This is a genomic window from Dyadobacter psychrotolerans, assembly GCF_004349265.1.
Taxonomy (GTDB): domain Bacteria; phylum Bacteroidota; class Bacteroidia; order Cytophagales; family Spirosomataceae; genus Dyadobacter; species Dyadobacter psychrotolerans.
On sequence record NZ_SMFL01000003.1, the window covers coordinates 115,343 to 346,028 of the forward strand.

The 230,686-nt window shown below is 41.4% G+C and carries 214 protein-coding genes and 3 tRNA genes (2 of these 217 cut by a window edge); 112 read left to right on the plus strand and 105 right to left on the minus strand.

Going from position 1 to position 230,686, the window contains the following annotated elements; translation table 11 throughout:
* The 5 genes from E0F88_RS08205 to ccsA (E0F88_RS08225) form a co-directional block, all read left to right on the plus strand.
* Positions 1-38, plus strand: partial view of a heme exporter protein CcmB gene (locus E0F88_RS08205; protein WP_181956081.1) — the final stretch only. It extends 625 nt beyond the left edge of the window; 38 of the gene's 663 nt are visible here — the last part of the coding sequence; its start codon lies off the left edge, out of view; it ends in the stop codon at positions 36-38.
* A 31-nt stretch (positions 39-69) separates the two neighbouring features.
* Entirely contained in the window at positions 70-747 is a 678-nt protein-coding gene (gene ccsA, locus E0F88_RS08210; RefSeq protein ID WP_131957759.1) for a cytochrome c biogenesis protein CcsA, read from the plus strand.
* Positions 748-832: 85 nt separating this feature from the next.
* Complete coding sequence (locus E0F88_RS08215) at positions 833-1,060, plus strand: CcmD family protein (protein ID WP_131957760.1); 228 nt, start codon at positions 833-835, stop codon at positions 1,058-1,060.
* Positions 1,061-1,065: 5 nt separating this feature from the next.
* Entirely contained in the window at positions 1,066-1,500 is a 435-nt protein-coding gene (locus tag E0F88_RS08220) for a cytochrome c maturation protein CcmE domain-containing protein (RefSeq protein WP_131957761.1), read from the plus strand.
* Entirely contained in the window at positions 1,497-4,094 is a 2,598-nt protein-coding gene (gene ccsA, locus E0F88_RS08225; RefSeq protein WP_131957762.1) for a cytochrome c biogenesis protein CcsA, read from the plus strand. Before E0F88_RS08220 ends, ccsA (E0F88_RS08225) begins: the two co-directional genes overlap by 4 nt.
* A gap of 93 nt (positions 4,095-4,187) precedes the next feature.
* On the opposite strand, the gene E0F88_RS08230 is transcribed toward ccsA (E0F88_RS08225), so the two are convergent.
* A complete protein-coding gene (locus E0F88_RS08230; protein WP_131957763.1) occupies positions 4,188-4,574 on the minus strand; it encodes a hypothetical protein in 387 nt (128 codons plus the stop codon).
* 11 nt (positions 4,575-4,585) lie between these two features.
* Positions 4,586-7,183, minus strand: coding sequence for a TonB-dependent receptor (locus tag E0F88_RS08235; protein ID WP_131957764.1), 2,598 nt, complete (start codon positions 7,181-7,183; stop codon positions 4,586-4,588).
* 120 nt (positions 7,184-7,303) lie between these two features.
* Here E0F88_RS08235 and E0F88_RS08240 point away from each other — a divergent pair, with 120 nt between their 5' ends.
* From E0F88_RS08240 to E0F88_RS08255, 4 genes are all read left to right on the plus strand, one after another.
* Positions 7,304-7,603 carry a DUF3817 domain-containing protein gene (locus E0F88_RS08240; RefSeq protein ID WP_181956082.1) on the plus strand — a complete coding sequence of 100 codons (300 nt, stop codon included), beginning with the start codon at positions 7,304-7,306 and terminating at the stop codon, positions 7,601-7,603.
* A gap of 81 nt (positions 7,604-7,684) precedes the next feature.
* Entirely contained in the window at positions 7,685-9,856 is a 2,172-nt protein-coding gene (locus E0F88_RS08245; protein ID WP_131957765.1) for a DUF5916 domain-containing protein, read from the plus strand.
* 194 nt (positions 9,857-10,050) lie between these two features.
* Entirely contained in the window at positions 10,051-10,629 is a 579-nt protein-coding gene (cysC, locus tag E0F88_RS08250; protein WP_131957766.1) for an adenylyl-sulfate kinase, read from the plus strand.
* Positions 10,622-11,449: a sulfotransferase family protein gene (locus E0F88_RS08255; RefSeq protein ID WP_131957767.1), complete on the plus strand. Its 828-nt coding sequence runs from the start codon at positions 10,622-10,624 to the stop codon at positions 11,447-11,449. Before cysC ends, E0F88_RS08255 begins: the two co-directional genes overlap by 8 nt.
* A gap of 44 nt (positions 11,450-11,493) precedes the next feature.
* Here E0F88_RS08255 and E0F88_RS08260 read toward each other — a convergent pair whose 3' ends face one another.
* Together E0F88_RS08260 and E0F88_RS08265 are read right to left on the minus strand one after the other, a co-directional pair.
* Positions 11,494-12,990: a leucine-rich repeat domain-containing protein gene (locus E0F88_RS08260; protein WP_229213701.1), complete on the minus strand. Its 1,497-nt coding sequence runs from the start codon at positions 12,988-12,990 to the stop codon at positions 11,494-11,496.
* Positions 12,991-13,147: 157 nt separating this feature from the next.
* Entirely contained in the window at positions 13,148-14,122 is a 975-nt protein-coding gene (locus tag E0F88_RS08265; RefSeq protein WP_131957769.1) for a polyprenyl synthetase family protein, read from the minus strand.
* 290 nt (positions 14,123-14,412) lie between these two features.
* On the opposite strand from E0F88_RS08265, the gene E0F88_RS08270 reads away from it, so the two are divergent.
* The gene (locus E0F88_RS08270; protein WP_131957770.1) at positions 14,413-15,324 is read left to right on the plus strand and encodes a patatin-like phospholipase family protein; all 912 of its coding nucleotides are present in this window, start codon (positions 14,413-14,415) and stop codon (positions 15,322-15,324) included.
* A gap of 88 nt (positions 15,325-15,412) precedes the next feature.
* Here the strand turns inward: E0F88_RS08270 and E0F88_RS08275 are convergent, their stop codons facing one another.
* Positions 15,413-18,784, minus strand: coding sequence for a TonB-dependent receptor (locus E0F88_RS08275; RefSeq protein WP_131957771.1), 3,372 nt, complete (start codon positions 18,782-18,784; stop codon positions 15,413-15,415).
* 391 nt (positions 18,785-19,175) lie between these two features.
* On the opposite strand from E0F88_RS08275, the gene E0F88_RS08280 reads away from it, so the two are divergent.
* Positions 19,176-19,946 (plus strand): alpha/beta fold hydrolase, encoded by a 771-nt coding sequence (locus tag E0F88_RS08280; protein WP_310589720.1) that lies wholly within the window; start codon positions 19,176-19,178, stop codon positions 19,944-19,946.
* A 12-nt stretch (positions 19,947-19,958) separates the two neighbouring features.
* Here E0F88_RS08280 and E0F88_RS08285 read toward each other — a convergent pair whose 3' ends face one another.
* Positions 19,959-20,378, minus strand: a complete 420-nt coding sequence (locus E0F88_RS08285; protein ID WP_131957772.1) for a hypothetical protein — start codon at positions 20,376-20,378, stop codon at positions 19,959-19,961.
* 82 nt (positions 20,379-20,460) lie between these two features.
* Here E0F88_RS08285 and E0F88_RS08290 point away from each other — a divergent pair, with 82 nt between their 5' ends.
* The 5 genes from E0F88_RS08290 (at position 20,461) to E0F88_RS08310 (ending at position 24,674) form a co-directional block, all read left to right on the plus strand.
* Positions 20,461-21,165 (plus strand): SAM-dependent methyltransferase, encoded by a 705-nt coding sequence (locus tag E0F88_RS08290; RefSeq protein WP_131957773.1) that lies wholly within the window; start codon positions 20,461-20,463, stop codon positions 21,163-21,165.
* Between the two features lie 132 nt (positions 21,166-21,297).
* The gene (locus E0F88_RS08295; RefSeq protein WP_131957774.1) at positions 21,298-22,008 is read left to right on the plus strand and encodes a hypothetical protein; all 711 of its coding nucleotides are present in this window, start codon (positions 21,298-21,300) and stop codon (positions 22,006-22,008) included.
* Positions 22,009-22,160: 152 nt separating this feature from the next.
* Positions 22,161-22,799, plus strand: a complete 639-nt coding sequence (locus E0F88_RS08300; protein ID WP_131957775.1) for an MBL fold metallo-hydrolase — start codon at positions 22,161-22,163, stop codon at positions 22,797-22,799.
* 34 nt (positions 22,800-22,833) lie between these two features.
* Entirely contained in the window at positions 22,834-23,538 is a 705-nt protein-coding gene (pssA, locus tag E0F88_RS08305; RefSeq protein WP_131957776.1) for a CDP-diacylglycerol--serine O-phosphatidyltransferase, read from the plus strand.
* 134 nt (positions 23,539-23,672) lie between these two features.
* On the plus strand, positions 23,673-24,674 hold the full coding sequence (locus E0F88_RS08310; protein ID WP_131957777.1) for a 3-oxoacyl-ACP synthase III family protein: 1,002 nt from the start codon (positions 23,673-23,675) through the stop codon (positions 24,672-24,674).
* 26 nt (positions 24,675-24,700) lie between these two features.
* On the opposite strand, the gene E0F88_RS08315 is transcribed toward E0F88_RS08310, so the two are convergent.
* Entirely contained in the window at positions 24,701-25,060 is a 360-nt protein-coding gene (locus E0F88_RS08315) for a CoA-binding protein (RefSeq protein ID WP_131957778.1), read from the minus strand.
* Positions 25,061-25,196: 136 nt separating this feature from the next.
* On the opposite strand from E0F88_RS08315, the gene E0F88_RS08320 reads away from it, so the two are divergent.
* Positions 25,197-25,769 (plus strand): HNH endonuclease, encoded by a 573-nt coding sequence (locus E0F88_RS08320; RefSeq protein ID WP_131957779.1) that lies wholly within the window; start codon positions 25,197-25,199, stop codon positions 25,767-25,769.
* A gap of 9 nt (positions 25,770-25,778) precedes the next feature.
* On the opposite strand, the gene E0F88_RS08325 is transcribed toward E0F88_RS08320, so the two are convergent.
* Positions 25,779-26,075, minus strand: a complete 297-nt coding sequence (locus tag E0F88_RS08325; protein ID WP_131957780.1) for a HesB/IscA family protein — start codon at positions 26,073-26,075, stop codon at positions 25,779-25,781.
* 220 nt (positions 26,076-26,295) lie between these two features.
* On the opposite strand from E0F88_RS08325, the gene E0F88_RS08330 reads away from it, so the two are divergent.
* On the plus strand, positions 26,296-26,814 hold the full coding sequence (locus E0F88_RS08330; RefSeq protein WP_131957781.1) for a DUF7935 family protein: 519 nt from the start codon (positions 26,296-26,298) through the stop codon (positions 26,812-26,814).
* A 107-nt stretch (positions 26,815-26,921) separates the two neighbouring features.
* Positions 26,922-29,330 carry an endonuclease MutS2 gene (locus E0F88_RS08335; RefSeq protein WP_131957782.1) on the plus strand — a complete coding sequence of 803 codons (2,409 nt, stop codon included), beginning with the start codon at positions 26,922-26,924 and terminating at the stop codon, positions 29,328-29,330.
* Positions 29,331-29,410: 80 nt separating this feature from the next.
* Here E0F88_RS08335 and E0F88_RS08340 read toward each other — a convergent pair whose 3' ends face one another.
* The 3 genes from E0F88_RS08340 to E0F88_RS08350 form a co-directional block, all read right to left on the minus strand.
* Positions 29,411-29,719 (minus strand): hypothetical protein, encoded by a 309-nt coding sequence (locus E0F88_RS08340; protein WP_131957783.1) that lies wholly within the window; start codon positions 29,717-29,719, stop codon positions 29,411-29,413.
* Between the two features lie 21 nt (positions 29,720-29,740).
* Complete coding sequence (locus E0F88_RS08345; RefSeq protein ID WP_131957784.1) at positions 29,741-30,403, minus strand: Uma2 family endonuclease; 663 nt, start codon at positions 30,401-30,403, stop codon at positions 29,741-29,743.
* A gap of 110 nt (positions 30,404-30,513) precedes the next feature.
* A complete protein-coding gene (locus E0F88_RS08350) occupies positions 30,514-31,764 on the minus strand; it encodes an MFS transporter (RefSeq protein ID WP_131957785.1) in 1,251 nt (416 codons plus the stop codon).
* Positions 31,765-32,006: 242 nt separating this feature from the next.
* Between E0F88_RS08350 and E0F88_RS08355 the strand changes: the two genes are divergently transcribed.
* From E0F88_RS08355 to E0F88_RS08370, 4 genes are all read left to right on the plus strand, one after another.
* Positions 32,007-33,137, plus strand: a complete 1,131-nt coding sequence (locus E0F88_RS08355) for a Gfo/Idh/MocA family protein (protein WP_131958411.1) — start codon at positions 32,007-32,009, stop codon at positions 33,135-33,137.
* A gap of 95 nt (positions 33,138-33,232) precedes the next feature.
* Positions 33,233-34,378: a Gfo/Idh/MocA family protein gene (locus E0F88_RS08360; RefSeq protein ID WP_131957786.1), complete on the plus strand. Its 1,146-nt coding sequence runs from the start codon at positions 33,233-33,235 to the stop codon at positions 34,376-34,378.
* Positions 34,379-34,473: 95 nt separating this feature from the next.
* Positions 34,474-35,526, plus strand: coding sequence for a sugar phosphate isomerase/epimerase family protein (locus tag E0F88_RS08365; protein ID WP_131957787.1), 1,053 nt, complete (start codon positions 34,474-34,476; stop codon positions 35,524-35,526).
* Between the two features lie 208 nt (positions 35,527-35,734).
* Positions 35,735-39,085: a ThuA domain-containing protein gene (locus E0F88_RS08370; RefSeq protein WP_229213738.1), complete on the plus strand. Its 3,351-nt coding sequence runs from the start codon at positions 35,735-35,737 to the stop codon at positions 39,083-39,085.
* Between the two features lie 72 nt (positions 39,086-39,157).
* Here E0F88_RS08370 and E0F88_RS08375 read toward each other — a convergent pair whose 3' ends face one another.
* Genes E0F88_RS08375 through E0F88_RS08390 form a run of 4 tightly spaced genes read right to left on the minus strand, consistent with a single transcriptional unit; the run spans position 39,158 to position 41,996 of the window.
* Positions 39,158-40,000 (minus strand): TIGR02757 family protein, encoded by an 843-nt coding sequence (locus E0F88_RS08375; protein ID WP_229213702.1) that lies wholly within the window; start codon positions 39,998-40,000, stop codon positions 39,158-39,160.
* Complete coding sequence (locus tag E0F88_RS08380) at positions 39,975-40,187, minus strand: hypothetical protein (RefSeq protein ID WP_131957790.1); 213 nt, start codon at positions 40,185-40,187, stop codon at positions 39,975-39,977. The genes E0F88_RS08375 and E0F88_RS08380 overlap by 26 nt, the downstream gene beginning before the upstream one ends.
* 33 nt (positions 40,188-40,220) lie before the next feature.
* Positions 40,221-41,204: a LysM peptidoglycan-binding domain-containing protein gene (locus tag E0F88_RS08385; RefSeq protein WP_131957791.1), complete on the minus strand. Its 984-nt coding sequence runs from the start codon at positions 41,202-41,204 to the stop codon at positions 40,221-40,223.
* Positions 41,205-41,207: 3 nt separating this feature from the next.
* A complete protein-coding gene (locus tag E0F88_RS08390; protein ID WP_165940020.1) occupies positions 41,208-41,996 on the minus strand; it encodes a DUF4905 domain-containing protein in 789 nt (262 codons plus the stop codon).
* 56 nt (positions 41,997-42,052) lie between these two features.
* On the opposite strand from E0F88_RS08390, the gene kdsB reads away from it, so the two are divergent.
* Together kdsB and porX are read left to right on the plus strand one after the other, a co-directional pair.
* The gene (gene kdsB, locus E0F88_RS08395; protein ID WP_131957793.1) at positions 42,053-42,790 is read left to right on the plus strand and encodes a 3-deoxy-manno-octulosonate cytidylyltransferase; all 738 of its coding nucleotides are present in this window, start codon (positions 42,053-42,055) and stop codon (positions 42,788-42,790) included.
* Between the two features lie 149 nt (positions 42,791-42,939).
* Positions 42,940-44,505, plus strand: coding sequence for a T9SS response regulator signal transducer PorX (porX, locus tag E0F88_RS08400; RefSeq protein WP_131957794.1), 1,566 nt, complete (start codon positions 42,940-42,942; stop codon positions 44,503-44,505).
* Between the two features lie 243 nt (positions 44,506-44,748).
* On the opposite strand, the gene E0F88_RS08405 is transcribed toward porX, so the two are convergent.
* Together E0F88_RS08405 and fsa are read right to left on the minus strand one after the other, a co-directional pair.
* Positions 44,749-45,429 carry a cell division ATP-binding protein FtsE gene (locus tag E0F88_RS08405; protein ID WP_131957795.1) on the minus strand — a complete coding sequence of 227 codons (681 nt, stop codon included), beginning with the start codon at positions 45,427-45,429 and terminating at the stop codon, positions 44,749-44,751.
* Between the two features lie 137 nt (positions 45,430-45,566).
* Complete coding sequence (gene fsa, locus E0F88_RS08410; RefSeq protein ID WP_131957796.1) at positions 45,567-46,223, minus strand: fructose-6-phosphate aldolase; 657 nt, start codon at positions 46,221-46,223, stop codon at positions 45,567-45,569.
* 277 nt (positions 46,224-46,500) lie between these two features.
* On the opposite strand from fsa, the gene E0F88_RS08415 reads away from it, so the two are divergent.
* Together E0F88_RS08415 and E0F88_RS08420 are read left to right on the plus strand one after the other, a co-directional pair.
* Positions 46,501-47,202: a tetratricopeptide repeat protein gene (locus E0F88_RS08415; protein WP_131957797.1), complete on the plus strand. Its 702-nt coding sequence runs from the start codon at positions 46,501-46,503 to the stop codon at positions 47,200-47,202.
* 69 nt (positions 47,203-47,271) lie between these two features.
* Positions 47,272-47,601 carry a transmembrane 220 family protein gene (locus tag E0F88_RS08420; protein WP_131957798.1) on the plus strand — a complete coding sequence of 110 codons (330 nt, stop codon included), beginning with the start codon at positions 47,272-47,274 and terminating at the stop codon, positions 47,599-47,601.
* On the opposite strand, the gene E0F88_RS08425 is transcribed toward E0F88_RS08420, so the two are convergent.
* Positions 47,602-48,330: a biotin--[acetyl-CoA-carboxylase] ligase gene (locus E0F88_RS08425; protein WP_229213703.1), complete on the minus strand. Its 729-nt coding sequence runs from the start codon at positions 48,328-48,330 to the stop codon at positions 47,602-47,604.
* An 89-nt stretch (positions 48,331-48,419) separates the two neighbouring features.
* Here E0F88_RS08425 and rsfS point away from each other — a divergent pair, with 89 nt between their 5' ends.
* The 3 genes from rsfS to E0F88_RS08440 all read left to right on the plus strand — a co-directional run bounded on the left by rsfS (position 48,420) and on the right by E0F88_RS08440 (position 52,006).
* A complete protein-coding gene (gene rsfS, locus E0F88_RS08430; RefSeq protein WP_131957800.1) occupies positions 48,420-48,803 on the plus strand; it encodes a ribosome silencing factor in 384 nt (127 codons plus the stop codon).
* A 72-nt stretch (positions 48,804-48,875) separates the two neighbouring features.
* Entirely contained in the window at positions 48,876-50,954 is a 2,079-nt protein-coding gene (gene ftsH, locus E0F88_RS08435; RefSeq protein ID WP_131957801.1) for an ATP-dependent zinc metalloprotease FtsH, read from the plus strand.
* 104 nt (positions 50,955-51,058) lie between these two features.
* Positions 51,059-52,006, plus strand: a complete 948-nt coding sequence (locus tag E0F88_RS08440; protein ID WP_131957802.1) for an aldose 1-epimerase — start codon at positions 51,059-51,061, stop codon at positions 52,004-52,006.
* Here E0F88_RS08440 and E0F88_RS08445 read toward each other — a convergent pair.
* The 6 genes from E0F88_RS08445 to E0F88_RS08470 are packed head-to-tail and all read right to left on the minus strand — an operon-like array spanning position 51,999 to position 57,422.
* Positions 51,999-53,099, minus strand: a complete 1,101-nt coding sequence (locus tag E0F88_RS08445; RefSeq protein WP_131957803.1) for a nucleotidyltransferase domain-containing protein — start codon at positions 53,097-53,099, stop codon at positions 51,999-52,001. The genes E0F88_RS08440 and E0F88_RS08445 overlap by 8 nt on opposite strands.
* Complete coding sequence (locus tag E0F88_RS08450) at positions 53,099-54,013, minus strand: phosphoenolpyruvate carboxykinase (ATP) (protein ID WP_131957804.1); 915 nt, start codon at positions 54,011-54,013, stop codon at positions 53,099-53,101. The genes E0F88_RS08445 and E0F88_RS08450 overlap by 1 nt, the downstream gene beginning before the upstream one ends.
* 19 nt (positions 54,014-54,032) lie before the next feature.
* Positions 54,033-54,452 carry a lasso peptide biosynthesis B2 protein gene (locus E0F88_RS08455; protein ID WP_262709872.1) on the minus strand — a complete coding sequence of 140 codons (420 nt, stop codon included), beginning with the start codon at positions 54,450-54,452 and terminating at the stop codon, positions 54,033-54,035.
* Positions 54,453-54,476: 24 nt separating this feature from the next.
* Positions 54,477-54,743: a PqqD family protein gene (locus E0F88_RS08460; protein ID WP_131957806.1), complete on the minus strand. Its 267-nt coding sequence runs from the start codon at positions 54,741-54,743 to the stop codon at positions 54,477-54,479.
* 60 nt (positions 54,744-54,803) lie between these two features.
* Positions 54,804-56,342 (minus strand): L-piperidine-6-carboxylate dehydrogenase, encoded by a 1,539-nt coding sequence (amaB, locus tag E0F88_RS08465; RefSeq protein ID WP_131957807.1) that lies wholly within the window; start codon positions 56,340-56,342, stop codon positions 54,804-54,806.
* A 24-nt stretch (positions 56,343-56,366) separates the two neighbouring features.
* Positions 56,367-57,422, minus strand: a complete 1,056-nt coding sequence (locus E0F88_RS08470; protein WP_131957808.1) for a saccharopine dehydrogenase family protein — start codon at positions 57,420-57,422, stop codon at positions 56,367-56,369.
* A gap of 114 nt (positions 57,423-57,536) precedes the next feature.
* Between E0F88_RS08470 and E0F88_RS08475 the strand changes: the two genes are divergently transcribed.
* Both E0F88_RS08475 and E0F88_RS08480 read left to right on the plus strand, forming a co-directional pair.
* Positions 57,537-58,754, plus strand: coding sequence for a BaiN/RdsA family NAD(P)/FAD-dependent oxidoreductase (locus tag E0F88_RS08475; RefSeq protein WP_131957809.1), 1,218 nt, complete (start codon positions 57,537-57,539; stop codon positions 58,752-58,754).
* 24 nt (positions 58,755-58,778) lie between these two features.
* The gene (locus E0F88_RS08480; RefSeq protein WP_131957810.1) at positions 58,779-59,330 is read left to right on the plus strand and encodes an ion channel; all 552 of its coding nucleotides are present in this window, start codon (positions 58,779-58,781) and stop codon (positions 59,328-59,330) included.
* Between the two features lie 5 nt (positions 59,331-59,335).
* Here the strand turns inward: E0F88_RS08480 and uvrC are convergent, their stop codons facing one another.
* The 4 genes from uvrC to porW all read right to left on the minus strand — a co-directional run bounded on the left by uvrC (position 59,336) and on the right by porW (position 66,917).
* A complete protein-coding gene (gene uvrC / locus E0F88_RS08485) occupies positions 59,336-61,144 on the minus strand; it encodes an excinuclease ABC subunit UvrC (protein WP_131957811.1) in 1,809 nt (602 codons plus the stop codon).
* A gap of 72 nt (positions 61,145-61,216) precedes the next feature.
* A complete protein-coding gene (locus E0F88_RS08490; RefSeq protein ID WP_131957812.1) occupies positions 61,217-62,350 on the minus strand; it encodes a glycerate kinase in 1,134 nt (377 codons plus the stop codon).
* Positions 62,351-62,360: 10 nt separating this feature from the next.
* Positions 62,361-64,661 carry a transglycosylase domain-containing protein gene (locus E0F88_RS08495; protein ID WP_131957813.1) on the minus strand — a complete coding sequence of 767 codons (2,301 nt, stop codon included), beginning with the start codon at positions 64,659-64,661 and terminating at the stop codon, positions 62,361-62,363.
* 48 nt (positions 64,662-64,709) lie between these two features.
* Positions 64,710-66,917, minus strand: coding sequence for a type IX secretion system periplasmic lipoprotein PorW/SprE (gene porW, locus E0F88_RS08500; protein WP_131957814.1), 2,208 nt, complete (start codon positions 66,915-66,917; stop codon positions 64,710-64,712).
* Positions 66,918-67,049: 132 nt separating this feature from the next.
* Between porW and E0F88_RS08505 the strand changes: the two genes are divergently transcribed.
* The 6 genes from E0F88_RS08505 (at position 67,050) to atpH (ending at position 70,382) form a co-directional block, all read left to right on the plus strand.
* Complete coding sequence (locus E0F88_RS08505; protein ID WP_131957815.1) at positions 67,050-67,304, plus strand: AtpZ/AtpI family protein; 255 nt, start codon at positions 67,050-67,052, stop codon at positions 67,302-67,304.
* 17 nt (positions 67,305-67,321) lie between these two features.
* Entirely contained in the window at positions 67,322-67,681 is a 360-nt protein-coding gene (locus E0F88_RS08510; protein WP_131957816.1) for a hypothetical protein, read from the plus strand.
* A gap of 24 nt (positions 67,682-67,705) precedes the next feature.
* Positions 67,706-68,800, plus strand: coding sequence for a F0F1 ATP synthase subunit A (atpB, locus tag E0F88_RS08515; RefSeq protein ID WP_131957817.1), 1,095 nt, complete (start codon positions 67,706-67,708; stop codon positions 68,798-68,800).
* Positions 68,801-68,848: 48 nt separating this feature from the next.
* Complete coding sequence (gene atpE / locus E0F88_RS08520) at positions 68,849-69,112, plus strand: ATP synthase F0 subunit C (RefSeq protein WP_131957818.1); 264 nt, start codon at positions 68,849-68,851, stop codon at positions 69,110-69,112.
* 181 nt (positions 69,113-69,293) lie between these two features.
* Positions 69,294-69,788, plus strand: a complete 495-nt coding sequence (gene atpF, locus E0F88_RS08525; RefSeq protein ID WP_229213705.1) for a F0F1 ATP synthase subunit B — start codon at positions 69,294-69,296, stop codon at positions 69,786-69,788.
* Positions 69,789-69,845: 57 nt separating this feature from the next.
* A complete protein-coding gene (gene atpH / locus E0F88_RS08530; protein ID WP_131957819.1) occupies positions 69,846-70,382 on the plus strand; it encodes an ATP synthase F1 subunit delta in 537 nt (178 codons plus the stop codon).
* Between the two features lie 78 nt (positions 70,383-70,460).
* On the opposite strand, the gene E0F88_RS08535 is transcribed toward atpH, so the two are convergent.
* From E0F88_RS08535 to E0F88_RS08580, 10 genes are all read right to left on the minus strand, one after another.
* A complete protein-coding gene (locus tag E0F88_RS08535; RefSeq protein WP_131957820.1) occupies positions 70,461-71,351 on the minus strand; it encodes a sugar phosphate isomerase/epimerase family protein in 891 nt (296 codons plus the stop codon).
* 222 nt (positions 71,352-71,573) lie between these two features.
* Positions 71,574-72,824 carry an OmpA family protein gene (locus E0F88_RS08540; RefSeq protein ID WP_131957821.1) on the minus strand — a complete coding sequence of 417 codons (1,251 nt, stop codon included), beginning with the start codon at positions 72,822-72,824 and terminating at the stop codon, positions 71,574-71,576.
* Between the two features lie 178 nt (positions 72,825-73,002).
* On the minus strand, positions 73,003-75,543 hold the full coding sequence (locus E0F88_RS08545) for an ATP-dependent Clp protease ATP-binding subunit (RefSeq protein WP_131957822.1): 2,541 nt from the start codon (positions 75,541-75,543) through the stop codon (positions 73,003-73,005).
* A 65-nt stretch (positions 75,544-75,608) separates the two neighbouring features.
* Complete coding sequence (locus E0F88_RS08550; RefSeq protein WP_229213706.1) at positions 75,609-76,265, minus strand: WbqC family protein; 657 nt, start codon at positions 76,263-76,265, stop codon at positions 75,609-75,611.
* Between the two features lie 102 nt (positions 76,266-76,367).
* A complete protein-coding gene (locus E0F88_RS08555; RefSeq protein ID WP_131957823.1) occupies positions 76,368-76,994 on the minus strand; it encodes an L-threonylcarbamoyladenylate synthase in 627 nt (208 codons plus the stop codon).
* A gap of 17 nt (positions 76,995-77,011) precedes the next feature.
* Positions 77,012-78,031, minus strand: coding sequence for a glycosyltransferase (locus E0F88_RS08560; protein ID WP_131957824.1), 1,020 nt, complete (start codon positions 78,029-78,031; stop codon positions 77,012-77,014).
* Positions 78,032-78,135: 104 nt separating this feature from the next.
* On the minus strand, positions 78,136-79,053 hold the full coding sequence (locus E0F88_RS08565; protein ID WP_131957825.1) for a YihY/virulence factor BrkB family protein: 918 nt from the start codon (positions 79,051-79,053) through the stop codon (positions 78,136-78,138).
* Between the two features lie 11 nt (positions 79,054-79,064).
* The gene (locus E0F88_RS08570; protein ID WP_131957826.1) at positions 79,065-79,481 is read right to left on the minus strand and encodes an acyl-CoA thioesterase; all 417 of its coding nucleotides are present in this window, start codon (positions 79,479-79,481) and stop codon (positions 79,065-79,067) included.
* 99 nt (positions 79,482-79,580) lie between these two features.
* Entirely contained in the window at positions 79,581-80,618 is a 1,038-nt protein-coding gene (gene mltG / locus E0F88_RS08575) for an endolytic transglycosylase MltG (RefSeq protein WP_131957827.1), read from the minus strand.
* Positions 80,619-80,672: 54 nt separating this feature from the next.
* Positions 80,673-81,752: an Ldh family oxidoreductase gene (locus tag E0F88_RS08580; RefSeq protein WP_131957828.1), complete on the minus strand. Its 1,080-nt coding sequence runs from the start codon at positions 81,750-81,752 to the stop codon at positions 80,673-80,675.
* A gap of 204 nt (positions 81,753-81,956) precedes the next feature.
* Here E0F88_RS08580 and E0F88_RS08585 point away from each other — a divergent pair, with 204 nt between their 5' ends.
* The 6 genes from E0F88_RS08585 (at position 81,957) to E0F88_RS08610 (ending at position 88,810) form a co-directional block, all read left to right on the plus strand.
* The gene (locus tag E0F88_RS08585; protein WP_229213707.1) at positions 81,957-82,580 is read left to right on the plus strand and encodes a DUF502 domain-containing protein; all 624 of its coding nucleotides are present in this window, start codon (positions 81,957-81,959) and stop codon (positions 82,578-82,580) included.
* A gap of 79 nt (positions 82,581-82,659) precedes the next feature.
* Positions 82,660-83,274, plus strand: coding sequence for a hypothetical protein (locus E0F88_RS08590; protein WP_131957830.1), 615 nt, complete (start codon positions 82,660-82,662; stop codon positions 83,272-83,274).
* A 237-nt stretch (positions 83,275-83,511) separates the two neighbouring features.
* Positions 83,512-84,747, plus strand: coding sequence for a 3-phosphoshikimate 1-carboxyvinyltransferase (locus E0F88_RS08595; protein WP_131957831.1), 1,236 nt, complete (start codon positions 83,512-83,514; stop codon positions 84,745-84,747).
* 85 nt (positions 84,748-84,832) lie between these two features.
* A complete protein-coding gene (locus E0F88_RS08600; RefSeq protein WP_131957832.1) occupies positions 84,833-86,425 on the plus strand; it encodes an FMN-binding glutamate synthase family protein in 1,593 nt (530 codons plus the stop codon).
* Positions 86,426-86,453: 28 nt separating this feature from the next.
* The gene (locus E0F88_RS08605; RefSeq protein WP_131957833.1) at positions 86,454-87,149 is read left to right on the plus strand and encodes a hypothetical protein; all 696 of its coding nucleotides are present in this window, start codon (positions 86,454-86,456) and stop codon (positions 87,147-87,149) included.
* Positions 87,146-88,810 (plus strand): S8 family peptidase, encoded by a 1,665-nt coding sequence (locus tag E0F88_RS08610; protein ID WP_131957834.1) that lies wholly within the window; start codon positions 87,146-87,148, stop codon positions 88,808-88,810. The genes E0F88_RS08605 and E0F88_RS08610 overlap by 4 nt, the downstream gene beginning before the upstream one ends.
* On the opposite strand, the gene E0F88_RS08615 is transcribed toward E0F88_RS08610, so the two are convergent.
* The gene (locus tag E0F88_RS08615; protein WP_131957835.1) at positions 88,797-89,336 is read right to left on the minus strand and encodes an NUDIX hydrolase; all 540 of its coding nucleotides are present in this window, start codon (positions 89,334-89,336) and stop codon (positions 88,797-88,799) included. The genes E0F88_RS08610 and E0F88_RS08615 overlap by 14 nt on opposite strands.
* 73 nt (positions 89,337-89,409) lie before the next feature.
* Here E0F88_RS08615 and E0F88_RS08620 point away from each other — a divergent pair, with 73 nt between their 5' ends.
* Positions 89,410-90,324: a DUF2911 domain-containing protein gene (locus E0F88_RS08620; protein ID WP_131957836.1), complete on the plus strand. Its 915-nt coding sequence runs from the start codon at positions 89,410-89,412 to the stop codon at positions 90,322-90,324.
* A gap of 57 nt (positions 90,325-90,381) precedes the next feature.
* On the opposite strand, the gene E0F88_RS08625 is transcribed toward E0F88_RS08620, so the two are convergent.
* From E0F88_RS08625 to E0F88_RS08635, 3 genes are all read right to left on the minus strand, one after another.
* Complete coding sequence (locus E0F88_RS08625; protein WP_131957837.1) at positions 90,382-90,990, minus strand: trimeric intracellular cation channel family protein; 609 nt, start codon at positions 90,988-90,990, stop codon at positions 90,382-90,384.
* A 131-nt stretch (positions 90,991-91,121) separates the two neighbouring features.
* A complete protein-coding gene (locus E0F88_RS08630) occupies positions 91,122-91,943 on the minus strand; it encodes a thymidylate synthase (RefSeq protein ID WP_131957838.1) in 822 nt (273 codons plus the stop codon).
* 17 nt (positions 91,944-91,960) lie between these two features.
* On the minus strand, positions 91,961-92,389 hold the full coding sequence (locus E0F88_RS08635) for an OsmC family protein (RefSeq protein ID WP_131957839.1): 429 nt from the start codon (positions 92,387-92,389) through the stop codon (positions 91,961-91,963).
* Between the two features lie 256 nt (positions 92,390-92,645).
* Here E0F88_RS08635 and E0F88_RS08640 point away from each other — a divergent pair, with 256 nt between their 5' ends.
* From E0F88_RS08640 to E0F88_RS34520, 6 genes are read left to right on the plus strand one after another with little or no spacing between them, the layout of a single operon-like run.
* Positions 92,646-92,885 (plus strand): 4a-hydroxytetrahydrobiopterin dehydratase, encoded by a 240-nt coding sequence (locus tag E0F88_RS08640; RefSeq protein ID WP_131957840.1) that lies wholly within the window; start codon positions 92,646-92,648, stop codon positions 92,883-92,885.
* The gene (rsmI, locus tag E0F88_RS08645; RefSeq protein WP_131957841.1) at positions 92,882-93,583 is read left to right on the plus strand and encodes a 16S rRNA (cytidine(1402)-2'-O)-methyltransferase; all 702 of its coding nucleotides are present in this window, start codon (positions 92,882-92,884) and stop codon (positions 93,581-93,583) included. The genes E0F88_RS08640 and rsmI overlap by 4 nt, the downstream gene beginning before the upstream one ends.
* A 20-nt stretch (positions 93,584-93,603) precedes the next feature.
* On the plus strand, positions 93,604-94,824 hold the full coding sequence (locus E0F88_RS08650) for a lipoprotein N-acyltransferase Lnb domain-containing protein (RefSeq protein ID WP_131957842.1): 1,221 nt from the start codon (positions 93,604-93,606) through the stop codon (positions 94,822-94,824).
* A gap of 7 nt (positions 94,825-94,831) precedes the next feature.
* Positions 94,832-95,623 (plus strand): inositol monophosphatase family protein, encoded by a 792-nt coding sequence (locus tag E0F88_RS08655; RefSeq protein ID WP_131957843.1) that lies wholly within the window; start codon positions 94,832-94,834, stop codon positions 95,621-95,623.
* A 30-nt stretch (positions 95,624-95,653) separates the two neighbouring features.
* The gene (locus E0F88_RS08660) at positions 95,654-96,190 is read left to right on the plus strand and encodes a YfiT family bacillithiol transferase (RefSeq protein ID WP_131957844.1); all 537 of its coding nucleotides are present in this window, start codon (positions 95,654-95,656) and stop codon (positions 96,188-96,190) included.
* A gap of 17 nt (positions 96,191-96,207) precedes the next feature.
* Positions 96,208-96,357 carry a FeoB-associated Cys-rich membrane protein gene (locus E0F88_RS34520; protein ID WP_131957845.1) on the plus strand — a complete coding sequence of 50 codons (150 nt, stop codon included), beginning with the start codon at positions 96,208-96,210 and terminating at the stop codon, positions 96,355-96,357.
* Positions 96,358-96,455: 98 nt separating this feature from the next.
* Here the strand turns inward: E0F88_RS34520 and acs are convergent, their stop codons facing one another.
* Positions 96,456-98,345: an acetate--CoA ligase gene (gene acs, locus E0F88_RS08670; protein WP_131957846.1), complete on the minus strand. Its 1,890-nt coding sequence runs from the start codon at positions 98,343-98,345 to the stop codon at positions 96,456-96,458.
* A 246-nt stretch (positions 98,346-98,591) separates the two neighbouring features.
* Between acs and E0F88_RS08675 the strand changes: the two genes are divergently transcribed.
* Positions 98,592-99,830 carry a THUMP-like domain-containing protein gene (locus tag E0F88_RS08675; RefSeq protein WP_131957847.1) on the plus strand — a complete coding sequence of 413 codons (1,239 nt, stop codon included), beginning with the start codon at positions 98,592-98,594 and terminating at the stop codon, positions 99,828-99,830.
* Positions 99,831-99,883: 53 nt separating this feature from the next.
* A complete protein-coding gene (locus tag E0F88_RS08680) occupies positions 99,884-100,531 on the plus strand; it encodes a hypothetical protein (RefSeq protein ID WP_131957848.1) in 648 nt (215 codons plus the stop codon).
* Positions 100,532-100,598: 67 nt separating this feature from the next.
* Here E0F88_RS08680 and E0F88_RS08685 read toward each other — a convergent pair whose 3' ends face one another.
* Both E0F88_RS08685 and E0F88_RS08690 read right to left on the minus strand, forming a co-directional pair.
* Positions 100,599-100,952, minus strand: a complete 354-nt coding sequence (locus E0F88_RS08685; protein ID WP_131957849.1) for an ArsC family reductase — start codon at positions 100,950-100,952, stop codon at positions 100,599-100,601.
* Positions 100,953-100,994: 42 nt separating this feature from the next.
* Entirely contained in the window at positions 100,995-102,395 is a 1,401-nt protein-coding gene (locus E0F88_RS08690) for a dicarboxylate/amino acid:cation symporter (protein WP_131957850.1), read from the minus strand.
* A gap of 386 nt (positions 102,396-102,781) precedes the next feature.
* Between E0F88_RS08690 and E0F88_RS08695 the strand changes: the two genes are divergently transcribed.
* Both E0F88_RS08695 and corA read left to right on the plus strand, forming a co-directional pair.
* Positions 102,782-103,633 carry a universal stress protein gene (locus E0F88_RS08695; protein ID WP_131957851.1) on the plus strand — a complete coding sequence of 284 codons (852 nt, stop codon included), beginning with the start codon at positions 102,782-102,784 and terminating at the stop codon, positions 103,631-103,633.
* Positions 103,634-103,641: 8 nt separating this feature from the next.
* Entirely contained in the window at positions 103,642-104,766 is a 1,125-nt protein-coding gene (gene corA / locus E0F88_RS08700; RefSeq protein ID WP_131957852.1) for a magnesium/cobalt transporter CorA, read from the plus strand.
* Between the two features lie 80 nt (positions 104,767-104,846).
* Here corA and E0F88_RS08705 read toward each other — a convergent pair whose 3' ends face one another.
* From E0F88_RS08705 to E0F88_RS08765, 14 genes are all read right to left on the minus strand, one after another.
* On the minus strand, positions 104,847-105,677 hold the full coding sequence (locus tag E0F88_RS08705; RefSeq protein ID WP_131957853.1) for an SPFH domain-containing protein: 831 nt from the start codon (positions 105,675-105,677) through the stop codon (positions 104,847-104,849).
* Positions 105,678-105,682: 5 nt separating this feature from the next.
* A complete protein-coding gene (locus tag E0F88_RS33640; RefSeq protein ID WP_165940021.1) occupies positions 105,683-105,859 on the minus strand; it encodes a hypothetical protein in 177 nt (58 codons plus the stop codon).
* Between the two features lie 118 nt (positions 105,860-105,977).
* Positions 105,978-107,333 (minus strand): sigma-54-dependent transcriptional regulator, encoded by a 1,356-nt coding sequence (locus E0F88_RS08710; RefSeq protein WP_131957854.1) that lies wholly within the window; start codon positions 107,331-107,333, stop codon positions 105,978-105,980.
* A gap of 112 nt (positions 107,334-107,445) precedes the next feature.
* Complete coding sequence (gene pgl / locus E0F88_RS08715; protein WP_131957855.1) at positions 107,446-108,171, minus strand: 6-phosphogluconolactonase; 726 nt, start codon at positions 108,169-108,171, stop codon at positions 107,446-107,448.
* A 6-nt stretch (positions 108,172-108,177) separates the two neighbouring features.
* Positions 108,178-109,686 (minus strand): glucose-6-phosphate dehydrogenase, encoded by a 1,509-nt coding sequence (gene zwf, locus E0F88_RS08720; protein WP_131957856.1) that lies wholly within the window; start codon positions 109,684-109,686, stop codon positions 108,178-108,180.
* Positions 109,687-109,697: 11 nt separating this feature from the next.
* Positions 109,698-111,113 carry an NADP-dependent phosphogluconate dehydrogenase gene (gnd, locus tag E0F88_RS08725; RefSeq protein ID WP_131957857.1) on the minus strand — a complete coding sequence of 472 codons (1,416 nt, stop codon included), beginning with the start codon at positions 111,111-111,113 and terminating at the stop codon, positions 109,698-109,700.
* 147 nt (positions 111,114-111,260) lie between these two features.
* On the minus strand, positions 111,261-112,799 hold the full coding sequence (locus E0F88_RS08730; RefSeq protein ID WP_131957858.1) for an AMP-binding protein: 1,539 nt from the start codon (positions 112,797-112,799) through the stop codon (positions 111,261-111,263).
* The gene (locus E0F88_RS08735; protein ID WP_165940022.1) at positions 112,792-113,394 is read right to left on the minus strand and encodes an SRPBCC family protein; all 603 of its coding nucleotides are present in this window, start codon (positions 113,392-113,394) and stop codon (positions 112,792-112,794) included. The genes E0F88_RS08730 and E0F88_RS08735 overlap by 8 nt, the downstream gene beginning before the upstream one ends.
* Entirely contained in the window at positions 113,375-114,385 is a 1,011-nt protein-coding gene (locus E0F88_RS08740; protein ID WP_131957860.1) for a hypothetical protein, read from the minus strand. The genes E0F88_RS08735 and E0F88_RS08740 overlap by 20 nt, the downstream gene beginning before the upstream one ends.
* Positions 114,382-115,062 carry a diacylglycerol/polyprenol kinase family protein gene (locus E0F88_RS08745; RefSeq protein WP_131957861.1) on the minus strand — a complete coding sequence of 227 codons (681 nt, stop codon included), beginning with the start codon at positions 115,060-115,062 and terminating at the stop codon, positions 114,382-114,384. Before E0F88_RS08745 ends, E0F88_RS08740 begins: the two co-directional genes overlap by 4 nt.
* A 4-nt stretch (positions 115,063-115,066) precedes the next feature.
* Positions 115,067-116,164, minus strand: a complete 1,098-nt coding sequence (locus tag E0F88_RS08750; protein WP_131957862.1) for a DUF3419 family protein — start codon at positions 116,162-116,164, stop codon at positions 115,067-115,069.
* A complete protein-coding gene (locus tag E0F88_RS08755; RefSeq protein WP_131957863.1) occupies positions 116,161-118,773 on the minus strand; it encodes a PEP/pyruvate-binding domain-containing protein in 2,613 nt (870 codons plus the stop codon). The genes E0F88_RS08750 and E0F88_RS08755 overlap by 4 nt, the downstream gene beginning before the upstream one ends.
* Positions 118,773-119,744, minus strand: coding sequence for a UbiA family prenyltransferase (locus tag E0F88_RS08760; RefSeq protein ID WP_131957864.1), 972 nt, complete (start codon positions 119,742-119,744; stop codon positions 118,773-118,775). The genes E0F88_RS08755 and E0F88_RS08760 overlap by 1 nt, the downstream gene beginning before the upstream one ends.
* Positions 119,741-121,018, minus strand: a complete 1,278-nt coding sequence (locus tag E0F88_RS08765; protein WP_131957865.1) for a hydroxymethylglutaryl-CoA reductase — start codon at positions 121,016-121,018, stop codon at positions 119,741-119,743. Before E0F88_RS08765 ends, E0F88_RS08760 begins: the two co-directional genes overlap by 4 nt.
* Before the next feature lie 535 nt (positions 121,019-121,553).
* Between E0F88_RS08765 and E0F88_RS08770 the strand changes: the two genes are divergently transcribed.
* Complete coding sequence (locus E0F88_RS08770; protein ID WP_131957866.1) at positions 121,554-124,409, plus strand: PAS domain S-box protein; 2,856 nt, start codon at positions 121,554-121,556, stop codon at positions 124,407-124,409.
* 11 nt (positions 124,410-124,420) lie between these two features.
* On the opposite strand, the gene E0F88_RS08775 is transcribed toward E0F88_RS08770, so the two are convergent.
* Positions 124,421-127,561 carry a PAS domain S-box protein gene (locus E0F88_RS08775; protein ID WP_131957867.1) on the minus strand — a complete coding sequence of 1,047 codons (3,141 nt, stop codon included), beginning with the start codon at positions 127,559-127,561 and terminating at the stop codon, positions 124,421-124,423.
* An 824-nt stretch (positions 127,562-128,385) separates the two neighbouring features.
* Between E0F88_RS08775 and E0F88_RS08780 the strand changes: the two genes are divergently transcribed.
* Both E0F88_RS08780 and E0F88_RS08785 read left to right on the plus strand, forming a co-directional pair.
* Entirely contained in the window at positions 128,386-129,624 is a 1,239-nt protein-coding gene (locus tag E0F88_RS08780) for a site-specific integrase (RefSeq protein WP_131957868.1), read from the plus strand.
* A 3-nt stretch (positions 129,625-129,627) separates the two neighbouring features.
* Positions 129,628-130,821: a hypothetical protein gene (locus E0F88_RS08785; protein WP_131957869.1), complete on the plus strand. Its 1,194-nt coding sequence runs from the start codon at positions 129,628-129,630 to the stop codon at positions 130,819-130,821.
* A 32-nt stretch (positions 130,822-130,853) separates the two neighbouring features.
* Here E0F88_RS08785 and E0F88_RS08790 read toward each other — a convergent pair whose 3' ends face one another.
* Both E0F88_RS08790 and E0F88_RS08795 read right to left on the minus strand, forming a co-directional pair.
* Entirely contained in the window at positions 130,854-131,315 is a 462-nt protein-coding gene (locus E0F88_RS08790) for a hypothetical protein (RefSeq protein ID WP_131957870.1), read from the minus strand.
* Positions 131,316-131,939: 624 nt separating this feature from the next.
* Positions 131,940-132,461 (minus strand): YcxB family protein, encoded by a 522-nt coding sequence (locus E0F88_RS08795; RefSeq protein ID WP_131957871.1) that lies wholly within the window; start codon positions 132,459-132,461, stop codon positions 131,940-131,942.
* Between the two features lie 322 nt (positions 132,462-132,783).
* On the opposite strand from E0F88_RS08795, the gene E0F88_RS08800 reads away from it, so the two are divergent.
* The 6 genes from E0F88_RS08800 to E0F88_RS08825 all read left to right on the plus strand — a co-directional run bounded on the left by E0F88_RS08800 (position 132,784) and on the right by E0F88_RS08825 (position 137,443).
* Entirely contained in the window at positions 132,784-133,080 is a 297-nt protein-coding gene (locus tag E0F88_RS08800; protein ID WP_131957872.1) for a helix-turn-helix domain-containing protein, read from the plus strand.
* The gene (locus E0F88_RS08805; protein WP_131957873.1) at positions 133,077-134,282 is read left to right on the plus strand and encodes a primase-helicase family protein; all 1,206 of its coding nucleotides are present in this window, start codon (positions 133,077-133,079) and stop codon (positions 134,280-134,282) included. Before E0F88_RS08800 ends, E0F88_RS08805 begins: the two co-directional genes overlap by 4 nt.
* Before the next feature lie 219 nt (positions 134,283-134,501).
* Positions 134,502-135,431, plus strand: coding sequence for a DUF8464 domain-containing protein (locus tag E0F88_RS08810; protein ID WP_131957874.1), 930 nt, complete (start codon positions 134,502-134,504; stop codon positions 135,429-135,431).
* 122 nt (positions 135,432-135,553) lie between these two features.
* A complete protein-coding gene (locus E0F88_RS08815; RefSeq protein WP_165940023.1) occupies positions 135,554-135,931 on the plus strand; it encodes a plasmid mobilization protein in 378 nt (125 codons plus the stop codon).
* Positions 135,921-136,862 carry a relaxase/mobilization nuclease domain-containing protein gene (locus tag E0F88_RS08820; RefSeq protein ID WP_131957876.1) on the plus strand — a complete coding sequence of 314 codons (942 nt, stop codon included), beginning with the start codon at positions 135,921-135,923 and terminating at the stop codon, positions 136,860-136,862. The genes E0F88_RS08815 and E0F88_RS08820 overlap by 11 nt, the downstream gene beginning before the upstream one ends.
* Positions 136,859-137,443 carry a hypothetical protein gene (locus E0F88_RS08825; RefSeq protein WP_131957877.1) on the plus strand — a complete coding sequence of 195 codons (585 nt, stop codon included), beginning with the start codon at positions 136,859-136,861 and terminating at the stop codon, positions 137,441-137,443. The genes E0F88_RS08820 and E0F88_RS08825 overlap by 4 nt, the downstream gene beginning before the upstream one ends.
* 126 nt (positions 137,444-137,569) lie before the next feature.
* Here the strand turns inward: E0F88_RS08825 and E0F88_RS08830 are convergent, their stop codons facing one another.
* From E0F88_RS08830 to E0F88_RS08840, 3 genes are all read right to left on the minus strand, one after another.
* Positions 137,570-138,265: a nucleotidyl transferase AbiEii/AbiGii toxin family protein gene (locus E0F88_RS08830; protein ID WP_131957878.1), complete on the minus strand. Its 696-nt coding sequence runs from the start codon at positions 138,263-138,265 to the stop codon at positions 137,570-137,572.
* A complete protein-coding gene (locus E0F88_RS08835) occupies positions 138,222-138,776 on the minus strand; it encodes a hypothetical protein (protein WP_229213708.1) in 555 nt (184 codons plus the stop codon). The genes E0F88_RS08830 and E0F88_RS08835 overlap by 44 nt, the downstream gene beginning before the upstream one ends.
* 101 nt (positions 138,777-138,877) lie before the next feature.
* Positions 138,878-139,303 (minus strand): helix-turn-helix domain-containing protein, encoded by a 426-nt coding sequence (locus E0F88_RS08840; protein WP_229213709.1) that lies wholly within the window; start codon positions 139,301-139,303, stop codon positions 138,878-138,880.
* Positions 139,304-139,456: 153 nt separating this feature from the next.
* On the opposite strand from E0F88_RS08840, the gene E0F88_RS08845 reads away from it, so the two are divergent.
* Positions 139,457-140,407 carry a hypothetical protein gene (locus tag E0F88_RS08845; protein ID WP_131957880.1) on the plus strand — a complete coding sequence of 317 codons (951 nt, stop codon included), beginning with the start codon at positions 139,457-139,459 and terminating at the stop codon, positions 140,405-140,407.
* 25 nt (positions 140,408-140,432) lie between these two features.
* Here the strand turns inward: E0F88_RS08845 and E0F88_RS08850 are convergent, their stop codons facing one another.
* Both E0F88_RS08850 and E0F88_RS08855 read right to left on the minus strand, forming a co-directional pair.
* Positions 140,433-141,005, minus strand: a complete 573-nt coding sequence (locus E0F88_RS08850) for an ImmA/IrrE family metallo-endopeptidase (protein ID WP_131957881.1) — start codon at positions 141,003-141,005, stop codon at positions 140,433-140,435.
* On the minus strand, positions 141,002-141,343 hold the full coding sequence (locus E0F88_RS08855) for a helix-turn-helix transcriptional regulator (RefSeq protein ID WP_131957882.1): 342 nt from the start codon (positions 141,341-141,343) through the stop codon (positions 141,002-141,004). The genes E0F88_RS08850 and E0F88_RS08855 overlap by 4 nt, the downstream gene beginning before the upstream one ends.
* A 217-nt stretch (positions 141,344-141,560) precedes the next feature.
* On the opposite strand from E0F88_RS08855, the gene E0F88_RS08860 reads away from it, so the two are divergent.
* From E0F88_RS08860 to E0F88_RS08885, 6 genes are all read left to right on the plus strand, one after another.
* Positions 141,561-141,785 carry a DUF2188 domain-containing protein gene (locus tag E0F88_RS08860; RefSeq protein ID WP_131957883.1) on the plus strand — a complete coding sequence of 75 codons (225 nt, stop codon included), beginning with the start codon at positions 141,561-141,563 and terminating at the stop codon, positions 141,783-141,785.
* A 70-nt stretch (positions 141,786-141,855) separates the two neighbouring features.
* Positions 141,856-142,359, plus strand: a complete 504-nt coding sequence (locus E0F88_RS08865) for a Pycsar system effector family protein (protein WP_131957884.1) — start codon at positions 141,856-141,858, stop codon at positions 142,357-142,359.
* Positions 142,360-142,388: 29 nt separating this feature from the next.
* The gene (locus E0F88_RS08870) at positions 142,389-143,399 is read left to right on the plus strand and encodes an adenylate/guanylate cyclase domain-containing protein (RefSeq protein ID WP_131957885.1); all 1,011 of its coding nucleotides are present in this window, start codon (positions 142,389-142,391) and stop codon (positions 143,397-143,399) included.
* Positions 143,380-144,096 carry an SEC-C domain-containing protein gene (locus tag E0F88_RS08875; RefSeq protein WP_131957886.1) on the plus strand — a complete coding sequence of 239 codons (717 nt, stop codon included), beginning with the start codon at positions 143,380-143,382 and terminating at the stop codon, positions 144,094-144,096. Before E0F88_RS08870 ends, E0F88_RS08875 begins: the two co-directional genes overlap by 20 nt.
* A 9-nt stretch (positions 144,097-144,105) precedes the next feature.
* Positions 144,106-144,855, plus strand: a complete 750-nt coding sequence (locus tag E0F88_RS08880) for an adenylate/guanylate cyclase domain-containing protein (RefSeq protein WP_131957887.1) — start codon at positions 144,106-144,108, stop codon at positions 144,853-144,855.
* Between the two features lie 531 nt (positions 144,856-145,386).
* A complete protein-coding gene (locus tag E0F88_RS08885; protein WP_131957888.1) occupies positions 145,387-146,466 on the plus strand; it encodes a DUF6161 domain-containing protein in 1,080 nt (359 codons plus the stop codon).
* 1,296 nt (positions 146,467-147,762) lie between these two features.
* On the opposite strand, the gene E0F88_RS08895 is transcribed toward E0F88_RS08885, so the two are convergent.
* From E0F88_RS08895 to E0F88_RS08920, 6 genes are all read right to left on the minus strand, one after another.
* Positions 147,763-147,836 (minus strand) — tRNA-Ala (locus E0F88_RS08895).
* Positions 147,837-148,024: 188 nt separating this feature from the next.
* Positions 148,025-148,204, minus strand: coding sequence for a hypothetical protein (locus E0F88_RS08900; RefSeq protein ID WP_131957889.1), 180 nt, complete (start codon positions 148,202-148,204; stop codon positions 148,025-148,027).
* A 79-nt stretch (positions 148,205-148,283) separates the two neighbouring features.
* A complete protein-coding gene (locus E0F88_RS08905) occupies positions 148,284-148,814 on the minus strand; it encodes a 3'-5' exonuclease (RefSeq protein WP_131957890.1) in 531 nt (176 codons plus the stop codon).
* Positions 148,815-148,955: 141 nt separating this feature from the next.
* Positions 148,956-149,981: an energy transducer TonB gene (locus E0F88_RS08910; protein ID WP_131957891.1), complete on the minus strand. Its 1,026-nt coding sequence runs from the start codon at positions 149,979-149,981 to the stop codon at positions 148,956-148,958.
* A 36-nt stretch (positions 149,982-150,017) separates the two neighbouring features.
* A complete protein-coding gene (locus tag E0F88_RS08915) occupies positions 150,018-150,368 on the minus strand; it encodes a PadR family transcriptional regulator (RefSeq protein ID WP_131957892.1) in 351 nt (116 codons plus the stop codon).
* Between the two features lie 111 nt (positions 150,369-150,479).
* Positions 150,480-150,950: an Lrp/AsnC ligand binding domain-containing protein gene (locus tag E0F88_RS08920; protein WP_131957893.1), complete on the minus strand. Its 471-nt coding sequence runs from the start codon at positions 150,948-150,950 to the stop codon at positions 150,480-150,482.
* A gap of 702 nt (positions 150,951-151,652) precedes the next feature.
* Here E0F88_RS08920 and lepA point away from each other — a divergent pair.
* The 4 genes from lepA (at position 151,653) to hslV (ending at position 156,327) form a co-directional block, all read left to right on the plus strand.
* Positions 151,653-153,440: a translation elongation factor 4 gene (lepA, locus tag E0F88_RS08925; protein ID WP_131957894.1), complete on the plus strand. Its 1,788-nt coding sequence runs from the start codon at positions 151,653-151,655 to the stop codon at positions 153,438-153,440.
* A 206-nt stretch (positions 153,441-153,646) separates the two neighbouring features.
* Entirely contained in the window at positions 153,647-155,332 is a 1,686-nt protein-coding gene (locus E0F88_RS08930; RefSeq protein ID WP_131957895.1) for a pyruvate dehydrogenase complex dihydrolipoamide acetyltransferase, read from the plus strand.
* A 17-nt stretch (positions 155,333-155,349) separates the two neighbouring features.
* Positions 155,350-155,586, plus strand: a complete 237-nt coding sequence (locus E0F88_RS08935; protein ID WP_131957896.1) for a hypothetical protein — start codon at positions 155,350-155,352, stop codon at positions 155,584-155,586.
* A 198-nt stretch (positions 155,587-155,784) separates the two neighbouring features.
* A complete protein-coding gene (gene hslV, locus E0F88_RS08940) occupies positions 155,785-156,327 on the plus strand; it encodes an ATP-dependent protease subunit HslV (protein WP_131957897.1) in 543 nt (180 codons plus the stop codon).
* A 42-nt stretch (positions 156,328-156,369) separates the two neighbouring features.
* Here the strand turns inward: hslV and E0F88_RS08945 are convergent, their stop codons facing one another.
* Both E0F88_RS08945 and dacB read right to left on the minus strand, forming a co-directional pair.
* On the minus strand, positions 156,370-156,780 hold the full coding sequence (locus E0F88_RS08945; RefSeq protein WP_131957898.1) for a GNAT family N-acetyltransferase: 411 nt from the start codon (positions 156,778-156,780) through the stop codon (positions 156,370-156,372).
* A gap of 5 nt (positions 156,781-156,785) precedes the next feature.
* Positions 156,786-158,258 carry a D-alanyl-D-alanine carboxypeptidase/D-alanyl-D-alanine endopeptidase gene (dacB, locus tag E0F88_RS08950; RefSeq protein WP_131957899.1) on the minus strand — a complete coding sequence of 491 codons (1,473 nt, stop codon included), beginning with the start codon at positions 158,256-158,258 and terminating at the stop codon, positions 156,786-156,788.
* 296 nt (positions 158,259-158,554) lie between these two features.
* Here dacB and E0F88_RS08955 point away from each other — a divergent pair, with 296 nt between their 5' ends.
* From E0F88_RS08955 to E0F88_RS08975, 5 genes are all read left to right on the plus strand, one after another.
* On the plus strand, positions 158,555-159,979 hold the full coding sequence (locus E0F88_RS08955) for an MBL fold metallo-hydrolase RNA specificity domain-containing protein (protein WP_131957900.1): 1,425 nt from the start codon (positions 158,555-158,557) through the stop codon (positions 159,977-159,979).
* A 33-nt stretch (positions 159,980-160,012) separates the two neighbouring features.
* The gene (locus E0F88_RS08960; RefSeq protein ID WP_131957901.1) at positions 160,013-160,966 is read left to right on the plus strand and encodes an acetyl-CoA carboxylase carboxyltransferase subunit alpha; all 954 of its coding nucleotides are present in this window, start codon (positions 160,013-160,015) and stop codon (positions 160,964-160,966) included.
* Between the two features lie 110 nt (positions 160,967-161,076).
* The gene (locus tag E0F88_RS08965; protein WP_131957902.1) at positions 161,077-161,712 is read left to right on the plus strand and encodes an HAD family hydrolase; all 636 of its coding nucleotides are present in this window, start codon (positions 161,077-161,079) and stop codon (positions 161,710-161,712) included.
* Entirely contained in the window at positions 161,702-162,898 is a 1,197-nt protein-coding gene (locus E0F88_RS08970; RefSeq protein ID WP_131957903.1) for a site-2 protease family protein, read from the plus strand. Before E0F88_RS08965 ends, E0F88_RS08970 begins: the two co-directional genes overlap by 11 nt.
* Positions 162,899-162,928: 30 nt before the next feature.
* On the plus strand, positions 162,929-163,501 hold the full coding sequence (locus tag E0F88_RS08975; protein ID WP_131957904.1) for a 1-acyl-sn-glycerol-3-phosphate acyltransferase: 573 nt from the start codon (positions 162,929-162,931) through the stop codon (positions 163,499-163,501).
* On the opposite strand, the gene E0F88_RS08980 is transcribed toward E0F88_RS08975, so the two are convergent.
* The 9 genes from E0F88_RS08980 to E0F88_RS09015 form a co-directional block, all read right to left on the minus strand.
* The gene (locus E0F88_RS08980; RefSeq protein ID WP_131957905.1) at positions 163,498-164,784 is read right to left on the minus strand and encodes a sensor histidine kinase; all 1,287 of its coding nucleotides are present in this window, start codon (positions 164,782-164,784) and stop codon (positions 163,498-163,500) included. The genes E0F88_RS08975 and E0F88_RS08980 overlap by 4 nt on opposite strands.
* On the minus strand, positions 164,781-166,154 hold the full coding sequence (locus tag E0F88_RS08985) for a sigma-54-dependent transcriptional regulator (RefSeq protein ID WP_131957906.1): 1,374 nt from the start codon (positions 166,152-166,154) through the stop codon (positions 164,781-164,783). The genes E0F88_RS08980 and E0F88_RS08985 overlap by 4 nt, the downstream gene beginning before the upstream one ends.
* Positions 166,155-166,649: 495 nt before the next feature.
* The gene (locus E0F88_RS34525) at positions 166,650-166,778 is read right to left on the minus strand and encodes a DUF8507 family protein (RefSeq protein WP_262709873.1); all 129 of its coding nucleotides are present in this window, start codon (positions 166,776-166,778) and stop codon (positions 166,650-166,652) included.
* A 99-nt stretch (positions 166,779-166,877) separates the two neighbouring features.
* Complete coding sequence (locus E0F88_RS08990; protein WP_131957907.1) at positions 166,878-168,044, minus strand: ABC transporter permease; 1,167 nt, start codon at positions 168,042-168,044, stop codon at positions 166,878-166,880.
* A gap of 104 nt (positions 168,045-168,148) precedes the next feature.
* Positions 168,149-169,393, minus strand: coding sequence for an ABC transporter permease (locus E0F88_RS08995; protein WP_131957908.1), 1,245 nt, complete (start codon positions 169,391-169,393; stop codon positions 168,149-168,151).
* A 119-nt stretch (positions 169,394-169,512) separates the two neighbouring features.
* Entirely contained in the window at positions 169,513-170,175 is a 663-nt protein-coding gene (locus E0F88_RS09000; RefSeq protein ID WP_131957909.1) for an ABC transporter ATP-binding protein, read from the minus strand.
* Positions 170,176-170,317: 142 nt separating this feature from the next.
* Entirely contained in the window at positions 170,318-171,769 is a 1,452-nt protein-coding gene (locus tag E0F88_RS09005) for a TolC family protein (protein ID WP_131957910.1), read from the minus strand.
* A 7-nt stretch (positions 171,770-171,776) separates the two neighbouring features.
* Positions 171,777-173,024: an efflux RND transporter periplasmic adaptor subunit gene (locus E0F88_RS09010; RefSeq protein WP_131958415.1), complete on the minus strand. Its 1,248-nt coding sequence runs from the start codon at positions 173,022-173,024 to the stop codon at positions 171,777-171,779.
* A gap of 187 nt (positions 173,025-173,211) precedes the next feature.
* Positions 173,212-174,474, minus strand: coding sequence for an asparagine synthetase B (locus tag E0F88_RS09015; protein ID WP_131957911.1), 1,263 nt, complete (start codon positions 174,472-174,474; stop codon positions 173,212-173,214).
* Positions 174,475-174,670: 196 nt separating this feature from the next.
* On the opposite strand from E0F88_RS09015, the gene E0F88_RS09020 reads away from it, so the two are divergent.
* The 3 genes from E0F88_RS09020 to E0F88_RS34240 all read left to right on the plus strand — a co-directional run bounded on the left by E0F88_RS09020 (position 174,671) and on the right by E0F88_RS34240 (position 176,557).
* Positions 174,671-175,915, plus strand: a complete 1,245-nt coding sequence (locus tag E0F88_RS09020; RefSeq protein WP_131957912.1) for an ABC transporter permease — start codon at positions 174,671-174,673, stop codon at positions 175,913-175,915.
* Between the two features lie 117 nt (positions 175,916-176,032).
* Positions 176,033-176,116: transfer RNA gene (locus tag E0F88_RS09025), tRNA-Leu, on the plus strand.
* Between the two features lie 279 nt (positions 176,117-176,395).
* A complete protein-coding gene (locus E0F88_RS34240) occupies positions 176,396-176,557 on the plus strand; it encodes a transposase (RefSeq protein WP_229213740.1) in 162 nt (53 codons plus the stop codon).
* Here E0F88_RS34240 and E0F88_RS09035 read toward each other — a convergent pair.
* The 6 genes from E0F88_RS09035 to tilS form a co-directional block, all read right to left on the minus strand.
* Positions 176,487-176,807 carry a nucleotidyltransferase domain-containing protein gene (locus tag E0F88_RS09035; RefSeq protein ID WP_131957913.1) on the minus strand — a complete coding sequence of 107 codons (321 nt, stop codon included), beginning with the start codon at positions 176,805-176,807 and terminating at the stop codon, positions 176,487-176,489. The genes E0F88_RS34240 and E0F88_RS09035 overlap by 71 nt on opposite strands.
* Before the next feature lie 75 nt (positions 176,808-176,882).
* The gene (locus E0F88_RS34245) at positions 176,883-177,026 is read right to left on the minus strand and encodes a nucleotidyltransferase substrate binding protein (RefSeq protein ID WP_310589721.1); all 144 of its coding nucleotides are present in this window, start codon (positions 177,024-177,026) and stop codon (positions 176,883-176,885) included.
* Positions 177,027-177,096: 70 nt separating this feature from the next.
* Positions 177,097-177,249 (minus strand): nucleotidyltransferase substrate binding protein, encoded by a 153-nt coding sequence (locus E0F88_RS34250; RefSeq protein ID WP_229213710.1) that lies wholly within the window; start codon positions 177,247-177,249, stop codon positions 177,097-177,099.
* A gap of 70 nt (positions 177,250-177,319) precedes the next feature.
* Positions 177,320-177,889: a hypothetical protein gene (locus E0F88_RS09045; RefSeq protein ID WP_131957914.1), complete on the minus strand. Its 570-nt coding sequence runs from the start codon at positions 177,887-177,889 to the stop codon at positions 177,320-177,322.
* Positions 177,890-178,231: 342 nt separating this feature from the next.
* Positions 178,232-178,316 (minus strand) — tRNA-Ser (locus tag E0F88_RS09050).
* Between the two features lie 79 nt (positions 178,317-178,395).
* Positions 178,396-179,748, minus strand: coding sequence for a tRNA lysidine(34) synthetase TilS (tilS, locus tag E0F88_RS09055; RefSeq protein WP_131957915.1), 1,353 nt, complete (start codon positions 179,746-179,748; stop codon positions 178,396-178,398).
* A gap of 133 nt (positions 179,749-179,881) precedes the next feature.
* Here tilS and E0F88_RS09060 point away from each other — a divergent pair, with 133 nt between their 5' ends.
* The 11 genes from E0F88_RS09060 (at position 179,882) to E0F88_RS09110 (ending at position 189,503) form a co-directional block, all read left to right on the plus strand.
* Positions 179,882-181,480: an OstA-like protein gene (locus E0F88_RS09060; protein ID WP_131957916.1), complete on the plus strand. Its 1,599-nt coding sequence runs from the start codon at positions 179,882-179,884 to the stop codon at positions 181,478-181,480.
* 169 nt (positions 181,481-181,649) lie between these two features.
* Positions 181,650-182,264, plus strand: coding sequence for a T9SS type A sorting domain-containing protein (locus tag E0F88_RS09065; RefSeq protein ID WP_131957917.1), 615 nt, complete (start codon positions 181,650-181,652; stop codon positions 182,262-182,264).
* Positions 182,265-182,338: 74 nt separating this feature from the next.
* Complete coding sequence (locus tag E0F88_RS09070; protein WP_131957918.1) at positions 182,339-183,262, plus strand: outer membrane protein assembly factor BamD; 924 nt, start codon at positions 182,339-182,341, stop codon at positions 183,260-183,262.
* A gap of 57 nt (positions 183,263-183,319) precedes the next feature.
* Positions 183,320-183,631 (plus strand): DNA-directed RNA polymerase subunit omega, encoded by a 312-nt coding sequence (locus tag E0F88_RS09075; protein WP_131957919.1) that lies wholly within the window; start codon positions 183,320-183,322, stop codon positions 183,629-183,631.
* Positions 183,632-183,787: 156 nt separating this feature from the next.
* A complete protein-coding gene (coaBC, locus tag E0F88_RS09080; RefSeq protein WP_131957920.1) occupies positions 183,788-184,996 on the plus strand; it encodes a bifunctional phosphopantothenoylcysteine decarboxylase/phosphopantothenate--cysteine ligase CoaBC in 1,209 nt (402 codons plus the stop codon).
* Positions 184,993-185,907 (plus strand): type IX secretion system protein PorD, encoded by a 915-nt coding sequence (gene porD / locus E0F88_RS09085; RefSeq protein ID WP_229213711.1) that lies wholly within the window; start codon positions 184,993-184,995, stop codon positions 185,905-185,907. The genes coaBC and porD overlap by 4 nt, the downstream gene beginning before the upstream one ends.
* Positions 185,908-185,920: 13 nt before the next feature.
* Positions 185,921-186,157: a hypothetical protein gene (locus E0F88_RS09090; RefSeq protein WP_131957922.1), complete on the plus strand. Its 237-nt coding sequence runs from the start codon at positions 185,921-185,923 to the stop codon at positions 186,155-186,157.
* Between the two features lie 119 nt (positions 186,158-186,276).
* Positions 186,277-187,932 (plus strand): DNA repair protein RecN, encoded by a 1,656-nt coding sequence (recN, locus tag E0F88_RS09095; RefSeq protein WP_131957923.1) that lies wholly within the window; start codon positions 186,277-186,279, stop codon positions 187,930-187,932.
* A 29-nt stretch (positions 187,933-187,961) separates the two neighbouring features.
* Positions 187,962-188,396, plus strand: coding sequence for a viral A-type inclusion protein (locus tag E0F88_RS09100; protein ID WP_131957924.1), 435 nt, complete (start codon positions 187,962-187,964; stop codon positions 188,394-188,396).
* A gap of 2 nt (positions 188,397-188,398) precedes the next feature.
* The gene (locus E0F88_RS09105; RefSeq protein ID WP_131957925.1) at positions 188,399-189,061 is read left to right on the plus strand and encodes an SCO family protein; all 663 of its coding nucleotides are present in this window, start codon (positions 188,399-188,401) and stop codon (positions 189,059-189,061) included.
* On the plus strand, positions 189,048-189,503 hold the full coding sequence (locus E0F88_RS09110; protein WP_131957926.1) for a c-type cytochrome: 456 nt from the start codon (positions 189,048-189,050) through the stop codon (positions 189,501-189,503). Before E0F88_RS09105 ends, E0F88_RS09110 begins: the two co-directional genes overlap by 14 nt.
* On the opposite strand, the gene lptC is transcribed toward E0F88_RS09110, so the two are convergent.
* From lptC to E0F88_RS09125, 3 genes are read right to left on the minus strand one after another with little or no spacing between them, the layout of a single operon-like run.
* On the minus strand, positions 189,500-190,063 hold the full coding sequence (lptC, locus tag E0F88_RS09115) for an LPS export ABC transporter periplasmic protein LptC (protein WP_131957927.1): 564 nt from the start codon (positions 190,061-190,063) through the stop codon (positions 189,500-189,502). The genes E0F88_RS09110 and lptC overlap by 4 nt on opposite strands.
* Before the next feature lie 15 nt (positions 190,064-190,078).
* A complete protein-coding gene (gene bamG, locus E0F88_RS09120; protein WP_229213712.1) occupies positions 190,079-191,377 on the minus strand; it encodes a BamG family beta-barrel-assembly machinery protein in 1,299 nt (432 codons plus the stop codon).
* The gene (locus E0F88_RS09125; protein ID WP_310589722.1) at positions 191,361-192,152 is read right to left on the minus strand and encodes a type III pantothenate kinase; all 792 of its coding nucleotides are present in this window, start codon (positions 192,150-192,152) and stop codon (positions 191,361-191,363) included. Before E0F88_RS09125 ends, bamG begins: the two co-directional genes overlap by 17 nt.
* 452 nt (positions 192,153-192,604) lie before the next feature.
* On the opposite strand from E0F88_RS09125, the gene rho reads away from it, so the two are divergent.
* The 4 genes from rho to E0F88_RS09145 all read left to right on the plus strand — a co-directional run bounded on the left by rho (position 192,605) and on the right by E0F88_RS09145 (position 196,588).
* Positions 192,605-194,416: a transcription termination factor Rho gene (gene rho / locus E0F88_RS09130; RefSeq protein ID WP_131957928.1), complete on the plus strand. Its 1,812-nt coding sequence runs from the start codon at positions 192,605-192,607 to the stop codon at positions 194,414-194,416.
* A gap of 165 nt (positions 194,417-194,581) precedes the next feature.
* Positions 194,582-195,493, plus strand: a complete 912-nt coding sequence (locus E0F88_RS09135; protein ID WP_131957929.1) for an OmpA family protein — start codon at positions 194,582-194,584, stop codon at positions 195,491-195,493.
* Between the two features lie 20 nt (positions 195,494-195,513).
* Complete coding sequence (locus E0F88_RS09140) at positions 195,514-196,023, plus strand: helix-hairpin-helix domain-containing protein (RefSeq protein WP_131957930.1); 510 nt, start codon at positions 195,514-195,516, stop codon at positions 196,021-196,023.
* 37 nt (positions 196,024-196,060) lie between these two features.
* Complete coding sequence (locus E0F88_RS09145; protein ID WP_131957931.1) at positions 196,061-196,588, plus strand: helix-hairpin-helix domain-containing protein; 528 nt, start codon at positions 196,061-196,063, stop codon at positions 196,586-196,588.
* Between the two features lie 70 nt (positions 196,589-196,658).
* On the opposite strand, the gene htpG is transcribed toward E0F88_RS09145, so the two are convergent.
* Positions 196,659-198,485, minus strand: a complete 1,827-nt coding sequence (gene htpG, locus E0F88_RS09150) for a molecular chaperone HtpG (protein WP_131957932.1) — start codon at positions 198,483-198,485, stop codon at positions 196,659-196,661.
* Positions 198,486-198,707: 222 nt separating this feature from the next.
* Here htpG and E0F88_RS09155 point away from each other — a divergent pair, with 222 nt between their 5' ends.
* Positions 198,708-199,262: a hypothetical protein gene (locus E0F88_RS09155; RefSeq protein WP_131957933.1), complete on the plus strand. Its 555-nt coding sequence runs from the start codon at positions 198,708-198,710 to the stop codon at positions 199,260-199,262.
* 85 nt (positions 199,263-199,347) lie between these two features.
* Here the strand turns inward: E0F88_RS09155 and E0F88_RS09160 are convergent, their stop codons facing one another.
* Positions 199,348-200,049, minus strand: a complete 702-nt coding sequence (locus E0F88_RS09160; protein ID WP_131957934.1) for an MCP four helix bundle domain-containing protein — start codon at positions 200,047-200,049, stop codon at positions 199,348-199,350.
* Positions 200,050-200,306: 257 nt separating this feature from the next.
* Between E0F88_RS09160 and E0F88_RS09165 the strand changes: the two genes are divergently transcribed.
* Positions 200,307-201,023 (plus strand): DUF6962 family protein, encoded by a 717-nt coding sequence (locus tag E0F88_RS09165; protein WP_131957935.1) that lies wholly within the window; start codon positions 200,307-200,309, stop codon positions 201,021-201,023.
* 81 nt (positions 201,024-201,104) lie between these two features.
* Here the strand turns inward: E0F88_RS09165 and E0F88_RS09170 are convergent, their stop codons facing one another.
* Positions 201,105-201,740 (minus strand): peroxiredoxin, encoded by a 636-nt coding sequence (locus E0F88_RS09170; protein ID WP_131957936.1) that lies wholly within the window; start codon positions 201,738-201,740, stop codon positions 201,105-201,107.
* A 236-nt stretch (positions 201,741-201,976) separates the two neighbouring features.
* On the opposite strand from E0F88_RS09170, the gene E0F88_RS09175 reads away from it, so the two are divergent.
* From E0F88_RS09175 to E0F88_RS09215, 9 genes are all read left to right on the plus strand, one after another.
* Positions 201,977-203,158 carry a cysteine desulfurase family protein gene (locus E0F88_RS09175; RefSeq protein ID WP_131957937.1) on the plus strand — a complete coding sequence of 394 codons (1,182 nt, stop codon included), beginning with the start codon at positions 201,977-201,979 and terminating at the stop codon, positions 203,156-203,158.
* A complete protein-coding gene (locus E0F88_RS09180; RefSeq protein WP_131957938.1) occupies positions 203,124-204,317 on the plus strand; it encodes an XdhC family protein in 1,194 nt (397 codons plus the stop codon). The genes E0F88_RS09175 and E0F88_RS09180 overlap by 35 nt, the downstream gene beginning before the upstream one ends.
* A gap of 1 nt (position 204,318) precedes the next feature.
* Positions 204,319-204,921: a nucleotidyltransferase family protein gene (locus E0F88_RS09185; RefSeq protein ID WP_131957939.1), complete on the plus strand. Its 603-nt coding sequence runs from the start codon at positions 204,319-204,321 to the stop codon at positions 204,919-204,921.
* A 122-nt stretch (positions 204,922-205,043) separates the two neighbouring features.
* A complete protein-coding gene (locus E0F88_RS09190; protein ID WP_131957940.1) occupies positions 205,044-205,880 on the plus strand; it encodes an ABC transporter ATP-binding protein in 837 nt (278 codons plus the stop codon).
* Between the two features lie 20 nt (positions 205,881-205,900).
* The gene (locus tag E0F88_RS09195; RefSeq protein WP_131957941.1) at positions 205,901-206,704 is read left to right on the plus strand and encodes a hypothetical protein; all 804 of its coding nucleotides are present in this window, start codon (positions 205,901-205,903) and stop codon (positions 206,702-206,704) included.
* Between the two features lie 11 nt (positions 206,705-206,715).
* Entirely contained in the window at positions 206,716-207,096 is a 381-nt protein-coding gene (locus E0F88_RS09200) for a GntR family transcriptional regulator (RefSeq protein ID WP_131957942.1), read from the plus strand.
* A 9-nt stretch (positions 207,097-207,105) separates the two neighbouring features.
* A complete protein-coding gene (locus E0F88_RS09205) occupies positions 207,106-207,792 on the plus strand; it encodes a hypothetical protein (protein ID WP_131957943.1) in 687 nt (228 codons plus the stop codon).
* Positions 207,789-208,343 (plus strand): hypothetical protein, encoded by a 555-nt coding sequence (locus E0F88_RS09210; RefSeq protein ID WP_131957944.1) that lies wholly within the window; start codon positions 207,789-207,791, stop codon positions 208,341-208,343. The genes E0F88_RS09205 and E0F88_RS09210 overlap by 4 nt, the downstream gene beginning before the upstream one ends.
* Before the next feature lie 99 nt (positions 208,344-208,442).
* Entirely contained in the window at positions 208,443-210,917 is a 2,475-nt protein-coding gene (locus E0F88_RS09215) for a bifunctional UDP-N-acetylmuramoyl-tripeptide:D-alanyl-D-alanine ligase/alanine racemase (RefSeq protein ID WP_131957945.1), read from the plus strand.
* 64 nt (positions 210,918-210,981) lie between these two features.
* Here E0F88_RS09215 and ppk1 read toward each other — a convergent pair whose 3' ends face one another.
* The 9 genes from ppk1 to queG form a co-directional block, all read right to left on the minus strand.
* Positions 210,982-213,300 carry a polyphosphate kinase 1 gene (ppk1, locus tag E0F88_RS09220; RefSeq protein WP_131957946.1) on the minus strand — a complete coding sequence of 773 codons (2,319 nt, stop codon included), beginning with the start codon at positions 213,298-213,300 and terminating at the stop codon, positions 210,982-210,984.
* Positions 213,301-213,476: 176 nt separating this feature from the next.
* The gene (gene gyrB, locus E0F88_RS09225) at positions 213,477-215,432 is read right to left on the minus strand and encodes a DNA topoisomerase (ATP-hydrolyzing) subunit B (protein ID WP_131957947.1); all 1,956 of its coding nucleotides are present in this window, start codon (positions 215,430-215,432) and stop codon (positions 213,477-213,479) included.
* Positions 215,433-215,734: 302 nt separating this feature from the next.
* On the minus strand, positions 215,735-218,905 hold the full coding sequence (locus E0F88_RS09230; RefSeq protein ID WP_131957948.1) for a PVC-type heme-binding CxxCH protein: 3,171 nt from the start codon (positions 218,903-218,905) through the stop codon (positions 215,735-215,737).
* 75 nt (positions 218,906-218,980) lie between these two features.
* A complete protein-coding gene (locus tag E0F88_RS09235; protein WP_131957949.1) occupies positions 218,981-219,877 on the minus strand; it encodes a ThuA domain-containing protein in 897 nt (298 codons plus the stop codon).
* Between the two features lie 198 nt (positions 219,878-220,075).
* Positions 220,076-221,023: a hypothetical protein gene (locus E0F88_RS09240; RefSeq protein WP_131957950.1), complete on the minus strand. Its 948-nt coding sequence runs from the start codon at positions 221,021-221,023 to the stop codon at positions 220,076-220,078.
* 292 nt (positions 221,024-221,315) lie between these two features.
* Positions 221,316-222,893, minus strand: a complete 1,578-nt coding sequence (locus tag E0F88_RS09245) for a SusD/RagB family nutrient-binding outer membrane lipoprotein (protein ID WP_131957951.1) — start codon at positions 222,891-222,893, stop codon at positions 221,316-221,318.
* A gap of 18 nt (positions 222,894-222,911) precedes the next feature.
* On the minus strand, positions 222,912-226,058 hold the full coding sequence (locus tag E0F88_RS09250) for a SusC/RagA family TonB-linked outer membrane protein (protein ID WP_229213714.1): 3,147 nt from the start codon (positions 226,056-226,058) through the stop codon (positions 222,912-222,914).
* Between the two features lie 750 nt (positions 226,059-226,808).
* Positions 226,809-227,222, minus strand: a complete 414-nt coding sequence (locus E0F88_RS09255; RefSeq protein ID WP_131957952.1) for a DUF1761 domain-containing protein — start codon at positions 227,220-227,222, stop codon at positions 226,809-226,811.
* A gap of 68 nt (positions 227,223-227,290) precedes the next feature.
* Entirely contained in the window at positions 227,291-228,238 is a 948-nt protein-coding gene (gene queG, locus E0F88_RS09260) for a tRNA epoxyqueuosine(34) reductase QueG (protein ID WP_131957953.1), read from the minus strand.
* A 113-nt stretch (positions 228,239-228,351) separates the two neighbouring features.
* Here queG and E0F88_RS09265 point away from each other — a divergent pair, with 113 nt between their 5' ends.
* From E0F88_RS09265 to E0F88_RS09275, 3 genes are all read left to right on the plus strand, one after another.
* Positions 228,352-228,972 (plus strand): nucleotide exchange factor GrpE, encoded by a 621-nt coding sequence (locus E0F88_RS09265; RefSeq protein WP_131957954.1) that lies wholly within the window; start codon positions 228,352-228,354, stop codon positions 228,970-228,972.
* 112 nt (positions 228,973-229,084) lie between these two features.
* Positions 229,085-230,251, plus strand: coding sequence for a molecular chaperone DnaJ (dnaJ, locus tag E0F88_RS09270; protein ID WP_131957955.1), 1,167 nt, complete (start codon positions 229,085-229,087; stop codon positions 230,249-230,251).
* A gap of 122 nt (positions 230,252-230,373) precedes the next feature.
* Positions 230,374-230,686: the beginning of an endonuclease/exonuclease/phosphatase family protein gene (locus tag E0F88_RS09275; protein ID WP_131957956.1), read on the plus strand. The gene runs 866 nt beyond the window's last position; 313 of the gene's 1,179 nt are visible here — the first part of the coding sequence; it begins with the start codon at positions 230,374-230,376; its stop codon lies off the right edge, out of view.

Consider the following 230,686-nt stretch of genomic DNA (forward strand, 5'->3'; position numbering starts at 1 on the left):
TAAGTTACCTGCTTTTTCCCTATTTGTGGAGAAGCTGATTTTGATTTAAGTAAACTGTTTGATTTAATAATGAGAAAGATTTGGTGGAAAATCCTTTGCATAGTTTTGCTTTTCTATGTCATTTTTATGGGATTGATGGGCCCGGTACCGCACCTGCCTATACTGAATGAAAGTATTCGCAATACCTATTTTCATGTAGCACTGTGGCTGGCAATGACCACGCTCCTTTTCAGCTCCATGATTTATTCGCTGATGTATCTGAGAAGCAGTAACATCAAACACGATGATATTGCCAGCGAACTGGCCAAATCGGGATTATTTTACGGCATTTTGGGTTGTCTGACCGGATCGGTCTGGGCGAATTTTACCTGGGGAGATCCATGGCCAAATGATCCGAAACTGAATGGAGCTGCGGTTGGAATTTTAATTTATCTGGCCTATCTGTTATTAAGAAGTTCTTTCGAAGACGAACAGCGCCGTGCGCGGATTGCATCGGTTTACAACATATTTGCCTTTGCCGTTTTTGTTCCGTTGATCTACATCCTTCCGCGCCTGACTGATTCTTTACATCCGGGAAGTGGCGGAAACAGCACTTTTAGTTCATACGATATGAACAGTGACTTACGAATGGTGTTTTATCCGGCAATTATCGGCTGGATACTTTTAGGTTTATGGCTTACCGAACTACGTGTTAGAATTAAAAGGATCAACCGGTTAAGAGAAGAAGAATTTACGAAGGCCAGTTAAAGCCTACAGTAAAACACACATTTTCATAAAAGAGTAAACATTTCAAAACAAAAATTCGTTAAGAATTTAGTGTACTATGAACAACATGAAAAGATTTTTTTCCCTTCTGCTTTCACTGCTGATTATATCTGGAAATCTGATGGCGCAAACTGCTGCCGGTGACGCCGTTCCTATGGCTGATAAATTGCGGGAGGATGGCAAAATATGGGTCGTGGTGACCGTAATTGCCGTTGTATTTGCAGGAATTGTTATCAATATGCTCCGTCTGGAATCGAAAGTCAGCAAAATTGAAAAAGATTTAAACATTAAGTAAAAGTTATGAAGAAGATCCAAATATTTGGCCTTGTAATTATAGCGGTCGCCATCGGAATTATTATTTCAACTGCCGGAGACGCAAGTACTTATGTAGATTTTTCCAAAGCTCAGGAAATGGCTTCCAGCGGAGATGATGAGAGCATACACGTTGTAGGAAAATTGAAGAAAAATACTGCCGGACAAATCCTCGAAATGGAGTATCAGCCGGAAGTTGATCCTAACTACTTCACTTTCACATTGATCGACAATAACAACGTCTCGCAGAAGGTTGTGTATAAAAGCACGAAACCACAGGATTTTGATAAATCAGAACAGGTTGTGGTAGTCGGTAAAATGCAGAACGGCACATTCGCTGCCGAAAAAATACTGATGAAATGCCCATCAAAATACGAAAACGGAAAACTGGAAACCACTGAGGCTACCGCATCTAAATCATGATCCATACTACCATAGGAAGTGCAGGACACCTGCTGGTAATTATTGCCTTTGTAACGGCCCTTGTAGCGACTTTTGCATACTTTAAAGCCGGTATGACCAACGCCGCTATCGATGAACAATTAACCTGGAAGCGGTTTGCACGTGCCACCTATTTTTTACACGTCGTTGCTGTTCTTGGTGTTGTTTTTTCATTATACTGGATTATCGGAAACCACTATTTTGAGTATCATTACGCATGGAAAAATTCCTCACTTTCGTTGCCGGCTGGTTATACCATATCGAGTTTTTGGCAGGATCAGGAAGGAAGTTTTCTTTTGTGGATTTTCTGGAATGTCGTTTTAGGTTCTATTCTTATTTTCAGTAACCGTTCATGGGAAGCGCCCGTGATGACGGTTTTTGCGTTGGTTCAGGCTTTTCTTACATCTATGATTTTGGGGGTAGTAATTCCGGGACTTGATGTAAAAATCGGTTCAACTCCGTTTTTGCTGCTTAAAGAAGTGATGCCGGATATTCCGGTTTTTAAAATGGATCCGAATTTCATTGCCAAAGATGGTAATGGTTTAAATCCATTGCTTCAAAACTATTGGATGGTCATTCACCCTCCTACTTTGTTCCTTGGGTTTGCCTCAACCCTGATTCCATTTTCTTTCGCAATTGCAGGTTTATGGACAAAAAAAATTCAGGAATGGATTCGTCCTGCTTTACCATGGGCTCTTTTTTCAGCACTTGTGTTGGGTGTCGGTATTTTAATGGGCGCATACTGGGCTTATGAAACCCTTAACTTTGGCAGCTACTGGAACTGGGATCCTGTTGAAAACTCTTCTATCGTTCCCTGGCTTGTATTGGTTGCGGCCATACACACGATGATTATCGGACGCAAAAATGCAACCGCATTGAAAACGTCTTTTATATTAACCATTGCTACCTTTATTCTGGTTCTTTATTCAACCTTCATGACCAGAAGCGGTGTTTTGGGAAATGCCTCCGTTCACTCATTTACGGATTTAGGCTTATCAGGACAATTATTGGTTTACCTGCTTTCATTTACAATTGTATCAATCGGGCTGCTGATTTATCGCTGGAAAAGTTTACCGTCGGATGATGAAGAGGTTTCTACCTATTCCCAGGAATTCTGGATATTTATCGGGGCTACTCTGCTTTGTCTTTCCGGATTTCAAATTCTTGCCACAACTTCAATTCCGGTTTATAACAAAATAGCCGAAGCATTCGGGACAGTTCTTAATATGGCACTCCCTGCCGATCAGGTTGGACACTATAATAAATTCCAGCTTTGGTTTTTCTCACTGATCATCATTCTTACAGGCGTTGGCCAGTTCTTCTGGTGGAAACGTGTGGGCAAAGGCAAATTACAGGGACTTTACAATCCTCTATTGATTGCCTTGCTGATCAGCGCTGCGGTAATCACATTCCAGGGTGTGAAAGACATTCAATACATTGTACTTTTAACGGCTGCGATTTTTGCCATCGTTGCAAACGGAACGATTTTGCTGAATATCATTCGCGGAAATTATAGTCTGTCAGGCGGAGCAATCACGCACATTGGAATAGCACTGATGCTGATCGGAATATTATTCTCGTCTGCTTATACCAAAGTTGTTTCGATCAATAACTCGGGGCTGATGATTTCCCGCAGCGAGGAGTTTACAAATAACGACAATAAAGAAAATAAGGAAAACATCACACTCTGGCTGAACAAACCTGAAAAAATGGGTGAATACATGCTCACCTGGCGTGATGTTCGCGTAGAACCGCGTCATATTCCCGGATACATTCCAAAAAGCTGGGTTGATATTGTTGAAAATGATTACCACGCAGTGGCACTTCGCGACATTGTGGTGAACGACAAAAAATATAATTCTAAGGGAGACACGCTGGAAATTTTCCCGGAGAACTTTTATTACGAAATCGAATACAGAGAACCTTCCGGACGTGTATTTAACCTCTTTCCACGTGTACAGATAAATCCTAAAATGGGAGGAATTGTTTCATCTCCCGATATCAACCGCAAGCTGGACAAAGATCTTTATACTTATGTTTCGATGGTAACCAACCCAACTGCGGAACCTGTATGGAGCCAGACTGAGAACTTCACGGTCAACATGGCGGATACATTTTTTGTCAATGATTATGTTGCCATTCTTGACAATGTCGTACGTACTGATTCCGTAGAAGGTGTGACATTGGGAGCAGGAGACGCGGCTGTGAAAGCCATGATCCGCGTGCTGGACAACGACCATGAATTTGTTATTACTCCATCATTTGTCATCCGCGACCGTATGGTTGCCCGCAAACCCGAAGTAAATAACGATTTAGGGTTAAGAGTTCAGTTTCAGGAAATTAATCCGCAGACAGGTCAGTTTACCTTTGCTGTCAACACAACGCAAAGAGACTTTATCGTCATGAAGGCAACCGAAAAACCACTTATAAACATCCTTTGGCTTGGAACATTTGTAATGGTTATCGGTTTGGTAATGGCAACTATCAGAAGATTCAGAGATTTTATTAAAATGCGTGACAGAGAAAATGCAGCCGCAAATAAAAATAAAGACAAGATGAAACCGCAGGTTGCGTAAAGAACCTCTAAGTAATCAAAAGGGAGTTGACCATGTTTGTCAACTCCCTTTTGATTTCCTTCAATAACTTGTGTAAGTTTCCTTCCCGCTCCCCTACTCCTTCGCCCGATACTTCAATTTGTAAAATCCAATCTCTCTCTCAAAAACCATAAACCTGGTTTCGGGACATTCTTTTCTCAACTCTGTTAATTGCCTGTCTGCAAGTTTTTCGTCAAGCTGCCACAGCACAGTATTTTTAAATGAGCTATTATCCTCATCAAGTGTTTTTTGTAGCTTTTTTATTGCCGGAACTGCTTTTTCCAATCCCGGCAATAATTGCAGATCATCCAAATGTTTTACACTAAAACGAAAAACATACAATTCTCCGCTTCCTTTCTTCATCGTGTCAGCAATGGCAAACGTCTGCGTTAAGAGTTTACACGGCTGACCTTTGGCAAAATAGGACAACAAAAAAAGGAAAGGGATAAATCGATACTTCACCTGTTTGTTTATTAAAATTTAAAGCCCAGTCTCGTGAAGAAAAACGCGCCGTTGCTTCCCATCTGAACAGGATCCCATGCACCGCCGGACTCTGTGAGCGATGGCGTGTGTAAATCAGGATAAGCGTTCAGTAGATTGCTGCCTCCCAACGATACGGAAATATTTTTAGTAAACTCGTAATTTACCGTCAAGTCCACCTGAACTTTCGGTTTGTATATATCCGTATACTCGCTCTCTGAATATTTTACGCCGGTAGTTACATTTTTCACTTCGCCGTAATTCCAGTTTACAAGTTTAATTTGGCCAAACCGGACTCCTCTTAACATGAAGCTGAGCTTCTCTACAGTATAATCAAACGTTAGATTTACTTTAGAAGGTGGAGCTGAAGCAAGCACAAAACGTCGTTCTCTTTTATTAAAATAGGTGTCTTCTTTACCCGCAAGCTTCGGACTTGTATTAACGTCGCCTAACTCCATGTAATTTAGATTGGCAGCCAATGTTGTATTCAATTTACCGGCTCCCAGATTACCTGAATGTGCTGCAATAATGTCAATTCCATAGGTTGTAGTTGAAGACAATGCATTCGTGAAAAATTGAGCCTGACTCACATTAAGCGATTTTAGCAATGATCCTATCTCACGGTCGGTATCCTCAAACTGGCCTGTAAGCACAACACGATCTTTTACTTTTACATAATAACCATCAACTGTTAAAGAGAAGCCGGAAGCCGGCCTAACCGTTACCCCAATGCTTGCATTTTCAGATGTTTCCTGTTTCAGTTGAGGTATACCCAGAGTTTTAGCCACTTCACTGTCATTATTTGCCAGAAGTACCTCAACCGCCTTGCCATTTACAAAGTTTGTAAAGGTCGAATTGAAATACTTTTGAGCCAGTGACGGCGCACGAAAGCCTGTACTCACCGATCCCCTGAGTGCCAGTAAGTTTGATATTTTATAACGTGCACCAACTTTTCCGTTAATCGTACTTCCAAAGTCGCTATAGTTTTCAAAGCGTCCTGCGATATCAATGAGCAGATTCTTTGTTAAATCTGCTTCAACATCTACATATGCGCCCATATTGGATCGTCCTTTATTAATCACGTTCGCTGGACTAAAACCCGGAAAGCCTTGAGAACCACTTTCAAATTTTGGATCATAGTTGTAATAAGATGGCCGGTCACCCTCAAAAATTTTATAGCGTTCAGTTCTGTATTCAGCACCAAATGCGATATTTAAGCCCTGAAAAATAGTTTTGTAAAAACGTGATATGTTTAAGTTGCTTACATTTTGTCCCAGCTGAAAGCCTCCTGCATCAAAAGACGTAGGAGACAAAGGTCCAAGAGAACGGTTTAATGAATTATTTACAAAAAAGTGAAATTTATTAAAACCGTATGTATTGCTCAGATCAATATCCCACTGTTTCCAAACACCTCTCACCCCTCCGGTGACGGAACGGTCGTCTATGGTGCTGGCAATGACCGGATCAAAACCGTCCGGATATACAGATGGAATATTTCGGTCATCATTTTTAAACCGAGTCCACGCGTAGGCATCACCTTTCCTCTTATTTATTCCGCCAAAGCTATAAATCTGAACACCTTTCAACACCGGAACCATCGCATTGAAATACAATGAACCATTTTGCATCTTGGGATCACCATATTGGCGTCTCACAAGTTCTTCTTCCGGATGTGTATATGCACGGTTCGTATGCGCACGGGAATTGTAGTCAGCCGTAATATTTACAAAACCTTTCTTTGCAATAGCTAGTCCATAATTCGCATTGACACTGTAATTCAATCCATCAAAAGTTTTGCTATCGTTCCTGTATTTAGCCAGGTAAATACCTGAATTTGCATTTACAGTCAACTGATTTACATTTTCTTTCAACACAATATTGATCACTCCCGCAATTGCATCAGATCCGTATTGAGCAGCAGCTCCATCACGTAAAATTTCAATTCTTTCAATGGCCGCGGCAGGAATTGCGTTCAGGTCAGTTCCTGTATTTCCTCTTCCTCTCGAACCAAACAAATTAACCAAAGAAGATTGATGCCGGCGTTTACCATTGATTAATACCAAAGTCTGGTCTGGCCCCAAACCGCGCAAAGAAGCCGGATCAACGTGATCTGCACCATCCGAACCTGTTTGGCGATTGGAATTAAATGAAGGAACGGCAAACTGCAAAAGCTGGTTTACATCCAGCTGACCCTGCTTCGTAGTAATTTCGCGGATATCAATCACGTCAACCGGAGAAGGTGTATCTGCTGATGAGCGATTTAGGCTTCTGGAACCAACCACGGTTACCTGGTTTAAAAGTGTAGCGTCCTCAAGGGTAAAGTTCTGTGTGCCTTTGCCATCAATCTCTCTTTCTATTTTATTATATCCAACATAGGTGACAATCAATGTGGCGTTGGTGTAGCCAACCATCAGCTTATAAATACCATTTCCATCAGTAATAGCACCGTTATTTGTGCCCTTCTCAATTACAGAAGCACCAATAAGCGGAACACCTTTTTCATCCAGCACCTTGCCTGCAACTTTAAACTTTTGTGCAAAAACGGCAAAGGAACAAAATGTAAACAATAAGGAAAAGCAGATTTTAGCCATGATGATGATGTGATTAATTATACTGTAAACAAAACAATAAAATAATACTGATACTGCCTCCTGAAAATTAAATTTTATCTTTGCCTTAGAAAAATACTATCCTTTGGTAATCCTAATATTATGTTGTTTTCCCTGCTTAAAACTTCACTTGGCCGTCTTCGCATTGTAGCTGTGCTGGAAGGAATTTCATTTCTGGTTCTTTTAGGAATCGCAATGCCACTCAAATACATGGCAGGCATTCCCCAGGCTGTCCGAATAGTAGGTATGGCGCATGGAGTACTTTTTGTTTTATACGTTTTGCTATTGTTACAGGTTGCTATCGAAAGAAGTTGGTCCTGGAAAAAATCTATTTTGGCGTTCATTGCATCCTTTATTCCTTTCGGAACATTTTATGCTGATGCCAAATGGTTTAGAGAATAATTTCTGCTTTTAAATAAATACTTAATCCTGCGTTTTGATCTGATCAACCGAAGCGAGTGACATCCTATACCCAAAAAGATATTGAAAAAACTTCTTACCATCATTCTTTTTTCCTGCTTGCTGACGGGCCGGCTATCGGCTCAAAAGCCCAATGAAAAATATCAATATCATATTCATCCGGCTACGTCAGAAATCTCCGTCGACGGTGTTGCCAATGATCCCGCCTGGCAGAACGCGCAGATAGCTACCGATTTTTTCATGATCACACCTATGGATACCAGCTTTTCCCGCTGCAAAACCGAGGTAAGAATGGCATATGATAAACAGAATCTGTATATCCTTGTGGTTAACTACAAACCGGCAAAAGGGGCGATCATTGTGGAGTCATTAAAACGGGATTTTAGTTTTGGAAAAAATGACAACTTTCTGCTTTTCATGGATACCTTCGATGACCGCACAAACGGATTTTCGTTTGGCGCTAATGCGGCAGGAGCACCCTGGGACGGACAGCAGGGCGATGGCGGAACGGTGGATCTGAGCTGGGATAACAAATGGCTGTCGGAAGTAAAAAATGATGATGATAAATGGGTTTGGGAAGCAGCTATTCCTTTTAAAAGTATCCGTTACAAACCCGGAATTTCAAAATGGGGAATAAATTTTAGCCGCCAGGATCTGACAATTTCTGAAAAATCTGCCTGGGCACCTGTTCCGAGACAATTTCCATCCGCTTCTCTTGCTTACACCGGCGTTCTCGTTTGGGACACGCCTCCTCCGAATCCGGGACCAAATATTTCGCTGATTCCCTTTGCAGCAACAAGACTGACCAAAGATTATCAAAGAGACACACCCAATAAATATAAAACCACGGTTGGCGGGGACGTGAAAATTGGCTTGTCTCCTTCTCTGAATCTTGACCTGACGGTAAATCCGGATTTCTCGCAGGTGGACGTTGATGTACAGCAAACGAACCTGAACCGCTTCGAACTTTTCTTCCCTGAACGGCGGCAATTCTTTCTCGAAAATGCAGATTTGTTCGCCAACTTCGGTTATGCCAGCATCCGGCCGTTTTTCTCCCGACGTATTGGATTGGGTGTCCCCATCCAATTTGGGGCCCGTATGAGCGGGAAACTGAATAAAAACTGGCGCATCGGAATCCTGGATGTACAAACAGCATCTCAGGATAGCACACCAAAAAATAACTATGCTGTTTTCGCATTGCAGCGTCAGGTCTTTGCCCGTTCCAATGTTCGTTTTATTTTTATTAACCGGGATGCTATTAATTATTTTCCCGAGAAACATGCTTCTTTAAACCGTTACAACCGTAACATTGGCGCTGAATATAACCTGGCGAGTGTGAATAATCTCTGGACAGGTAAAGTAATGTTTTTAAAATCCTTTACTCCGGGTAAGTCAACTGATGATTTTGTTCATGCAGCAGATCTTAAATTTAATAAGGCGAATTTCTTTTGGCAATGGCAGCATGAGTATGTTGGAAAAAATTACAATGCCGAAGTAGGCTATGTACCTAACGCGACAAGGATGGGTTATTACAAGATCAGTCCTAACGTGGGTTATTTGTTTTTTATAAAATCTCCCAAGATTATTAGTCACGGCCCTAAGCTGGTAAGTAATATGTACTGGGACAAATCCTTTGACCCCAGCGACCGGGAATTTGTACTTTCCTATAACATCAACTTCATCAACCGGGCAACGATTTCTGTTTGGGGAGCCAGCAACTACGTGCGTTTGTTAAGACCTTTTGATCCAACCAACTTAGGCGGACCAACTTTGGCAACCGGTACAGAACACAACTGGAAGTCAACCGGCTTTGATATTGCCTCCGGTCCGCAAAACCGACTTACCTACAATGCATCTGCCATTTTTGGTGGGTATTATGATGGCGGACATCGTAACAATTTAAGAGCTGAACTCGGGTACCGCGTCCAGCCATACGTTGCCATTGCCATGGCCGGAAACTACAACGATATCCGTTTGCCCGATCCCTGGAACCGCAAGGAACTCTGGCTGGTTGGCCCGCGCGTGGATGTGACGTTTACAAATAAATTGTTTTTTACCACTTTCATGCAATACAATAATCAGGCTGACAACATCAACCTGAATGCCCGTTTACAGTGGCGCTACAAACCTGCTTCTGATTTATTCATTGTTTATACTGACAATTATCTGCCGGAAAACTTCATAGTAAAAAACAGGGCTATTGTTCTGAAATTTACGTACTGGTGGAACCTTTGAGCCTTTAATGTTAATTTACTGTTACTCTTCTATTATCATTTTTGCAACAAAACAGATTTTCTTGGAGTATTTAAAAGAGAAGATTGCATGTTACTTTTGGTGACCAAACAATTTTCATAATTTATATTTGTCTGGCTAACGGACATTTGGCCCCATATTTTGTATGGAGTTATACCACCAAATTCTGACAACATATGATCATTCAGTTTTGCGGATTATCCGGTGCCGGAAAAACCACACTGGCAACCGGTGTTAAAAACCAGCTCTCTGAAAAAGGAGTACGCGTTGAAATAATCGACGGAGATCTTTACAGAAGCAAGCTGGGTAAAGATCTTGGTTTCTCAAAAGCGGACCGACAGGAAAATATAAGGCGTCTCGGATTTCTGGCAAGCCGATTTTCGGCCCACGGCATTGTAAGTATCATGAGTGTGATCAACCCCTACGAAGAAATAAGAACGGAACTCGTCAATAGTTACGAAAACGTAAAAACCATATATCTCGACTGCTCTCTGGAAACTTTGTTTCAAAGGGATACCAAGGGTTTATACAAAAGGACCTTACTACCAGAGGATCATCCGGATAAACTTAAAAACCTTACCGGGGTAAACGACCAGTTTGACAGACCGGATTGTCCTGATCTATATATCAATACCGGCCTGAAAACCATTTCGGAGTGTACGGACGATATCGCTGGATTTGTTCTGCAAAATCTTGATAGTGACTTTCCTTTGCGTTCAGAAACAATGCATTTTAAAGGTCTGTCAAATGAATAGCAACGTTTTGATCATTGCCGGGATGCACCGGTCGGGTACATCTTTAGTTACCCAATGGCTCTATCGCTGCGGATTACATGTAGGCGACGAATTATTGGGCGAAGGAATTGGAAACGCAGACGGCCACTACGAAGATCTGGAATTTTATGAGTTGCACAGGAATATTCTCTTGTCACAGAATCTTACGGATGACGGATTCACAGAAATACCTGCTTCTGAAATGACTGAAGAGCAAAAATTGAAGGCAAATGCGATCATTTCAGACAAGAGCAGCAATCATGGCGTATGGGGCTGGAAAGATCCGCGTACCTGCCTGTTTCTCCAGGACTATAACAAGCTGATTCCCAAAGCCAAATATCTTGTAGTATTTCGGGATTTCCATTCTACGATTAGTTCGCTGATCAGCCGTACTTATAAAGTCATGCATGAACATGATGAACCCATTGACAATCCGGGCTTTTTCATGAGGTATAAATTAAAAAGGAAAAAGGCACGGGAAATCAAAAACCTGTGCAAGTCTGAAGCTTCGCGGTTTTTGAAAATATGGATTTTGTATAACCGGGAAATTTTAAAACTTATTGAAAACAAATCCCGGGAAAGCTATTTGGTTTTAAACTATGAAACGCTGATTCATCGCGATCAGGAAGTTTTTTCACAATTGACAGAAGCCTGGAATTTTTCACTTCAGTTTGTCAGTTTTCTGAATATTTTTAAGCCTGCTTTAATAAGCAAAAATCTTCCTGTCGACCGCTATGTTAATAAAACGCTTTATAACGAAGCCTATCAGTTACAGGAAATGTTATCAAAAATGAGCCGCTGAAATATTTATCTCAGCGGCTCTGCATTCATAAAACATCCTGTTTATCAGTAAAAAACTTCTATGTTTTTACTTTTTAGCTGGCTAAACTGAGGACCGTATTTAACTTCCCGGTCATCCTGCAAAAATGGATTTCCTCTTAAAAATAACTTATTCAGACGCTGAACAGACAGAAGTTCAACCGGAAATTCGGTAAAATTATTAGATGATAAATCCAGATCCTGTAAACTGGCAAAACGAGTCAGCTCGGATGGAAAGTCGGTAAACCAGTTAAAACCAAGATCCAGAATAAGTAGATTATTGAGTTTAACTATGTTTGCAGGCAACTTGCTGAGATGGTTATGATGCGCATAAAGAACATTCAGTCGTTTCAGCTTATTGAGTTTTTCGGGTAAAACAGTCAGTTGGTTATTGGCAACGGCGAGATGTGTAAGCCGCTTTAATTTTGTGACGGATCCAGGCAATTTTTCCAGGTTGTTATAATACAAATCCAGAACTTCCAACCGGCGCATTTTTTTCACACCACCAGGAAGAGAAGCGATCCTCGCTTTGTAAAGATTCAAGTCTCTGAGACGTTTCATCTTTCCAAAACTTCTGTCACTCAGTGCCGATAATTTGTTACGGCCCAGCCAGAGCGTTTCCAGTTTTTTACAATTTTTCACTGCAAAAGGAATGTCGTGAATTATATTTCTTTGCAGATTTAGTAATTGCAGCGTTTTATTTGAAGAAATTTTGATGGAATTTTCTGACAAAATATTCCCACTCAAATTCAGATGTTTAAGTTTAGGTAATCTCGACATATTGATGTTAACCTCTTCAAGATCGTTATCCAGCAGGCTTAGCATTTCCAGATTAGGAAAGCGATAAATTACATCCGGAACAGATTTTAGCAACGCTCTTTCCAGATAAAGGGTTTTGATTTTTAAAGTATCAACACTGGCCAGTGCGGCGTCTAATCCCTTAATCACACTATCCTTTTTTACAATAACCTTTTCCGTTCCTTTCAATTTACTCAACATACTGCCAACAATGCTATCATTCTGCGCTACGGCTTTTGATTTGAGTTCCGAAGCGCTTATTGTAAAATTACTATACAGATTCAGTTTAGATTTCTCTCCGATATGCCTTTTTGAAATGAATCCCGCCAGCTGCGCCGGAAGGTTTTCTGAAATGATCCGGCTTAACGAATCCTGATTAAAATCGGGCTTCCTCAGTACGGCTTTGCCATTTTCCACAACCCACATATTGCCCCCGAAATTGTAAATCAAATAATCGATTTTACCCTCGTTGTTCAAATATAAGCTGCTCGCCACAGTTAGCTTTTCCACTTTTTTCGGACCCATAACAACGTCCAAAGCATTCCGGATAGCATCGTAGATACTCCTGGGCACTTCAAGTCCCAGTTCCTGTCCCTCAGGATATTGTTTATCGAGCTCCTTAACAGTTAAATTTTTTTTTACAGATTCTTTTTCACTCAGGACAACCAGCTGCGCGGAGGCATATCTGGTCAATAGAAGTAATGCGAAGGTTAGTACTATTTTCATATCTAATAGCAATTATGTGAGGCCACAAATTTAACTAAAAGATTAGTCCAACAAAGAAAATAAAATATAATTTTCTTATATATTTTATAAAGTTAAAATGTAGGTTTGAACAGAGTATTAATCTCTCTTCAAATAATCGCTAAAAATATTGTGAGAATTATTTACTGCGCTCGATTGTGTATTGAACAAGCTGTTCCAGGGACTGGCGGTGTGCGGAATCGGTAAATTCGTATAGTAAGACACGCGCCTCTTCCACGTAGCGCTGCATCACTTCCTGAGCATATTTAAGTCCGCCTGAATCCTTTACGAAGGCAATTACCTCGCTCACTTTTTTCGGCTTGTGGCTTTCATTACGAATGATATTGATGATCCGTCGTTTTTCCAGCCAGCCTGCCTGATTGAGCGCATAAATTAGAGGCAAAGTCATTTTCTTCTCCTTGATATCGATACCCAACGGTTTGCCGATTTCATCTTCACCGTAATCAAAGAGGTCATCTTTGATCTGAAAAGCCATACCTACTTTTTCACCAAAAGCATGCATCCGTTTCACAACTTCCTCCCCTGCCCCGACAGAACAGGCACCGACCGCACAGCAGGAAGCAATTAAAGACGCTGTTTTTTGCCTGATGATCTGATAATAAACATCTTCATCGATATCCAGGCGTCTTGCTTTTTCAATTTGTAAAAGTTCGCCTTCACTCAGTTCTCTTACAGCGGTGGAAACCAGTTTCAAAAGGTCAAATTCACCATTGTCGACCGAGAGAAGAAGGCCTCTTGAAAGGAGATAATCGCCAACGAGAACCGCAATTTTATTTTTCCACAAAGCATTCACTGAGAAGAAACCACGCCTGTAATTGGAGTCGTCCACAACATCATCGTGAACAAGTGTGGCGGTATGCAGCAGTTCAATTAACGCAGCGCCCCTGTAAGTAGATTCAGTTACATTACCGCATACTCCGGCTGAAAGAAAAACAAACATTGGCCTGAGCTGCTTTCCTTTACGGCGCACGATGTAATTCATGATCTGGTCCAGAAGCATTACATCGCTTTTCATAAATTGACGAAACTTCTGCTCGAAAGCCTTCATTTCATCGGCAACGGGTAACTGAATATCCTTTATTGAAAGGGTCATATAAATAACGGGGGCACTCCTATCCCTACTGATGTGAAAAGCCGGAACAGAACCGGAGTAAGATTTAATCAATTAACCGGTTTCTGTAATCCAATGTTCAAATTTGGAATAAAATCTTTTGTTTATACCAATTTTAGAATGAAAATGTTTAGAATTGAGAAAAAAAGAAACTTCAATGCGATACAGCTTCTTTTACAGGCGAAGTGTATTGAAAGATTTCTTATTAAAAAATTATAAATTTTCCCAATCAAGGCTAACAGCTAATTGCTGAAAGCTAATAGCTGATAAATATGAAAGCACTCGTCCTGGGCGGCGGATCAATGAAAGGAGCATTTCAGGTTGGCGCCATTCAGGCTGTCCTTGAAAGCGGATTTCAACCGGATATGATTTATGGAATTTCAGTTGGTGCATTAAATGCAACATTTTTGGTAAATGAAGCCGAGCGACAGCGAAGCGAAAACGGTGAAATCAACTGGCCATTAGCAGGAAGAAAACTGCTGGAATTCTGGATTAAAAACATAACACTGCCTCAGGATATTTCTACGTTAAGATCACGGGTCAAACTTGGTGTCAACACGCTGATGAGCCGTTTCGACGGACTTCTGGACCCTTCTCCCCTGCATAACCTGATCCGGAAAAATGTTAGTGATGCCTTGTTGGAAAACACCAGCATCAAAGTAAAAGTAGGTGCGGTCAATATTGAAAGCGGAGAAATGAAATACGTTTCTCCGCAGGGAAATAAACATTTCCTAGATTATGTGCGTGCGAGTTCATCCATACCGATGCTAATGCCTGCCGTCAAAATAGAAAATGGTTTGTTTCTGGATGGGGGACTTCGGGAAGTAATTCCGATTCGCCCGGCAATTACAGACGGTGCAACGGAAATCATGATGCTTGGCTGCCATTCTCCGCATCTCTACCAACCCGAAGGCCTGAATGCGCGCAATCTGATCACCCTGATAGAACGTGTTCGGGATATAACCGTAAATGAGGTAGCAAACAGCAATATCATTTGGGCTGAATCTTTTGTAGACCGTTCCGTTCTGCGCGGAACGCCCATGAAACTAACAGTAATCAGGCCGGCTTCACCTTTGATACTGGATTTGCAGCATTTCACCTCTGATGATATTTCGAGGCTGATTGTAGAAGGCTACAGGGCCGGGGTGGAGACTTTGAGGGATGTAGCACAGCAGCAATTATAAAGTAACCTGGTCAGTAAAATTGATATTAGCAGCATAAAAAAATCCCCTCGAATGAGGGGATTTTTTTATGCTGCTAATATCTCTCCGATTAGTTGAAGATATATCTAACACTGAACTGCATGAAATAGGTAGAAGTAGTACTTACGTTATTTCTGAAAGTTTCAGTAGCCAGTTTACCTCTGTCAGTCTGAAGTTGGAAGATTGGTTTAACAGTACCGCCTGGAACCAAAGCAGCAACGTTTGTCACATCAAGAATAGATGGTGCATTTACGATTTTGTATTTACCCCAGCTTGAATTAAGAAGGTTTCCAAAGTTGAAAATATCAACACCAACCTGGATTGTATTTCTTGATTTACCGATATTGATAAAGATGTCCTGAAGGAATTTCACATCGATCTGGTTTCTCCATGGAAGTTTCGCTCCGTTTCTTTCAGCATATTGACCCTTGTGTTTGCTCAGGTAATCATCCTGATCAACATATGCGAAGAATGCATCACTTTGCTGCTGTGCAGTATAAGTTACCGCCTCAGTACCTGTTCCGATTGTTTTAGGAGCAAACGTAATTTCCGAAGCATCTCTTGGAATGTAGATCAAATCATTTCCTACATAACCATCTCTATTGAAATCTTTTGCATAAAGGTATGAGAACCGGCCTGCAATTGATCCGTTGTAAGCAACAGAAAGTGTAGTTGCCAAATGTTTGATATATTCCTTGCGATAAGAAACATAAGCTGTAACACGTTCAGGAAGAACAAAACCTGCATAACCCAACGTCGGCGTATTACCACCGTTTACAGTTTCATTAGCTTGCCATGCCGACAACGGCTGATCGCCGCTACCGTCTGAAAGGTTTTTAGCTTCTGATCTTGTGTAAGCAAGCATTGCAAAGAATCCATTGCTGAATTGCTTTTCAACTTTACCTGTAACAGAGAAGTAATGTCCTTTGCTTCCGTTGTCTACCACCGTTGTATTCAATGCCTGTGTTCCTCTTGTGTCACCATTTGCTACCGGCGTACTTGGTGCAGGGTTACTTGCACTTAAAGTTGCACTTGTCAACGGATTCACATATTTATCCTTTGTAAGGTTAGGATAAATCATGCGGTTATCAGCATATCCTGCTACGTTAAGTGCAGTAGGATTAACAAGGTTGGCATTTCTGAAAATCGCCGTGTTCAAATCCTTATTGTAAATCGCATCTATAGAAACTACGAAACCAGCTCCCAGTTTTTTATCAATACCCAAGCTTGATTTCCATGACTGAGGAAACTTAAACCCGTTCGCCATTGCACTTACAGTTCCCGGAATGATAGTTCCTGCCGGAGGAACCGTTGCAGGGCGGTAAGCACCTGGGTCCGGATTGAAAGCACCCGGTGTGTTCGCAGCACCGCTTGCACTTGTAGTAACCTGAAGCATACCAGCATCACCCGCCTGACTAACGATCCATACGAATGGAATTTTACCTGTGAAGATCCCTGTTCCTCCACGAAGCTGCAAAGTACGATCTCCTAATACATCATAGTTAAACCCTACGCGTGGAGACAACATAATTGCAGATTTTGGCAGAATACCAGTATTGATTTTTTCACCGTTTGCGAAAGTAAGATTTGCAACCAATGGATTTGATCTAACTTCAGAAACATCCGGGTAAGTTGGAAGATCTGCACGAAGACCCAGAGACACTTTAAGGTTTTTAGAAACCGTTATATCATCCTGGATGTAAGCTGAATATTGAGCAAACTTGAAACTTGGGAAAGCCTGCGCATAACCCGGAGACAAAGAGAACGTTTGCGCGAAGTTGATTGGTTTTGCACCTGTTGCAAAATCATTCCATGAAGCATAAACATATGCACTAGTTCCAAAACGCTGGAAACCATTCGTAGTTGTACTAAAATCTGCCTGCAAACCAGCTGTGAATGAATGTTTGCCGGCAATCCAGGTAAGGTTATCTACGAAAGAGTACATCTTAACTTTACGAAGGTTACCATAAGAAAATGGCTCATATCCGAAACTTGCAAATGAAGTACCATCTTTCAAAATATCAACAAACGGAAAAATCGAGCTTTCTGACTCACGGGAGTCATTCTGGAAAGTGTAAGTTCCGCGCAAAACGTTAGCAAACTTAGAACCAAGCTGTGAGTTCAACTCAACGGCTGCCGAATAGAAGTTAGCCTGTTGGTAGTAGTTAGAGTTTTTAAACCAAAGCATTGTATTGCTGGTTCTGCCTCCTCCTGTTGGGAAACTAAATCCAGATCCGGTGGTTGAAGTACTTGGAGCAGTTGGCTCACCACCTTCAACCTGGCTGTAACGAACGTTCAAACGATGTTTTGAATTGATGTTCCAGTCAATACGGGCCAAAAATTTATTTCTTTTGATTTCCGTGTTGTAGTTATCGTAAGGTCCTGTTTCATATCCGTAGTTCGTACGCAGGAAGTTACTGATCGCATCCAGTTCCGAAGCCAATGGTCTTACGATGTTACTCGCGCTTCCAAAAGAACCTGGTCCTGATGTAGCAGTTGCTGCGAAGTTGGTCTGTACCTGTTTAGGCTGATTTTCAGTTTCGTAGTTAACGAAGAAGAAAAGTTTGTTTTTAATGATAGGTCCGCCCAGTCTGAAACCAATTTGCTCGAAGTTAAAAGGAGGTCTTGTAAATTCTTCATCACCAACTTTATCTCCCTGCTGTTTTTCTGATCTCCAGTAACGGTAAGCAGAACCGGAAAAAGTGTTATTACCTGATCTTGTTACTGCATTAATAGAGCTACCGATAAAGCCCGACTGACGCACGTCATAAGGTGCAATACTTACCGAAATTTCGTCCAATGCATCCAGTGAAATCGGAGAACCACCAGCCGGAAGGTTACCACCAATACCAAAACTGTTATTGAAGTCAGCACCGTCAATGGTGAAGTTATTCTGTCTGTAGTTACCACCCGCAACCGATGAACCGTTTGCTTGTGGCGTCATTCTTGTCAAATCGTTTATGCTGCGTGTTACCGAAGGCATAACCTGAATTTGTCCTCTTCCAATGTTTGTAACAGCACCCATTCTGTCGCTGTTCAGAATTTGTCCCTGCCCCGAAGAAACAACAACTTCATTCAATTGAACATCTCCCGAAGCAAGTTCAAGATTCAACGCGTACGGCTCACCAAGTTTAAGGTAGATGTCGTTATACGTTTTAGGCGAAAAACCAACGAAGCTAACGGTAACCTTATAAGGCCCGCCAATTCGCATGTTTGGAATGCTGTAATTTCCGCTACCTGTAACCGAAGTTCCATACTCAGTTCCCGAAGGTCCGTGAATGGCTACGACAGTTGCACCCGGAAGAGACTCTTTCCCGTCGGTTACCGTACCATTAAGAGAAGAAGTTGTTACCTGAGCATACAGCTGTCCGCTCAAGATAGACAATGAAAATACGAGCAACGCAGTAAACGCTGCCCTGAAAAGTAAACTTTTCCTGTTCATAAAATTTGGGATTGTTTTGAAAAATGAGTTAGGCCCATCGGTTGATGACAAACAAATTATGCCGCAAAATAAGTTTTTTTTTAGTTCTTAAACAAAGTACCAAATCCTACTAAAATGCTATACTATTGCACATAACTGCCTGATTTATTGGAATAATACAGAAATTCATATTTATAATTAAACATCGGTCACATTATGTTTTTATTAAGATTCAATCTCTGTTATTTTTTTTCTTTAAAAGAATTCCTGCCGACCTTTACCGCACGTGTCAATAACCTGTCCTTGGGCAATTTTGCACGGATAAAGGTTCTAAAATCGAACAATTGCTACATTAAGAAATTGTTAACAGGTGTAATTTTAGTTAAAGTGTAAAATTTTCTAATTTTTTTTCATGATGCATTTAAATTTCAAAAAAATAGGAGAAACCGGACCCGCGATCGTTATACTTCACGGTGTTTTTGGATTCTTAGACAACTGGCTTACAGTAGGTAAAACAATCTCAGATCATGGCTATCAGGTGTATCTGGTTGATCAGCGAAACCATGGCCGTTCTCCTCATGAAGGCAGCCTGAATTACGAAACTTTTGCAAGTGATCTGAAAGAATTCCTCGCTCAGCAAGGGCTAACATCGCCTGTTTTGTTAGGACATTCCATGGGAGGAAAAACGGTTATGGAATATGCAGTAACTTACCCGGGTACTTATGAAACGCTCGTGATAGCCGATATTGGTCCCAAAGCTTACCCTATTCATCACCGAAAAATACTGGCGGGTTTAAATACGATCAAACTTGAAGAGATCGAAAACAGGCAGCAGGCAGACGATGCCCTGGCAGCTTACGAGCCACTGCTCCCGGTTCGTCAGTTTTTATTAAAAAATCTTTACAGGAAAGATGAAGGTGGTTTTGGCTGGCGGTTCAATTTACCGTTACTAACCAATGAAATGGCAAATGTAGGAAGGGAAATTGTTTCAGAAATGACCATAGACGTGCCAACAATGTTTATGCGCGGCGATAAGTCAGACTACATTCAGGATGAAGACTGGGAAGGAATCCTGAAATTATTTCCTAATGCAAAACTGGAAACGATCGAAAATTCAGGGCACTGGATACAGGCAGAACAGCCAAAAGCTTTTGTAAAAGCCCTGATCGACTTTCTTACCTGACGATATTATCTTTTAATTTCGGAGATATTTATAACGGGCACCATCGCAGTAAGTGACAATTATTTCATCATTTTTCCATTCCATTTCCCAGGTTTCGCAGTAAATACAGTCAACCAGGGAGCATAATGGATTGGTAAGTGAAGGATTGGTGCGTACATCCAAAGTCTTGCCGTTAATCAGCACGTTTTTGGGAGAACAGCAAACGGCAAGTCCATCCTTGTCGAGAATTGTTCCGTCGGTCCCGAATATCCGCGTTTCAGATGGCTTGAAATCCACTTTTTCCCAAAATTTCTTTCCGTAGGTTCCTTTTTCAATTTCTGCCAGTCTCCATGTTCCGGAAATGGAAGCAAAATTTGGAGTAGCTTCATCGCTGTCCTTTTTGCAGGAAAGTAAAAGGAATAAAAACAGTAAAACAGATAGTTGTCGTAACATTGCATTTAACTTTGCTTAATTATTATGACAATTTCTGAGCTGAAATGGTTGGAAAGGATGTTTGATATTATTAAAAAAAATTATGAATTCTAAGAATTTATCGCTCTATCTAATTCCTACTGTACTTGCCGAGTATACTTCCGATAAGGTATTAAGCCCTCAGATAGCCGATGCCATTATAAATCTGGATACTTTTTTTGTCGAAAACATAAGAACTGCCCGTCGGTTTATAAGCGGATTAAAACTGGGGAAGGTAATAGATGAACTTACATTTATTGAGTTAACCAAGGACACTCCTGCCGGAGAAACAAGACAACAGCTGCTGGATCTGACCAAAAATGCCGGTATTATTTCGGAAGCAGGCTGCCCGGGTGTGGCCGATCCGGGTGCAGTTGCGGTGAGGCTGGCCCACGAAATTGGCATATCGGTTGTACCGCTGGTGGGTCCTTCGTCCATTTTGCTTGCTTTGATGGCTTCAGGAATGAGCGGACAGTCCTTCGCTTTTCATGGATATCTACCTATAGATAAGGCGGATCGAAAAAAGATGATCCAGCAGCTCGAGAGGGAAGCGCAAATACGAAACCAAACGCAGATCTTTATGGAAACTCCTTTCCGAAATAATCAGCTTATGGAGGCCGTTTTGGAAACCTGCCAGCCGGACACGCGACTATGTGTTGCAAGCAGTATCACAGCTGTTGATGAGTTTATCAAAACGTTGTCAATCAGACATTGGAGAAAAGATAAACCTGATCTGCATAAAAAACCTACTATTTTTTTGATAGGTTAATTTCCGCCTCCAGATAGTGAATATCAGTTAAAAAGTCATTTTCAATTAAAACTGTTTTCATTTTTTCCAACCCTACTATACATTTCCGGGTCATTCAAACGTGTATTGGTTATTTACTAAACAAGAGGTAAAATGAAAAAATGGATAATATGGATGGGTCTGGCACTCTTTCCCGGATTGTATTCCTGTACTGACGATAATTTGAACGGAGCAGTTATGCTCGATAACAAGTTTGAACAAACTGTGGAGGGCTGGGCTGCGGGCTTTGCCGAATACAGTTCTGCTACGGACTCGGCAAGCCTGGAAAAAGCCGCCGGAAGAGCCCGGCTGCCGGCTGTGCTGGATTCGACCATATATGGTTTTAAAATCCAGAGTCACAACCGGAGCGACGATATGTTTATGTACTTAAAACGAAAAATATCCGGACTGACACCCAACGGAAATTACAATGTTGTTTTTGATATAACACTTGGAACGCCTTATACAGACAAAGGTATCGGTGCAGGCGGGTCACAGGGAGGTGCAACTTACATTAAGGCCGGTGCCTCCAACAAAGAGCCCGTAGCAACTTTAACATCCGGGTTTTACAGTTTTAATCTGGACAAAGGAAATCAATCAGAGAACGGCAAAGAAATGGTCGTTTTAGGAAATATTTCAAATGGATTGGAAGCGGATGGTTACAAGCTCGTGCAGCGTTCCAACGGAGGAGCACCGGTTCCGGTAACCGCAAATGCAAACGGTGAAATCTGGCTCTGTGTTGGAACAGACTCCGGTTTTGAAGGATTAACCGTTTTGTACTACGACAGAATCCGGACAACCATTATCGAAAGAACAGCAAACTAATTTCCTTAATTTCGAAACTGCCATTACAATGTATGTTATTGTAGTGGCAGTTTTTTGTATCTATCAAAAGCAAGTCGCAGCAGAACAGTTTGCCGGCAGTTTTGTAACTTCGGCACTTAATTCCGGTACAAGCCGGAAAAAGCTTTAAATAAATGATACAAATAAAATCTTTTACTTTTAATCCGTTTTCGGAAAACACCTATCTTCTTTACGATGAAACTGGGGAAGCGGTAATCGTTGATCCTGGTTGTTATGGTGCAGAAGAAACCAGCCAGTTATACGGTTTTATTGAAAGTCATAATTTAGCCCCTGTACGTATTATCAACACACATGCACACATCGACCACGTGTTAGGTGTGGCGGCCGTAAAAGCAAAATATAATATTCCTTTTTTATTGCATATAATTGATGAGCCACTGTTAAAAGCCGTCAGAACTTACGCACCTAATTATGGTTTTCCTGCATTTGATGAACCGGAAATAGATGGTTATCTGGATGAGGGCAGCATTGTAACGTTTGGAAATTCTTTACTGAAAGTGATTTTTGTGCCCGGCCATGCGCCTGGTCATATTGCATTTGTAAGTGATGAACAAAGATTTGTGATTGGCGGGGATGTTCTTTTCCGGCAGAGTATCGGCCGCACGGATCTGCCAGGCGGAGATTTCGATACACTCATTGGCAGTATAAAAAACAAGCTTTTTACGCTTCCGGACGATTACACCGTTTATGCAGGCCACATGGGTCCTACGACAATTGGTTTTGAAAAGAAAAATAACCCGTTTTTGAAATAGGTAAATCCATTATTGCTTACATCCTGCCCAAATCATGATCAGAAGAAATTTACCGAATGCGCTTACCTGCGGCAATCTTTTGTGTGGCTGCATTGGTATTGTCGAAGTTTTTCATGGCAATATTGTTTTATCCTGTTATCTAATAGGCGTCGCGCTCATCTTTGACTTTTTCGATGGCTTCCTGGCTAGACTTTTAAAAGTAAGCTCCCCTATTGGCCGTGATCTGGATTCATTGGCTGACATGGTGACCTTTGGTGTTTTGCCTTCGGTGATCGTATTTCAGTTGTTAATGGGAAGCACTCCAAAAAATATGGACGAAATATGGAAACCCTATCTCGCCTTCTTTATCGCGATTTTCTCCGCAATACGTCTGGCAAAATTCAATAACGATCCCCGCCAAAGCGATACTTTCATTGGAGTTCCAACGCCGGCAAACGCCCTACTGATCGGTTCGCTACCCGTTATCGTACATCAATATGGAGCGATTTGGGAGCAAATTATTGTCAATACCAGTAATCTGCTTATTCTAACCTTTGTGATGTCATTTTTACTCGTGGCCGAACTGCCGTTGCTGGCTTTAAAGTTTAAGGCATTTGGATGGAAAGGTAATGAAATACGTTATTCTTTTATTCTGATCAGCGCTTTACTTTTGATCTTTTTTCAGATTCTTGCAATTCCTGTGATATTGATTTTGTACATATTTGTCTCGCTGCTGTCCAATTTATCGAAAACTAACTGACTTAATTGGTAACAAAAACTTTTTGTTGCAATTTTGCAAGCCCTGCGTATTCAAGCTATGAAAAGCAGACGATTATGTAACCTGGCTGAACCACATTACCTGACTTTAAGCTATTACTTTTTCTTATTCATTTTATGATTTATTCCCGAATTACCGGTCTTGGATATTACGTGCCCGACAACGTTGTAACAAACAATGATCTGACCAAATGGATGGAGACATCGGATGAATGGATTCAGGAACGTACCGGGATTAAAGAGCGCAGGTACTTCGAACATGGAAAGGACACCAATTACAGCATGGCAACCGCCGCCTCACGCCAGGCACTGGAACGTGCAGGTCTTTCTCCAAATGACATAGATGTAATCGTTTATGCCACAATCACCCCGGACTACTTTTTCCCGGGATCTGCTTTTTTGATGCAGCGGGAATTACAGATGGATGGCAAGCCGGTGATTGATATCCGTGAGCAGTGTTCAGGTTTTGTATATGCACTTTCCATAGCGGACCAGTTTATTAAATCAGGAATGTACAAATCCGCGCTTGTGGTAGGCTCAGAAATTCAGTCGTCCTGGATAGACAAGAGCACGGCAGGAAGAAATACGGCAGTAATTTTTGGTGATGGTGCGGGAGCAGCGGTTCTGCAGACTACGAAAGATCCAGGTCATTCTATTTTATCCACACACCTTCATGCCGACGGAAGGTTTGCGGAAGATCTTTATGTGAAAGAGCCAGGCAGCAGCCGTCCGGGTCGTACTGCAACAAAAGAGATGATTGAAGAAGGTGGTTTTAATGTATATATGAATGGAAACGCTGTTTTCAAACATGCGATTGTAAAATTCGGAGAGGTAATCAATGAAGCTTTGAGCGCTAACGGATATCAGTCTTCTGATATAAACTTACTGGTTCCTCATCAGGCCAACATCCGTATCAGCGATTACGTAAGACAGCAAATGGGATTATCGGAAGATCAGGTTATCAACAATATCCAGCGCTTCGGAAATACAACTGCTGCATCAATTCCAATTGCACTTTCGGAAGCATGGGAAATGGGCAAGTTAAAAGATGGGGATCTTATATGCCTTGCCGCATTTGGTAGTGGTTTTACCTGGGCCTCTGCACTAATTCGCTGGTAACTTTAAAACAATTAAAATAATTTTCCCTAATACTGACCGACAGATAACATTACCAGTGTACAGCCCTGTACTGGTACGATATTTATAGAACTCAGTATGCTTTCAAATTCGGGATTTTCGGTTCCGGGATTAAAGATGACACGTTTGGGATTCAGAGATATGATATAATCGTAATACTCTGGCTGGTGGCTGGGATTAATGTAGAGTGTAACCGTATCTACGTCGGTCCATGCAACTTTTTCCAAATGTATTTCCTGCCCAATGGCGAAACCCTTTCTACGGCCAAGCAATAGAATCGGATGCCCCATAGCAGTTAATCTCTGAGCAGCTAAGTAAGCGTATCTGGAAGGATTTGAAGATGCTCCGACAATTAAGGTGCGTTTCATTATAGTGTAGTTAAATAAATAAAAGTGAGAATAAATTTCATCACTGATGCTGTAAAAAAGCCTAAAGGTAAATTTTTATCACAAGAATCATGCCAGGATTTCAGTAAGACACAAACAACATTATTATACTAAAAAAATGAATGAGTCAAATGTAAGTCGGAGTTATTGGAACGAAAAGTGGGCTAGGATCATCTTCGCAGAAATTGAAAATGCTCCTCATTATGAAGTTTCTAACTATGGAAGACTGAAAAGCTTTCAAAACAACCCTAAGGATGGAGCTGTTATAAAAGGATCAGTGATACAGGGATACAGGTCGCTTAATATCAGGGCGAGTGGTGGAAAGACAATCAATCGTTATGTACATAAGCTGGTTGCGGAATATTTTGTTGACAAAACAAGTGATGACCATGCTTTCGTCATCCACATCGATTTTGAAAAGCAGAACAACTACTATGAGAATCTCAAATGGGTAACCAAGGCAGAGATGATCGAGCACAACAAAGAGAATCCGGCTTTCATCAACAGAGTAATTCCAAGGAGAACGAAGAACTACAAGCTAACAGAGAGTAAAGTTCGTATTATCAAAAAGCTTTTGAAAAACGACAACAATCGTTTGAAAATGATTGCCAAGCAATTTGGTATTACACACACACAGCTAAACCGGATCAGATCAGGCGAAAACTGGAAACATGTAACGATTGAAGATTAACGGTGAGAACTACTTTCCCGCGAGTGTAGAAACCGTATAACCGCTCCCGTTCAAACCTTCCTCGTAGTCAACGGACAAGCCGACGACATACATTAGGTGCCTTCTGTCAATATAAACCCTGATCCCCTCTATCAGGTAAAGTTGATCGAAGTCAGTTTGTGTATCAAAGCCAAGAAGAAAAGTACCGCTGCACGCTCCCCCCTTCAATCCTACCCTTAACCCGTAGGTGCCAGGTATCTTGTTTGCGAGAAGGGTTGAGATTATCTCAGCTTTGGCTTTTTCTGTAATTTGTATCGGGTCTTCCATTGTCCGGATTATTATGGCTTTGGTTCACTTCGGCAAAACCAGCAAGTTAGCCGGAATTTCAGGCTCAGCATTACTGATCTTGGTTATTTCAAAAGAACATAACACAGCTAACATCATTTTTTCAGATTGAATTCGTTCAATTGACATAATTCTTCGGATTAATTTTGAGTTAATCTCGTAATTTTGGCTTTATTCAATACCAATAATATTGTATTAACCCATGGAGTATTACATTTTACTAACGGCTGTTCTGCTTGGAGCGGGCGTTATTTACGGAGTATATTTAACCATCACGACGGTCGCAGACAAGATCTTTGAAAAACAAAGATGGGATATCCGCAGCAAACAAACAGAGATCACGCTGCCACTGAGATTGCAGGCATATGAACGAATGTGTTTGTATTTGGAACGGATCAGCCCGGGCAATCTTCTGCTCAGACTTGTACCTCAGGCATCTACCGCACTTGAACTACAGCAAATTTTGCTAAATGAGATTCGCGAAGAATACAATCATAATGCGGCTCAGCAGATGTACATCAGTAACAATGCCTGGGAGCAGATCAGCCATGCCATGAACGAGGTAGTAGCCGAAATTAACAACGCAGCTGCGGAGGTGTCCCCTGATTCACCTGCGTCGGATTTGGGCAAAAAAATCTTTTCACATGTTATCAATAAGGAAGTCCAGCCGACAACACATGCGCTGCGTGTTCTGAAAGACGAAATCAGGGAGATTTTTTAAATGAACCAATTCTTTCTGAAAAGAATTATTTTAATGCCCCAGGGCAAATTTAGGAGTCTCAGGAATTTAAAGCGGACAGCCAGCGGCTAAAAGCTAATAGCCAAAAAATGTTATACCCAAAAACGATTGAACAAAAATTAGGTTTTGATAAGCTGCGTGAATGGCTTAACGATGCTTGTATAAGTCCGTTAGGACAATATTTTGTAGAGAAAATAAGATTTTCAGATAATTTCGGACTGGTTGAAAAACTCGTCAGCCAAACGGCCGAGATGAAGAAAATCATGGAAATTGGTGAAAATTTCCCGTCACAAAACTATATTGACGCCACCCCTTATCTGAAAAGAGCAGCAATTGAAGGAATGCTTTTGACACAAAGTGAATTTTCGGATCTGAAGGCTTCATTGCAGACAATCAGGTCGATTATCCGCTTTTTTGAAAATCAGGAAGAGGAAGCGTTTCCTTTGCTGGGTGAATATTCCGGGAATGTCAGAGTTGACAAAGCGATCACCGATGCCATTGAAAAGATTATTGACGACCGTGGACAGATCAGAGATTCGGCTTCTTCTGAGCTTACACGTATCCGCCGCAGGCTGATATCCGAACAGGCAGGCATCCGTAAAAGGCTGGATACCCTGCTTAAATCGGCAAAAAGCAGTGGCTGGGTAAGCGATGATGTCTCTTTAACGGTACGCAACGGCAGAATGGTAATCCCGGTTGCAGCTGAACACAAACGTAAACTAAAAGGATTTATTCACGACGAATCGGCCACAGGACAAACTGTTTTTATCGAACCAACCGATGTTTTTGAATCCAACAACGAAATCCGTGAACTTGAATATGAGGAAAGAAGGGAAATAAACCGGATACTAATGGAACTTACCAGTCAGTTAAGACCATTTGTTCCTGATCTCCAAAAGGCTTATCAGTTTCTTGGTTTAATGGATTTCCTTCGGGCAAAAGCAAAGCTGGCTTCGGAAATGAGTGCCATTCACCCGACATTTTCCAACAATCAATTTATTGACTGGCGCGAAGCCCGGCATCCGCTGCTTCATTTGTCATTTCAAAAACAGGGAAAAAAGGTTGTTCCGCTTAATATTGAATTAAAAGAAAAAGAAAGAATCCTGATTGTTTCAGGTCCTAATGCAGGAGGAAAGTCGGTATCGCTTAAAACGGTTGGACTTATTCAGTATATGTTCCAGTGCGGTTTGCTGGTACCGATGCGTGAAGATTCTTCTATGGGCTTTTTCCAGAATATCTTTATCGATATTGGTGATGAGCAGTCCCTTGAAAATGACTTGAGTACATACAGCTCTCATTTAACAAACATGCGCCATTTCCTGTCGATGGCCAACAAACGTACGTTGTTCCTGATCGATGAGTTTGGAACGGGAACTGAGCCAGGCCTTGGTGGTGCCATTGCCGAAGCTATTTTGGAAGATTTAACGAAATCAGGAGCTTATGGTGTAATCAACACGCATTACACCAACCTGAAAGTTTTAGCAGATAAAACGGAGGGACTTGTTAACGGAGCCATGCGTTTTGACGGAGAGCATCTGGAACCGCTATATCAGCTCGAAATTGGCCGCCCGGGAAGTTCTTTCGCATTTGAAATCGCTTCTAAAATAGGATTACCAAAAGGTGTTATAAACCGGGCAAAGGACAAACTGGGAACACAGCAGGTTAACTTTGAAAAGCTGCTTAAAGAACTCGATATTGAAAGGAAAGTGTTTTCTGAGAAAAATATTGAACTTGGAATTAAGGAAAGAAAGTTAACCAAACAGCTGGCAGATTATACCGCACTGAAATCCAGTCTGGAAACGAATGAAAAGAAAATAGTTAATGAGGCTAAGCAAAAGGCAAAAACATTATTGTCGGACGCGAATCAGCTGATCGAAAATACAATCCGGGAAATAAAGGAGAACAAAGCGGATAAGGAAAAAACAAAAACAGTCCGCCAGCAACTTGATAAGTTTAATAAGGTTAGTCTGGAACCGGAAGTTATCGTTGAAACCATCCCTGCCGAGGATGTTTACGAACCGGAAGACGGTGCAATTGTTCCAGGCAGTTATGTTCGCGTTGTTGGACAAACAGCCATTGGCGAAGTAATTGCGTTAAGAGGAAAAGATGCTGAAATAAGGATTGGAGATCTTAAATCCACAATTAAGTTAAACCGACTTGAGAAAGTAAGCAACAAAACGTACAAGGCTGCTACCGGTGAAAAGAAACTAAAAACCAGTGCAAAAGGCGTAGATCTAAACGAACGCATGATGAATTTCAGTTTCAATCTGGACATGCGCGGAAAGCGTGGCGAGGAGGCGCTGGGCATTGTTGACCAGTTTATGGACAACGCGATTATGCTTGGTTACGATGAAATACGCGTTGTGCATGGAAAAGGTGACGGAATCCTGAGAACGCTGGTCCGAAACCATTTAAGAGGATACTCCCAGGTTGGCAGCATGCAGGACGAGCACCCGGATCGCGGTGGCGCCGGCGTAACGATTGTGAAGCTGAAATAAAGAATTCATAAACTGCAAAACAGCAAAAACCCACTTCACAAAAAACGTAGAAGTGGGTTTTTGGATTATAAATCGGAACGTCACCAGACAAACTGCCACAAAAAAGCAAGCACCATGGGCAGTACGATGGCAAGAACCAGATTGATAAAAAATCTTTTGTCCGAATTTAATAAAAAGAAAGAAAATGTTGAGACCAGATAAACACCTGACAGTATCAGCATAAAATAATAAGTTACTATAACCCCGGTACCACAGAAGGCAATGCCGGATTCCGCTTGCTTATTGCCAATTAGTACGATCATAAAAGTAAAAAGCACCCACATAAACAGATACATCACATACGTCACACAGGCAACAGGATGTCTTTTCAAATCAGAAATTGCGATCATTTTGAAAAAGTTAGCTGTGATTTATTTCATTAAACTTTGTAATACATCGAGATTTATTTTTTGATCAAAAATTGCACGAAAAGGGATCGTAAAGCCTTGTACTGCATCACTGCTTATATATTGCTTAGGGTTAACCGGCATTTGCGGTTCATATTCCATTACTTCAATATCCAACAAATACTTTTCAACCGTTTCCCGGATCGGATCGACAATCCAGTATTCCGTTACTCCATGCGCAGCATAATCCTTAAACTTAACCCCTCTGTCACGCTCCTCTGTGCCCCTTGATAAAACTTCAACGATTAAGTCTGGAGCAGGATGCTGCATCTGATTTACATGAAAATGTGATGCTTTTTCCTTTCCCCAAAAACATATATCAGGTTCGTAATCGTTTCTGCTTAGAGATATCAAAGCTTTTTCTGAATCAACCTGCCCAAGATCATGTGAAATAACATACACACTTAAAAGCCTGAATAGATTACCAACGACGTTCAGGTGACTCCTTTTCACAGGAGAATGCATAATGATTTCACCGTTTATAAATTCGGCTTTTTGATCTTCTTTGATCCAATCATAAAATGCCTTCCTCCTCTCTGCCTCGTTCGCCAGGGCTACCTGTATCTTTTCAATGATGAAAGCAACATTTGGTTCATCAAGAAGTTTATTTACCAATTCGGGCTGCATAAATCCACTTTTAAAATGACATTGCTTTCAAAAATAATTAAAGATATGGCTTAAAACAAGAATCGGCTATTACCCTTGGGTAATAGCCGATTCTTGTTTTTGAAAAGATTTTATAGCTGGGGCTGCTCAGCAACCTTGGCCTCTTCAGTCTGACCTGGCTTCGGATTACCCGCCCAAAACCATAACACCACAAAGGCGACAATTAAGATAAGGGGGAATGTCAACATAGTTGACAGTGTATCTTGCCCAGCTGCCAATTCCAGTGCTGCCCCTGTAAGACCTTTCGCCTCATGTTCAGCATGAGCGGCATCTATCCATCCACCAATAAATGGCTGAAAAATTGAGGTTGAAAGCATACCTACCCCACCAATAATCGACATACCCAGAGCGCCACTCAGGGGAACGCGTTGCGCAACAAAACCAATCATAATTGGCCAGTTAAAACATACGCCAAGGCCAAAAATCACTGCCGCCAGATAAGCAATTGGACCAGTGACTGTACTGAACATATAAATTCCAATGGCTGCTAAAATTGCCCCTCCAAACAGAACTCCTGTTTGTCCCAGTTTACCCACAACAGGTCCTGTAAAAAGTCTTCCTAGTGTCATTACACCGAAAGTCAATGCTAAAACCAGCATAGCATCTGCTCCACTACTACTTAATACCACAGTTACCCACTGATTAGGACCAAATTCCGTGATTGCGGTTACTGCCATGCAACAGAAGATAAAGATATAGAGAGGAGTTAACATAGCCTGGAAGTTTTTTGCAATAGAAGTAACTCCCTCGATTTTTGGCTTTGGAAAAGCCTGACCAAAAAATAAAAATGCGTAAACCACTGTTGGTAACATAAGAACCCAAATCTGAGTTTGCCATGACGATCCAGCGCTAGTCATAAATTTAGATATCAGACTTCCAATTACAATCCCACCCGGAAACCACATGTGAAACCTGCCCAGCATTTTGTTGAGCTTATTACTTGTATACATGTCCGCAATCATAGGATTACAGGCGGCTTCGGTACAACCATTCCCGAAACCAATGAAAAATGTAGATATCAATAAGCCAGAATAACCCCCAGCATAAATAGTTAATAGAATGCCCAGTGTGTGTGCAACAACCGCCACCTGCATAATAATTTTTGGGCCGATGGTGTGATATACAAGCCCACCAATAATCATTGAAATTGGAAAGCCAAAAAAGAACATAGAGTTGATAAACCCAAGTTGTTCGGCATTAAGGCCAAATTCAGTTCCTAATTGAGGAAGAATACCTGCCCTAATACTAAAAGAGAAGGCAGTAGTAATGATGGCAAGACAACTTGCGTTAAAAAGCCGTGAGCTGTTAATAGGCTGGGTCATGAGGACTAGTGAATTATATAATTAGATTTAATAGAATAAGAACTTTTTGCTATTGATTTTATTTAACATTTTCACAAAAAAAACAAATAGCGGGCAAATCTACTACACTATTCTCCAACTATGCCGTGTTTTTTATACTATAAATTTATATTTGTAAGAAGTAAGAGTGATGTATACTACTCTTTCTAAATAGAAAATCTTTTCAAAACTTTAAACCAACAGGAATGTCACGAAAGATAAGAATGGGTATGGTCGGTGGTTCCCTGGATGCATTTATAGGAGGAGTACACCGTCGTGCAGCCATTATGGATGGTGAAATTGAACTGGTTTGCGGTGTTTTCAGCTCGAATCCCGAGAAATCCAAAGAAACCGGAAAAGCCCTGTATTTACCTGAAAACAGAGTTTATGATAACTTTGAAGAGATGATTCTGAAAGAAAAGGAATTACCACTTGGCGAAAGAATGGATTTCGTGTCCATCGTAACACCCAACCACGTACATGCTGCCCCAACAAAGCTGGCACTGGAAAACGGATTCCATGTCGTTTGCGATAAGCCAATAACTTTGAATACCGAAGAAGCGGAAGAAATTGCGGAATTGGTGGATCGTACCGGTCTGCTATTTTGCCTGACGCATAACTACACGGGTTATCCGATGGTGAAAGAAGCAAAACACATGATTGCCTCAGGAGCTATCGGAAAAGTCAGAAAAGTGATTGTGGAATATCCGCAGGGCTGGCTTGCAACACTCGTTGAAGTAACAGGAAACAAACAGGCTGCATGGAGAACTGATCCAAGCAGATCAGGAGCAGCAGGCGGATTGGGAGATATTGGTACGCACGCAGAAAATCTGGCAGAGTATATTACAGGTTTAAAAATTACACAGCTTTGTGCCGATCTGACCATTTTCGTTGAAGGACGCCTTTTAGATGACGATGCAAATATTTTGCTGAGGTTCGATAACGGAGCAAAAGGTATTTTACAAAACAGCCAGATTGCCAATGGTGAAGAAAATGACCTGAATATTCGTATTTATGGAGAAACCGGCGGACTGGTCTGGAAACAACTGGATCCGAATACTTTAATTCATAAAACAAATCAGGGAGCCCGCATTATCCGTACAGGCGTAGGTAATCTGTCACAGGCGGCACAGGTGCATACCCGTATTCCCGCGGGTCACCCGGAAGGATATTTTGAAGCATTTGCCAATCTTTACCGTAATTTCGCCTTCCAGCTGCGCGCCAGATGGGAAGGCAAAAAGGCCGATCCGGTTTACGATTTCCCTTCTGCACAGGATGGTTTACGGGGAATGAAATTCATTGATACCGTTTTAGCTTCCGACAAATCAGACCAGAAATGGACGGACTTTGAATGACGACTAATCATTGTGAGATGTGAAAAGGAAATAAAGACTTTCATTATCAACGCTTACATTTAACATTTCACTTTTTACTTTTTACTAATCCATTTATGAACAAAATTAAAGTTGGCGTAGTAGGTACAGGCTTCATCGGACCTGCACACATTGAAGCTCTCAGACGCCTTCCTAATGTAGAAGTTGTAGCCCTTTGTGAAGTTACCGCCGAACTGGCAAGAGAAAAAGCGGACGCTCTTGGTATTGAACGCTCTTATACTTTTGACGAATTGCTGAAACAGGATGACGTTCAGGCTATCCACATCTGTACGCCCAACTTCCTTCATTATTCGCAGTCAAAAGCCGCTTTACTTGCAGGAAAACATGTTATTTGTGAGAAACCTCTTGCAAAAGATTTAGTGGAAGCCGAGGAACTGGTTGAACTGGCAGCAAAAAGCGGTTTGGTAAATGCCGTTCATTTTAACCTGCGCTATTATCCGCTGGCCCGCCAGATGAAATCAATGCGCGAAAAAGGAGAACTGGGTGAAATTTATTCTTTCATGGGTTCATATTTACAGGATTGGCTGTTTTACGAAACAGATTACAACTGGCGCCTTGAACCGGACAAATCAGGAGATTCGAGAGCGATTGCCGATATCGGCTCCCACTTAATGGACATTTTAGAATACATCACAGGACTTAAGACAGTATCTGTAATGGCTGACTTCAATACAATCCATAAAACCCGCAAAAAGCCGCTTAAAGCTGTTGAGACCTATTCAGGAAAAATGCTTCAGCCTGAGGACTATGCTGATGTACCTATTAACACTGAGGATCACGCCAATGTGCTTCTGCGTTTTGACAACGGAAGCAAAGGTGTCATTACAGTTTCCCAGGTTCACGCAGGACGTAAAAACCGTATGACTCTGGAAATTTCAGGATCCAAGAAAACATTTAACTGGACTTCTGAAGCGCCAAACGAAATGTGGATTGGGAATCGCGACAAAAGCAATGAAGTGCTTATCCGTGACCCATCGCTTGTAAATGAAGATGTTCGTTCACTGATCACTTTCCCGGGCGGACACAACGAAGGTTTCTCTGATACTTCGAAACAATTATTCAAAGAGGTTTACGCGGCTATCGAAGCCGGGAAACAGCCCGAAAACCCATCTTTCCCCACTTTTGCCGACGGTTATCGCGAATTATTAATCTGCGAAAAAATCCTGGAAAGCAATAAAAAACAAGGCTGGGTGGAGATTTAATTTCGAGTTGGTGAATGATAGAATTCACTTTCAGTGCATTAAAACATTGTCGGCAGGCTAATTGCTAAAAGCTGACAGCTAAAAGCTAAATTATTATGAAAACTATAAAAGGGCCGGGTATTTTTCTTGCTCAGTTTCTGGGAGATGAAGCACCGTTTAATACTTTCGACGGAATAACCCAATATATGGCAGATCTGGGTTACAAAGGTGTGCAGATTCCTATCTGGGATACAAGAATCATTGACGTAAAACTTGCAGCAGAATCGCAGACTTACGCCGATGAACTTAAAGGAAAACTAAAAGATAAAGGTCTGGAAGTAACAGAACTTGCCTCCCATATCATTGGTCAGCTGGTTGCATCGCATCCGGTTTACGATGATATGTATGACGGTTTTGCCATTCCGGAAGTTCGTAAAAATCCAAAAGCACGCGCGGAATGGGCAGTGCAGCAGTTGAAATATACAGCGGTTGCCAGCAAAAACCTGGGACTGAAAGCGAGTGCAACTTTTTCAGGAGCACTTGCCTGGCCGTTTTTGTACCCATGGCCACAGCGTCCTGCGGGCCTGGTAGAAACGGCATTTAAGGAACTTGCAGCACGCTGGAAGCCAATTCTGGATGTTTATGACGAAAACGGCGTGGATGTTTGTTACGAACTCCACCCAGGTGAAGATCTTTTTGATGGGTATACTTTTGAGATGTTTGTAGATTACCTCGACGGACACAAAAGAGCCAACATCAACTACGATCCCAGTCATTTCGTATTGCAGCAACTCGACTACCTGCAATTCATTGATCTTTACCACGACCGCATCAAAGCGTTCCACGTTAAAGACGCTGAATTTAACCCGACCGGAAAACAAGGCGTTTACAGCGGTTTCGCAGGCTGGGCGGATCGTGCGGGACGTTTCCGTTCACTGGGCGACGGACAGGTAGATTTTAAATCTATATTCTCAAAACTTTCCCAGTACAATTACGATAGCTGGGCGGTTCTTGAATGGGAATGCTGCATCAAATCACCTACACAGGGAGCTGCGGAAGGCGCACCGTTTATTGCAAACCAAATTATCGAAGTGACTACAAAAGCGTTCGATGATTTTGCAGGAACAGGAGCCGACGAAGCATTTAACAGGAAAGCACTGGGACTTTAGTTAATAAATGTCTGCTTAACAAGTATATTTAAAACCTATCTTTCTTATGATTGATAGGTTTTTTTATACAAATAATTGTATCATTCTGATCGTTTAAACGCTGGTCAGTTTTTACCTGCCACTATCATATTCACCTAATCCATTACAATTGCTAATGAACTTTTCTGCTTCCAAACATCATCTGAGCATGATTCAGGTATTCAGTTTAATGATACTTGCTTGTTTCGGTTTTGATGCTTTTTCACAAACCGTTATTACACCGGAAAAAAGGGTACTCGTTTTTTCAAAAACAGCCGGTTTTCGTCACGGTTCCATAGGTTCCGGAAAAACTGCACTCATAAACCTGGGAAAGGAAATGGGGTTCACGGCAGACACTACTGAAAACGCAGCCCTTTTTACAGAAAAAAATCTTCAGAGATACCAGGCGGTTGTTTTTTTGAATACAACCGGAGACATTCTCAACAATGCCCAGCAGGAAGCATTTGAACATTACATACAGGCAGGCGGAGGTTATGTAGGTATACACGCGGCTACAGATACGGAATATGACTGGCAGTGGTATAACAAACTTGCCGGAGCGTATTTCGCCAGCCATCCGGGTAATCCAAATGTGCAGGAAGGTGAAGCATACGTGGTTGATGATAACCACCCTTCGATGAAAGATTTTCCAAAAAAATGGAAAATAAAGGATGAATTCTACGATTTCAAAACATTTAATCCAAAAGTAAATGTTCTGGTAAAAATCGATGAGAAAACATACAAAGACGGAAAAATGGGTGACAGCCACCCGATGTCCTGGTACCATACGTATGATGGCGGAAAAGCCTTTTACACCAATTTTGGTCATGAAAACGCAACTTTCAGCAATCCGGTATTCGTAAAACACCTTACCGGCGGACTGCAATATGTAATGGCCTCCAGGCTGGATTATAGTAAATCACGTCCGGAAGAAAACCGTTTTACCAAAAAAGTACTGGCATCAAAACTGGATGAACCAACCGAGCTCGTAGTTCTTGATGATCACCGCGTTTTATTGGCAGAACGAAAAGGGAAGGTAAAACTTTACAATCCGAAAACCGGCAAAATTAAAATTGTTGCTGATGTTCCGGTATATACAAAACAGGAGTACGGTTTGATGGGAATGAATATTGACCCTAATTTTAAAACAAACAAACTTGTTTATCTGTACTACTCCCCTCCTTCTTCCGAGGCGGATACGGCACAGCATCTTTCACGTTTTAAATATGATGATGTAAAAGATACATTGCTTCTTTCAACAGAAGAAAATCTCCTGACTGTGCCTGTTAAGAGAACAGATTGCTGCCACACAGGGGGCTCGATTGCCTGGGACAGCAAAGGAAATCTTTATCTTTCTACCGGTGATGATGTTAATCCCTTTCAATCTGATGGTTACGGCCCTATTGATGAGCAACCCGGCCGTGAAGGATGGGACGGACAGCATTCGTCTTCCAATACAAATTCTTTAAGAGGAAAAGTTTTGCGAATCAAACCACGTTATGGAGATCGACGTGCAAACATGCCCGGAGGTACTAACTTGTATGATATCCCGGAAGGAAACTTATTTCCCGCCGGAAACCCTAAGACGCGTCCTGAAATTTATGTAATGGGAACGCGTAATCCATATCGTATCTCTGTAGATCAGCATACAGGTTATTTGTATTGGGGTGATGTAGGTCCGGATGCGTCCAATGATAGTCCAACGCGCGGACCCCGCGGTTATGATGAGGTCAACCAGGCAAGACAGGCTGGTTATTTTGGTTATCCTTTGTTCATTGCCGATAACAAGCCTTATATCGACTATGATTTTGCAACCAAAACATCAGGCAAACCATTTGATCCGGCCAAACCAATCAATAATTCGCCGCATAATACCGGTCTTCAGGAACTGCCTCCGGCACAGCCCGCATTTATTTATTACCCCTATGCCGATTCACCTGATTTCGGTGCAATTGTAGGTAAAGGCGGAAGAAATGCCATGGCAGGGCCGGTTTATTATTCGGATGATTTCAAGGATAGTAAAGTAAAGTTTCCTGACTTTTATAACGGTAAATTCTTTGCCTACGACTGGATTCGTGATTATATCAATATTGTTACGATGGATAAAGAGGGAAACCTGCTTCACATCGACAGGTTCATGCCAAATGAAAAGTTCAGCCATCCGATTGATATGCAGTTCGCTAATGACGGATCTCTTTACACATTAGAATATGGCCCTAACTGGTTTGCACAAAACGACGAAGCAAGTCTGTCACACATTACCTACAATCCAGGCAACCGTGTTCCGGTGGCAGCAGCTACTGCTACAAATAAGATTGGCGCTGTTCCTCTAAAGGTTAATTTCTCTTCAAAAGGGTCAATGGATTATGACGGCGACGTCATTAAGTATGAGTGGAATTTTGGTAAAGGACTTCCAAAAAGTACACAGCCAAATCCTTCCTTTAATTATACCAAACCTGGCGAGCATGTTGCCGTTTTGAAAGTAACTGATGCAGCAGGAAACGTTAATACTTCCGAGGTCAGTATTAGGGCCGGCAATGCAGTTCCAAATGTTGACGTAGCCATTAAAGGCAATAAAACTTTTTACTGGAATGACAAACCTGTTGCTTACGAAGTATCGGTAAGCGACAAGGAGGATGGCAGCCTTGCCAACAAAAAAATCCCGGAAGATGAAGTGACGCTTACAATCAATTATCTTGAAGGTTTTGATAAAACGCAGCTTGCTCAGGGTCACCAGGCCAATACCGGATTTGAAACCGGGAAGCGGATGATTGAGCTAAGCGACTGTAAAGCCTGCCATTCGATTGACAAAAAGTCGATCGGACCGGCTTACCGCGAGGTTGCAAAACGTTATGAGTCTGAGCGTAATGCGGTAAAAACTTTGGCACAAAAGGTCATTAATGGCGGCGGCGGCGTTTGGGGTGAACAAGCCATGGCTGCGCATCCTCAGCACAAACCCGAAGAAGCAGAAGAAATGGTGAAATACATTCTTTCACTTGCCAAAGAAAAAGTTGTTGATAAAAAACCATTAAGAAGCACTTATCTGACACAAACGAAGGCCAAAGAAGGTTCATACATCTTCACGGCAAGCTATACCGATAAAGGAAATGCGAATATGGGTCCGTTAACCGGATCAAAATCGGTTGCTTTGCGTCCTGCTAAAATTTATGCCAACAGTCTTGACAAGGGCGAAGGCTTCACCAAGGTAAAATCAGAAGCAGGACCAGAATCGGTTGTTGGAAAAAATGGCAGTTATATTTCCTTTGATGACATTGATCTTACCGCCATTAAAAGTCTGAATGTGGCAACTCTTGTTAAGGATGGTCAGCAGGCAGGCGGAATGCTGGAAGTTCATTTGGATTCTCCGGCTGGACTTAAAATTGGTGAAGCAAAAGTAGATCCTGCACGTACTTTGATACCGGTTAAAGCACCTGTTGACAACAAATTACATAAATTGTTTTTCGTATTTAAAAATGCGGAAGCGGGTACCAAGCCACTTTTTGCAATTGACTGGATAGAGTTTAATAACGCAGTTTTGTAATAGAAAATAATATTCACGAAAAAGCACCGCAGGGTTTAAGCCAGCGGTGCTTTTTTTGCTTTTTATAGTAAATTAAAACCGCTCGGGAATGGCAATAGATGGCGTTGCAAATCCTTCAATTCCCAATCCAAATAAAGCAAAGTCATATTTCGCAGGATCTTCCGGATTTAACAGCCTAAGTGACGCAGTGAGCTCTGTTGCCGTTTGCCAGTCCGTTACAGTTCTTGTAATCAAACCAAGAAGACGGGCAACTCTGTCAACATGCAGATCGCAGGGAAGAACCAGTTGAGATGGTTTTACTTTTTCCCAAATACCAAAATCTACGCCATTATCGTCCTTTCTTACCATCCAGCGCAAAAACATATTTAACCGCTTGCAGGATGATTTTCTGAGGGGTGTGGCGATGTGCTTTCTTGTACGTAAAGGGAAATTCTCAGAATCACAGAACTGATCATGAAAGCCAATCAAACCTTTTTCGATTGTTACATCAGAGTCAGCCATGTGGTCACTGAATGCATTTTCCAGCGATTCGTGTTCCTGATAATAATTTTGGAAGAAATGTAAAAAGTAAAGTGCATCAGTCGCGTTGAAAGTCCTGTGTTTAAAATTCAAAAAACGCTTTAAATCCTGCTCCTGATGATTAAGGACAAAGTCATGCGGCGCATTATCCATTAATTCAGAAAGCTCTATACACTTGTTGATGATGGTTTTACGCTGCCCCCATGCAAGCATTGCAGCCCAGAATCCCATGATCTCAATATCCTGTTTTTTTGAAAACCGGTGCGGAATGCTGATGGGATCATGAGGAATAAATGCCGGTCTGTTGTACTGAACCGCTTTCTTTTCAAGCAAATCACTTACATAAGCCGAAAATCCTGAAACGTCCTTATTATTGTTTAGCACTACTTCTCCCAAACAAATAAGCAAGCACTCTCGAAATGCCTGAAAAGAACATGACTATTCCCGAAAAAAGGAATGTAAAAATCGCTATAAATGGATAAAGTACCGTGAAAAGTATACTCCACATTTTATAACCGGTCGTATTTTTTAACGCAGCTCTTTCCTCTTCTCTTTTGGAACGAAACTCGGGTGAATGTTTCATTATTTCAGTGATTGTATTATTAATCCGGATCTGTTACTCAAGATAACTGACTACCGCTCTGAATCGTTTGCTGTTTGGTGAAACTTTTTCAAACGCCCTTGAGGAAAGTTTGATCACAATGTCATCATTTACGCTGGTATCAGGAATGCGGCCAATTACACGGACAATAATTTTCTCCTGATTGTACTCATTTAATACTTCTACCAATGCTCCGATTGGGGCTGTACGGTGAAGACCCAAAAACTTGCTCGTACTTTGCTCAGATTCAATCACTTCTGCAAGACCTGACTCAGATTTTCGTTTTCCGGAAACAACTTTTGGGGGAGCGACTTCTTCAACAGGTTTTACTGTTTTTTCTGCAACTACCGTTTTTGCCCTCACCGAATCCTTAACAACATTGGTAACAACCACTTTTGGAGCAGGTGCTGGTGTGGGAGCAGGCGTTTTTTCTCCCGCTTTTTCACTTACAATTAATTCCTGTCCGTCTTTCAGGTTGTCATCTGTAAGATTATTCCACTTCCGAATATCAGCCATTAACACGCCGTATTTAACCGCAACACGGTAGAGCGTCTGGCCGGGCTCTACTTTGTGAATACCATTTGGCGCAATAGCAACCGCAGTTGTACTTACCGGCGGACCAACTACGGGAGCAGTTGTCGGGGTAACTTTTTTAGGAGCTTCAGCAGGTTTGGTTTCTTTTACTTCAGCTACCTTAGGTTCCTCCTTTTTTGTTTCCTTATTAGAACCTTTTGGCGTGTATGGCACCCGAATTGTCTGTCCAAACTGTATCTGGTCACTCATACCCGGATTTGCTTCCCGCAAGGCATGAATGGTTGTGCCGTACCGGCGCACCACAGCGAACATGGTCTGTCCCTGATTGACCTTATGGATTATAAAAACTTTACCACCGACGCGTTCCACTCCTACGGAGTCAACTGCAATCATCCCTTCAGCCCGGGCACTTTTCAAACCTCCAAACAGACCGGCAAGAAGTGCCAGGCAAAAAACGTATTTCATTTATTAATAAAGCGTTAAACTCGAAAACTCATTATTATTTTTCAGGAATACTAATTTACTTCCTTTCAAAAACATGGAAGACTGGCCGATGCCATCTCTTCCTTCCGACAATTTTTCGTGAAGTACAAGTTCCGATTTAGTAGTCATGATGAGAAGGTATGCGGCCATTTTTTCCTGCTCGTAAAGATAGTAAGAAAACATCATATAGGGTCTTTTCTCAAGATAATCAATGGCTACCGGCTCTTGTCCAAAAGTATGTTCACTTATAAATGCCGCCAGCCTGTCAAAATATGGATTCCCTTCCATGTAACGAACCGGTTCTCCTAAAATTATTTGTTCTGCTGCTTCAATAATATCTTCATTACCCTGAAAACGTAAACCTGTCTCCGCGCTGCATAAAAAATACTTAAACTGGTCTCCAGCTTTCGTTGCAACCTCAATCAGTTCCTGATTTACCGTTTTTACCAGCAGATGATTGGGTAAAACCCACTGCATTTGCCCGCTTTGTGCAGATACCATCAATAGATCCGTCGGCTCGGGAATATCCGGATACCGGTAATTGTGTAAAAAAAGATGATTAAAAGAAAAAGCGGTGAGAGAAGTCCACCAATCGGTTGCCTCCGGTTCTGCCTGCCATCTTACCTCCGGTTTCGAAAGATCAACCATGGCAAAAGAAACTTTTTTTTGCGATGCATCCCGCAATTCAATGGCCCACAGGTCACTATGAGGATCCGGATCGGGTAATATCCGCCAGATATTTTGTGAAAAATTGTGTGAAAAAAGTTTTTGCAATTTTTTAGCTTTATTTTGAAACAAAATTTGAAATATATCATCCAAACTCCAAATCTGTGCAAATATTAGGAATAATACCCGCCCGCTACGCATCCACCCGTTTTCCTGCAAAAGCGCTGGTAGATATTGGCGGTAAAAGTATGATTCAGCGTGTTTACGAACAGGCATCCAAAGCCACCAAACTAAGCGAGGTAATTGTAGCCACTGACGATGAGCGAATTAGGACTCACGTTGAGGGTTTCGGCGGTAAAGCAGTGATGACTTCAGAAAATCACCAAAGCGGTACCGACAGATGCTTTGAAGCTTTATCCAAAACAGAGGGAAATTTTGATTATGTCATCAATATTCAGGGTGACGAACCATTTATCAGTCCCGAACCGATTGACAGCCTGGCTAATGTACTGGATGGAATTACAGAACTGGCAACGTTAGTGAAAATAATTGACAGCGACGATTTAATATTTAATGTCAATGTGCCGAAAGCCGTATTGAATGTTCGCAACGAGGTGATGTATTTCAGCAGACAGACAATTCCTTATGTTCGAAACCATGAAGCTGATCAGTGGTTGAAAAATCATACTTTTTACAAACACATCGGCATATATGCATACCGGGCAGACATATTGGCTGAATTAACCCGGTTGCCTGTAAGCTCACTGGAAAAAGCAGAATCTCTGGAACAGCTTCGGTGGCTGGAAAACGGTTATGCCATCAAGGCAGTTGTAACTTCTGACGACTCGCATGGGGTCGACACGCCCGACGATTTGGAGAAGGTTACCCGAAAGTTTCTTTAAAGGGCCTGGAACGGTCTTTTTACAATTTTCAAAATATAAAAAAAGCTTATTTTGTTAAAATAGGTTAAAACGCTGATTCGTATACGACTTTACCTTTTAGCTCGTTACCTTACATTGCCTTATTTAATTTTATTAGAAAAATCCCGCTTATGCAATACAATATTCTTTGGGCTGATGATGAAATAGATCTCCTGAAACCACATATTATGTTTCTTACCAACAAAGGTTACAACGTCACACCAGTGAACAGCGGAGCCGATGCTTTGGAGCGAATAGAAAATGACCGTTTCGATATTGTCTTTCTTGACGAAATGATGCCGGGTATGACCGGACTCGAAACACTTGCCCAGATCAAACAACAACAGCCAAATCTTCCGGTTGTGATGATCACAAAAAGTGAGGAAGAACATATCATGGAAGATGCCATTGGTTCAAAGATTGACGACTATCTCATTAAACCACTGAATCCTAATCAGATACTTCTTTCGGTTAAAAAGATACTCGATAACAAAAGACTCGTTACAGAAAAAACCACGCTTAGTTATCAGCAGGAATTCCGTAACCTGGCTATGCAGTATCAGGACAGGATCGGACATGAAGAATGGGCGGATATTTACAAAAAGCTAATTTACTGGGAGCTCGAACTGGAAAGTTCTGATGACCAGGGGATGTCGGAAGTATTTAGTATGCAGAAAAGTGACGCCAACGCGAATTTCTGTAAGTTTATTGAAGAAGAATATGAAGACTGGTTAAACGATCCACGCTCGGCGAAACCGATTCTTTCTCATCAACTGATGAAACAAAAGGTTTTCCCGCATCTTAAAGGATCGGATGAACCTGTATTTTTCCTATTGATTGATAATTTCCGTTATGATCAATGGAAAGTCATCCAGCCGATTTTGCAGGAGTATTTTAATATAGAAGAAGAATCGTCTTACTACTCCATCCTGCCAACCACGACGGGTTATGCCAGAAATGCTATATTTTCCGGAATGATGCCTAGTGAAATGGAAAGAAAACATCCGCAATGGTGGGTTAGTGATGAAAATACGCCGGACGGTGAAGAAGGTTTAAATAACCATGAATATGATTTCCTTCAAAAACAACTGGAAACCAATCACCTGAATATCAAATCGTCGTATCATAAAATTCTAAATACGAATCAGGGGAAATCTCTGATTGACAATTTCAGCAATTTGCTTAATAACCAGCTCAATGTGGTTGTTTATAACTTTGTTGATATGCTTTCTCACGCGAGAACCGACGTGCAGATGATTAAGGAACTCGCGCCGGATGAAGCGGCTTATCGCTCCATTACCAAGTCCTGGTTCCAGCATTCTCCGCTTCTTGATTTTATCAAAAAAGTTGCCGAGAAAAAATGCAGATTGATTTTAACCACCGATCATGGCATGATCCGGGTTCAGAAACCTGTGAAAATCATAGGTTACCGCGAAACAAATACAAATCTTCGCTATAAACATGGGAAAAATCTTGGTTTTGATGATAACCACCTGATGGTATGCCGCAAGCCGGAAAGAATATTCCTTCCAAAACCACACGTTTCGACATCTTACGTTTTCACAAAGGAAGATTATTTCTTTGCTTACCCGAACAATTACAATCAGTACGTAAATCTTTATCGCGATACCTTCCAGCATGGTGGGGTTTCTCTGGAAGAAATGATTATTCCATTTATTGATCTGAAAGCGAAGTAGTTAGAGAAGTTTTACGGAGTCAGTTTTTGAGTTTTAAGTAAACAGTTTACAGTTTACGGTTTACCTAAAAGCTGATTGTAAGCATATTTATAAAAAGTTCAGAGTTTACAGTTAGCCATTCGGACAAACTGTAAACTCTGAACTTTTTTTACTTCTTACATTTCACTTTTCACAAAAAAAACAGTTCACACTATCCAAATCAGGATACTGCAAACTGTTTACTAAAAATGTGAACTCAGGAAACTATCCTTCGAGAACGCTGCCGTTTTCGCATTTTAAAACACGGGCAGGGAATCGCTTGATAAAATCATGGTTGTGTGTTGCCATTAAAATAGCGGTACCTGCATTATTGATCGTCCTGAAAACCTGCATGATCTGATCCCCTACTTCCGGGTCAAGATTTCCGGTCGGTTCATCCGCAATCAGTATTTTCGGTTCGTTGAGCATAGCACGGGCAATTACCACACGCTGCTGTTCCCCGCCTGACAATTGATGCGGCATTCTTTTTTGAGCCGTTCCCAGTCCAACCTGCATAAGCACTTCTGCAATACGTTTGGAAATTTTCCCTTTGTCCTCCCACCCTGTTGCGCGAAGTACAAAAGAAAGATTGTCTTCCACAGAACGATCAGAAAGCAATTGAAAATCCTGAAATACAATACCAATACGACGGCGTAAAAAAGGAATATCACTTCGTTTGATTTTATGCAGTTCGTAGCCCGCAACTTTCGCGGAGCCGGTATGGAGCCACAAATCAGCGTAAAGTGTCTTTAACAGGGAGCTTTTGCCGCTTCCCGTCCTTCCGATCATAAAAACAAACTCGCCATTTTTTATTTCAAAATGAACATCGTTTAAAACAGGCCGGTCGCCTTGATAAATATCCGCCCGGTCCAGTGCAATAATCGGCTCAGATGCCACCTCGATCATAATGAAGAATAGAAAAATTTCAAAAATTTAGCGTGGTGTCAATCTGAGCGCAGCCGAAATACCTAAGGCAATCAGCCTTTTAAAACGACCACGCTCAGCCTGACACAACATTTATTCCGGATTGACTACAGAATAAACTAAGAATTTCCTTTTGCGTAATCAGCAAGGAATTTTTCAAGGCCAGAGTCGGTAAGCGGGTGCTTTAACAAAGCTTCCATTACACTTAAAGGTCCGGTCATTACATCTGCACCAACTTCTGCACACTGGATAACATGCATTGTGTGACGAATAGATGCAGCAAGAACCTGCGTTTCGAAACCATAATTGCGATAGATTGTAAGAATCTGCTCGATTAGGGCGATTCCGTCGGTAGAAATATCGTCAAGACGGCCAACGAATGGAGAAACATAAGTTGCGCCTGCTTTCGCTGCCAATAAAGCTTGTCCCGCCGAGAAAATAAGCGTACAGTTGGTACGGATACCTTTTCCTGAAAAATATTTCAAGGCTTTAACACCTTCTTTGGTCATCGGGATTTTTACCACAATTTTATCATCGATCTCAACCAGCTCTTCGCCTTCACGGATCATTCCGGCAAGATCAACAGAGACAACCTCTGCACTTACATCACCATCCACGATATCACAAATCGCTTTGTAATGGCGCATGATATTGTCCTTACCAGTGATTCCTTCTTTTGCCATTAAAGAAGGGTTGGTTGTAACTCCGTCTAAAACGCCCAGCTCATACGCTTCCTGAATTTCTTTCAGGTTTGCGGTATCAATAAAAAATTTCATATCGGGATTGTATGGTTTAATATTCCACAAAAGTAGAAAACCCTGATCAAACCAAAAAGAAAGAAGTGAATTGAAATAGAAAGGCACAAAAAAAGGCAAACCGAGAATCTCACCGCATCGACCACCTACCCTTGCTTCCGTCAGGACCTGGGGGATTCGGAAGGAGCTGGTAGTTCCGATTTGCCGTTGCAAAGATAAAGACATTTTATTGACAAAAAGAAAACATTCGTTTCACTTTCGCACTACTTTTGTGCGAACCATCTAGAAATGAATCATTATGCCGCGTCAGTTTTTTTTATTTTTTTTATTATTTCTCTCTGCTTGTTCACAATCGTCGGATGCTTTCCTGCAAAAGGGTAAGGATTTGATGCGTGAAGGAAAAACCAGGGAAGCTATCGAATACATCAATAAAGCCATTGAAAAAAATCTTTCCAACGCCGAAGCTTTTAATCTTCGCGGCGTTGCCTATTATGAATTGAAGGAATTTCCGAACGCTTTACTCGACTTTAACCAGTCAATTAAACTACAGCCTGACTCCTACCGCCCCTACTTCAACAGAGCTTTACTCCGCACGAGTGAAAATAAAACGGATTCCGCTTTGGTGGACTACAACACCGCTGCAAGGCTGGCTCCTGATACTTCGGACGTATTTTTGAACAGAGGGCAATTACTTGTTCAGATGGAGAAACTTTCTGAGGCGGTCACCGATTTTGAAAAGGCTACCAAGCTCAACGAAAACAATAAACAGGCATGGTATAATTTAGGGAACACCTACTACCGTCAGAAGGATTTCAAAAAAGCAACGCTAGCGTTCAGACAAACTATTAAACTTGACGGGCAGTATGGCAAGGCTTTTTATGGACTTGGACTTGCACAGTGGTACGATGGCGAAAAAGACCTGGGCTGCGGAAACTTTAAGCAGGCTACCAGTCTTGGATATGCTGATGCCGTAAACGCACTTAGCCAGTTTTGTCAGTAAAAATTTTTCAAGGCAATTATTTTTCCCAAATAGCTGTCTTATTAATTATAATTTGATCTCTAACACTCTATGAAAATATTCAAAATAGTTTTCGCAATAATATTCATGTTATTCTCCTATGTTCAGTTTAATGATCCGGATCCTGCGGTTTGGGTATTCGCTTACAGCTTTGCCGCCCTGGCATGTTACATGAGTGTGAAGGAATTGTGGCCAAGCTGGACATTTTATACAATGGCAGCAACATATCTGGTTGCCGCCATTTTGCAATGGCCACCGGAATTTGAAGGAATATTTTTTGGAGAAACAATGATGAGAAGTATCAACATTGAACTTGCCCGCGAATCGCTTGGATTAGGTATTTGTTTTGTTGTAATGGTGATTTTGGGAAAATGGGGTTGATTATTCATCCCAAACCCATTCTATTTCTTTCAGACCAAAATCGTAAATACCTTCTTTACCTTCGAGTTTAACGAGCAGTCTGCCGCTATTTTCAATACCTGTCACAACACCAGCTACCCTTTCATTCAGATAGTTAAATTTGACAGAATTTTGATAGCCGTGCAAACCTTTCAGATAAAGATCACGAATGACCTGATTTTGTTTCATCGTTTTCAGTCTGAGGTATCCTGCGTCCAGCAGTCCTCCCAATTTTTCAAACTCCGACTGCAAATTTAAAGTCGTTCCCAAAGCTTCTGCCAGTGAGGTCGACCTCGCTGTTTCGAAGCGGGTTTGGTTGATGTTGATTCCTATTCCCACAATCGAGGAGGAGATTCCGTATCCCTGAACAGCATTTTCGATAAGCGTACCACTTACTTTTTTGGAAGAAATATAAATGTCATTAGGCCATTTAATTTTCACTTGGTTTGTGTAAAAAGAGAAGTAATCATAAATTGCCAGCGCGACCATCTGACTAATCAGGAATTGTTCTGCAACCGGAAGGAATTTTGGTCGTAAAATAACGGAAAAAGTAAGGTTTTGAGAAGGCTCGGACAGCCATTTAGTACCTCTTTGCCCCCTTCCGCCAACCTGATTGTCGGTAATGACAACAGTACCCTCCTCAGCAAGTCCATTAAGTACTAATTCAGCCGCTATGTCGTTTGTAGAATGACAACTTGGCAGATATATCAACTTTTTACCAATAATTAGGTTATTATGTATAGGGTTGTACAATTTTTTTGCTTTACTTTAGGGTTTATAGAAATGGGAATCAATTACGCATGAAACAACGCAAAAATAAAGAACTATCATCAAAAGATCTCTCCGAGCTTGTAGCTAAAGGAATGACAGAAAAGAAAGGGCTTGATATAGCAATTCTGGATCTCAGAAAAGTAAAAAATTCAATAACCGATTTTTTTGTAATCTGTTCGGGAAATTCCGACACACAACTCGACGCTCTGGCCAACTCGGTTGAGGACGAAGTTTATAAAATATCTAAAACAGAACCCTGGCAAAAAGAAGGAAAAGCGAACGGTGAGTGGATATTGATTGATTATGTGGACGTTGTCGCTCATATTTTCAATAAAGACCGTCGCAAGCATTACGACCTGGAAGAACTTTGGGGAGATGCCGTAGTAACATACCTGGAAGATTCCGTGGTATAAGTCATCGAAGGCGGTGAACATTCACCGCCTTTTGAATGTTGTTTAATATATTCCTCTTAATTAATACACAGAATGTCTGAAAACGATAATAAACGAGGGCCACTAAGTCCTAAAAGTCCCCAGAAGGGTTATCAGGGCTGGATTATAGCCGCTCTGATCGCTACTATACTGGGTATAACATACCTCAACCGGACATCAACAGTAAGGGAAACAACACAGAAACGTTTCCAGAAAATGATGGCCGACAAAGAGGTATCCAGAGTGACAATAGTTAATGATAAGACTGTCGAAGTCACTTTAAAACCTGAGGTTGTTAAAGAAAAATATAAAACCCTTACCAAGGAAAACACCTATTTTGGCGGAGAATCAAATTCACATTATCAATTTCAGGTAACGTCTGCCGAAACTTTTAAAAAGGATTTTGACAAAATGCAGGAAGGGGTTCCGGACGGTGACAAAGCCGAGTGGGTCGTCGATACGCGAAATGACTGGACCAGTTTCCTTGGGACCTGGGGCTTTTTCATTGTGATGATACTCGTCATGTATTTTATTCTTGGCAGGATGTCAGGCGGTGTCGGGCCTGGCGGTCAGATATTCAATATCGGCCGTTCGAGAGCTACACTTTTTGATGCTGAAAATAAAGTTAAAATAACATTTAACGATGTAGCCGGCCTTGACGAAGCAAAAGAAGAGATTAAGGAAATTGTCGAATACCTGCAAAGCCCTGATAAGTTTAAAAAGTTAGGTGCTAAAATTCCAAAAGGAGCGCTGCTTGTTGGCCCTCCGGGAACTGGTAAAACACTTCTTGCCAAAGCAGTAGCTGGTGAAGCTGGTGTTCCTTTCTTTTCTTTGTCAGGTTCAGATTTTGTTGAGATGTTTGTAGGGGTTGGTGCAGCTCGTGTACGTGATCTTTTCAAACAGGCCAAAGAAAAAGCGCCTTGTATTATATTTATAGATGAAATTGATGCGGTAGGTCGTTCCCGTGGACGTGGTGCGATGCCAGGTTCTAACGACGAACGTGAAAATACACTGAACTCTCTTTTAGTGGAGATGGATGGTTTTGCAACTGACTCCGGTATTATAATCGTTGCAGCGACAAACCGCCCTGACGTATTGGATCCGGCATTACTTCGCCCGGGCCGTTTTGACCGTCAGATTTCTGTTGATAAACCAGACGTTATTGGCCGTGAAGCGATTTTCAAAGTGCATTTAAAACCTTTGAAACTATCAACTGATGTAAATATTCAGAAGCTTTCTTCTCAGACTCCGGGTTTTGCGGGTGCTGAAATCGCAAATGTTTGTAATGAAGCCGCTTTGATCGCTGCACGAAGAAACCGTGAAGAAGTAACAATGCAGGATTTCCAGGATGCAATGGATCGTGTGATCGGTGGACTTGAAAAGAAAAACAAGCTTATTTCTCCCGAAGAAAAAGAAATTGTTGCCTATCACGAAGCTGGCCACGCAGTGGCAGGCTGGTTCCTGGAACATGCCGATCCGTTGGTAAAAGTGTCAATCGTTCCGCGTGGTGTGGCTGCGTTAGGTTACGCACAATATCTTCCAAGAGAGCAGTATTTGTATCGTACAGAACAGTTGTTTGACGAAATGTGCATGACACTGGGCGGGCGTGCAGCTGAGGATGTTGTTTTCGGTAAAATTTCAACCGGTGCATTGAGTGACCTTGAAAGAGTTACCAAACTGGCTTACAGCATGGTAACTATGTACGGTATGAACGATCGTATCGGAAACGTTTCTTACTACGATTCAAAACAAAGTGATTATGCATTTACCAAACCATATTCTGAATCGACATCGCAGGCAATTGATGAAGAAGTAAGAAAGTTGATTGATCAGGCGTATCAGTTTGTTAAAAAGATGTTGTTTGAGAAACGCGACAAACTGGAAGTTTTAGCAAAAGAATTGCTTGAAAAAGAAATTTTGTTCCAGGCTGATCTTGAAAAACTGATCGGAAAACGTCCCTTCGAAAAAGAAACAAGTTATCAGGCCTATATCAACCGTCGTTCGAACGAGGAAGCTGCTATTCACGAAGAAGTGGTGAAGCAGACACTAGAACAGGACGAGGCAATTGCAAAAGCCAAAACGAATAAAGAAGATGAAATGGTTGCGGAAGTAAAAGACGAAGCAAACGATTAATTTTCATAAAATTTTTTTAATAATAGCCGGTCAGCAACAATCTGTCCGGCTATTATTTTTAATTTTCAGCTGTAATACAATTTGTAATCCTAAATCGAAAAACGATGTCTTTTGAAATATTTAAACAGCAATTTGGAGAAGTAACTGAATACATCATTCAGGATAGTGTTACCGGAAACAGGTGTGTAATACTTCCCGAACTTGGTGGTATCGTCCGTCAGCTTTCTTTGCGAAAAGGCCTGACTTTGTTTTCAGTATTAAAAACACCTCCTACTCCGCAAACTTTAAAAGACGATTCCAAAAGCGCCAGTGAACTGCTTTTTCCCTTTGCGAGCAGAATTCCTGAGGGAAAATATAAATTTCTTGGACAAGAATATCAGCTGGCTAAAAATGAGTCTGGCACAACAAACGCAATTCACGGTTTGGTAAGAAAGCAAAAATTTAATCTGGAAGAACAGCTGGTAAATGCAGATCATGCGAGTCTGAAACTTTCGTTTTCTTTAAAGGATCTTGAAGGTTATCCCTTTGATGTTAAATTTTCGGTGATGTACCAGCTTTTTGCAGATGGAAGGTTCGTACTGACTTATGAAGCTGTGAACAACGGTATTGAACCCTGTCCGGTTATGTTTGGATGGCACCCATATTTTTATTTGGGAAATGAAGATGTAGAAGCCTGGAAAATAAACATTCCGTCAGATCAAATTGTGACTTTCGACGACAACATGATTCCCACCGGAACAGAGCCGTTTGCCTATGACCAACCTATGTTGCTACATCGAAAAGAACTTGACAACTGCTTCATTATTAAGTCAACAGCGAACACGGCGGTTACAGAGTTGATTTCTGATAACAAGCATGTGACGTTAAAAGTGGAACAGGAAATCGGTGAAGGAAAATTTAATTACCTGGTATTATACACACCGCCTGCAAGAGATTGCGTGGCAATTGAACCATTGACTGCAAACGTGAACGGGTTCAATAATGGGGAAGGCCTTAACATTCTGGCGTCCGCAAATTCTATTTCAGGTACAATAACCGTTTCGCTTAGCTAGGCTTGTTTTGAGAATACCATTTCATTTTGGTAAATAACAATCGCCATTTCATAAAGTATTTAAGATGAGCAAAAACGACTCTGCTTTTATGCTTGAATCCATCATGGATAGAGATACCATGAATAAAATATGGCCAGGTAGAATTTGCTTCCTGAGCCGGCATTATTTCCCAGCGGAGGTCAAGAGGCAACGGGTTGGTCGGGATGATATTTTCCGGCCAACCTTCCTGCCAGGGTAAACCAAGGGCTTTTAGCAATCCCAGACTGGTTTTATATAATTTAAGTATCCCCTTACTTTTAGCCAGCTCTTCAACCAATTTCCAGTTGGTATTACTGCCATGACTTTTCAGGTAAGCTGAAAAATCAGCAATGTATTTAATTCTGCTCCACTGCTCCTTTCCTCCATGGTGTACCAACAGAAGCAGAAACTGATATTCGTTACTGAAACCTTTAATGTGTGATTTATGAAGAGAATAAGTTTCCTGATATTTGTCCCATTCATCACTAAAAAAATCGAAACATAATCGCGGATAAGCCACCTGCCAATGCGCTTCTACCATGCTTGAAGTATTTAAAGACGTATTTACCAGTGGAATGTGATAATCGGTTTTAAAAAAATCAGCCTTTCGGTCCGGTTTATCCAGCAAATACTGCCGGTATTCGTCAGGTAAGTATCCGGCACTTTTTAAAACTTCGATGGCTGGCTCAAATTGCGCCGGTTTAATCAAAAGATCAATATCACCAAATTCCCTTTTTCCTACATCTCCATAAAGCCATTCGGCCCAAAGACTACCTTTGTAAGCATAACTTTGAATTCCATTATTTTCCAGCAATTTGATAATTTCAGCCTGCTGTCTTACGGAAAGCAAGTTATTAATGGCAATGTTTTGACATAATCCGGCCAGAGAAGAGCGAAAGCTGATATCAAGATTATTTTGATGTATAAAAGCCAGAAACTGGGGGCGAATGCCATGATAGGATACCAGCTTCTGCAATCTGCCGGAATCAAAATTTTCAGGAGCTGGGACCACGGTACCAAAACAAGCCGCCAGTAACAGTTTTAATTCACTTGAAAAAGAAGAAAGTGATGTCATTAGATTTCAGAAATAGATGACAAAGTTTCTGAAATCCAGTTTTCTAGTTTTGCAAAACCATCAGGACGACGTTTCCTCCAAAGCCTTGCCGTAACTGCACATTTGAAACTTTGGGCAAAATGTTTTTTCAAAGCTTCACCTTTTAGTAGCTGCACCGGAAGAGGGAAATTTCGTAATGTCTCAATCGGAATTTCGCCAGGGCTCAAGGCCTTTGACGCTGCGCGGTTTTTTGCCTTATGGAGAAAATAAATAGCGCCTAATTTAACCGGCTTGTGATCAAAACTCTTTTTAGGCTGGTAGGAAAACTTATTGATGCCTTCGCTAACCGGTTGCAGCGTGTCTCTGTCATAAGACAAACCATTTACCGTATTATCCCAGATCTTTAACTGCGGATAAGAGGGAATAATTTGTGCTACGCCATTTTGATCAAATCCAATTGCAGTCAGATCATCACTTAACAGCTGGCATCCCGCCTTGATAAAGGCCGCAGCTGTTGTCGACTTCCCTACACCCGGATTACCCATGAAACACCACGCTTCGTCACCGACCTTTACCGCACTTGCATGCAGCAGGAAATAACCCTTTTGAAATAATATCAATCCCAAAGCTTCACTCACTGTGAAAAGACTTAATAAATTCGGATCATCGGTCAGAGGTGAAACCATCAGTGTTTTTCCGTCAATTGCTTCAAAACTGGCGATTTCGGGCCAATGAAGAATTAAGCCCCCTTCTTTTCCCTTGCCGAACAAAGCTCTGGTCCCTCTCCGGTAGATCGGAGTTTTCGATAGTTTTGACAGATCAACGGATCCGTATTTTATGACCAGGTCACAATTATCAGTCGGGCCGGCCTTGCTTAGCTCGGGCAATTCAATTTCAGAAAATATATTTAGTCCAAAAGCTTTATAACTGTGCATTGAGGGGAATTTTAGTATTCTATTTCCAGACCCATAACCGCTGGTAGGAAATGTTTTCATCCCAGTCTCCAATTATGAAGGATCCATTTTTTTCAACCCAGGCATGTGCCTGAAATGTCTTTGAAGCATCAATGGCAACACCTATTTCCAGTGTTAAGAAAGGGACTTCTCTAAGAAGAAACTTTGTGGCCAGAGCCTGTGGCAGGCATAAAAGCTCAAATGGCAAATGGTGAGCCGCAGATGCAACAGCCCATACCGTTTGTTTTATTTCCTGCTGAGAAATTTCCTTTTTTGTTTTTGATTTCGAAAACCAGTCGAAAAACTTTCGGAAAGTTGAAAATGGCAAAAATACCAATCCCGCCTTGATTACTGTTAAGCACATCGCGGATTTGACAAAGCTGAGCTTTTCTCTTCCGCTCAAGGACTTCCAACGGGCCATATATCGCTTAAGCCTATTCAAGGATTAGTTAACTACTTCCACCAAACGTTCTGAGATAAGATCTTTCAAAAGCACATCAATATCAGCTTTGCATTCCTCCTTTTCAATAGCGTACTCATCCACAACCACATCACACAGGTCATCAATCGTCTGAGGACCTTTTTCCAGGGTATCCCAAACAAGAACACCGACTTCGTCTAAACCGTAGTATGCACCTTTATTGTGATTGAGAATAACAGTTTCGCCCGCAACTTTGGACGCTATCTGTTCGGATGTAAGCTGATACTTCATAAGTATTTATGTCCTGAAAAATTTAATGTGTGGTTTTGATTACAAAGTTAGAAATAATAATCAGTCTATCTCAAACTTTATGCCCTGAGCCAGCGGCAGCGCATTTCCATAATTTACAGTGTTCGTTTGTCTTCTCATATAAGCTCTCCAAGCGTCCGATCCTGACTCACGCCCCCCGCCCGTCTCCTTTTCACCTCCGAAAGCACCACCGATCTCTGCACCGGAGGTTCCTATATTTACATTAGCAATACCACAATCGGAGCCCGAAACGGAAAGATAATATTCTGATTCTCTCATATTCAGAGTAAAAATAGAGGAGGAAAGTCCCTGGGGAACATCATTCTGGATCGCCACAGCCTGCTCTAGTGTCTCGTACGGAATTAAATACAAAATGGGAGCAAATGTCTCGTGCTGTACAATCTGAAAATGGTTTTCTACTTCTGCAATACAAGGCGTAACATAACATCCTGACTCGTAACCCCGGCCGTCCAGAACTTTGGGTTTAATCAGGAAGCTGCCACCCTGCTCTATAATTTTTTCTGCAGAAATATTGTACTGTTCAACAGCCGCCTTATCTATCAGCGGACCGACGTGATTATTTTCATCCAGAGGATTTCCTATCCTCAGCTGGGCATAAGCTTTAACCAGGCGGGTTTTTACTTCTTCGTAAATGTCAACATGGACAATCAGCCTTCGGGTAGAAGTACATCTTTGACCGGCCGTCCCCACTGCACCAAACACAATTCCGGGAATCGCTACTTTGAGATCAGCCGAAGGTGTAATAATAATTGCATTATTTCCGCCAAGTTCCAGTAAACTACGTCCCAATCGTCGCCCAACCGCTTCTCCTACCTGCCTGCCCATCCCTGTACTTCCGGTTGCAGAAATCAAAGGAATTCTTGTATCGGCCGACAACCATTCTCCAACCTCTTTACCTCCGGTTAAAATACAGGAAATTCCTTCCGGCAAATTATTCTCCTTTAAAACATGACTGATGATGTTCTGACAAGCCAGAGCAGTTAGCGGTGTTTTCTCAGATGGTTTCCAGATACAAACATCACCGCAAACCCAGGCAAGCATAGCATTCCATGACCATACAGCAACAGGAAAATTGAAAGCGGAAATGATACCAACTATCCCCAGCGGATGCCATTGTTCATACATCCGGTGCTGAGGACGTTCGCTGTGCATGGTCAGGCCGTAAAGCTGGCGGGAAAGTCCGACTGCAAAATCGCAGATATCGATCATTTCCTGAACCTCACCAAAACCTTCCTGCAGACTTTTACCCATTTCGTAACTAACCAACGTACCAAGCGCTTCTTTTTTCAAACGAAGCTGCTCACCGATCTGACGAACTATCTCTCCCCTTTTTGGCGCAGGAACAATTCTCCACTCTTTGAAAGCCTTCTGCGCAGTTTCAATCACCTTTTCATAATCCGCCTGGCTTGCGGATGTCACCCCGGCTATTTCCTTTCCGTCTACGGGAGAAAACGATTTAATTAATTCACCGGCCCCGGCCCATGAGCTAATTCCGGTACTGACACCAAAATTATTTTCTGTGGATCCTAATTGATCCAGAACGAGCTTTATTTCTTTCATTTTTTTAATAATTCTTTATTCAATCTATTCACTGAAAAATTTTCCGTTTTCAGTTTTTAAAAACACCGACAATTCGATGTCCTCCTGTTTTATAAATCCGCGGTTGGCCAAGCTGCCGTCTGCCACCATTTCTACAACTGCCGCAATAGATGCAGCGGTTGTCCAGGAAATGGCACGCCAATGTTTCCCGTCGATTGTAATCGGATGATAGGCCCGATAAAATTCTTCGCGTTCAAGATGCGCGCCTTTCCAACCTTCAACCACAGCATACACGTACACAACATCCTGCTGCACTGGCGGTTTCGCTTCTGTTAAAATTTGTTCCAAAAGCTCCCGTTTTTCTTTCAGGATCAGTTCATAAAGCATGAAACGCATCAGCTGGCAGTGTCCGGGATAACGGATCGTTTTATAGTTGAGCGTATCGAGCCTTCCCTCAAAAGTCTCACACATTGTTCCCAATCCGCCCGAAGTACTGAATGCTTCAAACTCCTGACCTTCGATATTGATCATTTCAATTCCTTCCAGTGAAGGCACCATTTTCCGCACACCATTGTGAATAACCTCCGCATCATTGATGTACTCATTCACAACGCCAGCGGGCGACCAGGTGAATGAATAGCCCATCAAACCGTTTGGATAACGTGGTAGGGCACCTACCCGTAGTTCAATGTCACGAAGTTTTGAAAACCGGTTTGAAAGATCTGATCCCACTATTCCGATAAAACCCGGAGCCAGTCCGCACTGAGGAGCCATAACGCCTTTACTGTCTTCTGCCATTTCCCGGATCGCCGTAGTAGTAGCAACATCTTCCGTAAGATCAAAATAATGGATTCCAGCCTGATAGGCCTTTCTGGCAATCGGAAGATTTAAATTATATGGCATACATGAGACAACAGCATCAAATCCGTTTAAAACGGATTTGAGAAAAGCCGGGTCGGTAATATCGCCGCCTTTTACAGGAAAGGGAAGGTCTCTATTGAAAATTATTTTGTCTACGCCTGTTACCGAAAATCTTTTGCTCAGCAATGTTCCCACCAATGAGCCTACTTTACCTAAACCAATTACCAGTATGTTTTGCATATTGTTTAAACAGGATTTAGTGAAAATATTTTAAGCCTTGAAGAAAGATAGGAAAAGAATTAACAGTTTTTAAAACTTACCTTTCATTTTTGTATTCAATTACAGGAACAATCTATGCAAATTATCATTATCGGTGGAGGCGCGTCCGGCTTTATGGCAGCTATAACTGCGGCTGAATCTTTCCCCGATGCAAGCATTCATATTTTAGAAAAGAACAAAACTGTTTTAAATAAAGTCAGGATCTCCGGCGGCGGGCGGTGTAATGTAACGCATCAGCCATCCGATCTTCGTTTTTTTATCAAAAATTACCCAAGGGGAGAAAAACTGCTTCGCAAACTGCTGCACACTTTTAACGCGCAGGATACCGTTGATTGGTTTGAAAATAAAGGAGTCAAACTTAAAACAGAAGCTGATGGCAGGATGTTTCCGACTTCGGACTCTTCACATACCATTATTGAATGCCTGCTGAAAACGGCCAAAAATCTGGGAATTAAAGTAAGTACCAGCACTGGCGTCAGATTTTTTAGCTATAATCAGGAAACCCGATTTTCCATCTATCTGGATAATGAAGATGTTTTAAGGGCCGATCGCCTGCTTATTGCCACAGGTGGATATCCCAAACAAAGCAGTTTTGACTGGATCAGAGAGCATGAACATCAAATCGTAACACCACAGCCTTCACTGTTTACTTTTAATACACCAGGGAATCCCCTTCTTTCATTGGCCGGCGTGGCTGTGCAGGATGCCCTCATCAAAATTAACGGTTCTAATTATGCATGGCGCGGGCCTTTACTGATAACACACTGGGGTTTTAGCGGACCTGCTGTTTTAAAACTATCCGCCTGGGGAGCACGCGACCTTGCAGAGAAAGATTACAATTTTACATGCAAAATAAATTGGGTTCCTGAGTTCAACGAACAGCAGATCAGGGAATTTCTTATAGCCGAAAAAACCAAAACACCCAAACAGCAGATAACTTCACACTCAAGATTTGGAATTCCCATGCGTTTATGGAAAGCTTTTGCCGAGCTGGCAGAAATTCCGGATGGACTCATCTGGTCGGAGGCATCAAACAAACTGTTGAACCGTATGACGGAATTATTGACAAACAGCCAGTTTGAAGTTAAAGGGAAAACCACTTTTAAAGAAGAATTTGTAACCTGCGGAGGTGTTGATCTTGCTGATATAAATTCCGAAACACTTGAAAGTCTGAAAATGCCAGGGTTATTTTTTGCAGGAGAAGTAATGGATGTAGACGGCATTACCGGTGGATTTAATTTTCAAAATGCCTGGACGACCGGATATGTGGCGGGGAAGTCGATTGGTAAATAAAAATCAGTTAACAAACCGCATTTTATGCAAAGAAAAGTTTCCACAAGCCTTTTTCACCTACCCAATTTTTACAAATTCTCCTTTGTAATTCTAATTGGCGTGGGAATCTTTTTTATCGGAAGAAAAGAAATTGGAAACAGCATGATCAATGAATCGATTCTCTTTCTATACAGTGTTGCAAAAACGATTTATTTTTTCAGTCTTCTGTTTGCCCGCATACGCGACACGGCCGACCACCAGGTGGATTATAAAGACATCATTGCTTTTATCGGCTACAACACCATGTTGATCGTCCTTTCCTATGGCATCGACTATTTGTGTCTTTATGAAATTGACCAGTCTTCTTTTTCCGGAATTACAACCAGGGAGCAGTTTCTGCCCCATCTGGTTACGTTTTTCTATTTTAGCATTGCCACTTTTTCAACAGCAGGTTTTGGTGACATCGCTCCTACCACTGTCACTGCCCGACTCCTAATTTCCTCAGAAATGATGTTGTCGTGGTTTTTAACCATTTTAGTGATCGCTAATTTCAGTTCAATCCGTGAAACGTTCAGACAGCAACATACAAAAAAATAACACACTTAATGCGCCATAGCATCAAAATATGCTCTAACCTTTTTGGCTCTGTCCAAACCAATCAGTGAAGTAAGTGTTTCCAAAGAACTTTCTCTTATTGCGCGTACAGATCCAAAATGTTTTAACAACTTGGTTGCCGTAACCTTTCCGACGCCATCGACTCCCTCCAGTTCACTTACGAGACTACCTTTACTACGTTTATCCCTGTGAAATGTAATTGCAAAGCGGTGAGCTTCGTCCCGAATCTGTTGGATCAATTTCAGAGATTCTGATTTTTTATCAATGTAAAGCGGAAGTGAATCTTCGGGAAAATATATTTCTTCCAGTCTTTTGGCTATACCTATGATGGGCACCTGACCGTAAATTCCCAAACCTTTCAACGCATCACAAGCTGCACTTAATTGCCCTTTTCCACCGTCAACAACGATTAAGTCAGGAAGCGGCTGGTCTTCAGCAATTAAACGCAAATACCTTCTTCCAACTACTTCGTTCATGGAAGCAAAGTCATTGGGGCCTATTACCGTTTTTATGTTAAAATGGCGATAGTCTTTTTTGGATGGTTTTCCTTCTTTAAAACAAACCATGGCCGCAACCGGGTTTGTACCCTGAATATTGGAGTTATCAAAACATTCAATATGCCTTGGAAGACTTTTTAATTGAAGATCCGTCTTCAGCCTGATCAAAACCCGGTCCTTCTTCGATGAACTTGCCGAAGATTCGACTTCCCTGCGCTCAGCCTTTTCACGCCTGAAATACAGAACGTTTTTCATCGACATGTCCAGCAGCTTTTTCTTGTCTCCCATTTGCGGAACCAGAACTTCCAGCTTCAGTTCGAGATCTGGCTTCAGATTAGAAATCATTTCCTTTGCTTCGCTGCCATATTTTTCCCGCATTTCAACAATCATCATTGCCAATATGTCAGAATCTGCCTCGTCCAGTTTCTTTTTGATTTCAACCGTCTGTGTCACAACCATGTACCCCTGCTTGATCTTCATAAAATTCAGATAAGCAGCTTCTTCGTCTGATACGATCGTAAGTACATCAATGTTACCAATTTTGGGATTGATGACGGTTGCCTTACTCTGAAAGATAGAAAGATGTTCAATTTTTGTTTTCCAGGTGTGTGCCTGCTCAAAAGCCATGTGCTCCGCCGCTGCAAGCATTTTATCCTTAAAATACTGCTGCGGCAAATTGAGATTTCCCTTTAAAATGTGATGAACCTGGTCAATTTCCACATTGTAATCTTCCTGGTTCTGCAAACCCTCGCAAGGGCCTTTGCAGTTACCAATGTGGTATTCAAGGCAAACTTTAAATTTACCGGCTTCAATATTGGTTTTATTTAAAGGCAATTGGCAGGAACGGATCGTGTAAAGCGCTTTAAACATATCCAAAAGTGCATGCATGGATCGAAGCTGGGCAAAAGGGCCGTAAAATGTCCCCTTTTTTCTGTCCAGATTTCGGGTGACAAAAACGCGGGGAAAGGGTTCATCTGTAACACAGATAAACGGATAGGTCTTGTCATCTTTAAGCAGGATATTAAACTTTGGCTGCAGTTGTTTAATCAGCTGGTTTTCCAAAAGCAATGCATCCCATTCGCTTAATACAATGGTATATTCAATCCTGCGGATTTGACTTACAAGACGTTTTGTCTTACGATCGTGCTGGTTGTTTTTTAAGAAATAACTGGAAACCCGGTTTCTAAGGCTTTTTGCTTTACCAACATAGATAACTTCCCCCGTCTCGTCGAAATAACGATAAACACCGGGATCAAACGGGATTTTTGAAAGCTCTTCCTTATAATTAAACTCTGGCATTATATATTTTCCGATGCCGCGCAGAAAATTTCTGCCTGGCAATTGATATAAAACAAAACTGTAAACTGAAATCTACTTCCTGCTGAAAAACAACCGTACCAAATTAAAAGTTGCTTCTTTAACCAACCGGAAAGCATCAGTCTGGGCAGTATCCAGATCCATAGGCCGATTGAGTACAGAAACGGCACAGGTAATGCCCGCAGAACGTATTTCATCGGGAGAGATTAATAAAGTACCACAAACAACAGCCAAAGGAACATCTGCTTTTTCACAAAGATCAGCAAGGCCTTTTACAACTTTCCCGCTTAAAGTTTGTGCATCCACTTTCCCCTCTCCCGTAATCACCAGATCTGAATTGCCTATGTGCGCGGCGATATTTGCCTGCTCCATCACAATACCAACACCTTCTTTGAGTTCTGCATTCAAAAACCAAAGACAACCTGCTCCAAGACCTCCAGCCGCACCTGCGCCGGGATGTTCACTGATGTTTTTGCCAAATGTCTGATTGGCAAAATTGGCAAAATGACGAAGTCCGTTATCCAGCTTTTCAACCATTTCAGAGTCTGCACCTTTTTGTGGCCCATAAACATGGGCCGCTCCATTGATGCCAAAAAGCGGATTTGTCACGTCACAGGCAACGGTGATTTTTACCTTTTGATTTTTTTTCACAAAATCAGAAGGTATTATTTTGAAGACTTCCGCAAGGTTACCTCCTATAGGATCTAACAAGTTATCATTTTTATCAAAAAAACGATAGCCTAGCGCAGCGGCCATTCCAATTCCGGCATCGGTTGTAGCACTGCCTCCAATACCCAGGATTATCTTTTTAGATCCTTTCTCAATCGCGTCGAGAATAAGTTGTCCTGTTCCAAAAGTAGTCGTTAACAAGGGATTATATTCGGAAAAGTCCAGCAATTTAAGGCCGGAAGCAGCTGCCATTTCAATATAAGCTGTAGTTCCGCCTGCCGACAGGCCGTACGAGGCATCGATCATCCTGCCCAGCGGATCCCGGACTTTGGCCGTGACAGTGCTGCCTTTAGCAAGTTTTGTTAAAATTTGCGTAGTGCCTTCGCCTCCATCAGCTAGCGGAACTGACATTACATCAGCATCGGGATAGGCCAAAAGGATTCCTTCTTCCACAGCCTTGCAAACCTCTTCTGCTTCCAGAGAACCGCGGAACTTATCGGGAGCAACAAGTATTCGCATTGGCTATTGATTAAAATAGAACTCCTTCGTCGTCCGACCGTGATGGCGGGATATATGTATCTGTGCTGTCAGTAGCAAAACCACCGCAATCACGTACATAGTTGTCGGGTTTGTTGAACGGTCCTTTGCGATATTCTACAAGTGACTGGTCATTGTAAACCTTCTGCATAAAAAGACCCCAGGCGGGCATCGCCATTCTTCCCCCCTGCCCTAAGGCTATCGTCCGAAAGTGAATACTTCTGTCTTCACCGCCAACCCAGATTCCTGATACAAGATGTTGCGTCATTCCCATAAACCAGCCATCCGAATAATTGGAAGTAGTACCGGTTTTAGCTGCAATCTCATTTCCTTCGGTAACACCATATTGTCTTAACCGACCTGCCGTTCCACCCGGATCTTCAACAGCGCCTCTCATCAGATAAAGCATATTGTAAGCCATATTTTCGCTCAGCTCCTGATTTTGTTTTTGGTAAAATTGCTGCAGGACTTTTCCGTGCCGATCTTCAATCCTTAGAATCGTCATGGGATCAGTTCTGTGGCCGCCGTTGGCAAAAGAGCAATAGGCACCTACCATTTCATAAACCGAAACATCACTGATCCCAAGACAAAGCGCCGGTTTGGGATCCAGCTCACTGGTAATACCTAGTTTATGTGCGTATTCCACCACTGTTTTAGGCGTAACCATTTTCATGATGTAGGCACTGACCGTATTAATGGATTTTCCTAAAGCCTGCCTTAACGACAAGGATCTATAAGAATATTTACTATCCGAATTTTTGGGAGACCAGCCACCCGGAACGCCATCCGCAGGGCCGAAATAAACCGGGGCATCCGTAACATGGTCACAAGGTGTTAAAAAGCTTTTGTCCAATCCGGCAACATACACAAATGGTTTGAACGTAGAACCCGGCTGTCGTTTGCCCTGCTTTACGTGATCGTATTTAAGATATTTAAAATCAACCCCTCCAACCCATGCTTTCACGTGGCCGTTTCTGGGATCCATTGACATCATTCCCGCTCTTAAAAAACGTTTGTAATACCGTATTGAATCAATCGGACTCATGGTAACTTCCTTTTCACCACCATCCCATGAAAAAACTTTCATTTTGTAAGGCTTACGCATGACCTTCCACGCTTCTGCTTCCCCCAAATCTCTTTTTAACGAGATAAAGTGGGATGACATTCTTACAGCTCTGTCAATGAAACCAGGAATTTCCTTGCCGTTTTTATCGATCCATGGATTTCTTCCCTTCCAGTGGTCATCAAACAACTTTTGCTGTTGCTTCATGTGTTCATGCAAAGCTTGTTCCTGATAGCGCTGCATTCGTGAATCGATGGTGGTATAAATTCTTAAACCGCTGGTATATAAATCCAGATTTTCATCATTTTCCTCATTATAAAGTTTCACCCAGCTCTTAAGGTAATTCTTCATCGATTCCCTGAAATAAGGAGCAAGACCGGTGTTATGGCTATCGACTGTAAAATCAAGATTTAATGGCTGTTCTTTGTAAACCAAAAACTTTTCTTCCGGCAGGTAATCATATTTTACCATTTGGGACATCACCGTATTTCTCCGGTTTGTGGTATTGGTAGGGAAACGAAGCGGATTATATAAAGTCGGGTTTTGCAGCATACCAACAAGCACAGCCGATTCAGGGACATTCAGATCCCAGGCATCCTTATTAAAATAGGTCTTCGCAGCCGTTTTGATTCCATAGGTGTTGTTCCCAAAAGAAACGGTGTTTAAATACATCTGAAGAATCTCCTGCTTGGTATATTTCCTCTCAAGAATAACCGCCAGTATCCATTCCTTTGTCTTTGAAATAACTGTTTTCACCAATGGAATATAACCAAGAACACCTCTGTATTTTTCTGAACGTGTCTGAAAAAGGTTTTTTGCTACTTGTTGGGTAAGTGTACTACCACCACCTGAACTGGAATTTCCTGAAACCACACCTTTTACTACTCGAAGTAAACTGCGGGGATCGATACCTGAGTGTTGTACAAAACGCGCATCTTCCGTAGCCAGCAATGCTTCCAGAAGATTGGGGGAAATCTGACCTATTTCAATTGGTGTACGGTTTTCGAAAAAGTATTTGCCAAGAGACTTCCCATCCTCAGAAATCAATTCCGAAGCTAGTTCACTCTTTGGATTTTCAAGCGTTTTCAAATCGGGCATGCCGCCGAAAAGCCAGAAGAAATTGAAGCTTACGGCAACAATATACAAGATGATCAGACCCAGGCCGATTGCTACAGATCTCCATAAGCGGATAATGCTGCGACGGTATTTTCCTGGTTGTAATTCAATCATATTTGGGGGTATTTATTGATAATAATGCAAAGATACAAAAATCAGAAACTATCTCTTTCCCAAAGAAAGAGAGCTCAAATCCTGCATTTCCTTTATACGGGGCAGATAAGTACTTGTTGGATACAACCGGACAAATTCCGTGATGGCCTGAGTATAAGCCTCTTTACCTCGTACTTTACCGATCAGGAACACACGAAGAAGCGCAAATTTATCTTCCATTGCACCACCTTTATAAGAAGGAAGATTTGCTTCGATTTCGTCAAGTGCCTTGGTGTAGTTACCATCAGAGTACATCTGAAAAATGTTTTCATATTCCTTAACCTGATTGCCGCTACCAGCTATTCCGTTTTTGTCCGATGTTTTACTGATTAAACGCGCGTAGGTTGAGTTCGGGAATTCGCTTAACAGTTTGTCTTTCCAGATTAATTTACCTTTATCCTCCTCAGACAAGGTTAGGTACATCAGGTAATATATCTCATCCTTATAGATTGTTTTAGGATAATCGGTCAAAACCCGGTTGAAGGTAAAAACTGCTCTTTCATCCTCTCTCAGATCAAAACGATATATTTTACCTAGTTTATAAAGTGATTCTTCCTTGGCTTTTTGTGAAGCTGCAAACATTTCATCACTTAGCGGAACATTTTTCTTTAACTGTTCGTGTTCAGCAACCCAGGATGCGCTTCCCTTTTGCATGCCTGTTTCCGGCTGAGCCTGTGTTGATGCAGAATCCTGTGCAGCCAGATTATTAGCAGCAACAGATCGGTTTTGTTTGCCGCTTCTGCGCCAGTCATCCTCCAACACCCTGTTACCCCATGCGCGCCTAAATTCAATCTTGCCCTGACTTACCAGAGCAGGGTCATACAACTCCCATCGTCTCTGACCGGCATCCTGAATGGGTGATCCGGGTAAGGCGGCTACATTATTTTGTATTGCAGCTTTTGCAGCCAGAGCCTCCTGAGTACGCTTTTCCTCTTCCAGTCTGGCTTTTTCTTTGGCCTCAATAATTGCATCGATTTTATTATTCAGTGCAACCGGATTCATCTGTGCCAGTTTCTGCAAACTGTCTTCCCTGCTAACAATCGAAAACTCAGTCACAAAACTGTCAAGTGCCCGTTTTCTGTCCGAAACAAGACGGTATTCCGGTGCGTCTTTGGGCAAAATAGTCAGAGCGCTGTCATAATACATTTTGGCCAGCTCAAATTTTTCCAGCGATTCGTAATTGATCCTGGCAAGCTGTAAATAGGTATAAGCCTTTTGTGACTGGTTCTTTCCTGATGAAGCAGCCGATTTTTTCAGATAGTCAACCGCCTCCGGTAACTTTTTTTGATGTTCGGCAAGCAAACCCATCGTGAAATAAATCCTGTCCCTAAGATCGTCGTTTTTACGATCTTTAAGCATTTTATCAAATCCAACAGACGACAGATCAGAATTCGGTTCAAGAATAACTCTGTTTTGCAGGGAGTTCATGGAAGAGTAAAAGCCTAGATCGTAATCCGGGCGGTTTTTTGTTACTCCTTTATAATGTTTATTGGCGAGTGCGTATTGGCCCAGCCTGTCGTACATCTGTGCAGCAGCAAAGTGTATCCTGGCGGTTTCTGTTGATTTTTTTAATAATGGAAATGTTTCTTCCAGGATTGCTACCGATGTAAGGTATTCGCTATTTTGCTGATGCAGATATGCCTTTGTCAAATAAAAATCTTTCAGGGAAGCTTTGGGAAGCGGCTGCTGGCTGAGATATTCTGCAACCCCCAGTGCATTGGAATAATCTTTTCTTGAAACGTAGGCCTTCATCAAAACGACTAGTGCTGCATTTTTATCGTTTTCATCTCTTCCGTTGGCATAAACATAACGTAACGCCTCAAGGCCATCCGCCCATTGTCCAAGATAAAGCCTGGACTTACCCAGGATGATGTAACTATTGTCAAGCCAACGGCTGTTCTGATGTTTTTCTGCAACGATTGATGCTTTTTTTATAGCACTTTCCAACTGCGGCTTCGCAGGCAAAGCAAGTACCGAATCCAGAGGAATAAGGATCGGTAAAAGCTGATTGTAATCTTCCTTATATGCTTTTTTAATGGCAAATTCAGCCTCGGCCAAATCCTGGTCACCCATAAAATATGCATTGTACCTGGCAGAAAAGTTATGAAAGCCAATTGCAGCAGGTTTGGTACTAAACTGCGAACAGCCGGTTGATATACAGATTACAAGCAGTATTGGAAGGGTTTTACGGGAAACGGACAAAAAAATGTCTATCACAAATATGATTTTAGGGATGGTCTGATATCTTTTCAAGGCAAAGCTAAAACGCTAATTTCAACAATAACGTATCGAAGATAATGCCATTTAGAAAATTTGAAGCAATTTTACCTTAAAATACCAAACCATTTCATGGAAGAAGATAAAAATGATCTCTCTGATCGTCCGGCGAAAGCATCGTATTCCGGAAAATCATCCGGAATAATGAAGTACTCCGGAATGGCCATGCAGATGCTGGGAACTATTCTGGTTTTTACTTACGGAGGATATAAACTGGATGAATGGCAGCAAAATAAAGTTCCTGTATGGACACTGGTGCTATCCCTGACTTCAATCGCGGCCTCGCTGTATTTATTGATCCGGGGTATTTCCAAAACCGGTAAATAACCGCCCAAAAACTACTTATGCTTAGAACAACTATTGCCACGACAATTTTAGGAATTGCATTATTCCTGGCTCAGAGATTTAACCTGAAATCGTTTATTCATCCGGACATCTGGTACATCCTGGCTTTCTTTTTTGGCCTTTCTTTTTTGATACACCGGCTGATGGAATTTGGAATGAGGAACAACCGCGAAAAATTCGTCACTTTTTACATTTCTACCATTGTTGGCCGCCTTATTCTTAGTCTGATCTTCATTGCACTCTTTTTATACCGGGGGCTAACTGACTCATTCCTATTCATTATCAATTTTTTTGCACTCTATTTGTTTTATACATGCTTTGAAATATATGGTTTGTATTGTAACTTGCGCCGCGATTGACAAAGCATAGTATTTCAAGCATTTATGAATACGTATTTCAGACTATTATTTACCACTGCCCTGGTTGCGGCAACCTGTCTTTTTTCCGGCCCTGCAAGTGCCCAGGAACATGAAAAACATGAGCCTAAAGAGGTAGTTGAGGGTATCAATAATGCAGAGCATAAAATTGAACATAATCTGGAAGAGTCAGAGGAAAAGTTCAACATCGGACAGATGATCATGCACCACATTGCAGACTCCCACGAATGGGAATTTACGCATGGTGTTGTGTTGCCTTTGCCGGTTATTCTTTATTCTGCGGACAGAGGTCTTGAAGTTTTCTCTTCGGCCAATTTCCACAACGAACATCACGAATACAATGGTTATCATTTAATTCATGGTGACTCGGAAGTAATTAAACCTGTTGATGAGTCACGTGTGGTTTACGATTTTTCAATTACGAAAAACGTTGCTTCCATGCTGTTAAGCGCAGTGATACTGATTCTTATCTTTACCAGCATCGGCAAATCATACCAACGCAATAAGGGGAAAGCTCCAAAAGGATTTCAGTCTGCTATGGAGGTTATCATTCTTTTCATCCGTGACGACGTTGTTAAACCGAACGTTGGACCGAAATATGAAAAGTATCTTCCATACCTGCTGACGCTGTTTTTCTTCATCCTGGTAAATAACATTCTTGGTTTGCTGCCTGGATCTGCCAACCTGACAGGAAACATTGCGGTTACAATGACACTGGCTGTTCTAACCTTCATTGTAGTTCATTTGAATGCGAACGGGAATTATTACAAACACCTTGTAAGACCAACGGGAGTACCACTTCCATTGTTGATTATCATGATCCCTGTTGAGATCGTTGGTGTATTCATGAAGCCGTTTTCTTTGATGGTCCGGTTATTTGCAAACATGACTGCCGGTCACATTATCTTATTGAGTCTTTTTGGTCTGATCTTTATTTTCCAAAGTTTCGCCATTGCTCCGGTTATTTCCCTGTTTGCCCTGTTCCTGAACTTTATTGAGATCATGGTAGCATTCATCCAGGCATTTATCTTTACCCTGTTATCGTCCATGTATATTGGAAGTGCGATTGAAGAGCACTCTCATGCAGATCACGGACATTGATTTTTCGAATCTCTTTTTTTATTAATTTATATTTAAAACAAAACAATTATGTTGCTTCAAATCTTGCTTCAGGCTACGGAACAAAGTGGTGCAGGTCTTGCTGTTTTCGGTGCTGCTATCGGTGCTGGTCTTGCTGCTATCGGTGCTGGTCTTGGTATTGGTAAAATCGGTGGAAGTGCAGTAGAAGGTATCGCCCGTCAGCCAGAAGCTGCTGGTGCTATCCAGACTGCAATGCTTATCATCGCGGCTCTTATCGAGGCGGTTGCATTGTTCGCGGCGGTTATCTGTCTGCTTATTTCTTTCAAGCTTTAGTAAAAGCACTGCGCAGAGATCTTAATTGGTCTTAACTTCTTTTCTGCATTAGGCATAGGGAAGGCGAAAAAAATTAAACCGTGGGAGCAGTAGGCTTCCACGGATTTTAAATAACAAAAGAGGTATCAAATTATTTTGGCAGTTTTGCCTTATATTTTTACACTAAAACTTATCTAAGAATATGTCATTGCTTACTCCTAACCCAGGTCTTATTTTCTGGATGCTGGTGGTATTTTTGCTGGTTGTTTTTATCCTGGCAAAATTTGCATGGAAGCCCATCATAAATGGTCTGAAAGAACGTGAAAACGAAATTCAGGGCGCTTTGGATCTTGCTCAAAAAACAAAAGCAGAAATGGTCCAGCTGAAATCAGATAACGAGAAACTGATTGCGGAAGCAAATGCTGTTCGTGACCGTATCCTGAAAGATGCAAAAGAAGCCGCAGATCGCACGATTCTTGAATCAAAAGATAAAGCAGCTGTTGAAGCTCAGAAAATAATTGAAAGTGCAAGAGAAACAATCCGTACAGAACAACAAGTTGCCGTTTCAAAAATCCGTAAGGAAGTGGCGACTTTATCACTGGAAATTGCTGAAAAGGTTTTACATCGTGAATTGAAAGATAAAGCAGCACAGGAAGCGCTTATTGCTGAACTGGCATCATCTGCCCGTCTGAATTAATTTCAAATCCAAACGGAGAAACCTGAAAGGGCATTCCGGAAAACTATCAATTAAATTATGTCTGTTGGTATAGTTGCATCCAGATACGCTAAGTCACTTATTGAACTGGCAAAAGAAAAAAATGTTTTGGAAGCAGTGTTTGAGGATATGAAATTATTCAAAGATACCGCTGATAAAAATCGTGCGCTGATGCTTGCATTACAGAGCCCGGTTGTACGTCACGAAAAAAAGCTGGCTATTTTGAAAGCGCTTTTTATTGAACGTGTTAATCCGGTTTCCTATGCGATTTTTACCATTATCACAAAGAAAAACCGTGAAGCAATTCTTGATTCGATTGCTGACGAATTTATAAAGGCTTACAACGATTTTCAGGGTATTCAAAAAGCAACGGTTATTACAACTGTTCCGCTTACAGATGAACTTCGTACACAGTTTACAAACATCGTTGCTTCGGCCACAGGCAAAACCATTGAGCTTGAAGAGAAAATAGATTCCAAACTGGTTGGAGGATATATTCTTCGGGTTAATGACCGCCAGGTTGATGCTTCACTGAGAAGCAGGCTGAATGAATTGAAATTACAGCTTGCGGATTAAGTTTTTTTTATCTGCATAATATAGAAAGACCCGGCTGCTATGCGGCCGGGTCTTCTTTTTGAATGGCTGTTTAACCAACTAAACTTTCATGCTTACGATATTCTTATAGCTGGTTGTTATTGCTTCAAAAACAGGATTTTTTGACACGTCCTGTTCAACAAAGAAATTGGTCATTCCTGCAATTTTTCTTGCTTCAAAAATCTTTTTAAAATCAATTGATCCTGTTCCAACTTCTGCAAAGGAATGATCTCCGCCTTTCTCCATATCCTTCACATGCCATAATGGGAAACGGCCCGGATATTGCTTAAACAATTCGACCGGATCCAAGCCCGCTTTTACAATCCAAAACAAATCCAGCTCCAGCTTAACCAGCTTAGGATCCGTTTTTCCTGCGATGTAATCGTAAGGAAGTTCTCCATCAAGTTTTTTAAATTCAAAATCATGGTTGTGATATGCAAACTGCAAGCCTGCCTTCTTAGCAGTTTCACCGGCCTTATTAAACAGATCCACATACTTTTTGTAATCCTCAATAGACTTTCTCTCCCCACCTGTAAGATAAGCGCAAACCACGTATTTTTGCCCCAATTCGGCAGCATCGTTTACCGCCCGTTCCCAGTCATTGCTAAGCGTTCCTTTTTGCCCCTTGTTCTCCACGCCTGCGCCGTAATGGCCGCTTACAGGATTAAGGCCATACTTGGCTAAAAGTGATTTAAACTCTTTCGGAGTCTTTCCGAAAAATTTACCGTCACCGTAACCAAAAGTTTCAACTTCTTTGTAACCAATCTCTGATACTTTCTTCAAAGTACCTTCCAGATCTTTACTAATTGCATCACGCAGGGTATAAAGCTGCAGACCAATTTTAGAACTTGCCTTTACATCAAATTCCAATTTGGACAAAAAAGGCGTCATTAGGGCAAATGAGCCCGCTTTGATAAAACTCTTACGGGAAATTTTCTGGTTAAAATCCATTATAGGTTAATTAAAAAAGTAGAAAATCGATAATCTGATTGCTTAAATCCATGTTTAGACACCAGAAAATATCTTGTAATACGTGATGCCAAATTTAAGTTAATTCATAACGTAAATTCAAGAAAATGCGTATTTCTGTTTACACAATCAGATTTTGTTTGCTCTGCAAAATAAAAAGGCCGATCCAAAGATCAGCCCTTTTAATCCTAATGTGAAAAATCACTATTTACCTGTAACCCTGATCGCAATTCTGCGATTTTGAGCTCTTCCCTCCTCCGTGTCATTGGTGGCAACAGGGTGCTCTTTTCCATAACCTTCAGCTTCCAGTCTTTTTGCTTCAATGCCTTCGGACGCAATGGCTTCTTTTACAGCATTTGCCCTTTCAAGAGACAATTTTAAATTCATAGATGCATCGCCGGTATTATCCGTGTAGCCACCGATTTTTAAGGTCGTATTTGGAAATGCTTTCAATATCTCGGCTATATTCTTTGTCTGCACCAATGATTCTGCACTTAACTTTGTGCTGCCTGTCTCAAAGTTGATCCTATCAAAATTAAACCAGGTTGTTTTGTCAACTGGTTTGCTGCCATCTTCGATAAATGTTACCAGCTTGTTTTCAATCCCAAATTCAGGAATATCAAGCTCTACTCCGTTAGGCAGTTTTCTTTTAAAGAAATTACCTAAGGCATCAATTCCTGCATCTATCTTGCTAACGGTTGAGTCAGCCAGGTCGGTTACAGCCAACTTTGCCGAATCTAACACAGAAGTTGTATCCTGAACAAGGGTTGTCTCTTCTTTTTTGCAAGTTTTGAGGCCCCATAAAATCGCTAGAACAGCCAGAGCAAGGAGCAGCCAGATTAGCCATTTACCTGCCCCTCCCTTCTCCTGCTTATCCTCCTCCCATGTATTTGTACCTGTTCCTTTAAAATCACCAAGATCAGAGAAACCAAGCACACCTGATAGTCTGCCAGGCAATGCTGAAAGTACAGGCTCTCTTTGGCTCATTAACATTGTTGTGAGTCCGGATATGCCCATTCCCGAACTTTTGACCTGTTTTCCAATTACACTGATAAGGAACGGAGCCGCAAAACTTAGCAACGACGAAGCAGACGACTTTTTGATTCCGTTTTGAGAAGCGATAGCATCGGTAATATCTGAGGTTTTATTGCCAAAAAGCATAGGTAATAATTTGCCACCGGTCGACAACAGACTCTGAGCGATTGAAGGGCTTGTTAATATTTCCGACAAATCCTCGGGTGCGAAATCTCCCTGTTCTCCGTTTACCAATCTTAACACTTCGCCAGCTCCGGAAGTAGTTGAAGCCTTATCCATAATTCCGGCCAATACGGATGGAAAAATTCCACCCAATGCACCTTGTACACTCGAAGTGTTTTCACCTACCAAACCGGCAAGTTTTTCAATATTTGTCCTGGTCAGGTATTCCTTTGCAATATTTAGAATGTTAACAGACATAATTATTTTTTTAATGAAGTTTAAAATCCTCCTTGGGACGCAAACCTTGCTGAAAGTAACAATCCATGCCAGCTACACACCCATTTTTAATCTACGAGACAAAAAGTTATACAAACGAAAAAGGGACTGATCATCTGACCAGTCCCTTAATTTCAAACTCCTTTGTATGAATTAGCTTTTAGTTTGCCAATTCTTCCTCTTTCTTACGAACCTGAATTGTTAGTTCTTCCGTATTTTCTTCATGATTAGCAACTAAAACGTCACCTTCACGAAGATCACCTTTCAGAATTTCCTCTGCTACCGGATCTTCAAGATATTTCTGAATCGCACGGTTCAAAGGACGAGCGCCATACTGAGGATCGTATCCCTTTTCAGATAAGAAGTCTTTTGCTGCAACTGTAAGTTCGATCTCATAACCAAGACCTTTAACACGGTTGAACAATTTGCCGAGTGAAATATCAATGATCTTATGAAGATCTTCTCTCTGAAGAGAGTTAAACACAATCACATCATCCAAACGGTTCAGGAACTCAGGTGAGAATGCTTTACGAAGGGCACTTTGAATGGTGCCTTTCATAATATCATCCAGATTCTCTGATTTAGCTTTTGTAGAGAAACCAATGCCTGCTCCGAAATCTTTAAGGTCACGAGCTCCGATATTTGACGTCATGATGATGATCGTATTCCGGAAGTCAACACGACGACCCAAACCATCTGTCAAAATACCATCATCAAGTACCTGAAGAAGTATATTAAATACATCCGGATGCGCTTTTTCTATCTCATCAAGTAATACAACGCTGTAAGGCTTACGACGGATTTTTTCAGTCAACTGCCCACCTTCTTCATAACCAACATATCCCGGAGGGGCTCCTACCAAGCGGGATACGCTGAATTTTTCCATGTACTCACTCATATCAATCCGAACAAGAGAATCATCTTTATCGAACAAATAAGTAGCAAGCACTTTGGCAAGCTCTGTTTTACCTACACCGGTCGGTCCAAGGAAAATAAACGATCCAATTGGTTTTTTAGGATCCTTCAACCCAACTCTCGTACGTTGTATTGCTTTAACCAGTTTCTCGATCGGAGGATTCTGGCCAATTACTTTTGCTTTCAGTTCGTCAGCCATGTTCAGCAATTTCTTGCCTTCGTCCATGGACACGTTGGTAACAGGAATACCCGTCATCATCGCCACAACCTCCGCAACATTATGCTCAGTTACTGTGTAACGTTTTTGCTTAGTTTCTTCTTCCCATGCAAGTTTTGCACGGTCAAGCTGATCGATCAATTTCTTTTCACGATCTCTAAGCTGCGCAGCTTCTTCGTATTTCTGACTTTTTACAACCCGGTTTTTCTCCTGTTTAATATTTTCAATTTGTTCTTCAAGAACTAAAATATCCTCAGGAACCGTAATGTTGCTGATGTGAACACGTGCACCCACTTCATCCAGAACATCAATCGCTTTGTCAGGAAGGAAACGGTCTGTGATGTAACGTTCCGACAATTTAACTGCTGTGCTTATTGATTCAGGCGTGTAAGTTACATGGTGATGGTCTTCGTATTTGTCCTTGATATTTTCAAGAATCTGAATCGTTTCTTCAATTGAAGTTGCGTCCACCATCACCATCTGGAAACGACGTGCCAAAGCTCCGTCTTTCTCGATGTACTGACGATACTCGTCCAAAGTAGTTGCACCAATACACTGTATTTCACCACGTGATAGTGCCGGTTTGAACATATTTGATGCATCCAGAGAACCGGAAGCACCACCTGCTCCTACAATCGTGTGCAACTCATCAATGAAAAGGATTACGTCCGGAGATTTTTCCAGTTCATTCATAACGGCCTTCATACGTTCTTCAAACTGACCACGGTATTTGGTACCTGCCACCAGTGAAGCCAGGTCCAACGTTACTACGCGTTTACCAAAAAGAACACGTGAAACCTTTTTCTGAACAATACGAAGGGCAAGACCTTCGGCAATCGCCGTTTTACCTACACCCGGTTCACCAATAAGAATTGGGTTATTCTTCTTTCTACGGCTCAGAATCTGAGCAACACGTTCGATTTCTTTTTCACGACCAACTATCGGGTCAAGCTTACCAACTTCGGCCATTTTCGTAAGATCACGACCAAAATTATCCAATACAGGAGTACGTGATTTCTCAGCTCCTTTTGATTCTTTACCCGAAGCAGATCCGCTTCCGCCTCCAAACATTCCGCCCCGTGCTTCGTCGTCTCCGTCTTCGGTTTCGGGCCCCATGTGAGGCCGTGATCCAGATGATTGATATTCTAGCATTTCTTTTATGACTTCGTAGTTAACATTAAACTTGTGTAAGATTTGGGTCCCTACATTGTCCTCATCCCGAAGGATGGACAAAAGCAAATGTTCAGTCCCGATCAACGGGCTCTTGAAGATCTTCGCTTCCAGATAAGTAATTTTCAAAACCTTCTCTGATTGTCGGGTAAGAGGGATATTTTGTAAATTCTTAACATTATTCGTTGCAGCGCCTTTTGTGGCCTGCTCTATCGTCTGTCGAACATCATCCAGAGATACGCCCAGTTTCTTAAGCAGACCAATTGCCACTCCATCACCTTCACGTATCATTCCAAGCAATAAGTGTTCGGCACCAATGTAATCGTGACCCAGCCGTAGCGCTTCTTCCCGGCTAAGAGAGATTACTTCTTTCACTCTATTCGAAAATTTTGCTTCCATTATGCAGCAATAAAAAGTGTTTAATATTCTAAACGCTACCTGAACCTTGTTTGTTCAAAACAGCCTCATTGTATTTTGGAGGATTTTAACAAAACACTTCTTGCTTCCGGCCCCATATTGAAAATTAAATCAACAATACTCAAGTTACTCACAAAATCATTCCCGAAGGTTTGATAATACGTTTCTGGCTGATAATATTTAAAAATATTTTTATTTTTCTTATTATTAATCTCAGAAACCTCGTTTTTTATGATGTTTTGAGTGTTTTCGAGGCCTGACAAATTGTACGTAACCTCTTTCTTTACACCCACCAATCTAAGACAAATTGTCAATAAATCATAATTAAGATCAATCAGGAATTCATATTTTTTTTGAAAAACCGCATTAAATTCCGGCGCATAATATTCAAAAAAAGGTGACTTGCCATACGCAGCCTGTAAACATCCCAAATGACGCCTGACCCAATCCTGGCTATAATCAATCCTTACATCCTTTGTCAAACCATGATTTTCTGATTTAACCGGTACTGTGAGCGTATCAACTTTATTCGCTGTCAAAACCGTACATCTGTTTCTGTAAGTCTGCTTCACATAGCGTTCCTCAACATCCAGCAGCACACTATCATAACTCATCAAACAGGTAAAATATTCCAGGCAAGGAAGGTATTGTAAGTCAATCCGTACCCTTCGTAATGCTGTTTCGACTACTGCTAATTCATTCACTATAAATATGGTAAAGGCGGGCGATATTATCAAAAAAATAATAATAAATATTTTCTGTATACCGCAATGTTCAACATTAACTTAAAAAAATTACAATTGCATTTATAAAAACAAAGCCGTGTCTCCTGCTCCTTCTCGTATAATTTCAAATTCTTCACCTACGGCACGTATAATTGTCGAACCGATGTTTCCGCCGTATCCTCCGTCGACAATAATATCCACCTGATTTTTAAATTTCTCAAAGATCAGTTCAGGATCAGTTGAATATTCGATAACCTCATCATCATCCTTTATTGAAGTAGTAACGATAGGATTCCCTAATTCTTTTACGATTAACCGCGGAATCAGGTTGTCCGGCACACGAATGCCGACTGTTTTTTTATTTGTATTCAGTAATTTCGGTACGTTGCTTGTAGCATCCAAAATGAAAGTATATGGCCCGGGAAGAACCTTTTTCATGAGCTTAAACGCTGCATTTCCAACCCTAGCATAGTCAGCAATGTGACTCAGATCATAACAGATAAATGAAAAGTCGTTCTTCTGAGGTTTGATGCCTTTAATACGGGCAATTTTTTCAACTGCCTTGGCATTAAAAATATCACAGCCTAGCCCGTAAACGGTATCAGTCGGATAAATTACCAAGCCTCCGTCACGAAGACACTCAACTACCTGACGGATTCTTCTTCCGTCAGGATTTTCAGGATATATTCGAATAAATTCAGCTGGCATAACAGAAAATCTCTTTATTACTTAACACTATTAAAAGCCAAAACCTTCCGGCTGTTTCGAAATTTATGCAAGTTTTCAATATAAAACCGGTAAATTACATTAACCGGAAGCCGCATCCGGCACAATAACACAATTAACTCTGTTACCAATCCCGGATTTTCGATGTAATTGAGCAGCTCTCGGAATTGCAAAGCAAGTTCAAATTCCTGCGCGTAAAAGCACTTTCTGATAAATGTACGAATCCTTGCAGCAAGCAGATCAAATTCTTCCTGATCACGGTTAAGGTCATAAGCTTTTCGGCAAACAACATAATAGGAAGCCAACATTCTGCTCCCTTTTTGATAAACCTTTTTTCCCAGCGAACCGGGTAAATTTCTTTTATTCATCAGCACTTCATCAAAATAAAAATATTTGAACTTCACCGCGGAACGGACCCAGAAATCAAAATCTTCAAAACTCAGCGTTTCGTCGTAACCACCCATTTCAAGTAAAACGGAGGTCCGCATCATCATCGTAGGCGTACAGATAAAATACTTTTCTAAAATATTTTTGTAAACATCACCGCCCGGAATTAATTGAACCGCTCTGCCAACATCATTTACTTCATAGTGGAAACTTAAAAACCTGCCGTTAACATCAATATTAATTGCATTCGAAAATACGACCCCATAATCTTTTTCAAGAGCTTCAAAAGCGGCAACCTGCTTTTTTACACGGTCGGGCAGCATGATATCATCACCGGAGAGGTCAATCATATATTTGCCTTTGGCTAGTGACAAACCCTGATTAAAAGCCTTGCAGAGCCCGATATTGACCTGGTTTTTTATAAAAATAAAATCAGGAAGATGTTCTTTTAAATTTTGGATAACAGAAGCGGTGGAATCTAGGCTGGAGTTATCAATCACAATAAGCTGGATCTGAGCGTAACTCTGTTTAAACACACTGCTGATCGTTTCCTCAATAAATCGTTCATTGTTATATGCCGTAAGCACGATTGTAACCAAAGGCGCAGAAGCTATTTCGTCAGTGTTTGTCATGCCCGTTTTCAGATTATTACGGCATTTAAACGCTTGGCAAGAAAAGAAGTAACCTCAATATTAAATCGCCGGAGAAACTAAACCGGTTTCACGTTACCTGAAATTTACTTTTTAGCGACCCTTCTCTTTGCAGTATCTATACTGGCATTGATTTCAAAACCCAGAATGATCAGTAAGGCCAGCAGATAGTACCAGATCATAAGTGCTATCAGAGTACCGATGGATCCGTAAAGCTTGTTGTAAGAACTGAATTTCGACAGATAAAAAGAGAAGGCGTAGGTCGCCACAAGAATCAAAACAGCCGCCACGACAGAACCTGCATTTACATAATCGTATCGTTTGCCGTGCGTGGGAGCAAACCTGTAAATGAGCGACAAAGCAACCATCAGCGCTCCAAAACTGACAACATAACGAGTAAAGTTCAATGAAAAAACAACCAGGCTGTCCTGCACGATATTCCAGTTACTTAGCAGATGCATGGCCGCATCCCCAACAATTAATAAAACCACTGAAAGAAACAGAACAACGATTAAAAGCAATGTGAGCAAAATGGCAATTCCTCTTGTTTTTAGAAATCCCCTCGTGTCCTCATCATCAAAAACCATATCAAATGCGTTCATCAATGACATCATTCCATTTGTTGATGCAATCATGGCAAATATAAATCCAAATGAAAGGACACCTTTCCGTGGTCTGCTGAGAATATCCATGATGGTCTGGTCGGCAAATTCGTAAATTCCATTTGGCAAGACATCCTGCAAAATCCCCATAATCTGTTTATCCAGATCGACAATTGGTATATATGGAATAAGTGTAAAAAGAAAAATCACAGCCGGGAATGAGGCAAGTGTCAAACTGTAAGCAACCGCCGATGCGCGCTGGTCAATATCATACTTCCGGTTACTGCGAACAAGGTTCAGTAAAATATCGTAAATAGACACAGTTCCGCGAAACAGCATATTACGCTGTAACCAAATGATCAGACGCTTGATCTGGCGGTTTTGCAACAGTTTTTCAAGCATAGGTGCTGGTTTTATTCAGGAAGAAAAAAGGGTTTCAACTTTTCAAGAAGTCTTTCCGGCGCCATGCATAATTTTGCATTATCCCGTCGTTGAAAAACGAGCGTAGTTTCTCCGGTATTTAATAAAATGTTTTCCTGGTTACGTATCTCATATTGGAAAACGACACGCACACCCGGTAATTCTTTTAAAATAACTTTCACCGAAAGCAGATCGTCATACCGGGCCGGTTTCAGGTAGCGTGAGTGGTTTTCATAAACGGGCATCATCACACCCTCGTCTTCCATAACCTTATAATGAAAATCAATACTGCGCAGCGCCTCTACCCTGCCTATCTCATAATATCTTGCGTAGTTTCCATAATAGACATAACCCATTTGGTCGGTGTCGGCATATCTTACACGTATTCCTTTTACTTCGTAGGTAAACATTCTTTAAAATATGAGATGTTCAGGAAAAACAACCGGATTTGAGACTGTGCAATTTACAACAGGTCTCAAATCCGTTCTTGAATTTAAGGTCGAATAACCTTATTTCATGATTTTCAATCGGTTCAATTCTGCCTGATACAGACGGGCATTGTTCAAATGATCGGGGTATGTTTTTGCAAATGCGTGATAGCCGGAAAGATCCGCTTTGGCACACATATACAAATAATCGTGTTTGTCATAATTTAAAACTGCATCCAGCGAATTAAAGTCCGCCACACGAATCGGCCCCGGAGGAAGGCCGATATTTACATAAGTATTGTAAGGTGATTTCACGCGAAGCTGCTCATTCAAAATCCTTTTGATTGCAAAATCCTGCAAGGCAAATTTAATGGTAGGATCCGCCTGCAGGGGCATCAGTGCGTTCAGCCGATTGATGTACAAACCTGCAACACGAGGTCTTTCATCAACTTTTCGTGCCTGTTCTTCTTCTACAATCGATGCCAGAATAGAAACTTGCACAGGCGTCAGACCGATCGCTTTTGCTTTCGCCACTTTTTCATCCGACCAGAATTTTTTATATTCCGAATGCATGCGGTCCAGGAATTTTTCAGTTCCTGTTGTCCAGAAAATGTCATAAGTATTTGGCAAAAACATGGAAACGATCGTCAGTGTGTCCAAACCGTACTTGCGGCAAACTTCCGGATCATTCAAAGCCTTTCTGAAGTTATCTTCCCCAAATTCAAACCGGCTGCCAATTCTGGTTATTAAATCTTCTTTTAAACGAATGTTGTTAAAAGTAAGCTTTACCGGATCCTGAACGCCGGACAAAAGTTTTTTCACCGCAGCATAATTGCTGGTGTTTGGTTTTAGAATATACCGGCCCGGCTTAACCTTTTCGGGGTAATTCAGCAGTTTGGCAAGAAAGCGAAACGAAATGTGATCCGTGATCACCTCATTTTTATTCAAAGTATCCAAAACCGTCTGATACGTAGCCCCTTCAGGGATAAGCAAGGCAAAACTAGTCTGTTTGTCAGCCTGAATATTAGGTGTTTTGAAAATCTGCCAGAAATAAAAAGTGAACGTTGTAGTCAGGATTGCCAGAACGACAAATGCTCCTACTTTAAAATTACGCGACATGTTTTTTAGCTTTTCGCCTCTAGCCGTTAGCTATCAGCTGTTAAATGTTAATTACTAAAGTTGTTTATCAAAACTGATATTAAAACGCTGAGCCAGTTCTGCTAATGACAAAATTACAGGCTCAAGAAGTTCAATTCCCTCCACACTGCGTATGGCTTCCATCTCTCTTTCCGGATCGCCCGGAATAAGTACTTTCTTTCCTGCAACCGCTTTTGCGCCCCGGAAAGCACGAATCCATTTATCCATATCCTTTTTAAAATCATCAGCCGGCCTAAACCCGTCGATGCGCATCGCACCCAGAAAATGGCCGGTACCTAATCCCACTCCCTGCTGGGCCGACATAAAACCTGCCGTAGCAAATGGCGGAACCCAGGGACCAAAGTTAGCACCGGAAAGAACTCCGGAAAAAATATCCACAATCGCACCCAAACCATAACCTTTGTGGCTGCCATGTTCTCTGTCTGATCCAAGGGGAAGCAAACCTCCGCCGCTTTTCACTGCATTGGAATCTGTTGTGTCATGTCCTTCCGCATCCTGTGCCCAGCCAAGCGGAGCAGGAAGACCTTTTCGCTGTAATATTTCAAATTTTCCATAGGCAACAGCGGTTGAAGCAAAATCCGCCACAAAAGCGGGTTCCTCATTTGCAGGCACTGCAACGGCAATCGGGTTGGTACCCAAAAGTTTATCCAGAGAAAAAGTCGGAGCTACGAGCGGAGCTGCATTGGTCATGGTCATTCCAATCATTTCCTTTTCCAAAGCAAGCATGGCGTGATATCCTGCAATACCAAAGTGATTGGAATTGCGCACGGAAACCCAGCCGCTGCCCACTTTCTCCGCTTTTTCCATCGCAATTTCCATGGCACGGGGAGCAACTACCAGCCCAAGCCCGCGGTCCCCGTCGACAACCGCCGTACTTGGTGTTTCATGAACAATCTTAATTTCAGGAGTCGGATTCAGTCTGCCGTTATCATACAGCCTGACATAACCTGCAAGACGGGCAATGCCGTGCGAATCGACACCCCGCAGGTCGGCGCTGATCAGAACCTGAGATGCAAGTTTTGATTCCTCTTCCGAACAGCCAATGGCTAAAAAAACTTCTTCGGTAAAATGTTTTAAATAACTGGCCTGATACATATATCTTTTTGACAATAAATTCGCGTGAAAAGAGCACTTTATATCTTCGCGGGTGCAAATATCCGTATTCCCTTCTCAACCTCCAATATTTCATTTATAGTAAACTGAATTAAAGCGACTGAATACCAGTCAGACGGTGTTGACACAATTTAAGCCTTACCTTCGTATATTGTATTAATCTACACTGAACTTCCTCTGATGGAAATGAAGAATAAATTTTTTAAACGTATCCTGAGTTACTTCATACGCGGACTGGTATTGGTAGCTCCGCTGTATGTTACGGCACTGATCATCTGGACAGGCGTTGAATTTCTGGATAACATCATTCCGATAAACATTCCTATTTCGGATAAACAAACCGTTTATCTTCCCGGCCTCGGCGGGCTTATCATTCTGACAGGCATCATTTTACTTGGGTTTTTCTTTTCTACTGTTGTCCCGCAATCGTTTCTGAAATTTACAGAAAGCATCATGCGGCGGATCCCGCTTGTAAGTTTAATTTACTATTCAATCAAAGATCTGATACTGGCATTTGTAGGTGACAAAAAGAAATTTCAACAACCTGTGCTGGTCACGATGTTTAAAGAAACCGGTATCAAAAAAATCGGTTTTATTACCCAAACAGATCTCGGTCATTTGAAAATCGCGGACCACGTTGCGGTGTATATGCCACTATCCTATTCGCTTTCCGGGGAATTATTTATTGTACCGGTTGAAAATATTATTTTACTGGAAGCCAGCTCCACTGATATGATGAAAATGCTTATTTCCGGAGGTGTTTCACTTAAAATTTCAAAAGAAGAGACACATGAGGAAGATCAGGCATAAGTCTTTTATAGGCAACATTGTTTCACATTTGCCCGTTTAAAAGAATGATTCCCTATCTTTGAACCATTCAGATTTTTACATGAGACCATACCTTACAATACTATTTTTATTTGTTTTGGGAATCTTGCCTGCCTTTGCCCAGGACCATTATGATCCCCAAAAAACACTGACAAGTGAAGAGCTCTTCCTTAAACAAAACAGTGACAACAGGATTATTGCAACTCCCGGCCAGAAATATATCATCCTGGACTCCTCTCCGCTTATTGGTGGTTTTCATAGGTACCGGTTCTTCCCGGGAGATAATATTAAATTCCGTCTGAATAACGAAACAATCCGGTTTAACGAAACGATTGCATCTGTAAAAGACTCTTCTTTTGTAATCGGAATTGTAAATGATGCAGTTGCCAGGATGGATTATCAGGAAATTTTGTTGAAAGACATTCGTTTGTTAAAAGTAACACGCCGTATACCTTTTGTAACGCAGGCCGCCGTTCTGCTTCCTATGGCAGGCCTGATTTACATTGGCGCGGATTTCTTTAATAAGGGAATTGATAACAAGCGTTACACAACCGACGGGTCTACTTTTGTAGTGGGCGGTGCGCTGATGATAACTGGTTTGTTTTGCTACAAACTGACTTTTTCTTCTCTTAAAATTAATCACAAAAACAAACTCAAAGTCCTGGAAACCTATTGAGAAAATCAATGGCATTCCATTTACTGACTCTCCTTTTTTGCGTCGGCGTTCCAGATAATCCGGCAATTTGAATTTCACGGGCCCTGTAAATTTCCAATTTTAAGCTGGGTTTACTTATTTTGTAGTCAGCAGCCGTCCTGAAAGTCATTTCTCTGGCTGATATTTTATTAATCCTGTGAAGTTAGTGTTCAACCCGTTTGTGCAAATTGACCTGCTTCAATAACCTGAACTTTTATAGTGAAATCCATTCTCGTACATCCGCCTCAGCAACCGATCAGGGCAGAAATCAAACTTGCCGCTTCCAAAAGTGAGTGCAACAGAGCTTTAATTATAAATGCACTGACCGACTTTCGCTGTGAGCTTTCCAACATTTCAGAAGCAAGAGATTCACAAACCATGCTTAGGTTACTGCAATCGACGGATTTTGAAGCCGATGTAATCGATGCGGGAACGACTATGCGTTTTTTGACGGCGTTATTCTCCGTTACAAATCAGAAAAAAAGAATGACGGGAACACCCCGTATGTGTGAGCGTCCGATCGGAATTTTGGTAGATGCTTTGCGGATTCTGGGAGCAGATATTCAGTACGAAAAAGAAGAGGGTTACCCTCCCCTGCTGTTAAACGGCTTTAAATATTCAGGAAATAATGAACTGGTTATGCGTGGCGACGTGAGCAGTCAATACATCTCGGCTTTGCTGTTGATTGCACCTGCTTTGCCAAGCGGACTGACCATTAAACTGGAAGGCGAAGTTGGTTCCCGGCCTTATATCGAAATGACGTTAAACCAGATGGCGGAGTTTGGAATTGACTACAAGGCTGACTGGGATTCGAACACTTTATACATTCCTCCCCTTAAATACCAGGCGGGACCATATGAAATCGAATCAGACTGGTCCGGCGCAAGTTATTGGTACAGTATCGTGGCGCTGGCTGATGATGCAGAAGTGGAATTACTTGGCTTGAAAAAAGAATCTCTGCAGGGCGACAGTGCAATTGCGGAAATTATGAGTCACCTGGGTGTGGAAAGCATTTTCACCGAACGCGGTGTGCTGCTTCGTAAAACACATGCGGCGCCCTCCATCGGCTGGGATTTCACCGACTGTCCCGACCTTGCCCAGACCGTGGCTGTGTGCTGCGCAATGAAAAACATTCCGCTGTCTTTGACCGGTATTGAAAGTTTGAAAATAAAAGAGACTGATCGCGTATATGCCCTTCAAAAAGAGCTGAACAAGCTTGGTGCCGAATTAAGAGAAATCGAAAAAAATCATATGTATAAAGTCTCCCGCATAGCGGACTGGTCTGCGGGCGAAACACCTTCGATTCACACTTATGATGATCACCGTATGGCGATGGCGTTCGCACCGGTGGGTATGATCCACCCGATCATTATCGAAGAACCCGGCGTGGTTGTTAAATCTTATCCCGGTTATTGGAAAGACCTTGCAACTGTAACTTCCTGGGAAGAAATATAATCCTTCCCTGATCCGTTAAGGTAAATAAAGAATTTGTTTCACTATCTTAACGGATCAAATATTCCGTCATCAAGCTAAGAGTCTAATGAATAATGCCTTCTCATTTTTTTCATCCATTCCAATATGGGTGTATATCCTGATTGTTCTGTTAGCGCTTGCTTTAAGGGATATTCTTCAAAAAAAACACACCATACAGCACAACTTTCCGCTGGTCGGCCATTTAAGATATTTGATTGAAAAAATAGGTCCGGAACTGCGGCAATATATCGTTGCAAATAACCGCGAGGAACTTCCATTTAATCGTCGCCAGCGATCCTGGATTTATGCTTCTTCCAAAAAAGAAAATAACTATCAGGGGTTTGGTACAGATCAGAACATGCAGGAAGCGGGTTATGTTTTGATTAAACCCGCTATGCTTCCTTATCAGCTGCCGGCTGCACATCCGCATCATGTCAGCAATGGTAAAGACCCAAATCATTATGCTGTACCATCAGCCAAAGTGATTGGCGATTACCATAAGCGTAAACGCCCTTATCGTCCTCATTCTGTTGTAAATGTGAGTGCTATGAGCTTTGGTTCGCTGTCTTCCAGAGCCATTGAATCTTTAAATAAAGGGTCGCTGCAATTTGGAAATTACCACAATACCGGCGAAGGCGGATTATCCCCTTATCACAAGTTTGGTGCTGATGTCGTCTTTAATATGGGAACGTCTTATTTCGGCGTCCGTGATCACGACGGAAATTTTATCATGGAAAAGCTTGTGAAGATGACGCAAATGAATCCGTTCGTCCGGCTCATAGAACTTAAACTTTCCCAGGGTGCCAAACCGGGTAAAGGCGGCGTGTTGCCGGCAAGTAAAATTACAGCAGAAATCGCTGAGATCCGACAGGTTCCAATGGGTAAAGATATTGTTTCGCCTCCCTATCACAGTGCTTTTTCAGATGTACGCAGTATGGTAACTTTTATTGAACAGATGGCGGAAGCAACCGGCTTGCCTATTGGTATTAAATCAGCGGTTGGTAAAACAGATATGTGGGAAGAGCTGGCAGACATTATGGTTGAAACCGGCAAAGGTCCTGACTTTATTACCATCGATGGTGGCGAAGGCGGAACCGGTGCAGCACCCCCGTCTTTTGCGGATCATGTAGCTTTGCCGTTGGTTTTTGCGTTTAGTACCGTTTACAAAATATTTCAAAAAAGAAACCTTACCGATAAAATCACATTTATTGCTTCGGGTAAACTGGGGTTGCCGGCGCAGGCGGTTATGGCATTTTCAATGGGAGCTGATGTGATTAATGTTGCCAGGGAAGCCATGATGTCAATTGGCTGTATTCAGGCGCAGTCTTGTCACACGAATACGTGCCCAACCGGAATTGCGACCAACAATAAATGGCTGGAAGCAGGGATTGATCCCACGCTGAAAAGTGAACGGTTTAAAAATTACATGCAGACTTTGGCGAAGGAAATTATTGAAATTGCACATGCCGCAGGTTATGAACATCCTTGTCAGTTTGGCATGAATGATGTTGATATTTCGATGGGTGACAATAACCGGACAGTATCGCTTGCCGATAATTATGGCTACTTAAAAACGATTGTTCCCTATTCAGGAATAAACACGTTACTTGACTGTGCACATTTAGGCGGTAACAAGGCCGGAGTGTCCGTGCCTGCTTAAAAAGGCTTTACTGTTAAACGATCTGCAAATGAAAAGCATGATGAATGTTTTCAGTGTCTTATTATTCTTCTCCTGCCTGGGATTAATTTCCTGTATAGATAAAAGTAAGGTAACTCCAACTGATGATACTGCCTATTTCCCATTGAAAGCAGGTTTTAGTTCAGAATTTGATTTGCAACGAACAATCTATTCCCGTTCGGACCTGCCTGAAATCAGAAACTATACAATCCGCCAGTTGATCGCTGATTCCTTCAAAGATTTACAAAATCATTGGGTTTATAAAATTGAATATGCTGCGGGGACTGGTCAGGAAAACTGGAAAACAGATTCCATTATACCCATTTGGAGAACGACGGACAATTTACTGGTCCAGGAAAATGGCCAAACCGTTTTGAGACAGGTATACCCCATCTCAGAAGGTGCATCCTGGAATGGTAATTGCTATAATTCGTTGGGTGAAGTAAAGTTTCGATTTACCCGGGTTGGCCTTCCTTTTCAGTCAGGATCACAGTTGTTTCCAAAAACAATTACCGTTATTCGTCAGGATGACTCCACACTTTTGTCAAGAAACAGGTATATTGAAATATATGCAGAGCATGTCGGACTCATCCGAACGGAAAAATCCGTTTTACAATATTGCAGCACGCCGGATTGCAGAGGGAAAGGAATGATCAGTTCCGGATGGAAAGAAATCAGTGTTATCAAAAACTTTGGAAAAATATGATTAAAAAAATACTCTTTTCGCTAGCCTGCACTCTACTTCTTAACATTACCTTATTCGCCCAAAGCAATCCCCGTTATCTGATTCTTTATAAGGATAAAACTGGATCTCCCTTTTCCACAGACAAACCAACGGATTTTCTATCTCAGCGATCAGTTGCCAGGCGCGCTAAACAAAACATTCCGGTAACAGTAAATGATCTTCCGGTAAATCCTGCTTATGTCACGGCTATTAAACAAACCGGTGCATCGGTTATTTATTCGTCAAGATGGTTTAATGGCTCTCTGGTGGAAGCATCGGCCACTCAACTGGAACAAATTAAAAAACTTTCGTTTTACAAAGGCATCGAACTGAATCTCCCTGTCGCGAACCTGACGTCTCCTTCTTCGGGTGTAGTCAGGACGGAGGCTGTTCGAAATAAATTTGAAACCGCAGAAGATCTGGATTATGGCCGTATGCGTGACCAGCTTGTGCTGATGGGTGTTGACATACTGCATCAGCGGGGAATGCATGGCGAAAATATGATCATTGCGGTTCTGGATAACGGCTTTTCCCAGGGAAATAACCTTGCCTTTCTTAAACCGTTATTCGATGAAAAAAGAATTATCGATACACAGGACTTTATAGGTCGGGAGGGCAATGTTTATAATGATGGTTCGCATGGCTTAAATGTACTTTCTACTATGGCGGCATACCTGCCGTCGACAATGATTGGTGCCGCTTTCAAAGCAACATATGCGCTTTACCGTACCGAAAGTGACGCAATCGAATCTCCCTACGAAGAAATTACCTGGCTCATAGCTGCGGAACGAGCAGACAGCCTGGGTGCTGACATTATCAATTCTTCACTGGGTTACAACACTTTCGATGGTGAATTTAATACCCCCGCTTATAATTACACTTACGAAGATATGGACGGCAAAACGACCATCATCAGCCGGGCAGCACGTTTTGCATCCCGCAAAGGTATGGTTGTGACGAATTCAGCGGGTAATGAGGGTAGCAACAGCTGGCGATATATTGTCGCACCCGCAGATGTTGACTCCGTTTTGTCCGTAGGTGCAACTAATTACGACCGGAGTTATTCTCCTCTGAGCTCAACAGGACCCAATGCTGCCGGTCAGCAAAAACCGGATGTTGCCGCAGTGGGTGCAGGTGCAGTTGTAGGTAATGTCTCCGGCACAGTTTCTACCGCCAGCGGAACTTCATTCTCTTCACCCCTAATGGCAGGATTCTGCGCGGTTCTTTGGCAGGCATATCCAAATCTTAGTGCTCAGCAATTGATTTCCGTAGTTAAAAAATCCGGGCATCTTGCCGCTGCGCCCGACAATCGGCTGGGTTATGGTGTGCCAAGTGTAACGGCCGCAGATAGAATTGTTGCGGCAGAATATGGGCCTCTGGGTACAGAAAAAGAATTTTTAAGTGAAATCATTCTTTCTCCAAACCCAACAGAAAAAGATCTGATACTGACGATACCGGAAACGCTTTTAGGAAAGTTGGCATCAGTGCGGATTACAGGTGCAAACGGAAATACACTTTCCGGTTATGTCGTTAGGCTCGAAAAACAAACCAGCGTAAACACGACGTTATTATCCACTGGTTTGTATGTATTAAATCTTAAAATCGGTACACTGGAACGTTCGCTGAAATTTATAAAGCGGTAGTTTTCCGAACCATCCGCATAATGGACTCAGAATCGTTCAGATTTTGAATTTCCTGAACCCGAATCCACCTCACATCTTTTGATTCGATATTGATGACCAATTCCTGATCAGGATGAGCTTCAAACAAAAAACGGATGTCGTAATGATAATGTGCCTGATCTTTGCTGTTGGCAGGAATGAGATGTATGTCAACATCAAAAATTCCTTCCTGAACTAATTTAAAACTTTGAAGGCCTGTCTCCTCTTCCACTTCTTTTTTTGCAACTTCAAGCACATCCGAATCTCCGTCACAATGCCCTCCGGGTTGAAACCAGCGGTCGAGCTTACGGTGATGCATGAGCAAGACCTGAGCTCTGTCTTCGGAAACGATCCATCCCGAAGCAGTTACATGCCCGGATAGCAGCGTTCTTTCAAAACATTCTGGATTGGAATTAACAAAATCTTTAATCTCCTGACACATCGTTTGTTCTGTTTTGTCCGATGTGGTGTAAGTATTCAGCAGGGTTAGCAAACTGTTTCGCTTCATTGTAGGCTATGTAAATTTTTCATTCTAATTTCGCCGCAAGTTTAAAAATATAATACACAAACCACCTGTTAACATGAAAAAGTATCTATTATCAATCTCCCTCGCAATAGCTGTAACAACAGCTTCTCTGGCACAGCGTACGCCTCAGCCAAGTCCGGCGGCTGGTGTTATGCAGACAGTTGGTATCACCGATTTCTCAGTGAAATATTCCCGTCCGACTATAAAAGGACGTAAAGTCTTCGCCGACAGTTCAGCCCTGGCCCCTTACAACCAGCTTTGGCGCACCGGTGCCAACATGGCCACATCATTCGAATCAAGCACCGATTTTTCTTTCGGAGGTAAAAAAGTAGCCGCTGGTAAGTATGCATTGTTCTCGATCCCGGCAGGAGCCGCGTGGACTGTTATCCTGAATAAAAATTTCAATCAGGGAGGAACAGATAATTACAAAGAAACCGAAGATGTTGCCCGTATCATGGTTGTACCCACTTCTTCTGAATTCACTGAATCTTTTACGATTGACTTTTCAGGAGTTACAGATAGCTCGGCATATCTGAACCTGTCCTGGTCTGCTGTCAAGGTTCCGGTTAAAATCACTGTGGAAACACAGAATTTAACAATGACTTCTTTAAATAAAGCCGTTGCTGAAAAACCGGAAGATGTTGCTGTTTTGCAAAGTACAGCGGGATATCTTCTTACACAAGGCAAAGATCTGCCACAGGCACTTTCGCTGGCAGACAAAGCGATTGGTCTGAAAGAAACTTTCTCTAATTTGTGGATTAAAGCACAAATCCTGAACAAAATGGGCAAGGTTACTGAAGCACTTCCTGTTGCCAAAAAAGCGCTTACTGTTGGTGCTGCTTCTGGTGATGGCGCATTTGCCAGTTTTTATAAAGGACAAATCGAAAAAGGAATTGCCGATATGACTAAGAAACTGCCGTCTTCTGTTAAGGAAGCTTCAACAGCTGTTAAAGGGAAGAAGAAGAAATAATATTGACTTTAAGGATTCCAAAAATAAGGTCGTTCGAAAAAGAGCGGCCTTATTTTTTTACCTGAAAAACCGCGGTACACTCCATTCGTAACGCACTGCCAGGATCCGAATTACGATAATTAAAGCTGACGCAGAAATAAAGGCCGTGTTTCTTTCAACCCCAAAATGATCCAGAACAAGGTAGCAGCATGCACCCGCCAGGCAAGCGGTGGCATAGACTTCTTTTCTGTAAATAATCGGAATTTCGTTGGTCATGGTATCCCGGATCACACCACCCATAATGGCCGAGAAAATACCCATGATAGCGGCGATTTCGGGACGCACGCCAAGATTTAGCGCTTTCTCAGTCCCAACAATGGTAAACAGTGCAATACCACAGGTATCAAAAAGAAAAAGCGTTTTTCTAAGGCGAAGCAGAAACCGGTAAAAAACGAAGGTTACTAAAATCCCTGCACCGATTGCGTAAATGATAGCAATATCAGTTATCCAAACCAAAGGATAACTGTCAAGTAAAATATCCCGCAACGTTCCACCGCCTATTGAAGAAATGAACGCTGTAAAACTAGCTCCAAACCAATCCTGATACTTTTGGTCTTTCAGGGTTAGTGCCCCGGAAATCGCAAAAGCAAACGTACCTATGATTTCAAGAACATATTGGATACTCATACTGTAATTAAGAATGATGAATTAAGAATGATGAATATGAGGAAACTCTGATTTTCAATTTTATTCATAATTCCGTTAATACTATTTTTCATTCTTAATTGTTGATCGCGCCCCCGGCTAATTTTTAATTACTACACAGCAACAGGAGCCTTAATTCCCGGCCAGGGGTTGTAATTTTTAAGCTCAAAATCTTCAAACTCAAAGTCAAATACACTTTTCACTTCCGGGTTGATTTCCATTTGCGGAAGCGGACGCAGTTCACGGCTTAGCTGCAATTCAACCTGATCGAGGTGGTTGAGGTAAATATGTGTGTCGCCGCCGGTCCAGATAAAATCACCGAGATCCAGATCACATTCCTGTGCGATCATCATCGTCAGCAACGCATAACTTGCGATATTGAAAGGCACTCCCAAAAATACATCGGCACTGCGCTGATACAGCTGACAGGAAAGTTTTCCTCTGGTTTCACCGGCAGCTTCATCCGGAGGCGCTACATAAAACTGAAAAAGCGCATGACAAGGCTGTAACTTCATTTTAGAAAGTTCAGTCGGATTCCATGCCGATACCATAATTCGTCTTGAATCAGGTGTAGATTTCAGTTGTTTTAAAACTTCCTGCAGCTGATCTACAGACTTTCCGTCAATACCTTCCCAGCTTCTCCACTGTTTACCATAAACAGGACCCAAATCGCCGTTTTCATCTGCCCATTCATTCCAGATCGATACGCCGTGGTCTTTAAGATACTTAATATTGGTATCTCCCTGCAAAAACCAAAGGAGTTCGTAGATGATTGATTTGGTATGCACCTTTTTGGTAGTAACAAGCGGAAAACCCTCTTTCAGATTAAAACGCATTTGATAACCAAAAACACTGATGGTACCCGTTCCGGTCCTGTCGGTCTTTTTAACGCCGTGCTGGAGAACATGGCGGAGTAAGTCGTGATATTGCTGCATTGATTTCAGATATGTGATTAAACCGTAGCGATTTCAACGCTGTGCGTGATGGTTGCCAATGCTTCCAATTGCGCGGTAGCTGAGCAATACTTTTCCATCGAAAGCCCGATAGCGCGGTTGATCTTGTTTTCGTCTAGTCCGTTTCCGGCAAATTTGAAAGTCAGGTGAATGTTACGGAACGGCGAACGTTTTGTTCCTTCTTCTTCCACGCGATCACCATCTGCCACAACACGAAAATCGGTAATATCCTGTTTTTGTTTTTTTAAGATCAAAACCACGTCGATTGCACTGCAGCTGGCAAGCCCCATCAACAGCAGTTCCATTGGCCTTACACCCTGGTTGCTTCCTCCGATTTCCGGTGAACCATCTGTATGTACTTTAATATCTGACGAGCCGCTTCCTTCAAAATGAAAAGCGTCGTCTACGCGCACTATTTCTACTTTCATAATTTTATCGGCCTGCTTTTGAGGAAGACCTTTTTATATTTTTAAACAAAAACCAGTTCCCGCAAAAATAATCAGGAACATTCCCGGCTATTTAATACAAATCAATTAGAAACAATCAAAGTTCAAATATACTTGATCATAAGTGATTCGGCTACCCTGTCAATAATTTAAAAACAAGTTTTATCCTTGTATATTCGTTCATTAATGACCGCCGGTGTAGATTAAAACCCGTGGTCAAAATCCTAAATTCCTGATTATGTGGAAAGAAGAAGATAACAAACTAAAACGCAGTTTCACTTTTAGTGATTTTAAGGAAGCATTTGCTTTTATGACAAAAGTTTCTGCTGTGGTGGATAAAATGGATCATCATCCGTTTTGGACAAACACTTATAACAAGGTGACAATTGAACTCAGCACGCACGACGCCGGAGACATTGTGACCGATAAAGACAGAGAATTAGCTACCACAATTGATCAGATTTTCGATAACAAATGAAGCTTTATATAGTACCCACTCCAATCGGAAATCTTGAAGATATTACGCTTCGTGCCATTAATGTTTTAAAAAGTGTGGATGTAGTTTTGGCGGAAGACACCAGAACCTCAGGCAATTTGCTGAAACATCTGGGCATCAGCAAACCCATGCAGAGCTACCATGTTCACAACGAACATCAAACCGTGACCAGGGTAATTGAGCGGATTCTCAAGGGAGAAACGATGGCACTTGTTTCGGATGCTGGCACGCCTGCGGTTTCTGATCCGGGTTTTCTTTTGGTTCGCGAGTGTATAAAATATGGCGTTGTTATTGAATGTCTTCCCGGCCCAACGGCTTTTGTTCCGGCACTTGTGAATTCGGGCCTGCCAAGCGACCGCTTTACGTTTGAAGGTTTTTTACCCCATAAAAAAGGCCGGCAAACGCGTTTACAAAATCTGGCAAACGAAGAAAGAACGATGATTTTTTATGAGTCACCACACCGTTTGTTAAAATCTTTACAGCAATTTTCCGAGTATTTCGGACCGGACAGGCAGGTTTCGGTTTCAAGGGAACTTACGAAAATGTTCGAAGAAAATATCAGGGGAACCGTTACCGAGGTACTTGCTTATTTTTCTGCAAAAACGATCAAAGGCGAAATTGTCATCATCGTTGGCGGTAAAACGAGTGGTACTAAATCAGCTGAAGAATCCGAGGAATAAACGTTATGTATCAAGCAAATATGAATATAAAATTTAAAACAAAAAACGGGTTTGCAAAACCGATTACTTCCAAACTTGCAGTCCTGATCGTATTTTCTCTGATTCTCACCCATTCAGTATCCGCGCAGTTCGGCACGCTGAGCCCGTCTGCAAAGATCAGCCTGATAACTGTTGGTCCGGGACAGGAACTGTATTCAGGGTTTGGACATAGCGTACTTTGGGTTTCGGATCCAATGCAGGGACTTGACAGAGCCTATAACTATGGCACTTTCAGTTTTGCAACAGGAAATTTTTATGTTAAATTTTTAAGAGGAACCCTTCCCTATTCGCTTTCTGTTGGGCCGCTATACCAGCAGGCCGATTACTGGCAAGCTGAAAACCGATCGATTAAGGAAGAAGTATTAAATCTTTCTGCGAATCAAAAACAAAAGCTTTATAATTTTCTTGAAAATAATTATCTGCCTGAAAACAGGCTGTATCAATACAAATTTTTCTACGACAACTGTTCAACCCGAATGGTTACGGCATTGAAGGCGGCGTGCGGGGATAGTTTAGACTTTCCTGGTTATACGCATGAAAAACGCAGTTTCCGCCAATGGATTGACAAATATGCCTACAAACAGAATCCTTGGGCAGATTTTGGAATGGATCTGGCAATCGGTGCGCCTTCTGACGACATCGCCACACCAGAACAGGCCACCTTTTTACCGGATAACCTTAGCGCTGCTTTTGGAGATTCAAAAATCAAAATCGGTAATCAGACTTTACCTCTGATCGCATCAAGACGCGATATTTTTGTTGCCCAACCTGCTGATCATGCCGAACCGATTACTCCAATGATCCTTTTCTGGGCTCTTGCGGCACTTGTTTTGCTATATACCTTATGGCAGATAAAAAAGGGCAATGTCAACTTTACGCTCGACAAAATATTATTCAGTTTTGTTGGCTTAATTGGCTGGTTTATTCTTTTGCTTTGGTTTGGTACAAACCACGGTGTAACGTCTTACAACTATGACATTGCTTGGGCTTTCCCGCTTTGGCTGCCGCTGATCCTGTTTATTTCGCCAAACAAAAAACCGGCTTGGTTTCAATACCTATTGATATTTTACGGATTTCTTTTACTTTGCGCAACAGGAAATCTTTTAAAGCATAATCTGGTAGTTATTCCTATCATCATAACACTCATCATCAGAGTTTATTACATAAATAACTCACTTTCTAAAATCCCGCAAAAAGGATAATTAACGGATGAATCTTGAACAGCTGACACAACAAACCATAGAGATCGTTAGAAAAGCCTCGGCGTTTATTCAGCATGAAGCTGCACTTTTTTCACGTGATAAAATCGAATATAAGGACCTGAATAATATGGTTTCCTATGTTGATAAGGAAGCCGAAAAAATGCTGGTTGCCAGCCTAACCGAACTTTTGCCGGAGGCCAGCTTCATTACCGAAGAAGGTACTACCGGCCTCGAACCAGACGAAAATGCACTCAACTGGATTATTGATCCGCTGGATGGTACGACTAATTTCATTCATGGAATTCCGGTTTACTGTGTAAGTGTCGGACTGGCCCGCGGCAAAGATTTGCTTGTAGGTGTCATTCATCAGCCAAACCTGGATGAAATGTTTTATGGCTGGAAAAACGGCGGTGCCTGGTTGAATGGCAAAAAACTAAAAGTCTCAGCTACGCCGCTTTTGGCTGACAGCCTGATTGCTACTGGTTTTCCTTATTATAAATTTGAAAAACAAAAACGCTACATGGGTATCCTCGAACTACTCATGCAAAAAACACACGGCATCAGAAGAATGGGCGCAGCTGCCGTTGATCTTGCTTATGTCGCTGCCGGGCGTTTTGAAGGATTTTATGAATACAATTTAAATTCCTGGGATATGGCTGCCGGTGTTTTGCTGATTAAGGAAGCAGGCGGAACAGTTACCGATTTTAATGGCGGAGACAATTATCTTTTTGGCGGAGATATCATTGCAGCTGCCGGAGCTCATCAGGAACTGGTAGAAGTCATTCGAGCTAATTTTTAAGCTACATCATCAGTCTAATTATAATTCACCATGGAACTTGAACAACTTCGTTACCCGATAGGTCATTTTACTCCACAGGAAACTTATACTCCTGCCGAGGTTAAAACGAATATTCAGATCATCAGTGCTTTGCCATCCAAATTTATCAATCTGCTTGGAGGTTGGGAAGATGACAGATTTAATACACCTTACCGTCCGGATGGCTGGACCGTGCGGCAGCTCATACACCATGTTGCGGATAGCCACATTAACGCCTACACCAGATGCCGTCTGGCAATGACCGAAGATAATCCTACAATCAAACCTTATGATGAAGCAGCCTGGGCAGAACTGCCTGATGCCAAAGCAGCACAGGTTGAGCTTTCCCTGCAACTGATCCGTTACGTACATCTTCGCTGGGTTTTGCTTTTAAATTCAATGAATGAAACCGATTTGGCAAGAACATATTACCACCCGGCAAGCGGCCAGATTTCCAGATTAGATACCATTATAGCCAATTATGCCTGGCATAGCGAACATCATTATCAGCACGCTTACCAGCTTGCGGCAAGGAACAATTGGCAATAACAAACTGTTAACCGACTATGGAAATACAACAGATCATCGTCTTTATACTCTTTCTCGCCGCTGCGGGATTTATGGGACGGCGCATGTGGAAGTCATTCGATAGCCGTAAAGGCGGAGGCTGCGCCAAAGGATGTGGCTGTGCAGCAGATAAGGAAATGAGTGTATAAAACTAAAATGCTCAGTTATCAATGTTTAATATTCCATGTTCAGTCAGGAACTGATTCTGAACATGGAATATTATTAATCGATAACTGAGCGTTTGTGTTTACAAAGCCCCTCTTTTAATTTCTTCAACTACAGCAGGATCCAGCAGCGTTGAGGTATCTCCAAGATTATTCATATCGTGCTCCGAAATTTTACGTAAAATTCTTCGCATGATCTTCCCCGAACGGGTTTTGGGCAACCCCGATACAAACTGAATTTTATCCGGTTTCGCAATAGGCCCGATAATTCTGGCAACTGTGGCAGAAATATCTTTCCGGAACATTTCCGCGTCATCCGGCTTGGTATCTGTAATAATGAAAGCATAAATCCCCTGTCCTTTAATATCGTGAGGATAACCGACCACGGCAGATTCTACTACGCCCAAATGCATGTTAATAGCATTTTCAACTTCGGCGGTGCCAATTCTGTGTCCTGAAACGTTTAGGACGTCATCAACCCTGCCCGTAATCCGGTAATACCCGTCTTCATCGCGAAGACAGCCATCTCCGGTGAAATACATTCCCGGATAGGTAGAGAAATAAGTTTGTTTGCAGCGCTCATGATCACCATAAGTGGTTCTGATAATTCCCGGCCAGGGGAATTTGATACAAAGGTTTCCGCTCACATCATTTCCTTCTATCACGTTTCCGCTTTCATCTACCAGAACCGGCTGAATTCCTGGTAATGGTAAGGTCGCATAAGTTGGTTTTTCTGGTGTGATTCCGGCCAGGGGAGAAATCATAATTCCGCCGGTTTCGGTTTGCCACCAGGTATCTACCAGCGGACAGTGACTTCCGCCAATATTTTGTTTAAACCACTGCCATGCCTCCTCATTAATTGGTTCGCCTACGGAACCCAGTTTAGTCAGAGAGGATAAATCATGATCCTTTACATATTGCAGCCCAAAGCTCATCAGCGAACGGATGGCTGTCGGAGCGGTGTACAGGATGTTAACTTTATGTTTTTCAACGATCTGCCATAAACGTCCTGCATCCGGGAAGGTAGGAACACCTTCGAAAATAACCGAAGTTGCACCATAACATAGCGGACCGTATACAATGTAACTATGCCCGGTTATCCAGCCAATGTCCGCTGTGCAAAAGTGGATTTCGCCTGGCTCATACTGGAATACATTAGCAAAGGTATAAGTAGCGAAAATCATATAACCGCCACAGGTATGAACAACGCCTTTTGGTTTACCGGTTGAACCAGAAGTATATAAAATAAATAGAGTATCCTCGGCATCCATCGGTTCGGCCGGACAAACCGAATCGACATGTTTCACTTCTTCTTCCCACCAAAGATCCCTGCCTTTAAGCATGGAAACCGGAGTTCTTGTCCGGGTCATTACGATTACATTTTTCACCGTCGAACACAGGTCAAGTGCATTATCAACGGTTTCTTTCATTGGGATAACTTTATTTCCGCGATAAGCACCGTCGGAAGTGATCACCATTGTACAGGCTGAATCGTTAATTCTGTCCGCTATTGACTTTGCTGAGAATCCGCCAAATACAACTGAATGAACGGCCCCGATTCTTGCGCAGGCGAGAACGGCAACCGTAAGTTCCGGAACCATTGGCAGGTATATACAAACCCGGTCACCTTTTTTAACTCCATGTTTTTTAAGGACATTGGCAAAACGGCAAACGCGGTCATGAAGCACACTATAAGTAATTCTTACCGCTTCATCACCAGGATCATTAGGTTCCCAGATTATAGCAATCTGGTTGCCCTTTTCTTCAAGATGGCGGTCTAACGCGTTTTCAGTGATATTCATTTCACCACCTTCATACCATTTGGTGGTAGCTTCATTAAAGTCCCAGCTTAGAACTTTTTTCCACGGTTTACGCCATTTAAATTGTTGAGCAACTTCTGCCCAGAAACCTTCGGGATCGTCTACACTTTGTTTGTAGGCGGTCTGATACTCTTCAAAGGTCTTAATTCTCATGATAAATACAGGTTAACTTAGGGAAATAGGATATTAGCCGACAATTTATAATTTTCATTTGGTTCGTCCTACTTAAAACAATAGAGAATCCGGCAGCTTTCTACCGAAGTTTATGCCCGTTTTAGCAGAAGACCCTGATAACCAAACAGAACGAAGACAACTTCTATAATTTTTCTAATGCATGATACCGTGCTCTGCCTATTGGTGATAGAAAAATCTGTACTTTCGGATGAAGATCTCAATACAATGACCGAAAATTCCGCCGAGCACAAAATACCAGAGATTGGTTTCACCGAAACTGAACTTGACTTTATACGCCAGCATTTTCATGATGATGTAAACCAGCTTATTCTGAAATCTGCACAGTTCAAAGGTGTTGATGTAAAAAAATTGGCCGGACAGATTTTGGCCAGACAAAAGGCATTAAAAAAACTTCCGGAATGGTCTGCAAATGAACGATTGATTTTCCCTCCTGCCCTTTCGGTTGAGCAAAGTTCTTCCGAAGCAACGGCGCGTTACAAGGCGTCGGTAGTGTCCGGAAATGAGCTTGTCGATATTACGGGAGGTATGGGAGTTGATTGTTTTTACATGAGCCGAAATTTCCGGAGCGCAACTTATTTTGAGCAGCAGGATGAGGTTGCTCAAACAGCCGCCTACAATTACGACGTTTTAAAATCAGATAATATCAGGGTTCGGAATGAAAATTCGCTTCTTGCCTTTCAAAATAACAACATTACCGCCGACTGGATTTATGCCGATCCTGCCAGGCGGGGTGATAACAAAGACAAAGTTGTGAGGCTGTCGGATTGTACACCCGACATTGTGTCTCATCTTGAATTATTACAAAATGCTGCTCCGGATATTTTGCTAAAAACGTCCCCTTTACTCGATATTGATCTGGCAGTAAAAGAATTGAAAAATGTAAAATCGGTTCATATTACAGGTTATGATCAGGAATGTAAAGAATTGTTGTTTCACATAAATCGAGATCATGAAGACGAAAAATTTGAGCTAAAAATCCGTATTCTCAATGCGCTTGGTGGTGTGGAACAAGCTCTGGATTTTGATCGTTCAATGGAACAGGCATCCGTCATTGGCTATACTTATCCGGTAAAATATCTGTACGAGCCACACGCGGCAGTGCTTAAAGCAGGAGCATTCAGGATTTTAGGAACCCTGTTCGATGTAACCAAACTGGCGCCAAGCAGCCACCTCTACACTTCTGAAAACCATGTTTCAAACTTTCCCGGAAGAACATTTGAAATTGTTGGCTTTTGTAAACCTGATGGCGGAGAAATACAAAAATTAACCGGTGAAAGTAAGGCAAATCTGACTTTGCGAAATTTTCCTGCTAAAATTCATGACTTACGAAAAAAATGGCGTCTTAAAGAAGGCGGCGATTTTTATCTTTTTGCAACAACGCTTTACGACCACAAAAAAGTGGTAGTTGTTACAAGGAGAGTCAGCTCCACAATGTCAACTTGAAAATAATCAACAATATAAACTGATTATCACAAACATTTTACACAAAAACTATCATGATATTCAGAACAACTTCCATCCTCTTTGTCATTGTTATGAGTATTGCTTCTGCATCTGCCCAAAGTGTATACCAGGGAAAAGAAACAATTGATAAAAAAGAAGTTTCGGGGCTCACATTAAGTCAAAGCATTCCTGAAAAACACTTAATAACTTACTGGGAAAGTTATCTTGAAAAATTTGGAAAAGTAAAGGGTAAAAAAGGTACCAACACAATTGATAAGGCTTCCATACCGGCTGTTTCGCCGAATCCGGTGCAGGTTACAAGCCTGGTTGGTTCGGTCAGTAAAACAGCTTCAAGGGTATTTCTATCCCTGAATGTTGACGGAAGCTACATTACCAATGGCAGCGACAGCGGTTATAAAGCTGCTGAAACAGTTTTGAAGGATTTTTCAAATTACGCTGCGGCGCGCGAGGAAGTAAGATTGGCAGATGATGTATTTTCGGTAGCAGAAAAAAGTCACCAAAAGTTACAGCGTGACATCGAAGACAAAACAAAGGAAATCGAGAAAACAGAAAAGAAACTGAATGAATTACGCAGTGAAGTTGAAAAAGGCAAAGCCGATTCACAAACTTCGCTTCTTGATCTTCAAAACAAACAAAAAGCTTTGGAAGCTGCAAAAACAAAAGTTCCGGGCTTGAAATAGCGTTTTAAAAATAAAAAATCCCTTGAAAAGAACTATATTCTATACAGGGGACTTTTTGTTTTTATACCTACAGGAATATTTTCTCGTACTCAATTTCTGAAAAACCCAAAGCGACTGCCTTGCCGGACTCATCTTCAATCATCGGGCGCTTAATCACCGATGTTTTTTCGGTCATCAAATTAATAGCACTTTTTTCATCAGTTACAGCTGATTTTTCTTCATCTGTTAGTCCCTTCCAGGTTGTTCCGGCTTTATTCACCAGCTTATCCCACGAATAGTCAGGAAACCAGCTTTGCAGCTTCTCTGCTGTAATTCCTTTCTTTTTATAATCGTGAAAGGTGTATTCTATTTCGTTTTGTTCAAGCCAGGTACGCGCTTTTTTTACTGTGTTACAATTAGGTATTCCGTATATGGTAAACATAAAATCAATAAATCAATTGGGCTTTTCCCGGGTAATTTTTTATTAAACTTCTGCAACAACCGGCTCTTCAATCATTTTGTCTGAATTTTGCATTTTTTCGTCATCCAGTTCCCCTTCCCAGCGGGCTACCACAGCAGTTGCCAGACAGTTTCCTGCAACGTTTACGGTTGTCCGGGCCATGTCCATAAGCTCGTCAATACCCATAATTAAAAGTACAGGCCATTCAGGCATACCGAAGTTCGCAATGGCTCCTAACAGAATCACAAGCGTAGCTCTTGGAATTCCCGCAACACCTTTACTGGTTAACATCAATAAAAATACCATGGTAATTTGCTGCCCGACAGACATTTCTGTTCCTGTTGCCTGTGCTACAAAAACCGTAGCGAGCGCCAGATAAAGTGTAGAACCATCAAGATTAAAACTGTACCCGGTTGGCATTACAAATGCGACAATCTGCCTCGGAACGCCAAATTTCTCCATTTTTTCCATCGCCTTCGGCAAAGCGGCTTCCGAACTGGTGGTTGCAAAGGCAATAGAAAGAGGTTCAAAAATATTCTTGGCAAGTTTGATTACTGGAATTCTGGCAATCAAAGCAATTGGCACAAATACCAACAGGACAAATACGATCAGCGCGCAGTATAGTGTTGCCAAAAGCATTGCCAGGTTTTTCAGAACGTCAATTCCCATGTGCCCTACTGTTTCAGCAATGGCTGCTCCCACACCAATAGGTGCAAAAAGCATGATGATCTTGGTAAATTTAAACATCACCTCAGCCAGTAACTCAACCCCAGCCACAAATTTCTCCTTTTTTACTGCCGGCAGCAAGGCGAGAGCAATTCCAAAAAGAACACTGAATACAACGATTTGCAAAACCTCCCCATGATAGATCGATTTTGCCATGTTTTCAGGAAAAGAGTGCAAAACAATGTCCTGCCAGGTCTGGCTTTTTACTTCCGGTAAGGCTGCATTCAAAGAAGCCGGTGGAATAATTCCTTCCCCCGGCTTAAACCAGTTTGCGAAAACAAGGCCGATAACAAGTGCAAATGTGGTTACCACTTCAAAATAAAGTAGTGATTTCCACCCCATTCTACCAACTTGTTTCAGATCCGAGTGCCCGGCAATACCTGTTACAAGCGTAGCAAACAACAACGGAGCAATAACCGTTTTAATCATTTGCAGGAAAATCTGCCGTAAAAAGTGCAGACTGGTACCTATTTCCGGAAAATCATATCCGATCTCCGTACCTACGAGCATGGAGATTAAAATAGAGGTAGTTAAATTCTTCTTGATGAAAGCGTAAATAATCAGCCCGGTAAGCGCAAGCCAACGCAGAATGATTAAAACATCGGTTGAAATCGATACAACATTATAGGCATGAAGTAAAGAAGCGACTGCTGCAATGGTGATAAGGACGATATTAACAATGGTAATTTTGCTCTTCATACACGGTGTTTGAAATGAGGTATCGGTTTGTAATGGTAAACTTATAAAAAATCAATTTAAGGATTGTTGTCTACCTGTAAGCATTTAGGATAAAAATCAAAACTATTGCAATGTTTTGCACGAAATGATTTAATGTTTGTATTATTCTTTAATCAATTTGTAAAATAATAAACTGTTTCGGGCTTAGGAAAAAATTTTACCGTGCCAGGTGTTTTCCAATGTTTAAATCAAGTAGGTAACGCCTGTAAGCTACTGTTGGCATAGTATTTGACCGGATTCAGCAAACGTTAATTTATCGTTACTTTTCAGGATTGCCCATCAATTTTGATAGAAATAGTTTTAAATTACTGCTTTTAATTTTCTCTCCATTTTAACTACCTGCAAGAATGAATCGTATATTAATTCCAATAGATTTTTCTGAAAATGCTGACCGTGCTCTAAGTGCCGCAAAGATAATAGCAGACAAGGAATCAACACAACTTTTGATCTTACACGCCTATCAGCCATACATTGCTGATGTGAACGTGACACCCGGAAATGTGCTTCCGGGAATAGGTTCGCCGGATTTTCTTTCCATGACTACCGAATTGGAAGACGAATTCCGTCAGCGTTTAAGTCATTATGCTGATACATTATCAGATGAAGGATATAAGGCAGAAGCAATTTGGGCAGTTGGCGGTATTCAATCCTCTGTCGAAGATGCGATTAAAGAATATAATCCTGATCTGGTTGTGATGGGGAGAACCGGAACGGGAGGTTTTCTTGATAAACTAATTGGCAGCTCAGCAACCAAAATTGCATTGAATTCGCCCTGTCCAGTGATGATTATACCCCCACAAAGCAATCCTGATAAATTCAAAAACGTCGTTTACGCCACGCAATTTGAATATGATGAAAGTGACATTTTAAAGGAAGTATATGTACTGATGAATCGTCTTGGCAGTAAATTGAAATTATTAAAAGTGCATGCTGATACTCAGCCCGATATTCAGCCGGACAATCAGTACATTTCTGAAATCAAAGAAATATTTTCTATTACCGATCAGGATATTGAAATACGCACGGCCAAGCATGTTCTGGATGGAATCGAAGCATACTGTGATGAAGTTAAAGCTGATTTGTTAATCATGTCTTCACGCGAAAGATCCTTCATCGAAGAATTTTTAATCAATCCGAGTTTAACAAAAAGACTGGTCATCGATACACACGTTCCGCTGCTCGTATTTCATCTCAAGTAATTACTGCCTTGCATACCACTGACACCAACGACTCTGTAAACACTACCGATTCTTCAAAAAAGGAATCTAAGCGAAAGCGTTATAAGCGCCATAATCTGCTTACCTCTCCGGGAACGCTTGTATACATCGGCCCGGAAATTGAGCTAAAAACCAGTATTAAAAAGGTACAGTTCAATGATAAAACCTTTACGGAAAGTCCCGTAAAATCATTGGGTGATTGTCTGCCGTCTTCTAATGGGGAGATCACCTGGCTGGATGTGGATGGGATTCATGAAACAGGTTTAATTGAAAAATTAGGGGGAATATATCAACTGCATCCTCTTTTGTTGGAAGATGTAGTGAATACAGAACACAAGCCAAAGCTAGAAGTTTATGACTCGGGACATTTGTTTCTGACCCTAAAAATGCTGCATATAGAGAGCGATACTCCTCTGGAAATTTCTGCAGAGCATGTCAGTTTTGTTTTGGGATCAAACTATGTGATTTCTTTTCAGGAAGAACTTACCGGCGACATTTTCACTCCGGTTCTTAATCGCCTGAAAGCCTCTATCGGAAAAACAAGAAAGAACGGACCGGACTATCTGTTGTTCGCCCTTATGGACGTGGTGGTGGATAACTACTTTGTAATTCTTGAAAAACTGGAAGATAAGCTGGACCTGGTGGAAGACCAGGTAATTCGCGGAGCAAAACACTTATCACTCGCAGACCTTTACGCATTGAAGCGTGAATTGACTTTGGTTAGAAGGATTATCTGGCCGTTGCGGGATATTATTAACCAGCTGATACGTGAAGACAATCCGCTTGTTGGCCGAAAAACAATCCCTTATTACCGGGATCTCTACGATCATGTTATGCAGGTAGTCGACACGGTTGATTCATACCGGGAATTACTTGCCAGCCTTACAGATGTTCATCTTTCCACAATCAGTAACCGAATGAATTCTGTCATGAAAACCCTGACCATTTTCTCGGCGATTTTCATGCCGTTGACTTTCATAGTGGGTGTTTATGGAATGAACTTTGATAACATGCCAGAACTCCGTTGGCATAACGGTTATTATTACACCTGGAGCTTAATGGGGATTGTAACCTTAGGAATGGTCATTTATTTCCGATGGAAAAGGTGGTTTTAAAATCTATTATCAGATATAAAAAAAGGCAGGTTACAACAAAAATGCTTCACCTGGCTACTTAACTTCTTCAACTTCTTTCTCTATTTAATCCCAAGCATTAAACTGGCTCCGCCGGCATTGGTCGTAGGCAATACTCCGTTCCATTTCGCAACCCATTCCTGCTGAATTAACAGTGGAGTAATTGTTTTCTGCCGCAACTGGTTCGCTTCTGCCTCTGCACGTGCCTTGATCAATGTAGCCTGTGCCTGACCCTGCGCTTTGGCCACCAACACCTTGGCTTCTGCCTCCGCTTGTTTGGCCATGTTTTCAGCCTTTAACCTTGCCTGGATGGATGTATTTTTTTCATCTATCATCTGGCGAAGCGAAGGAGGGGGCGTGATTGCGGAAGTCAGCTGGTCATATATAAATCCGTCCTTACCCAATGTCTGCGTCAGGATGTTCTGAACACGGTTTTCAAAAACTTCTCTATTTGACATTACGCTGTCCGAAGTAAATGAGTTGGCCGCAATACGATAAGCATCATAAATTGTATTTTTCATAAAACCCTGCTGTATTTCAGCCAAGGGCCGGCGGTACTGGCGATAAATCTGCGGTACCTTATCGGGATTGATGTGGTAATTCAGCTTTGGATCCACTTTAAACTCAGCAGCGTCCTGGGTGGTGATCACAAAAGAATCGTAATCTACACTCTGGGTAAAGGTTGGAAATTCGATGATCTTCGTTGTCCAGCTGTTGTACCAGACGCGCCCGGTTACAAGAGTTATGTTGTCAACCCCTTTTTCGGAACCGTAAAGATTAATTTTGATACCAACGTTACCAGCATCGATATTTTCAAAAGAAAATGGCTGTATTAAAAGCAAAAATATAGCCCCAACAAAAGCAACTATTCCAATAATAAAATTTCTTCTCATGCCGATCATAGTTTAGATTTAATTAGGTTTAAAATTTCGTTTAATTCATTAAAAAAGAAATACAAAGCACAGCCAATTACGGCGAGTCCGCCGAATACAAGAAGGTCCGACTGAGAATTCACCAGCTTCAGGGAATAGGTAATCGCGATGATGATGGCAATTATTTTCAGGATATGTATCATGTTTGTTTCAGGTTTATGAAGCAAAGTAACAAACCTGAACGCGAATGAAGAATCAAATATTTACAGATGGTTGCCGGACTTGTCGAACCGGCCCTGCAGATACAGGAATGTAAAACGATTAATTTACATTTAACTGAATTTCATACTCATCAATCTTCCGGTACAGCGTGGCAATTCCGATTTCGAGCAATCTTGCCGTCTCCGCTTTATTACCTTTGGTATAATTTAACACCTTTTGAATATGAAGCTTTTCCACACTTTGCATTGAAAATGCAGAAAGCTGACCAGCTTTTTGCGCCGGCTGTGCTTCCTGAATTTCGAATGGCAAACTATCTAAGGACAGATCAAAACCATTGCTGATAATTACAGCTCTTTCGATGACATTTTTTAGCTCCCGGATATTTCCAGGCCAGCTATAATCTTCAAATTTGTCCAGAATTCCCGAAGACACGGGATTAAATTTCCTGTTTGTTTTTACCGAAAAGTGTTGAATAAAATGGTTGGTTAATACTTCTACATCCTTAATTCTTTCACGTAATGCAGGTAATTTTATCTGAAAAACATTTAGCCGGAAATACAGATCCGAACGAAAGCGTTTTTCTTCACTTTCAGTTTTAAGTTCACGGTTAGTAGCGGCAATTAACCTAAAATCAGAACGGGTTGGTTTGGTATCTCCCAGTTTTATAAATTCATTAGTTTCTAAAACCCGGAGTAATTTTGCCTGAAGTTCCAGTGGCATTTCACCAATTTCATCCAGGAAGAGCGTTCCTCCGTTTGCTTCTTCTATCTGCCCTTTTTTGTCTTTTAATGCTCCGGTAAAAGCGCCTTGTTTGTAACCGAACAGCTCACTTTCCAGAATCTCACGGCCAAAGGTGCTGCAATTCAGTGCAACAAAATTTTTAGCAGAGCGTGTGCTCGCCTGATGAATTGCCTGAGCAAATACTTCCTTGCCTGTGCCTGTTTCACCCGTCAGCAATACCGCAGCATTTGTAGGAGCTACTTTTTGAGCAAGCAAAACGGCATCCTGGATGGGTTTGGATTTACCTAAAACTGTTTGAAACGAGTATTTATCCTCTACGCGTTTTTCAAGCTGAATTACCCTTTGCTGTAAAGAAACTTTTTCGAGCGCGCGGTGAAGAAGCGGTATAATCTTGTCGTTATCGTCGCCCTTTACAATGTAATCAAAAGCACCGTTTTTCATAGCCTGAACACCATCTGCTATATTTCCGTATGCGGTCAGCAGAATTACTTCAGTAAGTGGCTGCAAAGCCTTTATTTTTGAAACCATATCGATCCCATTGCCATCAGGCAATTTCACGTCGCACAGCACGGTATCTACCTCGTTTTGTTCAAGCGTTTTTAATCCCGACTTGCAGTCTGCCGCTTCCAAAACCTTAAAACCCTCAGCACGAATAATTCTTGCAAGTAAGGATCTTAGCTTTTCCTCGTCATCAATTACCAGTATTGTTTTCAATATTCAGTCAGAATTAACAGTATTAATTTACTTTGACAAGAAGCTGCAATGATAAACAAAAAAATGGGGCACCCGAACATTTCAGGAACCCCATTTTTTGTATCTATTCAGGTTATTTCTCTAAAAGAGCTGCCGCCGCTTCGTCAACAAACCAGTGAAGTTCTCCGTTTACCGGTTCAATAATCTGCGAAGGGAATTTGTCAAGGTTTTTTTCGCCTCCCAAAACACTTTTTAAAGTCTCTGCTTTGCCTGAACCAACTGCCATAAATGCCACATATTTTGCTGCATTAACAACTGGAGCCGTTAAAGTGATCCTGAACATATCCTGTGCTGCAAGAAAAAATGTGTTCACCCAACCTTTTGTTTCATGAATAACATCGGTTCCCGGAAATAGTGATAAGGTATGCCCATCATCTCCCATTCCGAGCAGTACAAAGTCGAAAGTGGTTTCCGAATCTCCGAAATACTGTTTCAGTACCTTTTCATATTCAACCACAGCTTCTTCGGGTTCAATATCGGTCCGCATCACATGGATATTTTCAGCAATCACCGGCACCTTGTTCAGCAATTCATCATAACACATTTTTGCGTTATTACGGTCGTCTTCAAAGGGAACAGCGCGTTCGTCACCCCAGAAAAAATGTAGTTTTTCCCATGGTATCTCTTCTTTATAAGGAGAGGCGGCCAGCAGGTCATACAATCTTTTCGGCGTGCTTCCTCCTGAAAGAACAAAGGTAAAACGCTCCTGAGACTTTAATACTTCCTGAATGCAATTGGTAATCCAGGAAGCAAGTTCTTCGCTTACCTGTCTGGCATCAGCTGCTATATGAATTTCCATTTTTTGTCAGTTCTGCGTTGGCAAATTGATCCACGTACGTCCGTCGCGGGCGATCAGCGCATCAGCTTCATCAGGTCCCCACGAGTCAGGTGAATAATTTGGAAAGTCAACAGGCTGTCTGTTTTCCCAGGTTTCCAGGATCGGCATGATTACTTTCCATGCTGCATCAACCTGATCACCACGCATAAAGAGCGTTGCATCACCTTCCATCACGTCCAAAAGGAGCGTTTCGTATGCTTCCGGAAGATGTTCACCGGCTACTGCATCATAATCAAAAGTCATGTCAACAGGATCCAGATTCATCGTTTGCCCCGGACGTTTTGCCTGGAACCTGATGCTGATATCCATGTTTGGCTGAATACTGATCGTAAGCCTGTTTGAACGCCATGTTTCCGCAGCTTCCGCCGGGAATGCGTATTGAGGAGCCGGCTTGAACTGAATGGTGATATGAGTATCCTTTTGGTTCAGGTATTTTCCTGTACGTACGTAAAAAGGAACACCTTCCCATCGCCAGTTATCGATGTAGAATTTGGCCGCCGCAAAAGTGTCTATCTTAGAATTTGGATCAACACCTTCTTCTTCACGGTAACCAACCACCTTTTCGCCTTTTTTCCACCCGCTGGAATACTGTCCTCGAACAGCAAAATCGTGTACCTGATCTTTCGTTATTTTACGGATTGCATTGAGCACATCCACTTTTTTATTTCTGATCTCATTGGCATCAAAAGAAACCGGCGGTTCCATGGCAACCATACACATAATTTGCAGAATGTGATTCTGTACCATATCCCGAAGTGCACCGGAACGTTCAAAATAACCGCCCCTTCCTTCCAGACCAACACTTTCAGCAGCGGTAATCTGTACATGATCAATATAATGACGGTTCCACAGAGGCTCAAACAGTGCGTTGGCGAATCGTAAGGCCAGAATATTCTGAACCGTTTCTTTACCCAGGTAATGATCGATACGGAAAATCTGCTCTTCGGTAAACATACCGGCAAGCAGTTCATTCAACTCATGCGCACTTTGCAGGTCATGGCCAAATGGTTTTTCAACAACAATACGTGTGCTGCTTTTATCAGAGCAAATTTTAAGTGCACCTAGTTTCTGAGCAATGGATGGCACGAGTTGCGGAGCAACTGCCAGATAAAAAATCACATTCGGATGAACTCCCCATTCCGCTTCCTTTTCTTTTACCAGATCAGTAATCAAATGATAAGCTTCCGCATTATCGCCGTCCATCTGAAGGTAGGTGACGTGCTGGGTAAACTCAGTCCAGTGACCATTTTGCTTGCCTTTGCGACGGGAGAATTTGGTAACGCCATCCAGCAAATGAGCGTGATATGCTTCATCTGTATAAGGACTGCGCCCGATACCGGCAATTTCAAATTGCTCAGGCATCCAGTTATCCAAAAACAAATTATATAAAGCAGGCGTAAGTTTTCTGTAATTCAAGTCCCCGCTTCCTCCAAAAATAAAGAGCAAAGATGCTGGCGGACGTTTATTAATTTGCATAAAATTTCAATTTAATTTTGACCCCACTCTGTATGAAAAGTACCTGGGATGTCGGTACGCTGATAAGTATGCGCTCCAAAATAATCACGCTGCGCCTGAATTAAATTGGTAGGCATCCGTTCGGTACGGAAGGCATCAAAGTAAGACAATGCTGACATAAAACCTGCAGCAGGAACACCCGCCTCAGCGGCTAGCGAAACCACAGAACGCATACCGCTTTCCACAGATTTAACGAGTGCAGCCACATCTTCGTTCAACAGAATGTTAGACAATTCCGGGTTTTCGTTGTATGCTTTTGAAAATGTTTCCAATAAGGTAGAACGGATAATACAGCCGCCTCTCCAAACACTTACAACCTTAGGCAACGGAATGTCCATTTTAAGATCTTTTGAAGCCTGGAATAACATGGCCAGTCCTTGTGCGTAACTTAGGATTGTTGCAAAAAACAATGCGTCATGCACCATTTTAACCAATTCTTCCTGCGAAACTGAAAGATCTGATATTAACTCATCATAAATAGCCGCTGCCTGAACACGTTCATCTTTATAACCCGACAAAGTTCTCATCGCCACAGCCGTATCAATTACAGGAACCGCAACAGGCAATTCCATAGAATCCTGCGAAGTCCATTTACCAGTGCCTTTTGAGCCTGCTTTATCTGAAATTACGTCAACGAGGTGGGCGTCTGTTTTATCATCTTTTTGCAGGAAAATATCAGCTGTAATTTCAACCAGAAATGATTGAAGTAAGCCTTCATTCCAACTTTTAAAAGTTTCATGTAGTTGCTGATTGCTAAGCCCTCCGCGCTTTAACAAAGCATAGGATTCACTGATCAGTTGCATAATGGCGTATTCAATACCATTGTGAACCATTTTTACATAATGGCCAGCGCCACCTTTTCCCAGATAATCAACACATGGGACACCGCCCACTTTGGCAGCAATGGATTCCAATATCGGTTTTATATGTGCATAAGCTTCCTCATTTCCACCGGGCATCATGCTTGGACCTGTACGTGCCCCCTGCTCACCGCCGGAAACACCCATACCCATAAAGTTAATACCTGTTTCTTTCAGATATTCTACACGGCGAAGCGTGTCTGTATAATGAGAATTACCGCCATCAATAACAACGTCACCCTTTTCAAGCAAAGGCAGAAGCGAAGCAATAACGTCATCAACCGGCTGACCCGCCGGAACAAGCATCATCAGTTTTCTTGGCGTCTGTAACTGCCTTACCATATCTTCAAGATCAGGCACACCTTTTACAGTAGTACCAGCCGTAGCAGCCGCTTCCAAAGCAGCGTTTTTAGCCTCGTCTTTATCAAAACCGATAACAGAAAAGCCATGATCAGCCACATTGAGTAACAGGTTTCTACCCATCACCCCGAGTCCGATCATTCCAAAATCGAATAAGTTATTAGACATAAATTATAGCTCTATAATATAAGAAGCTACAATATTAGGATTTTTCGAAAGGAATATACGCTTAAACAACTGTTTTAATGCAAAATTAAAGCAGTGGAGATGACATTTGGAAACAAAAAAACCCCGCTACAGAGATTGTAAAGCAGGTTATTGTAGCTTTTGCACCAATACTTTCAGTTTTTCATAATCAATTTTAGAGTTGTGTCTCGGATCTCTTGGCATTTTATCCACAAAAATTATGTCCTCCAATGTATCCAGTGTCAGCTGTATTGCGCTTTTCACGCTGTCTTTAAGGCTGAAATCTGAAAGTTCAATCACTGCGGTAACCTTATTTTTCCAAATCATCACGGTTCCTGCTTCCACCCCATTTATTGTCTGAAAATGATTTTCATAAACGAAGCTAGAAATGTTTTTGCCACCTGTTTCAATTAGCGAATTACATCTTCCGGTCAGAAACAAACTACCCTCTGTATCCAGATATCCGCTGTCCCCGGTGCGGTGCCAGCATTGTTTTTCAACAAAAATTTTATTCCGGTTTAAGGCCGCAGGATTATTTAGATATTTACTTAAAACATGTTTCCCGGAAACGATAATTTCTCCGGTTTCTCCCGCTTTCACTTCAAGGTTTTCCAAATCGGTTAAAGAGGAAACTGAAATATTTTCATCTGTAATCCCGATGATTTTTACCGTTGTACATTTCTCTGGTTTACCAACAAACAGGCCCTGAAACCATAAATTATTGATTTTCGTAATAAGCTCTTCGACTTCAACTGAACTGATTGGCTCCGCTTCCGTAGACCCAAACACGATTCGGATGTCCGTTTCAGGAAACGCCCTTTGGTAAATGTTTGCCTCTGATGGGAAAACAGGGGCGCCGCCTGTGAATATTTTATCAATTCCGTGAAGTTCTGATTGATTGTTCAGCAAATACTGAGCCAGTTCTTTCACGAAAGAAGGTGATGCGATAATTGTATTTACACCGTATTTGCTAATCTGACTGAAAATTTTTTCTGGGTTTAGCGAAGAAGGTTTGCTGCTTATATAATCTGCTATAACCGAAGTTACACCGGCACCCAGATTAAGAAGTAAAACAATTGGCAGAACCGGCATGGAAATATCATTTTCTCCTGGTTTGATCAGCGGAATGAGGGCTTGAAATTGTTCAAAAAGAAGTTCATGTGTTCTTATTGCAGCTTTTGGTATTCCTGTACTTCCGGTCGTAAAAGTGATCAGCGCAATGTCGTTTTTGCTGGTTTCAGGAAATTTGATTGCCCGGGCTTTTTTATCGTAGTGTAAGCCAAAATGCAGTGGTATCTTTCGTAATCCCGGTACAAACCAGGCTAAGATTGTGCCTTTGGGCGTGCCAATAAAAGCCTTGCAATCTGCAAGTTTACAGCATTCGTTTAATCTTTTTACATTCACCCATTCATCCAAAAATACCGCCACCGCTCCGATTCTGAAAAGCGCAAGAACAATCCGGTATAAATGATCACTCATGGGTACGAACACCATTACCCGGTCTCCTTTCTGGATTCCCTTTTTCAGAAAATACAATGCAGTTTTCGTTACCGATTCTGAAAAACTATCAAACGTTATCTTTTTAGCACGGTAGATCAGCGCTGTTTTTTTTGGTATTCGCAGGGATGTTTGATAAAAAAGATCAACAATATTGAATTGGCTACCCATGATGAATACCTGATGTCTGGCTGTTTTCTACAATCCTTTTGATGTTTTCCATATTTTTTGAAAATATCCTTGTGATCTCATAAGCAGCGAGATACATTTTAAAATTGTCGGTTACCCCCGACCTCCCGACAAAAAAGACAGTGAAAGTAACACGACACTTCTTATTGTTTTGTTTTTCATAAATCTGTTCTGTTGCGAGATTCTCTGCCGACATGGGAAATTCTTTCAAATTGTAAATTGCCAACTGCCGTTTTTTACCGGGAATCACTACCGTGATCAGTTCGTCCCATTGCTTACCGGTTTCATCTTCATTGCAAAAGCACCTCCTTCTCGAACCAACAGCTCCGTCAGAAATCTTACCGGCATTTAAGGGAATGATGTGATCAACAAATACAGACCAATGCGATGCATTTGCCGACTTGCCTAAAAACTTAAAAACAGTATCAACCGGCGCCTCTATCTCAACCGAATGCTGTAACAGTTTATAGGAGAAACCGGGAGAACTTTTGTACGGGCTAAAAGCGACAATTGCTGTCACAACCGTAAAGGTCAATATCAAAGCCAAAAACAGCCATTTAGATAATTTGTTTCCCATACAATACATAGTTTTTGTAATTGACACCGGAAAAATTCTCAGATAACCGGGTGGAGGTACCACGCTGATAGATGAACGGATGAATAGCGCTACTATATCCCAGAGCAGCCGCTTTTCTATATATGATGTTCCCGATAACGTGACCCAATCCGCTCCATTTTGGATCGGGATGTCTTGCTAGTGTTTTAACAATCAACGACTTCTTTTTGGTATTAAAAAAATCATTGACGCAAAAATAGTACCCGATCACATTTTGACTTTTATCTTCTGCTAAAAGAGTGAACTCAGGATCGATGTACTTTTTTGTATGAATATATTTTGCAATAAAGGCGTCTTTTGTGATTGGGGTATAAAAGAAATTGGTCCTAAAAGCAACTGTATTAAAATCATAGATCCGGGCGATTTCATCTTCAAAACGGAAAAGATCAATGGGGCGGATGACAACTCCTTCTCTATGAAATTCCTCTTCCCGTTTCAGAATTTCGGGCTTATCAAATTTAAAACTTTTGTCGATGTTGCTGAAATAATGGGCAATTGGTTCAAAGCCGGCATCCATAAAATGATCGTTGTAAAAAAAAGGATGCAGTTGTTCTGTAAAAAAAAGCGGATTTTCATTACTGACTCCAAACCGGTAATTTTCCCAGGTGCTGCCATTCATAGGGCCGATCAAATCTGGCGCATTCAGTGTCCTTGCTTCTGATTGGATATGAGATAATATTTCTGCGGCATAGAGCGGATTATCCATGCACTCATAATTGCCAATTGTCAATACATGTTGATGATTGTATTGAAGTAACGGATTGTCATAAATGCTTGCCCTGGCTACTGGTTTCCCATTGTCAAAAAGCAAATAGCAACAGGTTAAAAACTCTTCCGGAATGGCTTCCTGACTTTTGAAACTAATATCATCTTTATTGTAAATACTCTTAGGTAAATCAATAAAGTGCCGGAAATTCGATTGTCCCGGATTGGTTTGAATTATTTCCATCATATTATCAGATTCAGGACAAATGCCACACTTGCCGGAATGGTTAAATTATCCGTTCCCTTGATGCCTATTGCTTCCGAAACAGTGGCAACTGCTGAAATTAAAACAGCAAGCAAAATGAAGCTATCGATTTCCAATGCGGCCCAAGGCATGGTATAAAACGTTCCCAAGGTGATCAGCATACAAACCATGAAAAAGGCCAGAGAGCCGGAAATGGTTTTCTTATTTTCCCCGATAAAATAAATTCCGAAGGGGTAACGTCTACCCGTCAGTGCTGCCACAGGATCGCAAATTGCCAGAATAAGAATAGGAAGGTAAAACATGATCAGGCCTTTTTCGGTACGGGCATAAACCAGGTAAACTCCATAAACAACAATCGGATAAAGGATACTTCCATACGAAAAACGACCTATGTTATTGATAGAAGGCAGCATTTTAAATCGCAGGCTAGCCAGTAATATTATAAGAAAACTTCCGCATAAAAACAGCACCTGCCAATGGCTATGTAGTAAAACAGGGAATAGAAGTGTGATGATCCCGGTACCAACATGTACGATTTTTCTTGTCCATTCAGCCTTAACTTCCTTTTTGTGATAAAGGAATTCGGCGAATCCAAACAGTAAAAGAAAACAGCCTGCAAGAAGTAAAGGAAGTACAATTTCCTGTTTCACTGAAGTCATTGTTTTACTTGATGATTCGTTCCAGAATAAATTCCTTATAAAAGAATCCTTTGTCAATGGCTGTAAGCCGTTCTGAAAGGGCTTTTTGATATTTGACATTTTCCGGAAACACGTATGACATGCGCCTCGGTACCATTAAATTCCAATATGCTAATATGCCATCTTTTTCGGTGCCGTCAATGAGCTCTTTCGCAGTTGCCGCAAATTGCCTTTGATCCATATATTCAAAAATATCGGAAAGATTCATGAAATTAAATTTACCGAATTCTCTGATGGCGTCCTGGGCAAAACCCTGTTTTAAGTACAACTGCTTTATGTTTGACCGGATTTTCCCGTAATTATCTTTTTGCAAAAAATGCGGCAGAAGTTCTCCAAAAGAACCGGTAAGTGTGTATTCAAGAATAAAGTTTTCCTGTGCTGCAACAGATTTCACATGATGTGCGGCTTTGTCAAAAATAAACTTTGATACCGAACCCTGTACCTGTTTTAAAAACTCAGGATCCCTTCCATATTTGCCCATCACGTAATTACTGAAAAATATTCTGAACAATAGTTTCCAGCGCCAGGTATTCCATTTTTTTGTATAAAACTGCTCCTGCTGCTCCTTTGTTTTCACTTCGAATAGCTCCTCAATTGTCTGTTTTGAATGTATCCATGGCAGAATTTTTCGGCTGAATAATTGAAAATATTTTTCAAACTTCCCCTGGTGAATAATGCCGTTTTTAATTAAAACAAGATTGGAATCCCAGTAGGATCTGGCTTCGAAACTTAGCTGGCTTTTTAAAGAAGCAAAACATCTTTCCCGGCTTTCAGAAAATGTAAAACCAAGAAATGCAAGCGTTTCTTCATATTCAAGATTTGTGATACAAACTCTTTTCAACTCAACCAGATATAACTGAACTTTGTTGATATCTATGGCAACAACCATTTCGGGATCCGTTGTTAACAAAGATAAGCTGTTGTCACCCGCAGACGCGATCGACAAAATTTTGCTTCCTGCTGAAGGCGTAAGACCATCCAGCAAAATAGTCGCATCTTCCCAGCAATTTGCATAGCGGATAATTTCAAAATTAACGCGTTTGGTTAAATCCTGATCACTCATTTTTGAATAATGCTGATTGTGCCTGTGCTTCCGTCCATTTCGATTTGATCACCGGTTTTTAAAGTTTTCAGCAGCCCGGTAACACTCACGATACAGGGTTTTCCCATCTCTCTCGAAACAATGGCTGAATGACTTAGCAGACTTCCTCGTTCAACAATAATTCCCAATGCACCAGGAAACAGCGTAACCCAGCCCGGATCGGTGCTGGAAGTAACAAGAATGTCTCCGTTTAAGGAAGAAACTTCATTGGGATTTAAAACTACTCTCACCCGGCCCGAAACTTTCCCCGGTGAGCAACCGATTCCTTTCAGGTCACCCTGATGCGCTTCCACCTTATCGGTATTGAAAAAATCGTTGGCATGATATGGAGCTCCGTAAGTAGCAAAACGCTCTGCCGGCGGTGCTTGTATTTGATAACTTTCAAATTCGCCTTTTCGCAAAGAAATTAGCGCCTTGATATTTTGAGTTACGGAGGTCCCTTCAATGAAGCTAAAAATTTCCTCTTTTGTCAGGTAGAAAATATCACGTTCCTGATCAATCACATTGCCGGCGTAAAACCTTTTTCCAATATGAAAAAATAATTGACGGACAATTCCAAAAGCCCGGGTTCTTTCGTAACGCAGATTTTCACGTGCACTTACCAATTCCCTTGCCGTTTTTAATGTACGTTTTAGTTTCCATTTTTTATACAAACTACCCTTTAACCTTTGCTCAACCTCTTTTTCTGCATTTGCACGAATAGCATTTTCCCTTTTACCTGAAAACTGATCCGAAGTAATTCCCGTTTCAACATATGATTTTAGTATCCGTATAAATCTCGACGGGTCCTGGGTATAGGATATTGTTTCAAGTTTCAATTCACCTACACATCGCTCCCCAAAATCCTGAATGTACTGATCGATTTCCTTTTTTATTGTTACAAATTCAGATGAAGTATTTGCGCCGAGTTTTATTTGAATCGACTGCTCACTTTCAGAAATGAAAAGACTTTTCAGAACGGGGGATGCCGTAATTCGTGTGGCCAGCCGTACGCTTCTGTGAACAGGTTCTACGGAAATGATATCGCTGCTGCCACAAAGCAAATCGTTGTGAATATTAGCGTTTTGATCCCCGAAATATTGTTCGCACTGTTTTTGTAACATACCAAACCATATCATTGCGAAAAAGTCATTAAGCAATGGAGCTTTCCATTCCAGCAATAATGATTTTTCAAAATTACGATACAACAGCATCAGCTCACCGGCACTTTTCGCATCGTAGTTTATCCCTTTATACTCTGAAATTGTTTTGTCCAGCAGTTGCATAAACTCCTTCCTTTTCCGGGGCAATGAGAGGAATCGAAAAAGCATGCGTATGGCCATTTTTGCAATACGCCACCATGCTTTTCCTTTGGATAAACGATAGGTTTCCGGAACGTCAAAGCGCTCTTTAACACCCATCATTTTTTCCATATAACGGGCATTGATATGGTAACCTGGTAGCATCGCAAGCATGTGATACCAGCTTTTGAGGTTATAATACACTCTTCCGTTTATAAAACCAAGTGTGTTAGAAAAAACCGTCTCATTGTCTCTAATCACGCTTTCACTCACACCCAGATATGCGCTGAAAAGCTTGTACGCCGTTTCGTAAGATTTGCTTATAAACGAAAAGGTCAGGGGAGTTGTGACTCCCGGATAAGACTCAATGATGTTGCTGTTATCCCAAAGAATGTACTCACCGGTTTTCTCATTTTGCAGGTTTAGGGTAGTGATCGGACGGGTTTGCAGCAGATATAAGATTTCGTCTTTAAAAGCAAACTCAATGTCCTGCGGCTGATCAAATTCAGCTTCAAGCTTGTCGAGAACTTCACCCAATACAATAATTTGCTTTGTGCTTAACGTACTTTGCTGCTGTTGTTCTGATTGGATCTCGCTAAGAATAGTACCCGTTTTATTTCTGGCGTCAAAACTAATTTTATGTGTCTTGAAGGCTAACTCAGATTTGATTTCAGAACCATGTAAAACAAACAAATCAGCATTGAGTTCTCCCGAAACCAGACCCTCTCCCAGCCCAAATACAGCATTGATTAACTTTTCATTTTTATTGCCACTGACCGGATTCAAACCAAAAGCCACACCGGCAACATCAGTATCAATCATTTCCTGAATAATTATGGCAATGCCCCGCTGACCGGTGATATTATGATGTTTCCTATAATCTGAAACTCTTGGTGAGAATGCAGAGATCCAGACTTTTTTTATATGTTCTGCCAGATTTTCTTTGGGTACAAACAGATAACTTTCAAACTGTCCGGCAAAGGAAAAAACGCTTCCATCTTCATCAATTGCAGAAGAACGGACTGCAAAGTATTCCGTTGGGCCGAAGGTTGACAATAACCGGGAAAGCATGTTATCACTGATCTGAACTTGTTCGATAAATACCGAAATCTTCTCCTGATCGCCATTTAAAACTTGTGCCGGTATCATTTCAGATAGAACTTCCCAGGGAATTACAGCAAATTTGGGAATAGTCATCCCCATTTTCTTCAACAGAAAAAGGTTTTTTGCTTTTCCGCCAATCGTAAGATTTTGCGCTTGTTCACTTTCCGAATCAGATATAAAGTTCATCAGTTAAACATTAGTTTTGAAATCATCGGACCTCCGCCAAGTGTCAGGTACATGGCAATTGTCCAAAATGCTGATGCGTACTCAATTAATTTAGAAAGCTTTTCCGTTCTTTTTTTCATAAATAAAAAGGCAGGAATAATGCATAAACCGAAAATGATTCCAAGAATTATAAACGCTGTTTTTCCGTAACCGGCAAAAAAGGAAGCAGCAATACTTAGAAAAAGTGTGATGATGAGCATAAATACCCAAAGCCATATAGCCTTGTTTATACCAAGCATGGAAGTATAAGTAAGAACACCTTCAGACTCCCGTTCGGGTGTTCTTATTTTTCTGCCAATTTCAAGTACGATCCCATTCATATAAGATACAGCGAAGAAGAAAAATAGCCCTGTTGGGGCCTTTACGCCCGCAAGAAGCCAATCCAATCCGCTAGCATAAATATCGATAAGCGGAATGATGAACATATGCGAAGTGATATACCAGAATTGATGTTTTTTAAGCCATTCCGATATAAAAAACTCTTTTCCCATCAGCAGCAGATAACCGATTATTACGACATAGATCAGCAGCATCCTGGGAAAAAAATATAGGTTAAGCAGGATTTGAAGTACAGCGACAAGTATTCCCATTGCGGCCAGTTCCCGGAACGAAATCAGGCCCCGCGGTACAGCTAGTTTCTTTCGATATTTTGCATCATCTTCTGCATCTTTAAATTCGTCGAAAATCCGTACCAGGAAAAATAAAGTTACCGTGGTAAAAATCCCTGTTGCAAACGTCTTCCCGTCTACAAATCCAGCCACTCCACGGCAAATACGGGAATAAGAAACAGCAGAAAAACTGAATGCAGCGACCAGCAATCCATGCCCCAGTACCGGAAAACGCTCCTTTTGGTAGGTGTAAAGCCGATTGATGAAGTGTGCATTATTTTCTTCCTCTTTACTGAATTCATTTCGCTGGACCGGTAAAATCATTTTTTTCGACCGAATTTTTGATGAGCAGATGAAAACTGTCCTGCTGAAAGTGCTGCTGCGATGGAAATTTCACCAGCCAAAACCACTGCCCCGCAGATCTCCGCAAACTTTCTGGCTTTACCTTCGCCGTGACAATCCATTAATTCCAGACATTCTTTTTGTGTTGGCAATGAGGTTCCGCCACCGACGGTTCCCACAATTAAATTGGGTAAAGTAACCGAAGCATAAAGGTCTCCGTCACCAGTAAGTTCCATTCGGGTAATGCCCACCGAGGCTTCCGAAATGCAGGCAACATCCTGTCCGGTTGCTATGAACAATGCCGTAAGCCCGTTGGCGTAATGCCCTTGTGCGCCGATGGAACCACTCTGTATCGTTCCAATCGTAGAAGACCTCCAGTATTCAGCCATAGCCTCAGGAGTAGTTTTTAATACCTCATTGATAATCGTTTTGCTCAGTGTGACTTCTGCTGTTACCTTTTTGCCACGTACATTGGCAAATGCCTGTGAAGTGGCTTTTTTATCTCCGGAATAATTTCCCTCAATAAACCAGAACTGAGGCTGTACAGGAGCATGTTGGATTATGTATTGACAAATGGCATTGGTACAGATTGTCACCATATTTTGCCCCGATGCATCTCCGGTATGATATTCGAATGTCAGGATAAGATGATTTCCTTCAATATTGGATTTCACATCTGTCAGTTTTGCGTATCGGCTGGTTGCTTCTGCAATATTCTCGAACTGTTCGATTTGGCCCAAAATCCAAACCAGAAATGTCCCCAGGTTTCCCAAATTATCAAATTTAAACAACGGAGATCTCTGAACGCCTTCAATTAAACAAATAGAAGTGGCTCCCCCAGCCAGAAAACATGCCTTTGCTCCTCGATGATATGATGCAATCAAACTGCCTTCGGTCGTTGCGAGCGGTACGTAAAATTCACCTTTTGCGGCAGAACCAAGTATACACAGCGGCCCGATGATACCGGTTGGAATCATCGACATACCAATATAATTTTCAATATTACCTTCCAGCTGCGAAAGGTCGGAGAAATGCTTATGGCCGGTTAAAAATTGAAATTCCCTTTTTGTTTTTCCTGATAAAAATTCCAGTCTGCTGTTTACTCCCCTATCTGAAACCGGTACTTCTGCCGGCATGCTTTCTGATGCAGTATTGGTTGTCTTTTTGTTTTTTATGTCTTCCAACAATTCCCCCAGATTTTGAAAGGTACTCATTGTCTGCAAAGCTTTCTTAGTAATTTCACTGGATGAAGACATATTTTTATGTTTAGGGTGGTACAGAATATTATAGTATTCAAATTTAAAATTCCACCTTGGAAATTTCTTGTCAATTAGAAGGACACCTTTATTCAGGTTATCGTTGTGAGATACATTCCAGCAATCTTAAGGAGAAGTAACCGCCTGATCCGGTCTAACTATAAACTCTGATATTTTATTAAGGTAAGAAACAAAAAAAGTCTCTACAAAGATTGTAACGGCAATAGTAGACGACAAAATTCAATCTAATGTAAATGATGGAATTCAAGTTCAAACCAATCTCACTACATACATAAAGTTGAAAGAAAATCTGTTTCAGGAGATAAAGAGGTTTTATCGGAGAATAACCAATCCATTGCCGTCGAATATTCGCAGTTATTGAAAGTCCTGTCTATTCCTTCAAAGTTTATTCTCTAAGAAAATAATTTGATAGTACTTTAATTGTGTTTAATTTAACATTATTAAGAACCCTCAGCTCTACAGATATTGTGAAAATTACTACAACTGAACACCGGATTGTGGAAATCCAAGCCAATTGATAGCTCCTGAAATATTACCCCTAAATGAAGATGTTCGTTTCAGGAAGCTGATTGAATCAGGTAAAGAAGGGTTATCTCTTCTTAATAAATTCTTTGAATTTGTCTTCAGCGCATCTTCCTGTGAACGTATTGTTGGCTGGAGTAGTGAAGACCTGCTTGGTTTACCAATAACCGATCTTATCCATTATGAGGATTTGGAGTTTGTTACCAATTCCTTGCAAGACACATTGACAAGTCCAGGATCGACAATAACATGCGTTTTTCGGTTTAAACAAAAAGATAATAGTTTCATTTGGATAGAATGCCTGATGACGGATATGCTTGATGATACCGACGTTCAAGCAATTGTGTGCCGTTATAGTGATGTAACAGAGAAGAAAAAATCCGCCAAGATGCTTCTTGAGGCTAATACTGAGTTACACGCTTTTAGATTTGCCCTAGACGAATCTGCGATAGTGGCCGTGACGGACCGTAAGGGAATTATAAAACATGTTAACGATAATTTCTGTCGTATATCTAAGTACGAACGGAGTGAGCTGATCGGGAAAGATCACCGGATCATAAATTCCTCTTTCCACGAAAAAAACTTTATTCAAACACTATGGAGAACAATCTCTAATGGGCAGATATGGAAGGGAGAATTAAAGAATAAAGCCAAGGATGGCAGTTTCTATTGGGTTGACACTACTATCGTTCCTTTCCTTGATGATTTCGGGCATCCTTACAAGTATGTTGCAATTCGATCAGACATCAGCCAACGGAAGCTGATGGAGGAAAAGTCGAGAATTGAAGAAATTCGTTTGCGTTTACTTGAGTCTGTAATAACTCATACCAAAGACGCAATTCTGATTACTGAAGCAGAGTCCTTAATCGAGCCCGGGCCACGTATTTTGTATGTAAATGAGGCTTTTACTAAAATGACAGGTTATTCTTCAAGTGAAGTAATCGGCAAATCTCCAAGATTACTTCAGGGACCGAAAACGGGCCGAACCGAATTGAAACGGCTCAGTGAAGCACTCAGAAACTGGCACTCCTGTGAAATTACTATTGCCAATTATAAAAAAAGTGGAGAGGAATTTTGGGTTAATCTGACGGTAACTCCGGTAGCTAATGAAAGCGGCTGGTATACACACTGGATATCAGTTGAAAGAGATGTTACGGAAAGCAGAAAACTGGAGCAGGAATACAATCAGATATTCGACCTTGCTCCTGATATTATTTGCACAGTAGGACTGGATGGATATTTTAAAAAGATCAACCCGGCTATGTCTGAGCTGTTGGAATACAGTAGAGATGAATTATTATCCAGGCCTATTGTCAAGTTTATTCACCCGCAGGATCAGGTCAGGATAATGGCAGAACTGGAAATTAAAAATAAAGGCACAAAAACGTTTTATTTTGAAAACAGATGCATTACCAAATCAGGACAGGTCAAATGGCTTGCCTGGACGTCTACTCCGGCTACCCCGGAAGGACTGATTTTTACAGTGGCCAAAAACATCACAGATAAAAAGGAACTCGAAGGTCTTCTTAATAAAGTGACCAGAATGGCTGGCATAGGTGGCTGGGTAATAGACCTTATAAAGTCCACGATTTACTGGTCAGAAGTCACCAAAGAAATTTACGAGGTGAAATCCGACTATGAACCGAACATGCAAAGAGGACTTGATTTCCTAAAAGAGGAGTCCGATAAGATCCTTATAACCAGGCGAATTGAATTAGCCAGTGAAAAAGGTATCTCTTTTGACATGGAATTACAAATCGTAACGGCGAATCAAAATATTAAATGGGTACGGGTAATCGGGGAACCAGAGTTTGAAAATAACAGATGCGTTAGAATCAGGGGAAGCTTTCAGGATATTGACATTCGGAAAAGATCAGAACTTTTAGCTACCGAAGCCCTCTTTGAAAAGAAACTGATTCTGGAAAGTATCGGAGATGCTTTTTTTGCGGTCGACAAGCACTGGATCATTAATTACTGGAATAACAAGGCAGAAAAAGTATTGCAAAAAACAAAGCTTCAAACCAAAGGTTTTAATTTATGGGACGTTTTCGCCGGTTCTATTGGATCTGAATCTTACATAAAATATCATCAGGCAATTAAAACAAATAAAGCCCTGCATTTTGAAGATTACTATCCCCCGTTAAAAAAATGGTATGAAATCAGTGCATATCCTTCCGCAAATGGGCTGTCTGTGTATTTTAAAGATATTACCGAGCGAAAAAAAAGGATCACTGCGCTGGCCGAATCGGAGAAAAATTACAGTTCCCTTTTTCACTTAAGCCCTTTACCGATGTGGGTGTTTGACATAAAAAGCCTGGCTTTTCTAGACGTCAATGAGGCTGCCGTAAAAAAATATGGCTACCAGCGTGAAGAATTTTTAGCAATGACAATAATGGACATCAGGGAGCAAGAGGATATTGGTAAAGTGAAGGATATATTATCAATGAAAAATACGTCACAGCAAAGTTTAAGTCACCAGGGAATTTTCAGACATAAAAAAAAGAATGGTGAACTCATCCACGTAGATATTCAAAGTAATCTTATACGGTATAAGGGAGTCCTCGGCAAAATTATTATAGCCAATGATATGACTGAGAACTTTAACTACACCAGAAAAATTGAGCAGCAAAATATTAAGTTTCAAGAGATAGCATGGATACAATCACACGTTGTACGAGCTCCCCTGGCCCGAATTATGAGCATTGTGCCAATGCTGAAAAATTCAGAGGATTTCGGGCAGGAACGTGAAACATTGCTTGAATATTTATTGATTGCCTCTAACGAACTTGACGAGGTAATTAAAACGATATCGAAAAAAACACGCTTAGCACAAAATGATCAAATTTAAAAGACAAATATTTAACTACTTATCGTAACTGGTGCAGGTAAATAAACACTGAAACAAGATCCCTGACCTATTTCACTTTCCGCAGTCAGTAGTCCATAATGATTTTGGACAACCTTATTACACAGTGCCAGTCCAATTCCTGATCCTGAATACTCACTTTTACCGTGAAGGCGCTGGAACATTTGAAAAATACGATCCGCATGTTTTTGATCAAATCCAATTCCATTATCCTTTACCTGGATTCTCAGATACGGATGGCCGGCCAGAACCGTTTGATTGATTTCAGACGGATCCACTTTCGTAGTGGAAACAGATATATAAGGAATCTGCCCGGCTGGTTGATACTTCAGAGCATTACTTACCAAATTTAAAAAAAGCTGTGTTAACTGCGAAGTATCGCCCCAAACGGGATCCAACAGTTTGATATCAAAAACAGCCCTTTTCTCTTCAATTACTATTTCCAAATCTGACAAAACAGAAGCAATAATCCGATTTAAATCAACTTCCGCAAATACCTTATGATTCACCTGAAGTCGGGAAAAAGAGAGCAAGTCAGAAATCATCAAACTCATACGCTCTGCCGCATCCTGCATTCTGGAAAGCAAATATTTGCCGTCATCATCCAATTGCTGTTCATATCGGGATGCGAAGCGCGTGCCAAATGATACAACTTTCCGCAGTGGTTCCTGTAGATCATGGCTGGCTGCATAAGCAAATTGTTCAAGACTTTGATTTGAGCTGATCAGGTCCCTGTTTGCCAGATTCAATTCCTTGGTTCTGGCTTGGACTCTTGCTTCTAGCTCCCCAGACAAATCCCGGTATTGTTGTTCACTTCTCTGTAATTCATGAAGTGCCAGTACCCTTTCGGTAACGTCCACGGCCATCTCTAGAATGCCATAAACGATGTTGTCACCGTCGAAAAGTGGTGTATAGCTAACATCAAAATAATAAGTCGAAACAACACCGTTTACAGCCACATCTGCCGGTGCACTGTGAGCATGGTAAGCCTTTCCGGAATCATAGACATTCTTTAAAATTTGGGGATACGGCTGATCCACTAATTCCGGTAAGACTTCAATCAGTTTCTTACCCTGAACCATATTGCCTTTTCCCCATATTTTGATCATGGCTTCATTTGTAAACTCTATAAACTGTTCCGGACCCAGGTATAGAGCGCACGCAACAGGTGATTGCTCAATCAAACTCCGGAATTTTTTCTCACTTGCCTTTATCGCAATCTGAGCCTGCTCCTGTTGCTTTTGTGCTTCTACCAGTTCAGTGATATCCAGAATTGCTCCTATATAACCTGTAAATTTCTGATCATCATTGTATTGTGGTGCCCCTTTACAAACAACACACCTTACTGTCTTGTCTACGTGGCTGATGCAAAACTGCATGTCGTGAAAAGATCTGCTAGTAAAATCCTTCCTAAAACTTGCTGTTACATTCTCAAAATCCTCACTCGCTACATAATTAAGCCAGCCATTACCAAGGTGTGATTCTAACGATACTCCTGTCCATTCCATCCAGGTTTTGCTGATGTAGGTTAGCGATCCGTTTTCGTCGGTCATCCATAATGCTGCGGTAGAAGCATCGGTAATATTTCTAAATAGCCTCTCGCTGTCGCGAAGCTTTTTTTCTGCGTCTAATTCAGCACGAATGTCTCTGCCAATGGATGCATAACCAGCTGGCAATCCTGTAAACCTATCTTCCAAGACGAAGACATAGGTCATGACATCAATGAGCTCACCCGTTTTTTGGTTTTTATACAGTTGCCTGCCTGTCCAATTTCGATCTCCCTTGTATAATGATAATGTTTCTCGTTTTAATTTAAATAAATAGTCCGAGGAAAAAATATCAGAGATCGTAATCTCTTCAATATCGTTGATGTCCAAAAGCTTTTTGCCTATTTTGTTGATATAGGTAAATTTCCCCTCGTCATCAAAAACAGAGATCACATCAGTACTGTGGTCGATAATGGACAAAAGCCTCTTTTGCTGAGCAATTGCCTGAATCTCATTATTAATATCATACGCAATCGACAATACTTTCTCTTGCCCTTCCGATTCAAAACTGTTCGTGGTAATGCGGGCCCATTGCTCCTTTTGATCTTTACGCAAAAATCTTTTTTCTTTGGTCAGATGTCTAAGTTTACCGCCAATCAGATCTCTAAAAATCCTCCGGCTTTCTTCCAGGTCGCTGCTGAAGGTAAACTCATCAAAACTTCGACCAACCAGCTCTTCTCGTGTTTCTCCTAAAAGTTTAGCAAAACGATCATTGATACGGTGGATCACGCCGTTATCATCGGTAAACAGCATACCCACCGGTGCGTTTTCAAATGCAAAGCTGAATTTTTCGCGGGCCAGATCGAGCTCAATTTTTCTTTCGATCTGCTCGGTAACGTCTGTCGCGATGCCGGTTATAGAGACGGCTTTTCCGGTAGTGTCGTAAACATATCTGGCAAGTATTTTTATCCAATGAACCGAACCATCCTTCCAAATAAACCGGGCTTCATAGGTCAAAATACCTGATATTTCTGCCAGCCTATAAGCTTCCTGCCGAATGGAAATATCATCCGGATGAATATGTTCAAGGAAGATTTGCCTGGTTGCAGGATAATTATTGTCGCCAGTAAGCACTTTGGAAAAACCCGGCGAATAAACCAGGGAATTATTTTCTAAAACGAGACTAAAAGAAGCTGACTCAGACGCCTCAAGTACCATTGAGGTTATTTGCTGCATTTCAACTACTTTGGTTTCAGGCACCGACTTGTTAACCTTTATAAAACCTACTAACTGTATGGGAATATTATCCTGATAGTTAATGAACGCCTGGTCCTGAATATCCAGATAGGAATTATCAGCTTTTTTTAGTTTGTAAAAAGATGACCATTCCACTTGACGCATATTAAATGCGGCACTGACAGAATCAATAACTCGTTGCTTGTCATCGGGGTGAATATTTTCAAACCAGGATTGCTCAGAATTTGAAGATGTGGCCATTTGGCCAAAGACCTGTTCATAACTTCTACTCCACCAAACCTGGTCATCAGGAACATTCCAGTTTCTGATCACATCCGGTAAATTGCCGTCGACTGATAAATCTAAAGCAGTATTGTTTGAATTATTTTTCAAACTGTAAAATTCACGCATGTATATAACCTTATAGCGGTTGATTTGGTAGGGTCAATAAAAACCGCATTAGTAAAAGAACCGTGCCCACAGAATAGCTGCTATGTAGAATTTCTTATCATTTCTATAAGTTAAGAACCGTAACAATATGCTTAGTGTAAAAAGAGTAACAGGGAACTGAAAAATTATCAAAGGTAACCTGCAAACCACGGCCTCTATACGTAGACAGCTATTTTAAAACCTGGCTTAATAGTTTGACTTTTAATTTTTTCAGGTTACGAATACAAGTCATTTGGTGAATAGGCAAATCAGCTCAGAAAAAGAAATGGTATGACATAACAACCAAACTTCACTGAATCTCCATCAACCAACTGTTTCATCTAATCGATCACGATCAATCATCTACTCCAGTCATATCAGACCGAAATAACATATCTCGATTTACAGATTCAGCTGATCGATGTAATATTTCGTCTAATGTTAAAATACATTTTAAGAAGGCAAATTGGTTTGGCTATAGCTGGGCAAGTAACAAATACAAGCCTGCGACTGATTCTTTACTAAATATAATAAGTCATAGTCAGCTGCCGAGGAGGCAAAGAGTCTTTGCGTTAAGCAAAAATGCCGTTTCTATTGCTAGAAACGGCATCCAGTGGAGAATATGGGATTCGAACCCATGACCTCTTGCATGCCATGCCAGAAATTTGGGATATTTTTAATAATTTTTATTACTCATAAATATTTCAACTATCTATATATCAATTAAATAACAAATTTTTATTAAGTTTACGTAAGTACACTTAGACACCAAATGTTCGACTAATGTTCGACTAAATTTGTTAGTTATGGCGGTATCCACCAAGTTCATCCTTAGAACCCAGAGTAGTAGTGACGAGTCTGAGTTTCCCATAATGCTCCAGATCATTATCGACAGGAAAAACCAGTTGGTAAGCACTAAGAAATACAGTAAGCAGGAAAACTGGCTGAAAAGGGAACAAACAGTATCGAGAAGTCATCCAAAGTGCAGAGAGATCAACCTTCTGCTAAAGACCATAAGCTCAGAAATTGATTTCCATATTCTTTCAGAAGGCAAAAAGGGAATCCGACCTGGATTCGACGAAATCAAAGGTATAGTAAGAAGGCTAACAGGTGGAAACACAGAACCCGAGAAAAAAAAGCTCTTCCAATTATTTGACGAGCACATTGCTCACCTTTCCAGACAGAACCGAATTGGCTATTCCGACACATTCAAATTCACAAAAAACAGCCTGAGCACCTTCATGCAAGAAAAGGATAAGGATTTACAATCTATAAATTTAGCATTCTTACTTAAGTACGAAGAGTATCTGATAAGCAGGGGTTGTGCAATAACTACCAGAAGTGTCTATTTCAGGACCTTCCGTACTCTTTGGAAACATGCCATTCAGAATAAGTTTTGCCCGGAGACACACTATCCATTCAAGGATTTTCCTTTCGGTAAATACAACAATCCCAGAACAAAAAAACGAGCAATTACCATGGAACAGATTGAAGCTATCGCTCAAATTGAAATCGATCCAAAAGATGACGCTCTCATAAATTCACGGAATTACTTTTTATTCAGCTTTTACTCCCGCGGTATAAACTTTACAGACCTCGCCAGTCTCAAATGGGAGAATATCAGAGATGGAGAATTATCCTACATTCGCTCCAAAACGAAGGAAGAATTCCGATTTAAGCTCCATCCTACGGCTCTTCAGATTCTGGACTATTATAGAAATTTGGAAGGAAACAGTGATGCCGGATACATCTTCCCTATTCTCTACAAACGTCATTCTACTCTAAGATCCATCAGAGATCGGAAACAGAAAATAAGGACAAGGGTGAATAAGGATTTACAGCAACTGGGTAAATCCGTAGACATAGAAAAAAATATCACTACCTACGTTGCACGACATACCTATGCGACGGCACTACGGAGAAATGGAATATCCAAAGAAAATATCGGCCGATCACTCGGCCATGATAGTTTGAAGACCACCGATATCTATCTTGAAGACATAGGAGATCCGGTTCTGGATGATTTGATCAACTCAACTATTTAGGCTATGTATTTTTTTGATTTGCCAGGTTTTCATCCCGTCAGCGGAATCGATACGGAGGACCAGGGACAACATCCGTATATCCATTTTAAGAACAGTGTGTTCGAAAGAGAGGACATCAATTACTGTAATTCGCATTTCCCGTTTAAAAAGCTTGTTTTTCGTAGCGGAGAAACATTGTTTGTCAGCGAAAAGAATCTAATTGAAGTTTTTCAATACAACCCAGTTTTCAAAGATGACCTGCTGATTGATCACAGTCATCCTATCTCGGCTGAACAGCTTGATATAATAAAACATAATTTTTCCTCGGGATATTCGGCTGGATGTTCTGACTTCCCAAGGGAAATCCATTCAACGATAAATCTGGTAGACGGTGTTATGAAGGAAAAGAAGCTCGGGGATTTCATCGAGTTTTGTGGCGATCATCTATTTTTTGAAGGTTTTGCTACTCCCAAATGTCTTTACGCATTAGGATTTATACAGGCATATTTACTTAAAGCTTTTGGAGAATACCGTAATTTGATCCAAAGTCTTGATAATAGTATTCCAGTCGTGAAAGTTGAGGAGTGGACATCGGAAGATGAGATAGAAGAAGCAATATTTTTAGAAGTCATACAGGAAGACGAGTTACCAGAACAGGAGCTAGATGAAGAAGTAGCCAATGAACCGGATGTCACGCATGACCTTCCGCTATTCTCACCCACTGATGAGGTGGAAAAAGCAACATTTGATAAAATACCATTGGACTATCCGGTGGACGAAATTATTTCGCTCTGGATGATTTTATTGGAAGTGTGGAAATGTCGGCCTGTTAATTCCATCCAGGTGTTTTTTGAACCGGAAGAGGTATTGGAATTATTAGGCTGCATGTTTGACGATTCGAAGAAGAAGGGAATGCTTCCACAATCGGAATATAAATTTTATAATTTACCACCCGGAAAATACGAAAGAATTCTAAACCTGCTAATGCATGTTACATACAAGCTTAATACGGATCGAAACAACATTAACCTTGAAAGATATTGTGAAGCGTTGATTGGGACATTCTCCTGTTACAGCAAAACCAAGGTTGCCAGCCTTAAAAGTAATATCAATAAGGAGCGCGGAAACATCATTCAGAGTATCAAATCGTTACCAGATGAAAGCTACAAGAATGAATTTTTGAAAGTTTTGGGGAAAATCAACGAGTATGCGATCTAAGATGGTTTTCTTTTCTTAATCTTCCTACGCACTTAATGATTCGAGACTGAATCTTGTTCTAACTGATAACTGTATGTGCTTATAAATATTTTTTTCTTAATATTAGCTTTTGAGGTTGATTCCTTAATTTTAAGTGCTTTGGGAATGACCAAATCTCTCACTCTCTCAAATCGGTCAGGTATCCTTTGGTCAAAGATATTTATTGATAATTTAAACTCATTTTCACAAGCACTTTCAAAGTCACGAAGGTTATCCATGATACTTTGCTTGTATCCAATGTCGCCATCAATTTCCTTTATTGCTTCTAATTTTTTAATGGTTAATGAAGTTGTTGTCAACGCTCTTACCCGTAATCGATCCAATTCTCGTATATCAATAATTGTATTTTTATCATCTTTTACCTTTGAAATACTAGCTCCCATTTTTTTGATGAATTCATCCCGATCTGGTTTACATGAGTAACCAATGTCTTCAATAAGATCGAGATAATCCATTGCTTTAACTTTTTCTTTCTTGTTAGGCTCACATGAATAGAAAAATAAAATTAGTAGCAGGCATCTTTTAGCGAAGTATCTCATTAGAAGATTGACGAATGTTTGTGCTAGGGATAAAGTTATTGAATCAGATTTTTAATTGAACATGTTTCCAAAAAGACTAAAACTTCAACATTCAATAGGAATTTGGATGCAAATTTATCAAATACAAATCTGATATGGCAAATCTCAAAAAAAGCCGTTTATGAGACTGTCAGTTGTGTGTGACTTAGAATAGTTAAATTAGAATTTATTCCCGGGCTCGTGCTATAAACGGATGTAAATTGAGCGATGCACAAAATATCATACATAATCAAAAGACTTGGACATGCCTTAATGAGAAAACCGAATTTGACTTCCTTTATAAACATGAGTACCAACCTTGAGACGTCAGAAAAAATAAAAAATGTCCGATCCTGCTCAAATGTTAAAGAAGCTGACCTAAGAGGATATAAGCAAAAGCGATAAGTGTAACATTCGGGATTATTTTCTGAATCTTGATAGGGGCTGTCCTTGACTATGGAGTATCTCCATTTCAAACAAAACTTTGAAATACTGGCAGTTCAGTAATAGTTTACTAGTATTTCATACCGGTTGTAACTTGATTTTTGGTTGTTTCAAACTTGCTACGACAGTTTTAAAATAAAGAATTTGGTTGTCAGACAACACCCTTTTGGGAATAATGTAACCAGCCTGATCCGAAACTTTTAGTATAAAAAATTTCTTTGATTCTATCACAGATCGTAGAGTTTCCAAAGCTAATTCACTCTTATAACTTTCTCCTTGTAGTAAAAATGCTTTTTCATTAAGCTCTAACGTCGTTTCTTCTGTTATTGTATTTTTAGATTTAATTAGCTGGGGAACTTGGAACTTTGTCGCAATTTCTGACAAAAATGTGGAGTAGATACCCATTATGAAATTAAATATAAAACCGAAAGTGAGTGAAAAGCTGTTGTTCGCCAAGGAAACTGTGGTAGTGAAAATCCCGATAATTAATAAAAATACACCAAAAATTCGGGCTCCTTTGGCAACTTTACCACTTCTAGAAACTTCAACAAGGCCATTATATAGATCTGATTTGGAGAGAGAATATTTTACTTTAAGCATCTATTTAATAATTTGAGAGAGGTAAATTTTTGTAATCTAAAGATTTTTCCGAATGGTAACAAGTCGTTTGATACGAAATTTTGCAAATGGTAACAAGTTTCTAATGAGATTGATAATTGAGGATGCCGTATTCCGGTTTATGACATTACCGAACTTTAACAAATAATAGTTTTTTGCACGACGGATGAAATGATCTATGTGTCCAAAAAAATTAATTAAAAAATCTTCTCACAGCTTAATCCTCGTTTCGGACGTAGTCAACGTTATATTCCTTTTTTAAGTTTTTTCAAGTTTGTTTTGCCCATCACTAAATAAGACAGATATGATGGACACGACAGTTTTAATCTCACTCTCAGGTCAGCAGCTGCATGAGCTGATCGAATCCTCGGTTAGAAAAGCACTGCAAGTGCAACCGGTTCCCAAACCGGATGATACCGACACGCTCCTGGATACAAAGGAAGCAGCCCAGCTTATTAAGTACAAAGAGACCTCTATCTATGGGCTGGTGAAAAGAAAAAAGATCCCGTTCTGCAAAATTGAGGGCAAGCTTCTTTTTTCCAAACAAAAGCTTCTGGAATGGGTAGCCAAAGGTCAAAACGAAATCTCAGGTAAGCTATGAAGAAAGAAACGAAGTATTTACGTATCGGCACTAGCTACTTCAAGGAAGTACGAAAGCCACTCTCTTCCGGAGATACCATGACAACCCTGATTCCCTGGTCTGCGCATTGTATTAGATTGGATCACGGTAAAGCTTTTCTAAAAGATAATGTGGGCCTTTATGACGGGTTTTGCTTTGTGCCCAGTCATCTGCATTATGAACAGAAGGTTGCTGGCTTTTACAACCGCTACCAACCGTTTCAGCATACGCCCCGTGAAGGTGATCCGGCTACCATAACCGACTTTCTCCGCCATATCTTCGGAGAACAGATCGAGATGGGCTATGATTATTTCAAAGTGCTTTTGGAAAAGCCTACGCAGATCCTGCCCATCCTATGTTTGGTCAGCGAGGAGCGCAATACAGGGAAAACTACATTTCTACATTTTGTGAAATCTATTTTCGGAGAAAACATGACCATTAACAGCAATGAGGATTTCCGCTCAAACTTCAACATAGAGTGGGCCCAAAAGCTAATCATTGGTGTGGATGAAACATTCCTGGACAGAAAGGAGGATTCTGAACGGATCAAGAATCTAAGTACAGCCAGGTTTTATAAAGCCGAAGCAAAAGGTTTTGACCGGCAGGAAATTGAGTTCTTTGGAAAGTTTATCCTGTGCAGCAATAACGAAGACCACTTTATCATTGCCGAACCGGGCGAGATACGTTATTGGGTACGGAAAATTCCAGCACTTAAATTTGATAACGAAAAGCTTTTGGCTATGCTTCAGTCGGAGATTCCCTACTTCATTCATTTTCTTATACACAGGGACTTCGCCTATCAGCAACAGACACGTATGTGGTTTACCGCAGGTCAACTAGCAACACCTGCATTGAAGAAGCTGCTCAACCAGAACCGGAATAAACTGGAACTCGAGATTGCCCATATCCTGCTGACCATTGTGGACGAAAAAGACCTGGACGAAATCCGGTTCTGTACCGCAGACGTCCAGGACTGGCTTAATAAAAAGCATGTCCGGTATAAGGATCTTATCCAGATAAAACGGATCCTGCAAAATGTTTGGAAACTGGTTCCGGCCAAAAACTCACTGAGCTACCCGCAATACAAGTTTCTGACAGATGGTAGTGTCTCAGAGCAAACCGGGAAAGGCAGGTATTATACCTTACCGAAAAAGCAGATAAATGAGTACAATGATATCTTCTGATATTTTGATGAATTGATGAGATATAGATTTAATGTATTAATAATCAATAAATTATGGCGCATCAAAATCGCATCAGCAGCGCATCAACCTTAAAACCATGATGCGGCATTCGATGCTTTTTGATGACAATTTGATGATAGTCTAAACTATTGAAATAGAACAAGATAAGCGCTTAGCGCATCAATTCATCAGTTTTTTAACATTTTAACTCCTGTAATTATGACTTGCCAGCAAGCCAAAGAGATCTCTATTGTAGAGTTCCTGAAAAGTAATCATATCCTTCCTGAATACATTCGTGGAAAGGATCATTGGTATCTGTCTCCGTTGCGCCAGGAAAATACAGCCTCTTTCAAAGTTAATTCAGAGCTTAACCTCTTTTATGATCACGGAAGTGGTATTGGCGGAGATATTATTGATCTGGGATGCCAGCTGTTTAAATGTGATGTGAAAGAATTATTATCAAAGCTTGAATCCGGTTCTTTTTTATTTCAACAGCAACCAGTTTTTAAGCGACCATTACATATACTGGATAGCGTTACCCAGGATGCGGACTTTTCCCCAATTAAAATTACGCGTGTCCAGTCGTTGGGAAACAATCCTGCGCTTACGGATTATATCAAGTCAAGAGGAATTGCACCTGAAACTGCCCGACAATATTGCGAGGAAGTTTATTACCAAATCGGAGACAAAAGTTACTTAGCAACAGGCTTCAAAAACAACTCCGGAGGTTATGAACTGCGCAGTCAGTACTTCAAAGGCTCCTCTTCTCCCAAGGATATCAGCCACATCGAAAATGGTAACTGGTCGGTTTGTGTCCTGGAAGGTTTCATGGATTTTCTTTCCCTTCTGACACTTAGAAAAGAAAGCCCGGTTCGCAGTGATTTTCTGATCCTGAACTCGGTCAGTTTCGTGGATCGGAGTATGGACATTTTGAAAAACTACCGCAATGTTTTTCTCTATCTGGATCATGATCATGCGGGCAGAATAGCTTTGGAGAAATACGAAGCAGCCGGTCTGAACACCATCGATGCATCCGGTACGTATCAGAAATTTAAAGATCTCAATGAGTATTTATTAGACCAACAACCAAGGCAGCAGGAGCAAAATCAACGCAAGGATTTGAAAAAGTCCGGGGGGCTAGGCTTATAAATGTCTTTAGGGAGCAAGTTTGTGTTTTCGCTTCGCAAAAACCCGTCCCGCTCCCGCGTGACGCAACTTGCCTTTTTCTCCCGCTGGTCGCAAAAGGTTTGTAACAGATAATGGTATGTGTGATGAAAGAGACAGAAAAGAGAGACCAGAAATCTTATAATCCAAAAGGCGGCAGACCGCCCAAGAAAGTCAAACGCGAAAGTCAGCTGATGGTCAGACTGACGGAAACCGAACGGTTTCTGATCGAGACGAAAGCTCGAGAAGCAGGTATGAAACCCAGCGCATGGTTTCGGCAGGCTGCTAAAAAAGCCAGGGTTATTGCCAGGCTAAAACCCGAGGATGCAGGACTGTTGAGAATGCTGGCCGGCATGGCAAACAACCTAAATCAACTTACACATCTGGCACATAAGGACGGGTTATTATCTGTTCAGAAAAAATGCCGGGAGCTGCTTTCTGATATTGACGATGTACTTAAAAAACTACAAGACGATGATCGGTAAGGTAACAGTCGGCAGCAGTTTTGCAGGGGTTGTCCGGTATGTCATTCAAAAACCGGAAGCCAGGTTTATCCATGCAGAGGGTATCAGAATGGAAAACGTTCAGACCGCAATTGATGATTTTAATATGCAGCGAAAATTAAACCCAGACCTCCGCCGGGCAGTCGGTCATGTGGCTCTGAGCTGGAGTAAAAATGACGCGGACAAATTAACGACTGAAATCATGATGCAGCGTGCAAAGGAGTATATGCAAAAGATGAAGATCAATTCAACCCAGTACCTGCTCGTCGAACACAAGGATAAAAACCATCCGCATGTACATTTGATTTATAACCGCGTCAACAACGAGGGCAAAACAATTTCTGACCGTTTTCAAAGAGGAAGAAATCAAAAGATTTGTAAAGAGATGACTTTGAAATACGGCTACTACCTGGGCAAAGACAAATCCCAGGTCAACCGTTTGCAGCTGACTGGTGCGGATAAGATCAAATATGAACTGTATGACGCCATCACGGCTGCCAGCCAAACGGCGCGAAACTGGAACGAACTGGAAGGAGCTCTGAAAAAGCAGGGAATCGGTTTGGTGCTTAAATACAAATCCGGAACTGAGCAGATCCAGGGGATCAGCTTCAGTAAGGGTGATGTAAAGATGAAAGGATCCAAAATCGACCGAAGCCTGAGCTACGGCAGACTGGATGAGAAAATTCGGCAGAACCAGAAACAATTGATTGTTGGCCAGGCTGCTTCGCTGGTCTCGGGGAAGCCAGGAATACAAAGTCAACTGCCTACTTTCCAGGGGCCAATCAGAAGAGTGGATACCGGAGATAATTTACTAAAAGACCTAATGAGTCCTTCCGAGTCGCATTCACAAACGGACCCGTATGAGCTCAGACAACGAAAAAGAAGAAAAAAATATAAAGGACAATCATTATGAAAAAGATAGAAGAACAACTTGATGCCATAGAAGAAGTGCTCACGCAGCTGGTCAGGAAAGTCTCTGCCGCCGAAGAACAGAACAAAAATCAGAAAGTTACGCCGGATGACAGCATCAGCATTATGCTGACTGAAATCAATACCCAATTAAAGAAACAGCCTTCAGGGCAGTTGTTAATCACTCAAATCAATGGCTTACAAAAAAGTATTGAATCCATTTCGCAGCAATCCCAGGTCAGGCACCACCATCATTTTGACCTGCAATCCAGGGGTTTTATTATTTCAGCAGCCATTCTATTGATTGTATCTGCTATTAGTGTCGGCATTGCCGTCACAAACAGCGACGAAAACAACCGGCTACATGCAATGGATGTCAAATACCGGATGGTACGGCAGGTCAATCCGGAAATTGCTGCCTGGACTGATAGTATATATTACCACAATCCGGAGCTGGCAGAACAGGAGACAGCAAAACGGGAAGCGCATGAGTTGGTAGTAAAGGATGCGGAAGCACTTTTAAAACAGAAGCAGCAGGAGACAAAAAATGCTCAGATTCTCCTCAAAAAGCTCAAAAAGGATTGATTTTGACTTTTGCTGCTCAATAATGCCTTTTATGGATCAAAATGGACGCGTTGGGCAGCAAAAGTTTATAAAGGTTCGTGTTTGGTAGGAAAAGTTAACTTTTGACCGGATTGACATTTTTTACAATTAAGGAGAGACCGTCCCAAAGCAGAATTCATTAATGCTGCCTATAATATACAGAGCCCGTCTTTGCTCGGTATATTCCAAATGCGAGCTTATCCACTCTTCCAGATATTGATTTTCAAGCATTATTTTAAATTGCTGTTGCAGATAGGATCTGACATCTTCGTCAGCAGAAGACATCTCCTGCCATAATGTTCTGCGGTGATTAAAAATGTAAACCAGGTCTTCAAAATCTGTACTGGTTCTGCCATCATTACCTCCTCTATTTTTAAATGCTTCAAGCTTGGTTGCAATAAAATATTCCGGCCTGAATATATTGATGTTATAGCCATCCCCCAGATCATATTTTACTGCTGTTTTAAAACCCTGGGGGTACCAAATATTGCTAAACCCGAGTATTTTATCATCGGTCGGCATAATATCTACGGTTATCCCCTGTATTTTATATCGGCATATCACTCCGGATTCAATATCGTTCACAAACTTTTTGGCTCTCAACTTTTCTTCCAAAGTGGCATAAGCCTTGTAATCTGTTAGCTCAATCAGAACGTCAACATCGTCTGTGGGGCGGATTTCTTCTGCGACACGCTGTACATATAGCGAAACCGTAGCTCCTCCAACAAAAATTACTGAATCCTGCAGTTCTTCTAAAGCATCATAGACTGCTTTTATACGAAGTAGATTCTGTCTTTGACTCATTAAGGATTATCATTTTTAGTTGCTCCAGGGCCATTTTTTTCTCCCTTGAGCGCCCGACTCTCAGAATATCTATACTTGCTAGTAACTTATAAAGTAATTCGTCCTCCAACACGGCTTGGGGAACTCCCTTATGTAACGGTTCGATGGAAAGACCTCTCATTGATCCCTGTTCGCTCTTCCAAACGTAATCTACCGTGCCTGAAAATTGTAGTTTATAAAACGGATGTGAATAGGCGGTGGGTATACCTGTAATAATTTGCCCTGGTACTACAGGAAATACGTATGAAAGGCCAAATTCTATGAATTCCATTAGGCCATTTAAGCGTAGGTTCTTCTTGCTGTCATCAATAAGTCCTGCTATATGACTTCTGTTGAGTGATTCAGAAACCTCAGAAACACTCATATATAGTTTAGCTGACAGATCCCTGTACTGCCATGCAGTACCTCTCAGACTTATAATTTTAAGCAAGATTACTACATCCAAAGGACGCATTCCGTTGTGTGCTTTCATAGTACAAATATACAAATTTGTTTGCTGTTCGCGATTTGCGAACAGCAAACAATAAAAGTACAAAAATAAGATTGGTTAGCAATCCTAACGAAACCGTAATATTAGATATTCTTGTTCTGACTATTCAACAACTTTTGCAGCAGTTCATTTTTATCTTGCTCTGCTTTTAGAAGACGCTCATAAAGCTTTTTATTTTCTTCTAACGCTTCAACCCACTTATCCAGCGGATTAAACGTGCAGTTATAATTTACAGTTGGGCCAGCATGGACAATTGAGTTATCATAATTATTCTGAATGTTATTGATCGCTGTTTCTTCGTCAAAATTCTTAATGGCATCGGCAGGAACCTTTAATATCTTAGCTACCTGATCTAAAATATCCTGTTCAATAGTCTCTTTCTGTTCCAGAAGTGACACTCGTTTTTGTGTCCAATCCTCACCCAACTCATACGCAAGGCCCTCCTGCTTGATTCCCAGCATTTCCCGGAAACGCTTTACGTTTCTGCCTTGGTGTATGTTTTTGGCCATATCAGATGATGAGCTCATGTCGTAAATATAATGCTAATAGATTGGTATAAAGTTCTAAAATAGTCGTTTCTGGCTAAAATTCCCAATTTCAGAATTTTTTAGAAACCAGATTTAGCTCAATTTCCGGAATGATTTATCATAAATGACAGAGTTATGAGATTCATTTCAGAAGATCACGCAGACGTTCGCCCGCTTTGGATGTCACCACAGGAAATCAATGATCCATCGGAATTCATTCGTCAGTTTTGCAGCTTGCACAGCATCGCTGATTGCAGATTTTTTCTTTGGCAAATGTTAAGCAATTCGGTTTCAGCTAAAAACACGGATGCAAACGCATCTGCCGGAGAACAAGTTTACTTTTTTGAAAACCTGATGCCTTTTATTGAGGCAGTCTTCTTATTGCAGCATACTGATGTGGAACAGATTGTGGGCGCAAACACCGAAAATAAGGCCTCCCATGAAAATATCGAGAGTTCAGTACCAAATAAAAACTCCACTGCAAGCGCTTTCGACTATTCTCCATTAACCGACCACTCCCAAAAGAGTAAACTCAAAAAGAAACATAAAAAGCTAAAAAACCACTCGGTTTGGTACAGGGAGAGGATAAAAGACCCTTTTCAGGTTATCTGCAGTTTCTTCGACTATTCTTCATTAATGAGTTTCAAGATTAATTTATATGAAATATTGAAAGTAACATCCGAGGATCATTTCTATCAGAAAGGAAGCCCAAATAGTGTTTCACACCATCTCGAAAGGCTTGAGTCTATCATCAATGTGGCCTATCTTATGAATGAAGAAGACTTGGTCTACACAGATATAAATTCCAAATCAGAAGATCAGCAATTATTTCCCGTTACTCACGAAATGTTTCACTCCCTGTTAACAAAAGAAGAAATAATAAATCCACACAAAGTACTTACGTCCTTTTTCGAATACAAACCCATGAAAGAGTGGAAGAAGGCTTTAATCGAAATCAATGATTTCGCATTGAGCAAACATCCTGCCCATGAATGGGGTGTTTGGATTGATATACTTCCGGTTTTTGTATATTCAGTTAAGCTAGCGGAAGCTTTGTATCTGATTGGCCGCAGCCGGGAAGAGTAAGATGCATAAGGGTGTCAAAACTGTTCTACCATTGCAAATCCAGATTGGTCAGGCGGATGCTCATTGCTAGTTTGCTGACATTGAATTGCTGAGCAAGACTCTCTACGATGTCGAAATCTTCCCTACGCGTAATTCCTAACAGGTAGATTTCATTAGCTGCTTGAATTACCAAATCGCGAGGCATCAGAATCGCGGCCGCAAAAGCATTGGCTTCCCGTTCCTGGACATCTTCGCCAGTAGAGGATTTCGAATCCCGAAAAAACGTGTAGTATTTTTCTGGTGTGTCAACGAAGACGCCTTGACGTTCGTGTTTAAGTTGCAGATGCCCAAGCTCGTGGGCGATCGTAAATCGTTGACGAAGAGGGCCGTTATCTTTCGCATATCCGATTTTGGCACTGCGTCCATCGGTAAGTAAGACGCCGGAGACATCATCGCCGAAGTCATACTCAGATAAACCAACACCCATGAGGCCAACAACGCGCTTGATGTCGATTCCTTTTTGATTTATCAATTCGTTCACGCTCTTAGGGTATAACCCAAGGTCTTCTAGTAGGCTACCTGCAATTTCTTCGATTTGCTTTTGACGTTTCTTATTCATGAACCTTTTTCATTTTTGAAGTCATTATAGAACAATGCAACCTTTTCAATTCCTTCAGAAGAAACACCTTCAGGAATAAACTCTTCCAATCTCGAATCTCCTTTATATTCCTTTTCACTCGGGATTAGATCGTGTATTCCTACTTCAAGAGCCTTCGCCAGATCAAGTAGAATATGAACCGGCGGATGCTGCTTTCCCTGTTCAATGTTAACCACAGACGTTCGGGTTAGCGAAATAAGAGTAGCCAATTGCTCCTGGGTGAGTTTCATCTTAGATCTGATTCTCTTAACGTTCCTGCCTAAAATATCGTACAAAACGTCTTTTTGTCGATCTGTCATTTTTAATAAGTTTCAATATGCTGGATTCGTATATCTTCGGATACATATAAAAGTACAACTATATGCGTACAGACTGAATTCTACAAGTCAAAGATAAGAACATTTTACCAATAGTCAATTTGATTGACGTTAGTAATATTGACTATTTTTTTTTATTGTTAAAATGAACTATTGACAATGGCTATTTGTTGGAACTGAAACCTTAATACAATTCACTATGTCTAAAAAGAATCAACATGTAGTTCCCCGCGGAGATGGGTGGGCTGTGGTCGGTGCTGGTAATGAGCGAGCTACTAGACTCGTCGATACCCAGCGTGAAGCAATTAACATTGCAACGGATATTGCCAGAAATCAGCAATCTGAATTGATCGTTCACGGGTCTGATGCGAAAATCAGTTGGCGAAATTCGTATGGTAATGATCCCTATCCACCGAAAGGATAATTAAAAGCGGGCCGGAGCATGCTCCGGCCTAAAAAATTTCAGAGCAATTAAGAAGTAATTCGAATAGTAAATGCAAATTAAGGAGAAGATCGAGATGCTTCGTCATGTAATGGATCGATACGACCATTATTACGACAGCGTCAACAACAAGGGTAATCTGTACCTAACCCTGAATACATTTCTGCTGGGCGGGATTATCACTGGATATTATGCAATCAAAAGCGACGTTCAAGAGCAGTTTGACGTACTGTACTTTATATGGACAGCACTGATCCTGTGCCTTGGAAGCATTGCTTACACACTATTGGCGATCATTCCTTTTATCAGTAGGGAATCTGATCCTGTTAATGGGTCGTTAATAAATTTTAACAACGTGGCCAATATTTCACAGTCAAGCTTTAAAACGCAGCTTGACTCTCTAACCGAGATACGTTGCTACGAAGATTATGTATCGCAGGTAAAAGCCTTGGCAATAGGGCTTAACAGAAAGTTCTCCCGACTTCGGATCGCCACTTATTTACTAGCTGGTTGCTTCGCCTGTATAGTCGTGATTGGTGTCAAAATTCTTCAATAGTTATTAACTCACTAATTTTAAGTACATCAATGGAAATATATAAAAGCTACCTGGATAATATCAGGGCGGCACTTGCAAATGAAATCCAACTGTCGGCACCAGAAGTTATGTTTAACGAAGACAGGAAAAGGAGTTTGTTGGAGGAGCAGAAACAATTACTTAAAAAAACCAAGAATGCCCAACCGTTACCCAGCCTGCAGGATCTCTCAAGCGACTGGGGATTGCGACCAGCGCTCAATCAGAAGCTTGGTTTGCATCCCGACTTCCAACATTTGAAGTATGAAAACGGAGTTGAATATCATTATATCCATTCGATGTTTATCGACATCAAGGGTTCGACTAATTTGTTTAAGTATTATTCCCCGCTGGTGGTTGCCATCGTTACTAATACGATCCAGATTGCTGCGATACACACCTGTATGGTATTCGGCGGGTATATCCAACGTCTGCATGGAGATGGGACTTTGGTCTACTTCGGTGGCAAGCAGCAGACTAGATCCGACAGTGTTCAAAGGTGCCTAAGTGCGGCAAGTCTTTTCACGCACTTCATGAAAACAGATATTAAGTCTTTTTTTGAATCCAGGGGAATAAAGCCAATATACACTCGTATCGGAATTGACTATGGTAACGACGATGATGTATTATGGATGTTAGCTGGAGCAGGCGAGGCCAGTGAAGTCACAACTTGCAGTCTGCACACCAGTTTGGCCCCGAAAATGCAGGCCAACGCGAAGGGTAACGGTATAGTTGTTGGGGACAACGTTGTTGGTCTATTTCCCAGTGAGTTTTACTCACCTGTAGCTGCAAGGCTTGGTGAGGAACACCGATACATTTTTCGCAACCAAGCTAAGAACTTTAATTATACTCAATACGATTTCGACTGGGAGACATATCTTGTGCAAAATGAGCATATTGCGACGAATCACTTCAATGGTACAATCCACATAAAGCCTAGACAGGTGAAGGTCGTTCAGCCAACAACGGGGTTAGCGTCAATAGCTGCTGTAAGTAATCCGTACTATGGCAACCAGGTTGGATAAGGAGGCGACGCAAGACTTCGCGGAGGTGAGACGCCATTTTCCAAAGCTGCTAACAATTGCTTTGGAAAGCGGCAATGTGCTTTTTGAAGGCGATATAGACATCTTTGATCAGCAGGGCGTTTACTGGAATACGTACAATATCAGGATTACAGTTCCAACGCAATACCCCCGCGGGGTTCCAGAATTGCATGAGGTGAGCCAACTCATCGAGAGAGTAATAGACCGGCATATTGACAAGGATGGTTGGTGCTGTGTCGGAGTATCACATGAGCTTTTTATTCGCGCCCATCGGGATTTTCGAATTATTGACTTTTTGAGCGAATATGCTTACCCGTATTTGGCTAACCAGTCATATTTTATGGTAGAGGGACATTTTGCTGGCTTCGAATACAAGCACGGCTTTGGCGGAGTGATTCAATTCTATCAGAAATTGTTTAAGACGCAGGATTTTGAGTTGATTTCCAAGTTTATTGACAGCTTCTTGCACACACGTTTGCCTCGATACAGAGATATGTGCTGGTGCGGATCAGGCCGCAAGTACAGAAAATGCCATTTGTTGGTGATCAATGAGTTAAAGAAAATTTCCAAAACCCAGCTTAAAAGTGACCTGAGCAACTTTCAGTTGATTCAAACGCCTCAAGTTCCTTTTTTCAAGCAATTCCGGAGAGGAATGACTTCAATTGTCGCGGGCAGCTGAATACAGCTGTTGGATATTAAGATAATGGGTACCGTAGGGGCCGGTTCCAGCAATGCCGTATTGCCCGCTTTAATTTGTGGCATTTTTACAGCGTATTTACCTCTTAGTGCTTCGCACGATTCTGAAATAAACATGATGATGATCGATTTAATAAATAATGAAGAGCCCTTTAAAGCCTTTGCTTTATTGGCTGACATTAATTCTTACACCAAAATTGTAGCAGTTTCTGAAGCACAAAATAATCGTGTTGCAAAGTACATATCAGATATACTTATCGGAGGGGTAATGGCGGTGGAAAAAAATAACGGGCTTGTGGTGGGGTTCGCTGGTGATCAGTTTTTAGCCTTGTTCAAAACGGTTGAAGAAGTCTATATGTCAGTGCATGCCTTAGCTAAAGACTTGGATGAGATATGTGAGTACATCGCTGGAACAGACTCATTCATTCATGTTGACAACGGTATAAAAATAAAGGTAGCAATAGAATTTGGCCAGATTGATCTGACTTCAATAAGTACAAAGTTTCTTGGTACGCAGAAACTCTTTGCTGGTTCAACGATCAATTATGCAAGCCGAATTTTGAATGCTGGTGAAGGAAATCGATGCAATGTGGGGCCGAGCGCATATAAAAAGGGTCTTAGCCAATATATTGATTCTGATCGACGGATCTTTGAAGCTAAGGATAAAATACCATACGAGTATTATAATCTTGACTTCGATGGTGTTTGGCGCAATGACCACATGGAGAGCTATTGGGGCTAAACACTGCATATTCAGGCCAAGAGTATAGTACTAAAAGAAGGCGTCTAGGTAACACTTGTGAAAGCTTTAACGATTATTTCCAGTTTGATGAGCAACGATATCGGACGGTCGCCTCAATAATGAAGTTTGAAATTCAGCTAGATAAAATGTTGCAGTCGGGATCTTTCTTTTGAAATATAAATGCTAATAAGAAAGGCATCTTCGCAATTCATTACAGCTGGTTTAGTGAGTATGCATACGTTATTGCTCGAATAAGATAAAACGAAGAAATCTTCATCTGTTCAAATAAAATTCGCTATGATGGGTGCTGCGCATATCAGTCAGAGCTTATGCAATCATCTTTGTGCTTATGGAGGCAGTAGGGTAGTTCAAACGATCATCTTACTTTAGTAAGAATATGCGTTAGAGGAAATAGTTCACTATGGAGATGATGAACACTTTTTATCTTCAGATAAATATGTATCAATAGGTAAAAATTGGCGGTCACATTAAATAGATGTGAATAGTATACTAGTTTTAATTTGCACAGTTATGAATTTTTATTCAGGGTATCCAAAAGTTTCGAAATACGAAAGGTCGCCAAGTTCATTGAGTGGCTTGGCTTCTAACTTCCTTTTCCATAAAGAACTGTTACAGCGGTTTAGTGTTCAACTATTTCTGGATGATATTCATTTGAAAGAACTAATGGAATATTCAATAGGACTTGTCGGCGCAATCATTGATAGCGATTGGAAAGGAGAAACACTATCGGGCGCCGATGGCGCTGACATTGATGTTTTTGTCAATGAGTTTAATTCTGTTGCATCGCAATTCAGAAGTTCTGTGGCAAACGTAGATTCAATAGTGGAGAAATTGAATAAGGATGAGGCAAGATCCAGGCATAGTTCAATTGAAAAGGAGTTTTTGGAACAGTTGGATGAAGAATCAGCAAAATCAATACGAGCTAGATTGAACGCTTTAGTGCCGAAGCTTATCCTATTTTTAGAAGTATTGATTGGGAAAAATGTCACTAAGAACCTTGTCAATTACAATGCAAAAATTGATGGATATTTAAGGAAAGTTAAAGATATCGACGAATTGATTGTCAAGGTCAAAGCGTCGTTGGACGAAGTAGGTATGTTACCGACTTTTCAGGGGATAAGAAATTATGCCGGACTTTTTAGCGCAGAATCAAAAAGATTTAAAGACCAGGCAAGGTGGTGGCTTATCGGCATTATAGTTGTTCTTACACTAATAACACTGTTCGCAGGTATGAACTTCTACATGGTGTATATGGGAATGTTACCTAACGTTAATACAAACGATATTATTCAAATGAGTCTAAGTAAGCTATTGATTCTTACAACATTATTGTACTTTTTGGGTTTGAGCTCGAAGAACTACAAGTCATGTAAGCACAATGAAGTCTTGAACAGACACCGAGAGACAGCCTTAGTTTCATTTCAAGCATTTGTGAATTCACCTTCTGCCGATGATCAAACGAAAAATGCAGTTTTGATAGAGGCGACCCGTGCAATATTTAATAGTCAGCAAACTGGTTACGTTGCGGGTGAAACAGAGGAGTCACCACACAAAATTGTGGAAATATTTAAATCTTTCCAAGGTAAGTAGACCGCTTCATCATCTCCATTTTATTAACGCTTCTCAAGTTTTAAATCTTATTGGCCAAATAGAAGGAAACACCTTTACGATTATTATTAAATACTGAGTTACGGCCGCCTGTAAATTAAACACGACTTTCCTTAAAGTTTAAATCATTTCTTTATTAAATAAATCTGTTACGCTCAATTGCCTCTCAAAAACTAACCAGCCGTATATTTACCAGTCAATACAAACGAAAGTTACGAAGTGAAAAACGACGGCTTCAAGCCTTCAATTCGTTATTCGGCTATTTACTGCGGCTTGCGGCCGCTCCTTAAACCGCCGCCTGAGCCTTAACCCCGTAGAGATAAACCCCGTCATTTTTCATTCGAGTAGTACATACGATTGCCCTTTGGCGCAAAGCCGGGGCTTAGCCAAATCAAATGTCTTTTACGGATGAAAATGTGTAAAACACACCAAAGATTTATGTAGGCACTTACGGGATGTATAATGCCGGACCACTTTTCGGAAAATAGTTTGATTTATCAGACTATTCAGATGCAAAGGAATTTTATATAGACTGTTATGAATATCAGCGCAATGAATTTAAGAGCAGCTGCTTTCGCCCAAAGATTATGTTCCAATAATATGAATATATTCCATCTTTTTTGATCTAGGAAGTAGTTACATCAGGACACATTCAAATACGTCGAAGTAGTTTCTGAAATGGATGATGACAGAGCGGAAGGTTTTGAACAAGACCTATCAGGGATACTTAGGAGGAGCTATGAAAGATCCGAAAACAGAGTTTACTTACCAGTATGTCGAGTACACCGGAATGCTACCAGGAGCCCTTTAAATTCATGAAAGATGTTTTGACTACAAAGCCTTCGGAAGAGATTTATTTTTTTAAGAGTTATACCGAAATCAATGGGTTTGTCTTTATCAATCGATAAACACTTAAAACATTATGGACACTTGCAATAAATGTGAGTATTCCTCAAGTTACAGACTCAGCACACTGCTAGTAATTCCGCACTTCAAAAATTATTGCAAGCTTTATTGTAAGTAGGCCCACCTAGAATCGAACTAAACACCTACTGATTATGAGGCGTATTATGATTACTGGTAATTGTAAAAGCGAGCTAATCTTTACCGTTATCAGTGAAGATTTAGAACCTCACTAAACAATTAAACGTAAAAAATACAAAACTAGGAATAACAAGAGCAATAGAACCTAAAACAAACTCAATAATAATGTTCGACCAATGTTCGACCAAATAAAAAAGCCACTTACAAATAACTTGCAAGTGGCTGATAATTAGGTGGAGAATATGGGATTCGAACCCATGACCTCTTGCATGCCATGCAAGCACTCTAGCCAACTGAGCTAATCCCCCATTTTCAAAATCAGAGTTTAATCTACCCCTCCGACTTTTGGAAGGAGTGCAAAGATGAAGCAGAGAAACTTTATAAACAAGCTTCGACACTAAATTTTTAAGATTACGATCTTAGCAAGAATGTAAAACACAAAAAAACGGAGCAACTTTTTACAGAAACTCCGTCTCTTATCTATTTGATTAGCTTGTCAGTTTCTGTTTCCACCGCCAAAGGCTTTTGAAAGTGCCCAGATTACGACAGCGATAATACCTACCACCAAAATAACGCCGGTCCACACGCCGCCTTTGAATATACCGCCGGCGAGTTCACAGCTTGTAAGACTGAATGCAAAAAAGAAGATGAAAATATAGGTGAGGAACGCTTTCATAGTAAGAACGATTTTAGTTAAAAAAAAAGAATTTATCCTTTGCTTAAAACAATCATTCCACCACGAAGAATTACCCAGACTAAACCGAAACATAAAGATCTTTGGGTATCAGCTTTTGCTGATCATTCTGAAGTAGTAACTCAAAAAGCTTTACTGTTGCAGCTGCGTCACCATGTGCACGGTGCCTGTTCTCAACGAGAATTTCCAGACTCTCACAAAGGTTACCCAAACTGTAAGATTTGTATCCCGGAAATATTTTTCTGCTAAGCTGAACAGTACACAATGTATCCCGCTGATAGTACTCTTCCATTGCTCCAAATTCTCTTTTAATAAAGCCATAATCGAACTTGGCATTATGCGCTACAAACCAGGCGTCCTTCGTCAATGCCCTGACAGAATCCTGTATATCATAAAAAGTGGGCGAATCCTGCACCATTGCATTATCAATGCCGGTTAGACGGGTGATGAACGGAGGGATATAAATTCCAGGATTTACAAGTGAATGAAAAAAATCAACGATCTGATTCCCATCATGGCGAAAAACAGCTATTTCAGTTATACGCGCAGCTCCTCCCCCTCCTGTTGTCTCGATATCAACAATGGCGTACATTAATTTTTCAATGTCATTTTAAATAAAAAACTTTTAGTGCAGGCTTTCCTGCTGTCAATTGATATACAAAAAAACAAAAAAATCCTCGCCTTAGCGAGGATTCACACAAATAATAGAAGGCATTTACTAATATTTTTTTGCTTAATTCATCTGAAACATAATTGGTAAAGTAAAGCGAACCCTTACCGGCACACCGGCTTGTTTTCCCGGTTTCCATTCCGGCATTAGCTTCACCACTCTGATCGCTTCTTCATCACACCCAAATCCGATGCCTTTAACCGACTTTACGTTTTCTATCTTCCCATCGGCTCCCACAGTAAATTCGAGAAAAACCCTGCCCTGAATATTTGCCTTGATCGCCTCAGAAGGATATCTCAGGTGTTTTTGCAAAAATGCACCCATAGCTGCATTGCCTCCTGCGTATTCCGGCTTCTGGTCAACAGCAATATATTCTTTCACTTTTTCTGGTAACACTTCTGCGGCAATGCTGTTGCCTGGAATGTTACCAGCAGATGGTGCTGTTATAATATCTACATCTACCAATCCATCCTGGGTTTCCTGTCCGGCCTTTGCAGTTTCAAGCTCTTCGGTTAACGGCGGCGTATACTCAACATCAACATTTTCATCCGGAACAACCGTTGGAATCACACTTCTTATTGTTTTTTCAACAGGCCTTGGCTCTTCTTTCACCGGCGGTGGAACCGGTTTTACATCAGGACGAATCTCCGCATCTGTAAACTCAACCACATACGCGATATCCTCAGGCTTCGCCTCCGGGACCAGTCTGGCGTACAGATTAGGAAGCAGAACCATACCTAAAAACAAAGTAACTCCCAGTAAAACAGACCTCTGCATAGTTTGCCCATACCCTTTTCTCAGTGCATAAGCACCGTAAAGTTTGTTACGGCCTTCAAAAACGATGTCATCTAATGATTTTCCCATGGCTAACAGATGTTTATGATCAACACTCAAATTAAGGAGAGTCTGCGTATCAGCGGTTTCAACGATTCCGTTGAAAGCCTGCTCAAACGATTTCCCGTCCCAAAGTCGTTCTTCTGCTTCACAGGCCAAATGATCCAGTATTTCCGGAAGCAATTCCGGATTCAGTTTATTGGCAAGCAAATATGTGCTTAACTGTTCGATACGATTTTTCTGAAGGCGTTTCATCTGATCTTCTGTTTAGAAATTGGCCATGGTACTCATTTATTCTGCTGCTAACCGGGGTGCAAGCAATAACCTCACCGCATCGATAAAACGCTCTAAATCATTGGTTTTATTACGTGCTGCTTCATTTCCGGGGGTTGTCAGTGAATAGTATTTTCTTAATCTTCCGTCCACTTCAACCGACTCAGTCAAAAGCATACCTTCCTGTTCGAGTTTATGTAAAACCGGATAAAGTGCTCCAAAAGTCAGTGCAATAGCGCCACCTGTGCGTTCTTTTACTTCCTGAGTAATTTCGTAACCATACATGCGATCATGCTCTGCCAGTAAATTCAGTACGATTGTCTTAAGCGTACCCCTCACATATTCATTACTCGTTGCGTTGTTCTCCATAATTCAATTTGATCTTTACAAATATATATAAGTTTTTTATATATACAATACAAAAGTAAAATATTTCTTTCGTTCAGGCAATTATTTTTACCAAAGAATCTTTTCCGGATTTCACTCCTCTGCCAGCGGGATGGACCTGTTTATTCTTTCTTCAAGTGAGATGAAGGTTTCAGTTCTTTGTATACCATTCACCTTCTGTATTTTATCATGAAGAATTTCCCTAAGGTGGCCGGTATCGCGGCAGACAATTTTTATGAAAATACTGTATATACCCGTTGTGTAATGAATGTTCACAACTTCCGGAATGCTTTCCAGTTCGGTGGCTACCTGTTCATACAAAGAACTTTTATCGAGGTAAATCCCCAGAAAAGCACTGATATCCCATCCAAGTTTGGCCGGATCGATCACCAGCTGGGAGCCTTTCACGATGCCCATCTGTTCGAGTTTTTTCATACGTACATGAACTGTACCGCCTGAAACAAACACACGTTTTCCAATTTCGGTATAGGCAAGCGCTGCGTTTTCTATTAATAAGGACAGAATCCGAAGATCCGTACTATCAATGTCTGAATATTTTAGCATTTATCTACAAATCGTTAGGTTTTTCGCAACATTATGGCTCAATTTATGAAAAAATGATAAATTTTACGAAATTTTTATGAAAAAATTTTATATTTAAAGTCTTTCGAATTAGTTTTGCAGAGTCAATTTAACAAGCTTTTAAAGTTAAAAGTAACGAATTGAAAAAATATCACATTGTAGGGTGATGAAACTGGCAGCCATGCCCTCCTGTCTCGGGGGTGGTGAATAAGGGATAAACGCGGCATAATGCCGACGCAAGTCGACTGGGGTGGACCACCAAATCAGTATTTGTACCGTAGCTAACCGCACCGTGGGTGGTTCGAATCCCCCTCCTACAGCAAAAAAAACTTGACAAGCGAATATTTTCGTAGTAGTTTTATTTGGTTTTTAGTTTGTTGATGAAGTGTAATTTGACACGCGGGTTCATTTTGAAACCTGCGTGTTTTTCTTTTTTATATACAATTTGCTGATTTATTGATAGTTAACAGATAATTTTTAGCAGATATCAACCATTGTCATCTCAAATATTATTCAGCAGATTGAATTTTAGAATAGAATTTATGCCCTTTACCGTTAGCGCAAAGCAGAGTTCGCCGGAAAAAATAATAAATAAATCTCCCTTTCTGTTAAAATCACCAACAGCCTCGTAATTTTGTGCATCAATCAGATAACCGGCAGCAGGTTATCGGCTTAATTTACTACATGAAGAAAATTCGTAATTTTTGTATCATCGCCCATATCGATCATGGGAAAAGCACACTGGCAGACCGTTTATTAGAATTTACCAAAACGGTTACTCAGCGCGAAATGCAGGCACAGCTTCTTGACAATATGGATCTTGAACGCGAACGCGGGATCACGATCAAAAGCCACGCCATTCAAATGAACTATCTTTATAAAGGAGAAGAATATATACTGAACCTGATTGACACTCCCGGCCACGTCGATTTCTCCTACGAGGTTTCCCGCTCCATTGCGGCTTGCGAAGGCGCTCTTCTTCTTGTGGATGCTTCGCAGGGAACCGAAGCTCAAACAATTTCAAATCTTTACCTGGCAATTAATCACGATCTGGTTATCATTCCGGTTTTGAATAAAATTGATCTTCCGGGTGCAAGACCTGAGGAGATTAAGGATGAAATGGTAGATCTGCTCGACTGCAAGAGAGAAGACATTATTCCGGCAAGTGGAAAAGAAGGGATTGGAATTGAAGAGATTTTAAGTGCTATCATTGAAAGAATTCCCGCTCCGGTAGGTGATCCTGAGGCTCCGCTGCAGGCACTTATTTTTGATTCGGTGTTCAATTCATACAGAGGTATTGAAGTAATTTTCCGTGTTAAAAACGGAAGTATTAAAAAAGGTGACCGGGTTAAATTCATGGCTACCGGAAAAGAATACAATGCGGACGAAATTGGGACGCTTGGATTGGTACAAATACCAAAACAGGTTGTTGAGTGTGGGGATGTAGGTTATCTGATTTCTGGTATCAAGGTTGCCAAAGAAGTTAAAGTTGGTGACACTTTCACCCATTTACACCGTCCTGCTAGTGAAGGAATTGTTGGATTCTCTGAAGTGAAACCGATGGTTTTTGCCGGTATCTATCCGGTTGATACCACCGAATTTGAAGAACTTCGGGAAGCGATGGAAAAACTTCAGCTGAACGACGCTGCGCTTGTTTGGGAGCCGGAAACTTCTGCCGCACTAGGGTTTGGTTTCCGTTGCGGTTTCCTGGGTATGTTACACATGGAAATTGTGCAGGAAAGGCTGGAAAGAGAATTTAACATGACAGTTATCACAACTGTTCCTTCTGTTCAGTTCAGGATTCTGAATACAAAAGGTAAGTTGCTCAATATTAGCGCTCCCTCGGAAATGCCTGATGCCACAACCATCGAAACAATCGAGGAACCATTTATTAACGCACAGATTATCACCAAGGCAGATTACATCGGCCCGATTCTGAATCTTTGTATGGACAAACGGGGTATCCTGAAAAATCAGGTTTACCTTACTGCTGACCGTGTTGAGCTGCAGTTTAAAATGCCGCTTGCCGAAGTTGTATTTGACTTTTTTGATAAATTAAAAACAATCTCCCGCGGTTACGCTTCACTTGATTACGAACTGGCAGGATACCAGGAATCGGACATGGTGAAACTTGACGTGATGTTAAACGGGGAGCCCGTGGATGCGCTTTCAGCAATTGTTCACCGTTCGAAATCTTACGAATGGGGTAAAAAACTTTGCGAAAAGCTGCGCGAACTGATTCCGCGCCAGATGTTTGAAATTGCCATACAGGCAGCTATCGGCCAAAAAATTATTGCCCGTGAAACTGTTAAGGCAATGCGTAAAGACGTACTTGCAAAATGTTATGGAGGTGATATTTCCCGAAAAAGGAAACTGCTTGAGAAACAGAAAAAAGGTAAAAAACGAATGAGACAGGTGGGAAATGTTGAAATTCCACAGGAAGCATTTATGGCGGTGTTGAAGATCAACTAATAGTTTTTGGCACACATTCAATCCTAATTAACTGTTTTACAAACAATTTACAACAGACGAGTATTCTTTCCAGGCACTTTTGCTAATTAAAGGGATACTTTGATTATAGAATTAATACCAAAAGGAAGTGCTAAATTAGCCTTTTGTTGTAATTTTGACTGAAATACAATTTTTGACCAAGAAACTAAAATACCTTAATAAGCGATATGGCAGAAGTAATCCGTATGCCCAAGATGAGCGACACCATGGAAGAAGGTGTTATCGCAGAATGGCACAAAAAAGTAGGTGATAAAATCAAATCCGGAGAAATTATAGCAGAGGTCGAAACCGACAAGGCTACGATGGATCTTGAATCTTATTATGACGGTACGCTTCTATACATAGGTGTACAAAAAGGTGACGCCGTGCCTATTGATGGTATTATGGCTGTGGTAGGTAACGAAGGAGAAGATTATAAATCTTTGCTTGAAGGCGGAAGTGAAAACGGAGCTCCAAAAGATGCGGCGCCTGCGCCTGCAAAAGAAGAGGAGAAACCAGCCGCACCTGCAATTGAAACGGCAACGCCTGAGAAACCTGCTGCTGCTGCCCCAGCACCTGCAAAGTCAACTGAAAAAATAAATGCCGCTATTGTTCGCATGCCTAAAATGAGCGACACAATGGAAGAAGGTACGCTTGTATCGTGGCAGAAAAAAGTGGGCGATAAAGTAAAATCCGGCGATATTCTGGCAGAAGTAGAAACCGATAAGGCAACCATGGAACTGGAAGCTTATGAGGATGGAACCCTGCTATATGTTGGTATTAAAGAAGGTGAGGCGGTTCCTGTTGACGGTATCATTGCGGTAATCGGAGAAGAAGGAGCAAATGTGGAAGCATTGCTTGCCCGTGAAAACGGAGAAGCTGAACCGGAAAGCGCACCCGCAGCTGAAGGAGCTGCCAAGGAAGCACCGGCTGCTGAGGAAAAATCTGTATCGGTGGCTGATTCCGGCGATCGTATCAAAGCTTCTCCTCTTGCAAAACGTCTTGCTGACGAAAAAGGAATTAATATAAGTCAGGTGCCTGGCAGCGGAGATAACGGCCGGATCGTAAAACGCGATGTGGATGAGTTCAAGCCAGCTGCTAAAACCGAAGCACCGAAAGCAGAAGCGGCTCCGGCTGCAGAAGCGAAAGCACCTGCACCATCGGCACCGGCAAGTTCTTCTCCGGCAACCGGCGACTTTACTGACACACCTGTGTCGCAAATGCGTAAAACCATTGCACGCCGCCTGAGCGATAGCTTGTTCACTGCACCGCATTTCTATGTTACTATGGAAATTGTGATGGACAAAGCGATTGCGCTTCGTCCGCAGCTAAATGAAGTAAGCCCTGCCAAGATTTCCTTCAATGACATGGTAATCAAAGCTTGTGCTGTTGCTCTTAAACAACACCCTGCAGTTAACTCGGCCTGGCTGGGAGATAAAATCAGAAGATACAACTACGTAAACATCGGAGTTGCTGTTGCTGTTGATGAAGGCTTACTGGTTCCTGTGATTCGAGATGCAGATAAAAAAACACTTTCTGCCATTTCCGGTGAAGTAAAAGATCTTGCAGGAAAAGCAAAAGATAAAAAATTACAGCCAAAAGACTGGGAAGGAAATACCTTCTCTATCTCAAACCTTGGCATGTTTGGTGTAGATGAATTTACAGCGATTATCAACCCGCCGGATTCTTGTATCCTCGCTATCGGCGGTATCAAAAAAGTAGCTGCTTTCAAAGAAGACGGAACGGTTTATCCAACCAACATCATGAAAGTAACTATTTCAGCAGATCACCGTGTTGTAGATGGAGCGCTTGCAGCCGCTTTTCTTAATACAGTTAAAAAATTATTGGAAGAACCAATGAGTATGTTAGTTTAACAAAACCATCCAAAACCATGTCACTGGAAGAACGATTAGATCAACTGGAACTAAAACTTATTGAACAGCAGATCAGAATTGACAGTATTTCAGCTAAGCTGGACGAAGTTTCTATGGAATTGGATATTACGTTAAAAGCCTGTGAAAAGATGGAGGCCAGAAGAGAAGAGGACCTTAAAAAGATTCTTCCCCTGCTGATCCAGGCCAATGCCGTTGCTATCGGCCAGGAGACTTTTCTTCTGAGGTTGAACTAACTTGTTCTAAAAAATATAAAAATGTACAAAGTGTCAGGTTTTATTACCTGGCACTTTTGTTTTAACCAGCCATTTGAGATTTTGTCTTTCCTAAGTGTACCATTTACGAAAGAAACAGAATTGAAACAATAAACTAAGACAGCTTTCCGGCTGACTTACAAAATATTTAAATTTAAAAGAACATCTGAAACCTAATTCATGGAGAAAATACATGCAACAACCGTCCTTGGCATACTACATAACGGTACGGTCTCACTGGGAGCCGACGGACAGGCAACAATGGGAAACACAGTAGCTAAAGGCAATGTAAAAAAAATAAGGGTTTTGATGGGAGGTAAAATTCTGGCAGGTTTTGCCGGATCAACAGCTGATGCTTTTACACTGATCGAACGCTTTGAAGAAAAATTAAATGCCTATGGCGGAAACATGAAACGTGCTGCCATAGAACTTGCAAAAGACTGGCGTACCGACCGCTATTTAAGGAAACTGGAAGCAATGATGATCACGGCCAGCAAGGATGAAATTCTTGTAATTTCCGGAACCGGAGACGTACTTGAACCTGAAAACGGAATTGCAGCCATTGGTTCAGGCGGAAATTTTGCTTTATCAGCAGCGCAGGCACTAAAAAAACACGCGCCTCATTTGTCGGCGGATGAAATGGTGAGAGAAAGCCTGACTGTCGCAGCCGACCTATGCATTTATACCAATCACAACTTTGTTATTGAAAAGGTACAGCAATAACTTAGGAAAAGCCGGGAAGAGATTTCCGGCTTTTCCTAAGTTCTACAACATCTTTTCAATTTTATAATATTCAATATTTTCTTTTAAGAATGAATCCGAAAATCTGCTGAAACCAAACCGTTCATAAAAGGGCAGAGCAGTCGTACGAGCATCACACCAGATCTTTTTGTATCCTTCGTTTTTAGCAAAATCAAAAACGTAATTTAGCAAAATTGAACCCAGTCCCCTATTTTGAAATGCAGCAACCGTTGCAAATTTTCTGAACCTTATTTTATCTCCCTCCGGAAATAAGGAAATGACCGCAACCAATTTATCATCTGCAAATAAACCGAAATGGAATGCACTTTCATCTTCCGGGACTTTTACGAAATCCGGTGATTTGTCCGGCCACAAAACCTGATGTCTGATAGCCAGCGTCTCATCCGCATCTATAATCCTAATTTCAATTTTCATTTCATTCAAATTTGTGCCATCAAGGTCATCAGCCGAACCAGTTCATCTCCCACTACACGACTGCTGCCCGGCTGGTATTTATGCGCAATAATGGCGAAACTCAGTAATTCTCCTGATTTGGAAGTGACATATCCTGCGTACGCCCGTGTACCCTCAATTGATCCGCTTTTTGCCCTGACATTACCTGCGGCCTTTGTTCCTTTTCCCAGGTTTCGTACCGTTCCGGTTTGTCCCAGGATACCGATACTTTTATAAAAATCACTGAAAGAGGTTTCACGGTTAACAGCGTTTAAAATTTCAGTCAAATTGTGAACTGTTAATGATCCTGAGGGAGATAGTCCACTGCCGTCTTTTATAAAAAAACCTCTCATGTCCGCATTTCTTGAAACCCAGTAATTGGTAGCGGCTTTCGCAGAAGCGTCATATTCGCTGTTACCTGCCAGTTTTTTTCCCAATTGTTTCAAAAATGAATCCGCATACAAATTAATACTCCACAAGTTCGTCTGGAGGCAAAGTTCGCGTAGTGTCGGCGATTTATATTCGTCTAAAATCTTCCTGGGACCAATTATGGGCACAGGTTCACCTGTAAGCAGTGTTGTGGTTCCAGCCACGGAAATAGAAGATTTTACCAAACTTTCTTTTAGTGCGTAAGCAGCATAACCAGACGGATCTGGAATGGATCCTTTAACTGTATAGGTGGTAAAACCCATAGGAACAGTTCCTGTCAGAACAACCTCATGTCCCAGCGGATTGCTGTACAAAATGGTTTGATCTCCCGAACCTTTTTCACCCGTTGTAACCTGATTTGTAAAGCCCAAATAAGAAATACCTGGCTCTGTACCCAGATATGCAGCAGGATCGCCGGTTGATAATCCCGGTTTAAATTTCACTTTATACAAATTTTCATTGAAGTTTAGTGCCTGTACGCCTGCACCGTAGTAGTTTCCTAAATCAGCCCAGATCCAGCTGTCAGCAACCGAACGTTTATCAAAAAATGATGCGTCCGGAATCACCGAGCCTTTAACAAACCGGATCCCTGCATTGGCCACAGCTGCACTCCACCGTGCCAACAGCGCAGCAGAAGCAGGGTATCCCTTGAAACGGTCGCTACCCAAAGACGGATCGCCTGTGCCTCGTATATAAATATTGCCGTACAAAGTATCTTTTCTGATCTCGCCATCGTATTCAAGAAAAGTTTGAAACCGGTGATCTCCGCCAAAAACAGAGAGGACTGTCGCGGTCGAAACCAATTTCAATGTGGACGCCGAAGGAAGCGAGCGCTGCTGATTCAGAGAAAAAATTTGCTTTCCCTGTTTTACAGATTTCAGACTGACAGCCAGCGTACCATTTCGGAACAACTCACTGTTTTGTAGTTCGAGCACTGCGTCACTAAAATTTGTTAAACCCAGACTATCAACCGACTGTGCAAAATTTACAGTTCCAAAAATTGTCAGAAGTAAACCAAGAAGAAATTTCATATAGTCGTTAAGTAGCAGGTTTTCCCTGCAAAATGAAAGAATCAGTTCTAATCTAGTAAGTAAAGCCTAAATCTCAGTCTCTTTTTTGATACTTTTGTGTTAACTTAATGCGGTTGGGTAACGAAAGCGGCGGCACACTATATCTAGGATATTGCTTTTTGCAGCTCCTTTTCAGATTATATTTAATCCATTGAATTAATTAAAAAAACACAACTTAGACAAGATTCAGAAATTAATATTGATTTTTCCCGTTGAGTGAAAAATCGCAATATAGATATTCACCCCATTCGAAAAATATGAAATTGACATTTTGGGGAGCTGCACAGCAAGTAACAGGTAGTATGTTCCTGTTAGAATCGGACGACTACCGAATTTTGATTGACTGCGGTTCAGATTTTGATTTAGATGAGATAGGCAGAAAAACCCGTTATGACGAACAAAAAAGTGTTTTTCCATTTGATGCAAGTTTAATAAACACCGTACTTCTCACACACGCTCACATTGATCATTCGGGTAATATTCCGAATTTATTTAAAGAGGGATTTGAAGGCAGAGTGGTCTGCACGGAACCTACACTGGCACTTTCTGCACTTTTATTAAAGGATGCAGCCAATCTTCATCAGAAAAGGCTTAATGCGCGTAACGGAGCAAACAGCAAGAAAAAAGGGAAGAAGAAAAAGGAAGTTCCGAGGGATTATTTTGTTGAAAAAAATGTAATTGAGGCCCTTGATAATTTCGTTCCTGTCGCTTTTGGGCAGCGTTACCGGATAGCTGATCACATTGCGATCACGTTTTATGCGGCCGGCCATTTGCTTGGCGCGGCACATATTGTGGTGGAAGTTTTTGAAAACGGAGAAAAGAAAAGAATCTGTTTTTCAGGTGATATCGGAAGGAGTAACTATCCTTTGCTGACAGATCCGCAGGAAGTTCCGAACGTGGATTACCTGATCTGTGAAACGACATACGGCAACCGACTGCATGAAAATACCAATTCTCCTTCGGATGCACTGGCAGATGTGATCAAGAGAACCTGTATCGATATTCCGGGCCGGCTGATCATTCCGTCTTTCAGCGTAGGCCGTACACAGGCGCTTCTTTACACGCTCAATAAGATTTATGCTGACCATTCATTCCCGAATCTTAAAGTTTTCTCCGATAGTCCTTTGGCACATAGCAGCACAAAGGTTTATCAGCGGCATGTGCGTTTACTAAACAAGGAAGCCCGGACTTTTCAGGATGACAATGACATGCTCTTTGATTTTGACAATCTGATCTATCTGGAAAGTTCAGACGCCAGCAGGGCAATCTCCAATTACAACGAACCTTGTATCATCATTTCCTCGTCGGGAATGGTACAGGGCGGTCGTGTGGAGCATCACGTGGAGGCCAATATCGGAAACCCTTATGCAACCATTCTGATGATTGGCTATGCTTCGGAAGGAACACTTGGATGGAGGCTTCTGAACGGGCAGGATACGATTTCAATTCGCGGTAAACAGCTGCCTGTCTTGGCTAATATTGAAAAAATTGACGTATTTAGCGGTCACGGAGATCAGAATGACTTAATAAAATTTGTAAAAATGCAGGATCCTGAAAAGCTAAAAGCAGTTTTCCTGGTACATGGCGAGCAGCAAAGTATGGCTGACTTCCAAAATAAGATTCAACAACTAGGCTATAATACGGTAGAAATACCATTAAGAGGACGTACATACGAACTTTGATCCTCAATTAGCCCGCAAATCAGAACCTAAAAGATGAGAACATACCTGGATTTTGAAAAACCTATGGCCGAGCTCGAACGCAAGCTCGAAGAAATGAAAACATTAGCTTCGGAAAATAATGTGGATTTCTCCGGGGCCATTTCCTTATTGGAAAATAATATAACAGATCTTCGAAAAGAAATATTTGAAAATCTTACCCGCTGGCAACGCGTGCAGCTGTCGCGCCATCCTGACCGCCCGTATACACTCGATTACATCGAACGTATCTGTGATGAATTCATCGAATTGCATGGCGACCGCCAGGTAAGAGATGATCCGGCTGTTATCGGCGGACTGGCAAACGTTGGCGGACAATCTTTTATGCTGATCGGACAACAAAAAGGCCGTAATACCAAACAGCGTCAGCATCGTAATTTTGGTATGCCAAATCCGGAAGGTTACAGAAAGGCTTTACGTCTGATGAAACTGGCAGAGAAATTTAATAAACCCATTGTTACACTCATCGACACGCCGGGTGCTTTTCCCGGAATGGAAGCTGAGGAACGCGGGCAGGGAGAGGCGATTGCGCGTAACCTGAAAGAAATGTTTATGCTGAAAGTACCTGTGATCTGTATTGTGATCGGTGAAGGTGCTTCCGGTGGTGCATTAGGGATCGCAATCGGAGACCGTGTGCTTATGCTTGAAAATACCTGGTATTCAGTAATTTCCCCTGAAAACTGCTCTACAATCCTTTGGCGCAGCTGGGATTTCAAGGAACAGGCGGCTGACGCTATGAAAATTACCGCCAAAGATATGAAGGAAAATAAGCTGGTTGATGGGATTATTTCTGAACCGCTTGGTGGTGCACATCTGGACCATGACTGGATGGCCGCTGAACTGAAAAGAGTAATTTTGGAAAACATCAAGGAACTTTCCAAAATTTCTACGGAAAAACGAATAGATCAGCGAATAGAAAAATTCTCAGCAATGGGTGTGGTAGTTGAGTAGTTATCTTAGTGAAATGTGAGAGGTGAATGTAGGAAGTGTTTTTCATGTATAACCGGTGCACATTTTACGTTTCACATTTAACATCTCACAATTAATGTGTTTAGCCAGTAATGAAAAACGACAAGATCAAGAATATCATTTTCGATTTGGGTGACGTAATCCTGAATATTGATGTACCAGTTGCTTCGCTCTCCTTTGCGAAACTTAGCGGGCGGGAACAGCAGGAAATCATTTCTCTTTTTAAAGAAAAAGATCTTTTCCGGCAGTTTGAAACGGGCACGCTGGATGAAAAAGGGTTTAGGGATTATATTCGTGAGTTACTCGTTTTCCCGGACTGGACAGATGAAATGATTGATGTTGCCTGGAACAGCCTTTTACTTGACCTGCCGCCGGAACGCGTTGAGTTGCTTAAAAAGCTGAGAGAAAATCACAGATTGTTCCTGCTTAGCAACACAAGTTCAATTCATATTACGCAGGTAAACAAGATTCTGGAAGCGGCTACCGGAATTGAAAAGCTGGATGACCTCTTTGAAAAGGTTTATTATTCTTATGAAATGGGTCTGATGAAACCGGACCCTGCGATTTATCTACAGGTTTTGAGCGAACAGGGGCTTGAAGCCGAGGAAACGCTTTTTCTGGATGATAATGTCGATAACATTTCAGCAGCTTCAAAATTAGGCATAGACACGATCCACGTCCAAAAGCCTGTTACCATACTGGACTATCTCAAAGATTATGTCGCCTAATAACCGTACTTACCTTTTACAGGGCATACTTTTCATTTTAACGCTGATTACTACTACGCTTGCAGGAGCAGAGTGGATTTATGGTAATCAATTTGGCTTCGTACTCAGCTTTTTTCAGTCCATTGCGGAATTACTTTCAGGGAAGGAAATTCCTTTGGAAGGTAAGTTTTTAGGTTGGGAGCAATTTCTGACAGGCCTTAAGTTTTCGATTCCCTTTCTGGCAATTTTAACCATTCATGAATTTGGCCATTATTTCACTGCCAAAGCACATCAGGTAAAGGTGACGCTGCCCTACTACATTCCATTATGGTTTGGGATATCACAAAGCATCGGAACCATGGGCGCCTTTATTCGAATCACTTCGGTTGTTAAATCCCGGCTAAAATTCTTTGACATTGGAATAGCAGGTCCGCTTGCCGGTTTTTTTGCTGCACTCGCCGTTTTATGGTATGGTTTCACACACCTGCCGCCTCCAGAATACATTTTTACCATCCATCCTGAATACGAACGTTTTGGACAAAGTTATCCTCAGTTTGTATATCAAAACGCTGCGGGAAATATTGCCTTAGGCGACAACATACTTTTCTGGCTTTTTAAAACATACATTGCCGATCCTGCCAGACTACCGCATGTTTATGAAATGATCCACTACCCCATCATTTTTGCAGGTTATCTGTCTTTGTTTTTTACTTCATTGAACCTGATACCAATCGGACAGCTTGACGGGGGACATATCCTTTACGGACTGATTGGAAAAAAGAAATTCGATGTAGTTGCGCCTGTCTTATTTAGCATTTTTGTATTCTTTGCTGGCTTAGGACTTTTCAAACCTGAATCGTTTGCTATCGGTAGTGATGAAGTTTTCTACGAACAGCTGTTATATCTGTTTTTATATATCTACTTTATTTACATCTGCTTCAAAAGAACCATTGAATCCTCTTCAACTGCATTGATGATCAGCCTGATTATTGTCGTTGCCCAGTTTGGTATTTCTTATCTTATGCCAGGTGTTGAAGGCTATTCCGGTTTTCTTCCTTTTGTATTTATTCTTGGCAGATTCCTCGGCGTTAAACATCCTGAAACAGAAGAAAATGAGCCACTTGATACACCCCGTGTCATTTTAGGGATTTTCGCCTTGCTTATTTTTATAATTACATTTAGCCCAAATCCGTTTCTTATTATTTAAGGTTTGCTTTGATCCTTGCCACCGAACATCATGCTAAGAGCTATCACCGCCTTCTTGTATCGTGCCGCCGGATGGAATGTAATTGGCCGGCCTCCGGTCGAGGTCCGGAAAGCAGTCTGGGTGGGCGCTCCGCATACTTCCAACTGGGATTTCATTGTTTGTCTTGGCGGCAGAGCAGAGTTAAAAATCAACATTGGGTTTCTGGCAAAAAGTCAGCTTTTTAAATGGTATTCCGGCTGGCTTTTCAAAGCACTGGGGTGTTATCCGGTTTATCGAAACAAATCCACAAACCTGGTTGACACCGTTTCTGCCATGTTTCAGCAGTATGATGACTTACATATTGCAATTACGCCGGAAGGCACCAGAAAGGATGTTGACAAAATAAAAACCGGCTTTTACCACATTGCACTGAAAGCAAATGTTCCACTCATCCTAATTGGTTTTGACTATCCAAGAAAGGCGATCGTCATCAGTGAGCCTGTATTTCTGCAAAATGACTTTGATAAGGATATGAAGGTTATTTACGATTTCTACCTCACGGTTCAGGGAGAGCGTAAAACCTGGCTTAGGAATTATGAAGCAACGGGAATAATTGTGGCTTAAAACAAAATCACAAATTCAGTCCAGCCATCTTCATTGGTTTTCAACGAAAAATGAAAACCATGATTCATCAATATTTCGCGGCTTAGTGTCAGGCCTATTCCCTGGCCGTCGGCTTTGCTGCTGTAAAAAGGATTAAAAAGCTGATCTGACTCATTTTGTGAAATTGGCTTTCCGTTGTTTCTAATCACCAGATTTCGATCCGTCAGCAACAATTCAATACGGTTATTCTTCTTACAAGCCTCAATTGCATTTTTTATTACATTTACCAAAACCTGTTCCATTTGTCCGGAATCGATGGGTAAGGTTATTGAAATAGGTTCGAGCACTTCCAGAGTTACCTGTTTTTTCCCGGCAAAAGATTGCATAAACAGTGCTACATCCTTCACGAGTAAATCCAGCCTGACCTCTTCAAAAGCAGGGATTGGAAGACGTACCACATCAGCAAAGTTCCGCATGAACATGGTTAGCCGCATATTGCGTTCAGAAGCGATCCGTAGCGCCTCATTCAGGTCTGTGTACATTTCGTTCACCAGATAACTGCGGGTAGTCTGGATAATCGAATCGGTTGCTCCCAAAGTGTTATTTACCTCATGTGCCATCATACGGATAACCTTTCCATAAGCTTTCTTTTCCGACTCAAGCATCTCAGCGGTAAGCTCTTCGATCATCAAAAATGACCGTCTGAATCCCTGATCCATAAAATGAGAACGCTGTACTTTAAAAGTTTCGATTCCATCCGCCTTAATAATACGCGATTCACCATCAGGAAGACTTTCAAGTTCAGTAAACAGTGTCAACCCAATCTCTGAAAGTTTTTTTCCCTTTAAATCAACCGGGTTAATTTTGAACTGATTGACAGCCTTTAAATTAAACGATTCGATTCTATCATCAAAATCCAGGATGACGATGGAAATGGGTGAAGCCGCAATCAGCTTTTCCAAAAAAAAATGCTGCTCGTTTAACTTCGTCCGTTCCTCCCGGAGCTGGTCAATCATCAGATTATAAACCTCGATCAAAGTATCGACTTCCCCTTTACCAGTAGGTACGAACTTGATAGTAAAGTCTTTATCTTTTATTGCCTCAATGCCGGATCTTACAAATTCGTTAGGTTGCATAAAATTTCGGTATAACTGAATGGACGCAGCAATGGAAAGCAACAGAAAAATTTCAGAAGCAATGAAGAACAGTTTATTTTGAAAAAGAAGATTGTACACCAACAGGATCAGCACCAGATGCAGCGCCGACATGTAAATAATGTATCTGCTTTTTGTAGACCACCTCATACGTCTTCCGATTCGTAGGAGATACCATATTTTTCAAGTCTACGGTACAAAGCAAACCGGGTTATTCCCAGCGACCGGGCAACTTTGGAAACTTTATTCTGATGAAAATCCATGGCTTTTCTGATCATTTGAAATTCCATTTCTTCCAAAGTAATGGTGCCTACTTCGGGTAAAGATTTACTCCCGGCCTGCGAAGTTCCTGTATGAATGTGTTTTTGAAAATCATCGACATCAAGCACATCGCCGGCAGAAAGGAGAACAGTTCTTTCAACGATGTTTTTCAACTGTCGGATATTCCCCTGTAACGGAAGATTTTTCAGCCATTTTGAAGCAGCAGCACTTAATTGTAAATCAGGCTTTTGGTAAATGACTTTTAAATTATTAATAAAAAATTGTGAGAGTAACGGGATATCGTCAGGCCGTTCACGCAGCGCAGGAAGTTTCACGGTAATTAAGTTGATACGATAATACAAATCTTCCCGAAAGGTGCCGTTGGCCACCATTTCTTCCAGATTTCGGTTGGTGGCACAAATAACGCGGACATCCACTGTCCTGCTTTTACTGCTTCCCAAAGGCTCAAAAGTTCGTTCCTGTAAAACCCTGAGCAGTTTTACCTGACTTGAAAGATCCAATTCTCCTATTTCGTCCAGAAAAATCGAACCGCGGTCAGCCAGTTCGAAACGTCCTGCCCTATCCGTTTTGGCATCCGTAAAAGCACCGCGGACATGGCCAAACAGCTCACTTTCGAACAGTGTCGAAGAAATTCCTCCGAGATTGACTTTTACAAAAGGTCTTGACTTACGTTTGCTGTTCAGGTGAATTGCCTCCGCTATCAGTTCCTTCCCGGTTCCGCTTTCACCAGTAATCAGCACAGGCGCGTCTGTAGTTGCTACACGACCAACCGTTTCGAGGATTTCCAGCAATTTCGGGTCTTTCCCGACGATATTCTGAAACTGATATTTTTGTTCCAGTATTCTGCGGTTAGAAACCTCAGGAGCCTGCTGTTCCAGATTGAGGATGGTTTTTACTGATTGAAGCAGATATTCATTTTGCCAGGGTTTGGTAATAAAATCACGGGCACCTAGTTTCATCCCCAGCACTGCCAGATCTATTGTTCCCCAGCCCGTTATGAGTATCACCGGAATTTTCGGGTTGAATTTATGGATTCTCTGAAGTAACGCAATTCCTTCCTCACCCGAAGTTTCGATAGAGAAGTTCAGATCCAGCAGTATCAACTCCGGTGTTTCATTTTCAATTATTTCAAAAGCATCCTCTGCTGAGCCTGCACCACGAACAGTGAAACCTTCTTTTTTAAGCAAAAGAGCTAATGAAGTACGTATGGCTAAATCGTCGTCGACTATGAGGAGCATGTTTCAACTGTTCTGATTGAAAATTTGTTCAAATTCTCTCAGGCTTAAGACTTTAATGAATGGAAATTTTAATGTTTTAACCGTTTTAAAATGATTGTCTTCTGTAACTAAATAGGACGCACCTGATGCGACAAAACAATCAACAAATTTATCATCATCGGGATCTGATTTTACAGCAAACCATCGTTAATATCTCGTTACATATTCAATATTTGATAGATTATCAAACACGCCTAATACTGCATCAGCTACTGGCTTTCCCAATCTGTTACTTATGATTTCTTCGTATTTAATTTGTTACACAAAGCGTAATTCTCCCATCAAGAACAGCCCGAAAAATCCAGTGAGAAGATGAACGACTGGAAACAGATACCCATAAAACATTCGTATCGATAACAATCTTCAAAGTGCAGAAGATTTACGGTGATGCTCTTTGGAAAGCCTTTCTGTATCTGAAGATCTCCATTCGTTTTCCTCCCAAACATTATCAGCCAGTCATATTGCCTTTTCAGCAAAACAGTCGGCTAGCATTTTACGGATAGCAACAATATCCGCATCGTCAATCTGACGTGAGTAAGTCCGAAGCAGTTCAAGCTGCAGGTTTGAAAAAGATTGAGTTTCCACTGTTGTTTAAAGTTATGATTAAAAACTATGGTCATTGTCTTTAATCTGGCCGACGATATTTTAACAGCAATTTACAAAATTTATAACCTTAATCTGTAATCATTCTTCATGCAAAGCCACTGCCGGATGTATCCTTGAAGCCTGCCGGCTTGGATACCAGGCACAAAGCGTCACAATCAGAAAAATGATGATGGATGCGGCAATGATGGCTGTTACATATATTCCGCTCGCAATATCAAAAACATTCATAATTGGAAACTGAGCTGCAAAAACAAGTCCGATGATCATACTGAAAGCTGCCAAAACCCATATTTCTCCCAAAAACTGGATAGCCACTTTCCCTTCCGTCGCGCCCATTGCACGACGCAATCCGATTTCTCCTCGTCTTCTCGCAATACTAAGATTTAGAATTCCAAACAAACCGAGCGCAACATTCGTCAGCAGAAAACCACTTACAATCAAAAATATAATAACAGGGACCAAAGTCAGTTTATGTCTATTTTCACGTGATTCTTTCAGATAACTTACTTCTATTCCCCAGCCCGGTAACATAACTGCTACATCCTTTACAAGCTTGGCTTCAAAATCCGCATCCGTTCCCGGTTTCACTCTCATCAAAAAGTTCGAATCCCAATCATTATCGTCAGTCAGTACTTCAAACATCGCGGGGTCATTGGCCATAAATTCTCCTTTTGCTTTAAAATTGTCGATTACACCAATGACCTTAAACGAAGTTTTATCATCCTTTTTGATAATCCTGCCCAGAGGATTTTCACTCTCAAACAGCTTTTCCTTCATTTTCCCATTAATAACAATTGGAATGGACTTCGCTACCTTATCCTCTTTTTTATACCATCTTCCTGCAGCTAATGGCAACGAAAGTGTTGTACTAAAATTCTCATCGGTACGATATTGATCCGTCAGGACGCTCACTTTGTTGTACGTTACTGAATTGTTCATCTGATTTGCAGAAAAAGGAGTGTTACTGCTCATGCGTGATACAGATTCCACTTCCGGATAAGCTTTTACATGTTGCATAATGCGCTGTAATTTCGCAGCTACTTTGGTTGTATCCTGATTATTGTCCAGGTCAAGATTCCAGACAGATTCATATTCAAATCCAATCGGCTCCATATAATTGCTAACGTTGTAAACGATGAGCGACAGTACCCCGAACAGCACCATAAAAGAAGCCCAGATCTCAATGATCAGCAGAGAATGCGTTCCCTTTTTATTCCAGATTAACTTAAATAAATGTCGTAACATGGCTGTGATTATATAATGAAAAATAGAATGTATAAAACGGAGAAGGGGCTCGGAATTTGGGTATCGTAATATAGTAGCTATTTTCTCTATCAGCCCCCCGGCCATCACGCCTTCAGCGCATCAACAATTTTTAGTTTCGACATCCTGAATGCCGGCAAAACGCCTGATAAGAGTCCAAAAATCAAGCACACCATCACACTTATAAAAAACACGGTGAAGTTGATCGTCAGATCCGCATAAGGAATCCAGCCGCTGATATTTATCATGTAAATAATGAGAAATGAAAATCCCAGGGCAAAAACTCCGCCAATGAATGTGATGAAAATATTTTCAACAATAAACTGCCAGAGCAGAGCTTTGGAGGGAGCGCCAAAAGCTTTTCTAACCCCAATCTCGGAAGCCCTTTCCAGGATTCTGCTCACGTTTACATTAATCAGGTTGATAGCAGGTAACCCCATAAACATCATCACGACGAATACCACAATGGTATAAAATAGGAACTTTTGAGAATCGTTCCGGGCGAATGTTTTTATAAAATGCTCAAAATATTTTTCTGCCCTAACGATCAGTACCGTAAACTTCTGTCCATCTGCAATTTCTGTATCCGGTATTCCGGAAATATTCCTGTCAAATTCCGACTGTATTCCTGCCATATCCGATTCATCTTTGGCCAGCGCAATCGCGATATATCTGCCTCTCATTCCCTTACTTTCATAATTGCTTTTGGGAGCGGTGTAAGGAAAGTAAATATCCCCATACGTGTAGACCCGTGTTACAGGGCTGCCTTTTACAACGCCTATGATTCTGTACTTTATATTTTCAACCTCTATGCTCTTTCCTACAACCGGTTTGTTGTCGTCCTCGAAATATTGTTTTCGAAGCGCATCCGTAATAACCGCTACATGATCTCCGCTGTTAATGTTCTGAATATTATAGGGTTTCCCCTCCAAAAAATCGAAACTGACTACATCCCAAAATTCTGCATCTGTATATTTGGTATTCAGTTTTATTCTTTTTCCATTTATGTAGGTATTGGAAAAACTAAAATTGGATACGACCGTAACCTTTTCAGCAGTCTTAAGAGATTTGGCATATTTTTCTAAAAAGTTAAAACTAGCAGGACCCGACGACATCGAAGTTCCGGAAGAGTCCGTTTGTAAGACATTAGCAATGTAAAGAGATCGGAACCTTTTATTTTCAGGATAGTGAGTTCCAAAAAGATGATCCAGAAACGAGGTCAAAACCATCAGTACAGTCAGCGTAAGACTGATACCAAAAAGGGTAATAAATGTATAAAAAGGATGCCGCAGCAATACCTTCCAGGCGATTTTTATATAGTTTAGTAACATGAGGCTTTCAAAAATTTTGAATGATGACCGGGTCGCCGGTGCGATAAGAGGATGATAGAATATGAAGAAACATCAACTCATTGCAGTGACGACTCATTCTATCAGTGAATATTCAACATTTATAAAACCTGCGTTCCGTCGAAGAGCCGTACCAGCCGGTGTGTCCTTTTTGCCATTGCGTCGTCGTGAGTTACCATGACTATCGTGGCTCCTCCTTCATTTAAACTTTGCAGAATGTTTAATATCTCATTTCCCATGGCACTGTCCAGGTTACCTGTTGGTTCGTCGGCAAGAATGATTTCGGGTTTACCAACAATGGCACGGGCAATAGCAACACGTTGTTTTTGTCCACCCGATAGTTGTTTCGGAAAATGTTTCATCCGGTTGCTCAGGCCTACCTTCTCCAATGCTTCCTGCGCCAGTTCGCGGCGTTCTTTTGCTGTACTGCTTCGGTAAAGCAATGGAATTTCAACATTGTCAATCACCGACAGATCATTGATCAGGTGAAAGCTTTGGAAGATAAAACCAAGTTTCTGGTTCCGCAGATGTGCCAGGTTTTTTTCACTATATTTTTCAACGCGGCTTCCGTCAATTTCGATGATCCCTTTTGAAGGCTCATCCAGCAATCCCATGATGTTCAGCAGCGTACTTTTGCCGCAGCCCGAAGGGCCCATAATGGAAATAAATTCTCCCTTTTTTACATCCAGATTGATGTTGTTCAGGGCCAGTGTTTCAATCGAACTGGTACGATAGACTTTCTCAACGTTTTGTAGTTTTATCATGGCTGTGTTTGTGTTTATTTTTACCGCAGTGGACGCAAATGTTTTCGCAATGGACGCTAGGATTCTTCCTTGCTACATTTATTATAACTATGGCGTCAATTGCATATCCTATAGTGTCTATTGCTCCGAGCCGCCGGTGCGGTTAGCTTTTATATCTTATTTTCTCATTTTTTTCAAAATCATAAAGCGTCAGCAATCTTAGACTATAATACGATTGCCAGTAATCCCTCAGTGCCAGAATATAATCTCTTCTTGCACGGTCTTTTTCCTGCATGGCAATTCCCAGGTCAGTCACACTCAGATCACTTAAAATAAACCTGTCCCGGGCAATCTGGTAGCGGCTTGCTGCAATTCCATCAGTCAGCTTGGTTAATTTGGCTTGCTTTTGCAACATTTGTAAGAGCGTTACCTGTGTAAAAATCTGCTGTTCAAAAGTCAGTTTATCCTGCTCCACCGACTGCTGTACAAATTCCTGATTGGCTTTTGCTATTTCAGTTCGCGCTTTATTGCGTCCCCAGGTCATAATCGGCAGTGTAAACTGTAATTCGACAAACTCCCTGTCCTGCGGATTTTTATACACTTCGGCCGGCCGGTTTCCCTGATTAGATAAACCAAAGGTCGCCTGCAAAGAAGCATTCAAACCATTTTCTTTTCGGGCTCGAAGCGTTTCCCTTTCCGCCTCCAGTATCCTCCTTCTGAAACCGATCGCATCGGCACGGTTTGCAAATGCTTCCTGCAACGCAAGTTGCGTACTTATATCAAACTCAATTGCCTCTACCGGAATGTCCAGCTCAGGTGTTTTTTCGTCTCTCGAACCCAGGTACATTTTAAGCTGCAATGAAGCCACCGCAGTAGCCTGCTCGGCAGAAGAAAAATCCTTCTGAGCAGTCAGCAATCCCATTTGCAGCTGCAAAAGATCATTCTGGGATATTTTACCAAGCTGCAATTTTTGTTGAGCAATCTTGTAAAGTGTGTCATTGTTACTCCGATTTTTCTCAGCTATCTGTAAGTTAACCTGTGCTACAAGTAAATCAAAATAGTATCCGGTTGCATTGAGGGCAACTTCCTCTAGTGAAGCTATAAACTGCTGATTACCTTCCTGAAACTTCAACGGCTCTATCTTTCTGATCCACTTCATTTCATTAAACCTGAGCAGAGGCTGGCTGATACCAATCTCAAAAGGAACACCATTATAACTCGTTTTATCTCTGGCAAAATCATCAAAACGCTGTAATTCCTGCTGAACAAATATAGTCCCCCCTGTTGCAGCAATGTTTTGGCTCAGAGATAAATTCAATAGTGAATTATTGTATGAAACCGGCTGAAAAGAAATTGTCCCGTCGGGCTGAACTACTTCAATATACGAACGGGTAAAACCCGGCACTTTGCCCCCAAGACTAAGCTGCGGTTTGTAATCTGCAACAAATGAACGGTACTGCCAATAATTGGTTTTCTTCTTTGTTGCCGCCTGTTTGGAAGCGATAGATTGTTCGCGCGCAAGCTGCACCACTTCCGCCAGGGTGTACCGTTGAACCTGTGCCGTCACCCAGGAAAATTTAAAGCATATTAGAAAAAGGAAGAAAAAATGTCTCATGTTCAGATCAGTTTTTAATTGAAATTTCTTCCAAATGTTCATACTGATTCATATCGGTCACGATCACTTTTTCTCCAACATGCACTCCGCTTTTTATCTCGACATAATCAAAATTGGAAAGACCAACTTCCACTTCACGTCTTTGGGCTATGCCGTCCTGCAAAACATAAATAAATTGTTTCCGTTTGCCCGTAAAGGCCGGGCCGTTAGCAACACGCATTGTTTTAGTGCTCCGGTTGGTCACTACAAAAACTTCCACTTTCATATTTGGCCGAAGTGATTCATTTTTAGCATTTTCCAGTTGAATGACAAATCCGATGACACCGTCTTTTACAGCAGGTTTTACCTGAGTAATGATTCCGCGCAGAACGGATTCATTTACTTTTACAATAACCGGCAGGCCGGCTTTAACCTGATCAGCATAAACATCCGAACACGAACCCTCAACACGAAAAGTGCCCAGATCAGCAACCCTGGCCAACATTTCACCTTCATTTACAGATGATCCGATGTTCTCGTTAACCCAGGTAAGTACGCCTTTGCGATCAGCAACGATATCAGCCATTTTAAGCTTGTGCTGCAACTCCTTCAGATTCTTCCCTTCAATTTGAGCGCCCAATTCCGTTTCACGCAGGCTTGCCCCCATCGACAGACGATTGTAGGAAAGATCGTTTTCCAGTTGCTGTTTTTCCAGTTCCGCAATTTTTAAGGCATTTTCGGCACGTGTAATATCTTCTTTGGTACCGCCACCGACCTTTTCAAGCCGTTTTGCATCTTCAAGATCCGCTTTCAGTTTATTGATATTCAGTAGTTTGATTTTGTCACTGATCTCGGCATCGTAAAGGTTTTTGTTGAGTTTCATCCGGAGCTGGTCAATGCCGTTTTTTTTCAGTTCGAGCTGATCCTGATAACGTTCGAATTCAATTTGGGTTAGTGATTTATCCAGTTCAACAATCGCTTGTCCGGGTTCTACTTTTGTACCGGGCAAAATGAGAATGCTTTTGATGCTGGCACGGATCGGACTGGTGATGATTTGTTCGTAAGCAGGAATGACTTCCCCGGTTGCACTTAAAGTATTTTCTACGTCCCCAGTCTGAACAACCGAGGTTCTGATTCTGGAAATCTCAATAGAACTGCTTAAAAACTTTTTGAAAAAATAAACACCAGCCGCAATGATTACGGCAATCAGTAATCCTAAAATCCATTTTTTGTTTCGTTCACTTTTGGCAAATTCAGGAGCAACTTCGCGGTCCATTGTCTCTTTTGTTAAATTCTCTTTCATGGCTAATTATCAGAAAAGAGAACAACTTTATGCCAAACCATAAAACACTTAATATCAATTATTTATATAAAAAAGAAAACAAAAAAGCCGTGCGATAACGCACGGCCTGTGTCAGAATGAACAAGAATTTTTGATCTAACATCTTTTATTCCTGTTCAAATCAGGTTTTGAGCTTTTTCTTTTTGGCAGCCGGAAAAAGAACATTATTTAAAATCAGACGATATCCTGCCGAATTCGGATGCAGGTTCAGATCGGTAGGTTCCTCTCCTACGCGATGCTGATAATCTTCCGGATCATGTCCGCCATAAAAGGTAAAAAAGCCTTTTCCATGCGTGCTGTGAATGTATCTGGCTTCTTTTGAAGATTTATTTTCAGCCAATATCACAACTTCGGGTTTAACCACACGGTTTTTAAATGCAGTAGTTTGGCCTAAAAATCCTTTGATAATGGTTTGATGATTTTGTGTCAGCATACTTGGAACAGGATCCCATTTGGCAGAAAACTGAAATAGTGAGAAGAAGTCATTGCTCTCGATAACGCCTCTTTCTTCCGGCTGGTTATCGATGTCCGAAAATTCGATTTCGTATGGATAAGGAATCGTTTTGAAGTCCTTAAAAGCGAAGGTATTTCCGTAATTCAATTTGTTGTTGGCCGTCGGATCAGCTGGTGATCCGTCGTACATCGTTTCCACAATATCAATTCCATCGGCAGCAAGGGCAATGTCAAAGGTATCCGTGGCATTACACATGGCGAACATATATCCTCCTCCGGAAACAAATTCGGCAATTCGTTTAGCCACAGCCAGTTTCATTTGAGGTACATTAGCGAACTGAAACTTTTCAGCAATATTTTCCGCTTCCCGTTTCTGCTCCCGGTACCAGGGGAAATCTTTGTACTGGAAGAACTTGCCAAACTGCCCGGTAAAATCTTCATGATGCAAATGCAGCCAGTCGTATTCAGGAAGCTTGGTACTTAATACTTCGTCGTCATAAACTACATCGTAAGGAATTTCTGCATAAGTTAAAACCAATGTAACTGCGTCGTCCCACGGCAATTTTGACTTTGGCGAATACACAGCAATTTTCGGCGCTTTCTGCAATTTTACGGCATCCATATTAACATCAGCAGCACTGATCTCAGCAAGGATCTGGCCACCCTGCGCATCAGAAATCACTTCATAACTTACTCCCCGAACCGTCATTTCAGCAGCAAATTTCTGATTGAAAGGGACCATAAAACTTCCGCCACGGTAATTGAGCAGCCAGTCCATCTCCATTTCGAAATTTTTAAGTATCCAGTAGGAAATACCGTACGCCTTTAAATGGTTTTTTTGCGATCCATCCATCGGAATGAGCAATTTATTGGCCCATCCTGCGTTTGAGATCGTCAAAAAAATGATAAGCGGAATAAAGAGGCGTGTCATTGGTTTGATTCTTTCACGTATCATTTGCAGCTTTACAGAATATATTTTTTGTTCAAATATTACGGTGCGTTCATCAGTTCAAAGATTGCTCCACTATTAATCTGAATGAAAACACAGCTCATAGCGACGACTTACTGATTCGCTTCTGATCTAACGTAATATTACAAAATAATGGTGCATAAGCTATAATTATCAGATGAATATAAGGGAAAATGTAGATGAAGGTCTGCGCTCTATCCAGTCCAACCTGCTTAGAACTGTTTTAACCGCAATGATTATCGCCATCGGAATTACGTCGCTGGTAGGAATCCTGACGGCAATCGAGGGAATCCAGAATTCGGTAAACAGCAGTTTTGCAGATCTGGGAGCCAATACGTTTACAGTTGCTAATCATGAGGATGACGGCTTCCGCAGAGGTGGACGCCGTGAAAAACAATATCCCGCTATCAACTACACACAGGCTGGTGATTTTGCCCGACATTTCCGGACTGATTATAAAGGAGTTGTTTCCCTATCTTCTGCCATCGGCGGAGCTGTGCAGGTCAATTACCTTTCTAAAAAAACCAACCCAAACATAAATGTGATTGGAGCAGACGAGGAATTCCTGGCCATTAAAGGTTATAAAATTGATCTTGGGAGAAATCTAAGTAAAAATGATCTTGAAAATTCGGTTAACGCAGCCATACTTGGACAGGAAATAGCCAGAAATCTTTTTGGTAATCTTGATCCTGTAAACAAGGAAATTACTTTCATGGGTTCACGATATAAGGTAATCGGGGTTTTGGAAAAAAAAGGATCACTTGGTGGCGGTACAGATTCTGATCGGGTCATCATTATCCCGCTCGACAACGGCCGCGGACTGGCAGCAAACCGTGAACTTACCTATAACATCACGGCTTCCGCCCCCAACATCACGGATGGCGAGCTGATCATTGAAGAAGCACGCGGACTCATGCGCCGTATCCGCGGGGACAAGCTGGGCAGTGAAGATTCATTCACTTTGGAACGCGCTGATGCGATGGCTAAAAACTTTGAAAACATTACCGGGTATCTGCGGATTGGCGGGTTTGGTATAGGTATTATTACGCTGCTTGGCGCATCCATTGCACTGATGAACATCATGCTGGTTTCCGTTACGGAACGTACCAGGGAAATTGGAATTCGCAAATCGCTGGGAGCAACACCCGGTGTGATCCGTTTCCAGTTTTTAATTGAGGCAATCGTTGTTTGCATTATAGGCGGTATCGGCGGACTTATTCTCGGCATCCTGATTGGAAATCTTATTTCAAATTCCATCAGTGCAGAGAGTTCCTTTGTAGTTCCATGGCTTTGGATGGCGATGGGTATTGCGGTCTGCGTAGTAGTTGGAGTGGTTTCCGGAATTTATCCGGCGATTAAGGCCTCCAAACTGGATCCGATCGAAGCACTTCGATACGAATAAAAGAGAGAAGCAGACTGAAACTTGAACAGGGTAAAAATTATTATCGATTTTTGCGCCAAAATACTTGCTTAATATATTTTTCTGCCTACTTTTGCACTCCCAACAAGAGAGATCAATGCCCGGATGGCGGAATTGGTAGACGCGTTGGTCTCAAACACCAATGAGGTTACACTCGTGCCGGTTCGACTCCGGCTCCGGGTACTAAGCCGAACTTTTGTGAGAAATCACTTAAAGTTCGGCTTTTTTCTTGTTCTAAGTCGCTGTTTATGTGAAAGATAAGAGGGATCAAGTCAAAAACAAAGAGCTGAACTTGTCTTTGAGCGCTTCCCAGATATCAAGAAAGCATATGAGCTGACCATCGAACTTAGCAATATATTCACGAACACGAAAGAAAAGATTTACGGCTTAACAAGATTAGCCAAATAGCATGAAAAGGTCAGACAATCTGGCTTCAGGTCATTTAATACGGTCGCCAGATCGATTGAAAACCACTACAAAACCATCGTAAATTATTTCGATAACAGAAGCACCAATGCTTCCGCAGAATCTTTCAACGCAAAAATCAAAGCATTTAGAAGTCAGTTCCGAGGGGTTCGCAATGTCGAATTCTTCTTGTATCGCCTAACTCAGCTATATGCTTAATCCAAGTTAGTCCACAACATTTGGTCTTGATCCGCAATATGGTGGAACAGGCTAAGTCAATTTGGTAAGGAAGCATTAGATCGTCCGGCTCCAGTTCAATCTTAAACATTTGCGACCAATCGACCGCTGCACCTTTCACCAGATCAATATCTGATCCATTACGGTAATTTCCTTTTGCACAGGATCCATAAAGGATTACTTCTTCCACCTGCGGGTATTTTTCACCACCACTGAATCTCCACAATCTCATTTTATTTTAAGCCGTAATCCATTCTTTGTCAAATAGATTGCCCTGTCTCCCATATCGTTTCTCCTGCATACTATCTCAGAAAGTAAGAAAAGCAGGTAGATACACATCCAGGATTTTGCAAAATTTCACATTTGCTGTATCTCCATTGTAAGTATGAGAGGCCTGATTTCGACTCTTAATCATTTCCATCCATACGTCACCATCCACAATCAACTCCACAGCGAACGCTGCTTTTGTAGCATCTTTGGAACCCAGTACTTATATCAGCCTCATGGAGCAAGGTCTTTCATTAGTTCCGGGCAAGCTCATGTGTATATTCAAACCGATGAATCAGTCCTTCCTTAATAATGTTGTCCAGAAAGTCATGTTTATCAATATTGCCTTCTTCATCAAAAGGATAGTCTTTTTTGATTTTAGTTACTGCCTGGTCCAACTTGGTCAAAGCTTTTAGATAATTACCGGAACGCTGTTCCCAAAGAATATCCTGCTCGTCGAGAATTTCACCACTTTATTTATTGAGCCAATGTAAAGCCTATCGGACTTATTATCAATTTTAAAACAGAATAAGGGAAAGGGATCAATATTTTTTGTGCTTCTACCAGTGCAAGTAACCGTTGCCAGACTAGCTGTTTAATTTCTTCAACTTTCATCTGCCCGAAACACCCACCCCGGTGTCCGGTCAATTTTTTGGCGGAGAAGCATGTTGAGTTGTGCTGCATGGTGCTGAACATGCCGCATGAGTAGAACAGTATTTCAGGCAAGGCATAATTCATGTCGTATTCTTCTGTTCCTTCTAGCCACCGCTCATTCATTTTCTCCTCTGTCAGGTTTTCAATAAAGTCGCCGCACTTCCGGCGCGTCTCGCTGAGGTAAGTCAGCATTTCAGCTTTTGAATAAATCCGGTCCGGCACCATGTCTCCCAGAACTCCTTCAACCTGTATTCCCGGCTCTGAAAAAGTAAAGGGTAAAACCGATGGAAATTCACCGGTGTAAGGAATTGTCAGATAATGATCCAGCATGATCAGACAGTGATATGCATTATAAAAAACCGGGTGTCGGTATCCCAATGGGAGTCGGGCCACATTTCTATCGCGTTCTTTACAGAATCAATACTTGCTCCGAATTGTGTCCAAAGACTGTATTTGATGATGTTCAGCATATCAGGCATCAGCTTATCTATTTAGGAATTAACGATTTAGCCAAAAACAGAATCACCTGCGAGCAGGCTTACCATAAAGAAAGATTTAAAAATGGTATTTCACCAATGGTTAATTTAGCAGAGGTTTGTTTCGAGCGAAACTAACAGATGTAGAGTAAAATAAAAAGTGATTTTCGTAGATGCAGAATCCTTGGATCAATACTATAATTTTTTGGTTGTCCCAAATACGAAAAATGCCCCCACTGTTACCAGTAAGGGCTTTTTGCAGAGAGAGAGGGATTCGAACCCCCGGACCTGTAACAGTCAACGGTTTTCAAGACCGTCGCAATCGACCACTCTGCCATCTCTCTTTGTCGTTCTGGCGTATCCTAAACGTGGTGCAAAGGTAAAAACATATTCTATAGTTGCAATAGCTTTTTTGAAAATTTGTTAAATTTCCTTCATTAAGGATAGTCGTTCAACTCGGAGCACCTGTTTAGTTTCGTCCATTAAGCGCCAGCGGTCATCTGCCCGGACACCGATTACCCATATTATTTCCCCATTACCATTAACCAGTACATTTACTTTCTCCTTCTGGTACAAGCTCATTTTCAGATCTATAAGCAGATCACTTATTTTCTTTCGCTTTCCTTTCATTCCAAACGGATAAAACACTTCGCCTTCTTTCCCCTTGCGAACCTGAAGTGGAAAGATCAACTTACCTTCGTCCAACCAGATGACCTCCGGATTTTTGTCAGTATAATTTATTTCATTGGTATTTACCCGGCTAATTTTCAAATATCCTTCCGGCAATTCGTATTGTCCTTCATTCCAGGCAATTGTCAGATTAACAGACGAATTATCTCCTTTCCTCGCCCTTAAAATAAAAGTTTCACGATCTTTCAGGAGCTCATGCGATTTGGAATAAAATGTTTTACCGGAAGTTGCTTTTAAGGATTTAGTAATTGTTACACACTGCGTATAATTAAATCCATAAACATTCAAAATGTGCCAAAGCCGGTAAGACGGTTCTCCGGATTGCTGCAAACCAGAAATAGAAATTTTAATCTGATCTTCTGATTCTGTTAAAACTGACTTCTTCCACTGTTCAAGATATCCGGTAAGAAGTGAATCTGCTGCCCTGACTTTATCTGAAGTTACCTGAAAGGTTTTTTCCAGAGACGGATTCAATTCCTTCAAAACAGGAATAATCTTTTTACGAATGATATTTCTTTTGTAATCCATGGAATTATTAGATCTGTCCTCCCGCCATAGCAACTGATTTTCGTTCGCGTAATCAAGAATCTGATCTTTGGACGCAAATAACATAGGTCTGACAATACCAGAATGTACGGCTGCAATTCCGTGCAAACCAGTTATACCAGTTCCCCGCGCTAGATTCAAAAATACAGTTTCCAAAGCGTCATTGGCATGATGGGCGGTGGCAATCCAGTCAAAATTATGTTCCGTCCTTAGCTCTTCAAACCATTCATAACGAAGGTCCCTGGCAGCCATTTGAGTTGAAACTGTATGTTCTTTTGCATATGTCTTCGGATCAAAATGCTTAACGTAAAAAGCAAACTCATACTTCCCTGCCAGTTCTTTTACAAAAACCTCATCCTGAACCGATTCTTCCGCTCTTAAACCAAAGTTACAGTGCACCACCGCTGCTTCGAACCCCGCCCTGTGGAACAAATGTGCCATCACCACGGAGTCCACTCCCCCACTTACTGTGAGTAAGGTTTTTTGTTTGCTGAAATCGAGCCCGGGTTGGTTAATAAAAGTTAAAAAAGAATCCAACATATCCCTTCGGAACGTAATTGATGTAATTTTGGCATATATTAAAGATAAACTCTTTTATCGCCAACGGCATGCCTGTAATATTATTTAACAAAAGACAGCCGACAGATTCAAAGGTAAAAGAATTCAAAGGAACATGAATAAAAAAATATACAGCAGCGTTTGCAACCCTTTTAAACTTTTGTGCGTCATACTTATCAAACAGAATATGTTGAGGCTGGCGTTCTTTGTTATGATGTTTATCTCCTTTGACGCATTGGCTCAGAGGACTTTACCTCCGTCCCAAACAGAAGATTTGGTAGAGATCATAAAGTCCGACGAGCTCGAAATGATTAACGAAAATGGTGTTGAACTGAGAAAGGTTACAAATGGTATTTTTAAACACAAAGGTGCCTTTCTTTATAGTGATCTTGCAATCAAAAACAACACGACCAATATTATTGAGGCTTTTGGAAATGTGAGAATAGTGCAGGGTGACACCGTAACAGTTACAGGGGATACGCTTTATTACTATGGAAATACCAGAATGGCCATCGTAAGCGGACGCAAAACAGTTTTAAAGGACCGTAAGCGAACGCTGACAACCAGAAAAATTGAATACGACATGGCAAACGGAATTGCCAATTACAAATTGCCGGGTCGTACAGTGGATGAAGAAAATGTCCTAACGAGTCAGGAAGGTTTTTACAATACCAGAACAAAGGAATTTACCTATTACAGGAAGGTTAAACTGGTTAATAAAAAATATACACTGACAACCGACACTCTGCTGTATAATTCGATTACCAAAGAATCGTATTTCAATGGTAAAACGAAAATTGTCAATAAAGACGGGACGGTCGTAGGAACAAAAGGGCAGTACAATACCGAGACAAATAAGTCGTCATTTCACACCAGGACAATGGTAGATAATGAAACGTATACACTTACCGCAGACTCACTTGCCGTGGATGGGAAAACCAACAATGGCAAAGGAAAAGGCAACGTGGTTATTGTTGCAAAAAAGGATCAAACCATCCTGAACGGGGATGAAGGTTATTACTGGAAGGATGCCGGACGGTCTAAAATCTTTGGCCATGCTTATGTTAGGAATGTGGTTTCAAAAGACACACTTTACATCAGGGCGGATACTTTGTATTCATTTGAAAATAAAAGAGATAGCACCAGAAAGCTGATTGCAAACAAAAATGTATTTATATACAAGTCTGATTTTCAGGGCAAATGTGATTCGCTTAACTATAACACGGCCGACTCGGTAATCAGGTTTTTTACCAAACCTATTTTATGGAGCGACCAGCATTATCAGATGGAAGCAGACACGATTACTGCTTTTCTGGTGAATAACAATATCAATAGGATGTTACTAAAAGGTAAAGCCTTCGTAATAACTGAGGACACATTGGTAAAACAGTTTAACCAGGTAAAAGGAAGGATTATCAATGCCTATTTTGCCAAAGAAAATACATTAAAACAGGTGCTGGTAGATGGGAACGGAGAAAGCGCCTACTATGCAATTGACGAGAAGCAAAAGATGATCGGTTTAAATCGGGTGGAATGCGGAAAAATGAATTTGATTTTTGAAGATAACCGGGTTCGCCGGATTGCTTTTGTAGGAAAACCTGACGGACAACTGATTCCGCCTACAAAGATTAAGCCACAGGAAAGGGAACTGGAAGGATTCAGCTGGCGAATTAAGGACAAACCAACGAAGCTGAAAACCATCTGGAAAGAATAAATTTTAAAAATTTTATTCTACATCCGGATCAGGCATGGTTTTTATATTTTAGAAATAAAAACGACCGCTTGCACAATATATTTTGATATTGCATTTTTTTCTCTATATTTTTGTAATATACTTTTGAGTCAGGTGTAGTTATCACGTAAAAGTATTACCAATTGAAGCTATGAAAAAAAATATACTTTACTTATTGCTCACCATATCTTTAACCTGGCAAGGTTTGTCTGCGCAGTCTGTCGCAAGTGGCAGCCGGCTGAACATGACGGTTAAGAAAAAAGCAGTACCTGCTGAAAGTTTAAGATTCGCCGGTTTACCTGCGGGACTTAGCTACAAGCCATTGTCTTTGCAGAATCCAAAAGCCCTGAATATCTTTTACCGTTCGTTTTTGTTTTCTAATACAGCAGCGGCAGATAACACAAGTTCTTCTGATTCTGAGATTGTTGCAAAAAATATTGATAAAAGGGCTGCGTCTGTTGAATCTGCTATCAAATCCGAAGAGCAGCTTTATGCCAGCGACAAAATAACAGTTTCGAATATTTACCCAAATCCAGCAAGTGAATACGCGGAGATAGACTACAATATGTCATCTGAAATCAGGGATGCCAAGTTGATATTCTATAATGTACTGGGTTCTAAAATGGATGAATACGCATTAACCAAAAACAACAGAAAACTGAGGGTCGACACGACAGTGATGCCCACAGGACTATATTTTTACCAACTATCTCTAGAAGGTAAAAAAGTTGCCACGAAAAAAATGCTGGTTCGCCATCAGCAATAGATTAATTAAGAACACTTTATTTGGCTACACTTTCGTTATGGATGGTGTAGCTTTTTTCTTACCTTTGCAGTTATATGCGAAAAAACAATCTGGCAAGTTATTTCTTGCTCCTTATTACAGTACTAATCATTACCTCCTGCAGCAAATTTTCAAAATTGCAAAAGACCGGTACAGACCAGGAGAAGTATGATGCTGCCATGACTTATTATAAGAAAGGCGATTTTTACAGGTCAGGCTTGCTGTTTGAAGAACTCATTCCACTTTTGAAAGGAAGTACCGAATCAGAGCTTGCGCAGTTTTATTATGCTTATACGCAATATCAGCAGGGGCAATACAACACCAGTCAGTTTCTGTTCAAGAAATTTTACGATACCTACGCACGAAGCGATTATGCACAGGAAGCACTTTACATGCATGCTTTTTCTTTGTATAAAGATTCTGCTCCATTTAACCTAGATCAGACAAGCACACTTACTGCAATAAATTCGTTGCAGGATTTTATAAATGCATATCCTGAAAGTGCTTTTCGTGAAGAGTGTACCAAGTATATTCTTGAATTAAGAGCTAAACTTGAAAAGAAGGATTACGAGAAAGCGAAGTTATATCACAAAATCAGTGATTTTAACCCGATGTCACTTAGGTCTGCGGTGATTGCTATTGAAAACTTTCGCAAGGATTACCCGGATTCAAAATATAATGAGGAATTGTCATTCCTGAAAGTAGAATCACAATACAACTTTGCATCAAACAGTTTTGCTATCAAGCAAAAAGACAGGTACCTTGATGTGATCAAATATTACAAGGAGTTGATAGACAAATATCCGACAGGAAGATATCTGCGTGATGCGGAAAGGATGTTTGAGAATAGCCAGGAACAGATTGAGGTTCTTGCAAAACTAGACATAGAAAGGCAGAAGTTGATGGCCAAACCGGATACAGGCACGGCAAACAAACCGACGAAGGTTACTGCTCCGGCAGCAGACCCTAACGGACAATAGAAATGAATCCATTTCTTAAACACGTTTTAAAATTTTAAACTATATCACCAAGTAAGTATGGCAACGAATCCATCAATCATTACCCGCGATCCGGACAAAATAGCGGATGTAACCGGAAACTTATACGAATCGGTATCTATCATTTCTAAAAGAGCGCGCCAGATATCAAGCAAAATGAAAGAGGAGCTAAATAACAAGCTTGCTGAATTTGCTTCCGGTGTTGATAATCTTGAAGAGGTTTTCGAAAACCGCGAACAGATAGAAATTTCGAAATTCTACGAGCGTATGCCGAAAGCAGGAAGTATCTCTATTGATGAATTTATTGATGGAAAAACTTATCACAGCTTCCGCGACAGCTCAGAGGAATAATTAACTGTGACTAACGACCAGCCGTATAAATAATTCATTTTGTTTATACGGCTGGTTTTTTATTGACCAAGTGCAGGCCTTCTTTTTTTTCGTGATTTTGCGTTAGATTTGAATGCTCATATTGTCAGACTTAAATTGTGCACCGCACTTAAAAGATTGAATCTCAAAGGCAAAAAGTTACTTCTGGGTGTAACCGGAAGTATTTCAGCATACAAGTCTGCTCTTCTCGTCAGACTTTTGGTTAAGGAAGGAGCCGAAGTACAGGTTGTTATGACCGAATCGGCAACGGAATTTATTACACCCTTAACGCTCTCCACGCTTTCCAAACGGCCTGTTTTTACTTCTTTTACAAACGGGCAAAACGGCGAATGGAACAATCATGTTGAGCTTGGTCTTTGGGCTGATGCCATTGTCATTGCGCCAGCAACCGCCAAAACCCTTTCAAAACTTTCCTCTGGACTGGCTGACGACTTACTAACTGCCATTTACCTTTCTGCCCGGTGTCCTGTATTTTTTGCACCGGCCATGGATGTAGACATGTACAAACATCCTTCGACGCTTCATAACATCAAAACTTTATCCAGCTACGGAAATATTCTGATCGCAGCTGAATATGGAGAATTGGCCAGCGGTCTGGTAGGTGAAGGACGACTGGCCGAACCGGAAGCTATTATTTATCAATTGCAAAAACATTTTGCCCATTCTGTTTTTGCAAAGGGCAGGCGCGTACTGATAACGGCGGGGCCAACAATTGAACCTATTGATCCGGTCAGGTTTATAAGTAATCATTCTTCGGGTAAAATGGGATATGCACTTGCGCATGCGTTTGCCATGGCGGGAGCGCAGGTAACGCTAATCAGCGGTCCTACAAATCTAAAAATTCAGGATAGCAGCATTCAGGTATTTCGTGTCGAAACAGCGCGGGAAATGCTTAACGTCACCGAGGAACATTTTGAACAAAACGAGCTGATTATTTTTTCCGCGGCCGTTGCAGACTACACTCCGGCTCATGTAGCCACACAAAAGATCAAAAAGCAAGGTTTGAATATGTCTCTGGAATTAACAAAAACAATTGACATAGCAAGAACACTTGGCAAAATGAAACGTGAAGACCAATTGGTTATCGGTTTTGCACTGGAAACAGAAAATGAGCTGGAGCATGCAGCCGATAAACTGGACGGTAAAAATCTGGATTATATTGTTGTCAATTCGTTGAACGACACCGGTGCAGGTTTCGCGCACGATACCAACAAAATTTCCGTTATTGATAAAGAAAAGAAAATAAGCCACTTCCCTTTAAAATCTAAAGATGCAGTTGCTCAGGATATTCTGGGGATTGTGTTAAACAGATGGCGTATCATATGAAAAAGATATTATCAGTTCTGGGTTACGTAATCGTTTTTAGTGCCAATGCAGCCTTCGGACAGGCGCTTCAATTTAGTGTTACAGTCAACTCCGAACAGCTGTTTGCACAACAAAAAACGGACCCTCAGTCGATGACGCAGCTTCAGACTTACATGAATGATTTTTTGAATAACACCCGCTGGTCGGATGATGCTTTTGCAAAAGAAGAAAAAATAAAATGTAAACTGAATGTCAACCTGACAAGATCCGTAGCTCAGGGAAACTATGAAGGGAATGCCCAGCTCGTAGTTTCACGCCCGGTTTTTAATTCAAATTACGAGACTGTTTTGTTTACTTTCGTTGATAAAAACTTTTCATTCAGTTATCTGCCCAGTACACAGCTGTATTTCAATGAAAGCAGTTTCACCGATGAGCTACCCTACTCACTTGCCTTTTATGCGTACATAGCTCTTACTTTTGATTACGATTCGTTTAGCAAACTGGGCGGCAGTCCTTATCTCCAGAAAGCATTTAATATTGCCAATCAGGCACGAAACGCATCTCCGAACAAGCGGGCTTGGGACATGACCAACGATGCCCGTAACCGCTATGCTCTTGTAGAAAACCTGATGAGCCAGCAGTTTACCCCGTTCCGCGAGGGAATGTACACTTACTATCGATTGGGACTTGACGTGGCAACGCAAAATCCTGTTGAAACCAGAGCGAAAGTCATGTCTGTTTTGAACACAGTTAAAGAAGTATCCCAGCTTCGTCCTGCAAGTATCGTGATCAACTCATTTTTTGATGCAAAATCAGATGAATTGTACCGTATACTTATTGAGGCTACACCCGAACAGAAGAAGCAGGCCTACACACTGCTTGTAAGCATGGACCCTTCTAAAACACAAGTGTACCAGCGGCTTTCCCAATAGCTGGTGATCAACCATGAGTAAACGTCTTATCCGTATAAATCCTAATGACGCCTTCCTGAAACTGACAGGAATGGCCGGAACAGAGCTCAACGTCATTTTAAATGATGACAGGACTTACTTTGGAAAATTGGTTTCAATTGAACCCCGGTTTCTTGTTCTTTCCGACACACGAAGTCACATACATCAGCTGGAACTTTCTGATCTTTACGAAATAGTTTATGATATGTTTAGCGTGGTTAAAGCCAATTAGAACTATTGCTGATTTCTTATTTGTTCATATCATAGCTATATTCGTAACGGAGAAAAGATTGTTTAACCTGTTAGCTGCAAACAGCCTGGTTATTTCTTCAGCCAACTGATTTACAAGAAATGCTTTCTAATCTACTGATCAAAAACTACGCTTTAATCAAGCAATTGGAAATGTCTCCTGATCCCGGCTTGAACATCATCACTGGTGAAACAGGCGCAGGTAAATCCATTATGCTTGGTGCAATCGGGCTTCTTTTGGGAAACCGGGCAGACGCAAAATCACTTTATGATCCAACTGAAAAGTGCATCATTGAAGGAAGTTTTAACCTGGCCGGCTACGATATGGAGCCCAATTTCGACGAAGAAAATCTGGATTTTTCCGATGAATGTATTGTAAGAAGGGAAATATCGGTGGCAGGAAAATCACGCGCGTTTATTAACGACACCCCGGTTAACCTTGAAACGCTTCGAAAAATAAGCAGTCAGCTGCTGGATATTCATTCGCAGCACGATTCTATTATGTTGGGAACCAATGAATTTCAGCTTCAGGTAGTGGATTCGTTTGCAGGAAATACAGAGCTTCTTCAGGATTATCAATTACGTTTTCAGGAATATAAAAATGCAGTCAGGTCCCTCGAAGGATTGCAAAAAAACGCTGCACAGTTACGCAGAGAATTTGACTTCGACCAGTTTCTATACCAGGAACTGAACAACGCCAGCCTGCAATCCGGAGAGCAGGAGAATCTCGAGCAGGAAATAACCATTCTTGAAAATGCAGTTGAGATTCGCGAACGACTTCAACTGGCACATACCTATCTCGACAATCCGGAGGGCTCGATACTGGATTTACTTAAAAACGCAGTCGGTGCTCTTGCCCAGGCTTCTCGGATGGTACCAGCTTATGACTCACTCAGGCTGCGGGCACAAAGTTCTCTGATTGAACTTCGCGATCTGGCGGATGAAATAGATGGCGTAAATGCGACCGTAGAACTTGATCATACCAGGACAGAAATTGTACGGGAAAGGCTTGATCTGATTTATTTGCTGTTAAAAAAACATCAGGTTAATCATGTTGACGAACTTCTCCGTATAGAAAATATGCTGGGAGAAAAACTTAATACAGTTTTAAACCTGGATGAGGACCTTATCAAGGCTCAGAAACTGGCAGAAAAAACAAGGGAATCAATGCTGAAAAGTGCTCAGAAATTGTCGGCTAGAAGACAGCAGGTTACCAAACAAATAGAAAAACTGATTCTTGAACGATTAATTGAATTGGGTATACCAAATGCGACCTTTTCAATCCGTATTTCTGAAATAACACCATCTCCTAACGGAATTGACTCAGTTATTTTCCTGTTTAGCGGTAACAAAGGAATTTCTCCTCAGGAGTTGAAACAGGTAGCTTCGGGCGGTGAATTTTCTAGGCTTATGATGGTAATAAAATACATTCTGGCAGACAAACGAAAGCTTCCAACCATCATTTTTGATGAAATTGATACGGGTGTTTCCGGTGAGATTGCAAAAAAAATGGCCCGGATGATGCACAACATGTCATCAAATCACCAGATTATAGCCATAACCCATTTGCACCAAATCGCAAGCAGCGGAAATGCACATTACTTCGTTTATAAAGATCATTCATCCGAAAGAACGGTAAGTAAAATCAAGAAACTTTCCTCCGATGAAAGGGTAATGGAAATTGCGCAGATGATTGGCGGGCATAATCCTTCCGAGTCGGTTATTCACAACGCGCGGGAAATGATTCTGAATAATTAATAAGTTTTAAATAAAAAAAATACCTCCATATGAAAAATTATATCCCGGTTTTAGGTTTAGCAGCAATAATGCTGGCATGCAGTCAGGACAAAGAAAAAGTTCTGGAACTGGAAGGAAAAGTACTGGGTGTTCATGATGAAATCATGCCGCGCATGGACGAGATTATGTCTCTGAAAATGAAGCTTTCAAAAAAGATCGTTCAGATGGATAGTCTGCAAAACGAGGGCATCAGCGGAAACAACATTGCCGAAGAACGCATCAAAGCCACAGACCTGAATCAGAAATTAAATGAATCGGACAAGCTTATGATGGGCTGGATGAACGAGTACCGGGGTGATTCGGCAAAAAAACTTAAACCGGAGGAGGCAATTGCTTACTTTGAAGCCCAACAAAAGAAAATTGAAGAAGTAAAACAGATCACAATAAAAAGCATTAACGAAGCAAAATCGTTTTTGGAAAACTAATCATGAACCGAATAAAACAAGAAGAATTTTATAAGTCTTTTATCTTTACCTTACTGTCAGTAGTCATTCTGTCAGCATGTAATTCCGCTGAAAAAAAACTTCCCATCTTGGGAGAACGCGACTGGACAACAAAAACAGTTGATGGCAAAGAAATCACGGACACTATATATAACCAAATTCCGGCATTCTCTTTTGCAAATCAGGATGGTGACACCATTACCGAAAATATTGTCAAAGATAAAATCTACGTGGCCGATTTCTTTTTCACCACTTGTCCCACTATTTGTCCTGTGATGAAAAGACAGATGCTTAAAGTTTATGAAAAATTTAAAGGTAACAAGGATGTAATGATACTTTCTCACACCATTGATCCTGAGCATGATACGCCACAGGTACTAAATAAATTTGCCAAAGATCTTGGCGTAACCGGCAGTCAGTGGCAGTTTTTAACCGGTCCAAAAGAAAAGACTTACGAGATCGGTTTGAAAAATTATATGGTGGTTGCCAAAGAAGATAAAAGTGCAGACGGCGGTTTTTTACACAGCGGAGCTTTTATTCTTGTGGATAAAGCCAAACATGTCCGCGGTATTTATGACGGAACCACAGAAGAAGGCACTAAAAAGTTAATTGCAGACATAGAGATCCTTCTTGATGAATATAAATAACCGCCCTTCCGGAATATATCAGATTCACCTTCCTAAATACTGTTTTCTATTTGTCACAATCCTCATTTCATCCTGCCAAAATGCGCAGGAGCTCAAAACAGAACAGTACTTTGCCGAAGGATTTCAGTTATATACGACTAATTGTGCCAATTGCCATCAGACAGACGGAAAAGGAATGGCGAACCTCTATCCTCCGCTTTCAGGATCTGCGTCGATAAAAGACAAAGCGCTGTTTGCCTGTATCATAAAAAATGGAATGAAGGACACTATAGTGGTGGCTGGCAAAAAATTCAGCCGACCCATGCCTGCAAACTCCAAACTAACTGAGCTCGAAATTGCTGAAATTATTACTTATGTAAGTATGAAATGGAGTGCCGACAGTACACTGACCTCAATTGATCTGGTGAGCAAATCATTGCAACAGTGCGCAGCAGTAGATTAGGGCGCTCCTGAAATAATTCCTTTTCCTTGTCTAAGTTTTATTCTTGTAAAATCCTGTTCGGCATCCATTCCGACCGCCTTGATGAATTCGGATTTACCAAGATTTTTAATTGTGAGAGGCTTGTCTGTAAATACTTTCTTTGTTCCGGGATTCCAGCTTAATTCAGTGGTGGTAAGTATTTGGTCCGGCTTAACCACACGTACATGGCCTTTTACGATGTAAACATTTGTAGCCTGATCATACCTGCCAGAATCAGCACGTAACCGTGTTTCAATAGTTCCTGTTATAGGATCAAAGAAATTTATATTAATGGTATCCGGAAAAATTTTATTCTGATTGCTATAAGTCAGCGATTCTCTGGTAAGCATCTGAACCTTTTGAACTCCTTGCTCGCTGTATTTAATCTCAACGTCGTTAACTATCTCAATAGGTCCCTCATACGCTGCTCCTATTTTGTTCCTGTCCTTTTCGCACGAAGGCAAAATAATAGTGAATAGCAGCAAAATAACTATACAGCCGTAAATGCGCGGAAGCTTTAAAGGTTGTGCTGCAGACTGCATATCGAAGGCATTAACTTAATTGAGCTTTTGTTTCTCAAACCACCTGTCAAGCAATGTAATACCCAGCACGGCTCGACCGTAACGTTCGCGTATCATACCCGAGCCGGTTGCTCCGCGCTGTCCGCCAATAAAGGCCAGGGAAATAAAGTTCTGGTAGCCGCGTCCCATCGGAAAGGTAAAACCTAAACTTACGTTTGTGTCTTTCACATCCCGGTTATTCACAACATAAGGCGTATTTCCATGACTGAATCCTACACGGTAACGAACTCTGTCAAAGTAATTCAGTGACAAAAAACGGGGCTGATATTCTACTCCCAAATGTATCCGGCTCGTGTTCGTCAGACCATCATTTGAAGAAGTATTAAATCCACGATACTGAGACCATGACTGATGGCTGTAATCTGCTGATAGGATCAGCTTGAACGGCCATTCAAGACTCATACCTACCTGATATTGCTGAGGTACCGTAAGTGTACTGCTTAAATTATTCGTTAAAGTATCCGAATTCCCTACTACAAATGTATTTTGGGTTAATTCAAGTGTACTGGTTTGATTTCCGTTAATCCGTGTTTTAAAACTGTATGACCCACCCAGGTTCAGATCAAGCTTGTTATCTTTTTTGATAGGAATTCTAACTGCTGCGCCTCCTTTAAAAGCAAAATCCGAATAGGTTGTACGGTCATTAATACCAACCAGGTAATCCGAACCATTAACATCCAGTGGTATAAGAACCTCAGATGCTCTGCGGATATTGCCAAAAAAATACGAACTCTCAAGACCCAGGCTTACATACCTTCCGATTTGATAGGCATTGGTAATCGAAGCTTTATTTATTCCTCCTTTGCCACTATTGTAATAAACAGCGCTATTTGGAGTGCCGGGAATATTCCGTGCAGAGGTGTTTTCAAAATCAATAAAACTATATGGCTTTAAGCTGGCGCCCAAAGTCCATCTTCTGCTAACCGGAAACGCAAGAGAAACATAAGCCAGGTTGGCACCGGCAGTCTGCTGCTGTTTGTTTCCTGATACAATATCTTTGTACTGACCGATAATACCGATATCAAGTGTTGTAAACCTGTTTCTTGTCCACAAAGCGGGATTGAGGTTATTGATCTGAAAACCATTTCCGGTACTTACACCCGACTGTCCCATTCCGGCATTGTCCGAATAGGCATCTCCGTAAAACTCTCCCATGCCCAGTGAGGAGTAAGGTGAGTTACCAAGGCCCTGGGCATTAGCATTTGACAGGATTAAACAATTACAACTCAATGTTATTGCTACTGCGAGTACTCCAATTCTATTGTAAAGCGACATTATATCTTAAAATTCTGTTCAATCCTATTAAAACTAATTCGGGGACCGCAAATATTGACGGTTTAAGGGTACTTTCAAAAAATGAAATATCTCCGCCACATAACACTACGCGCAACGAAGGCGATATGTGACGGTATTGATTTATTATTCCTTCTATTTCAGCAAGCACTCCATTCATCACTCCACTTTCAATTGCTTCCTGCGTGCTTTTTCCGATCAAATCCGGAATGGCTACCGGCTCGAATAACGGCAGACGTTTAGTAAACGTATGCAATGCCGAAAATCGCATTTTTACACCAGGAGTAATTATTCCTCCTTCAAAACTTCCTGACTTGTCAATAAAATCATAAGTGATGCAAGTACCCATATCGATTACTACCAAATCCTCGTCCGGAAAAAGCCAGTTCGCTCCTACCGCAGCCGCAACCCTGTCCGCTCCGAGCGTTTCCGGTGTCTTGTATTCCTTTTTTATCGGAACCGGCGTTTTAGGTGACAAATCAAGGATATTTACTTCCCCCCCAAGTGACTCACGAAAATCTTCCACACGATTGGCAACCGATGAAAAAATGATCTGATCCGGCATTTCCTGCCTTATTTCCTGAACCAAATCACCCCAAAGTAACCGGGTTTGAAACCGGATTAATTCGTCCTTTTCGAACCAGCCGATCTTCGCATATGTGTTTCCTGAATCAACAGCGATATTCATAATTGTGCAAAAGTCCCATTTTCTGGGGACAAAAGCTAACATGAAGTAAAACTCTGACAGGATATGCATTTAAATAATGTTAAATAAGCGTTTTAACACTGAAATAATGACTTTTATGAGATCAATTCCGTGCTCTGTTAATGCCCAATAATATTTTCATTTATTTTAGGAAAAGGTTTTGGATTTCAAAAAATATTACTTTACCTTCGCTACCATTAATCCCCGCCCTGATTTCCGAAGTTTTGTTATCCATCTCCCGATAGCTTTCAACGTTATCAAGGTTTTTGAATCCTTACCAAATATTTCTGTACTTCATTCTAGTATTAAATTGCAAACTTTTCAAAGTTAATCCATCAAGTTTTTCGATTTGTAAGGTCTTCTACTACGGCTTTCACAAAATATATGTTAACACACCAATGATCATCACGCGACCACGAGGCATATGTTCTCGTATTTAGTCCATTTACATTCACAAACTCATTATCCAATAGGTGAAGCAAGCTTTACCTTATATTTTCTGTATGCTTACAATTGATGAATTGAACCTTAAGCTTTTATCAGAGCTCAAAGAAATTGCGGGAAACGTTGGTGTCGCTGATTACGCCAAGCTACCTAAAAAGGAAATTGTTAACAGAATCCTGGCTCAACAGGAAGCTGCTAAACCAGTCGCTAAAGAAACCGTTAATGTTACAGAGGCGGAGTCTGACGATGACGAACCTAAGAAAAAAAGAGCTCGTCGTACACTGCCCAACGAGTCGCCGGTAAGTTCCAACAAACCATTAGGAAACCGCTCTGCCAAATCAAGAAAAGAAAGTCCTTTTTCTTCTTCCGCACCTCTTTTTGACAATCAGCCTAAAACTGAACAAGCCGCAGATGCTGATAATTCTGCTGCTCAGCCTGTCACAAAAAGTGCACCTGCAAGAACGGAAAACAGAACAAGAAATGTAGAGATCACTCCCGAAGTTGATTCAGAAAATGATACTTTAAATGATCTTGGAAAAGAAGAACCAGCTTCTCCTGCGGCTAATGCACAGGAGCCTTCAAACGAGCAGGAAGAAAATACACCGGCCATAGCAACGGAAAATACCAATAATACAGACGAGAAACCTGTACGTCAGCAACAGGAATCAAACGAACGTCAGCCGCAGCAGCAAACACCTCGTGAAGATCCTTCTTCAAAAATCAAAAGAAATTACAACAATTACGTTCGTGAATTCGACGGATTGATCGTAAATGAAGGTGTTCTGGAAATTATGCAGGATGGAGGTTACGGTTTTTTACGTTCCGCCGACTATAATTACCTGGCAAGTCCTGACGATATATATGTTTCACCTTCTCAAATTAAGCTTTTTGGCCTTAAAACAGGAGATACTGTTAAAGGACAAATACGCCCGCCAAAGGAGGGAGAGAAATATTTTGCCTTACTTCGCGTTGAAACCGTAAACGGTAAAACAACTGAGGAAATCAGGGACAGAATTCCGTTTGAATATCTTACTCCTTTATTTCCGGACGAGTGTTTAAGGCTTAGTTCAAGACCAGATCAGTACTCTACACGTATTCTTGACCTTTTCGCACCGATTGGTAAAGGTCAGCGCGGAATGATCGTTGCACAGCCAAAAACAGGTAAAACGGTTCTTCTTAAAGAAATTGCGAATGCGATTACACGTAACCATCCTGAGGTTTTCCTTCTGATTCTTCTGATTGATGAACGTCCTGAAGAGGTAACAGATATGCAGCGCAGCGTACGTGCCGAAGTAATTGCTTCAACTTTTGATGAGCAGGCGGACCGCCACGTAAAAGTTGCCAGCATTGTTCTTGAAAAAGCAAAAAGAATGGTTGAATGTGGTCACGATGTAGTGATTTTGCTGGACTCAATTACCCGTCTTGCCCGTGCGTATAATACCGTGGTACCATCTTCAGGTAAAATTCTTTCAGGTGGTGTTGATGCCAACGCATTGCATAAACCAAAACGTTTTTTCGGAGCAGCAAGAAATGTAGAGCATGGTGGTTCCTTAACGATCATCGCCACTGCACTGATTGACACAGGTTCTAAAATGGACGAAGTCATCTTTGAAGAATTCAAAGGTACAGGTAATATGGAATTACAGCTTGACCGTAAACTTTCCAACAAACGCGTGTTCCCTGCTATTGATGTAATGGCTTCCGGTACCCGTCGTGAAGATTTACTTCTTGACAAAGAAACACTGAAAAAAGTGTGGATTTTAAGAAAACACATGTCCGATATGAACGCCATGGAATCAATGGATTTCCTGCTTGAACACATGAAAGGAACGCGTAATAATGAAGAATTCCTGATCTCGATGAACAGGTAATACTTCGATAAATATTTTATCTTAAAAAAAAGCAGTTTGACTCAGATCAGACTGCTTTTTTTAGTTCTAAGCCTCCATGTTGCAGGTTGTAAAAGAGGCAGTTATATTTATGTGACCAAAACTTTAATTTTAAGTCAGAAAGCAAAAATTAAACCTGATCTATATATGTCTAACAGTAAAGCATTGTGGTGGATTCTGCTTCTCGCCTGGATAGCGGGCTCTGCCTATTGGCATGTGTGTAAAATTAAAGAACTTTGCGATGCCGACTTGCTCGGTCCCACTGTTTCCGTTTCGGAAACCCGGACAGAACCGTTGATTATCTCAGACAGTTCCGCACTGCATTTGGAATCACAAGGCAATTTTTCTTTTGCCAGAAATGGTATTGTTGCAAGTCAAACGGCCGTTCAGCGCCAGCTTGATTCATTAACCTCTTATCTTACTGCAAATCCGAACAGGTTGATCACTGTAACAGGATACTATTCCTCTCAGGAAACCAATACGACTACTTTTCCAGACCTTGGATTAGCCAGAGCAACCGGTATCAAAAAGTGGTTAGCAGGACATGGAATCGCCGATTCATTAATCTCTCTCGAAAGTCAGCTATCCGACAAACTTGTTTTCACGAAGGATTCTCTAAACGGAGGTATTCACTTTTCATTTGGGAATTATGCTGCACCGGTTACTGCGAAAGCACCTCTGACAGAAACGGATCTGGCAAATGAACAGAAATATGAAAACATCTTCAAGCCACTCGATCTATATTTCCCTACCGCAAGCGCCGATTATATCAAAACCGACCAGAATCGATTGTTTATTTCAGAAGCAAAAAAATATCTGGCTGAAAACAAGGATAAAAAACTGATCCTCACAGGTCATACAGACGACGAAGACAGCGCTGAGTGGAACCTGATGTTATCCCAAAAACGGGCTAATGCAGTAAAAAGCCAATTTATTAGGCTTGGTATATCTGGCGACAGGATTTTTACACTTGGAAAAGGTGAGTCAGAACCAAAAGCTTCCAATGCTACGCCGGAAGGTAAACGTGCCAATCGGAGAGTTGCTATTGTCGTTAAATAACCAAAAAACACATATTCGTTATGTTCACACTAAATCCCCTTCAAAATCCAGACGCTTTGTGGCAGCACGTGGTCATGGTATTGGTTGCTGCAATTCTTGGATATATCATCGGTTATATCGGTGCAAAACAAAAAGAGAAAGAGCTTGACAGAAAACTCGGAAAACTAAATGCCGATCTTGAAATGTGTTTAACTATTAAGAGACCTGTTGTTCAGACCGTAGTCAGCACATCAGCCGCACCAGTTAATTTAGTTAATCCAATTGATTTTGTAAAAAAAGATGACCTCAAAATTATTGAAGGAATCGGCCCTAAAATAGAAGAGCTGCTTAATTCAGAAGGAATCTTTACTTTTGAGCAATTAAAGGATGCCTCATCTGAACATTTGACAGCCATTCTTCAAAAGTCGGGAAACCGTTTTCAGGTACATGACCCGCAAACCTGGCCGCACCAGGCGAGTCTGGCTGCAAATCAAATGTGGGATCAGCTAAAAGAATTACAAAACGAATTAAACAAAGGCCACTGGGAATAGTTGAATGCTATTTATTCACCACACTAAAAATATAAATATGTTACTTCTGCAACTAAGTCCATACAGCAAACCGGTAGCGATCACTGAAATTGTGATCATTCTGGCCGGTGCAGCATTGCTCGGGTATATTCTTGCCCGACTAATCATGAACAGCCGAATCCGTAATTTAAAAGAAGAAGTAGACCAGCGAAAAATTGAATTGGTAGAATGTCGCGCTCTACCTGAACCGGTACTGGCAGCTAAACCTGTTGCCAACAAAGGGGCATTAAGAACGGTTTATCCCGTAGAAGAGCCTAACGCAGGTATTCGTCAGGATTTAAAGGTAATTGAGGGAATTGGCCCTAAGATTGAAGAGATCTTAAATAAAAACGGGATCAACAATTATTCGAGGCTGGCTAACATGCCACCCGTCAGAATCGCCGCCATACTTAAAGGAGCAGGCCCACGTTTCCAGCTTCACGATCCAACGACCTGGCCGCGCCAGGCATCTCTCGCCAATGAAGGCAAATGGAAAGAACTTGAGGAGCTTAAATTAATACTTATTTCCGGGCGTCAGGTCGACTAAACAAACGGATATTACACAAAAAACCCCGCTTCCTTTAGAAAGGCGGGGTTTCCGTTTTGGTTAAGCCTAATTACAATGTTGTAACTGACCTTTGTATAAATAGTGTCAGGTCACTTCCTGTCAATAATCCCTGAGAAAGAAGAGCCAGGTCGTAAACCTGTTTTGCAAGTGCTTTCTGTCCTTCTTCATCCTCGGTCTGAAGAATACGGCCGATCACAGGATGGTTCGCATTAAGCGATACCGTATACATCAACGGCATATCGCCAAACATAGAACGCTGTCCCGAAGATGCCTGCATGTCTGTCATCCGGCGCATAAACTCGGGGAACGTTATTACTACCGGCAACTCATCCACCGGCATTGGCTCAACCAACACATTGGCACTTTTTGTACCAGCGATATCTTCGAAAAGTTTCTTCGCTTTCTCCTCGTCATCTTTGGAAAGGATACTGTCAAGCTTGAAATCTTTTTCAATCAGCTTATCCAGCGTATCTGCATCAACACGTTTCACGTTGGTTTTTTCAACCTTTTGCTCTAATGCGTTGATAAAATGTGAATCAATAACGCTTGTCAGAGAAAGAACGTCATAGCTACGTTTTTTAGCAGATTGAATAAAAGCATCCTGCTTTTTCTCGTCCGTGGTATACAACCAAACCTGCGTTTCGTTTTTGTCAGTCTGATTTTCTTTCACGAAATCACGATACTCGTTGAATGTAAAGAATTTACCTTCAACGTTTTTCAGCAGGCAAAAATCTTTCGCTTTTTCATAAAATTTGTCATCACTTATGATACCATATTTTACAAACAGACCGATGTCATCAAATTTCTTTTCAAACCCTTCACGGTCGTTTTTAAAGATCTCTGAAAGTTTATCAGCTACCTTACGTGTAATGTATCCGTTTATTTTTTTGACGTTTCCGTCAGCCTGCAGATAACTTCTTGAAACGTTCAAAGGAATATCCGGGGAATCGATCACACCATGAAGTAACTGAAGGAAATCCGGAACGATATCCTTTACTTCATCCGTAATAAATACCTGACGACTATAAAGCTGAATTTTTTCTCGCTGTCCCTGAAAATCGTTTTTCAGTTTAGGAAAATAAAGTACTCCTGTAAGGTTGAAAGGATAATCTACATTCAAATGAATCCAGAATAACGGATCTTCACTGAACGGATAAAGCTCTTTGTAAAAAGCAATGTAATCTTCATCTGTCAGATCTGACGGATTTTTTGTCCATATCGGATTTGGATTGTTGATTATCTTATCTTCAAACTCAATCTGAACAGGCAGAAACTTACCATACTTTTCAAGAATTCCTCTCAAACGGTGTTCGTCCAGAAATTCTTCTGAGTCTTCTGCAATGTGAAGAATGATATCAGAACCTCTTTCCGCCTTTTCGGCAGAAGTTAACGTAAATTCAGTTGAACCGTCACATTCCCAGCGAACCGCTTCTGAGCCTTCCTTGTAGGATTTTGTGATGATCTCCACATTGGCTGCCACCATGTAGGCAGAGTAGAAACCAAGACCAAAGTTTCCGATTATCTTGCCTTCATCTCCCTTATCCTTATACTTTTCAACAAACTCAGTTGCACCGGAAAAGGCAATCTGGTTGATGTATTTTTTAATTTCGTCAGCTGTCATACCGATACCGTTATCGCTAATGGTAATCGTTTTGGCATCCTTATCCAGTTTCACAGTAACTTTCAGCTCACCCAGCTCTCCGTCAAATTCACCATATGAGGTAAGCTTTTTCAGTTTCTGAGTAGCATCCACAGCATTGGAAACCAGCTCTCTTAAAAAGATTTCGTGATCTGAGTAAAGGAATTTTTTAATAATCGGAAATATATTCTCGGTATGTATACTTAAATTTCCTTTTTCCTGAATCCCTGTCTCCATAATTATTCCTTGTTTTAATTTTAAATTTTAGAATTAATTTACGCCTTGCAATACGGTTTGAAAATTTGCGTTCCATTAGCAATCAAAAACGCATCAGCTGACACATTGTCAGCAGCCGCTAAATCATCAATTTTAGATTCTGTTGGTAACTGAAAGCGATTTTGTTAATTTGCGATGATAATTATTAATTCTAAAAACCGAAATTAGTCCATACCAATAAATATGAATCTCGTTAAAAACCTCGTTGCCGGCGTATTACTTCTTTCCGCAGTTTCGGCATGCACCACAATGAACTCCGTTCCGCTTTCAAATTATACGGTTTTCACCGAAGATTTGAGACGCGATCTTGAATCGGCAAATATACCATTGGAAAAAGTTCAGTTTTTTAATGATAAAGCAATTAACATCCGCAGAGAAGTATCTGATCCAAACGACATTAAAGTAAATCCGGAAGGACAGATTACGATGAGCAACGGTAAGAGTATTCAAACTATTAATGTTCTACCTTTCACGCCGGGCGTCGCTTTGGGCACAGGTTCAGGAACGATCAATGTATCCTGGGATGACACGCAGCAGGACACAAAAGGAATGTTGTTCAATCTGAGCGGTCAGAATTATTTTCTTGATGTGCTGCCAAACAACAAATTTAAGTACAAGGAACGTACATTCGATTTGCAGGGCGGAAGCGGAGCAAGACTTTTCGTTAAAAAGGATCTTTTGAAGCAGGTTAAAAATTCGAGAGAGACTTTGAAGGGCCGGAAAGTTGGCACGAACTAGGGTGCGTTTAGGAAATGAGTTCAAAGTAACCTGTATTAAGTTTATAGCATACAGCTGCATGGAGTTTACCTCTCATGCAGCTTTTTTAATTCAGGTTAAAGTAAGATCCCTCGTCCTGTTTGATTTTCGGTTTGTTGATAATGTTGGAGCTCTGAATAAAAACCAGAATGATAAGCCCAATAACCACAGCTAGAGAAATCTGCAAAAAGGAAATCATCCCGAAACTGGCCATATTGCTTTTTGACTCAGTCATGAGCTCTTTCCCGATGTTTGACTGGATGGTAGTCAGCTCATTTAGATGATGAATAGTACTTTGAAAGGTACTCGCTCCTGCCCCTTCAAACAATTGCCTGCTGCCATCGGAATTACCGTTTGTGTGCAAATTGACAATCATCTTTTCCAAAAGGACGTATTCCCGGATCCGGTTTTTAAAAGCTGCAAGACTTTTTGCCTCCTGATCTACGAGATACGTTTTTTCAAAAGAATTAACCAGTGAATCGATTGTTGCATTATGAATCTGAAGATTAACTGCAATCTGTTCCGGCGCTATTTTGTCATCGGCCAAAAGAAATTTTTCCAGTGACAACCGCTTTCCGTATAAATTTTCGGTCATGTAGATGATTGTTGTTGCAGGAAGAAGTCTGTCCTGATAAATTGAGGAAAAAGATTTATCAATTCCACTCATATTGCTTCGCGTCATGAGTGTTCCGATGATTATCAGCAACATAATCCCACTTAACAGAATAGCGGCTTTTAGCTTTTCTTTAATTATAAATGACCATTTCATAACGTCTGCTTTAAATCCTGATGAAAACTTAAGGACATAATAAAAATACATTTATATCTCTTAATAACAATGTTTAACTAGCAAAAATACCTCCCTGCATCAGAAGCAGATATTAGTAATAGAGCTTGTGAATCGATCTGGTATAATTTTGTTAAACAAACGAGCGACGCAAAGAATGCTACGAAAACAGGGTATTTATGTTTACTTTGAACAAATTCTTCTGTCCAACCACTTATTCCTAAAATTTCCAATTTTTCATGAATGATATTGCCATTGATTTCAGTAAGGTGCACCAAATCCAACTATTCGGTATCACCATTCTGGAACCTTCTTCTGTTTTATCCAGTCTGATGATGACTGCCGTATGTATTTATGGATTTGTGCAGCTCAATAAACTTGGCAGAACCCACAACATGTACAGGCAAACCCAATACTTCTTTCTCTTTATGGGTTTGGCAACTGCAATTGGCGGAATACTGGGACATGGGTTTTTATATCTTACCGGTCAGCCAGGAAAAATTCCCGGTTGGTTTTCAAGTATGATCGCCGTAGCACTTTTCGAGCGAGCTGCGATATGGCATGTAAAACCACTTCTGCCGAAGCGAATAGGCAAATTTCTAGGCCGGCTTAATTACGTTGAACTTTCGATATTCTTTGTTTTGGCCATTGTAACCCTGAACTTTGTTGTCGTAGAAGTTCATGCCTTTTATGGACTTTTTCTAATGTTATGTCTTATTGAAATTTACGTGTATCGGAAAAAGAATGATCCGGGCAGCCGTTATATTTTCATAGCGACATTTCTGGGGGCGGTATCGGCTGGTTTCCATGCTCTGAAGTTTAGCTTCGGCCCCTGGTTCAATTACAATGACATCGCCCACATTCCAATGGCACTCTCAATCTACTACTATTACCTTGGAGCCAGAAATATGAGGTATTATGGTGATGATCTACCCGTGAAAGACAATCAGGTTTAAGATATTTTTATACCGACTACATAAAAAATGTCCTTCGCACAATTCAGCACGAAGGACATTTTCTATATACCTGAGACATTATTATTTGTTTGGCTGAGGCGTATAGCGCAGGTATGGCTTTACGATGTTCAGCCCCTTTAGAAATTTCTTTTCCGCATCAGCTGTGCTTACCGCGGGAATGACAATCACGTCCTCGCCATCCTTCCAATCAGCCGGAGTTGCTACGGAGTAATTTGCAGTCAATTGAAGTGAATCAACAACACGTAAAATTTCAGTAAAATTACGGCCTGTTGATGCAGGATATGTTAACGTCAATTTCACTTTTTTATCCGGCCCGATAATAAACACAGAACGCACGGTTGCTTTTTCGCTTGCATTCGGGTGGATCATGTCATACAATTCGGCTACCTTCCTGCCTTCGTCTGCAATGATCGGAAAATTTACTTCGGTATTATTTACCTCATTAATATCCGGAATCCAGCGGTTATGCGAATCGATGTCGTCCACGCTCACAGCCAGAACTTTGACATTACGTTTCTGAAATTCACCTTGCAAAAGAGCAGTTTTGCCTAGTTCGGTTGTACAAACAGGTGTAAAATCAGCAGGGTGAGAAAACAAAAGTCCCCAGCTATCGCCTAACCATTCATGAAATTTGATCGGGCCCTGTGTTGTATTTGCCTCGAAATCCGGGGCGATATCTCCTAATCGAAGTGACATAATTTATGAAATTTTAAATGAAACATTTAATCTATAAAACTTGTAGAGTTTAACACAAATTTAAATAATTAGTTTCACTTAAACCGTAATTTATGCAATTATATACGAGCCTACACGTGATGCCATAAGTAAGTCAACAAACCAAATGCTTATAGATAATTTTAGGTCCTCGTTAACCCAACCCGAAATACGGCAAGGAATTTGTATTTGCATGATTTTTTGGTTTATATTTAATCATGATCCCAAGTAATCCCATTTACCTTGACAATAATGCCACAACACCCATGGATCCGCGGGTGCTCGCAGAAATGTTGCCCTACTTTATTGAAAAATTTGGAAATGCAGCCAGTCGTACGCACGCCTTTGGTTGGGAAGCAGAGGAAGCGGTTGAGATTGCAAGGGAAAATGTTGCTGAACTGATTGGCGCCAGTCCTAAAGAAATCGTTTTTACTTCCGGAGCAACCGAGGCAATTAACCTGGCTTTGAAAGGAATTTTTGAAGGTGCTGCTTCAAAGGGGAATCACATTATTACGGTACAAACTGAACATAAGGCGGTTCTTGATACCTGCCAACACCTTGAAAAATTGGGTGCGCAAATCACCTACTTATCAGTTGACAGCAACGGGTTAATTAATCTGCATGAACTTGAAAATGCAATCACGGAGCAAACCATTTTAATTTCCGTCATGTATGCCAATAACGAAACGGGTGTCATTCAACCTGTAAAGAAAATTGGTAAAATCGCAAAAAAACACGGTGTGTTGTTTTTCTCAGATGCTACACAGGCAGTGGGAAAGATCCCCGTCGATCTGTCCACAGACGGAATTGATCTCATGTGTTTCAGTGCACATAAGTTGTACGGACCAAAAGGGGTTGGTGCATTGTTTGTCAAGAAGAATATTGCCACATCTGTTACAGCGCAAATTGATGGCGGCGGACATGAGCGGAATATGCGAAGCGGTACATTGAACGTTCCGGGAATCGTGGGTTTTGGAAAAGCCTGCGCTTTATGTCATGAACAGATGGAATTTGAACTGCAGATACTGAAAGTGCTCCGGAACCGTTTTGAACATGCTCTGTATCAGATTAATGATAGTGTAATCAATGGAACTGCAGTTCCCCGTTTGCCGCATTGCACAAACGTGACTTTCCGTGATCTGGACGGAGACAGATTGATTCTTGAAGCAGGAAACCGTATTGCCTTTTCCAGAAGTTCGGCATGTACATCCGCAACCATGGAACCCAGTCATGTTTTAAAAGCCATGGGAATTCCCGGTGAAACGATAAATAATTCCTTTAGGTTTAGTCTGGGAAGGTTCACTACCGAAGAAGAAGTTGACAGAGCAGTTCAGGTATTATCTGAAATCATAGAAAATCATTTCAGTGAAAGAAATTACGGACATCATCAAAGCTTATGAACTGGCGCTGATCGCCGGAAAACGAATGGCATTGGCAACGGTCGTTCATGTGGAAGGGTCGTCGTACAGGCGGCCTGGTGCACGTATGCTCGTAACGGATGACGGGCAACTTACGGGCGCCATCAGCGGAGGTTGTTTGGAGGGTGATGCTTTAAGAAAAGCGCTGCTTGCCATTTCGCAGCAAAAAAACAAACTGGTTACCTACGATACAACAGACGATAACGATATCACTCTGGGCGTTCAGCTTGGTTGCAACGGAATCGTGCATATTCTTTTTGAACCCATTGATACAGAACAGTCTGATAATCCGATCGTTTTACTAAAAAGGGTTTTAGAAAAAAGACAAAACGCCGTTTTGGTCACGCTTTTTACATTGAATTCAAGAACCGGAAGCCAGCCCGGAACCTGTTTTTTACATCTGGAGGATGACCATACTTCGGTTGCCAATGCTTCAAATGAACTTTCCCCTGAAATGCTGCTGGCAGAAGCCGCGCAGGCAAAAAATATCCAGGATTCTTTTTTTAAATCATTCAATATCCCGGATCAAAAGCTGACAGGCTTTATTGAGTATCTGAAAACTCCTCCGTCTTTGGTGATCGCCGGTGCCGGAAATGATACCATTCCATTGATGGAAATGGCGCACATGCTGGGTTGGAACATTATTGTCGTCGATGGCCGGGCAGGTCATGCAACCAAACAGCGTTTCCCGAAAGCCAACCAGGTTTTAGTTGCGAAAGCAGATGAAGTTTTATCTTTTATTCAACCGGACGCGCAGACATTTTTCGTATTGATGACGCACAACTACAATTACGATCTCGCACTTTTGAAACACTTAATACAACTGGGCGAGTGTGTGTACATCGGTACCCTGGGGCCAAAAAAGAAACTTGAACGCATGTTCGGAGATTTGCTTTTACAGGGAATGGCGGTTTCGGAAAAACAAAAAACAAAGATATTCGGACCGACAGGACTGGACATTGGCGCGGAAACTTCCGAGGAAATTGCACTCTCTGTTTTGGCAGAAATAAAGTCAGTGATGGCTGGCAAAAAAGGAATGCCTCTCCGGGAAAAATCGGAACCCATTCATAACCGTTCCCACCAACGGGTCGACTATATAAAAGAAAATTCAGAAGACTTTACCTGCGCAGTCAGTAATTAACATGCCAGAAGAATCATACGGAATCATAATACTGGCCGCGGGCAATTCTTCACGGCTTGGAGAACCAAAACAATTGCTGCACTTTAAAGACAAAAGTCTGATCTGCCATGTTGCGGAAGAAGCAATAGCGGCAATTGGCTCGCCTGTTATTATTGTTACCGGTTCCAATTACGAACTAATTGGCAGCGAGGTTAAGTTTTTACCAATTCAACTGGAATACAATCACCACTGGCAGGAAGGAATGGCATCCTCAATTTCCACAGGTATAAGTGCTTTACTGAAAACAAACCCGTCGATCAGAGGAATTGTTATCACGGTAAGTGATCAGCCATTTGTAACATCAGCTTTATTCAGAGACCTGATCGAAACGGCGAAACAAACTTCAAAAGGAATCGTAGCAAGTGCTTATGAAAATACACTGGGAACTCCCGTTTTATTTCAAAGTCAGTATTTTGAACATCTTTTGAATCTGAAAGGCAGCGAAGGAGCGAAAAAACTTTTGAAACGGTTTAAAGAAGACGTTGCAGAAGTATCCTTCCAGCTTGGCCGCATCGACATCGACACAAAAGGGGATTATCAAAATCTTTTGAATAGCAAGTTCTAATTCATTATTCCCTTTACTCCCTTTCTCTCTCCTAATTTTTTTTCCAACTCTTGCCTGATAAATTAAAATAATCATTTACATTTACAGTGTACTATTATACTAGAACACTAAATCATTCAACTATGATCCACCTCGATAAGCTGACTTTTGGATATAGTAAGCATAAAAAGCTGTTTGAAAATTTATCCATGACACTTGCACCTGGCCATATTTATGGTTTGCTGGGCAAAAATGGAGCGGGAAAATCCAGTTTGCTGCGAAACATGGCGGGACTTCTATATCCTCTGGAAGGCAAGATCGAGGTGAACGGCTACGAACCTAAAAAGCGTCAGCCGGGATTTTTGCAGGATGTGTTTTTTATACCGGAAGAAATTTATTTGCCGCCTTTTAATATCAGCAAATATCTTTCAGTGTTATCTCCCTTCTATCCAAAATTCGATACGGAACAGTTCCAACAGTTTATCAGAGAATTTGAAATTCCTAAGGATAACAAACTGACCGATATGTCTTACGGACAAAAAAAGAAGGTGCTAATCTCTTTTGCGCTAGCTGCAAATACCCGGGTGCTGATCATGGATGAACCAACAAACGGACTGGATATTCCTTCCAAAAGTCAGTTTCGTAAAATTGTCTCTTCCGTGCTTGACCCCGACCGCATTATCCTGATTTCAACCCATCAGGTCCGTGATCTCGACAGCCTGATTGATCATATCATCATTTTGGAAAACAGCGAAATCCTTGTTCAGCATAGTATGGACACTGTTTCAGAAAAACTTTATTTTGGAACACTCGTAAACGATGAAGACAATTTACGCGCGCTTTATTCTGAACCTTCCCTTCGCGGTTTTAAAGCAGTTACGGAAAATACGGAGCAGCTAGATAGCCGGGTTGATCTGGAATATCTGTTCAATGCAGCAATAAAGAATCCGGTAAGGATTAAAGAAATTTTTAATTCATAAATATAAATCCTATAGATATTATGAATCAGACATTTGATTTACAGCGATTTACAATTTTACTCAAACTTAACTTTGTAGAAAAAGGGAGAAATTACATGCTTACCAGCGGATTATTTATCGGCCTTTTGTTTATTCTTCTCGTCCCAACCGCACTATCGGATGAATTCCTTCCCTACGGTGCTGTCCTTCACTTTATGGCGCTGCCCCTTGTTGTTCTATTAGGTGGAAGTGTATTTACGAGTTCGATGTTTTCCCAATATACATCGCCATCAACAGGAATTGCAGCTACGCTGGTTCCGGGTTCAATACTTGAAAAATTTCTGACTGCACTTGTCGTTTACCTGTGCTTCTCAGTTCTGTTACTGGGAATGTTTCTTGCCCTCCACTATTTCACCATTGATTTAGGAAACAGCAGACTGCCAGAAAATGGAAATAAATATCAATATATTCCAAAGCCTATGTTGTGGTATTTTGCATGTATCTACATCATCAGCCAGGGCGCTTTTTTTCTTGGCTCAATCTATTTTTCCAAATTCTCCTATTTAAAAACGGCCGGAATTCTGTTTTTAACCTTCGTTCTTACAATTGTTTTAAGCTCCTGGCTAACTAGCCGCCTGGTCGATGCAAGTGTGAATAGTGTACCTTTTGTACCGTGGCAAGTCAGTGCAGCAATAACTAAGGTTCCCCCGATAAAGCTTTTACGTGCCAGATATATCGTGTACTTCCCCGAGATGGTGCAATATATGATTTACGCACTCCCGGTACTTGTTATGCTTGGTCTTTGGTATATCAGCTTCCTGCGTCTTAAAGAAAAAGAATTTTAATCACAGTTATTATGGAATTTAAAGACAAACAGTCAATATATCTTCAGATAGCTGATTTTATATGTGAACAGATACTATTGGGCAAATGGCCTCCGGGGGGACGTATTTCGTCAGTCAGGGATTTGGCGGGAGAGCTGGAAGTAAATCCCAATACGGTGATGCGAACCTACGAATTTTTGCAAAGCAAGGATATTATTTTTAACAAACGCGGCATTGGTTATTTCTCAGCGGAAAATGCAGTGGGTCTTATTCTCATTTACCGCAAAGAACGTTTTCTTGAGAACGAACTTCCGGAAGTTTTTAAGACGCTTTACCTGCTCAAAATCGATATTTCAGAATTTCAGTCCCGATATGAACAGTTTCTTTCGGGTGTAACCCCTTCAACCAATTAATCAAAAGCTATGAAAACGAGCAACAAACTTCTCATTGGCTTATTTACTTTTGTCTTTTTAGCCGTAGTCGGTTCAGTTTTTACACTGAAGGCGCAGTATGATAAGATTGACAAAAATGATCCATTTTTAGGATACAACAGGCACAATTTAAAGCCCTTCAGATATTTAAAACTCCGGGGATTTCCTTTGGGCTACGTTCAGATAAAGTCGGATGCAAGCTATGGGATCATGTTTAGACAACAACAATTTTTCCAAAAGGAAATCTCTAGCTTATGGAAAATAGAAGGCGATACGCTTGTTGTTGAAAATGCCGCGAAAGTCCCGAATAATCTTTACGATAACTTCTTTAATGACTCTCCGGCATTTTACGTGACAGCGCCTGCACTATCCGGTATAACGTCAATTGGCTCTTCAATTAAAGTTTCCGACTGGCCAGGCGGAGTTTTTAATATAAGTCTGACTGATGCCGGAATGTTTCTAACTAAAAATCGTTTTGATAATTTATCGATTAAAGCAAGTTCAAAAGTTTATGTTAGAATTGAGGATCGGGAGATGATTAAGAGTGCAAGGCTGACAATGGTCGGTGCAACTAATCTGACGATCAACGGAGAAGTAATTACAAGATCTTCCGGCGACTCTATGATGATCGTTTTTGAGAAACCAACTGATAAAAATTCTTTCCGCTTACCAAAATGAATCCAGCCAAATCCCCTTATCTCAATTACTTCCTGCTGGCTGCCCGTGCGCTTTTAGCCTGGATGTTATACAGCTACGGCTGGGCGAAGCTCACCGACGGCCAGTTTGGTGTGGACGACAAAACGATGAATATGGCATTGAAAGATGTTGATTTGTTCAAACTTTCCTGGTATCTGGCAGATCATCAACCTTTCAAAGGTTTTATTGGAGTTTCTCAAATTATCTGTGCTTTGCTGCTAACCTTTAACAGAACCGCAATCATCGGCGCATTCATGTCAATACCTATCTGGCTAAATATACTCGTCTGGGATCTGACCTTTATGGGGGGAATGTCTGCTGCTTTTACATTCAGGCTGTCCTGGTACCTTATTCTGACTGCCGCGATTTTATATCAACAGAAAGAAAAAGTAGTACCTGCAATCCTTCTAACTACTGAAACGCAACCAGTTATCAAATTTCCGGTTTGGGCGTATGCGCTTCTTCCCGTGGCCGCAATTGGAATTGAAATCCTTGGTGCGATACCCAATGCACTTCTGAATTACCTCCGCTGAGCGATAATAAATATTTAAAACCCGTCTTTTAAATTCTCCAATATTTATCATCCCGAACCCGAAGGATTGATACCTTTGTGGCCTGATAAAATGATTGGAATGAGTATCATTGAAAATACAACCGGGCCAGTTGAGACACAGGCCGCTTATCTGCTGACAGACAGCCGTCAGCTCTCTTTTCCTGAACAAAGTATCTTTTTTGCGATAAAGGGACAGCGTCACGATGGACACCAGTTCCTAACCGAACTTTATCAAAAAGGTGTTCGCGAATTTGTGATCGAAGCAATTTCTTTCACAGATACATTAAGAGAAGACTTATCAAAATGGGATAAAACACGCATCTGGGTTGTTCCGTCGAGTATAAAGGCACTTCAGAAAACGGTTATGACGCACCGTAATAAATTTTCGATTCCTGTAATTGGCATTGTGGGCAGCAACGGAAAAACCATTGTAAAAGAATGGCTTGCACAACTAATTGCACCAGGTCAGCGCGTTGTAGCCAGTCCGAAAAGTTATAATTCTCAGATCGGAGTGCCGTTATCTGTCTGGAATATCAGCAAAGAACACACGATCGGGATTTTTGAGGCTGGCATTTCGCAGGCGCATGAGATGGAATATCTTCAGCAGGTTATCCAGCCAACAACCGGTATTTTCACCAATATCGGCTCTGCGCATGACAATGGATTCCGAAGCCGGAAACAAAAAATCACTGAAAAACTTCGGCTTTTCACCAAGGTACAAAAACTGATTTACCGGAAAGATTACACAGAAATCGATGAGGAAATCAGTCTGATCCTCCGGCCCGTTAACCCTTTCCTGAAAACGATAAGCTGGGGAAACAGCAATTCTGCGGCAGATGTCGAAATTTCGTACACTTTTAAAAGAACCACTACTGTTGTAACCCTAACCGGATTGCTGGGAAACAGCCGTTTTGAAACCTCCTTCCGCGATGAAGCATCTCTGGAAAACCTTGTTCACTGTATCGTTTTCCTGCTCGATTTTGGCTTGAATGAAACCCAGATTCAGCACAGAATTGAGCTGTTACGGCCGGTTTCGATGCGTCTTGAATTAAAGGAAGGAATTAATCACTGTTATATTATTGACGACACTTATAACAATGACGTTCAGGGGCTTTCGATGGCCATGAATTTTTTAGGCCAGCAGGAACAGCGAAAATTAAAAACTGTAATTCTTTCTGATGTTTTACAAACCGGACAGGCTCCTGCGGAACTGTACCATACCATTGCCAAATTACTAAGGGAAAAGTCGGTCGACAGACTTATTGGTATCGGTCCGGAAATAACCAGCCAATCGGAAAGCTTTTTTATTGAAAAACAGGAATTTTATAAAAATACGGAATCCTTTTTACGGGAATTTCCTTACACATCGCTTCACGACAGCCTGGTTTTAATCAAAGGAGCCCGTCCGTTTTCTTTTGAAAAAATCGTGCACCGTTTACAACAGAAAGTTCACGGAACTGTACTGGAAATCAACCTGGACGCGCTTACGCACAATCTCAATTTCTATAAATCCAAAGCCGGACAGGGAACAAAAATCATGGCGATGGTGAAAGCCTTTGCCTACGGAAGCGGAAGTTCGGAGGTGGCTGCATTGCTGCAGTACCACCGGGTCGACTATCTGGGGGTAGCATACACAGACGAAGGAGTAGCTTTAAGACAATCGGGAATTACACTGCCAGTGATGGTAATGAATGCTACGCCGCCCACTTTTGATTTATTGTGGCAATACAAACTCGAACCTGAAATTTACAGCAGATCCATTTTAACCGAGTGGATCGATTATGTAAACAGACGGGATGAGCCCTCTGCAACACCACCGGTACACCTGAAACTGGATACCGGCATGCACCGATTGGGCTTTGTGGAAAGCGATTACGAATGGCTTCTTGACCAATTAACGCAGAATCCGGGCGTACGTATTTCAAGTGTTTTTTCACATTTGGTTGGAGCCGATGAGGGTGAGCACAACGCATTTTCAAAAGAACAATACCGGCGTTTTATTGAAGGTGTTTCACAGATTGAGCAGGCAATAGGTTATCCCGTAATCAAGCATATTCTCAATTCGGCAGGAATAGTTCGTTTTCCGGAATACAGGCTGGATATGGTTCGCCTGGGCATTGGTATGTATGGCGTCGAAGCTACAAACCGGGAACAGGATTCTTTGCAATCCGTTGGAACATTAAAAACCATTGTATCTCAGATCAAATATTTATCTGCCGGAGAAACGGTGGGATACAGCAGAAAAGGCCAGATTACACACGATTCTGCCATTGCTACGCTGGCAATCGGTTATGCTGACGGTTACGACAGAGGTTTAGGAAACGGCGTTGGCAAAATTTCTGTCAATGGAAAATTGTGTCCTACGATCGGTAATATTTGTATGGACATGACGATGATCGACGTTACAGACGCAGAAGTGGAAGAAGGCGATGAAGTTATCGTTTTTGGAAAGGAAGTACCTATTACAGATCTGGCAAAGAGTATTGGCACCATACCATACGAAGTACTTACGGGAATCGGCGAACGTGTTAAACGTGTTTTTTACAAAGAATAATTTCAGACTAAAATAGAAAAGCCCGCTTCCTGATTTAGAAACGGGCTTTTTTAATTACTTTTTATTAATTATTTTTTTCTGCTTCTACAACGGTTATACCTTCCGAAACAGGAGTCTCGTCTGCCTCAGCAAGTTCCTCAGTTTTCACCGGTTCGTCTACAAATAACTTAACTTTCATCACATCTTCCAGTTTGACATCGTAGAATGCTTTGTGAATGTTCAGGGCTTCTTCGCCTTCTTCTACTTCACACTTCACATAAGTGCCGTCCTCCTGCATTTCATAGGCATTCACATTATCCTGCAAACTAAAATACAAAATATGAATCGCCTGCTGACGTACGCGGGGATCTACCAGTTTGAAGAGAGACTCGATCCTTTTGTCAAAACTGCGGACCATCGCATCAGCACTTCCGCCGTAGACCAGCGGTTCGCCCTTTTGATGGAAATAAAATAACCGTGAGTGTTCCAGAAAATCACCAACCAGCGATCGCACTGTAATATTTTCACTCAGTCCTTTTCTACCCGGACGCAAACAACACATACCGCGAACGATCAGCTGTATCGGAACACCTGCCTGTGAAGCCTGGTAAAGCTCAAGAATAATATCTTTGTCTTCAAGGGAATTGATTTTTATACAAATTCCACTCGGTAAACCAGCTTGCGCATTTGTCGCTTCCTGCTGAATCAGCTCAATCAGTTTTGCCCGCATGTATCTCGGAGCTGTGATCAGATTCTGATATTCTGACGGTATTGAGTGGCCAGTGATTACGTTAAAAAACTCAGAAATATCGTGGGTATATTCTTCATTTGAAGTCAACAATCCGGTATCCGTGTAAAGCCGGGAAGTATCTTCGTTATAATTACCACTCGACAAATGGGCATACCGTAAAACCCTGTTACCCTCATTCCTAACGATCAGCAACAATTTAGTATGGGTTTTCAGCAAACCAATACCATAAATTACAAAACATCCGGCTTTCTGTAAGCGCTGCGCTTCCTTTATGTTATTCTCTTCATCAAACCTGGCTTTTACCTCAAACAAAACAGCAACGTGTTTCCCGTTTTCAGCAGCATGAAGCAAGGCCTCAGTTACACGTGAATTTTTTGCAAGACGATAAATCGTCAATTTTATGGAAAGTACCTTCGGATCTTCCGCAGCCTGTTCCAATAACTGAAGTACCGGTTCAAAATTATTATAAGGATGATGAAGCAAAATATCACGCTCCTTCATCACCTCAAAAATATCCGGAATACGTTCCCTTTCCAATCCCAAAGGAGGAACAGAAGCATGGACAGGAGGTATCTGATCTTTAAATTCCGGATGTTTAATGATAGACCATAATGAGGTATAATCAATTATTCCATCTATCAAAAAAACATTATAATCATCAATCTCCCAGCGCTTTTTTATCAGGTTTAGAAGATCAGGATTAGCATCGGGCTCGATAGAAACCTGTACAACCCTGCCTAAACGGCGGCTTTTTATCTTTTGTTTTATTTCGTCGATAAAGTCAGATTCAACATCGTCACTTTCTTCCAGAGAAAAATCACCATTACGGATAATTCTGAAAAGGTTTGTTGAAACGATATCTACATTGCGGTAAAGCTTGTGAATGTATTCCCGAACGATTACTTCAATTGGCAAAAGCAACAACTCCTCTTCGCGTTCGATGGCATAAAATCTTGGAAGATTAAGAGGGAGCTGAACAAAAGAAAGTTTACGATCTTCTTCCGAAGTTGTGCCTTTTACCTGCGTAATCACTCCCAAAATCAAAACCTTTGCAAGTAAAACCGGAAAAGCATGAGTATAATCGAAAAGCATGGGTGTCAGCATTGGATACACCGTACGTTCGAAATATTCCGCTACATCTTCTTTTTCCTTTTCATTGATTTCATCCAGTTTTATAATCCTGAAACCGTGGCGGGCAAATAAAGGAAGTAAATGGTTTGTATAACACTCATTTTGTTTGCGAACCGAATCATGCAGTTCCTTCATCAGAAGCTTTCTGAAAGGAATCTCTCTTAGTCCCGAATAATCCAGACGTTCTTTACCGAAATCGAGATAATTATATAAACTGCCAATCCGGATCGTAAAAAATTCATCCAGATTTGAAGCCGTAATAGCAAGAAACTTAAGCCTGTCAAAAAGATTCCGCTCCTCATCCATGGCCTGATCCAGCACCCTGTCATTGAATTTCAACCAGCTAAGGTCACGACTGATAAAGTCACTTTGCTGGACAAGGGTATTCGCTTTTTCCGCAGAACTGATCAATTTTGAATCCTCCATAGGTACAGGTTCTTTGGGGTTTTTAAAAAAGGAAAATATGTTAGTCAATCTACCCTTTTTTTCGTTGCTGTATATGGAATCGGTTGGGCCAGGCATAATCGTAAAAATCTAAATAAAACTTTTTATAGTGTATGGTAACTTACAATTTAACGAATGTACGAACCTTATGTTTTCGCGCACATGAACATTCTGTTAAGTTTTCAGCAAAAAAAGAAACGGATGACTGTATCTGATCAGTCATCCGTTTCAATTCTTATGCCGGAAGCTAACCTCTACACGTCAACACGTGCATATTTTGCATTCTTTTCAATAAAATCTCTTCTTGGGCCTACTTCATCACCCATCAGCATCGAGAACAAATGATCCGCTTCTGCTGCCGACTCGATAGAAACCTGTTTAAGACTTCTTTTATCCGGGTTCATTGTTGTTTCCCACAGCTGCTCAGCGTTCATTTCTCCAAGACCTTTGTAACGTTGTACGTTCACCGTGTCCTCTCTTCCGTTACCCACTTCTTTCACAGCAATTTCACGCTGCGCTTCGGTCCAGCAATAGCGTTCTTCTTTTCCTTTTTTAACAAGGTAAAGAGGCGGCTGAGCAATATAAATATACCCGTGATCGATCAGAACTTTCATATAACGGAAGAAGAACGTAAGGATCAAAGTCCTGATGTGACTTCCATCGATATCCGCATCCGTCATGATTACGATTTTGTGATAACGCAGCCTGTCAATATTCAAAGCACGTTCGTCACCTTCTTTTCCGATCTGAACACCCATGGCAGTGAACATGTTCTTGATCTCCTCGTTTTCATAGATCCGGTATTCCTGTGCTTTTTCAACATTCAGGATTTTACCTCGTAATGGAAGAATTGCCTGAAACGCGCGGTTACGGCCTTGCTTAGCTGTTCCACCCGCAGAGTCCCCTTCGACAAGATACAGCTCACAAACAGATGGATCTGTTTCTGAACAATCTGACAGCTTACCGGGTAGACCAGTTCCGCTCATCACGTTCTTGCGCTGCACCATTTCGCGTGCTTTTTTTGCAGCGATACGTGCTTTTGCAGCAAGAATTACTTTGTCAATGATCGTCCTTGCTTCCTTTGGATGCTCTGCAAGATAATTTTCAAGCATTTCTGCCACAACCTGACTTACCACACTCACTACCTCGGAGTTACCAAGTTTGGTTTTCGTCTGACCTTCAAACTGAGGTTCTGCAACTTTAACCGAAATTACAGCCGTTAGACCTTCACGGAAGTCATCTCCGCTGATCTCAATTTTTTCCTTTGCTAATACACCGGATTTTTCCGCGTATCCTTTCAGCGTCCTCGTAAGAGCAGCTCTGAAACCGGAAACGTGTGTACCGCCTTCAACTGTATTGATGTTATTTACATAAGAAAATACATTCTCACCATAGGAAGTGTTGTACATCATCGCGATTTCCACAGGCACCGACCCTTTGGTATTTTCCATGTAAATCGGCTCCGGAATCAATGCTGTACGGGTTCCTTCAAGATAAAGGACGAATTCATTAAGACCAATTTCCGAGTGAAACTCTTCGCTGCGGAAAGTGCCGTCCTCATTTTCTTCTCTCTTGTCTTCAAGTGTAATCCGAATGCCTTTATTCAAAAAAGACAATTCTCTTAACCTTGTAGCAACGGTTTCATATTTGTATTCTGTAACCGTGAAAATCGTATTATCAGGCAGGAAGTGAATGAATGTTCCGGTTTTCTCAGATTCACCGATTACACGTACAGGATACAACGGTTTACCTTCACTGTACTCCTGTTCAAATATCTTTCCTTCACGGTGAATTTCTACACGAAGATGTATTGAAAGTGCGTTAACGCAGGATACCCCTACTCCGTGCAAACCACCGGAAACTTTATAAGTGTCTTTATCAAATTTACCACCGGCATGAAGCACTGTAAGAACAACTTCCAGGGCCGATTTTTTTTCTTTTGCCATGATCCCGGTTGGAATACCGCGACCATTATCCTGCACTGTAATGGAATTATTTTTTTCTATCGTAACGTTAATTGTGTCACAATAGCCCGCCATCGCCTCATCAATGGAGTTATCTACAACTTCCCAAATCAAATGGTGAACACCTTTAAAACCCGTGTCACCGATGTACATCGCCGGACGCTTACGTACGGCCTCTAAACCTTCAAGAACCTGGATATTTTGGGCTGAATATGAATTTACTTCAAGCACTGTTTCGTTTGACATATAGTTTGTTTTACCCGACAATAAAAAGAGCCATTTAAGGTGCCTTATAACATGCAAATGTACGTCTTTTTTACCCAAAAACCTAGTCAAAATTCAATATTGCTACCCGGAAAAATCAAATAAATGTTTAGTTGTACTTAGGCTACTATTTAGAGGAATTATCCTAAAACAGAGTATCTGATCAAAATTGCAATTGAAGGATCTGTAACAGTTTATAACCTGGTCATCCTAATATTACTTAGTTAAAAACAAAAACGGATACCCGAGCCGGATATCCGTTTTTGACTGATTTATCATGAAATTTATTTTTCCATCGGATGTTCTTTCAACAACTGGTCAGGAGAGTAAAAGTCAACTTTTTTTGCTGTTGCAGCTCTCACTTTTTTAACCTTATCAGCTGTAATTGCCACACCCTGATTACCAAATGAGTTACGCACATAAGTAAGCACCGCCGCCACTTCTTCGTCATTCAATAAACCTCCGAAAGGTGTCATTGGAACCTGGCCCGGGAATTTTTGTCCGCCGACTTCAATTGGCCCAAGTAATCCTTTCAGCACGACCTTGATCAAACGGTCATCACTGCCGGTTACCCATTTATTGCCCGTCAAAGGAGGAAATCCTGACGAAACAAGACCTTTGCCATCCGGCTGGTGACAGGTGGAGCAATAACCCTCTTTGGCATAGATAGTTTTACCCATATTGAAAAGATCCAGTTCTTTACCTTTCAGACCGGTTTTAGCAACTACTTCCTTTTCCTTTTTCACAGGCAAGCCACTAATGTGCGCAACCGCGGCGTCATAGGCATGGATCATCCATTCGTCCAAAGGTTTCTTTTTAGCTTCTGCCAGGATCGGCAGACCTTTTTCTTTTGGCAACCAGCTTGCGGAAACAATCGCTTCCAGACGTACCCTTCCATTTTCATCCCGCGCAGCCTGCATCAGCAAATCAGCCTGATCTGCGACCTGATGACCAGTGTACCGAGCCACATTTACAGCAGCAGCGCGTGCATGATAATCTTTGGCTTTAAGCATTTGTCTAAGCAGCTTTTGGTCCACTTTATTCAACCCCCAGCTTACCCACAGTCCTTCCAACACATGATGTTCGTATCTCGGATCATTTTTATCCAGACCAGCCACCCATTTTGTCAGTTTTGTTAAAACCTGATTTACATCCCTTCCCCTCAACTCACGGCGTGTTCTGTAACGGGTACGGTATTCCGGCAATTTCAGGTTATCCAAAAGCTCTTCAATGCTGGCATCTGCCACCTTTGCCGGTTTAACCAACGGTCTGGACGGATATGTGATTCGATAAACCCTTCCATGTGAGTGGTCACGCAATGGATCCCTTGCATTGTGCTGCATGTGACCGATCAGTATGTTATGCCAGTCGATCAGATAAAGCGAACCGTCCGGAGCAAACTCCATATCAACAGGCCTGAAATTCCGGTCTTCACTCACAACCAGATCCATACGATGGGTACTTTTATAACCCGTTCCGTCGTCTCTTAAAGTATGTTCTTTCGTACCTAAGAATCCGATTGTATTGTTGATCAGCATATCCCCCTGCAATTCATCCGGAAAATGACGGCTTGAAACAAATTCAAGACCAGATGTCGGACGAACACGGTGCGCTTCCTCGATCAGCTGAACAGATTTATGCGTTGCCTCACCGTACCTTGGCAGAACCGTTCCCGGCATCATCCAGCGTACGTCCGGGCTTGATGTTTCCGCAAAAAACGGCTGTCCCCAGTCATCGAATGCAATTCCCCACGGATTTGGAATTGAAAGCTGTGCAGTCCTTTCCAGCTTGTGTAGCTGTGGACTGTAACGATAAAATCCGCCATTGGTTGCCCGCACCGGCCCGTACGAAGTTTCTACATTGGTATGCAAAAACACGCCTTCACCTGAATAAATAGCTCCTGAAGGATCCACCGTAAAAGCGTGGCTGTTGTGATGTGTATCATGATCATCAAAACCGCTTAACAGAATTTCAACCTTGTCAGCCTTGTCATCACCATTAGTATCCTGGTAAAATTTAAGGTTTGTACCCTGAGATACATAAACACCCTCGGGAGCAATTTCAAAACCTACCGGAAGATGCAGGCCATCTGCAAAAACCGTTTGTTTGTCTGCTTTCCCGTCTCCGTTGGTATCTTCCAGAATAATAATCTTATCGTTCGGCTTGGAATCTCCCGGTTTGTAATGCGGGTAACTTGGCATGGTTGCTATCCACAATCTGCCTTTGTTATCAAACGACATCTGCATCGGTTTTGCCAAATCAGGAAATTGCTCTTCAGATGCAAAAAGTTCAATTTTATACCCTTCCGGCACTTTAAGTTTTTTCACTGCATCGTCTCCGTACAGATATTCCAGACTGCCGTTTTTCTCCGGGTTAAAGTTTGTTTTAACCGGCGGTAACTGTTTGGTGTTTTTGTCGGCGGCCGCAAGGTCCATCTTCTCCCCTTTCGAAGCAGCCAGCCAGATTGCTGTATCACGAATTGCATTCAGTTCTCTGATTTTGATAATCTCAGCAGGGTAATTATCAGGACCAAAAGGATTATAACGGCGGCCATAAACGTGTACGCCATTTGGGACCTTTATATCATTGTGCCACATAAAGTTTTTCTCCGCAACCGCTGCCTGAACCAAACTTCTGTTTGTTTCTACCTTTGGTAAAACTTTGCCAAAAATTTGATCTGTTAAAAGTAAACTAAGCTTCCTATAACCGGCATCATTCAACTGCGAACCATCAATAGTCAGATCTTCCTTTGTAGTTGCATACCAGCTTTGTGACGGAGTAAACGCGTCCACGTAAAGTACCTTATTTTGAGCTGCCACTTCCTTCATGGCCTGCGCGTACATGGCAATATTTACATTTTCCTTTTTACCATTCGGCAGGTCAAATTTTGCGGAAAGGTCTTCAAAAGCAATTGGTGAAACCAGTGCAAGCTGCGGTGGATTGGCACCATTGTAGTTTTGACTCAATGTGTGTTTTACAAAAGCATCCAGTTCAGCTTTGTAATTAGCAAGTCCCGTCTTACCCTGAAAAGATTCGTTGTAACCAAAGAAGGCTATAATGACATCTGCTTTAAGGCGTGTAAGCCATTGGTCCGGGGTGTCGAAATGACCTTCACTTCCTGAATTTGTAGCCAGTTCCGTTTGGAATTTTTCTGCTCCCGGAAATGCCCAGGGAAGGTTGCGGCTTGCATGGGGCCTGAATCCGGGCGTATCACCCCCATCACACATATTACGGATAAAGAGCGACAGCTCGGGATAACGCACCTGCATCTCCGTTTCAAAGTGCCCGTAGTTCATCATTCTGGAACCCAGGTTATTGCCTAATAAAACAATGCGGGATCCTTTGTCAATTTTTAGTACTTCCGACTGGCTGAACTGGAACGCACTGACAGCCATAACTGCCAATCCGACTGCTAGCAACAATCCGGTTATACCTTTTTTTCTGGGTTTAGTCATTTTGATTTTGGTGAATAGATCAGATTTGAAAAGAAATTAACAGTCAGAATATAATGGTTTGATGTCCGGGCTTTTCTATTTAGCCTCGCGATAAGGAACCTGAATATCCAGCTTTCCCTTCCAGGATTTTGGCACTTTTTTACCTAGCTCCCAATGAATTGCGTTAATTACAAGTCTTTGAAATGACTCAATCCGAAAATCTTCCGGATGCCCCATTGTTGTCATGAAAACTTTCCCTCCAAAGGAATTTGTACCTGTCCAGGCAACGGGATTTTCGATTGCAGATTTGTCCGGATCAACCGATTTACCCATAAGTAGCCAGGTAGATCCTTTCGTAGGATAATCAGGAAGTACGCGATACAGCCACGAACGCACATGAAAGGACGGATCAACACCTGTTAGAATCGGATTTTTCGCCTGCTCCGGAATAACGGTTACATCTGTACTGCTTTTATGACCATAATGGGTATGAGCCGCTTTTCCGCCCCAGCCCGGAGGTGAGTTTAGTGCAAACTCTCCAAATGCATTCCATTTCTCGCTTTCATGGCCTTTTGGAAAATTAAAAGCGTGCGTTGTAGTCCTGAAACCCATTACCGGCTTTCCGGTTTTAAGATAATCTTCTATAAAAGCAAGCTGGTCTTTTGGAAGTTGCCGCCAGCGCAGGTAAAAAACAGCGAGGTCAGCCTCCTTCAATATTTCCAGTCCGGGGATATTTTTCTCCGAGTTGTGATCCGGATTTGCCTTTAAAACTTTCGTACGCATTCCGTAAGTTCTTTCAAGTTCTGCTGCGATGATGGGGAGTGTCTCTTCTCCGCTATATTCGTGATCACCTGTTACAAATACAACAAGCGGCTTTTTCGACTTTGCCGTCTGGGCAAATGAAAGCGTTGAAACTGCCAGGATACATAAAATTGCGATACACAAAGTAAACGTTTGCAGGAAATGTTTACCGGCAGGAAAGAATACGTTCATTAAAATGGGTTTAGAATGGATTAAAGGAATGTATTTAAATGAAAGCTTTTATCCCGTTAATCTACCAATGAGAAATTAAATTTTCCGCTCATTGCAGCAGGATGTTAAACACAAGACTAAATAATTATGTTTATCCCTTACTTTTATAAAAAGTCGGCAATAAAAATGTGACGGCCAACATAGAGCCCGTGAACCAAATTATCTCAAAAATTTAATCCCAAAAGTAATCTGCGCACGGGAGAGATCTTCGAAGTTTTCTCTCGCCAGGTTTACCGTCTCTGTTCGCCCCTTATAATCCCTTTGTAGTTTATAGGCACTGCTGATAAAGCAGGAACCTGCCAGACTCAGTGCAATGCTTTTGCTGATGCGTCGGTCAACGCCTAGGCTCACACCCCAGCCCATGGTTTGGGCATCTAACTTGTAATCCTGACCTATGTGTCTGGCTGCGTTTTTGTAGGGCTGATATCCTGCCCAGAATGCAGTTTGAAGAATGGTTTTGTTATCGACAATGTTCATTCGGTAAGCAACGGACGCGCCGAAAAACTGAATGGCAATGTCATCTCTGGTACGAATATCCCGCTCGGCTTTACTTTTATAAATATCATATTTAACACCAAATCCTACTTGGTTCCAGGGAAAATAAAACATTTCTGCTCCAACTGAATAACCTGACTTTATCTCGTCAGTATATCTGAGTTCATAGGGTGTTGCACCAATTTTTGAGCGAAAAAGCCGGTAGGAATAACCGCCATTGATACCGAACTGCCATCGGTGTTGTATTGAGTTCAAGGAATCCGGAGCAAGAGAGGTTTCCGGATCACTCGCTTTGATCAGAATTTCAACAGTATTTTCAGTTGTGAGGGAATCGGTTATTAACGGCTCAAATTCCGGATCGCCGGCCAGGACTTTTAAAGAAGCTGTTGCCAGGAAATATCCCGGAACGACTGATTTTATTTTTTCTCTGGTTATTTCTCTGACCGTATTGAGATTGTACTTGATATAGGAATAATGAATACTGGTCTCAGTCTGTTTTACAATTTTACAGGAAATAGAATCCCCTACATTTGTTACGATCAAATCCTGTGAAAAAGAATTATTGCAGATAAAACAAACCAACAAAAAGGTAAAGGAAAAGTATTTTCTCATTTAAATTGGTAACTACTAGCCAGGTTCGAATGGTGTGTTGCAGGCGAGCTACTTGGTATTGTGAGAACAACCGCGCACAAGTGAAATGCAAATATACGTTTAATAAGAATAGCCCGGAACAAGATTGAGGTGAGATATAACCGGCAGGCGATTGATTTTACTTAATTTTCAACAGCCGAAAAACAGCTAAAACGTATTTTGGAAAAATTGTTTATCCATCCTGAATTTACGAAAAAAAATCGGGATGGCTTAGATTGCCACCCCGATTCTCAAAAGATCAAAAGGTTTAATCTCAAAAGTTTGCAGCTTTGCCTGTATCCCACCATAGGCGGGTTGCAATATCGTCCTTCGCACCTGTACCCATTTTGGTAACTGCATCCGCAACGGCAGCAGTATTGCTCGTTCTCTCTGCATTTACAAATGGCATTCTCTTGATCGATTCACCAGCAGGAATTATCCCCCAGTTGGCATTACTATCGTTCTTAGCCGCAGATGGAATTTTCGGGTAACCTGTCCTTCTGAAATCCACCCAGGATTCAAGCGTATTGGTAAAGTTATTCAGGTATTTCTGTGTAATAATCTTTTCCAGTTTCAATTCCAGCGGATCGGCCTCGTTCCATGCAACGGTAATAGTAGAAATGGCAGTAAAATTATTACGCGCGTCAATCGGATCCACATAATTAATTGGCTTACTCGTTTTGTCGGCAAGATAAGCATCTACGCCACCTGCACCCCAATCTGCAAAAGACAGCTTGACACCCGTTTCGTAGTTCGTTTTTGGATCACCCGCTCCAACCCAGCCTCTAAGCCCGGCTTCAGCCTTAAGAAAAGCCACTTCCGCCGCAGTAAAATTTCTTCTGCTTGTTACAGTTTTGAAATCCTCGCTCACTTTGGAAAAAGGTACGTGATCGGCTTTTGCCTTAATGTAAGCACCATTCCTTATTCCTTTGTAAGGCATGGTGGGATGATCCGCATATAAAGCAGCATTGGTAACAGGCGCATAATATTTGGAAATCCGCCCGTCGTTTAAGCCGATCATAAAAGATTCCATTGGAGCACCCATTCTTGTATCGTCCCATTCATAAGAAATCTGACCAACCGGCATGATAACTCCATTCAGAGAATTGGTAAAATTGTCGGTATTGACAGATATCAATCCGGCAGGATCACTCAATGCCTTTTCTCCCTGGATTTTTGCCTGAGCCGGATCCACTTTTGACAAGCGCATAGCCAGTCTAAGACGTAAAGAATTTACCACTTTCTGCCATTGCGGAATACTACCTGCATATTTTGAAGGGTCAAATTTCTTGTATCCGGTATACGTTTTGTTCGCGTTAAAATCAGTCTGAATGGAATCCAGCTGCTTAAAAAAGAGCGGATACAAATCGGCCTCTTTATCGTAAAGAATCGAGTTAGCGCTAGAGCCGTATTGGGAATAAATAATCGGCCCATGCACCGCCGTTAACTTAGACATAGCCAAAATACGCACCAACTTTGCCCAGCTTATAAACAAGGGCAACTTGTATTCTGCCGCATCCTGGATCACTTGTTTTGCAGGAGCCATTACGCTTCCATATTCACGCCCCCAAAAAGAATTCCAGGTTATGCTGTATGTGGTATTATTCACATTACCAACAAAATCAGTGGGTGTACCCATGTATCCCAGCCAGTTGTCGGAACATAAATCCTCTTCAATCTGACCACCGTTAAGATTATAGATCATGATCGAGAAAGGAGAACCTACGAGGTTATTGTCTTCCAGGAGCTGCTCTTTGGAAATTTGATTTGGATTCGTGTTTGCATCTATAAAATTGTCGGTACACGCCGCGAACGCAATCAAAGATATCAGTGCGATTATTATTTTTTTCATCTTAATGATTTTAAAATTTTAGAATGTAAACTTCAGGTTTAACCCATAAGATCTTGTAGATGGCAAACCAAACACGTCAGTTGACTGCAAAGCGTTGTTGGTACTCATAGCCTGCTCAGGATCGAAAGGTGCTTTTTTGTAGAAGAAGAATAAATTCCGGCCTACGAAGGAAATGGAAGCATCCTTAAACACAGGATTTGCAGACTTTGTTTTGAAAGTGTAACCTAATACAAACTGTCCTAACCTGACGTTCGTTCTTGAAAACACGTATGGTTCCATGATCTTGTTTCTGTCACCAACAGCGGAATAATAAGTATACGGTTCGATGGAAGTAACAGCTGCGCCATCTGCTCCAACTGCATTGATAGCCATTTTTCCACCGTCTCTCGCTGCCGCAGTCCTTTCACTTACACCGTAAGAATCCAGGAACGCTTCTGTTTTTGAGAAAGCGACACCGCCAAATTTACCGTTAACCAGTACGCTCGCGAAGAAGTTATGAAAATTAAAATTGTTGGTCCATCCCAAAAGGAGTTTAGGATTTACGTTACCCACTTTTGTCTGTGTAGCCTCCCGGGTTGGCACGCCGGCAGCAGACAAAATAATTTGTCCCGCAGCGTTTCGTGCAAAGTGATAAATGTACACGTCATTGAAAGATCCGCCTGCTTTGATAAGCGATGCAAAACCTTCAGTATCGCTGCCTACCTGATAGCCAGGATTAGACGGTATCAGTTCCACAATCTTATTCGTGTTCTGTGAGGCGTTTAGCGAAGTACTCCAGCTGAAATGATCTGTGCGGAAAGGATCGGCATTCAGGGCCAGTTCAAACCCTTCGTTAGTGATTTTTCCGGCATTTATATACTGAACCGTATACCCTGACCCCGAAGCGGCAGGCAGTGAAAGGAATTGATTGGTACTTACACCGTTATAATAGGTAAAGTCAAGTCCCAGACGTCCCTTAAAAAACTTAGCCTCAAGACCATACTCATTGGCCACGATTTTCTCAGGCTTAAGATTGGTAAAGGGTACCTGTGTTGGTTTATTGATACCACCTATACCATCCGGAGTACCGGCACCACCAATTGTAGCCAATGGTTGAACTACGTTATAGGGTACTTCATTCGCAGTCTGTGAGAACGATGCTCTTAATTTCAGGAACGAAATAGCCTGAGGCAAATTAAACATCTCGCTGATTACAGCAGATCCCCCGATAGAAGGGTAAAAGTATGATTGGTTGCCGGATAGAGCCAGGGTAGAAGCCCAGTCGTTACGTCCCGCCACATCCAAAAACAGGAAGTCCTTGAACCCAAGCGACAAGTTGGCAAATGCGCCTTGCTTGATGGTGTTACTGTAACGTCCATCGCTACTGAAAATCACATTGAAAGGCATATTTGCAAATGTGAATACGTTGGGATACTGCAGTGCGGTGGTACCGTTGTTAACAACTATTCCATCATAGTATTTGTTTTTCTGATAACTCAGACCAGCAAGTGCGTTTAAACTAAATTCACCTAAGGTCTTATTGTAGCTTAGTATCCCATCTGCATAAATCGACTGATCCGTGTATTTTGAATACTCCCATTTCCCGTTAGGACTGACACTTACAGAGTTTCCGGCTGCAGCGTAACGTTTGTCATCCAAAACGTTGTTGTAATCCATGTTTGCCCTCACATCAAATTTAAGACCCTCTGCGATATCATAAGAGAGTTTCACATTGGCGATAAGTCTTTTGTATGTCTGCAGTTTCGGATTTTTGTTAATTTCCCAGTATGGATTGTTTTGTTTTTCTTCCGTCGAATACCAGTTCATTTTATACAAATTCCTTTCCGGATTGAAAACTGAGTAATTTTCTTTGTAGCTATTGAAGTCGCGGTCTCTTGCAAATAAATAAAGACCGGTCAAAGGGTTGTTATAATAACCAGCACCCGGGCGGTTCTTCGATACTTCGGAGGATAAGATCACACCGGAGCTTAACGTAATCTTGTCATTCAGCAATTTGGTGCTTTGTCTGAACGAAAAGTTATTTTTACGATAGGTATTTGTTGGCAATACACCCTTCGAAGAAATATTCGCATAAGAAAAATAAACACTGGTTTTGTCATTCCCACCTGTAATTGACACGCCATTGGTAGCAGTTACGCCAGTCTGAAAGAAATCTTTAATGTAATCTTTTTGGTAGTTGTCTGACTTCACAACCGCCGTTCCAACAGGTGTCCAGCTATAGTCACCACCCACTGTTCCATAACGGAACTGAAAATCAGGGAGGCCAGAAACTTGTTCCAAAACCGTACTGGAATTGAAGTCAACAGATACTTTGCCTTCCTTGCCTTTTTTGGTTGTGATCAAAATAACACCATTGGCACCCTGACTACCGTAAAGAATAGAAGCATTTGCGCCTCTCAGTATACTGATACTTTCGATGTCAGCAGGGTTAATGGCAGAAAGTCCATCTCCACCATCCGTACCACCATAAGAACCCGGCTGCCCGCCCTTGTTATTTGCCATGGGAATACCATCGATCACATAAAGGGCCTCACTCGAACCTTGTAACGATTTGTTTCCTCTGAGCACAGCCCTGGTAGAACCACCGGCACCCGAACTACTTACCTTAATATCAATACCTGCGGCTTTACCATTAAGGGCATCAACGAAGTTGGTGTTGGCCGCCCGGCGCAATTCCGTTCCATCGATTTGCTGCGTTGCAAAGGTCAGGGACTTTTTATCTCTCTGAATACCAAGGGCAGTAACTACTACTTCTCCCAACTGATTCGCATCTTCAACCAGCACAATATCAATGGTCTTTTGACTACCAACCGGCACCTCTTTGCTTACGAATCCAATTGAGGAAACAACCAACACGGCGCTGGCATCCGGTACAGTAATACTAAACGCACCATCGACAGAAGTACTCGTTCCAATACTTGATCCCTTTAGCAGAATATTGGCCCCCGGTATCGGATCTCCTTTTCCATCTTTTACGGTACCTGTGATCTGCTCAGCAAGGTCGCGAGACCTTGGCTGTTCTTTTCTAGAGCGGGTCTTTTCCGTTTTGCCCAAATCAGCAGCAAATAAAGGCGTGACCATGCAATTTACGGCAAAAAAAACAGACAAAATCCCTCTACCTCGGAACCCCATCCCGGGTAGCGCGACACGTAATTTTTCCTTCATAGTTTAAAAATTAAGTTAGGTTTGTTATTAAAATTTGGTACGCAATTCAACTGTAAAAAATCAAGGTCCGGTGCCATCTCTGTCAGCTGGCTAATGCAAAAAATGAGTATAAACCATCTTATCTGACACTGTTAGGAGTGACAAAGACACACTGTCTGGAAAATTTTCAGGGGCTAATAGAGCAAAAAAGATTCTTCGCTAATTATATAGCGAAGAAGCCTTTCTCATGCATTTTATTCGAAAAACCTATCCGAAAAAACCGGAAACTAGAGTATAGAACAGGAGAAGTTTTAATAAAATAATCAATCGGTCTGGTTACCAATTCTGTATTCATAAATGTCAGATATAGCGTATTTTTTGGAAATTTAATTTTTTTTAAAATATCGTCCTAACATTTGAACAACTTTATAAAATAAAAATATTATTCTGCCTGATCTAATAAACACAATCCATAAAACTATTAATTAAGCACAAAACAAAATTAAAATTGGATTAAAGTCACCAGTTGTTGATTTAAAGAAGCAGTTTTTGATAGGGTAACGCTATACGCCTGGATGAGATGCAAAGATTCGTTTCAGCTGATGTTGCAAACGATACGGACAAATAAAAGTTTAGAAGTAAAACCCAGAAAATTGCAATAGCTAAGTCTTACTTTCAATAAGAAGAAACGAGATTTGTTGCCAAATTTGAACACGACTTAGCAAGAGACAACTAGAAATGTCCTCAACAGAATCAGAATAACAAGGTCATTTACTCATACTTCCTCCAAACTCCCAATATTGCGCCTGTAATTGCAAAGACGATAACACGTACCCCGCCATCAATCAGAGATAAAAGCAACGAGCGCATGGAAAACAAATCTTTGACAATGATTTCAAAAAATACAAAAACACTACCAAAAAGCATTCCGGTTAAAAAACCGGCAATGATTGATTTGACTGGTATTTTTGTAAAAATCCAGGCAACGGTATAGGCAGAAAATGCGGAGGAGACAATACTCGCCAGATAAGGAACAGGGCTGTTAGCCGTCTTGATCTGTTCCATGGTAAAGCCGTTTAGAGCCATCCAGGATTCAGAAAATGCCCAGTACCAAAGGGCAGGAATAACTTGGGAAATAACCACACAAACAAGCACGGCCCAAAGATTGACAGATTGTTTTCTCATATTATAGAGTGTTATTCAGTCATCAAAAGGAACTACCAGATTCAAATATAAGAGGTTTGGGCGTTAATCTACCTGGAAGGCCTGACAAATTCTATGTTTCGTTTTAATCCTTCATACTTGGTTCGTTTTAAAGGAGACTTCCTGAAAACCTCCCGAAAAACCTCTTCCGTAATTTCTTCCCAATCGTTTGAGGTGAACTCTGCCAGACCCGGCTGCAGAGAAAATTCGGGTGTTTTATTTGGTTTAGAAAACCGGTTCCAGGGACACACATCCTGACAAACATCGCATCCAAATATCCAGTTGTCAAATTTTCCCCGAACGTCAGCCGGAATCGCTTCTTTTAATTCGATGGTGTAATAACTGATACATTTGCTGCCATCCACAACATAGGCTTCGGTAATTGCATCCGTCGGACAGGCGTCCATACATCTCGTACAGGTCCCGCAAAAATCTCCTGTTGCCCCGTCGTATTCCAGATCCAGATCACAGATAATTTCTCCGATAAAAAAGAAACTACCCATATCGCGGTTGAGCAAATTGGAATGTTTTCCGACCCAGCCCAACCCACTTTTTGCCGCCCAGACTTTATCCATAACGGGAGCCGAATCTACAAAAATCCGCGCATCGACTTCACCGATTTCTTCCCGGATAGCTGACAGCAGATTACCCAGCTTTTCTTTCAGGACGTAATGATAATCGTTACCGTAAGCATATTTCGAAATCTTCAGATCTTCCTTTTCTTCGGGAAGTTTTTGTTCAGGATAATAATTTAACAAAACTGAAATAACACTTTTGGCACCATCAACCAGTTTGCGTGGATCTAAACGCTTGTCGAAATGGTTAGCCATATAGGCCATTGAACCATTGTGGTTTTTGTTCAGCCAGTTTTCCAGCCTTGGTGCTTCCGTTTCCAGAAATCCGGCTTTGGAAATTCCGCAAAAGTCAAAACCGTTTTCAAGCGCTTTCGACTTTATAAATTTGCTTCTTTCCTGTAAAACCAGATCTGATGTCGTCATGCGGCAAAGTTACAAATAGATCCAAAAAATGTCATCTTGTCAGTATTTTGCTTCTGGCAAAGTAATTTAGTAGTTTCAAAACGTTACAAAAGTCATAAAATTACCCAGATATTATGCCGAAAGATACAGAGTCCAACATAGATCAAGACATAACAAACGAAATGAACGGGGAGAATACGATTCCTGAAGAGGAAAACTTCACAAGCGAAGAGTCGGCGAATGCAGTACCTATGGATAATGCAGGCCAGGAGATTTCAGATGACGCGCAGGCGGTTCACGAAAAAGATCCTTTGGAATCGGCAAAACAGGAAATAGCCGAGCTCAAAGATAAATATCTGAGACTTTATGCAGATTTTGAAAACTTCCGCAGACGTACTTCAAAAGAAAAACTTGAATTGCTTTCGACGGCTGGTGCCGACATGGTAAAACAAATTTTGCCGGTTGTGGATGACTTCGAACGTGCGAAAGTGTCATTTGACTCATCTACCGACATTGTGGCACTAAAAGAAGGCGTTGATTTAATCTACACCAAACTTTTTAAAACACTTGAGGCAAAGGGTCTAAAGCCGATGCAGTCGAAGGGTGAAACCTTTGATGTTGAAATCCATGAATCAATCGCACAGTTTCCTGCTCCTTCCGAAGATCTGAAGGGAAAGGTAATTGATGAAATAGAAAAAGGATATTACCTGAACGACAAAGTAATACGCTACGCGAAAGTCATCGTTGGTGCATAATAATTATTAAAGTAATGTATGATGTGTAATAGCCAAAGGCATCGGACATTGATTTTTATCAAATCAGCTGGTAGGCCAAAGGTAACCCGCGTTATACATTCGAAATTAAAAAATGGCTAAGAAAAGAGATTATTACGAAGTACTTGGTGTAGAGCGAACGGCTCCTGCTGACGAAATCAAAAAAGCCTATCGCAAGCTGGCTATCAAATTCCACCCGGATAAAAACCCGGACGATCCTACTGCGGAGGATAAATTTAAAGAAGCAGCGGAAGCATACAGCATTCTGAGTGACGAAAATAAAAAAGCACGTTACGATCAGTACGGACATGCCGGTGTTGGTGGTCCGGGCGGCGGCGGCGGTGCAGGATATGGTGCAGGAGGATTTTCGATGGACGATATTTTCTCTCAGTTTGGCGATATATTCGGTGACAGCAGCCCATTTGGTGACATGTTTGGCCGCGCCGGTGGTGGCGGTGGCCGCAGGGTTCGTAAAGGTTCGGATCTTCGTATCAAACTTAAACTAAACCTGGAAGAAGTTGCCAACGGTGTTGAGAAAAAAATCAAGGTTAAACGCCACGTTAGCTGTAATACCTGCGGTGGTAACGGTGCTAAAAATGGCACTTCGCTTACCAACTGCGGAAGCTGTAACGGAACAGGTCAGGTTCGCAAAGTAGTAAGTACGATGCTTGGCCAGATGGTTTCAACAAGTACCTGCCCAACCTGTAACGGTGACGGCAAAATCATCAGTGAGCGTTGTGATGCCTGTGCAGGAGAAGGACGTTTATTACAGGATGATCTGATCACACTTAACATTCCGGGCGGTGTGGCTGAAGGCATGCAGCTTTCAATGTCCGGCAAAGGAAATGTTCCTTCAAGAGGGGGAGTAGCCGGAGATCTTTTGATTGTAATCGAAGAAGAAGAAGATGCGCAGCTGAAACGCGATGGAAACAATGTTGTGTTTGACATGCACCTGAGCTTTATCGATGCAGCCTTGGGAACATCAACTGAAATCCCGACAATAGATGGCAAGGCCCGAATTAACGTGGAAGCGGGAACGCAGGCCGGAAAAATTCTTCGTTTGAAAGGAAAAGGAATTAAAGATCTGAATGGTTATGGAAAAGGTGATCAATTGGTTCACATCAATGTCTGGACACCGCAGCAATTGTCTACCGACGAACGTGAGACTCTTGAAGCTCTCCGCCATTCACCAAATTTCCAGCCAAAACCAGGCAAAAACGAAAAAGGTTTTTTTGATAAAATGAAAGATTTTTTTCATTAACGGATAGAGTCCATTATATGTTTTTTGAGCTGTCACCTTTGTGGCAGCTCTTTTTTGTTAATATCCTGCTAACTTAACATTCTTTATATTCGCAGACCAAAGAATCAAAGACAATCACTTTTATGAAACCATTACTCCTGCTCCTGATTATGTTCTCCTCAGGTTTTTTAAACGCTCAATCTGCCAAAACACCCGAGCTGACTTTCGCTACATACAATGTGAGTATGGAAGCCGAAAACTATGTTCCGAGAGGAACAAAAGGAAATTCGGAACAGGTGTTGGTGAAAGAACTCGCATCGGGAACAAACACACAGATTAAAAACATAGCTGCAATTATCCAGACTGTCAGGCCTGATGTAATCCTGCTTAATGAGTTTGACTATATCAAAGATCCGGAACAGGGAGCAAAAGCTTTTATTCAAAATTATTTGATGA

Bases quoted from the DNA above. Each gene is read 5' to 3' on its own strand.
- ccsA (WP_131957759.1), top strand. From the start codon at position 70: ATGAGAAAGATTTGGTGGAAAATCCTTTGCATAGTTTTGCTTTTCTAT.
- E0F88_RS08215 (WP_131957760.1), top strand. From the start codon at position 833: ATGAAAAGATTTTTTTCCCTTCTGCTTTCACTGCTGATTATATCTGGA.
- E0F88_RS08220 (WP_131957761.1), top strand. From the start codon at position 1,066: ATGAAGAAGATCCAAATATTTGGCCTTGTAATTATAGCGGTCGCCATC.
- ccsA (WP_131957762.1), top strand. From the start codon at position 1,497: ATGATCCATACTACCATAGGAAGTGCAGGACACCTGCTGGTAATTATT.
- E0F88_RS08235 (WP_131957764.1), bottom strand. From the start codon at position 7,183: ATGGCTAAAATCTGCTTTTCCTTATTGTTTACATTTTGTTCCTTTGCC.
- E0F88_RS08240 (WP_181956082.1), top strand. From the start codon at position 7,304: ATGTTGTTTTCCCTGCTTAAAACTTCACTTGGCCGTCTTCGCATTGTA.
- cysC (WP_131957766.1), top strand. From the start codon at position 10,051: ATGATCATTCAGTTTTGCGGATTATCCGGTGCCGGAAAAACCACACTG.
- E0F88_RS08255 (WP_131957767.1), top strand. From the start codon at position 10,622: ATGAATAGCAACGTTTTGATCATTGCCGGGATGCACCGGTCGGGTACA.
- E0F88_RS08260 (WP_229213701.1), bottom strand. From the start codon at position 12,990: ATGAAAATAGTACTAACCTTCGCATTACTTCTATTGACCAGATATGCC.
- E0F88_RS08265 (WP_131957769.1), bottom strand. From the start codon at position 14,122: ATGACCCTTTCAATAAAGGATATTCAGTTACCCGTTGCCGATGAAATG.
- E0F88_RS08270 (WP_131957770.1), top strand. From the start codon at position 14,413: ATGAAAGCACTCGTCCTGGGCGGCGGATCAATGAAAGGAGCATTTCAG.
- E0F88_RS08275 (WP_131957771.1), bottom strand. From the start codon at position 18,784: ATGAACAGGAAAAGTTTACTTTTCAGGGCAGCGTTTACTGCGTTGCTC.
- E0F88_RS08280 (WP_310589720.1), top strand. From the start codon at position 19,176: ATGATGCATTTAAATTTCAAAAAAATAGGAGAAACCGGACCCGCGATC.
- E0F88_RS08285 (WP_131957772.1), bottom strand. From the start codon at position 20,378: ATGTTACGACAACTATCTGTTTTACTGTTTTTATTCCTTTTACTTTCC.
- E0F88_RS08290 (WP_131957773.1), top strand. From the start codon at position 20,461: ATGAATTCTAAGAATTTATCGCTCTATCTAATTCCTACTGTACTTGCC.
- E0F88_RS08295 (WP_131957774.1), top strand. From the start codon at position 21,298: ATGAAAAAATGGATAATATGGATGGGTCTGGCACTCTTTCCCGGATTG.
- E0F88_RS08300 (WP_131957775.1), top strand. From the start codon at position 22,161: ATGATACAAATAAAATCTTTTACTTTTAATCCGTTTTCGGAAAACACC.
- pssA (WP_131957776.1), top strand. From the start codon at position 22,834: ATGATCAGAAGAAATTTACCGAATGCGCTTACCTGCGGCAATCTTTTG.
- E0F88_RS08310 (WP_131957777.1), top strand. From the start codon at position 23,673: ATGATTTATTCCCGAATTACCGGTCTTGGATATTACGTGCCCGACAAC.
- E0F88_RS08315 (WP_131957778.1), bottom strand. From the start codon at position 25,060: ATGAAACGCACCTTAATTGTCGGAGCATCTTCAAATCCTTCCAGATAC.
- E0F88_RS08320 (WP_131957779.1), top strand. From the start codon at position 25,197: ATGAATGAGTCAAATGTAAGTCGGAGTTATTGGAACGAAAAGTGGGCT.
- E0F88_RS08325 (WP_131957780.1), bottom strand. From the start codon at position 26,075: ATGGAAGACCCGATACAAATTACAGAAAAAGCCAAAGCTGAGATAATC.
- E0F88_RS08330 (WP_131957781.1), top strand. From the start codon at position 26,296: ATGGAGTATTACATTTTACTAACGGCTGTTCTGCTTGGAGCGGGCGTT.
- E0F88_RS08335 (WP_131957782.1), top strand. From the start codon at position 26,922: ATGTTATACCCAAAAACGATTGAACAAAAATTAGGTTTTGATAAGCTG.
- E0F88_RS08340 (WP_131957783.1), bottom strand. From the start codon at position 29,719: ATGATCGCAATTTCTGATTTGAAAAGACATCCTGTTGCCTGTGTGACG.
- E0F88_RS08345 (WP_131957784.1), bottom strand. From the start codon at position 30,403: ATGCAGCCCGAATTGGTAAATAAACTTCTTGATGAACCAAATGTTGCT.
- E0F88_RS08350 (WP_131957785.1), bottom strand. From the start codon at position 31,764: ATGACCCAGCCTATTAACAGCTCACGGCTTTTTAACGCAAGTTGTCTT.
- E0F88_RS08355 (WP_131958411.1), top strand. From the start codon at position 32,007: ATGGGTATGGTCGGTGGTTCCCTGGATGCATTTATAGGAGGAGTACAC.
- E0F88_RS08360 (WP_131957786.1), top strand. From the start codon at position 33,233: ATGAACAAAATTAAAGTTGGCGTAGTAGGTACAGGCTTCATCGGACCT.
- E0F88_RS08365 (WP_131957787.1), top strand. From the start codon at position 34,474: ATGAAAACTATAAAAGGGCCGGGTATTTTTCTTGCTCAGTTTCTGGGA.
- E0F88_RS08370 (WP_229213738.1), top strand. From the start codon at position 35,735: ATGATACTTGCTTGTTTCGGTTTTGATGCTTTTTCACAAACCGTTATT.
- E0F88_RS08380 (WP_131957790.1), bottom strand. From the start codon at position 40,187: ATGAAACATTCACCCGAGTTTCGTTCCAAAAGAGAAGAGGAAAGAGCT.
- E0F88_RS08385 (WP_131957791.1), bottom strand. From the start codon at position 41,204: ATGAAATACGTTTTTTGCCTGGCACTTCTTGCCGGTCTGTTTGGAGGT.
- porX (WP_131957794.1), top strand. From the start codon at position 42,940: ATGCAATACAATATTCTTTGGGCTGATGATGAAATAGATCTCCTGAAA.
- E0F88_RS08405 (WP_131957795.1), bottom strand. From the start codon at position 45,429: ATGATCGAGGTGGCATCTGAGCCGATTATTGCACTGGACCGGGCGGAT.
- fsa (WP_131957796.1), bottom strand. From the start codon at position 46,223: ATGAAATTTTTTATTGATACCGCAAACCTGAAAGAAATTCAGGAAGCG.
- E0F88_RS08415 (WP_131957797.1), top strand. From the start codon at position 46,501: ATGCCGCGTCAGTTTTTTTTATTTTTTTTATTATTTCTCTCTGCTTGT.
- E0F88_RS08420 (WP_131957798.1), top strand. From the start codon at position 47,272: ATGAAAATATTCAAAATAGTTTTCGCAATAATATTCATGTTATTCTCC.
- rsfS (WP_131957800.1), top strand. From the start codon at position 48,420: ATGAAACAACGCAAAAATAAAGAACTATCATCAAAAGATCTCTCCGAG.
- ftsH (WP_131957801.1), top strand. From the start codon at position 48,876: ATGTCTGAAAACGATAATAAACGAGGGCCACTAAGTCCTAAAAGTCCC.
- E0F88_RS08440 (WP_131957802.1), top strand. From the start codon at position 51,059: ATGTCTTTTGAAATATTTAAACAGCAATTTGGAGAAGTAACTGAATAC.
- E0F88_RS08445 (WP_131957803.1), bottom strand. From the start codon at position 53,099: ATGACATCACTTTCTTCTTTTTCAAGTGAATTAAAACTGTTACTGGCG.
- E0F88_RS08450 (WP_131957804.1), bottom strand. From the start codon at position 54,013: ATGCACAGTTATAAAGCTTTTGGACTAAATATATTTTCTGAAATTGAA.
- E0F88_RS08455 (WP_262709872.1), bottom strand. From the start codon at position 54,452: ATGGCCCGTTGGAAGTCCTTGAGCGGAAGAGAAAAGCTCAGCTTTGTC.
- E0F88_RS08460 (WP_131957806.1), bottom strand. From the start codon at position 54,743: ATGAAGTATCAGCTTACATCCGAACAGATAGCGTCCAAAGTTGCGGGC.
- amaB (WP_131957807.1), bottom strand. From the start codon at position 56,342: ATGAAAGAAATAAAGCTCGTTCTGGATCAATTAGGATCCACAGAAAAT.
- E0F88_RS08470 (WP_131957808.1), bottom strand. From the start codon at position 57,422: ATGCAAAACATACTGGTAATTGGTTTAGGTAAAGTAGGCTCATTGGTG.
- E0F88_RS08475 (WP_131957809.1), top strand. From the start codon at position 57,537: ATGCAAATTATCATTATCGGTGGAGGCGCGTCCGGCTTTATGGCAGCT.
- E0F88_RS08480 (WP_131957810.1), top strand. From the start codon at position 58,779: ATGCAAAGAAAAGTTTCCACAAGCCTTTTTCACCTACCCAATTTTTAC.
- uvrC (WP_131957811.1), bottom strand. From the start codon at position 61,144: ATGCCAGAGTTTAATTATAAGGAAGAGCTTTCAAAAATCCCGTTTGAT.
- E0F88_RS08490 (WP_131957812.1), bottom strand. From the start codon at position 62,350: ATGCGAATACTTGTTGCTCCCGATAAGTTCCGCGGTTCTCTGGAAGCA.
- E0F88_RS08495 (WP_131957813.1), bottom strand. From the start codon at position 64,661: ATGATTGAATTACAACCAGGAAAATACCGTCGCAGCATTATCCGCTTA.
- E0F88_RS08505 (WP_131957815.1), top strand. From the start codon at position 67,050: ATGGAAGAAGATAAAAATGATCTCTCTGATCGTCCGGCGAAAGCATCG.
- E0F88_RS08510 (WP_131957816.1), top strand. From the start codon at position 67,322: ATGCTTAGAACAACTATTGCCACGACAATTTTAGGAATTGCATTATTC.
- atpB (WP_131957817.1), top strand. From the start codon at position 67,706: ATGAATACGTATTTCAGACTATTATTTACCACTGCCCTGGTTGCGGCA.
- atpE (WP_131957818.1), top strand. From the start codon at position 68,849: ATGTTGCTTCAAATCTTGCTTCAGGCTACGGAACAAAGTGGTGCAGGT.
- atpF (WP_229213705.1), top strand. From the start codon at position 69,294: ATGTCATTGCTTACTCCTAACCCAGGTCTTATTTTCTGGATGCTGGTG.
- atpH (WP_131957819.1), top strand. From the start codon at position 69,846: ATGTCTGTTGGTATAGTTGCATCCAGATACGCTAAGTCACTTATTGAA.
- E0F88_RS08535 (WP_131957820.1), bottom strand. From the start codon at position 71,351: ATGGATTTTAACCAGAAAATTTCCCGTAAGAGTTTTATCAAAGCGGGC.
- E0F88_RS08540 (WP_131957821.1), bottom strand. From the start codon at position 72,824: ATGTCTGTTAACATTCTAAATATTGCAAAGGAATACCTGACCAGGACA.
- E0F88_RS08545 (WP_131957822.1), bottom strand. From the start codon at position 75,543: ATGGAAGCAAAATTTTCGAATAGAGTGAAAGAAGTAATCTCTCTTAGC.
- E0F88_RS08555 (WP_131957823.1), bottom strand. From the start codon at position 76,994: ATGCCAGCTGAATTTATTCGAATATATCCTGAAAATCCTGACGGAAGA.
- E0F88_RS08560 (WP_131957824.1), bottom strand. From the start codon at position 78,031: ATGACAAACACTGACGAAATAGCTTCTGCGCCTTTGGTTACAATCGTG.
- E0F88_RS08565 (WP_131957825.1), bottom strand. From the start codon at position 79,053: ATGCTTGAAAAACTGTTGCAAAACCGCCAGATCAAGCGTCTGATCATT.
- E0F88_RS08570 (WP_131957826.1), bottom strand. From the start codon at position 79,481: ATGTTTACCTACGAAGTAAAAGGAATACGTGTAAGATATGCCGACACC.
- mltG (WP_131957827.1), bottom strand. From the start codon at position 80,618: ATGTCGCGTAATTTTAAAGTAGGAGCATTTGTCGTTCTGGCAATCCTG.
- E0F88_RS08580 (WP_131957828.1), bottom strand. From the start codon at position 81,752: ATGTATCAGGCCAGTTATTTAAAACATTTTACCGAAGAAGTTTTTTTA.
- E0F88_RS08585 (WP_229213707.1), top strand. From the start codon at position 81,957: ATGAAGAATAAATTTTTTAAACGTATCCTGAGTTACTTCATACGCGGA.
- E0F88_RS08590 (WP_131957830.1), top strand. From the start codon at position 82,660: ATGAGACCATACCTTACAATACTATTTTTATTTGTTTTGGGAATCTTG.
- E0F88_RS08600 (WP_131957832.1), top strand. From the start codon at position 84,833: ATGAATAATGCCTTCTCATTTTTTTCATCCATTCCAATATGGGTGTAT.
- E0F88_RS08605 (WP_131957833.1), top strand. From the start codon at position 86,454: ATGAAAAGCATGATGAATGTTTTCAGTGTCTTATTATTCTTCTCCTGC.
- E0F88_RS08610 (WP_131957834.1), top strand. From the start codon at position 87,146: ATGATTAAAAAAATACTCTTTTCGCTAGCCTGCACTCTACTTCTTAAC.
- E0F88_RS08615 (WP_131957835.1), bottom strand. From the start codon at position 89,336: ATGAAGCGAAACAGTTTGCTAACCCTGCTGAATACTTACACCACATCG.
- E0F88_RS08620 (WP_131957836.1), top strand. From the start codon at position 89,410: ATGAAAAAGTATCTATTATCAATCTCCCTCGCAATAGCTGTAACAACA.
- E0F88_RS08625 (WP_131957837.1), bottom strand. From the start codon at position 90,990: ATGAGTATCCAATATGTTCTTGAAATCATAGGTACGTTTGCTTTTGCG.
- E0F88_RS08630 (WP_131957838.1), bottom strand. From the start codon at position 91,943: ATGCAGCAATATCACGACTTACTCCGCCATGTTCTCCAGCACGGCGTT.
- E0F88_RS08635 (WP_131957839.1), bottom strand. From the start codon at position 92,389: ATGAAAGTAGAAATAGTGCGCGTAGACGACGCTTTTCATTTTGAAGGA.
- E0F88_RS08640 (WP_131957840.1), top strand. From the start codon at position 92,646: ATGTGGAAAGAAGAAGATAACAAACTAAAACGCAGTTTCACTTTTAGT.
- rsmI (WP_131957841.1), top strand. From the start codon at position 92,882: ATGAAGCTTTATATAGTACCCACTCCAATCGGAAATCTTGAAGATATT.
- E0F88_RS08650 (WP_131957842.1), top strand. From the start codon at position 93,604: ATGAATATAAAATTTAAAACAAAAAACGGGTTTGCAAAACCGATTACT.
- E0F88_RS08655 (WP_131957843.1), top strand. From the start codon at position 94,832: ATGAATCTTGAACAGCTGACACAACAAACCATAGAGATCGTTAGAAAA.
- E0F88_RS08660 (WP_131957844.1), top strand. From the start codon at position 95,654: ATGGAACTTGAACAACTTCGTTACCCGATAGGTCATTTTACTCCACAG.
- E0F88_RS34520 (WP_131957845.1), top strand. From the start codon at position 96,208: ATGGAAATACAACAGATCATCGTCTTTATACTCTTTCTCGCCGCTGCG.
- acs (WP_131957846.1), bottom strand. From the start codon at position 98,345: ATGAGAATTAAGACCTTTGAAGAGTATCAGACCGCCTACAAACAAAGT.
- E0F88_RS08675 (WP_131957847.1), top strand. From the start codon at position 98,592: ATGACCGAAAATTCCGCCGAGCACAAAATACCAGAGATTGGTTTCACC.
- E0F88_RS08680 (WP_131957848.1), top strand. From the start codon at position 99,884: ATGATATTCAGAACAACTTCCATCCTCTTTGTCATTGTTATGAGTATT.
- E0F88_RS08685 (WP_131957849.1), bottom strand. From the start codon at position 100,952: ATGTTTACCATATACGGAATACCTAATTGTAACACAGTAAAAAAAGCG.
- E0F88_RS08690 (WP_131957850.1), bottom strand. From the start codon at position 102,395: ATGAAGAGCAAAATTACCATTGTTAATATCGTCCTTATCACCATTGCA.
- E0F88_RS08695 (WP_131957851.1), top strand. From the start codon at position 102,782: ATGAATCGTATATTAATTCCAATAGATTTTTCTGAAAATGCTGACCGT.
- E0F88_RS08705 (WP_131957853.1), bottom strand. From the start codon at position 105,677: ATGAGAAGAAATTTTATTATTGGAATAGTTGCTTTTGTTGGGGCTATA.
- E0F88_RS33640 (WP_165940021.1), bottom strand. From the start codon at position 105,859: ATGATACATATCCTGAAAATAATTGCCATCATCATCGCGATTACCTAT.
- pgl (WP_131957855.1), bottom strand. From the start codon at position 108,171: ATGGAAATTCATATAGCAGCTGATGCCAGACAGGTAAGCGAAGAACTT.
- zwf (WP_131957856.1), bottom strand. From the start codon at position 109,686: ATGCAAATTAATAAACGTCCGCCAGCATCTTTGCTCTTTATTTTTGGA.
- gnd (WP_131957857.1), bottom strand. From the start codon at position 111,113: ATGTCTAATAACTTATTCGATTTTGGAATGATCGGACTCGGGGTGATG.
- E0F88_RS08730 (WP_131957858.1), bottom strand. From the start codon at position 112,799: ATGGGTAGCCAATTCAATATTGTTGATCTTTTTTATCAAACATCCCTG.
- E0F88_RS08735 (WP_165940022.1), bottom strand. From the start codon at position 113,394: ATGGGAAACAAATTATCTAAATGGCTGTTTTTGGCTTTGATATTGACC.
- E0F88_RS08740 (WP_131957860.1), bottom strand. From the start codon at position 114,385: ATGATGGAAATAATTCAAACCAATCCGGGACAATCGAATTTCCGGCAC.
- E0F88_RS08745 (WP_131957861.1), bottom strand. From the start codon at position 115,062: ATGACTTCAGTGAAACAGGAAATTGTACTTCCTTTACTTCTTGCAGGC.
- E0F88_RS08750 (WP_131957862.1), bottom strand. From the start codon at position 116,164: ATGAGTGATCAGGATTTAACCAAACGCGTTAATTTTGAAATTATCCGC.
- E0F88_RS08755 (WP_131957863.1), bottom strand. From the start codon at position 118,773: ATGAACTTTATATCTGATTCGGAAAGTGAACAAGCGCAAAATCTTACG.
- E0F88_RS08760 (WP_131957864.1), bottom strand. From the start codon at position 119,744: ATGATTTTACCGGTCCAGCGAAATGAATTCAGTAAAGAGGAAGAAAAT.
- E0F88_RS08765 (WP_131957865.1), bottom strand. From the start codon at position 121,018: ATGTCTTCATCCAGTGAAATTACTAAGAAAGCTTTGCAGACAATGAGT.
- E0F88_RS08775 (WP_131957867.1), bottom strand. From the start codon at position 127,561: ATGCGTGAATTTTACAGTTTGAAAAATAATTCAAACAATACTGCTTTA.
- E0F88_RS08780 (WP_131957868.1), top strand. From the start codon at position 128,386: ATGGCGGTATCCACCAAGTTCATCCTTAGAACCCAGAGTAGTAGTGAC.
- E0F88_RS08785 (WP_131957869.1), top strand. From the start codon at position 129,628: ATGTATTTTTTTGATTTGCCAGGTTTTCATCCCGTCAGCGGAATCGAT.
- E0F88_RS08790 (WP_131957870.1), bottom strand. From the start codon at position 131,315: ATGGATTATCTCGATCTTATTGAAGACATTGGTTACTCATGTAAACCA.
- E0F88_RS08795 (WP_131957871.1), bottom strand. From the start codon at position 132,461: ATGCTTAAAGTAAAATATTCTCTCTCCAAATCAGATCTATATAATGGC.
- E0F88_RS08800 (WP_131957872.1), top strand. From the start codon at position 132,784: ATGATGGACACGACAGTTTTAATCTCACTCTCAGGTCAGCAGCTGCAT.
- E0F88_RS08805 (WP_131957873.1), top strand. From the start codon at position 133,077: ATGAAGAAAGAAACGAAGTATTTACGTATCGGCACTAGCTACTTCAAG.
- E0F88_RS08810 (WP_131957874.1), top strand. From the start codon at position 134,502: ATGACTTGCCAGCAAGCCAAAGAGATCTCTATTGTAGAGTTCCTGAAA.
- E0F88_RS08815 (WP_165940023.1), top strand. From the start codon at position 135,554: ATGAAAGAGACAGAAAAGAGAGACCAGAAATCTTATAATCCAAAAGGC.
- E0F88_RS08820 (WP_131957876.1), top strand. From the start codon at position 135,921: ATGATCGGTAAGGTAACAGTCGGCAGCAGTTTTGCAGGGGTTGTCCGG.
- E0F88_RS08825 (WP_131957877.1), top strand. From the start codon at position 136,859: ATGAAAAAGATAGAAGAACAACTTGATGCCATAGAAGAAGTGCTCACG.
- E0F88_RS08830 (WP_131957878.1), bottom strand. From the start codon at position 138,265: ATGAGTCAAAGACAGAATCTACTTCGTATAAAAGCAGTCTATGATGCT.
- E0F88_RS08835 (WP_229213708.1), bottom strand. From the start codon at position 138,776: ATGAAAGCACACAACGGAATGCGTCCTTTGGATGTAGTAATCTTGCTT.
- E0F88_RS08840 (WP_229213709.1), bottom strand. From the start codon at position 139,303: ATGGCCAAAAACATACACCAAGGCAGAAACGTAAAGCGTTTCCGGGAA.
- E0F88_RS08845 (WP_131957880.1), top strand. From the start codon at position 139,457: ATGAGATTCATTTCAGAAGATCACGCAGACGTTCGCCCGCTTTGGATG.
- E0F88_RS08850 (WP_131957881.1), bottom strand. From the start codon at position 141,005: ATGAATAAGAAACGTCAAAAGCAAATCGAAGAAATTGCAGGTAGCCTA.
- E0F88_RS08855 (WP_131957882.1), bottom strand. From the start codon at position 141,343: ATGACAGATCGACAAAAAGACGTTTTGTACGATATTTTAGGCAGGAAC.
- E0F88_RS08860 (WP_131957883.1), top strand. From the start codon at position 141,561: ATGTCTAAAAAGAATCAACATGTAGTTCCCCGCGGAGATGGGTGGGCT.
- E0F88_RS08865 (WP_131957884.1), top strand. From the start codon at position 141,856: ATGCAAATTAAGGAGAAGATCGAGATGCTTCGTCATGTAATGGATCGA.
- E0F88_RS08870 (WP_131957885.1), top strand. From the start codon at position 142,389: ATGGAAATATATAAAAGCTACCTGGATAATATCAGGGCGGCACTTGCA.
- E0F88_RS08875 (WP_131957886.1), top strand. From the start codon at position 143,380: ATGGCAACCAGGTTGGATAAGGAGGCGACGCAAGACTTCGCGGAGGTG.
- E0F88_RS08885 (WP_131957888.1), top strand. From the start codon at position 145,387: ATGAATTTTTATTCAGGGTATCCAAAAGTTTCGAAATACGAAAGGTCG.
- E0F88_RS08900 (WP_131957889.1), bottom strand. From the start codon at position 148,204: ATGAAAGCGTTCCTCACCTATATTTTCATCTTCTTTTTTGCATTCAGT.
- E0F88_RS08905 (WP_131957890.1), bottom strand. From the start codon at position 148,814: ATGTACGCCATTGTTGATATCGAGACAACAGGAGGGGGAGGAGCTGCG.
- E0F88_RS08910 (WP_131957891.1), bottom strand. From the start codon at position 149,981: ATGAAACGCCTTCAGAAAAATCGTATCGAACAGTTAAGCACATATTTG.
- E0F88_RS08915 (WP_131957892.1), bottom strand. From the start codon at position 150,368: ATGGAGAACAACGCAACGAGTAATGAATATGTGAGGGGTACGCTTAAG.
- E0F88_RS08920 (WP_131957893.1), bottom strand. From the start codon at position 150,950: ATGCTAAAATATTCAGACATTGATAGTACGGATCTTCGGATTCTGTCC.
- lepA (WP_131957894.1), top strand. From the start codon at position 151,653: ATGAAGAAAATTCGTAATTTTTGTATCATCGCCCATATCGATCATGGG.
- E0F88_RS08930 (WP_131957895.1), top strand. From the start codon at position 153,647: ATGGCAGAAGTAATCCGTATGCCCAAGATGAGCGACACCATGGAAGAA.
- E0F88_RS08935 (WP_131957896.1), top strand. From the start codon at position 155,350: ATGTCACTGGAAGAACGATTAGATCAACTGGAACTAAAACTTATTGAA.
- hslV (WP_131957897.1), top strand. From the start codon at position 155,785: ATGGAGAAAATACATGCAACAACCGTCCTTGGCATACTACATAACGGT.
- E0F88_RS08945 (WP_131957898.1), bottom strand. From the start codon at position 156,780: ATGAAAATTGAAATTAGGATTATAGATGCGGATGAGACGCTGGCTATC.
- dacB (WP_131957899.1), bottom strand. From the start codon at position 158,258: ATGAAATTTCTTCTTGGTTTACTTCTGACAATTTTTGGAACTGTAAAT.
- E0F88_RS08955 (WP_131957900.1), top strand. From the start codon at position 158,555: ATGAAATTGACATTTTGGGGAGCTGCACAGCAAGTAACAGGTAGTATG.
- E0F88_RS08960 (WP_131957901.1), top strand. From the start codon at position 160,013: ATGAGAACATACCTGGATTTTGAAAAACCTATGGCCGAGCTCGAACGC.
- E0F88_RS08965 (WP_131957902.1), top strand. From the start codon at position 161,077: ATGAAAAACGACAAGATCAAGAATATCATTTTCGATTTGGGTGACGTA.
- E0F88_RS08970 (WP_131957903.1), top strand. From the start codon at position 161,702: ATGTCGCCTAATAACCGTACTTACCTTTTACAGGGCATACTTTTCATT.
- E0F88_RS08975 (WP_131957904.1), top strand. From the start codon at position 162,929: ATGCTAAGAGCTATCACCGCCTTCTTGTATCGTGCCGCCGGATGGAAT.
- E0F88_RS08980 (WP_131957905.1), bottom strand. From the start codon at position 164,784: ATGAGGTGGTCTACAAAAAGCAGATACATTATTTACATGTCGGCGCTG.
- E0F88_RS08985 (WP_131957906.1), bottom strand. From the start codon at position 166,154: ATGCTCCTCATAGTCGACGACGATTTAGCCATACGTACTTCATTAGCT.
- E0F88_RS08990 (WP_131957907.1), bottom strand. From the start codon at position 168,044: ATGTTACGACATTTATTTAAGTTAATCTGGAATAAAAAGGGAACGCAT.
- E0F88_RS08995 (WP_131957908.1), bottom strand. From the start codon at position 169,393: ATGTTACTAAACTATATAAAAATCGCCTGGAAGGTATTGCTGCGGCAT.
- E0F88_RS09000 (WP_131957909.1), bottom strand. From the start codon at position 170,175: ATGATAAAACTACAAAACGTTGAGAAAGTCTATCGTACCAGTTCGATT.
- E0F88_RS09005 (WP_131957910.1), bottom strand. From the start codon at position 171,769: ATGAGACATTTTTTCTTCCTTTTTCTAATATGCTTTAAATTTTCCTGG.
- E0F88_RS09010 (WP_131958415.1), bottom strand. From the start codon at position 173,024: ATGGACCGCGAAGTTGCTCCTGAATTTGCCAAAAGTGAACGAAACAAA.
- E0F88_RS09015 (WP_131957911.1), bottom strand. From the start codon at position 174,474: ATGACACGCCTCTTTATTCCGCTTATCATTTTTTTGACGATCTCAAAC.
- E0F88_RS09020 (WP_131957912.1), top strand. From the start codon at position 174,671: ATGAATATAAGGGAAAATGTAGATGAAGGTCTGCGCTCTATCCAGTCC.
- E0F88_RS09035 (WP_131957913.1), bottom strand. From the start codon at position 176,807: ATGAGATTGTGGAGATTCAGTGGTGGTGAAAAATACCCGCAGGTGGAA.
- tilS (WP_131957915.1), bottom strand. From the start codon at position 179,748: ATGTTGGATTCTTTTTTAACTTTTATTAACCAACCCGGGCTCGATTTC.
- E0F88_RS09060 (WP_131957916.1), top strand. From the start codon at position 179,882: ATGAATAAAAAAATATACAGCAGCGTTTGCAACCCTTTTAAACTTTTG.
- E0F88_RS09065 (WP_131957917.1), top strand. From the start codon at position 181,650: ATGAAAAAAAATATACTTTACTTATTGCTCACCATATCTTTAACCTGG.
- E0F88_RS09070 (WP_131957918.1), top strand. From the start codon at position 182,339: ATGCGAAAAAACAATCTGGCAAGTTATTTCTTGCTCCTTATTACAGTA.
- E0F88_RS09075 (WP_131957919.1), top strand. From the start codon at position 183,320: ATGGCAACGAATCCATCAATCATTACCCGCGATCCGGACAAAATAGCG.
- porD (WP_229213711.1), top strand. From the start codon at position 184,993: ATGAAAAAGATATTATCAGTTCTGGGTTACGTAATCGTTTTTAGTGCC.
- E0F88_RS09090 (WP_131957922.1), top strand. From the start codon at position 185,921: ATGAGTAAACGTCTTATCCGTATAAATCCTAATGACGCCTTCCTGAAA.
- recN (WP_131957923.1), top strand. From the start codon at position 186,277: ATGCTTTCTAATCTACTGATCAAAAACTACGCTTTAATCAAGCAATTG.
- E0F88_RS09100 (WP_131957924.1), top strand. From the start codon at position 187,962: ATGAAAAATTATATCCCGGTTTTAGGTTTAGCAGCAATAATGCTGGCA.
- E0F88_RS09105 (WP_131957925.1), top strand. From the start codon at position 188,399: ATGAACCGAATAAAACAAGAAGAATTTTATAAGTCTTTTATCTTTACC.
- E0F88_RS09110 (WP_131957926.1), top strand. From the start codon at position 189,048: ATGAATATAAATAACCGCCCTTCCGGAATATATCAGATTCACCTTCCT.
- lptC (WP_131957927.1), bottom strand. From the start codon at position 190,063: ATGCAGTCTGCAGCACAACCTTTAAAGCTTCCGCGCATTTACGGCTGT.
- bamG (WP_229213712.1), bottom strand. From the start codon at position 191,377: ATGTCGCTTTACAATAGAATTGGAGTACTCGCAGTAGCAATAACATTG.
- E0F88_RS09125 (WP_310589722.1), bottom strand. From the start codon at position 192,152: ATGCATATCCTGTCAGAGTTTTACTTCATGTTAGCTTTTGTCCCCAGA.
- rho (WP_131957928.1), top strand. From the start codon at position 192,605: ATGCTTACAATTGATGAATTGAACCTTAAGCTTTTATCAGAGCTCAAA.
- E0F88_RS09135 (WP_131957929.1), top strand. From the start codon at position 194,582: ATGTCTAACAGTAAAGCATTGTGGTGGATTCTGCTTCTCGCCTGGATA.
- E0F88_RS09140 (WP_131957930.1), top strand. From the start codon at position 195,514: ATGTTCACACTAAATCCCCTTCAAAATCCAGACGCTTTGTGGCAGCAC.
- E0F88_RS09145 (WP_131957931.1), top strand. From the start codon at position 196,061: ATGTTACTTCTGCAACTAAGTCCATACAGCAAACCGGTAGCGATCACT.
- htpG (WP_131957932.1), bottom strand. From the start codon at position 198,485: ATGGAGACAGGGATTCAGGAAAAAGGAAATTTAAGTATACATACCGAG.
- E0F88_RS09155 (WP_131957933.1), top strand. From the start codon at position 198,708: ATGAATCTCGTTAAAAACCTCGTTGCCGGCGTATTACTTCTTTCCGCA.
- E0F88_RS09160 (WP_131957934.1), bottom strand. From the start codon at position 200,049: ATGAAATGGTCATTTATAATTAAAGAAAAGCTAAAAGCCGCTATTCTG.
- E0F88_RS09165 (WP_131957935.1), top strand. From the start codon at position 200,307: ATGAATGATATTGCCATTGATTTCAGTAAGGTGCACCAAATCCAACTA.
- E0F88_RS09170 (WP_131957936.1), bottom strand. From the start codon at position 201,740: ATGTCACTTCGATTAGGAGATATCGCCCCGGATTTCGAGGCAAATACA.
- E0F88_RS09175 (WP_131957937.1), top strand. From the start codon at position 201,977: ATGATCCCAAGTAATCCCATTTACCTTGACAATAATGCCACAACACCC.
- E0F88_RS09185 (WP_131957939.1), top strand. From the start codon at position 204,319: ATGCCAGAAGAATCATACGGAATCATAATACTGGCCGCGGGCAATTCT.
- E0F88_RS09190 (WP_131957940.1), top strand. From the start codon at position 205,044: ATGATCCACCTCGATAAGCTGACTTTTGGATATAGTAAGCATAAAAAG.
- E0F88_RS09195 (WP_131957941.1), top strand. From the start codon at position 205,901: ATGAATCAGACATTTGATTTACAGCGATTTACAATTTTACTCAAACTT.
- E0F88_RS09200 (WP_131957942.1), top strand. From the start codon at position 206,716: ATGGAATTTAAAGACAAACAGTCAATATATCTTCAGATAGCTGATTTT.
- E0F88_RS09205 (WP_131957943.1), top strand. From the start codon at position 207,106: ATGAAAACGAGCAACAAACTTCTCATTGGCTTATTTACTTTTGTCTTT.
- E0F88_RS09210 (WP_131957944.1), top strand. From the start codon at position 207,789: ATGAATCCAGCCAAATCCCCTTATCTCAATTACTTCCTGCTGGCTGCC.
- E0F88_RS09215 (WP_131957945.1), top strand. From the start codon at position 208,443: ATGAGTATCATTGAAAATACAACCGGGCCAGTTGAGACACAGGCCGCT.
- ppk1 (WP_131957946.1), bottom strand. From the start codon at position 213,300: ATGCCTGGCCCAACCGATTCCATATACAGCAACGAAAAAAAGGGTAGA.
- gyrB (WP_131957947.1), bottom strand. From the start codon at position 215,432: ATGTCAAACGAAACAGTGCTTGAAGTAAATTCATATTCAGCCCAAAAT.
- E0F88_RS09230 (WP_131957948.1), bottom strand. From the start codon at position 218,905: ATGACTAAACCCAGAAAAAAAGGTATAACCGGATTGTTGCTAGCAGTC.
- E0F88_RS09235 (WP_131957949.1), bottom strand. From the start codon at position 219,877: ATGAACGTATTCTTTCCTGCCGGTAAACATTTCCTGCAAACGTTTACT.
- E0F88_RS09240 (WP_131957950.1), bottom strand. From the start codon at position 221,023: ATGAGAAAATACTTTTCCTTTACCTTTTTGTTGGTTTGTTTTATCTGC.
- E0F88_RS09245 (WP_131957951.1), bottom strand. From the start codon at position 222,893: ATGAAAAAAATAATAATCGCACTGATATCTTTGATTGCGTTCGCGGCG.
- E0F88_RS09250 (WP_229213714.1), bottom strand. From the start codon at position 226,058: ATGAAGGAAAAATTACGTGTCGCGCTACCCGGGATGGGGTTCCGAGGT.
- E0F88_RS09255 (WP_131957952.1), bottom strand. From the start codon at position 227,222: ATGAGAAAACAATCTGTCAATCTTTGGGCCGTGCTTGTTTGTGTGGTT.
- queG (WP_131957953.1), bottom strand. From the start codon at position 228,238: ATGACGACATCAGATCTGGTTTTACAGGAAAGAAGCAAATTTATAAAG.
- E0F88_RS09265 (WP_131957954.1), top strand. From the start codon at position 228,352: ATGCCGAAAGATACAGAGTCCAACATAGATCAAGACATAACAAACGAA.
- dnaJ (WP_131957955.1), top strand. From the start codon at position 229,085: ATGGCTAAGAAAAGAGATTATTACGAAGTACTTGGTGTAGAGCGAACG.